209 protein-coding genes, 1 tRNA gene, 6 pseudogenes and 1 riboswitch (1 of these 217 only partly in view) are annotated in these 227,438 nt (G+C 72.4%); of the genes and pseudogenes, 122 read left to right on the plus strand and 94 right to left on the minus strand.

The annotated features are described in order from the left end of the window. Positions 1-241 precede the first annotated feature (241 nt). Positions 242-1,717 (minus strand): aminopeptidase P family protein, encoded by a 1,476-nt coding sequence (locus FB455_RS02110; protein WP_145751984.1) that lies wholly within the window; start codon positions 1,715-1,717, stop codon positions 242-244. A 113-nt stretch (positions 1,718-1,830) separates the two neighbouring features. Here FB455_RS02110 and asnB point away from each other — a divergent pair, with 113 nt between their 5' ends. Further along, a complete protein-coding gene (asnB, locus tag FB455_RS02115) occupies positions 1,831-3,792 on the plus strand; it encodes an asparagine synthase (glutamine-hydrolyzing) (RefSeq protein ID WP_145751986.1) in 1,962 nt (653 codons plus the stop codon). Between the two features lie 59 nt (positions 3,793-3,851). On the opposite strand, the gene FB455_RS02120 is transcribed toward asnB, so the two are convergent. Beyond that, positions 3,852-4,985, minus strand: a complete 1,134-nt coding sequence (locus tag FB455_RS02120) for a lytic polysaccharide monooxygenase (protein WP_186466366.1) — start codon at positions 4,983-4,985, stop codon at positions 3,852-3,854. A 328-nt stretch (positions 4,986-5,313) separates the two neighbouring features. On the opposite strand from FB455_RS02120, the gene FB455_RS02125 reads away from it, so the two are divergent. Beyond that, entirely contained in the window at positions 5,314-6,243 is a 930-nt protein-coding gene (locus FB455_RS02125) for a carbohydrate kinase family protein (RefSeq protein ID WP_145751990.1), read from the plus strand. 154 nt (positions 6,244-6,397) lie between these two features. On the opposite strand, the gene FB455_RS02130 is transcribed toward FB455_RS02125, so the two are convergent. Next, on the minus strand, positions 6,398-7,624 hold the full coding sequence (locus FB455_RS02130; protein WP_013287384.1) for a multidrug effflux MFS transporter: 1,227 nt from the start codon (positions 7,622-7,624) through the stop codon (positions 6,398-6,400). Between the two features lie 82 nt (positions 7,625-7,706). Between FB455_RS02130 and FB455_RS02135 the strand changes: the two genes are divergently transcribed. Both FB455_RS02135 and FB455_RS02140 read left to right on the plus strand, forming a co-directional pair. Further along, positions 7,707-8,216: a MarR family winged helix-turn-helix transcriptional regulator gene (locus tag FB455_RS02135; protein ID WP_013287383.1), complete on the plus strand. Its 510-nt coding sequence runs from the start codon at positions 7,707-7,709 to the stop codon at positions 8,214-8,216. Positions 8,217-8,223: 7 nt separating this feature from the next. Continuing rightward, positions 8,224-9,126 (plus strand): aminoglycoside phosphotransferase family protein, encoded by a 903-nt coding sequence (locus FB455_RS02140; protein WP_013287382.1) that lies wholly within the window; start codon positions 8,224-8,226, stop codon positions 9,124-9,126. 13 nt (positions 9,127-9,139) lie between these two features. On the opposite strand, the gene FB455_RS02145 is transcribed toward FB455_RS02140, so the two are convergent. Beyond that, positions 9,140-9,967 carry an MBL fold metallo-hydrolase gene (locus tag FB455_RS02145; protein ID WP_145751991.1) on the minus strand — a complete coding sequence of 276 codons (828 nt, stop codon included), beginning with the start codon at positions 9,965-9,967 and terminating at the stop codon, positions 9,140-9,142. Beyond that, positions 9,964-10,368: a thioesterase family protein gene (locus FB455_RS02150; RefSeq protein ID WP_013287380.1), complete on the minus strand. Its 405-nt coding sequence runs from the start codon at positions 10,366-10,368 to the stop codon at positions 9,964-9,966. Before FB455_RS02150 ends, FB455_RS02145 begins: the two co-directional genes overlap by 4 nt. Before the next feature lie 115 nt (positions 10,369-10,483). Between FB455_RS02150 and FB455_RS02155 the strand changes: the two genes are divergently transcribed. After that, positions 10,484-11,554 (plus strand): phosphatase PAP2 family protein, encoded by a 1,071-nt coding sequence (locus tag FB455_RS02155; protein ID WP_013287379.1) that lies wholly within the window; start codon positions 10,484-10,486, stop codon positions 11,552-11,554. A 77-nt stretch (positions 11,555-11,631) separates the two neighbouring features. Here the strand turns inward: FB455_RS02155 and FB455_RS02160 are convergent, their stop codons facing one another. The 3 genes from FB455_RS02160 to FB455_RS02170 form a co-directional block, all read right to left on the minus strand. Further along, positions 11,632-12,996: a PH domain-containing protein gene (locus FB455_RS02160; RefSeq protein ID WP_047893420.1), complete on the minus strand. Its 1,365-nt coding sequence runs from the start codon at positions 12,994-12,996 to the stop codon at positions 11,632-11,634. 332 nt (positions 12,997-13,328) lie between these two features. Continuing rightward, positions 13,329-13,856 carry a PH domain-containing protein gene (locus FB455_RS02165; protein WP_013287377.1) on the minus strand — a complete coding sequence of 176 codons (528 nt, stop codon included), beginning with the start codon at positions 13,854-13,856 and terminating at the stop codon, positions 13,329-13,331. 73 nt (positions 13,857-13,929) lie between these two features. Next, complete coding sequence (locus FB455_RS02170; protein ID WP_013287376.1) at positions 13,930-14,139, minus strand: hypothetical protein; 210 nt, start codon at positions 14,137-14,139, stop codon at positions 13,930-13,932. A 254-nt stretch (positions 14,140-14,393) separates the two neighbouring features. Here FB455_RS02170 and FB455_RS02175 point away from each other — a divergent pair, with 254 nt between their 5' ends. From FB455_RS02175 to FB455_RS02210, 7 genes are all read left to right on the plus strand, one after another. Then, a complete protein-coding gene (locus FB455_RS02175) occupies positions 14,394-15,500 on the plus strand; it encodes an AAA family ATPase (RefSeq protein ID WP_013287375.1) in 1,107 nt (368 codons plus the stop codon). Further along, entirely contained in the window at positions 15,479-16,426 is a 948-nt protein-coding gene (locus FB455_RS02180) for a DUF58 domain-containing protein (RefSeq protein WP_041799075.1), read from the plus strand. Before FB455_RS02175 ends, FB455_RS02180 begins: the two co-directional genes overlap by 22 nt. Beyond that, positions 16,423-17,373 carry a VWA domain-containing protein gene (locus FB455_RS02185; RefSeq protein WP_013287373.1) on the plus strand — a complete coding sequence of 317 codons (951 nt, stop codon included), beginning with the start codon at positions 16,423-16,425 and terminating at the stop codon, positions 17,371-17,373. The genes FB455_RS02180 and FB455_RS02185 overlap by 4 nt, the downstream gene beginning before the upstream one ends. Before the next feature lie 567 nt (positions 17,374-17,940). Continuing rightward, a complete protein-coding gene (fabG, locus tag FB455_RS02195; RefSeq protein ID WP_013287372.1) occupies positions 17,941-18,645 on the plus strand; it encodes a beta-ketoacyl-ACP reductase in 705 nt (234 codons plus the stop codon). Positions 18,646-18,668: 23 nt separating this feature from the next. Continuing rightward, entirely contained in the window at positions 18,669-19,436 is a 768-nt protein-coding gene (gene fabI, locus FB455_RS02200) for an enoyl-ACP reductase FabI (protein ID WP_145751994.1), read from the plus strand. 135 nt (positions 19,437-19,571) lie between these two features. Then, positions 19,572-20,603: a ferrochelatase gene (locus FB455_RS02205; RefSeq protein WP_145751996.1), complete on the plus strand. Its 1,032-nt coding sequence runs from the start codon at positions 19,572-19,574 to the stop codon at positions 20,601-20,603. 33 nt (positions 20,604-20,636) lie between these two features. Continuing rightward, positions 20,637-21,416, plus strand: a complete 780-nt coding sequence (locus tag FB455_RS02210) for an HAD-IIA family hydrolase (RefSeq protein WP_013287369.1) — start codon at positions 20,637-20,639, stop codon at positions 21,414-21,416. A gap of 17 nt (positions 21,417-21,433) precedes the next feature. Here FB455_RS02210 and FB455_RS02215 read toward each other — a convergent pair whose 3' ends face one another. Next, positions 21,434-22,228: a hypothetical protein gene (locus FB455_RS02215; protein WP_013287367.1), complete on the minus strand. Its 795-nt coding sequence runs from the start codon at positions 22,226-22,228 to the stop codon at positions 21,434-21,436. Between the two features lie 161 nt (positions 22,229-22,389). Here FB455_RS02215 and FB455_RS02220 point away from each other — a divergent pair, with 161 nt between their 5' ends. Next, on the plus strand, positions 22,390-23,202 hold the full coding sequence (locus FB455_RS02220; RefSeq protein WP_091331214.1) for a DUF3097 domain-containing protein: 813 nt from the start codon (positions 22,390-22,392) through the stop codon (positions 23,200-23,202). 384 nt (positions 23,203-23,586) lie between these two features. Here FB455_RS02220 and FB455_RS02225 read toward each other — a convergent pair whose 3' ends face one another. Beyond that, positions 23,587-24,897, minus strand: coding sequence for a serine hydrolase domain-containing protein (locus tag FB455_RS02225; RefSeq protein WP_145751998.1), 1,311 nt, complete (start codon positions 24,895-24,897; stop codon positions 23,587-23,589). A 98-nt stretch (positions 24,898-24,995) separates the two neighbouring features. On the opposite strand from FB455_RS02225, the gene FB455_RS02230 reads away from it, so the two are divergent. From FB455_RS02230 to FB455_RS02245, 4 genes are all read left to right on the plus strand, one after another. Further along, entirely contained in the window at positions 24,996-25,469 is a 474-nt protein-coding gene (locus tag FB455_RS02230; protein WP_013287364.1) for an NfeD family protein, read from the plus strand. A 5-nt stretch (positions 25,470-25,474) separates the two neighbouring features. Next, positions 25,475-26,581, plus strand: coding sequence for an SPFH domain-containing protein (locus FB455_RS02235; RefSeq protein WP_013287363.1), 1,107 nt, complete (start codon positions 25,475-25,477; stop codon positions 26,579-26,581). Positions 26,582-26,710: 129 nt separating this feature from the next. Continuing rightward, positions 26,711-27,514 (plus strand): hypothetical protein, encoded by an 804-nt coding sequence (locus tag FB455_RS02240; RefSeq protein ID WP_013287362.1) that lies wholly within the window; start codon positions 26,711-26,713, stop codon positions 27,512-27,514. A gap of 102 nt (positions 27,515-27,616) precedes the next feature. Next, the gene (locus tag FB455_RS02245) at positions 27,617-29,818 is read left to right on the plus strand and encodes a transglycosylase domain-containing protein (protein WP_486481488.1); all 2,202 of its coding nucleotides are present in this window, start codon (positions 27,617-27,619) and stop codon (positions 29,816-29,818) included. 14 nt (positions 29,819-29,832) lie between these two features. Here FB455_RS02245 and FB455_RS02250 read toward each other — a convergent pair whose 3' ends face one another. Continuing rightward, positions 29,833-30,495: a nucleoside/nucleotide kinase family protein gene (locus FB455_RS02250; protein WP_145752002.1), complete on the minus strand. Its 663-nt coding sequence runs from the start codon at positions 30,493-30,495 to the stop codon at positions 29,833-29,835. Between the two features lie 121 nt (positions 30,496-30,616). On the opposite strand from FB455_RS02250, the gene FB455_RS02255 reads away from it, so the two are divergent. Further along, positions 30,617-31,177: a dihydrofolate reductase family protein gene (locus tag FB455_RS02255; protein WP_135241103.1), complete on the plus strand. Its 561-nt coding sequence runs from the start codon at positions 30,617-30,619 to the stop codon at positions 31,175-31,177. Positions 31,178-31,181: 4 nt separating this feature from the next. On the opposite strand, the gene FB455_RS02260 is transcribed toward FB455_RS02255, so the two are convergent. After that, complete coding sequence (locus FB455_RS02260; RefSeq protein ID WP_135241102.1) at positions 31,182-33,014, minus strand: thiamine pyrophosphate-requiring protein; 1,833 nt, start codon at positions 33,012-33,014, stop codon at positions 31,182-31,184. A gap of 102 nt (positions 33,015-33,116) precedes the next feature. Between FB455_RS02260 and FB455_RS02265 the strand changes: the two genes are divergently transcribed. The 3 genes from FB455_RS02265 (at position 33,117) to FB455_RS02275 (ending at position 37,343) form a co-directional block, all read left to right on the plus strand. Then, positions 33,117-33,929 (plus strand): TrmH family RNA methyltransferase, encoded by an 813-nt coding sequence (locus FB455_RS02265; protein WP_486481493.1) that lies wholly within the window; start codon positions 33,117-33,119, stop codon positions 33,927-33,929. 57 nt (positions 33,930-33,986) lie between these two features. Then, entirely contained in the window at positions 33,987-35,438 is a 1,452-nt protein-coding gene (argG, locus tag FB455_RS02270) for an argininosuccinate synthase (protein ID WP_013475951.1), read from the plus strand. 108 nt (positions 35,439-35,546) lie between these two features. Further along, positions 35,547-37,343 carry a PucR family transcriptional regulator gene (locus tag FB455_RS02275; RefSeq protein ID WP_486481489.1) on the plus strand — a complete coding sequence of 599 codons (1,797 nt, stop codon included), beginning with the start codon at positions 35,547-35,549 and terminating at the stop codon, positions 37,341-37,343. Between the two features lie 143 nt (positions 37,344-37,486). On the opposite strand, the gene FB455_RS02280 is transcribed toward FB455_RS02275, so the two are convergent. Further along, the gene (locus FB455_RS02280; RefSeq protein WP_013287354.1) at positions 37,487-38,836 is read right to left on the minus strand and encodes a MurL-like N-terminal domain-containing; all 1,350 of its coding nucleotides are present in this window, start codon (positions 38,834-38,836) and stop codon (positions 37,487-37,489) included. A gap of 83 nt (positions 38,837-38,919) precedes the next feature. On the opposite strand from FB455_RS02280, the gene murD reads away from it, so the two are divergent. Continuing rightward, entirely contained in the window at positions 38,920-40,266 is a 1,347-nt protein-coding gene (murD, locus tag FB455_RS02285) for a UDP-N-acetylmuramoyl-L-alanine--D-glutamate ligase (RefSeq protein WP_145752009.1), read from the plus strand. 1 nt (position 40,267) lies between these two features. Here the strand turns inward: murD and FB455_RS02290 are convergent, their stop codons facing one another. From FB455_RS02290 to FB455_RS02300, 3 genes are all read right to left on the minus strand, one after another. Continuing rightward, positions 40,268-40,798, minus strand: coding sequence for a DUF6114 domain-containing protein (locus tag FB455_RS02290; protein ID WP_145752011.1), 531 nt, complete (start codon positions 40,796-40,798; stop codon positions 40,268-40,270). Position 40,799: 1 nt separating this feature from the next. Continuing rightward, positions 40,800-41,429 carry a DUF6230 family protein gene (locus FB455_RS02295; RefSeq protein ID WP_013287351.1) on the minus strand — a complete coding sequence of 210 codons (630 nt, stop codon included), beginning with the start codon at positions 41,427-41,429 and terminating at the stop codon, positions 40,800-40,802. A 183-nt stretch (positions 41,430-41,612) separates the two neighbouring features. Further along, positions 41,613-42,368, minus strand: coding sequence for a TetR/AcrR family transcriptional regulator (locus tag FB455_RS02300; RefSeq protein ID WP_145752013.1), 756 nt, complete (start codon positions 42,366-42,368; stop codon positions 41,613-41,615). 349 nt (positions 42,369-42,717) lie between these two features. Between FB455_RS02300 and FB455_RS02305 the strand changes: the two genes are divergently transcribed. Then, on the plus strand, positions 42,718-43,404 hold the full coding sequence (locus FB455_RS02305) for a hypothetical protein (RefSeq protein ID WP_030272723.1): 687 nt from the start codon (positions 42,718-42,720) through the stop codon (positions 43,402-43,404). Between the two features lie 57 nt (positions 43,405-43,461). Here FB455_RS02305 and FB455_RS02310 read toward each other — a convergent pair whose 3' ends face one another. Further along, positions 43,462-44,424 (minus strand): hypothetical protein, encoded by a 963-nt coding sequence (locus FB455_RS02310; RefSeq protein ID WP_145752145.1) that lies wholly within the window; start codon positions 44,422-44,424, stop codon positions 43,462-43,464. A 103-nt stretch (positions 44,425-44,527) separates the two neighbouring features. Here FB455_RS02310 and FB455_RS02315 point away from each other — a divergent pair, with 103 nt between their 5' ends. Then, a complete protein-coding gene (locus FB455_RS02315; RefSeq protein WP_145752016.1) occupies positions 44,528-45,823 on the plus strand; it encodes an aspartate aminotransferase family protein in 1,296 nt (431 codons plus the stop codon). 3 nt (positions 45,824-45,826) lie between these two features. Here the strand turns inward: FB455_RS02315 and FB455_RS02320 are convergent, their stop codons facing one another. Further along, positions 45,827-47,251, minus strand: coding sequence for an acyltransferase family protein (locus FB455_RS02320; RefSeq protein WP_013287346.1), 1,425 nt, complete (start codon positions 47,249-47,251; stop codon positions 45,827-45,829). Between the two features lie 163 nt (positions 47,252-47,414). On the opposite strand from FB455_RS02320, the gene ngcE (FB455_RS02325) reads away from it, so the two are divergent. The 4 genes from ngcE (FB455_RS02325) (at position 47,415) to FB455_RS02340 (ending at position 51,343) form a co-directional block, all read left to right on the plus strand. Continuing rightward, positions 47,415-48,830, plus strand: coding sequence for an N-acetylglucosamine/diacetylchitobiose ABC transporter substrate-binding protein (gene ngcE / locus FB455_RS02325; RefSeq protein ID WP_013287345.1), 1,416 nt, complete (start codon positions 47,415-47,417; stop codon positions 48,828-48,830). After that, a complete protein-coding gene (locus tag FB455_RS02330; RefSeq protein WP_013287344.1) occupies positions 48,830-49,738 on the plus strand; it encodes a carbohydrate ABC transporter permease in 909 nt (302 codons plus the stop codon). The genes ngcE (FB455_RS02325) and FB455_RS02330 overlap by 1 nt, the downstream gene beginning before the upstream one ends. Further along, positions 49,735-50,679 carry a carbohydrate ABC transporter permease gene (locus FB455_RS02335; protein WP_013287343.1) on the plus strand — a complete coding sequence of 315 codons (945 nt, stop codon included), beginning with the start codon at positions 49,735-49,737 and terminating at the stop codon, positions 50,677-50,679. Before FB455_RS02330 ends, FB455_RS02335 begins: the two co-directional genes overlap by 4 nt. Before the next feature lie 85 nt (positions 50,680-50,764). Further along, the gene (locus FB455_RS02340; protein WP_486481490.1) at positions 50,765-51,343 is read left to right on the plus strand and encodes a polyadenylate binding domain-containing protein; all 579 of its coding nucleotides are present in this window, start codon (positions 50,765-50,767) and stop codon (positions 51,341-51,343) included. Between the two features lie 169 nt (positions 51,344-51,512). Here FB455_RS02340 and FB455_RS02345 read toward each other — a convergent pair whose 3' ends face one another. Continuing rightward, positions 51,513-52,502, minus strand: coding sequence for a BadF/BadG/BcrA/BcrD ATPase family protein (locus tag FB455_RS02345; protein WP_145752018.1), 990 nt, complete (start codon positions 52,500-52,502; stop codon positions 51,513-51,515). Positions 52,503-52,659: 157 nt separating this feature from the next. Here FB455_RS02345 and FB455_RS02350 point away from each other — a divergent pair, with 157 nt between their 5' ends. The 9 genes from FB455_RS02350 (at position 52,660) to FB455_RS02390 (ending at position 61,447) form a co-directional block, all read left to right on the plus strand. Then, positions 52,660-53,607 (plus strand): MurR/RpiR family transcriptional regulator, encoded by a 948-nt coding sequence (locus FB455_RS02350; RefSeq protein WP_013287340.1) that lies wholly within the window; start codon positions 52,660-52,662, stop codon positions 53,605-53,607. Then, positions 53,604-54,353, plus strand: coding sequence for an SIS domain-containing protein (locus FB455_RS02355; protein ID WP_013287339.1), 750 nt, complete (start codon positions 53,604-53,606; stop codon positions 54,351-54,353). Before FB455_RS02350 ends, FB455_RS02355 begins: the two co-directional genes overlap by 4 nt. A 23-nt stretch (positions 54,354-54,376) precedes the next feature. Further along, positions 54,377-55,789 carry an N-acetylglucosamine/diacetylchitobiose ABC transporter substrate-binding protein gene (gene ngcE / locus FB455_RS02360; protein WP_145752020.1) on the plus strand — a complete coding sequence of 471 codons (1,413 nt, stop codon included), beginning with the start codon at positions 54,377-54,379 and terminating at the stop codon, positions 55,787-55,789. 22 nt (positions 55,790-55,811) lie between these two features. Next, entirely contained in the window at positions 55,812-56,753 is a 942-nt protein-coding gene (locus tag FB455_RS02365; RefSeq protein WP_013287337.1) for a carbohydrate ABC transporter permease, read from the plus strand. A gap of 13 nt (positions 56,754-56,766) precedes the next feature. Beyond that, a complete protein-coding gene (locus FB455_RS02370; protein ID WP_013475962.1) occupies positions 56,767-57,723 on the plus strand; it encodes a carbohydrate ABC transporter permease in 957 nt (318 codons plus the stop codon). A gap of 133 nt (positions 57,724-57,856) precedes the next feature. Beyond that, complete coding sequence (locus tag FB455_RS02375) at positions 57,857-59,530, plus strand: bifunctional 3'-5' exonuclease/DNA polymerase (protein ID WP_486481491.1); 1,674 nt, start codon at positions 57,857-57,859, stop codon at positions 59,528-59,530. 140 nt (positions 59,531-59,670) lie between these two features. After that, positions 59,671-60,264, plus strand: coding sequence for a nucleotidyltransferase family protein (locus tag FB455_RS02380; RefSeq protein ID WP_013287334.1), 594 nt, complete (start codon positions 59,671-59,673; stop codon positions 60,262-60,264). Between the two features lie 39 nt (positions 60,265-60,303). After that, positions 60,304-60,636: a TfoX/Sxy family protein gene (locus tag FB455_RS02385; protein ID WP_013287333.1), complete on the plus strand. Its 333-nt coding sequence runs from the start codon at positions 60,304-60,306 to the stop codon at positions 60,634-60,636. A gap of 94 nt (positions 60,637-60,730) precedes the next feature. Next, positions 60,731-61,447 carry a VOC family protein gene (locus FB455_RS02390; protein ID WP_071098486.1) on the plus strand — a complete coding sequence of 239 codons (717 nt, stop codon included), beginning with the start codon at positions 60,731-60,733 and terminating at the stop codon, positions 61,445-61,447. Between the two features lie 36 nt (positions 61,448-61,483). On the opposite strand, the gene FB455_RS02395 is transcribed toward FB455_RS02390, so the two are convergent. The 8 genes from FB455_RS02395 to FB455_RS02430 are packed head-to-tail and all read right to left on the minus strand — an operon-like array spanning position 61,484 to position 70,529. Further along, positions 61,484-63,127, minus strand: a complete 1,644-nt coding sequence (locus tag FB455_RS02395) for a DUF4127 family protein (RefSeq protein WP_013287331.1) — start codon at positions 63,125-63,127, stop codon at positions 61,484-61,486. Beyond that, positions 63,124-63,837, minus strand: a complete 714-nt coding sequence (locus FB455_RS02400) for a putative N-acetylmannosamine-6-phosphate 2-epimerase (RefSeq protein WP_145752022.1) — start codon at positions 63,835-63,837, stop codon at positions 63,124-63,126. Before FB455_RS02400 ends, FB455_RS02395 begins: the two co-directional genes overlap by 4 nt. Beyond that, complete coding sequence (locus tag FB455_RS02405; protein WP_013287329.1) at positions 63,834-64,754, minus strand: ROK family protein; 921 nt, start codon at positions 64,752-64,754, stop codon at positions 63,834-63,836. The genes FB455_RS02400 and FB455_RS02405 overlap by 4 nt, the downstream gene beginning before the upstream one ends. Further along, positions 64,751-65,593 carry a carbohydrate ABC transporter permease gene (locus tag FB455_RS02410; protein ID WP_013287328.1) on the minus strand — a complete coding sequence of 281 codons (843 nt, stop codon included), beginning with the start codon at positions 65,591-65,593 and terminating at the stop codon, positions 64,751-64,753. Before FB455_RS02410 ends, FB455_RS02405 begins: the two co-directional genes overlap by 4 nt. After that, positions 65,583-66,530 (minus strand): carbohydrate ABC transporter permease, encoded by a 948-nt coding sequence (locus FB455_RS02415; protein ID WP_013287327.1) that lies wholly within the window; start codon positions 66,528-66,530, stop codon positions 65,583-65,585. The genes FB455_RS02410 and FB455_RS02415 overlap by 11 nt, the downstream gene beginning before the upstream one ends. An 11-nt stretch (positions 66,531-66,541) precedes the next feature. Further along, positions 66,542-67,825, minus strand: a complete 1,284-nt coding sequence (locus tag FB455_RS02420; RefSeq protein WP_013287326.1) for an ABC transporter substrate-binding protein — start codon at positions 67,823-67,825, stop codon at positions 66,542-66,544. Between the two features lie 21 nt (positions 67,826-67,846). Next, on the minus strand, positions 67,847-69,442 hold the full coding sequence (locus FB455_RS02425) for an FAD-dependent oxidoreductase (protein ID WP_030272743.1): 1,596 nt from the start codon (positions 69,440-69,442) through the stop codon (positions 67,847-67,849). A gap of 40 nt (positions 69,443-69,482) precedes the next feature. After that, positions 69,483-70,529 carry a LacI family DNA-binding transcriptional regulator gene (locus tag FB455_RS02430; RefSeq protein WP_013287324.1) on the minus strand — a complete coding sequence of 349 codons (1,047 nt, stop codon included), beginning with the start codon at positions 70,527-70,529 and terminating at the stop codon, positions 69,483-69,485. Positions 70,530-70,905: 376 nt separating this feature from the next. On the opposite strand from FB455_RS02430, the gene FB455_RS02435 reads away from it, so the two are divergent. Continuing rightward, positions 70,906-71,391: a hypothetical protein gene (locus FB455_RS02435; protein ID WP_013287323.1), complete on the plus strand. Its 486-nt coding sequence runs from the start codon at positions 70,906-70,908 to the stop codon at positions 71,389-71,391. Between the two features lies 1 nt (position 71,392). Here FB455_RS02435 and FB455_RS02440 read toward each other — a convergent pair whose 3' ends face one another. The 4 genes from FB455_RS02440 to FB455_RS02455 form a co-directional block, all read right to left on the minus strand. After that, the gene (locus tag FB455_RS02440; protein WP_013287322.1) at positions 71,393-72,202 is read right to left on the minus strand and encodes a metal-dependent hydrolase; all 810 of its coding nucleotides are present in this window, start codon (positions 72,200-72,202) and stop codon (positions 71,393-71,395) included. 118 nt (positions 72,203-72,320) lie between these two features. After that, positions 72,321-74,810, minus strand: coding sequence for a serine/threonine protein kinase (locus FB455_RS02445; protein ID WP_013287321.1), 2,490 nt, complete (start codon positions 74,808-74,810; stop codon positions 72,321-72,323). Positions 74,811-74,890: 80 nt separating this feature from the next. Further along, positions 74,891-76,216, minus strand: a complete 1,326-nt coding sequence (locus tag FB455_RS02450; RefSeq protein ID WP_232236721.1) for a glycosyltransferase family 4 protein — start codon at positions 76,214-76,216, stop codon at positions 74,891-74,893. A 127-nt stretch (positions 76,217-76,343) separates the two neighbouring features. Continuing rightward, a complete protein-coding gene (locus FB455_RS02455) occupies positions 76,344-78,287 on the minus strand; it encodes an amylo-alpha-1,6-glucosidase (protein ID WP_013287319.1) in 1,944 nt (647 codons plus the stop codon). Positions 78,288-78,329: 42 nt separating this feature from the next. Here FB455_RS02455 and FB455_RS02460 point away from each other — a divergent pair, with 42 nt between their 5' ends. After that, positions 78,330-81,050, plus strand: coding sequence for an MGH1-like glycoside hydrolase domain-containing protein (locus FB455_RS02460; protein ID WP_013287318.1), 2,721 nt, complete (start codon positions 78,330-78,332; stop codon positions 81,048-81,050). A 101-nt stretch (positions 81,051-81,151) separates the two neighbouring features. Here FB455_RS02460 and FB455_RS02465 read toward each other — a convergent pair whose 3' ends face one another. After that, the gene (locus FB455_RS02465; protein WP_244879642.1) at positions 81,152-82,477 is read right to left on the minus strand and encodes a hypothetical protein; all 1,326 of its coding nucleotides are present in this window, start codon (positions 82,475-82,477) and stop codon (positions 81,152-81,154) included. A gap of 138 nt (positions 82,478-82,615) precedes the next feature. Between FB455_RS02465 and FB455_RS02470 the strand changes: the two genes are divergently transcribed. From FB455_RS02470 to FB455_RS02480, 3 genes are all read left to right on the plus strand, one after another. Then, entirely contained in the window at positions 82,616-83,314 is a 699-nt protein-coding gene (locus FB455_RS02470) for an HAD family hydrolase (protein ID WP_013287316.1), read from the plus strand. 22 nt (positions 83,315-83,336) lie between these two features. Further along, positions 83,337-84,122, plus strand: coding sequence for a DUF4184 family protein (locus tag FB455_RS02475; RefSeq protein ID WP_013287315.1), 786 nt, complete (start codon positions 83,337-83,339; stop codon positions 84,120-84,122). 389 nt (positions 84,123-84,511) lie between these two features. Further along, positions 84,512-85,213: an AMIN-like domain-containing (lipo)protein gene (locus FB455_RS02480; protein ID WP_013287314.1), complete on the plus strand. Its 702-nt coding sequence runs from the start codon at positions 84,512-84,514 to the stop codon at positions 85,211-85,213. Between the two features lie 38 nt (positions 85,214-85,251). Here the strand turns inward: FB455_RS02480 and FB455_RS02485 are convergent, their stop codons facing one another. From FB455_RS02485 to FB455_RS02495, 3 genes are all read right to left on the minus strand, one after another. Beyond that, positions 85,252-85,533, minus strand: coding sequence for an SCO0607 family lipoprotein (locus FB455_RS02485; RefSeq protein WP_225319692.1), 282 nt, complete (start codon positions 85,531-85,533; stop codon positions 85,252-85,254). Between the two features lie 71 nt (positions 85,534-85,604). Further along, positions 85,605-85,880, minus strand: a complete 276-nt coding sequence (locus tag FB455_RS02490) for a hypothetical protein (RefSeq protein ID WP_013287312.1) — start codon at positions 85,878-85,880, stop codon at positions 85,605-85,607. Positions 85,881-85,927: 47 nt separating this feature from the next. Continuing rightward, a complete protein-coding gene (locus tag FB455_RS02495; RefSeq protein ID WP_013287311.1) occupies positions 85,928-86,359 on the minus strand; it encodes a RusA family crossover junction endodeoxyribonuclease in 432 nt (143 codons plus the stop codon). Between the two features lie 397 nt (positions 86,360-86,756). Here FB455_RS02495 and FB455_RS02500 point away from each other — a divergent pair, with 397 nt between their 5' ends. The 4 genes from FB455_RS02500 to FB455_RS02515 are packed head-to-tail and all read left to right on the plus strand — an operon-like array spanning position 86,757 to position 91,094. Beyond that, positions 86,757-88,040: an ABC transporter substrate-binding protein gene (locus tag FB455_RS02500; protein WP_013287310.1), complete on the plus strand. Its 1,284-nt coding sequence runs from the start codon at positions 86,757-86,759 to the stop codon at positions 88,038-88,040. Beyond that, a complete protein-coding gene (locus FB455_RS02505) occupies positions 88,037-89,038 on the plus strand; it encodes a carbohydrate ABC transporter permease (RefSeq protein ID WP_013287309.1) in 1,002 nt (333 codons plus the stop codon). Before FB455_RS02500 ends, FB455_RS02505 begins: the two co-directional genes overlap by 4 nt. 1 nt (position 89,039) lies before the next feature. After that, entirely contained in the window at positions 89,040-89,876 is an 837-nt protein-coding gene (locus tag FB455_RS02510; protein ID WP_013287308.1) for a carbohydrate ABC transporter permease, read from the plus strand. Between the two features lie 9 nt (positions 89,877-89,885). Further along, complete coding sequence (locus FB455_RS02515) at positions 89,886-91,094, plus strand: ABC transporter ATP-binding protein (protein WP_013287307.1); 1,209 nt, start codon at positions 89,886-89,888, stop codon at positions 91,092-91,094. Positions 91,095-91,198: 104 nt separating this feature from the next. On the opposite strand, the gene FB455_RS02520 is transcribed toward FB455_RS02515, so the two are convergent. After that, entirely contained in the window at positions 91,199-92,302 is a 1,104-nt protein-coding gene (locus FB455_RS02520) for a winged helix DNA-binding domain-containing protein (RefSeq protein WP_013287306.1), read from the minus strand. Between the two features lie 202 nt (positions 92,303-92,504). Further along, positions 92,505-92,996, minus strand: a complete 492-nt coding sequence (locus FB455_RS02525; protein WP_013287305.1) for a GNAT family N-acetyltransferase — start codon at positions 92,994-92,996, stop codon at positions 92,505-92,507. An 85-nt stretch (positions 92,997-93,081) separates the two neighbouring features. Between FB455_RS02525 and wrbA the strand changes: the two genes are divergently transcribed. Beyond that, complete coding sequence (gene wrbA / locus FB455_RS02530; RefSeq protein WP_013287304.1) at positions 93,082-93,699, plus strand: NAD(P)H:quinone oxidoreductase; 618 nt, start codon at positions 93,082-93,084, stop codon at positions 93,697-93,699. Positions 93,700-93,765: 66 nt separating this feature from the next. Here wrbA and FB455_RS02535 read toward each other — a convergent pair whose 3' ends face one another. Beyond that, entirely contained in the window at positions 93,766-95,685 is a 1,920-nt protein-coding gene (locus tag FB455_RS02535; RefSeq protein WP_030272760.1) for a chorismate-binding protein, read from the minus strand. 259 nt (positions 95,686-95,944) lie between these two features. On the opposite strand from FB455_RS02535, the gene FB455_RS02540 reads away from it, so the two are divergent. From FB455_RS02540 to FB455_RS02550, 3 genes are read left to right on the plus strand one after another with little or no spacing between them, the layout of a single operon-like run. After that, positions 95,945-97,315: an FGGY family carbohydrate kinase gene (locus tag FB455_RS02540; RefSeq protein ID WP_030272762.1), complete on the plus strand. Its 1,371-nt coding sequence runs from the start codon at positions 95,945-95,947 to the stop codon at positions 97,313-97,315. Between the two features lie 31 nt (positions 97,316-97,346). Beyond that, positions 97,347-100,004 (plus strand): sensor histidine kinase, encoded by a 2,658-nt coding sequence (locus FB455_RS02545; protein ID WP_030272764.1) that lies wholly within the window; start codon positions 97,347-97,349, stop codon positions 100,002-100,004. Beyond that, on the plus strand, positions 100,001-100,423 hold the full coding sequence (locus FB455_RS02550) for a roadblock/LC7 domain-containing protein (RefSeq protein WP_013287300.1): 423 nt from the start codon (positions 100,001-100,003) through the stop codon (positions 100,421-100,423). Before FB455_RS02545 ends, FB455_RS02550 begins: the two co-directional genes overlap by 4 nt. Before the next feature lie 46 nt (positions 100,424-100,469). Here the strand turns inward: FB455_RS02550 and FB455_RS02555 are convergent, their stop codons facing one another. Further along, entirely contained in the window at positions 100,470-101,963 is a 1,494-nt protein-coding gene (locus FB455_RS02555) for a GH1 family beta-glucosidase (RefSeq protein WP_013475986.1), read from the minus strand. 855 nt (positions 101,964-102,818) lie between these two features. Between FB455_RS02555 and FB455_RS02560 the strand changes: the two genes are divergently transcribed. Continuing rightward, positions 102,819-105,716 (plus strand): glycoside hydrolase family 48 protein, encoded by a 2,898-nt coding sequence (locus tag FB455_RS02560; protein WP_186466367.1) that lies wholly within the window; start codon positions 102,819-102,821, stop codon positions 105,714-105,716. 288 nt (positions 105,717-106,004) lie between these two features. On the opposite strand, the gene FB455_RS02565 is transcribed toward FB455_RS02560, so the two are convergent. Then, entirely contained in the window at positions 106,005-106,694 is a 690-nt protein-coding gene (locus FB455_RS02565) for a DUF3159 domain-containing protein (protein ID WP_013287297.1), read from the minus strand. 93 nt (positions 106,695-106,787) lie between these two features. On the opposite strand from FB455_RS02565, the gene FB455_RS02570 reads away from it, so the two are divergent. Together FB455_RS02570 and FB455_RS02575 are read left to right on the plus strand one after the other, a co-directional pair. Next, positions 106,788-107,669, plus strand: a complete 882-nt coding sequence (locus FB455_RS02570) for a phosphatase PAP2 family protein (RefSeq protein ID WP_145752027.1) — start codon at positions 106,788-106,790, stop codon at positions 107,667-107,669. Between the two features lie 3 nt (positions 107,670-107,672). Next, complete coding sequence (locus tag FB455_RS02575; RefSeq protein ID WP_145752030.1) at positions 107,673-108,344, plus strand: maleylpyruvate isomerase N-terminal domain-containing protein; 672 nt, start codon at positions 107,673-107,675, stop codon at positions 108,342-108,344. Positions 108,345-108,346: 2 nt separating this feature from the next. On the opposite strand, the gene FB455_RS02580 is transcribed toward FB455_RS02575, so the two are convergent. Both FB455_RS02580 and FB455_RS02585 read right to left on the minus strand, forming a co-directional pair. Beyond that, a complete protein-coding gene (locus FB455_RS02580) occupies positions 108,347-109,186 on the minus strand; it encodes a DUF1028 domain-containing protein (RefSeq protein WP_013287294.1) in 840 nt (279 codons plus the stop codon). A gap of 46 nt (positions 109,187-109,232) precedes the next feature. Then, positions 109,233-110,444, minus strand: a complete 1,212-nt coding sequence (locus tag FB455_RS02585) for a low temperature requirement protein A (protein WP_145752032.1) — start codon at positions 110,442-110,444, stop codon at positions 109,233-109,235. Positions 110,445-110,588: 144 nt separating this feature from the next. On the opposite strand from FB455_RS02585, the gene FB455_RS02590 reads away from it, so the two are divergent. Then, positions 110,589-111,563 carry an LLM class F420-dependent oxidoreductase gene (locus FB455_RS02590; protein WP_013287292.1) on the plus strand — a complete coding sequence of 325 codons (975 nt, stop codon included), beginning with the start codon at positions 110,589-110,591 and terminating at the stop codon, positions 111,561-111,563. Between the two features lies 1 nt (position 111,564). Next, a complete protein-coding gene (locus FB455_RS02595; RefSeq protein WP_013287291.1) occupies positions 111,565-112,365 on the plus strand; it encodes an SDR family oxidoreductase in 801 nt (266 codons plus the stop codon). A gap of 82 nt (positions 112,366-112,447) precedes the next feature. Here the strand turns inward: FB455_RS02595 and FB455_RS02600 are convergent, their stop codons facing one another. The 6 genes and pseudogenes from FB455_RS02600 to FB455_RS34635 form a co-directional block, all read right to left on the minus strand. Further along, the gene (locus tag FB455_RS02600; protein WP_013287290.1) at positions 112,448-114,802 is read right to left on the minus strand and encodes a transglutaminase domain-containing protein; all 2,355 of its coding nucleotides are present in this window, start codon (positions 114,800-114,802) and stop codon (positions 112,448-112,450) included. Then, positions 114,796-115,950 carry a DUF58 domain-containing protein gene (locus FB455_RS02605; protein WP_013287289.1) on the minus strand — a complete coding sequence of 385 codons (1,155 nt, stop codon included), beginning with the start codon at positions 115,948-115,950 and terminating at the stop codon, positions 114,796-114,798. The genes FB455_RS02600 and FB455_RS02605 overlap by 7 nt, the downstream gene beginning before the upstream one ends. A gap of 2 nt (positions 115,951-115,952) precedes the next feature. Then, on the minus strand, positions 115,953-116,948 hold the full coding sequence (locus FB455_RS02610) for an AAA family ATPase (protein ID WP_013287288.1): 996 nt from the start codon (positions 116,946-116,948) through the stop codon (positions 115,953-115,955). A 24-nt stretch (positions 116,949-116,972) separates the two neighbouring features. Continuing rightward, positions 116,973-119,537, minus strand: a complete 2,565-nt coding sequence (locus FB455_RS02615; RefSeq protein WP_174361805.1) for a fibronectin type III domain-containing protein — start codon at positions 119,535-119,537, stop codon at positions 116,973-116,975. Between the two features lie 206 nt (positions 119,538-119,743). Further along, a complete protein-coding gene (locus tag FB455_RS02620) occupies positions 119,744-120,574 on the minus strand; it encodes a fibronectin type III domain-containing protein (RefSeq protein ID WP_357236141.1) in 831 nt (276 codons plus the stop codon). Positions 120,575-123,523: 2,949 nt separating this feature from the next. Beyond that, positions 123,524-123,739, minus strand: a pseudogene (locus FB455_RS34635) (hypothetical protein); the annotation flags it as partial. Between the two features lie 158 nt (positions 123,740-123,897). Here FB455_RS34635 and FB455_RS02635 point away from each other — a divergent pair. After that, positions 123,898-123,981, plus strand: a tRNA-Leu gene (locus tag FB455_RS02635). Positions 123,982-123,983: 2 nt separating this feature from the next. Here FB455_RS02635 and FB455_RS02640 read toward each other — a convergent pair. After that, positions 123,984-125,471, minus strand: coding sequence for a recombinase family protein (locus tag FB455_RS02640; protein ID WP_083395384.1), 1,488 nt, complete (start codon positions 125,469-125,471; stop codon positions 123,984-123,986). Positions 125,472-125,906: 435 nt separating this feature from the next. Between FB455_RS02640 and FB455_RS02645 the strand changes: the two genes are divergently transcribed. The 6 genes from FB455_RS02645 to FB455_RS02670 all read left to right on the plus strand — a co-directional run bounded on the left by FB455_RS02645 (position 125,907) and on the right by FB455_RS02670 (position 130,604). Further along, positions 125,907-126,155, plus strand: coding sequence for an SHOCT domain-containing protein (locus tag FB455_RS02645; protein WP_030271497.1), 249 nt, complete (start codon positions 125,907-125,909; stop codon positions 126,153-126,155). A gap of 5 nt (positions 126,156-126,160) precedes the next feature. Then, complete coding sequence (locus FB455_RS02650) at positions 126,161-126,817, plus strand: hypothetical protein (RefSeq protein ID WP_218105468.1); 657 nt, start codon at positions 126,161-126,163, stop codon at positions 126,815-126,817. Between the two features lie 5 nt (positions 126,818-126,822). Then, positions 126,823-127,548, plus strand: a complete 726-nt coding sequence (locus FB455_RS02655; protein ID WP_047890774.1) for a response regulator transcription factor — start codon at positions 126,823-126,825, stop codon at positions 127,546-127,548. Continuing rightward, a complete protein-coding gene (locus tag FB455_RS02660; protein ID WP_036310736.1) occupies positions 127,548-128,660 on the plus strand; it encodes a sensor histidine kinase in 1,113 nt (370 codons plus the stop codon). Before FB455_RS02655 ends, FB455_RS02660 begins: the two co-directional genes overlap by 1 nt. Positions 128,661-128,926: 266 nt before the next feature. Next, positions 128,927-129,865 (plus strand): F510_1955 family glycosylhydrolase, encoded by a 939-nt coding sequence (locus tag FB455_RS02665; RefSeq protein WP_030271505.1) that lies wholly within the window; start codon positions 128,927-128,929, stop codon positions 129,863-129,865. Between the two features lie 115 nt (positions 129,866-129,980). Then, positions 129,981-130,604, plus strand: coding sequence for a class I SAM-dependent methyltransferase (locus FB455_RS02670; protein WP_030271507.1), 624 nt, complete (start codon positions 129,981-129,983; stop codon positions 130,602-130,604). A gap of 73 nt (positions 130,605-130,677) precedes the next feature. On the opposite strand, the gene FB455_RS02675 is transcribed toward FB455_RS02670, so the two are convergent. Then, positions 130,678-133,545: a glycosyl hydrolase family 65 domain-containing protein gene (locus FB455_RS02675; RefSeq protein ID WP_052166169.1), complete on the minus strand. Its 2,868-nt coding sequence runs from the start codon at positions 133,543-133,545 to the stop codon at positions 130,678-130,680. A 351-nt stretch (positions 133,546-133,896) separates the two neighbouring features. On the opposite strand from FB455_RS02675, the gene FB455_RS02680 reads away from it, so the two are divergent. Continuing rightward, entirely contained in the window at positions 133,897-135,954 is a 2,058-nt protein-coding gene (locus FB455_RS02680) for a heavy metal translocating P-type ATPase (protein WP_013476056.1), read from the plus strand. Between the two features lie 132 nt (positions 135,955-136,086). Here the strand turns inward: FB455_RS02680 and FB455_RS02685 are convergent, their stop codons facing one another. Continuing rightward, positions 136,087-136,533 carry a DUF305 domain-containing protein gene (locus FB455_RS02685; protein ID WP_013476057.1) on the minus strand — a complete coding sequence of 149 codons (447 nt, stop codon included), beginning with the start codon at positions 136,531-136,533 and terminating at the stop codon, positions 136,087-136,089. Positions 136,534-136,761: 228 nt separating this feature from the next. Here FB455_RS02685 and FB455_RS02690 point away from each other — a divergent pair. From FB455_RS02690 to FB455_RS02735, 10 genes and pseudogenes are all read left to right on the plus strand, one after another. Then, positions 136,762-137,877 (plus strand): annotated as a pseudogene (locus FB455_RS02690) (glycoside hydrolase family 3 N-terminal domain-containing protein). A 325-nt stretch (positions 137,878-138,202) separates the two neighbouring features. After that, on the plus strand, positions 138,203-138,526 hold the full coding sequence (locus FB455_RS02695) for an NADH-quinone oxidoreductase subunit A (protein WP_176739798.1): 324 nt from the start codon (positions 138,203-138,205) through the stop codon (positions 138,524-138,526). Then, entirely contained in the window at positions 138,517-140,115 is a 1,599-nt protein-coding gene (locus tag FB455_RS02700; RefSeq protein WP_013476060.1) for a hypothetical protein, read from the plus strand. The genes FB455_RS02695 and FB455_RS02700 overlap by 10 nt, the downstream gene beginning before the upstream one ends. Further along, the gene (locus tag FB455_RS02705; RefSeq protein WP_013476061.1) at positions 140,108-141,040 is read left to right on the plus strand and encodes a complex I subunit 1 family protein; all 933 of its coding nucleotides are present in this window, start codon (positions 140,108-140,110) and stop codon (positions 141,038-141,040) included. Before FB455_RS02700 ends, FB455_RS02705 begins: the two co-directional genes overlap by 8 nt. A gap of 1 nt (position 141,041) precedes the next feature. Beyond that, positions 141,042-141,605, plus strand: coding sequence for an NADH-quinone oxidoreductase subunit J (locus tag FB455_RS02710; RefSeq protein ID WP_013476062.1), 564 nt, complete (start codon positions 141,042-141,044; stop codon positions 141,603-141,605). Next, positions 141,602-141,904 carry an NADH-quinone oxidoreductase subunit NuoK gene (locus FB455_RS02715; protein ID WP_013476063.1) on the plus strand — a complete coding sequence of 101 codons (303 nt, stop codon included), beginning with the start codon at positions 141,602-141,604 and terminating at the stop codon, positions 141,902-141,904. The genes FB455_RS02710 and FB455_RS02715 overlap by 4 nt, the downstream gene beginning before the upstream one ends. Beyond that, positions 141,901-143,841 carry a proton-conducting transporter transmembrane domain-containing protein gene (locus tag FB455_RS02720; RefSeq protein ID WP_013476064.1) on the plus strand — a complete coding sequence of 647 codons (1,941 nt, stop codon included), beginning with the start codon at positions 141,901-141,903 and terminating at the stop codon, positions 143,839-143,841. Before FB455_RS02715 ends, FB455_RS02720 begins: the two co-directional genes overlap by 4 nt. A gap of 4 nt (positions 143,842-143,845) precedes the next feature. Beyond that, positions 143,846-145,336 carry a complex I subunit 4 family protein gene (locus tag FB455_RS02725; RefSeq protein WP_013476065.1) on the plus strand — a complete coding sequence of 497 codons (1,491 nt, stop codon included), beginning with the start codon at positions 143,846-143,848 and terminating at the stop codon, positions 145,334-145,336. Between the two features lie 3 nt (positions 145,337-145,339). After that, the gene (locus FB455_RS02730) at positions 145,340-146,749 is read left to right on the plus strand and encodes an NADH-quinone oxidoreductase subunit N (RefSeq protein WP_030271518.1); all 1,410 of its coding nucleotides are present in this window, start codon (positions 145,340-145,342) and stop codon (positions 146,747-146,749) included. Positions 146,750-146,893: 144 nt separating this feature from the next. After that, positions 146,894-147,895 (plus strand): C40 family peptidase, encoded by a 1,002-nt coding sequence (locus FB455_RS02735; RefSeq protein WP_013476067.1) that lies wholly within the window; start codon positions 146,894-146,896, stop codon positions 147,893-147,895. Between the two features lie 79 nt (positions 147,896-147,974). On the opposite strand, the gene FB455_RS02740 is transcribed toward FB455_RS02735, so the two are convergent. Further along, entirely contained in the window at positions 147,975-149,507 is a 1,533-nt protein-coding gene (locus FB455_RS02740; protein ID WP_013476068.1) for a multicopper oxidase family protein, read from the minus strand. 152 nt (positions 149,508-149,659) lie between these two features. Between FB455_RS02740 and FB455_RS02745 the strand changes: the two genes are divergently transcribed. Together FB455_RS02745 and FB455_RS02750 are read left to right on the plus strand one after the other, a co-directional pair. Further along, positions 149,660-150,352: a response regulator transcription factor gene (locus FB455_RS02745; RefSeq protein ID WP_013476069.1), complete on the plus strand. Its 693-nt coding sequence runs from the start codon at positions 149,660-149,662 to the stop codon at positions 150,350-150,352. Then, positions 150,349-151,464, plus strand: coding sequence for a sensor histidine kinase (locus FB455_RS02750; protein ID WP_013476070.1), 1,116 nt, complete (start codon positions 150,349-150,351; stop codon positions 151,462-151,464). Before FB455_RS02745 ends, FB455_RS02750 begins: the two co-directional genes overlap by 4 nt. A gap of 22 nt (positions 151,465-151,486) precedes the next feature. Here the strand turns inward: FB455_RS02750 and FB455_RS02755 are convergent, their stop codons facing one another. Continuing rightward, on the minus strand, positions 151,487-151,705 hold the full coding sequence (locus FB455_RS02755) for an SHOCT domain-containing protein (RefSeq protein ID WP_013476071.1): 219 nt from the start codon (positions 151,703-151,705) through the stop codon (positions 151,487-151,489). Between the two features lie 84 nt (positions 151,706-151,789). Continuing rightward, positions 151,790-152,008: a DUF2933 domain-containing protein gene (locus FB455_RS02760; RefSeq protein ID WP_013476072.1), complete on the minus strand. Its 219-nt coding sequence runs from the start codon at positions 152,006-152,008 to the stop codon at positions 151,790-151,792. Between the two features lie 198 nt (positions 152,009-152,206). Between FB455_RS02760 and FB455_RS02765 the strand changes: the two genes are divergently transcribed. Further along, the gene (locus FB455_RS02765) at positions 152,207-154,375 is read left to right on the plus strand and encodes a heavy metal translocating P-type ATPase (RefSeq protein ID WP_225319487.1); all 2,169 of its coding nucleotides are present in this window, start codon (positions 152,207-152,209) and stop codon (positions 154,373-154,375) included. On the opposite strand, the gene FB455_RS02770 is transcribed toward FB455_RS02765, so the two are convergent. Then, positions 154,356-155,924 (minus strand): ABC transporter permease, encoded by a 1,569-nt coding sequence (locus tag FB455_RS02770; RefSeq protein ID WP_063778291.1) that lies wholly within the window; start codon positions 155,922-155,924, stop codon positions 154,356-154,358. The two genes, FB455_RS02765 and FB455_RS02770, sit on opposite strands and share 20 nt — an antisense overlap. Beyond that, a complete protein-coding gene (locus FB455_RS02775) occupies positions 155,921-156,430 on the minus strand; it encodes an ATP-binding cassette domain-containing protein (RefSeq protein WP_230650666.1) in 510 nt (169 codons plus the stop codon). The genes FB455_RS02770 and FB455_RS02775 overlap by 4 nt, the downstream gene beginning before the upstream one ends. A gap of 468 nt (positions 156,431-156,898) precedes the next feature. Here FB455_RS02775 and FB455_RS02780 point away from each other — a divergent pair, with 468 nt between their 5' ends. The 4 genes from FB455_RS02780 to FB455_RS02795 all read left to right on the plus strand — a co-directional run bounded on the left by FB455_RS02780 (position 156,899) and on the right by FB455_RS02795 (position 159,500). Continuing rightward, on the plus strand, positions 156,899-157,351 hold the full coding sequence (locus FB455_RS02780; protein WP_030271525.1) for a DUF2752 domain-containing protein: 453 nt from the start codon (positions 156,899-156,901) through the stop codon (positions 157,349-157,351). Between the two features lie 61 nt (positions 157,352-157,412). Beyond that, complete coding sequence (locus tag FB455_RS02785; RefSeq protein WP_071098622.1) at positions 157,413-157,838, plus strand: hypothetical protein; 426 nt, start codon at positions 157,413-157,415, stop codon at positions 157,836-157,838. A gap of 71 nt (positions 157,839-157,909) precedes the next feature. Further along, a complete protein-coding gene (locus tag FB455_RS02790) occupies positions 157,910-158,566 on the plus strand; it encodes a DUF305 domain-containing protein (RefSeq protein ID WP_030271527.1) in 657 nt (218 codons plus the stop codon). A gap of 253 nt (positions 158,567-158,819) precedes the next feature. Then, positions 158,820-159,500 (plus strand): C39 family peptidase, encoded by a 681-nt coding sequence (locus tag FB455_RS02795; protein WP_052166170.1) that lies wholly within the window; start codon positions 158,820-158,822, stop codon positions 159,498-159,500. A 93-nt stretch (positions 159,501-159,593) separates the two neighbouring features. Here the strand turns inward: FB455_RS02795 and FB455_RS02800 are convergent, their stop codons facing one another. Beyond that, positions 159,594-160,127, minus strand: a complete 534-nt coding sequence (locus tag FB455_RS02800) for a zinc metalloprotease (protein ID WP_052166171.1) — start codon at positions 160,125-160,127, stop codon at positions 159,594-159,596. Positions 160,128-160,611: 484 nt separating this feature from the next. Between FB455_RS02800 and FB455_RS02805 the strand changes: the two genes are divergently transcribed. Together FB455_RS02805 and FB455_RS02810 are read left to right on the plus strand one after the other, a co-directional pair. Beyond that, positions 160,612-160,974: a BlaI/MecI/CopY family transcriptional regulator gene (locus FB455_RS02805; RefSeq protein WP_082171187.1), complete on the plus strand. Its 363-nt coding sequence runs from the start codon at positions 160,612-160,614 to the stop codon at positions 160,972-160,974. Next, positions 160,971-161,894, plus strand: coding sequence for a M56 family metallopeptidase (locus tag FB455_RS02810; RefSeq protein WP_047890776.1), 924 nt, complete (start codon positions 160,971-160,973; stop codon positions 161,892-161,894). The genes FB455_RS02805 and FB455_RS02810 overlap by 4 nt, the downstream gene beginning before the upstream one ends. Before the next feature lie 37 nt (positions 161,895-161,931). Here FB455_RS02810 and FB455_RS02815 read toward each other — a convergent pair whose 3' ends face one another. Both FB455_RS02815 and FB455_RS02820 read right to left on the minus strand, forming a co-directional pair. Then, positions 161,932-162,225 carry a glutaredoxin family protein gene (locus tag FB455_RS02815; RefSeq protein ID WP_047890777.1) on the minus strand — a complete coding sequence of 98 codons (294 nt, stop codon included), beginning with the start codon at positions 162,223-162,225 and terminating at the stop codon, positions 161,932-161,934. A gap of 86 nt (positions 162,226-162,311) precedes the next feature. Then, positions 162,312-162,596: a heavy-metal-associated domain-containing protein gene (locus FB455_RS02820; RefSeq protein ID WP_036310742.1), complete on the minus strand. Its 285-nt coding sequence runs from the start codon at positions 162,594-162,596 to the stop codon at positions 162,312-162,314. Positions 162,597-162,838: 242 nt separating this feature from the next. Here FB455_RS02820 and FB455_RS02825 point away from each other — a divergent pair, with 242 nt between their 5' ends. Further along, entirely contained in the window at positions 162,839-164,260 is a 1,422-nt protein-coding gene (locus tag FB455_RS02825) for an MFS transporter (RefSeq protein WP_030271537.1), read from the plus strand. A gap of 146 nt (positions 164,261-164,406) precedes the next feature. Here the strand turns inward: FB455_RS02825 and FB455_RS02830 are convergent, their stop codons facing one another. Continuing rightward, a complete protein-coding gene (locus tag FB455_RS02830; protein ID WP_030271539.1) occupies positions 164,407-165,921 on the minus strand; it encodes a copper resistance CopC/CopD family protein in 1,515 nt (504 codons plus the stop codon). Positions 165,922-166,251: 330 nt separating this feature from the next. Beyond that, positions 166,252-166,524, minus strand: a complete 273-nt coding sequence (locus FB455_RS02835; protein WP_135241034.1) for a hypothetical protein — start codon at positions 166,522-166,524, stop codon at positions 166,252-166,254. A 391-nt stretch (positions 166,525-166,915) separates the two neighbouring features. After that, a riboswitch (cyclic di-AMP (ydaO/yuaA leader) is annotated at positions 166,916-167,056 on the plus strand. 209 nt (positions 167,057-167,265) lie between these two features. Between FB455_RS02835 and FB455_RS02840 the strand changes: the two genes are divergently transcribed. After that, a complete protein-coding gene (locus FB455_RS02840; protein ID WP_036310744.1) occupies positions 167,266-168,066 on the plus strand; it encodes a C39 family peptidase in 801 nt (266 codons plus the stop codon). Between the two features lie 417 nt (positions 168,067-168,483). On the opposite strand, the gene FB455_RS34640 is transcribed toward FB455_RS02840, so the two are convergent. Beyond that, entirely contained in the window at positions 168,484-168,819 is a 336-nt protein-coding gene (locus tag FB455_RS34640) for a recombinase zinc ribbon domain-containing protein (RefSeq protein ID WP_230650663.1), read from the minus strand. Between the two features lie 11 nt (positions 168,820-168,830). Here FB455_RS34640 and FB455_RS34645 point away from each other — a divergent pair, with 11 nt between their 5' ends. From FB455_RS34645 to ccsB, 4 genes are all read left to right on the plus strand, one after another. Further along, a complete protein-coding gene (locus tag FB455_RS34645) occupies positions 168,831-169,295 on the plus strand; it encodes a hypothetical protein (protein WP_486481492.1) in 465 nt (154 codons plus the stop codon). A 213-nt stretch (positions 169,296-169,508) separates the two neighbouring features. Further along, on the plus strand, positions 169,509-169,940 hold the full coding sequence (locus FB455_RS02855) for a hypothetical protein (protein ID WP_141722619.1): 432 nt from the start codon (positions 169,509-169,511) through the stop codon (positions 169,938-169,940). Between the two features lie 159 nt (positions 169,941-170,099). After that, positions 170,100-170,327, plus strand: a complete 228-nt coding sequence (locus tag FB455_RS02860) for a cation transporter (RefSeq protein WP_082171188.1) — start codon at positions 170,100-170,102, stop codon at positions 170,325-170,327. A gap of 68 nt (positions 170,328-170,395) precedes the next feature. After that, entirely contained in the window at positions 170,396-171,325 is a 930-nt protein-coding gene (gene ccsB, locus FB455_RS02865) for a c-type cytochrome biogenesis protein CcsB (RefSeq protein ID WP_030271546.1), read from the plus strand. A 14-nt stretch (positions 171,326-171,339) separates the two neighbouring features. Here ccsB and FB455_RS02870 read toward each other — a convergent pair whose 3' ends face one another. Continuing rightward, positions 171,340-171,882: a hypothetical protein gene (locus FB455_RS02870; RefSeq protein ID WP_123111663.1), complete on the minus strand. Its 543-nt coding sequence runs from the start codon at positions 171,880-171,882 to the stop codon at positions 171,340-171,342. Positions 171,883-171,953: 71 nt separating this feature from the next. On the opposite strand from FB455_RS02870, the gene FB455_RS02875 reads away from it, so the two are divergent. The 6 genes from FB455_RS02875 to FB455_RS02900 all read left to right on the plus strand — a co-directional run bounded on the left by FB455_RS02875 (position 171,954) and on the right by FB455_RS02900 (position 177,916). Continuing rightward, positions 171,954-172,397, plus strand: coding sequence for a hypothetical protein (locus tag FB455_RS02875; RefSeq protein WP_030271549.1), 444 nt, complete (start codon positions 171,954-171,956; stop codon positions 172,395-172,397). Between the two features lie 622 nt (positions 172,398-173,019). After that, positions 173,020-173,493 carry a PH domain-containing protein gene (locus FB455_RS02880; RefSeq protein WP_167796919.1) on the plus strand — a complete coding sequence of 158 codons (474 nt, stop codon included), beginning with the start codon at positions 173,020-173,022 and terminating at the stop codon, positions 173,491-173,493. A gap of 63 nt (positions 173,494-173,556) precedes the next feature. Next, positions 173,557-174,471 (plus strand): cation diffusion facilitator family transporter, encoded by a 915-nt coding sequence (locus FB455_RS02885; protein WP_030271552.1) that lies wholly within the window; start codon positions 173,557-173,559, stop codon positions 174,469-174,471. A gap of 72 nt (positions 174,472-174,543) precedes the next feature. After that, entirely contained in the window at positions 174,544-175,131 is a 588-nt protein-coding gene (locus tag FB455_RS02890) for a copper resistance CopC family protein (protein ID WP_063778292.1), read from the plus strand. Continuing rightward, the gene (locus FB455_RS02895; protein WP_030271556.1) at positions 175,128-177,140 is read left to right on the plus strand and encodes a bifunctional copper resistance protein CopD/cytochrome c oxidase assembly protein; all 2,013 of its coding nucleotides are present in this window, start codon (positions 175,128-175,130) and stop codon (positions 177,138-177,140) included. The genes FB455_RS02890 and FB455_RS02895 overlap by 4 nt, the downstream gene beginning before the upstream one ends. A gap of 98 nt (positions 177,141-177,238) precedes the next feature. Then, the gene (locus tag FB455_RS02900; RefSeq protein ID WP_030271559.1) at positions 177,239-177,916 is read left to right on the plus strand and encodes a DUF1775 domain-containing protein; all 678 of its coding nucleotides are present in this window, start codon (positions 177,239-177,241) and stop codon (positions 177,914-177,916) included. A 532-nt stretch (positions 177,917-178,448) separates the two neighbouring features. Here FB455_RS02900 and FB455_RS02905 read toward each other — a convergent pair. After that, the gene (locus FB455_RS02905) at positions 178,449-179,225 is read right to left on the minus strand and encodes a hypothetical protein (protein ID WP_222434122.1); all 777 of its coding nucleotides are present in this window, start codon (positions 179,223-179,225) and stop codon (positions 178,449-178,451) included. Between the two features lie 226 nt (positions 179,226-179,451). On the opposite strand from FB455_RS02905, the gene FB455_RS34155 reads away from it, so the two are divergent. Then, on the plus strand, positions 179,452-179,595 hold the full coding sequence (locus FB455_RS34155) for a hypothetical protein (protein WP_157551500.1): 144 nt from the start codon (positions 179,452-179,454) through the stop codon (positions 179,593-179,595). Between the two features lie 295 nt (positions 179,596-179,890). Here the strand turns inward: FB455_RS34155 and FB455_RS02915 are convergent, their stop codons facing one another. The 3 genes and pseudogenes from FB455_RS02915 to FB455_RS34655 form a co-directional block, all read right to left on the minus strand. Continuing rightward, complete coding sequence (locus FB455_RS02915) at positions 179,891-180,142, minus strand: hypothetical protein (RefSeq protein ID WP_225319877.1); 252 nt, start codon at positions 180,140-180,142, stop codon at positions 179,891-179,893. 325 nt (positions 180,143-180,467) lie between these two features. Further along, positions 180,468-180,917 (minus strand): annotated as a pseudogene (locus FB455_RS34650) (HAD-IC family P-type ATPase); the annotation flags it as partial. 106 nt (positions 180,918-181,023) lie between these two features. Then, positions 181,024-182,043 (minus strand): annotated as a pseudogene (locus tag FB455_RS34655) (HAD-IC family P-type ATPase); the annotation flags it as partial. A gap of 488 nt (positions 182,044-182,531) precedes the next feature. Here FB455_RS34655 and FB455_RS02925 point away from each other — a divergent pair. The 3 genes and pseudogenes from FB455_RS02925 (at position 182,532) to FB455_RS02935 (ending at position 184,800) form a co-directional block, all read left to right on the plus strand. Continuing rightward, on the plus strand, positions 182,532-183,200 hold the full coding sequence (locus FB455_RS02925; protein WP_082171189.1) for a thioredoxin-like domain-containing protein: 669 nt from the start codon (positions 182,532-182,534) through the stop codon (positions 183,198-183,200). 9 nt (positions 183,201-183,209) lie between these two features. Continuing rightward, positions 183,210-183,896 (plus strand): DUF305 domain-containing protein, encoded by a 687-nt coding sequence (locus FB455_RS02930; protein WP_047890780.1) that lies wholly within the window; start codon positions 183,210-183,212, stop codon positions 183,894-183,896. 338 nt (positions 183,897-184,234) lie between these two features. Continuing rightward, positions 184,235-184,800, plus strand: a pseudogene (locus tag FB455_RS02935) (class F sortase). A 43-nt stretch (positions 184,801-184,843) separates the two neighbouring features. Here FB455_RS02935 and FB455_RS02940 read toward each other — a convergent pair. Next, entirely contained in the window at positions 184,844-185,647 is an 804-nt protein-coding gene (locus tag FB455_RS02940) for a cytochrome c biogenesis CcdA family protein (RefSeq protein WP_030271575.1), read from the minus strand. 493 nt (positions 185,648-186,140) lie between these two features. On the opposite strand from FB455_RS02940, the gene FB455_RS02945 reads away from it, so the two are divergent. The 3 genes from FB455_RS02945 (at position 186,141) to FB455_RS02955 (ending at position 191,375) form a co-directional block, all read left to right on the plus strand. After that, positions 186,141-188,486: a heavy metal translocating P-type ATPase gene (locus FB455_RS02945; protein WP_222434123.1), complete on the plus strand. Its 2,346-nt coding sequence runs from the start codon at positions 186,141-186,143 to the stop codon at positions 188,484-188,486. Positions 188,487-188,963: 477 nt separating this feature from the next. Then, positions 188,964-189,641 (plus strand): C39 family peptidase, encoded by a 678-nt coding sequence (locus FB455_RS02950; protein ID WP_047890781.1) that lies wholly within the window; start codon positions 188,964-188,966, stop codon positions 189,639-189,641. A 471-nt stretch (positions 189,642-190,112) separates the two neighbouring features. Continuing rightward, entirely contained in the window at positions 190,113-191,375 is a 1,263-nt protein-coding gene (locus FB455_RS02955) for a L,D-transpeptidase (protein ID WP_030271581.1), read from the plus strand. A 173-nt stretch (positions 191,376-191,548) separates the two neighbouring features. Here the strand turns inward: FB455_RS02955 and FB455_RS02960 are convergent, their stop codons facing one another. Beyond that, positions 191,549-192,292 (minus strand): class F sortase, encoded by a 744-nt coding sequence (locus FB455_RS02960; protein ID WP_082171190.1) that lies wholly within the window; start codon positions 192,290-192,292, stop codon positions 191,549-191,551. An 89-nt stretch (positions 192,293-192,381) separates the two neighbouring features. Between FB455_RS02960 and FB455_RS02965 the strand changes: the two genes are divergently transcribed. Then, positions 192,382-192,591: a hypothetical protein gene (locus FB455_RS02965; RefSeq protein ID WP_052166179.1), complete on the plus strand. Its 210-nt coding sequence runs from the start codon at positions 192,382-192,384 to the stop codon at positions 192,589-192,591. A gap of 770 nt (positions 192,592-193,361) precedes the next feature. Here FB455_RS02965 and FB455_RS02970 read toward each other — a convergent pair. The 4 genes from FB455_RS02970 to FB455_RS02985 all read right to left on the minus strand — a co-directional run bounded on the left by FB455_RS02970 (position 193,362) and on the right by FB455_RS02985 (position 195,512). After that, entirely contained in the window at positions 193,362-193,997 is a 636-nt protein-coding gene (locus FB455_RS02970) for a copper resistance CopC family protein (protein WP_135241033.1), read from the minus strand. 104 nt (positions 193,998-194,101) lie between these two features. Continuing rightward, positions 194,102-194,452 carry a DUF3703 domain-containing protein gene (locus tag FB455_RS02975; RefSeq protein WP_198039662.1) on the minus strand — a complete coding sequence of 117 codons (351 nt, stop codon included), beginning with the start codon at positions 194,450-194,452 and terminating at the stop codon, positions 194,102-194,104. Next, on the minus strand, positions 194,452-195,177 hold the full coding sequence (locus FB455_RS02980) for a cation efflux transmembrane domain-containing protein (RefSeq protein ID WP_030271586.1): 726 nt from the start codon (positions 195,175-195,177) through the stop codon (positions 194,452-194,454). The genes FB455_RS02975 and FB455_RS02980 overlap by 1 nt, the downstream gene beginning before the upstream one ends. Next, entirely contained in the window at positions 195,177-195,512 is a 336-nt protein-coding gene (locus FB455_RS02985; RefSeq protein ID WP_030271588.1) for an ArsR/SmtB family transcription factor, read from the minus strand. Before FB455_RS02985 ends, FB455_RS02980 begins: the two co-directional genes overlap by 1 nt. Positions 195,513-195,680: 168 nt before the next feature. Here FB455_RS02985 and FB455_RS02990 point away from each other — a divergent pair, with 168 nt between their 5' ends. The 3 genes from FB455_RS02990 to FB455_RS03000 all read left to right on the plus strand — a co-directional run bounded on the left by FB455_RS02990 (position 195,681) and on the right by FB455_RS03000 (position 198,714). After that, a complete protein-coding gene (locus FB455_RS02990; RefSeq protein ID WP_030271590.1) occupies positions 195,681-196,343 on the plus strand; it encodes a DsbA family protein in 663 nt (220 codons plus the stop codon). Further along, positions 196,340-196,978 carry a vitamin K epoxide reductase family protein gene (locus tag FB455_RS02995; RefSeq protein WP_030271592.1) on the plus strand — a complete coding sequence of 213 codons (639 nt, stop codon included), beginning with the start codon at positions 196,340-196,342 and terminating at the stop codon, positions 196,976-196,978. The genes FB455_RS02990 and FB455_RS02995 overlap by 4 nt, the downstream gene beginning before the upstream one ends. Before the next feature lie 230 nt (positions 196,979-197,208). Then, positions 197,209-198,714 (plus strand): CehA/McbA family metallohydrolase domain-containing protein, encoded by a 1,506-nt coding sequence (locus tag FB455_RS03000; protein WP_030271593.1) that lies wholly within the window; start codon positions 197,209-197,211, stop codon positions 198,712-198,714. A 558-nt stretch (positions 198,715-199,272) separates the two neighbouring features. Here FB455_RS03000 and FB455_RS03010 read toward each other — a convergent pair. The 4 genes from FB455_RS03010 to FB455_RS03025 all read right to left on the minus strand — a co-directional run bounded on the left by FB455_RS03010 (position 199,273) and on the right by FB455_RS03025 (position 203,416). Further along, positions 199,273-201,243: a heavy metal translocating P-type ATPase gene (locus tag FB455_RS03010; protein WP_030271597.1), complete on the minus strand. Its 1,971-nt coding sequence runs from the start codon at positions 201,241-201,243 to the stop codon at positions 199,273-199,275. Between the two features lie 91 nt (positions 201,244-201,334). After that, positions 201,335-202,546, minus strand: coding sequence for a sodium:proton exchanger (locus tag FB455_RS03015; protein ID WP_083395345.1), 1,212 nt, complete (start codon positions 202,544-202,546; stop codon positions 201,335-201,337). Next, positions 202,536-203,018 carry a signal peptidase II gene (locus tag FB455_RS03020; protein ID WP_135241032.1) on the minus strand — a complete coding sequence of 161 codons (483 nt, stop codon included), beginning with the start codon at positions 203,016-203,018 and terminating at the stop codon, positions 202,536-202,538. Before FB455_RS03020 ends, FB455_RS03015 begins: the two co-directional genes overlap by 11 nt. Positions 203,019-203,068: 50 nt before the next feature. Further along, positions 203,069-203,416, minus strand: a complete 348-nt coding sequence (locus tag FB455_RS03025; protein ID WP_030271602.1) for an ArsR/SmtB family transcription factor — start codon at positions 203,414-203,416, stop codon at positions 203,069-203,071. A 67-nt stretch (positions 203,417-203,483) separates the two neighbouring features. Between FB455_RS03025 and FB455_RS03030 the strand changes: the two are divergent. Together FB455_RS03030 and FB455_RS03035 are read left to right on the plus strand one after the other, a co-directional pair. Continuing rightward, positions 203,484-203,981, plus strand: a pseudogene (locus FB455_RS03030) (cation efflux transmembrane domain-containing protein); the annotation flags it as partial. Continuing rightward, positions 203,978-204,334, plus strand: a complete 357-nt coding sequence (locus tag FB455_RS03035) for a DUF3703 domain-containing protein (protein ID WP_198039664.1) — start codon at positions 203,978-203,980, stop codon at positions 204,332-204,334. The pseudogene FB455_RS03030 and the gene FB455_RS03035, both read left to right, overlap by 4 nt. A gap of 29 nt (positions 204,335-204,363) precedes the next feature. On the opposite strand, the gene FB455_RS03040 is transcribed toward FB455_RS03035, so the two are convergent. The 5 genes from FB455_RS03040 to FB455_RS03060 all read right to left on the minus strand — a co-directional run bounded on the left by FB455_RS03040 (position 204,364) and on the right by FB455_RS03060 (position 206,496). Next, positions 204,364-204,699, minus strand: a complete 336-nt coding sequence (locus tag FB455_RS03040; protein ID WP_030271608.1) for a YnfA family protein — start codon at positions 204,697-204,699, stop codon at positions 204,364-204,366. Continuing rightward, entirely contained in the window at positions 204,696-205,004 is a 309-nt protein-coding gene (locus tag FB455_RS03045; RefSeq protein ID WP_135241031.1) for a hypothetical protein, read from the minus strand. Before FB455_RS03045 ends, FB455_RS03040 begins: the two co-directional genes overlap by 4 nt. Beyond that, positions 204,988-205,437, minus strand: a complete 450-nt coding sequence (locus FB455_RS03050) for a MerR family transcriptional regulator (RefSeq protein WP_030271612.1) — start codon at positions 205,435-205,437, stop codon at positions 204,988-204,990. Before FB455_RS03050 ends, FB455_RS03045 begins: the two co-directional genes overlap by 17 nt. Next, positions 205,434-205,784 (minus strand): hypothetical protein, encoded by a 351-nt coding sequence (locus tag FB455_RS03055; RefSeq protein ID WP_030271613.1) that lies wholly within the window; start codon positions 205,782-205,784, stop codon positions 205,434-205,436. The genes FB455_RS03050 and FB455_RS03055 overlap by 4 nt, the downstream gene beginning before the upstream one ends. Positions 205,785-206,124: 340 nt before the next feature. After that, entirely contained in the window at positions 206,125-206,496 is a 372-nt protein-coding gene (locus tag FB455_RS03060) for an ArsR/SmtB family transcription factor (protein ID WP_030274786.1), read from the minus strand. 188 nt (positions 206,497-206,684) lie between these two features. Here FB455_RS03060 and FB455_RS03065 point away from each other — a divergent pair, with 188 nt between their 5' ends. Then, on the plus strand, positions 206,685-207,731 hold the full coding sequence (locus FB455_RS03065) for an ArsO family NAD(P)H-dependent flavin-containing monooxygenase (protein ID WP_123111594.1): 1,047 nt from the start codon (positions 206,685-206,687) through the stop codon (positions 207,729-207,731). 111 nt (positions 207,732-207,842) lie between these two features. Here the strand turns inward: FB455_RS03065 and FB455_RS03070 are convergent, their stop codons facing one another. From FB455_RS03070 to FB455_RS03110, 9 genes are all read right to left on the minus strand, one after another. After that, positions 207,843-209,240 carry an FAD-dependent oxidoreductase gene (locus FB455_RS03070; RefSeq protein ID WP_030274782.1) on the minus strand — a complete coding sequence of 466 codons (1,398 nt, stop codon included), beginning with the start codon at positions 209,238-209,240 and terminating at the stop codon, positions 207,843-207,845. Between the two features lie 156 nt (positions 209,241-209,396). Then, positions 209,397-210,329, minus strand: a complete 933-nt coding sequence (trxB, locus tag FB455_RS03075) for a thioredoxin-disulfide reductase (RefSeq protein WP_030274780.1) — start codon at positions 210,327-210,329, stop codon at positions 209,397-209,399. A gap of 64 nt (positions 210,330-210,393) precedes the next feature. Continuing rightward, positions 210,394-210,801 (minus strand): arsenate reductase ArsC, encoded by a 408-nt coding sequence (locus tag FB455_RS03080; RefSeq protein WP_030274778.1) that lies wholly within the window; start codon positions 210,799-210,801, stop codon positions 210,394-210,396. After that, positions 210,798-210,989 carry a hypothetical protein gene (locus FB455_RS03085; RefSeq protein ID WP_030274776.1) on the minus strand — a complete coding sequence of 64 codons (192 nt, stop codon included), beginning with the start codon at positions 210,987-210,989 and terminating at the stop codon, positions 210,798-210,800. The genes FB455_RS03080 and FB455_RS03085 overlap by 4 nt, the downstream gene beginning before the upstream one ends. Further along, positions 210,986-211,732, minus strand: coding sequence for an aquaporin (locus FB455_RS03090; protein WP_036311740.1), 747 nt, complete (start codon positions 211,730-211,732; stop codon positions 210,986-210,988). Before FB455_RS03090 ends, FB455_RS03085 begins: the two co-directional genes overlap by 4 nt. Positions 211,733-211,785: 53 nt before the next feature. Next, complete coding sequence (locus tag FB455_RS03095; RefSeq protein ID WP_030274772.1) at positions 211,786-212,448, minus strand: arsenate reductase ArsC; 663 nt, start codon at positions 212,446-212,448, stop codon at positions 211,786-211,788. After that, a complete protein-coding gene (locus tag FB455_RS03100) occupies positions 212,445-213,131 on the minus strand; it encodes an arsenate reductase/protein-tyrosine-phosphatase family protein (RefSeq protein ID WP_030274770.1) in 687 nt (228 codons plus the stop codon). Before FB455_RS03100 ends, FB455_RS03095 begins: the two co-directional genes overlap by 4 nt. 101 nt (positions 213,132-213,232) lie before the next feature. Beyond that, positions 213,233-213,907 carry a permease prefix domain 1-containing protein gene (locus tag FB455_RS03105; protein WP_030274768.1) on the minus strand — a complete coding sequence of 225 codons (675 nt, stop codon included), beginning with the start codon at positions 213,905-213,907 and terminating at the stop codon, positions 213,233-213,235. Further along, the gene (locus FB455_RS03110; protein WP_030274767.1) at positions 213,889-214,227 is read right to left on the minus strand and encodes a PadR family transcriptional regulator; all 339 of its coding nucleotides are present in this window, start codon (positions 214,225-214,227) and stop codon (positions 213,889-213,891) included. The genes FB455_RS03105 and FB455_RS03110 overlap by 19 nt, the downstream gene beginning before the upstream one ends. Before the next feature lie 117 nt (positions 214,228-214,344). Between FB455_RS03110 and FB455_RS03115 the strand changes: the two genes are divergently transcribed. Next, complete coding sequence (locus FB455_RS03115; protein WP_176921742.1) at positions 214,345-216,558, plus strand: PEP/pyruvate-binding domain-containing protein; 2,214 nt, start codon at positions 214,345-214,347, stop codon at positions 216,556-216,558. Between the two features lie 98 nt (positions 216,559-216,656). Here FB455_RS03115 and FB455_RS03120 read toward each other — a convergent pair whose 3' ends face one another. Next, the gene (locus FB455_RS03120; RefSeq protein ID WP_082171419.1) at positions 216,657-217,004 is read right to left on the minus strand and encodes an ArsR/SmtB family transcription factor; all 348 of its coding nucleotides are present in this window, start codon (positions 217,002-217,004) and stop codon (positions 216,657-216,659) included. Positions 217,005-217,066: 62 nt separating this feature from the next. Here FB455_RS03120 and FB455_RS03125 point away from each other — a divergent pair, with 62 nt between their 5' ends. After that, positions 217,067-218,185 carry a flavin-containing monooxygenase gene (locus tag FB455_RS03125; RefSeq protein ID WP_047893943.1) on the plus strand — a complete coding sequence of 373 codons (1,119 nt, stop codon included), beginning with the start codon at positions 217,067-217,069 and terminating at the stop codon, positions 218,183-218,185. A 45-nt stretch (positions 218,186-218,230) separates the two neighbouring features. On the opposite strand, the gene FB455_RS03130 is transcribed toward FB455_RS03125, so the two are convergent. Further along, positions 218,231-218,614, minus strand: a complete 384-nt coding sequence (locus FB455_RS03130) for an ArsR/SmtB family transcription factor (protein ID WP_030274759.1) — start codon at positions 218,612-218,614, stop codon at positions 218,231-218,233. Positions 218,615-218,701: 87 nt separating this feature from the next. Between FB455_RS03130 and FB455_RS34160 the strand changes: the two genes are divergently transcribed. From FB455_RS34160 to FB455_RS03160, 7 genes are all read left to right on the plus strand, one after another. After that, a complete protein-coding gene (locus FB455_RS34160) occupies positions 218,702-218,851 on the plus strand; it encodes a hypothetical protein (protein ID WP_157551546.1) in 150 nt (49 codons plus the stop codon). 14 nt (positions 218,852-218,865) lie between these two features. Next, positions 218,866-219,114 (plus strand): hypothetical protein, encoded by a 249-nt coding sequence (locus FB455_RS03135; protein ID WP_030274757.1) that lies wholly within the window; start codon positions 218,866-218,868, stop codon positions 219,112-219,114. Beyond that, a complete protein-coding gene (locus FB455_RS03140) occupies positions 219,111-220,355 on the plus strand; it encodes a M28 family metallopeptidase (protein WP_030274755.1) in 1,245 nt (414 codons plus the stop codon). The genes FB455_RS03135 and FB455_RS03140 overlap by 4 nt, the downstream gene beginning before the upstream one ends. Positions 220,356-220,366: 11 nt before the next feature. Further along, entirely contained in the window at positions 220,367-220,693 is a 327-nt protein-coding gene (locus FB455_RS03145) for an ArsR/SmtB family transcription factor (protein ID WP_030274753.1), read from the plus strand. After that, positions 220,693-221,187, plus strand: a complete 495-nt coding sequence (locus FB455_RS03150) for a GNAT family N-acetyltransferase (protein WP_030274750.1) — start codon at positions 220,693-220,695, stop codon at positions 221,185-221,187. Before FB455_RS03145 ends, FB455_RS03150 begins: the two co-directional genes overlap by 1 nt. Positions 221,188-221,263: 76 nt before the next feature. Further along, on the plus strand, positions 221,264-222,673 hold the full coding sequence (locus FB455_RS03155) for an FAD-dependent oxidoreductase (RefSeq protein WP_030274749.1): 1,410 nt from the start codon (positions 221,264-221,266) through the stop codon (positions 222,671-222,673). After that, positions 222,673-224,064 carry an MFS transporter gene (locus tag FB455_RS03160; protein ID WP_145752037.1) on the plus strand — a complete coding sequence of 464 codons (1,392 nt, stop codon included), beginning with the start codon at positions 222,673-222,675 and terminating at the stop codon, positions 224,062-224,064. Before FB455_RS03155 ends, FB455_RS03160 begins: the two co-directional genes overlap by 1 nt. Here FB455_RS03160 and FB455_RS03165 read toward each other — a convergent pair. Continuing rightward, a complete protein-coding gene (locus tag FB455_RS03165; protein ID WP_047893942.1) occupies positions 224,036-224,734 on the minus strand; it encodes a hypothetical protein in 699 nt (232 codons plus the stop codon). The two genes, FB455_RS03160 and FB455_RS03165, sit on opposite strands and share 29 nt — an antisense overlap. 256 nt (positions 224,735-224,990) lie before the next feature. On the opposite strand from FB455_RS03165, the gene FB455_RS03170 reads away from it, so the two are divergent. From FB455_RS03170 to FB455_RS03190, 5 genes are all read left to right on the plus strand, one after another. Further along, the gene (locus tag FB455_RS03170) at positions 224,991-225,353 is read left to right on the plus strand and encodes a hypothetical protein (RefSeq protein WP_030274746.1); all 363 of its coding nucleotides are present in this window, start codon (positions 224,991-224,993) and stop codon (positions 225,351-225,353) included. Then, complete coding sequence (locus FB455_RS34660; protein WP_053065512.1) at positions 225,343-225,630, plus strand: hypothetical protein; 288 nt, start codon at positions 225,343-225,345, stop codon at positions 225,628-225,630. Before FB455_RS03170 ends, FB455_RS34660 begins: the two co-directional genes overlap by 11 nt. After that, complete coding sequence (locus FB455_RS03180; protein WP_091331295.1) at positions 225,602-226,393, plus strand: tyrosine-type recombinase/integrase; 792 nt, start codon at positions 225,602-225,604, stop codon at positions 226,391-226,393. The genes FB455_RS34660 and FB455_RS03180 overlap by 29 nt, the downstream gene beginning before the upstream one ends. Before the next feature lie 399 nt (positions 226,394-226,792). Beyond that, positions 226,793-227,290, plus strand: a complete 498-nt coding sequence (locus tag FB455_RS03185; RefSeq protein ID WP_145752039.1) for a hypothetical protein — start codon at positions 226,793-226,795, stop codon at positions 227,288-227,290. Continuing rightward, a protein-coding gene (locus FB455_RS03190; protein ID WP_145752042.1) for a tyrosine-type recombinase/integrase crosses the window boundary here: on the plus strand, positions 227,280-227,438 show its 5' portion. The gene runs 936 nt beyond the window's last position; 159 of the gene's 1,095 nt are visible here — the first part of the coding sequence; its start codon is at positions 227,280-227,282; its stop codon lies beyond the right edge, outside the window. The genes FB455_RS03185 and FB455_RS03190 overlap by 11 nt, the downstream gene beginning before the upstream one ends.

Consider the following 227,438-nt stretch of genomic DNA (forward strand, 5'->3'; position numbering starts at 1 on the left):
GGGTCGCACCGCCCCAGGCCGGGCGACCAGCTACAAACCGGTTGTAGCCTCTGATCAGCACCGTATGAGAAGGTTCCTCGCGAGGAAGACGTATCCGAAAAAAGCCCGCATTCCTCCCACGAACGGCGGTCGGTGACCAACCACGTGAGCGGTACGGGAACGGCCCGGAACGGCGGCGGGCCCCACCACCTGCCGGAAAGGCGCGGTGGTGGGGCCCGAGGGAGTTCGCGGCCGCGGGGGATCAGCCAGGCAGGCGGGGGCCCGCCTCACGCTGCTCGGCCAGCCAGGTCTCCACCTCGGCGGAGGCGCGCGGCAGCCCGGCCGACATGTTCACCGGGCCGTCGGCGGTGACCAGGATGTCGTCCTCGATCCGCACGCCGACGCCCCGCAGCTCCTCCGGGACCAGCTCGTCCTCCGGCTGGAAGTAGAGCCCCGGCTCGACGGTGAGCACGTACCCCTCGCCGAGCGGCCCCTCGCGGTAGGTCTCCTTGCGGGCGTTGGCGCAGTCGTGCACGTCGATGCCGAGCATGTGACTGGTGCCGTGCAGCGTCCACCGCCGGTAGACCGTGGAGGCCGGGTCCATCGCCTCGTCCACGCTGACCGGCAGCAGCCCGAGGTCCTTCAACGCCTCGGCCAGCACCCGCATGGAGGCGAGGTGCACGTCCCGGAACGCCACGCCGGGCCGGCACATCTCGATGCCGGCCTGCTGCGCGGCGTACACCGCGTCGTAGACCTGACGCTGCAACGGCGTGAACCGGCCGTCGACCGGGAGCACCCGGGTCACGTCGGCGGTGTAGAGGTTGCGGTTCTCCACGCCCATGTCCATCAGCAGCAGCTCACCCGGACGGGTGGCGCCGTGGTTGTGCACCCAGTGCAGGATCGTGGCGTGCTCGCCGGCCCCGACGATCGAACCGTAGCCGACGTCGTTGCCGTCGTGCCGGGCACGCAGCGCGAAGACGCCCTCCAGCAGCCGCTCGGAGACCCCGCGGTCGGCGGGCAGTGCCCGTGCCACGTCCTCGAAGCCGCGCACCGTCGCGTCGCACGCCTCCTGGAGCTGCGCGATCTCCCACTCGTCCTTGACCAGCTTCAGCTCGGCGATCGCGATCGCCAGCTCCCGGTCGCGGCCGGGCTGCCCCTCGGCGCGCGCGCCGTCGTACTGACGCACCGCCGCGTCCACCCGGGCGTCGAAACCGCGGAGCACACGGGTACGCCCCGGCGCCAGCTCGGCCAGCGCGGCGTCCAGCTCGCTCAGGTCGGCCGTCGGCAGCCCCAGCTCGGTCGACTTCTCCCGCAGCGTCGGCCGGCGGCCCACCCACAGCTCGCCGTGGCGGCTGCGGAAGAACTCGTCGGTCGCCCGGGACGACCGGGGCCGCATGAACAGCGTGGCCTCGCCGCCCGGCCGCAGCACGAGGACGCTGTCCGGCTCCATGTCGCCGGTCAGGTACGCGAAGTCGCTGCCCGGCCGGAACCGGTGGTCGGTGTCGTTGGCGCGTACCTTCTCGTTGCCGGTGGGGATGACCAGCGTCTCGCCCGGGAAGGCCTCGGCCAGCGCGGCCCGGCGCTTGACGTGGTTGGGCACCTCGGCGCGCGGTGTGACCGGCAGTTCGGTGTCCCGCCAGCCCTGCCGCATGAACGACAGGAACGCCTCCGGGAAATCCGGGTCGTGCGACTCCGTGCCGTCCGCCGCCTTGCCCTGCCCGGTCCGCTCCTCGGCCATGATCCGCCCCTCCCTGAGCCTCGTCGCTGGTCCCGACGGTACCGCGCGCACGACAGCGGGAGGTGCCTGCGGTGCCGCGACGGTGGCTTCCGGCGCGTGGAAAGATGGCGGCCATGTGCGGACTCCTGGCCTTCTTCAGCGCGCGCGGCGACGCCGCCGCCCACCGCGACAACATCGCCGGCGCACTGGAGTGCCTGCACCACCGCGGCCCGGACGAGACAGGGGTCGAGCTGGTCGGCGACGCCTCTGGCCGGTACGCGGACGGCGTGTTCGCGCACAAGCGCCTGGCGATCATCGACGTGGCGCTGAGCCACGAGCCCCTGCCGTACGCGGGCGGGCGGTACCTGCTCACCTTCAACGGCGAGATCTACAACTACATCGAGCTGCGCGAGGAGCTGATCCGCGACTACGGCGCCCAGTTCGCCACGAACGGCGACGGCGAGGTGATCGTCGCCGGCTACCACTACTGGGGTGAGCAGGTGCTCACCAAGCTGCGCGGCATGTTCGCGTTCGTGATCTGGGACCGGCAGGAGCGGCGGGCCTTCGGCGCGCGGGACTACTTCGGCATCAAGCCGCTGCACTACCTCCAGACCCAGGACGGCCTCTACCTCGCCTCGGAGAAGAAGGCGCTGCTGCCGTTCGCGCACTCGGCGTACCAGGGCGACGCTGGTATCGACACCGCGAACCTGAGCCACTACCTGACGCTGCAGTACGTGCCCGAGCCGGGCACCCTGCACAAGGGGATCAGCCGGATCGGCTCGGGGGAGTACCTGACCTGGACCCCTGGTGGCCGGATCGAGGTGCGCCGCTGGTACCGCCCGGTGTTCCGGCCGGCCCCGGTCTCCGACGAGCAGCGGCTCTACCACGACATCCGGGAGACGCTGCGCGAGAGCGTACGGATGCACATGCGCTCGGACGTGCCGGTCGGCTCGTTCCTGTCCAGCGGCATCGACTCCACAGCCGTGGTGGCGCTGGCCCGCGAGTTCAACCCGAACATCCTCACCTTCACGGTCGGCTACGACGTGCCCGGCTACTCCGAGATCGACGTGGCCCAGGACTCGGCCCGGCACCTCGACGTGACCACGATCCCGACCAAGATCGGGCCGCAGGACATGATCGACGCGCTGCCGAAGATCGTCTGGCACCTGGACGACCCGGTCGCCGACCCGGCCCTGGTGCCGCTCTACTTCGTGGCGAAGAAGGCCGCCGAGCACGTCACAGTGGTGCTCTCCGGCGAGGGCGCGGACGAGTTCTTCGGCGGTTACACGATCTACCGGGAGCCGCTGTCGCTCAACGCGGTCAACAGCCTGCCCGACGGCGTGCAGAAGGGCCTGCGCGCCGTGTCCAAGGCGATCCCGCAGGGCGTCAAGGGCAAGAGCTTCCTGGAGCGCGGCACCACCCCGATCGAGGAGCGCTACTACGGCAACGCCCGGATGTTCACCGAGGAGGAGAAGCAGCACCTGCTGCGCCGCTACGACCCCTCGGTGCGCTACACCGACGTGACCGCGCCGATCTACGCCGAGTGCACCGAGCTGGACGACGTCACCAAGATGCAGTACGTCGACCTCTACACCTGGCTGCGCGGCGACATCCTGGTCAAGGCCGACCGGATCTCGATGGCGCACTCGCTGGAGGTGCGGGTGCCGTTCCTGGACCGGGAGGTGTTCAACGTCGCCGCCGGCATCCCGGTCGACCTGAAGCTGCCGCCCCGCTCCGAGGCCACCAAGTACGCGATGCGCCAGGCGCTCCAGGGCGTCGTGCCGCCGGCCATCGTCAACCGCAAGAAGCTGGGCTTCCCGACCCCGACCCGGGTCTGGCTGCGCGGCGAGATGTACGAGTGGGCGCGGCACGTGCTGGCCACCTCGGGCGCGGGCGACCTGATCGACCTGTCGTACGCGATGCGCCTGCTCGACGAGCACAAGCGGGAGGAGGCCGACCACTCCCGCAAGGTGTGGACCGTGCTGATCTTCTGCATCTGGCACGCCATCTTCGTGGCCAAGACGCTCGACCCGGGCATCCAGCGCAACCAGTCCGCGCTGCTCACCAAGCCGGTCGTCGGCAGCATGGTCCGCTGACCCGCCAGACGTGACAGGGCCCCCGGGGTACGCCCCCGGGGGCCCTTCTCACTGCGGGATCACCTGCCGGTGCAGGTGACCGTCGGCAGGGAGTTGGTGCCGGAGAAGTTCGCGGTGAAGCCGAACGTCGTGGTGCCCTCCGGCGGGACGCTGCCGTTGTAGGCGGCGTTGGAGACGCTCACCGACGCCCCGCTGCCGCTCAACGTGCCGTTCCACACCTGGTTGATGGTCTGACCGCTGGGCCAGGTCCAGTTGGCCGTCCACCCGGAGTACGTCCGGGTGCTGTGGTTCATGATCATCACTTCGCCCTGGAAGCCGCCGTTCCAGGCGCTGACCACCTTGTACACCGCCATGCAGGTGCCGGACGGCATGGTCGGGCTCGTCGTCGGCGCGGGCGTGGTCGGGGCCGGGGTGGTCGGCGCGGGCGTCGTCGGGGCGGGCGTGGTCGGCGCCGGGGTGGTCGGGCCGGGGCTGCCGCCCGAGCCGATCCCGGTCACCTCGCCGTTGCCCCCGTCGAACGTCACGTCGGAGCAGCCGAAGAAGTTCTCCTGGCTGTCCGAGCGGACCCAGCGCGAGTAGATGATGTGCCGGCCGCTCTTGTTCGACGGCAGGTTACCGGTGAAGTAGTAGTGACCGTCGTTGGTGCCGACCGCGCCGCGCTGCGGCGGGTTGGTCACCTGCAGGAACGGCTGCTCCTCCAGGTCGCTCCAGGCCAGCGGCCGGTTCGGGCTCCAGCTGTCCTTGGTCACGTAGAAGTAGAACGTGCCCGGGTGGTGGGCCCAGTTGCTGTACCGGAACTCCATCGACCGGCCCGCCGTCAGGTGGGTGATCGGCCAGTCGTTGCGCGCCGCGTCGTACCCGCTGAAGCCGGGGTTGCCGCCGCTGCACAGCTTGCCGTCGGGGATGAACCCGACGGTCCGCCCGCCGGCGTCGGAGCGCAGCACGCTGAACCAGTTGTACAGCGAGTTCGCCCCGTTCGTGGCCACCGCCGACGAGCAGGCGGGGTTGTTCGGCCGGATCTCACCGGTTCCGGTGAGGCCGTCCTTCCAGCACAGGTAGGTGCGGGCGCCCGGCGTCATGGCCGCGCCGTGTGCGGCCGCCGGTCCGGAGTTGGTGGCCAGGGCGAACGCGCCCAGGGCCAGGGTGGCGGCCGCGGTGAGCAACGCGGCCGTACGGGATCGGTGCACGGGGATCTCCTGACTCGCGGAGCGTGGCCCGGTTCGGCCCGCCCCGCTGCGACGAGCGGATGCGACGATCGCGGTGCCCGCGCCCGGTCGGCGTGCGGCCGGGGCCGTCGGCGGGCGCGCACCGCCTGCGGTCCGTTGCCACGGACCGTGGATGCCCTCGCGTCGGCTCGACCCGGCGGCCGGTGACGCGGCAGCCCCCCGCGTCGTTACCCGGCATCGCCATCCCACCACGTCCGGACGCCGCCCGCAATAGGTGCTGCTCGATGTCCGGGTCGCGGCGCGCCGCGACCCCGCCATGCGCCAGGATCGGGGGAGGACGACGAGGGGAGCCAGGATGGGGTACGCGGTGGTGCTCGGCGAGGCGCTGGTGGACCTGCTCGACGCCGAGCACGAGGGAGAAACCGTCTACCGGCAGGCGATCGGCGGCGGCCCGCTCAACGTGGCGGTGGCGATCGCCCGGCTCGGCGGAGACGCGCGGTTCGTCGGATCGCTCGGCGACGACGCGCTGGCCGGACGGATCCGCGCGTTCCTCACCGACGCGGGTGTGGACGTGAGCGGGACTGTCACGGTGCCGGCGCCCACAGCGCTCGCCGTGGCGACGTTCGCCGGCGCGGAGCCGGACTTCCGCTTCTACGGCGAACCCCGCTCGTACGCGCTGCTCGGCCCGGACGACCTGGACGTGGCGCTGGTCGAGGGCGCGGACGTGCTCTACTGCGGCTCGATCGTGCTGCTCGACCCGCCGGTGCTGGCCGCCGCCCGGCGCGCCTGGTCGATCGCGGGCGCGCTGCGGGTGTTCGACCCGAACGTGCGGCCCCGCCTGCTCACCACGCCGGGCGCGCTGGACGGGCTGCGGGCGGTGGTCGCCGAGTTCGCGGCCGCCGCGCACCTGGTGAAGCTCAGCAGCGCCGACGCGCGGCTGCTCTACCCGGACGAGCCGGTCGAGGGCGTCGCCGCGTACCTGCGGGAACTGGGGGCGAGCACCGTCGTGGTCACGCTCGGCGCGGACGGTGCCCTGGTCGCCGCCGGCGACGACGTGGTACGCGTGCCCGCGCCGAAGGTGGACGCGGTGGACGCCACCGGCGCGGGCGACTCGGTCATGGGCGCGCTGGTGGCCGACCTGCTGGTCGCCGGTGAGCCGGCCGACCCGGCCGGGTGGCGGGAGCGGGTCGCGTTCGCGCTGCGGGTGGCGGCGGTGGTGTGCGAGTCACCGGGCGGCGCCACAGCCATGCCCACCCGCACCGCTGTCGAAGCCCGCTTCGCGTGAAAGGAAGGGCCCCTTCTTAACGCCTCCGGTAGAGGAAGGGCCCCTTCTTAACACCCGCCCCCCGCGCGGAGGCCGGCGTCACGCGCGGAGGCCGGCGTCACGCGCGGAGGCCGGCGTCACGCGCGGGGGCCGGCGTCCCGCGCGGAGGGCGAGCTCAGGCGCGCGGACGGGTCATCGTCAGGACGGCGGTCAGGGACAGGAACGCGGCGCCGGCCAGGACCACCGCCATGGGCAGCGCGCTGCCCTCGCCGCCGAGCCCGACCAGCGGCGCGGCGAGCGCGCCGACCACCGACTGGATGCCGCCCATCAGCGCCGCAGCGGTGCCCGCGTGCCGGGCGTGCGCGTCCAGCGCCAGCGCGGTGCTGTTCGGCATCACCATGCCGAGCGAGCCGACGAAGGCGAACAGCGCCACCGCCGTCACGGCCAGGCTGCCGGCCAGCGCGCCGCTCAGCACGCCGAGCGCGGTGACCAGGCCGACCACGAGCGTGGTGACCAGCAGCCGGCGCGGCGTGAACCGGTCGAGCAGCCGGGCGTTGGCCTGCCCGACCGCGACCAGGGCGAGCGCGTTGACGCCGAAGATCACGCTGAACACGGCCGCGGAGACGCCGAAGACGTCCTGGAACACGAACGACGACCCGGAGATGTACGCGAACAGCCCGGCGAACGCGAAGCCCTGCGTCAGCGCGTACCCGAGATAGACCCGGTCGGCGAGCAGCGACCGCATGGTCCGGACGGTGGCCCCCAGGCCACCGGTGCTGCGGCGCTCGGCCGGCAGCGTCTCCGGCAGGCGCAGCGCGACGGCCACGGCGAGCACCGCCCCGATGACGGCGAGCGCCACGAAGACCGCCCGCCACGAGCCGAACCGCAGCACCAGGCTGCCCACGCCCGGCGCCGCCACCGGTGCCACGCCGAAGACCAGGGTGAGCCGGGAGAAGTACTTCGCGGCGTCCCGTCCCGAGTAGAGGTCGCGGACCACCGCGCGGGCGACCACCACGCCCATGCCGCCGGCGACGCCCTGGGCGAACCGCGCGGCGGCCAGCAGCGGGGCGTTCGGCGCCGCGGCGCACGCCAGCGCCAGCACGGTGTACGCGACCACGCCGACCAGCACCGGGCGGCGGCGCCCCCAGCGGTCACTGAGCGGACCGGTGACGAGCTGGCCCAGGGCGAGGCCGATCAGGCAGGTGGTCAGCGAGAGCTGGATGCCGGCTTGGTCGGCGCCGAGGTCGCGGGTCATGGCCGGGAACGCCGGCAGGTACATGTCCAGCGACAGCGGACCGATCGCGGTGAGCGTGCCGAGCAGCACCAGCAGCGTCACGCCGCCGGTGGACGCGGTGGTGCGGTCGGCGGCCGGGCGCGCGGCGGTCGGCGCGGCGTTGCTCACGAGTGGGTACCCCCTGGATCCGGTGCGTCCGGGTACCTTACATCTGTAGTCAGAACTATTGCGATGTGAGGCGGGTGACCCCGTGGCGACGAACGAGCAGGTCGCGCGCGTCGGAGCGGTCGTGGGGGAGCTGCACCGCCTCCTGCGCCGCCGGACCGGGGCGCGCGTCGGACGAGACCCGCTGCCCGAGGCGCAGGTGGAGTTGCTGCTGCTGGTCCGGGAGACGCCGGGGATCAGCGGCAAGGAGGTGGCCCGGCGCCTCTGCACCGCGCCCAACACGGTGAGCACGCTGGTCCGCGACCTCACCGACGCCGGGCTGCTGGCCCGTGACCGCGACCCCGGCGACCGCCGGGTGCTGCGGCTGCGCGTGACCGAGGCCGCCCGGGCCCGGATGGCCGACTACGAGACCAACCGCGCCGCGCTGCTCGACGAGGCACTGGCCGAGCTGGACCCGGCGGCGAGGGAGGCGATCCTGGCCGCCGCCCCGCACCTCGACGCGCTGCTCGGCGCACTGCGGGGCCATGCCCGGCCGGAACCGCCCGGACGGGCCCCCGGAAACCCGGTGGCCGTCGCGCCGTCCCGCCCCGCATGATCACCGGATGGCCCTGCACCAGGACGAGATACCCGTGGACGAGCAGGTCGTCCGGGCGCTGCTGGCCGACCAGCGCCCCGAGTGGGCCGCGCTGCCGCTGACCCCGGCCGGGGCCGGGACCGACAACACGATGTACCGCCTCGGCGCCGACCTGCTCGTCCGGCTGCCGCGCACCGCCGAGAAGGCCGGTGCCCTGCGCAAGGAACAGCAGTGGCTGCCCCGGCTCGCGCCGCTGCTGCCGTACCGGGTGCCGGAACCGGTGTACGCCGGCGTCCCGGCCGACGCCTTCCCGCTGCCGTGGTCGGTGCAGCGGTGGATACCGGGCGACGAGGTCCGGTCCGGCACGGTCGAGGACTGGGCCGCCCTCGGCGCCGACCTGGCCGTATTCGTCAGGCGCCTGCACGCGACCGACCTGCTCGGCGCGACCCGCGCGGGCCCGCTCAGCGGATACCGCGGCGGCAGCCTCCACCCCTGCGACGCCTGGATCTCCGCGGCGCTCGACGACTGCCGGAGCCGGATCGGCGACGAGACGGACGTCGACACCCTGGTCCGGCTCTGGCGGGACGCCCTCACCCTGCCCGAACCCGCCGGGCCGCACGTCTGGCTGCACGGCGACCTCAAGCCCACCAACCTGCTGGTGCACGGCGGACGGCTGCGGGCGGTCATCGACTTCGGCGGCCTGACTGTCGGGCACCCCGACGCGGAACACGCGCCGATCTGGGACCTTCCGCCGCGGGCCCGGCACGCCTACCGGGAGGCGCTCGGCGTGGACGACGTGACCTGGGCACGGGCCCGCGCCTGGGCGCTCGGGGTGGCGGCCAGCGGCGTCTCCTACTACTGGGACACGTTCCCGGCGTTCGTCGCCGAGTGCCGCAACCGTCTCCGCGAGATCCTCGCCGACGCCGGCTGAGCGCGGCCGCCGGTCAGGCCGTGCCGTCCAGCTCCGCGTAGCCGCGGCGGGCGGCGATCAGGCCCGGCCGGGCGCCGAACGGCGACTCGGCCGCCACCCGCTCCGGCGGGGCGCTGCCGGTGTGCCCGGCGCGGATCAGCCACGCCTGCCGCGCGAGCTGCGCGTGCTGCTCGCGGACGAAGTCCACGCCGACCGGCTCGCCGTGGCCGGGCACCACCACCGTCGCGGGCGTGGTCAGCCGCAGCAGGTCGGCCAGCGCGTCCGGCCACTTCAGGGGGTACGACTCCTCGAACGCCGGTGGCCCGCTCTGCTCCACCAGGTCGCCGGCGACCAGCACGTCCGCGTCGGGCACGTGCACCACCAGATCGGCGTCGGTGTGCCCGTGCCCGGGATGGCGCAGCACCACCCGCCGGCCGCCGACGTCGAGCACCGTCTCCTCGTGCACCTCGTGCGTCGGCGCCCGCAGCTCGGTACGCGCCAGCTCCTCGGCCAGCGCCGGGTGCCCGGCACGCATCTCCTCGTACGCGGCGCGGCGCACCGCGTCGGACCGGTCCCGCAGCGCCGCCGCGGCCTGGGCCTGTGCGTAGATCGCGGTGTCCGGCCCGGCCAGCGTGGCGTTGCCGAAGCAGTGGTCGAAGTGGTGGTGCGTGTTCACGATCGTCCACGGGTACGGCGTCACCGCCCGCGCCGCCTCCGCCAGCTCCCGGGCCTGCCCTGCGGTCGAGAGCGTGTCGACGAGCAGCGCCGCGCCGTCACCGGCCACCAGCACGACGTTCACCGCGAGCGTCGGCTCGCGCAGCACGTGCACCCCGGCGGCGACCTCGGAGAACCCGGCCATCATGACTGGCGCACGGCCCGCTCGACGAAGCGCTGCCGGTCGACGAGCACCCGCTCGACCCGGCCCTGCGCCGCCACGGTGGGCCCGTCGGTGACTGTCACGTCGAAGACGAGCCGCTTCCCGTCGACCTTCACCAGCTCGGCGTGGGCGGCCACGGTACGACCGACCGGCGTGGCCGCGCGGTGCTCCAGCTCCACCCGCACGCCGACAGTGGTCGACCCGGACGGCATCCGGGTCGCGGTGGCGGCCACCGTCGCGGCCTCGGCCAGCGCCAGCACCCGGGGTGTGCCGAGCACCGGCACGTCCCCCGAGCCGACCGCCTGCGCGGTGTCGGCGTCGGTCACTGTGAGCTCGACCCGGGCGGTCAGGCCCGGCGTGAAGGGCGACTCCGGCTGCTCCTGCATGCGGCCGAGCCTAGTGCAGCCGACCCGCGGCCGTCCGGCGTCCGGGCCGCCGCCGGTCCGGTCGTCACCGCCCGCCCGCATGCCCGCCCGTCGCCCGCCGTTAACCTTGTCCGCGATGGCCGAGCTGACACAATCTCCGACCCCCGCCCCCGACGCGACCACCGAATCGCCCGACGGTGGGCGCCGCCGTGTGATCGCGATGACCATCTGGGGCGTCGCCTTCGTCGTCGCCTGGCTCGCCATCGGCCTGCCCACCGACCCGGCGTACGCGTTCCTGTGGATCTGGGCCGGCACCGTCGCGTGGAACTCGGCCCGCCCGTGGCGCAGCCACCTGCGCTTCGCCCGGGACTGGATCCCGGTGGTGCTGCTGCTCGCCGCGTACAACCTGTCCCGCGGGTTCGCCGACAACGGCGCCACCCCGCACGCGATGGAGCTGATCGTCGCCGACCGCTTCCTCACCGGGTGGCTCACCGGCGGCGAGGTGCCGACGATCTGGCTCCAGGAGCGCCTGTACGACGCGTCCGAGGTGCGCTGGTGGGACGTGCTGGTGAGCTGGATCTACTTCTCGCACTTCGTGGCGACGTTCGCCGCCGCCGCGGTGCTGTGGATGCGCAACCGGCGGCGCTGGATCGCGTACATGTCGCGCTGGGGCTTCCTGTGCGCGGCCGGCCTGGTCACCTACTTCGCCTACCCGGCCGCGCCGCCGTGGTGGGCGGCGCAGAACGGCCTGCTCACCGAGGTCGCGCGGATCTCCACCCGGGGCTGGAAGGAGATCGGCATGCACGGCGCGGGCAACCTGCTCAACGCCGGGCAGATCGCCTCCAACCCGGTGGCCGCGATGCCGTCGCTGCACACCGCGTTCGCGCTGTTCGTGGTGCTGTTCTTCATGCGGTCGGTGCGCAAGCGCTGGTGGCCGCTGATGCTGGCGTATCCGCTGGCCATGACGTTCACGCTGATGTACAGCGGCGAGCACTACCTGATCGACGTGCTGGTCGGCTGGGCGTACGTGGGCATGACGTTCCTGGTGGTCGGCCTGGCCGAGCGCTGGTGGGCGGCGCGGCAGGCCCGGCGTGCCGGTGAGCCCGCCGTCGCCGCAGGTGCCCCGTCCGCCGACGGCGACACCGCCGCCGACACCCCGGACCGCGCCGCCGACGACCGGGACGCGGTGCCCGCCGAGCGCCGGTAGGCCCCCCCGCCGCCGTCACGGGCGGCCGGGTCGTCTGCGCGCCGCCGTGGTTCGCCGTGGCGTCGCGGCCGCCGGGGTCAGCGGCCGCTGTCGGTACGGCGGGCGGCGCGCGACCGCTCGGTCAGCTCCGCGGCCAGCTCCCACGCGTCGGCCAGATCCCGGTCGACAGCCGCCGCCCCGGCCCCACCGGCGGTGTCCGCGTGCACGGTGGCCAGCCGCAGCAGCCGCTGCACCGGGCCGCGGGTGACGCGCACGCTCTGGATCCGGGCGTACGGCACCAGAGTCAACTGCCTGGTCAGCAGCCCGGAGCGGGCCACGAAGACCCGCTCGTCGAGACCGGCGCCGACCACCTTGCGGCTCAGCGGGCGCAGCCACCGGGCCCGCGACGGGGGCGGTGTGGCGGGCAGCGCGTCCAGCCGTACGCCGGGCAGCACCTCCGCCACGACCATCGCGCCGGTGCCCGCGTCGCCGACCGGCAGCAGCCGGTCCGGGCGGTTGCGGTCGTCCGGCTCACCGGCCGAGTAGCCGGCCACCTCCAGCCGCAGCCGCAACCACCCCTTCATCCGCCAGAGCAGCGGCCAGGTCGCCCGTACGGTCTGCACCCGGTGCAGCGGCACGGTCTGCATCCGCGTCTCCAGCAGCCCGTTGTGCACGCGCAGCGTGCCGTCGTCCCGGTCGAGCCGGAAGCTCCAGTCGTCGAGCACCCGGCGGATCGGTTGCAGCACCACGCCCGCCATCGCGGTGAGCGTGCTCGCCACCGCGATGAACGACCACGAGCCCTCGGAGAGGAACTGGGCGCCGACGAACACCAGGCCCAACGGCAGCAGGAACGCCTGCGGCGTGAGCAACTGGCTGATCAGCAGGTCCTGGTTGCGTACCGCGTGCAGCCGGCGCCCTTCCGGCACGGGCGCGACCGGCGCGCCGGGCTCGGCCGCCGGAACCGGCGCCGGGGCGGAGCGACCGGCCACCGCGAGCAGACGCTGCCGCAGCGCGGTGGCCTCGGCGACGCTGAGGTAGGCCAGGGGCGCCTCGGTCTTGCCCCCGCCGACCACCTCCAGCCGCAGCTCGGCCAGGCCGGTGAGCTGGGCCAGCAGCGGCCGGACCACCTCCACCGCCTGCAACCGCTCCAGCGGGATGGCCCGGGTACGCCGCCACAGCAGGCCCTCGTAGACCCGCAGCTCGCGGCCCACCAGGTGGTAGCCGGTGTTCCACCAGCTCACCACCGACAGCACCGTGGCGCCGAGCACGAAGACGGTGACCAGCACCGCGAACCAGCCGAACCCGACCCGCGACAGCGTCGACCAGGAGAGCCCGGCGATCACCACGACCAGCGACTTCGCGCCGTGCAGCGCCGGGCTGAGCGGATGCAGCCGCTGCCGGGGCTCCTCACCACCGGCGGGCGGCCCGGCCGCCGGACCCCACGGTCCCGGGTACGGCGGCAGCGGCGCGGGCCACGGCCCGGGCGCCGCGTCGGGTCCGGGCGGCGGCCCGTACCCGGGTGCCGCCGAGCCGGGCGGCCCGTAGCCGGGTGGCGGTGCGTACCCGGGAGGTGGCCCGTACCCGGCCGGAGGTCCGTAGCCGGGCGGAGGCCCGTCCCCGGACGGTGGTCCGGGGACGGGCGGCGGTCCGTATCCCGGCGCGGGCGGCCACGGATACCCGTTGGGCTGCTGACCCGGAGCCGGTGGCTGCGCCGCGTCGGCCGGCGTGGGCGGGCCGGGCGTCGGCTCGGGCCGGTCGTCGTGGGGCGGCGGGGCGCCGGAGTCGCTCCGTTCGCTCACAGGCCCTCCGCCCGGTCCTCGCCCAGAGCGGTCAGCCGGTCGCGCAGCCGGGACGCCTCGGCCGGACGCAGGCCGGGCACCCGCGCGTCGCTCGCGGCCGCGGCCGTATGCAATTGCACGGTGGCGAGGTCGAAGGCGCGCTCCAGCGGACCCGCGCTCACATCGACGAACTGCATCCGCGAGTACGGCACGATGGACAACCGCCGCACCAGCAGGCCGTGCCGCACGAGCAGATCGTCGTCGCGCTCGGCGTACCCCCAGGCGCGGACCGCCCGCACGATGGTGACCGACCGCCAGACGCCCATCAGCACCGCCACGCCGACGGCGGCGCCGAGCAGCCAGTGCCCGGACAGCGCCCAGGCCACGCCGAGCACCACGAGCGCCACGGCCAGCCCGATGCCGAGCCGGATCAGCTCCACCCAGATCAGGTCGCGGGAGATCGGCTGCCAGCGGACCGTGTCCGGCCAGGGCTCCAACGCGCTGCGCGAGGCGGGCGGGAGGCCGGCCGGGCCGTCACCGCTCACCGGGAGGACCTGCCGTGCTCGCCGCCGGTACGGGCTCGGGTCATCTGCTCGCTCACGCTTCGAGCGTAGGCGATCAGGGCAGCGGGACCACCTCGCGGAGGAAGCCGCGTGCGTCGAGGAAATCACCGAGGGAGCCCCGGTGGTCCGGGCAGGCCAGCCAGGTCTTGCGCCGGTCGGGCGCGTGCAGGCGGGGATTGTGCCAGCGGAGCTGGAAGGCGGCGGGCGCGCGACACCCCCGCGCCGAGCAGATCAGCGTCTCGTCCGGGGTGGTAGGAGTCGTCACCGGGGCGAGTCTAGAGGCCGCACGCCGGGAGTTTTAGCGCCGGGCGGCCACGGGGGGAGCCGCCCGGCGACGGGGTGAATCGTACACACTGCGGACCCCTTGTTGTCCACCCGTGTTCAGCGTTTCCCGCGCGGCGGGACGGCGTGGCCGGACGGCGCGGCGAAAATCGTGCCTCTCCCACCCTCGGCTCTCAGCGAGGCATGACAGTCTTGATACGCACCACGCCGCGACGACGAACCTGCTGTGGAGGACCGGTGGCCCAGCCGACCACACCCGACGTGCCGAACCCGACCGAGGTGGCGCCGGACGCGCCGCCCCCGGCGGGCACCACCCCGGCACAGGACGCCACGCTGCTGGAGCGGGCGCTGTTCGAGACCAAGCGGGTGATCGTCGGCCAGGACCGGATGGTCGAGCGGATGTTCGTCGCGCTGCTGGCGCGGGGGCACTGCCTGCTGGAGGGCGTGCCGGGTGTGGCCAAGACGCTCGCCGTGGAGACCCTGGCCCGGGTCGTCGGCGGCTCGTTCGCCCGGGTCCAGTTCACCCCCGACCTGGTGCCCGCCGACATCATGGGCACCCGGATCTACCGGCAGTCCAGCGAGAAGTTCGACGTCGAGCTGGGCCCGGTCTTCGTCAACTTCCTGCTCGCCGACGAGATCAACCGCGCGCCGGCCAAGGTGCAGTCGGCGCTGCTGGAGGTGATGAGCGAGCGGCAGGTCTCCATCGGCGGCGAGAGCCACCGGGTGCCGGACCCTTTCCTGGTGATGGCCACCCAGAACCCGATCGAGCAGGAGGGCGTCTACCCGCTGCCGGAGGCGCAGCGGGACCGGTTCCTCATGAAGATCGTCGTGGGCTACCCGACCGACGCCGAGGAGCGCGAGATCGTCTACCGGATGGGCGTGGCACCGCCCGAGCCGGCCCGGGTGTTCGACACCCCGGACCTGGTCGCCCTCCAGCACAAGGCCGACCAGGTGTTCGTGCACAACGCGCTGGTCGACTACGCGGTCCGGCTGGTGCTCGCGACCCGGGCGCCGGCCGAGCACGGCATGCCCGACGTGGCTCAGCTCATCCAGTACGGCGCCAGCCCGCGCGCCTCGCTCGGCCTGGTCCGGGCCACCCGCGCGCTGGCGCTGCTGCGCGGGCGGGACTACGCGCTGCCGCAGGACGTGCAGGACATCGCGCCGGACATCCTGCGCCACCGGCTGGTGCTCAGCTACGACGCGCTCGCCGACGACGTACCGGCCGACCACATCGTGCACCGGGTGATGTCGACCATCCCGCTGCCCGCCGTCGCGCCCCGTCAGCAGGCCACACCGCCGCCACCGGCCGTCCCGCACAACGGATGGCCCGGGCAGCGGCCGTGACCTCGCCCACCCCGCTGAGCGCCGCCGGCGACCGCTCGGGGGCCGTGCTGGCCCGGCTCCAGCTCATGGTCACCCGGAAGCTGGACGGGCTGCTCCAGGGCGACTACGCCGGGCTGCTGCCCGGACCGGGCAGCGAGGCGGGGGAGTCCCGGGAGTACCGGCCCGGCGACGACGTGCGCCGGATGGACTGGCCCGTCACCGCCCGCACCACCATGCCGCACGTCCGGCGTACGGTGGCCGACCGCGAACTGGAGACCTGGCTGGCCGTGGACATGTCGGCCAGCCTGGACTTCGGCACCGGCCGGTGGCTCAAGCGGGACGTGGCGGTCGCCGCGGTCGCCGCGCTGGCCCACCTCACCGTGCGGGGCGGCAACCGGATCGGCGCGGTGGTCGGCACCGGCGGGCCGGGGACGATGCTGCGGCTGCCCGCCCGCTCCGGCCGCAAGGAGGCCCAGGGGCTGCTGCGGGCGGTCGCCGGCGCCGAGATCCGGCCCGGCCGCAGCGACCTCGGCGCGCTCGTCGACATGCTCAACCGCCCGCCCCGGCGGCGCGGCGTGGCGGTGGTGATCTCCGACTTCCTCGCGCCGCCGCAGCAGTGGGGCCGGCCGCTGCGTAAGCTGCGGGTCCGCCACGACGTGCTGGCCGTCGAGGTGGTCGATCCGCGGGAACTGGAACTGCCCGACGTGGGGGTGCTGCCGGTGGTCGACCCGGAGAGCGGTGAACTGCACGAGGTGCAGACCGCCGACCCGGGCCTGCGCCGCCGGTACGCCGAGGCGGCGGCCGCCCAGCGCGGGGCGATCGCCGCCGAGCTGCGCGCCGCGGGCGCGGCCCACCTGCGCCTGCGTACCGACCGAGACTGGCTGCTGGACATGGTGCGTTTCGTCGCCGCGCAGCGGCACGCCCGCACCAGAGGGACGACGCGATGATCCGTTTTCTGCAACCGTGGTGGCTGCTCGCCGTGCTGCCGGTGCTCGCCCTCGCCGCCGCGTACGTCTGGCGGCAACTGCACCGCCGGCAGTACGCGCTGCGGTTCACCAACGTCGACCTGCTGCGTACCGTCGCGCCCAAGGGACTGGGCTGGCGGCGGCACGTCGCGGCCACCGCGTTCCTGCTCTGCCTGCTGGTGCTGGCGACCGGGCTGGCCCGGCCGGCGATCGACACCCGGGAGCCGCTGGAGCGGGCCACGGTGATGCTCGCCATCGACGTGTCGTTGTCGATGCAGGCCGACGACGTGTCGCCGAACCGCCTGGAGGCGGCCCAGGAGGCTGCGAAGCAGTTCGTCGGCGAGCTGCCGGAGAGCTACAACCTGGGGCTCGTCTCGTTCGCCAAGTCGGCGAACGTCCTGGTGCCGCCGACCAAGGACCGGGCCGCCGTCACCACCGCCATCGACGGGCTGGTGCTGGCCGAGGCGACCGCCACCGGCGAGGCGGTCTTCACCTGCCTGGAGGCGATCCGCTCGGTGCCGGCCGACGGCGCCGCCGGCATCCCGCCGGCCCGGATCGTGCTGCTGTCCGACGGCTACCGCACGTCGGGCCGCTCGGTCGAGGAGGCCGCCGCGGCGGCGCAGGCGGCGAACGTGCCGGTGTCCACAATCGCGTTCGGCACCGACTCCGGGCAGGTCGACATCGGCGGGCAGCTCCAGCGGGTGCCGGTGGACCGCACCGCGCTGTCCCAGCTCGCGGAGACCACGCAGGGCTTCTTCTACGAGGCCGCGTCGGCCAGCGAACTGAAGCAGGTCTACCAGGACATGGGCAGCTCGATCGGCTACCGGACCGAGCCGCGCGAGATCACCCAGTGGTACGCGGGGATCGCGTTGCTGCTGGCGCTGTGCGCGGGCGGGCTGAGTCTGCTCTGGACGTCCCGGCTGGTCTGAGCCGGAACCGGCCGGCGGTGGTCAGTGACCGCCGCCGGCCAGCACGAACAGGACGGCCACCCAGACGGCGGCGAGGGTGAAGCCCAGCGGGGCGACGTAACGGCTCATGAGTGTGCTCCGTGGCGACGGTCGGCCGGTGAGGGCCGTGGGGGGTCGGGGCGTACGCGCACGAAGTCGTGACCGGGTGCTCCGCCGCGCGGCAGGCCACACCCCGGCGTGGTCGCCGGGAAGCGGATGCGGTGCGGAGGGCGGGAAGCGGGTCAGCCGGGTGGACCGAGCCGTGGCTCAGCGGGGCTGACGGTGGGCCCGGCCACGACTGGGAGGATCGCTATCTCGCACAGCGATCACCTCCTGCGGTCGGCGGGGCCCGGAGCGGGCACGGAGCGGCCCGTAGACGCGATCATCGTACACCGGGGGTGTGGGTGTCGCGCGCGCGGCCGGCAGTCTCCGCGGACCCCCGCCGACGTCGGCCGGGGTGGGCCCTGTGACCTGCGCGGGTTAGCGCTTACCTGTCGGTAACCCCTAGGCTCCGACCGACCGAGAGATCACTGGAGCAGAGGGGGATCCGTGGCCCGAACCGTGCTGGTGACCGGCGGGAACCGGGGGATCGGCCTGGCCATCGCGCAGGCGTTCGCCAAGCAGGGCGACCGGGTGGCGGTGACGTACCGGAGCGGCGAGGCTCCCGACGGCCTGTTCGGGGTGCGGTGCGACGTGACCGACGCCGAGTCGGTCGACGCCGCGTTCACCGCGATCGAGGCCGAACTCGGCCCGGTGGAGGTGCTGGTCGCCAACGCCGGCATCACCGACGACACGCTGATCATGCGGATGTCCGAGGAGCAGTTCGCGCGCGTCCTCGACACCAACCTGACCGGCTCGTTCCGGGTCGCCAAGCGGGCCTCGACGAAGATGCTCCGCGGCCGCTGGGGCCGGATGATCTTCATTTCCTCGGTGGTCGGCCTCTCCGGCGGCGCGGGCCAGGTCAACTATGCGGCCAGCAAGGCCGGCCTGGTCGGCGTGGCCCGCTCGATCACCCGCGAGCTGGGCACCCGCAACATCACCGCGAACGTGGTGGCGCCCGGCTTCATCGACACCGACATGACAGCGGGCCTGCCCGAGGAGCGCAAGGCGGAGATCCGCAAGTCGATCCCGGCCGGCCGGATGGCCACCCCGGACGAGGTCGCGGGCGTCGTCACCTGGCTCGCCTCGGACGCGGCCGGATACGTCACCGGCGCCGTCATCCCGGTCGACGGCGGCCTCGGCATGGGCCACTGAGCAGAGCACGGAGGAGACACGCAATGTCCGGACTTCTCGCCGGTAAGCGGCTGCTGGTCACCGGCGTCATCACCGACGCGTCGATCGCCTTCTCGGTGGCGAAGCTCGCCCAGGAGAACGGCGCCCAGGTCGTGCTCACCGGCTACGGCCGGCTCTCCCTGGTGGAGCGGATCGCCAAGCGGCTGCCCGAGCCGGCGCCCGTGATCGAGCTGGACGTCAGCAACGAGGAGCACCTGGCCGGGCTGGCCGACAAGGTGCGCGAGCACGTCGACGGCCTGGACGGCGTCGTGCACTCGATCGGGTTCGCCCCGCAGAGCTGCCTCGGCGGCGGTTTCCTCGACGCCCCCTGGGCGGACGTGGCGACAGCGCTCCAGGTCTCCACCTACTCGTACAAGTCCCTCGCCATGGCCGCGCTGCCGCTGATGTCCGCCGGGGGCGCCGTGGTGGGTCTCACGTTCGACGCCACCAAGGCGTGGCCGGTCTACGACTGGATGGGCGTGGCCAAGGCCGGGCTGGAGTCCGCCTCCCGCTATCTGGCGCTGCACCTGGGCAAGCAGGGCATCCGCAGCAACCTGGTCGCGGCCGGCCCGCTGCGGACCATCGCGGCCAAGTCCATCCCCGGCTTCGACCGGTTCGAGGACGCCTGGACCGAGCGCGCCCCGCTGGGCTGGAACCTCACCGACCAGGAGCCCGCCGCGCGGGCCTGCCTGGCGCTGCTGTCCGACTGGTTCCCGGCCACCACCGGCGAGGTCGTCCACGTCGACGGCGGCTACCACGCCATCGGCGCCTGAGATGTAAGGAAGGGCCCCTTCTTAACGCCTCGTGCAGCGGAAGGGGCCCTTCTTAACACGTCGCGGCCCGGGTGGTCACCACACCGACCAGGGGGCGTCGCCACGCCGTGACGGCGGGCGAGGAAGAATGGCCTCATGGCGTACGACGCGTTGGTGCTGGTCTCCTTCGGTGGCCCGGAGCGGCCCGAGGACGTTCTCCCGTTCCTCCAGAACGTGACCCGGGGGCGGGGGGTGCCCCCGGAGCGACTCGCCGAGGTCGCCGAGCACTACCTGCACTTCGGCGGGGTGTCGCCGATCAACCAGCAGTGCCGCGACCTGCTCGCCGCGATCCGCGAGGACTTCGCCGCCAACGGCGTCGACCTGCCGGTCTACTGGGGCAACCGCAACTGGGATCCGATGCTCGCCGACACCGTCGCGCGGATGCGCGACGACGGGATCACCCGGGCGCTGGCGTTCGTGACGAGCGCGTACGGCGGCTACTCGTCCTGCCGGCAGTACCAGGAGGACATCGCCTCGGCCCGCGCCGCGGTCGGCCCGGACGCCCCGCTGATCGAGAAGCTGCGCCAGTTCTGGGATCACCCCGGCTTCATCGAGCCGCACGCCGACGCGGTCCGCGCCGCGCTGGCCCAGCTCGACCCGGCGAAGCGGGACAGCACCCGGCTGGTCTTCACCGCGCACTCCGTACCGATGTCGGCGGCGGCCACCGCCGGCCCGCACGGCGGCCGCTACACCGCCCAGCTTGAGGAGGTCGCCCGGCTGGTGCACGCCGCGGCCGCGCCCGACCTGGAGTACGACCTGGTCTGGCAGAGCCGGTCCGGGCCGCCGCAGGTGCCGTGGCTGGAGCCGGACGTCAACGACCACCTGGCCACGCTGCCCGAGCAGGGCGTGACGAGCGTGGTGGTCAGCCCGATCGGGTTCGTCTCCGACCACCTGGAGGTGGTGTGGGACCTGGACACCGAGGCGCTGGAGACGGCCAAGCAGCTCGGCCTGGACTTCGTCCGCGCCGGCACCCCGGGGGTCGACCCGCGGTTCGTGGCGATGGTCCGCGAGCTGGTCGGAGAGCGTACCGCCCCGGACGGGGAGCGGCTGCGCCGCCGACTCGGCGAGCTGCCCGCCTGGGACACCTGCCCGGCGTTGTGCTGCGTGCCCCCGGCCCGCCGGCCCTGAGCCCGACCCGACGACACCCCTGGGGACGACACGATGCTTGACCGCAAGCCGGTGCAGAGCTGGCTTACCGACATGGACGGCGTGCTGGTGCACGAGGGGCAGCCGGTGCCCGGCGCCCCGGAGTTCGTCAAGAAGCTGCGCGCCTCCGGCAAGCCGTTCCTGGTGCTGACGAACAACTCCATCTACACCCCGCGCGACCTCCAGGCCCGGCTGGCCCGGATGGGGCTGGACGTGCCGGAGGAGGCGATCTGGTCCTCGGCGCTGGCCACCGCCCAGTTCCTGGCCGACCAGCGGCCGGGCGGCACCGCGTACGTGATCGGTGAGGCCGGCCTGACCACGGCGCTGCACGCGGTGGGGTACATCCTGAGCGACTTCGCCCCGGACTACGTGGTGCTGGGGGAGACGCGCACCTACAGCTTCGAGGCGATAACCAAGGCGATCCGGCTGATCAACGACGGCGCCCGGTTCATCTGCACCAACCCTGACGCCACCGGCCCGTCGGTGGAGGGCGCGTTGCCGGCTGCCGGTTCGGTGGCGGCGATGATCTCGAAGGCGACAGGCGTCGACCCGTACTTCGTGGGCAAGCCCAACCCGATGATGATGCGCTCGGCGCTGAACACCATCGACGCGCACTCCGAGTCGACCGCGATGATCGGCGACCGGATGGACACCGACATCCTGTGCGGCCTGGAGGCCGGGCTGGAGACGATCCTGGTGCTCACCGGCATCAGCAGCCGGACCGAGGCGGAGCGGTACCCGTACCGTCCGTCGCGGATCGTCGACTCGGTGGCCGACCTGATCGACGAGGTCTGAGCCGGGGGTCTGCGGCGCTAGAGCCGCAGCGGCGCGTTGCAGGCGGCCACCAGGGCCTGCCGGCACGCGGTGGTGAGCGGACGCAGCGCCGCGTCCCGCTGCTGCGCCTCGTAGGTGTTGACCGCGCCGCCCGGTGCGCTCTCCCCGGCCAGCGCGAGCACCCGGTCCAGCACCGCGGCGCGGGCGAACAGGCGGCGGGCCCGCGGATCGAAGCCGGGCGGCAGGTCGGTGGCGCCGTCCGGGCGGCGCAGCGCGGCGAGCGCACCGGCCAGCTCCGGCCGCCACTGCGCGACGTCCAGCCGGGTCAGCGTCGCGGTGGTCTCGGCCAGCACGGCGGCGAGTTCGGCCTCGGCCTCCGCCGCACCCGGGGTGGCGAGCGACGCCTTCGGTGCGTCCGCCGGCAGCGGATGGACCCGCCAGAGCACCGTCTCCCAGGTCATCCCCGAGCCGGACGTGTGCGTACGGACCTCGGGCACCAGCCCCATCCCGCTCGCCACCACCGCCTCGCCCGCCACCAGCGCCGCCCCGGCGAATGCGCCCGGGCCGGGCAGGCCGCGCGGGTCGCCGGGCGCGGGCAGCACCAGGCGGATGTCGTCGGGTGAATGCTTGGCGAGGCTGGGCAGGGCCTCCCGCAGCGACACGTCGGTCCAGGTGCCGGGGGCGTCGGCGACGAGGTGCTCCTCGTCGCCGGCGACGGCGTCGGCCACCTCGTCGAACGGCACCAGGCCGGCTCGCCAGGCACGCACCCAGGCGACGAACCGGCTCGACCGGCGCGCAGCCAGCGTGGCCGCGCCCGTTGCGGGGGAGGACATGCGGAAAGGGTACGTGCTCCGCGCCGCTGCTGTCTCGGCTGCCGCACCGGCGGCGCGACCTGGCCCCAACTACCCCCTTCGCACCGTTTCGTGCCGACGGATGACGGCCCGGTCGGCGCGTCGCCGGGCGACACGCCGGGGCACTGGTTAGCGTCAGCGGCATGGCGGGGCGATACGACGGGGACGTGCTGGCCGGCGACTGGCGACGACGGAAGGTGACCCCCGAGGTCGACGCCGAACCCGACCTGGTGGTCGAGGACGCCGACTCCGGATTCTGCGGCGCCGTCGTCGGCTTCGACTCCGGCGCGGTGGTGCTGGAGGACCGGCACGGCCGGCGGCGCAACTTCCCGCTGCTGCCCGCCGCGTTCCTGCTCGACGGCAAGCCGGTCACGCTACGACGGCCGGTCCGCGTCCCGGTGCCCGCCGCGCGCCGGCGTACCGCGTCCGGGTCGATCGCTGTGGACGGCGTACGGGCGCAGGTCGCCAAGGCCAGCCGGATCTGGGTGGAGGGCGTGCACGACGCCGCGCTGGTCGAGCGGATCTGGGGTGACGACCTGCGCATCGAGGGCGTGGTGGTGGAACCGCTGGACGGCATCGACGCGCTCGCCGACGAGGTGCGCGCGTTCGGCCCCGGCCCGGGGCACCGGCTCGGCGTGCTCGTCGACCACCTCGTGCCCGGCTCGAAGGAGAGCCGGATCGTGGCCCGCGTCAACTCGCCGCACGTGCTGGTCACCGGGCACCCGTACGTCGACGTGTGGCAGGCGGTACGCCCGGCGGCGCTGGGTATCGCGGCGTGGCCAGTGGTGCCTCCGGGGCAGCCCTGGAAGGAGGGCGTCTGCGCGGCGCTCGGAGTGGGCGAGCCGGCCGACATGTGGCGGCACATCCTGTCCCGGGTGGACAGTTTCGCCGACGTGGAGACGCCGCTGATCAACGCGATGGAGCGCCTGATCGATTTCGTCACCGAGCCCGGGTGATTAGTCGCTGCCCGGTCGCGGTTGCTGTCAGGGCTGTGGTTGCGGTTGGGGTCCGGGGGCGACCGTGCCCGGCTCCGGGCGGTCAGGCTTGATCCCTGCGCCGGTCACGGTCGCCCCCGGACCCGCCGTGCACCGACCCCGCCCGCCCCGCCCCCGTCCCCCGGTCCCGGGCGCCCTCGCCTGGTTGATCAAGGAGTTTGTGGGCGTATCGGAGATCAACGCCGACACAAACTCCTTGATCACCGGGGTGAGGGTGGCCGGAGTGTGCGTCGATCTTGCAGTTGCGGTCCGTGTGGATCGGGCATATGGGGCGAAGTGCGGGCCGCAAGTGCAAGATCGACGGGGGCGGGGCGGGGCGGGGCGGGGGCGGGGCGGGTGGGGCTGTCAGGGGAGTTCGTCGGGGGTGCGGGTCAGGACGAAGGTGGCTATGTCCAGGGCTGTCGGGGTGCCGGAACCGTCTCGGATGACGGTGAGGATCTCGCCGTCCTGGGAGCCGGAGCGGCCCCGCCACCGGTCCGGGCCCTCCGGGGTGAACCGGAGCACCGGCCTGCCCACCAGACCGCCGACCAGGTCACCGGCGGCGTCGACGCGGAACTCGTACTCGCCGCCCATCCACCACCAGCGGCCGGTCAGCGCGGCCACGTCGGCGGCGGGCGGGCCGGCCGGGCGCCAGGGGGCGGGCGCGGCCGGTTCGGCGTCCAGCACCAGCGTGAGCGCCTCCCGGCCGAGCGCGCCGACGTGGTGGCCGCGCAGCCCGTACGCGTTGGCGAAGTTGACCACTGCGGTGCGGGTGGGCCGGTGCACGGCCAGGCCGGCGACGTACCCGGGCATGGAGCCGCCGTGCCCGACGTACACCCGGTCGCCGACCCGGTAGAGCTCCACGCCGAGGCCGTGGCCGCCGGTCCACGAGTCCAGGTCGTTGATCACCACTGGGGCGCACATCTCGGTGAGCGTGGCGGGGGAGAGCACCGCCGGGTCCGGGTCGGCCAGGAACGCCGCCCAGCGGCCCAGGTCCTCGACCGTCGACCAGAGCTGCCCGGCCGGGGCCATCGCCCCGGTGTCGGTACGCGGCTCCTCCCGCAGCGTCTCGTGCCAGGGGTGGACGACGTAACCGGGGGCGTACGGCTCGGTGGGGTGGTACGTGGTGCGGCGCATGCCCAGCGGTGTCAGCAGCCGCTCGGTCAGCAGGTCCGCCCACGGGGTGCCGGTGATCCGTTCCAGCACGGCGCCGAGCAGCCCGTACGCCAGGTTCGAGTAGTGGTAGACGAAGTGCGGCGGATGAGCGATCTTGTCCGGCGTCAGCCCGGCCAGCAGCGTGTCCAGGTCCGTGCCCTCGGCGCGCTCCCACCAGTCGCCGTCCGGCTCGCGTTGCAGGCCGCTGACGTGCCCGAGCAGGTGGCGCACCGTCACCGTGCCGACCGGGGTGCCGGGCAGGTGGGCGTCGAGCGGGTCGTCGAGCGCCAGCCGGCCGGCGTCGCGCTGCTGCATCACCAGCACCGCGGTCATGGTCTTGGTGATCGAGCCGACCCGGTACTGGAGGTCGCCGTCCGGGCGGGGCGTCTCACCGGCGACCGCCAGGTGCGCCAGCCGGCCGTCGCGGACCACGCCGAGGGCGAGCGAGGGACCGCGCCCCTCGGCCTGGGCCCGGGCGACCAGCAGGTCCACCTGACGCGCGGTCTCGGGCAGCAGGGGCATGTCGTCCTCCTCGTCGGCGGGTGCCGCGGTACGCCGTGCCGAGCCTAGCGATCATGACAGTTCGATGACACGTGCGTTGACGTGTCAGGATTGTTCTCGTGGACGCCGTGTTCTGGATCGTTCTGGGTGTGGTATTAGCGGTCGCCGAGATCTTCACGACGACGCTCTTCCTGATCATGTTCGGGGTCGGGGCGTTCGCCGCCGCCGGCGCCGCGGCGCTCGGTGCGCCGGTGGCGCTCCAGGCGGTGGTCTTCGCGGCGGTGTCGGCGCTGTCGGTGGCGGTGGTCCGTCCGGTGGTCCGGCGGCACGCCCGGCCGACGCTGGAGACCGGGGAGCAGCCGTTCGGGGTCGAGGCGCTGGAGGGGGCCACCGCCGTGGTCCTGGAGCCGGTCGACGCCGACCGGGGCATGGTCAAGATCGATGGTGAGCTGTGGACGGCCCGCTCGTACGACGCGACGCGCACGTACGCCGAGGGTGAGCGGGTGCAGGTGATCAAGGTCCGGGGCGCTACCGCCCTGGTATGGCAGGACGACATTTCCACCCCGGGTGAGCTGCCCGAAGCGAAAAGGTGAACGGTATGGAGTTTCTGGCGATCCTGATGATCGCGGTGGCGTTGATCGGTGTGGTGACGCTGTTCAAGGCGGTGCGGATCGTGCCGCAGCAGCGTCAGGACGTGGTGGAGCGGCTGGGCCGGTACAAGCGCACGCTGAACCCGGGCCTCAACCTGCTGGTGCCGTTCGTCGACGCGGTGCGCACCAAGGTCGACATGCGCGAGCAGGTGGTCAGCTTCCCGCCCCAGCCGGTGATCACCTCCGACAACCTGGTCGTCTCGATCGACACGGTCCTCTACTTCAAGGTGGTCGACTCGGTTCGCGCCACCTACGAGATCTCCAACTTCCTCCAGGCCATCGAGCAGCTCACCGTCACCACGCTGCGTAACGTGATCGGCTCGCTCGACCTGGAGCGCGCGCTGACCAGCCGCGAGGAGATCAACCGGCACCTGTCCGGCGTGCTGGACGAGACCACCGGCCGCTGGGGCATCAAGGTGACCCGGGTCGAGATCAAGGCGATCGAGCCGCCGCCGAGCATCCGCGACTCGATGGAGAAGCAGATGCGCGCCGAGCGGGACCGCCGTGCCGCGATCCTCAACGCCGAGGGGCACAAGCAGTCGCAGATCCTCACCGCCGAGGGTGAGAAGCAGGCCGCGGTGCTGCGTGCCGACGGTGACCGGCAGGCCCGGATCCTCCAGGCGGAGGGCCAGGCCAAGGCGATCCGTACCGTCTTCGACGCGATCCACACCGCCAACCCGAGCCAGAAGGTGCTCGCCTACCAGTACCTCCAGGCGCTGCCGCAGATCGCCAACGGCACCGCCAACAAGGTCTGGATCGTCCCGACCGAGCTGACCAAGGCCCTGGAGGGCATGGGCGGCGCGCTGGGCGGGCTCGCGAACATGGCCGGCGACGTGCCGTCGCCGGAGGCCGCCAAGAGCGCCGGCGAGGTCGAGCGGGAGGCCGCCGAGGCCGCCCAGGCCGCGGCCGTCGCGGCCCAGGAGATCCACGACGAGGTACGCGTGGCGGAGGCGCAGGCCACCGGCGGCAACAACCCGAAGGGTCTGCCCGCGCCGGAGCCGGTGTCCCCGGCCAGCCTGGTGAACGACCCGGCGGACCAGCGCGAGCGGGGCTGACCGGCAAATCCGAGAATCCCTCATACGGCGCTCCGGCGACTGCCACCATCGGTTTCAGGACGGGTGGTGAGCAGGGCCGGAGCGCCGTTTGCGCGTCCCGGGCCGCCCGTGGCGCGAACGAGGTGAGGCATGAAGGACCCGGCGAACCGGCTGTTCTCCCGTACCCCGGTCCCCGGCGCGCACGACCCCGCCGGTCCGATCGGCTCCCGGCGTACCGGAGGGGGTTTCGGGGTCCTGCCGTTCGTCTCCGAACCCGGCCCGGGAGCGCCTGCGACCGACGCGACCTGGGCCTGGTCGATCCGCCGGTTCGCCCGCGCGGCGGTCTGGCTGCTCCCGGCGTACGCGGTCCTCTACGGCCTGGTGGCGATGGCCAGCGACGGCGGTGTGGGCAACGACCCGTATCCGGCCGACGGCCGGCCGCTCTACCTGGTCGGCTGGGTCGCCTCGGTGTGGCTGGGGCTGCTCGCCCTGCTCGCGCTCACCGGCCTGCTCGCCGCCACCCGCTGCCGCCGCGTCGCGCTGGCCGGGCTGCTGGCGAGCATCGGCGGGATGGTGCTGATGCTGCCGTTCGCCGGGCTGGCCGAGCAGACGCCGGTGTTCGGCGTGACCGCGCGCGGCATCGTGCTGTTCGGCGCCACCCTCTACAGCGTGGGCTGGTTCCTGACCGGCTGGTCGGTCGCCCGGTCCGGGATGTTCTCCTACGGCGACGGGACCATGCTGATGATCGCCGCCCCGCTGCTCGGCCTGGGCGGCGCGCTGATCGGCTCGCTCCAGACGTTCGGCGTGATCTTCGTGCTGGTCGCCGGCATCGGCATCGGCTACCGCAGCGGCCGCCTGGTGCCCGAGACCATCGCCCGGGACGCCGCAGCCGCCAGCGTCGCCGCCGCACCGGTGCCGCCGACGTCACCGAAGGGCCCACTCGGCGCCGGATGACCGGTTCGTCCGGCCGCCGGGAGCTGAACGGTTGCCGTGAGGTAACTGACAGTTGCCTGGCGAGGTGGCCGGTAGGCGGCTTTCGTGGCAATCCTGGAGTCCATGCCGTCTCCCAGGTCGCCGCTGTCGCGGCTGTTCACCGTGCTGCTGGCCGGCCTGCTCGCCGGGCTCGTCCTCGCGCTCGCCGCGCTTCCCGGCGGCCTGCTCGGCGGGTTCGCCGCGCGGGCCGCGCTCGGCGCGTACGCGGACCTGCCCGACGCGCTGCGCACCCCCGTGCAGCCGCAGCGCTCCTACCTCTACGCCAACGACGGCACCACCCTGATCACCACGTTCTACGACGTGAACCGCACCGACGTGTCGCTGGACGAGATCGCCCCGGTGATGCGGCAGGCGATCATCGCGGCCGAGGACCGGCGGTTCTACTCGCACGGCGGCGCTGACCTGCGCGGCATCGCCCGCGCGCTGGTGGCGAACGTCAAGGGCGGCGGCACCGAGCAGGGCGGGTCCACGCTGACCATGCAGTACGTCCGCAACGTGCTCAAGACCGACCCGAACCGCACCCCGGAGGAGCGGCAGGCCGCCACCGAGCAGACCGTCGGGCGCAAGCTCCAGGAGATCCGGTACGCGAACGCGCTGGAGCAGTCGCTCTCAAAGGACGAGATCCTCAACCGCTACCTCAACATCGCGTACTTCGGCTCCGGCGCGTACGGCGTCGCCGCCGCCGGCCAGCGCTACTTCGGCAAGGCCCCGGCCGACCTGACGCTGGGCGAGGCGGCGCTGCTCGCCGGCCTGGTGCAGTCGCCCGACGCGTACAGCCCGATCGACGGCGACAAGGACCAGGCGCTGGCCCGGCGCGGGTACGTGCTCGACGCGATGGCCGAGACCGGCGCGATCACCCCGCAGCAGGCCGCGGCCGCGAAGACCGAGCCGCTGACGCTGCGCCCGACCGCCCAGCCCAACGGCTGCACCGCCACCGCCCAGGGGCACGACGACTGGGGCTTCTTCTGCGACTACCTGCGCCGCTGGTGGCTCACCCAGCCGGCCTTCGGCAGCACGCCCGAGGAGCGGGAGCAGGCACTGCGCCGGGGCGGTTACCGCGTCGTCACCACGCTCGACCCGGAGATCCAGCAGACCGCGCAGGAGCAGGCCACCAAGGTCTACGGGTACGGCAACAAGCGGGCGCTGCCGATCGCGGCGGTCGAGCCCGGCACCGGCCGGGTGCTCGCCATGGCGGTGAACCGGCACTACAGCCTCGACGCCAACCCGGACGGGCAGGCCAACCACCCGAACACTGTCAACCCGCTGATCTCCGGTGGCGCCAGCGTCGACGGCTACCAGGCCGGCTCGACGTTCAAGATGTTCACCATGCTGGCCGCGCTCGAGGCCGGCAAGCCGCTGTCCACCGGCTTCGACGCCCCGAGCAGGCTGCCCACCCGGTACGCCTCGGACGACGAGGGCAACTGCGACGGCACGTGGTGCCCGGCCAACGCCAACCCGCAGTGGATGGACGGCTACCGGATGATGTGGGACGGCTTCGGCCGGTCCGTCAACACGTACTTCGTCTGGCTGGCCGAGCAGGTCGGCGAGGACAAGGTGGTGGAGATGGCCCAGCGCCTCGGCATCACCTTCCGGGCCGACTCCGATGCCGCGTTCGCCCGCGACAACGCCGCCAACTGGGGCGCGTTCACGCTCGGCGTGGCCGCCACGACCCCGCTGGACCTGGCGAACGCGTACGCCACGGTGGCCGCCGAGGGCACGTACTGCACGCCGCTGCCGGTGGTCTCGGTGACCGCGCCCGACGGCGACGCCGTCGACGTGGCGCAGCCGTCCTGCAAGCGGGTGCTCGACCCGGACGTGGCCCGTGCCGCCACCGACGCGGCCCGCTGCCCGGTCGGTCAGCAGTCCGCGTTCGAGCAGTGCAACGGCGGTACCGCCACCGCCGTCGACCGGATCGTCGGCCGCCCGGTGGCCGGCAAGACCGGCAGCTCGGAGCGCAACGCCACCGAGACGTTCGTCGGCTACACCCCGCAGGTCGCGGTCGCCGGCATCGCCGCCAACCCGGACGACGTCAACGACCTGGTCGGCTCCGCCGTGCAGGCGAAGGTGATCGACGCGGTGGCCCGGACCATCAAGACGGCGCTCACCGGCAAGCCGGTGGCCGGCTTCACCGCGCCGAGCCGGGCGCTGGTCGGCGACCCGCAGCGCCCGCAGCCGCCCCGGCGGACCGAGCCGGACCGCCGCGAGCAGCGCCAGGACAGCGAGCTGCCCTCCGACGTGCTGCGCTGGCTGCGCGGCCGCGGGTAAGGAAGGGCCCCTTCTTAACGCCTCCGGTAGAGGAAGGGCCCCTTCTTAACGCCGCGCCGCGGCGCCGGACCCGCAACCGCGTCGACGGCCGCGTCCACGACCGCGTCGAGGGCGGCGGCCACCTCGTCCGGGGTGCCGTCGCCGTCGAGCGTGACGAACGAGCCGAACTCCGGCAGTGCCCGGTAGGCGGCGTCCAGCGCGCGCAGGTGCGCCAGCTCCTCGGTGTCGATGCCCCGCGCGGCCACCCGCCGCTGCGCCACCTCGGGCGAGGTGGCCAGGAAGCACACCACCGCCGGGCGCGGGAAGACCGCGTAGACGGCGCGCACCACGTGCCGTCCCCGGTCGCCCCGGGCCGCCATGATCACGTCCTGGCACCAGGTCCACCGGTCCAGCACCGCCACCCGTCCGGTCAGGCGGGCCACCGCGACGGTCCGGGCCATCGCCGCCGCGCGCACCGTCGCCTCCAGGACCGGATAGACGGTACGGCCGAACAGCGCCACCCCGTCGGCGCGGCCGAGCGCCCGGGCCAGCCGGTTCCACAGCGGCCGCCCACCGGCGTTCTCGAAGTACCGCGCCCGGACACCCCGCTCACACAGCCGCGCCGCGAGCGCCCTGGCCTGGGTGGTCTTGCCGGAGCCGTCCACGCCGATCAGCGCGATCATCACCGGGCGGCCCACAGCCCCGGACGCTAACGCACCCGGACAACCATGCGCGCGACGTGTCGGATCCGGTCCGGCGGCTCCGACCCACAGGTGAGCGCGCCCGGCCGGGACGCGCCGCAACGCGGAGGAACACATCATGGGCAACGTCATCTACGGGGTGCACACGTCGGTCGACGGCTTCATCGAGGGCCCGAACGGCGAGTTCGACTGGCCGGAGATGGGGGAGGAGCTGTCCGCGTACTCGATCGGGCTGGCCGAGCGGGCCGACGCCTTCGTCTACGGGCGGCGGGTGTGGGAGATGATGTCCTCCTACTGGCCGCAGGTCGAGTCGATCTCCGACCACCCGCACGACCTGGCGTTCGCGCCGATCTGGCGGCGTACCCCGAAGGTCGTGGTCTCCCGCACGCTCGCCGAGGCCTCCCACGGCGCCGTGGTGGTCGGCGGCGGCGACCTGGCGAAGGAGTTCGCCGAGGTCCGCGAGCGGTTCCCCGGCGACCTGCTGGTCACCGGCGGCACCGGCGCGGCGACGGCGCTGGCCGCGCTCGGGCTCGTCGACACCTACGAGGTGATCGTGCACCCGGTGGTGCTCGGCGGCGGACGGCAGGTGCTGCCCGACCTGGCCCGCCAGAGCCTGCGGCTGGTCGAGACACGTCAGTTCGACGGACGGTCGGTGCTGCTGCGCTACGCGCGGGCCTGACGCCTCAGCGGCCCCGGCGGCGGGGCCGGTACGTGGCGAGCGCGGCCGGTACGCCGCGCCGCACGATGCCGGCCCGGTCGCTGTCCCCGCGCAGCACCGCGGCGGCGGTCTTGCGGGCCTGCTCGGCGGTGAAGTGCGGCGGCAGCATCAGCTCGGCCGGGTCCACCACCGCGTTGACCACCACCGGGCGGTCCGCGTCGAGCACCCGCTGCCACAGGCCGTCCACCCGGTCGGGGGAGTCGACCAGCTCGCCGCCGAGGCCCAGCACCTCGGCCCACCTGTGGTACGCCACGTCCGGCAGGTCCTGGCTGTCCGGGAACATCGGCGTGCCCTCGCCGGACCGCTGTTCCCAGCTGACGAAAGCGAGATCCCGGTTGTTGAGCACCAGCACCACGAACCGGGGATCGGACCACTCCCGCCAGTACCTCGCCACCGTGATCAGCTCGTTGACGCCGTTCATCTGCATCGCCCCGTCGCCGAGCAGCGCGATCACCGGGCGGTCCGGGTGGGCGAACTTCGCCGCCAGCGCGTACGGCATGCCGCCGCCCATTGAGAGCAGCGTGCCGGAGAGGCTGGCCAGCATGCCGGGGCGGACCCGTACGTGCCGGGCGTACCAGGCGGTGGCGGTGCCGCAGTCCACGGCGAGCATGGCGTCGCCTGGTAGCGCGTCGTCGAGCGTGGTGAACAGCGACTGCGGGTTGACCGGGTCGGCCGGCTGGGCGGCGACCTCGCGCTGCGAGGCCCGCCACTTGCCGGTGGCGTCGGCGAGGGTGGCCCGCCAGGCGGTCGGGCCCGGCCCCGGGCCCAGTTCCTTGAGCAGGGCGCGCAGCGTCGGCCCGGCGTCGCCGGTCAGGTTCACCTCGGTCGGGTAGCGCAATCCCATCCGGCTGCCGTCGATGTCGATCTGCACCGCCCGGGCCTGGCCCTCCGGGGGATAGAACTCGGAGTAGGGCATCTGGCTGCCGATGATCAGCAGCCTGTCGCACTCGCGCATGAGCTGCCCGCTCGGGCGGCTGCCGAGCAGGCCGATCGCGCCCGTCACCCAGGGCTGCCGGTGGTCGACGGCGGTGAAGCCGAGCAGCGCGGTGGCGACCCCGGCGCCGAGCCGGTCGGCGATGCGGCGTACCTCGTCCTCGGCGCCCAGCGCGCCCTGCCCGACGAGCATCGCCACCCGCTCGCCGCCGCGCAGCACCTCGGCCGCGCGGCGCACGTCGGCCTCCGGCGGCACCGTCGGCTCGCTGCTCGGCACCGCGCTGGTGTGGTAGTAGCCGTGGGCGTGCGGCGGGTGCGGCACCGCCGGCAGGTCCTGGACGTCGGAGGGCAGGACCAGGGCGGTCACGGTACGCCGGGCCAGCGCCGTGCGGCAGGCCCGGTCGACCAGGTGCCGGGCCTGCGACGGGTCGTCGAGCTGGGCCAGGAAGGCCGACGCCACGTCCTTGTAGAGCGCGAGCAGGTCCACCTCCTGGTAGTAGCCGCCGCCCTCGGCGGGCAGCGCGGTGTGCCCGAGCAGCGCCACCACCGGCTGGTGGTCGAGCTTCGCGTCGTAGAGGCCGTTGAGGGCGTGGATCGCGCCCGGGCCGCTGGTCACCACCACGCAGCCGAGCGGGCCGCCGCCGTACTTGACGTGCGCGCCGGCCGCGAACCCGGCCGTCTCCTCGTGCCGGACCTGGATGAACCGGGCCCGCCCCTCGGCCCGTTGCAGCGCCGAGGTCATGCCGTTGATCCCGTCGCCCGGGTAGCCGTAGTAGCGGTGCACGCCCCACTCGGCGAGCCGGGCCACCAGGTAGTCGGCGACTGTGGCGTCGCGGGGGAGGTTGCCGTCGTGCTCCGTGCCCATCCTGGTCCCTCCGTCGCCGTCGGCCTCCCGGCTTGCTTCCCCGCCGGGGACGCCGGAAACCCGGCCCGCGCCGGAGCGGCCCGGCGGGCCGGGCAGAATCGCCTGGTGCCCGTCCACGAGATCACCGACCCCGACGACGACCGGATCGCCGACTACCGCGCGCTCACCGACGTGGAGCTGCGTACCCGCTGGGAACCGCCGCACGGGCTGTTCATCGCCGAGGGGGAGCTGGTGCTGCGGCGGGCGCTGCGGGCCGGCTACCCGGCCCGGTCGTACCTGGTCGACGCCAAGCGGGTGGACCAGCTCGCCGACCTGGACACCGGTGACGCGCCGGTGTACGCGGCCACGCCGGACGTGCTCCAGCGCGCCACCGGCTTCCACGTGCACCGGGGCGTGCTCGCGTCGTTCCACCGCAAGCCGCTGCGCTCCGCCGGCGAGGTGCTCGCCGCCGCCCGGCGGGTGGTGATCCTGGAGGACGTCAACAACCACACGAACCTGGGCGCGATCTTCCGGGGCGCCGCCGCGCTCGGCGTCGACGCGGTGCTGCTGTCCCCGACCTGCGCCGACCCGCTGTACCGGCGCAGCGTACGGGTCAGCATGGGCGAGGTGTTCGCGGTGCCGTACGCCAAGCTCGACAGCTGGCCCGGCGGGCTGGACCAGGTCCGGGCGGCCGGGTTCACAGTGCTCGCGATGACGCCGGCGCCTGATGCCGTACCGATGCAGCGGCTGACCCCGGCGCAGCGCGAGCGGGCGGCGTTGCTGCTCGGGGCGGAGGGGCCGGGGCTGACCGCGGCGGCGCAGGCCGCCAGCGACGTGCGGGTGGTGATCCCGATGCGGCGCGGTGTGGATTCGCTGAACGTGGCGGCCGCCGCGGCGGTGGCGTTCTGGGAGCTGGGGCGGGACGACGCGCTCTGACGACCCGCTCTCCCGACCGGCTTGCATGACCATGCGATGGCGTGCATAATCTTCCTTGTGTCCAAGGTTCTCACCTCCCTGCCCATCGGCGAACGTGTCGGCATCGCCTTCTCCGGCGGCCTCGACACCTCGGTAGCCGTCGCGTGGATGCGCGACAAGGGCGCCGTCCCCTGCGCCTACACCGCTGACATCGGCCAGTACGACGAGCCCGACATCGCCTCGGTGCCCGGCCGCGCGCTCAGCTACGGCGCCGAGGTCGCCCGCCTCGTCGACTGCCGCGCCGCCCTGGTCGAGGAAGGGCTGGCAGCGCTGACCTGCGGCGCCTTCCACATCCGCTCCGGCGGGCGGGCCTACTTCAACACCACGCCGCTGGGCCGGGCCGTGACCGGCACGCTGCTGGTCCGCGCGATGATCGCCGACGACGTGCAGATCTGGGGCGACGGCTCGACGTTCAAGGGCAACGACATCGAGCGGTTCTACCGGTACGGCCTGCTGGCGAACCCGCAACTGCGGATCTACAAGCCGTGGCTGGACACCGACTTCGTCACCGAGCTGGGCGGCCGCACCGAGATGTCGGAGTGGCTGCTGGAGCGCGGCCTGCCCTACCGGGACAGCACCGAGAAGGCGTACTCCACCGACGCCAACATCTGGGGCGCCACCCACGAGGCCAAGACGCTCGAACACCTGGACACCGGCATCGAGACCGTCGAGCCGATCATGGGCGTCAAGTTCTGGGATCCGTCCGTGGAGATCCCGGCCGAGGACGTCACCATCGGCTTCGACCAGGGCCGCCCGGTGACGATCAACGGCAAGGAGTTCGGCAGCGCCGTCGACCTGGTGCTGGAGGCCAACGCCATCGGCGGCCGGCACGGCCTGGGCATGTCCGACCAGATCGAGAACCGGATCATCGAGGCCAAGAGCCGCGGCATCTACGAGGCCCCCGGCATGGCGCTGCTGCACGCCGCGTACGAGCGGCTCGTCAACGCGATCCACAACGAGGACACGCTCGCGAACTACCACAACGAGGGCCGCCGCCTCGGCCGCCTCATGTACGAGGGCCGCTGGCTGGACCCGCAGGCGCTGATGCTGCGCGAGTCGTTGCAGCGCTGGGTCGGCACGGCGGTCACCGGCGAGGTCACGCTGCGGCTGCGCCGGGGCGAGGACTACTCGATCCTGGACACCACCGGCCCGGCGTTCAGCTACCACCCGGACAAGCTGTCGATGGAGCGCACCCAGGACTCGGCGTTCGGCCCGGCCGACCGGATCGGCCAGCTCACCATGCGCAACCTCGACATCGCCGACTCCCGGGCCAAGCTGGAGCAGTACGCCTCCGTCGGCATGGTCGGCGGCGGCACCCCGCAGCGGATCGTCGGCGCCGCCCAGGCGGCCTCGACCGGGCTGATCGGCGCCATGCCGCAGGGCGGCGCGGAGGCCATCGCCTCCCGGGGCGTGCCCACCGCCGAGGACGAGGCGCTCGACCGGGCCGCGATGGAGTTCGGCGTCGACTGATCGCCGTGGCTCGTTCCGTCTGCCCGCCCGCCGGTCTCCGCCTTCTCCGCGGGTCGGCGGGCGGTGTGGCTTTCGGCAACGGTGGTGACGCAGGGTAGCGTGTCGCCCGTGTTCCCTACCGTGCGTGAGGTGCTGGACCTGGTGCCCGTGCGCCACGGCGCGCCGCGCCTGGTCGCCGGGAACGCCGGGCTGGACCGGTCGGTGCGCTGGGTGCACATCGCCGAGGTGCCCGACATCGCCACCCTGCTCGGCGGCGGGGAACTGGTCCTCACCACCGGGATCGGCCTGCCGGGCGACGACGCCGGGCTCCGCGAGTTCATCGGCGCGCTGGCCGACGTCGGCGTCTCCGGGCTGGTGGTCGAACTGGGCCGCCGCTACGTCAGCGGAGTGCCACGCGTGATGGCCGCCGCCGCCGAACGACGTGGCCTGCCCCTGATCGAGCTGCGCCGGGGCACACCGTTCGTCCGGATCACCGAGGCGGTGCACGCGCTGATCGTGGACGCCCAGCTCACCGAGCTGCGCGCCACCGAGGAGATCCACCAGCGGTTCACCGAACTGTCGGTGGAGGGCGCCGAACCGGCCGAGGTGCTGCGGCAGGCCGCCGAACTGGCCGGCTGCCCGATGGTGCTGGAGAACCTGTCCCGGCAGGTGCTCGCGTACGACCCGGCGGGGGAGAACGCCCAACTGCTGCTGGACGGCTGGGAGCGGCACTCGCGGCAGATCCGCCCGCCCGGGCGCACCGCGTACGACCCGGACAGCGGCTGGCTCGTCACCACAGTGGGCGCGCGGGGACAGGACTGGGGACGACTGCTGCTGCGCTGGCCGGCGACCGAGTCCACCCCGCCGACCCGGCTGACCATCCTGATCGAACGGGCCGCCTCCACGCTGGCGCTGGGCCGGCTGATCCGGCGCGACGCCGAGGGCCTGGAACGGCAGATCCACCGTACGCTGCTGACCGCCCTGATCGACCACACCCGTCCGGTGGACGAGGTGGCGCTGCGCGCCAAGGCGCTCGGCGTCGTCCTGGACCGCCGCCACCTGGTCGGCGTCGTGGTCCGGCACCGCGCCGGCGAGCCGTCCGGTGACGCGGGCGCCCCCGACGACGAGCCGGCTGCCCGCCGGGGCGCGCGCCGCGACACCGACGCCGAGGACCCGGAAGCCGGCCCCGCCCGGCTGCGCGACCTCGCCGAGGCGGTCAGCCAGGCCGTCCGGGACGCCAAGCTCACCGCGCTGACCAGCCCGCTCGACGACCAGGCCGTGGGCGCGCTGCTGGCGCTCCCCGACCCGGCCGCCGAGGAGAAGGCACTGTCCGCGTTCGCCGCGGCGTTGCGCCGGGTACGCCTCGACGCCGCCCCCGCCGCCCGCCCGGCGTCCCGCCCGTCGGAGTCGACTGACCGTCCCGCCGGACGGGCCGTGACATCGGGGAGCGCACGGCCGGTCGACGCGCCGCCCCGAGCCGCGATCGTGGTGGCGGCCGGGTCCGGTGTGAGCAGCCTGCGCGAGGCACGCCGGTCGCTGATCGAGGCGCGGCAGGTCGCCGAGGCGGCGCGGCGGGATCCCCGGGATCTGCCCTGCTACCGGCTGCCGCACGTGGGGCTGGCCGGACTGCTGCACCTGTTGCGTGACGAGCCCCGGTTGCAGACGTTCGTCGAGCGGGAACTCGGGCCGCTGCTCGCCTACGACGCCCAGCACCCGCGGGAGCAGTTGCTCGGCACGCTACGGGCGTACCTGGAGCAGGGGCGCAACAAGTCGGCCGGCGCGGCCGCCGCGCACCTGTCCCGGCCGGCGTTCTACGAACGGCTGGCCCGGATCGGCCGCATCCTCGACGCCGACCTCGACTCGGTGGACAGGTGCCTGTCCCTGCACGTGGCCCTGCTCGCCCTGGACGCCATCCGCACCCCCTGACGCCGCCCGGGCCAAACCCTGCCCGTCCCGCCCTCCGCCCCTCCGCGCTGTCCCGCGTTGATCTTGGAGTTGTGGCGCCCGTAATGCCCCTGAAGCGAGGTCTGCGCGGTGCCACAACTCCAAGATCGATGACGTGTGTGCGGTCAGGTCAGGGCGGTCAGGGTCTTGGCGTAGAGGGCGGGGACGAAGTTGTCGCCGCCGGGGGTGAACACGTCGGAGGTGGCCGCGGCCTGCCACGCGGTGTCGGGCAGTGCCGCGACCAGAGCGCGCACCACCGGGACGTCGCGCCACTGGTCCTGCTGGGCGAGCAGGCTCAGCGCGACCACCGACTCCTCCACCTCGCCCACGCACTCGAACGGCTTGTGCCCGTCGATGCCGAGCAGCTCCCGGTAGCCGGGGATCTGGGATTCGTCGGCCAGCAGGTCACCGCCGAAGATGCCGGTCAGCCGCTCCCGGGGCATGAACGGCGCCATGGCCAGGAACACGAACCGGCACTTCGGGCAGTCGCGGCACCAGCGCTCGCTCGCGTCGCGCAGCTTGAACGCCGCGTTGCAGCTGGTCACCACCGCGTCGTACCGGTCGATCTCGGCGAACAGCCGGGCGATGTGCAGCTCGGACAGGGAGCGCAGCAACGAGAAGTACGGCTCGGTGAGCCCGGCGTGCTCGGCCAGCGCCGCGCGCAGCAGCCCTTCCGCCTCGACGCCCTTCGACCACTGGTGGTTGATCTCGTGGCCGTTCCAGATCAGGTTCGGGTCGGACGCGGAACGCTCGTTCGACATCACCACCGGGCCGAGCCCGTGCAGGACGGCGGTGGCCACGGCGATCAGCGAGTTGATCGCGGTGACCGGGATGTGCCCGTTGCGCGCGCCTGCCGCGTTCAGCTCGAACAGCACCGGGTCGAGCCGCCGCCGGGCGGCCAGCGGCACCAGGTCGGACGCCTCGTTCACCGACACGATCACGTGGTTCGGGTTGACCGAGAACGGCACCGGGTCGAGGCCGGCGCGGCGCAGCGCCTCCAGCGTGACGATGGAGTCCTTGCCGCCGCCCACCGCCGACAGCGGACGACGGTCGGAGTTGTCCACCGGCACCGCCGGGTCCACGGTGCCCGACGGCACCTCGGGACGCAGTTCCAGCACGTGCGGCAGCTCGTTGCGGTACGCGTACTCGGCGAGGCCCTTGGTGTAGACGGCGGTGACCAGCGCGACGGCGGCGGCGCCCAGCGGTGCGGGCAGCACCAGCCGGGGCGGCGCGGCGGCCTTGTAGTAGCTGACGCCGGCGACCACGTGCAGCAGCTCCAGCACCCGGGCCAGGGTGGCCGCTGTGGCGTCGGAGACGGGCTCGGCCGGCAGCGGAAGCGTGATCACCTCGGTGAACCGCTGCTCGCCGTCGGGACCGGTCAGGGCGTAGTCGAACAGGACCTCGCCGGTGGCGAAGTCGATCGAGTAGGACGGGAAGGTGAAGGCGTCCATCCGCCGCAGCTGCTCGTTGGGCACACGCCATACTAGGCCCTGGTTCGTCCGTCCGTGTCCGGCTGGGCCGGACCCTGCCCGCCGTCGACCGAGTCCGAGGAGAGCCCGTGCGCCTGTCTGATCTGCGCGGACGTCATGTCGCCGTCTGGGGCGCCGGCCGCGAGGGCCGGGCCGCGGTGACCGCGATCGCCGCGCACGGGCCGGCCGGCCTGGTCGTCGTCGACGACAGCGCCAACTTCCTCACCCTGCCCTGGGACGGTCCGCTGGCCGCCGCCGCGCCGCTCGTCACCGGCGAGGAGGGATTCGAGCGCCTCGCAGCCGCCGACGTGGTGGTCCGCTCGCCGGGTGTGCCGAACACCCACCCGTGGATGGTGGAGCTGCGCCGCCGGTCAGTGCCCGTCACGCAGGGCAGCGCGCTGTGGATGGCCGACCACGCGGACCGGACCGTCGGGGTGACCGGCAGCAAGGGCAAGAGCACCACGTCCAGCCTGATCAGTCACCTGCTCACCGCGATGGACCGGCCGAACGTGTTCGGCGGCAACATCGGGGTGCCGCTGCTGGACCTGCCCGAGGCGGAGCTGTACGTGCTGGAGCTGTCCAGCTACCAGTGCTCCGACCTGACCGACTCGCCGCGGGTGGCGGTGGTGACCGCGCTGTTCCCGGAGCACCTGGACGCGCACGGCGGTGAGCGGGAGTACTACCGGGACAAGCTGAACCTCATCGCGCACGGCCCGCACGCCGTCGTGGTCAACGGCGCCGACCCGCGGCTGGCGGCGGAGCTGGGCGACCGTGCGGTGGTACGCGCGGGCTCGCCGGACACCACGCACGTCGCCACGGGGCCGGACGGCACGCAGTGGTTCCACCTGCGGGACACGCCGCTGTTCCCGCGCGCCGTGCTGCCGCTGGTCGGGCGGCACAACGAGGGCAACCTCTGCGTCGCGCTGGCGGTGCTGGACGCGCTCGGCGTGGACGTGGTGGCGCGCAAGGACAGCCTCGCCGTGGCGGTCGCCGAGTTCCAGGGCCTGGCGCACCGGCTCACCGAGATCGCCGACCCGTCCGGGCTCACGTTCGTCGACGACACGCTCGCCACCAGCCCGTACGCGGCCATGCACGCGATCGACGCGTACGAGGGACGGCCGCTGACCGTGATCGTCGGCGGGGCCGACCGAGGGCTGGACTACAGCCCGCTGCGCGCGCACCTGGCCGGCCGGGAGATCACAGTGATCGGCGTGCCGGACAGCGGCCCCCGCATCGTGGAGGCGCTGTCCGGGCTGCCGTCGGTGCGTACCGAACTGGCCGACGACCTGGTCGCCGCCGTCGGGCTGTCCCGCAAGCTCACCCCGGCCGGCGGGGTGGTGCTGTTGTCCCCGGCGGCGCCGAGCTACGGCCGGTTCCGCAACTTCGAGCACCGCTCCGAGGTGTTCGCGCAGGCGGTCGCCGACACCGCCCGCTGAGTCAGCCGCGCTCCGCCCGCGTGTGCCGCGGCGGCCCCGGCTCGGCCGACAGGATCGCGTCGAGGGACTCGGTGGGCGCCGAGTTGTCGACCGGCTCGCGCGGTGCCGGCGCGACCTCGGTGGGCGCGGCCGCCGGGCCGACGTCGGTCGCCCGCCGCTTGACCGGCGTCCACGCGAACGCGAGCGCGCCGCCGACGAGCGCCAGCAGCATGCCGATCAGGAACCCGCCCAGGTTCGAGGTGAGCCAGGAGACCAGCCCGAGCACGAGGGAGAGCACCGCGTAGAAGACACGTTGCTGCGGCGTGGTGATCAGCAGCACGCCGCAGATCACCAGGACCGGGGGGACCAGGTACGCGGCCAGCCCTTGCGGCCCGACGTGCAGCAGCACCCCGAGCGGCGCGCGCAGCGTCACGAGCATCTCCGCGCCGCCGAGCGCGATGAGCAGCCCGGCGGTGAACGGCCGCGCCCGGCGCCAGCGCCGCCAGCGTGTACGGACGCCGGCGGCGGGCGCCGAGTGCTGTCCTGCGGTCACGTCAGCACCCTTCGGAGCTGAAGCCCATGCGCAGGTTGGGCAGCGTGAAGACGGCGGCGGTGGTGGCGTAGTTGTTCTGCCGCAGGTTGGTGATGGTCACGGTGTCGGCCTGCTGGGCGAACACGCCCGGGTTGCCCTTGACCCCGGGGACCTTGTCGACGGTGCTGGCGTCCTGCCCGACGTCGATGTTCTTGAAGGAGGCGTTACCGGCGATCTCGTCGCCGTCGACCACGAGCGTGCGGGCGGTCACCGGCTTGCCGGAATTGCCGGCGGTGATCCGCAGGTTGGTCCCGCCCAGGTTGATGCTCTGGCAGAGATTGGTCAGCTCGGCCTTGTCGATCGCCGAGACGATCACGAGCACCTGCCCGCCGGTGTCGCCCTGGTTGGGGCTGTCCGGGATCATCTGGTCGAGCGTGGCGAACTGCTCGAACCCGGTGCCCTCCAGTTTGTCGGCGGTGACAGTGAACGGCATGCCCGAGATGGCGAACTGCGCGCCGAGCACACCCTGCGCGGTCAGCACCACCATGCCGGCCGCGCCGGCCGCCACGGCGCCGAACGTGACAGCGAACCGGCGCCAGCGTACGCCGCTTCTCGGTTGATCGGTCTCGATCTGCTCGATCTGCTCCGACATGCCGGCCCCTTTCGAGATCAATTCATCTGCGACGATGTGAATTGGCTTCGCAGGATGTGCGCGCCGAGGGGCGCAGGCCGAAGTTACCGCTGAGTAAAGGGGCGGTCAACTGCCTGTAGCAGATCGTTGGGCGGCATTTGCCAAAAGCGGCCAAAGTGAAAAACCGCTGCGGTTTTCCACCGCTCAGGGCTGGCCGGGCGCGCAGGGCGCGGTCGCGGCCGGGCCATCGCCCGCCCGGGCCGCCCGGGCGACACGGCCCGCCTCCCGCGGGCCGAGGAACGGCGCGGTGGCCGCGTACGTGAGCGCCGGCAGCAGTAACGGCAGCTCCTCGGCCCGCCCCTGCGCCACCCGCTCACGGATGGTGGCGTGGATGCCGCCGACCACAATGGACAACAGTGCGTCCCGGTCCACGCCGACCGGATCCGGCCCGGCGTCGGCGAAGAACCGGCGGAAGCTGCTCAGCAGCGCGTCGCGCTCCCGGCGTGCGTCGGGGCCGGCCGCGTCCACCTCGACCAGCGCCATCCGGGCGAAGGCGGGCACGCTCGCCAGCACGTCGAGCAGCGTGCGCAGCGCCGCCCGGGCGGCCTCCGGCCAGTCCGGGCCGGCGTCGCGGTAGGCGTCCTCCATCAGGTGCGACACCACCGCGATGCCGTGCCGGTACGCGGCCAGGAACGCGTCCTGCTTGCCGCTGAACAGCGCGTAGAACGCGGGCCGGGTGACCCCGGCGGCGTGGCAGATGTCGCTGACCCGGGCGTTGTCGTACCCCCGGGTGGCGACCTCCCGGACCAGCCCGTCGAAGAGGCGGTCGCGCTGGGTCGCCGCCACCTCCTCGGCCGGCACGCGTCGCGGGCCGCGCTTGATGGCGCGGTCCGGGTCGCGGCCGTGGCGGGCACCCGGCAGGGGCACGGGCGCCGGCGACGGCGGGCTCGGGACTGTCACTCATCGACCTTTCTTGATGCGTTGACTTTACGACCCTCCGAGGTTTATAACTTTCGACACGCTCAGTTTACGCCTCGTCACCGCTGGTGATCTCTTCTCGTCGGTCACCCGAACGCGTCGAAGGAGGGCCGGATGGCTGCCATTATCGCCGCGCGCACCCGTCCCCCCAAGGCCGGAGAGATCCAGGTGACGCGGCGTCGCCGCACTGCGCCACGCCGCCCGGCCCGCTGAGGCCGCAGCGGCGCACCACCACCTGCGGCGGCCCGATCCCGGCCGCCGCACCCACCGGCTCCGTCCATGCCGGACGCCGCCGGCACCGTTTCCTGTCCCACCGCCGGAAGGAACAACCATGCCCAGGTACGGACGCATCGGCGCGGGCCTCGCCGCCCTGGCGCTGCTGACCGGTCTGGTCGGCGCCGCCCCCGCCACCGCCGCACCCTCCACCTCGCTCGCCAGCGCCGTGCTGACCTACCCGACCGTCGCCGGCACCGCCGTGTCGGTGGGCGACGTCATCCAGGCCAGCCTGCGCAGCGGCACCAACGCCACGTTCTACTCCTCGACCAGCGGCACCACCGGCATCAAGTGCGCCGCGTCCAGCTTCAGCGCCAAGGTGCTGACCAACCCGACCGCACCCGGAACCGCGACCGAGAGCCTCACCGCGCAGTCGTTCACCAGCTGCACGACGAACGTCTTCGGCACCACCGGCGTGCAGAGCGTCACGGTCAACAACCTGCCGTACACCACCTCGGTGACCAGCGCCGGCGTGGTCAAGATCTCCGGGACGACGGCGGCGCCGATCCAGAGCACAGTCGTGCTCAACTCGCTGCTCGGCACGATCACCTGCGTCTACCGCACCAGCACGAACTCGCTGACCGGCACGGCGTCCAACGCCACCAACTCGATCAGCTTCACCAACCAGCCCCTGACCAAGTTCTCCGGCCCGTCGCTGTGCTTCGGCACCGCGTACTTCACCGCGTCGTACTCGCCGGTGAAGGACACCAGCAAGACCGGCAGCCCGGCGGTCTACGTCAACTGACACCCGGCTCTCGGGCCGGTGCGCGGCGATTCGCCGGGCGCCGGCCCGCACGCCGGTTCAGCCGGCCGTCAGCGTCGCGTGCAGCGCGCGCATCGACCGCAGCGCCGACCGGATCTCCTGGAGGTAGCGGCCCGGAGTCAGGGTCGGCTCCGGTACGGCCACCGCGGCACGCGCGGCCGGGTCCACCCCGACCGTCTCGATGCCGCACCCGTACGGCACGGCGAGCGTCCGCAGCGCGTCGCAGTGCTGGAACGGCACGTAGATCGGGGCGGTCACCATCAGCACCGGGTCGTCCGCGCGCAGCCGCACATGCTCGGCCCAGAACCGCTGCGTGTCGGCGGTGTGCGCGCGACGGCGGTCCGGTTCGCTCGACGGCGCGGCGAGCACCCGTACCGGGGGCAGCCCGGCTGGCCGGTAGGTGCGCGAGGACCAGGCCCGATGCGGATGATCGGCCGGCTCGCCGCGCTCGTCGTCCGGCTCGTCCACCCCGAACGCCAGCCGCACCCCGGCGTCGAGGACGTCCACCTCGGTGTCGCAGCCGGACAGGCCGGCGGCGTCGAGCGTGCAGGACTCGGCCGCTGACAGCGGCCGGTAGCTGCCGAGCACGGCCACCTCGCCGGTCACCTCGGCCGCCGTCCGGGCCAGCCTCGCCGCGTACGCGGTACGCCGCAGGCAGGCGTGCGCCAGCCCGCCGAGCACCAGCAGGTGCGCGTACCCGGATCGGGCCGGCGCGACGGCGCGGACCAGGCCCAGCGCGGCGGCGGCGCTCAGCACCAGTCCGGCGGTGGCCGGGTCGAACGCCGGCTCCCGGGCGTCCGGGCGTTCCCGTCCCTGCCGGAAGTCCCAGCGGCGGGCGGAGAACGCGTCCAGCCCGGCCAGCACCGCCGCCAGGTCGCCGCCGGGCCAGTCACCGCCGAAGTGCGCCACGAGACGCCGCACCGGCGCCGACTCCACCCAGGACCGGATCCCGGCCAGGAGTTGCGCCCGCGTCGTGCCCGCCGCGCCGCCCGGCAGCGTCACCTGATCCGTCCGCACCCGGCGGATGCTACCGCCCGGGACAGTTGTTTCTGCCCCGGTCGCGGTGGGAGCGTGCGGGGATCCACCTCCGCTGAAGGGTGCGCCGATGACCTCCGACGACCTGCTGGCCCGGCACCGGGCCGTGCTCCCCTCCTGGATGCCGCTCTACTACGCCGAACCGCTGGAACTCGTCGCCGGTTCCGGCCGCCGGGTCACCGATGCGGCCGGCCGGACCTATCTGGACTTCTTCGGCGGGGTGCTGACCACGATGGTCGGCCACGACATCCCGGAGATCCGGGAGGCGGTCGAGCGACAGCTGCGGACCGGGCTCGTGCACACCTCGACGCTCTACCTGATCCGGCAGCAGGTCGAGCTGGCCGAGAAGATCGCCCGGCTCTCCGGCATCCCGGACGCCCGCGTGTTCTTCACCAACTCCGGCACCGAGGCGAACGAGGCCGCGCTGCTGGTCGCCACGAACCACCGGCGCTCGCACCAGATCCTCGCGGTGCGCAACAGCTACCACGGCCGGTCGTACGCGACGATGGGCGTCACCGGCAACCGCGGCTGGTCGGCCAGCGCCCTCAACCCGTTGCAGGTGGCCTGGCTGCACTCCGGTGAACGGCTGCGCGGGCTGCTGGCCCGGCTCGACGCCGCCGACCGGGTCGACGCGGCGGTCGAGGACCTGCGCGAGGTGCTCGCCACCCAGACCGCGGGCGACGTGGCCTGCCTGATCGCCGAGCCGGTGCAGGGTGTCGGTGGCTTCGTGCACGGACCGGACGGGCTCTTCGCCGCCTGGAAGAAGGTGCTCGACGAGCACGGCATCCTGCTGATCAGCGACGAGGTGCAGACCGGGTGGGGGCGTACCGGCGAGCACTTCTGGGGCTACCAGGCGCACGGCGTGACGCCGGACCTGCTCACCTTCGCCAAGGGCATCGGCAACGGGTTCGCGCTCGCCGGGGTGGTCGGCCGGGCCGAGGTGCTGGAGTCGGTGCCGGCGATCAGCTTCTCCACGTTCGGCGGCAACCCGGTCTCCACCGCCGCCGGCAACGCGGTGCTCGACTACCTGCTCGACCACGACCTGCAGGGCAACGCCGCCCGGGTCGGCGCGATCCTGGGCGACGGCCTGCGCGCGGCCGTCGCCGGACTGGACCAGGTCGCCGAGGTACGCGGCAAGGGCCTGATGCTCGCCGTCGAGTTCGTCCACCCGGGCACCGTCGAGCCGGACGCGGAGCTGACCACCCGCGTCTTCGAGGCGTGCCGGGCCAGCGGCCTGCTCGTGGGCAAGGGCGGCCTGTACGGCAACGTGATCCGGATGGGCCCGCCGCTGACGCTCACCGAGGACGAGGCCCGGGAGGGTCTGGCGATCATGGTCGACGCGATCCGCGCCTCGATCGAGGCGTGAGCGTCAACCCGGCCGGCGCGGTCCCGCCCGTCCGGACCTGAGCAGCCGCAGCAGACCCGCCCCGGCCAGGTACGCCACCAGCGCCGGGGCGGGCAGGCCCAGCGGCTCCGGCGCCGTCTTGGGCGCGAGGCTGTTCAGCAGCAGGCCGACCAGCACGCCCGCGTACCCGGCGACGGCCAGACCGGCGCGCAGCCGCCGGCCACCCGCCCCGGCCGGCCCGGTCGCGGCCGGGCGGCGGGTGCGGGCCTCGACCGGACCGAAGACGGCGACCAACACGGCCAGCACCGCGGCCAGCGCGAGCAGCCACGGTACGCGCCACGCCCACCAGGCCGCCGAACCGACCGGGGGAGCAGGCAGCACGCCGAGCGCGTCCAGCAGGCCGACGAGCAGCACCGCGGCGGTCAGGTGCCAGAGGAACAGCGTGAGCACCACGGCGTTGACCGCGAGCACCGCCTGCCAGGGGCCGGACCGGCGCAGCCAGCGCCCGGCCGGGCGTCGCAGCAGCAGGATGAGGCCGAGCTGGGCGGCGGCCGCGGCCATCAGCGCCAGGCTCGGCGGTGCCGCGTTGTCCAGTCGCTCACCCGGCACGTGGAGCATCGCCACCGGGTACGGCCCGGCCACCGTGAGCAGCACCAGCGCGACCAGGCCACCGCCCAGCAGGACCGCGCCGGCCCGGCCGGACAGCGGCAGCCCGCGGCGGAACAGGCCCCGAGGTCCGGCTTCACCAGCATCGGCCGCGTCGGCGCCGGCCGCGTCGCCGGTGCGGCGGGCGTCCGCCCGGGCGGCGTCGTACCAGGCGAAACCGACCTGATGGACGGCCAGCCAGCCGAACAGGTAGTTGCCGTCGGCGAGCGCGGCCGGGCCGAGGAGCCGGCCGAGGTCGCCGAGCGCGACCAGCACCACGAGCGCCGTCGGCACGGCGAGCCCGAACCGGCGGTGCAGCGCGTACATCGGCGGGGTCAGCGCCACCACCGCGACGTAGGCGACCAGGAACCACAGCGGGATGGTGGCGAACCAGACCACTGTGCGCACCTGCCCCGCGTCGGCGCCGCGCAGCGTGGCGATCCCCGCGCCCGCTGACAGGACCAGCAGCAACACGGTGGTGGGGCGGATCAGCCGGGCGCTGCGGTCCACCAGCCACCCGGCTGCCGACCCGCCCCGGCGCCGGCGGGCGGCCAGCGAGGCGGCGTTGGCGTAGCCGCCGACCAGGAAGAACACCGGCATCACCTGGGCCACCCAGGTCAGCGGCCAGGCCCAGCGCAGGTCGGCCAGCGCGGAGTGGCCGGCGGGGCGGCCGTTGTCGTACCCGATGGCTGTGACACCCCAGTGGCCGAGCACGACCATGGTGATGGCCAGCGCCCGGAGCAGGTCGATGTAGCGCTCCCGCCCCGGCGGCGTGCGTTGCGCGAGCTGCCGCAGGCGGCGCATGGGCTCAGGCTAGGCCAGCCGGGCCCGACCGGTACGGATAACGGATCGGTCGAGAGGTCTTGTGGTCCCCGTCGCACTGTCGTAGAAATTCTTCATTGGAAATGCGTCTTGTGAAGACAAGCGACAGGGTGCTCACCGCGCGTACCCGGACCGAGGAGATGCGATGAACAGGCGTGAGATCCTACGGCGCAGCGCCGCCGCCGGTCTGCTGGCCACCCCCGCCGCCGGGCTGCTCGCCGGCTGCGCCACGTCGGGTGGGGGCGATGAGGGCGACAAGGGCGCGTACAAGGGCACCAAGAGCGAGCAGAACCCGCTCGGCGTGGCCGAGGACGCCCCGCTGGAGGTGGTGATCTTCAACGGCGGGTTCGGGGAGGACTACGCCAAGGCCCACGAGGCCATGTACAAGGAGCGCTACCCGAAGGCGGAGATCAAGCACTCGGCCACCGCGGAGATCAGCAAGACGCTCCAGCCCCGCTTCGTCGACGGCAGCCCGCCGGACGTGGTCAACAACTCCGGCGCCGGCCAGATCGACTTCAACGGCCTGGTCTCCCAGAACGCGCTCGCCGACCTGGGCGAGCTGCTCGCCGCGCCGAGCCTCGACACGCCCGGCAAGACGGTCAAGGACACGCTGCTGCCCGGCACCGTCGAGGTCGGCTCCTACGACGGCCGGTTCCTGGTGCTCAACTACACCTACACGGTGTACGGCATCTGGCACTCCACCAAGCTGTTCGCCGACCGTGGCTGGGAGGACGCCAAGACCTGGGACGACCACATCGCGCTCTGCCGCCGGATCAAGGCCGCGGGCATCGCCCCCTGGACGTACGCCGGTGTGCACCCCCGCTACATGAGCTGGCCGCTGATCTCCACCGCGATCAAGCTCGGCGGCCCGTCCGTGGCGCTGGCGATCGACAACCTGGAGCCGAACGCCTGGAAGTCGGACGCCATGAAGACCGCCGCCGACGCCTGGCACCAGATCGTCAAGGACAAGTTCATCCTCGACGGATCCCCGGGCCTGGACCACAAGCAGTCGCAGACCGCGTGGTGCCAGGGCAAGGCCGCGTTCATCTCCTGCGGCTCCTGGCTGGAGAGCGAGCAGAAGGACGTCACGCCGGCCGGCTTCAACATGACGGTCGCGCCGACGCCGAGCCTGGGCAGCGGCGACAAGCTGCCGTACGAGGCGATCCGCGGCACCGCGGGCGAGCCGTTCATGGTGCCGGCGAAGGCGCGCAACGTCGCCGGCGGCCTGGAGTACTTCCGCACCATGCTGTCCCGCAAGGGCGCCCAGGACTTCACCAAGAAGGTCGCCAGCCTGCCCGTGGTCGCCGGCGCCACCGAGGGCATCGACCTGCCGTACGGGCTCAGCACCGTGGTCAAGGCGCTCGACGCGTCCGGGTCCAACGGCTTCAACTGGGTCTACAACAACTACTACCGCAAGCTGGAGCGCAACCTGGTCGACGCGGCCTGCGGCGAGTTCTTCAGCGGCCGGATCTCCCCGGCCGAGTTCCTCGACCAGTGCCAGAAGGGCGCCGACTCGATCGCCCAGGACAACTCGGTCAAGAAGTACAAGCGGTCCGCGTGATGCGACAGGGCCGCCTCCCCCTGATCCTCACGTTCCTGCTGCCACCACTGGCGTTGTACGGCATCTTCGTGCTGTCGCCGTACCTCCAGGCTTTTCAGATCTCCACCACCGACTGGATGGGCTACTCCGCGCAGGCCGACCCGGTCGGCATGGCGAACTTCCGCACGCTGCTGCACGACGGGTACGTGTGGAACGCGTTGAAGAACAACGCGATCCTGCTCGCCGTGGTGCCGGTGGTGACGATCGGGCTGGGCCTGTTCTTCGCCAGCATGCTCACCATGGGCGGCCGTAAGGGCCGGGCCGGTGTGACCGGGGTGCGCGGCACCTCGGTCTACCGGCTCGTCTACTTCTTCCCCCAGGTGCTCTCGGTGGTGATCATCGCGCTGCTCTGGAAGGAGATCTACAGTCCGACGAGTGGCCTGCTCAACGGCGCCCTGCGCGCCGTCGGGCTGGCCACCCCGGCCTGGCTCGGCGACCCGCGCTTCGCGTTCTGGTGCGTGCTGGCGGTGATGGTGTGGAGCAACGTCGGCTTCTACGTGGTGCTCTTCGGCGCCGCCATGCAGGCCATCCCGCGTGACATCTACGAGGCGGTGCTGCTCGACGGCGCGTCCCGCACCACGATGCTGCGGAAGATCACCATTCCGCTGCTCTGGGACACCATCCAGGTGGCCTGGATCTACCTCGCCATCGCCGCGCTGGACGGCTTCATCCTGGTCCAGCTCATGACCAACGGCGGACCGAACTTCTCCTCCGACGTGATCGGGCTGCGGATGTACGACACGTCGTTCGGCAGCGAGAACAAGTTCGGGTACGCCTCGGCGATCGGCGTGGCGATGTTCTTCCTGACCCTCTCGGTGGCGGTGCTGGCGCTGCGCACCGCCCGGCGTGATCGGATCGAGTACTCGTGACCACAGTGGACCCCGGTGCGGCGACCGGCGCCACGACCGCCGGCACGACCCGCCCGGACGACGCGACCCACCCGGCCGGCGCGGGCCGATCCGCCGACCGGCCGCCGCGCCGCGAGCTGGGCGTGGCGAACGTCTTCTCGCACGGCTTCCTGCTGCTCTGGGCGGCGATGACCGTCCTGCCGCTGGCCTGGATGGTGCTCAGCTCGCTGAAGAGCAACGGCGAGATCATCGCCGAGCCGTGGGGGCTGCCCGAGGCGCTGCGGTTCGACAACTGGTCGCGCGCCTGGACCAGCGCCCACATCGGCCGGTTCTTCTTCAACAGCCTGGTCGTGGTGGCCGGCTCGCTGAGCCTGACCATGCTGCTCGGCGCCACCGCCGCGTACGTCTTCGCGCGGTACGAGTTCCGCGGCCGGCAGGTCGTCTACTACCTGTTCGTCGGCGGCATGATGTTCCCGGTCTTCCTGGCGCTGGTGCCGCTGTTCTTCGTGGTCCGCAGCGTCGGTCTGCTCGGCACCTGGCCGGGCCTGATCCTGGTCTACACCGCGTACTCGCTGCCGTTCACCGTGTTCTTCCTGACCGCGTTCTTCCGGACGCTGCCGACGTCGGTGGCGGAGGCCGCGCTGATCGACGGGTGTGGGCACTTCCGGCTGTTCTTCCGGGTGATGCTGCCGATGGCGAGACCGGGACTGATTAGTGTCGGGATCTTCAACTTCCTCAGCCACTGGAACCAGTTCCTGCTGCCGCAGGTGCTCCTGCCCGGCGACGGCCAGGACCGGATGCTCGCCCAGGGGCTGAGTTCGCTCGCGGTGAGCCAGGGCTACGCCGGTGACTACGCCCAGTTGTTCGCCGGCCTGACCATCGCGGTGCTGCCGGTGCTCGTGGTGTACGTGGCGTTCCAGCGTCAGGTCCAGTCCGGACTGACCGCCGGGCAGCTCAAGTGAGGTGGTTGCCACAGGCAACGGGACAGTGGGGAAGATCGAGCTGACCTAGGGTGGGCCGGCACGCTCATCTATCGACAGGAATCTCATGTTCTTCCTCCTCTACACGCTGTTGCTGCTGCTCGGTGGCATCGCGATGATCGCCGTCGGTGTGGCGGTCAAGGAACAGGGGACCGGCTCCCGGATCCTCAACGTGGTGATCGGCCTGGCCTTCTTCGGGTACGGCTTCTATCTGCTGTTCCTCTTCGACGGCGACAGCTACCGGATCTTCTTCTACGTCTTCGTGCTGCCGATCCTGCTGATCGTGCGCGCGGTGAAGGCACGCAAGGAAGCGCGCGAGCAGGCCGCGGCGCAGCAGTTCGCGGGCGGACCGCAGTTCGCGGGCGGCCAGCAGTACCCGGGCGGACCGTCGTTCCCGGGTGGTCAGCAGCACCCGGGCGGGCAGCAGCAGTTCGCGGGCGCGCCGCAGTACCCGGGTGGGCAGCAGCAGCCCGGCATGTACCCGGGGGCGGGGCACGGTCAGCCCGGCCCGGCGTTCCCGCCCGCCCAGGGCCAGCACGCCCCGGGTCAGCCCGCACCGTACGGCGCCGCGCCGCAGGGGCACCCGGGTCAGCCCGCCCCGCAGGGCTGGTACCAGGCTCAGCCGGGTTCGCAGGACCGATACTGATCAGCCGGAGCGCCCCGGCTCACGCCGAGAACTGCCGGAAGCCGCGAGTGGAACGTCATGGGTGTCAAACCGCCGTTTTGACACCCATGGCGTTCCACCCAACAGCGGCCGCCGCAGCGCGGCGGCCAGCGCGGCAGGGCCAGCGCGGCGGGGCGGCCAGCAGGGCGGGTCAGGTGGGCGGGGGCACCAGGCGGGCGTGCAGTGCCGCCGGGTCGGTCACCTCGGGCAGGCCGCGGGCGGCGAGCCAGGCCGCGGCTGCCGCACCGTCCCCGGCGCTGTGCAGCGGTGCGCCGGGCCACCGTTCGCCCAGTTCCGCGCGTACCGCGCCGGCCAGCGGGGTGTCACCGGTGAGCAGCCCGCCGCCGAGCACCACCGGATCGGCCGCGCCCGGCGGGCGGATGCGGGACACGCTCTCCGCCAGCAGCGCCGCGGCCTCGGCGATCAGCGCGGCGGCTGCCGGCTCCCCGTCCCGTGCCGACGACACCACGAGCGGCGCGAGCCGGGCCAGTTCCACAGGCGGCCGCCGGGTCACCGCCTGCACCACGGCTCCGGCCGTCGCCCGCGGCTGAGCGTCCACAGCGGTCGTGCCGGTCAGCTCCGCCAGCACCCGGCGTCCCAGCTCACCGGGGGTCTCCGCGCGGTCCAGGTCGGTCAGCAGCCGCCGGACCGCCTCGCGGCCGAGCCAGAACCCGGAACCCGCGTCGCCGAGCAGCCAGCCGTGGCCGTCGGCGGTGCGGTCCAGCCGCAGGTCGCGTACCTGGGCGGCGATGGCGCCGGTGCCGGCGACGAGCACCGTGCCGTCCGGGGCGGCGGTGCCGGAGGCGTAGGCGACGAGCGCGTCGCCGTGCACGGCGTACGGGCATCGCAGCCCCGCCTCGGCCCACGCGTGGTCGAACGCGTCCCGGCCGCGCGGGTCGGCCAGGAGGCGGCCGGCCCCCGCGAGGCCGATGACGCCGGCGCGTACCCGATGGGGGTCGATGTCGGTGAGCGCCGCGCGCAGGGCGGCGAGCAGCTCGGCGGCGGCCCGCTCGGCGCCGTGGCTGGTGGGGTTGCCGCCGCCGGCCCGGCCGGCGCCCAGACGCGTGCCGTCGAGGCTCAGCGCGGTCGCGCGGGTGGACGTGCCCCCGACATCGAGGCCGAGCACGACGGTGTCCGACATGGTCCTCATGCTGGTCGGCCGCGTCGCCGGGCGCAAGATCGCGCCGGTGCGCCAGGTAACAGTTTGAAAACTTCGCCCACGCCCTTGACACGGAGGGCCCTTCAGTAAGAACTTTTACCACTAACAGTTAACACTCTTTTCCGAAAGGCTTCCGCCGATGGTCGAGCACGAGGTGGAGACTTCCGCGGCGACCGCGGTGGTCGATGCCGGTCCGGCCGACCGGCTGGGCGCCGACGGGGTGCTGGCCAGGGTCCGGGCCGGTACGGGGGAGTTGACCGGGGCGCTGCGCCGGGTCGCCGAGCACGTGCTCAGCGACCCGGAGGCGGCGGCCCGGGCCACCATCGTCGAGCTGGCCGAGCGCAGCGGCACGTCACCGGCGACCATCACCCGGTTCTGCCGGGCGATGGGCTTCGAGGGCTACGCCGACCTGCGGCTCGGCATCGCCGCCGAGACCGGGCGGGCCCGCTCGGCCGGCTGGACCGTCGACATCGGACGGGAGATCCAGCCCGGCGACCCGCTGTCCCGGGTGCTCGACCAGATCATGGCCGCCGACACGCGGGCCATGCACGACACCGCCGCGCTGCTCGACCTGGCCGAGGTGGAACGCGCGGCGGTCGCCATCGCCGGGGCCAGCCGGGTGAACATCTTCGGGGCCAGCGGCAGCGCGCTCGTCGGCGAGGAGATGCAGTTCAGCCTGCACCGCATCGGCGTCGCCGCGTGGGCCTGGAGCGACGTGCACGAGGGACTCGCCAGTGCCGCGCTGCTGGGCGCCGGGGACGTGGCGCTCGGCATCTCGCACACCGGGCAGACCCGGGAGACGATCGAGCTGCTGGCCGAGGCGGGCAGCCGCGGGGCCACCACAGTCGCGCTGACCGGCTTCCCCCGCTCGCCGCTGGCCGAGCTGGCCGACATCGTGCTGGTGACCGCGAGCCAGGCCACCACGTTCCGGCCGGACGCGCTCTCCGCCCGGCACCCGCAGCTCGTCGTGCTCGACCTGCTCTACATCGCGGTGGCGCAGCGCACCCACGACCGCGCCCACGCGGCCTTCCGGCGTACCGCCCAGGCCGTCGACGGGCACAAGGCCGCGAAGGGGGCCCTCTCATGATCAGTGCCCAGCGGTACGCCGACGCGGTCCGCCCGGTGCTCGACCGGCTGGTGGACAGCCAGGCCGTGGCGGTGGATCGCGCGGCCGACCTGATCGCCTCCGGGCTGCGCGCAGGATGCGTGCTCCAGGCGTTCGGCGCCGGCCACTCGGAGGCGTTCGCCGCCGAGCTGGTCGCCCGGGCCGGTGGCCTGGTCCCCGCCAACCGGCTCTCCCTGCACGACCTCGTGCTGCACGGCGACGCGCCCCGCGACGTGCTCGCCGACCCGAAGCTGGAACGCGACCCGGCCGTGGCGCACCAGCTCTACGCCCTGGCGGCGCCGCAGCCGGGGGACGTGTTCGTGGTCGCCTCGCAGTCCGGCATCAACGGCTCGGTGGTCGAGCTGGCGACGCTGGTCAAGCGCGGCGGCCATCCGTTGATCGCTGTCACCTCGGTCGAGCACACCGCCCGGGTAGCTCCTCGGCACCCCTCCGGGCACCGGCTCGCCGACCTCGCCGACGTCGTGCTGGACAACGGCGCGCCGTACGGCGACGCACTGCTGCCGCTCGAGGGCGGCGGCGCGGTCTGTGCGGTCTCGTCGGTCACCGCGGCGCTGCTGGCGCAGCTGCTGACCGCCGAGGTCGTACGACGGTTCCACCAGGCCGGAGAGGTACCCCCTGTCTACCTCTCCGCCAACGTCCCCGGTGGGGACGAGCACAACCTCGCCCTCGAGTCGCGGTACGCCGGGCGTCTCCGGCGGACCGCCTGACCCGACCCACAAGGAGAGACAAGATGTCGGTTTCCCCCGAGAAGTTCGGCGACGTCAGCCGTCGGACCCTGCTGCGGCGCGCCGCGGCGGCCGGTCTGCTGGCCGTACCGGCGGCGGGTCTGCTGAGCGCGTGCGCCGGCAGCGAGCCGAGCAAGTCGGACGGCGGCGGCGCGGCCAAGAGCAAGGACAACCCGTTCGGCGTCAAGGACGGCAGCGCGGTCAAGGTGGTCGTCTTCAACGGTGGCCTGGGTGACCAGTGGGCCAAGGAAGACAAGGTCATCTTCAACGCCAAGCACCCGAACATCACGGTCAACATGTCTTCGACCCAGAAGATCAAGACCGAAGAGCAGCCCAAGATGGCGACGCAGCCGAGCGATCTGGTGATGAACTCGGGCGCCGACATGATGGACCGCAGCACGCTGATCAACGAGGGCGCGATCGAGCCGCTGGACGACCTGCTCACCGCGCCGGCCTGGGACAGCGAGGGGACTGTGGCCGACAGCCTGCTGCCGGGCACGGTCGCCGACGGTACGCAGAACGGCAAGTTCTACGTCGTGAACGTCGCGTACACGGTGTGGGGCAACTGGTACAACGCCGCGCTGTTCAAGAAGGAGGGCTGGACGGCGTCGACCACCTGGGACGAGTTCTTCGCGCTCGCGCCGAAGATCAAGGCCAAGGGCATGGCGCCGTACGTGCACGACGCGGTGCACGGCTACTACCCGCGCTGGGCGCTGTTCGCCAGCATCTGGAAGGCGGTCGGCAAGCAGGCCGTCGTCGACATCGACAACCTGAAGGACGGCGCCTGGAAGGCCGACGGCATCGTCGCGGCGCTGGAGCCGTGGGAGAAGCTGGTCAAGGACAAGCTGCTGCTGCCGGGCAAGCTCGACCACACCCAGTCGCAGCAGGCGTTCCTGGACGGCAAGGCGGCCTTCATCCAGGTCGGCACCTGGCTGAAGAACGAGATGGCCGCGACCATCCCGCCGGGCTTCGAGATGACCATCTCCGACTACTGGAGCAAGAGCGGGGACAAGGCCGCCAAGGACGTCTTCGCCTCCTCCGGCGAGGGCTTCGTGGTGCCGAGCAAGGCGCCGAACAAGGAGGCCGCGAAGGAGTTCCTGCGGGCCATCCTCTCCAAGGCCGGTTCGGCGAAGTTCGCCGAGCTGACCAAGTCGCTGGCCTCCACCAAGGGCTCCGGCGACAACGTCCAGGACACCGCGCTGGCGTCGGCGAACTCGCTGATGAAGAACGGCAGCTCGGACCTGATCTCGGTGAAGTTCCCGGACTTCTACGCCGACCTGGACAAGGAGAGCCAGAACCTCTCCGAGGAGCTGATGGCCGGCCGCCTGACCGCGCAGCAGTTCGTCGACAAGATGCAGGCGGCCGCCGACAAGGTCGCCAAGGACTCGTCGATCAAGAAGCAGACCCGCACCGCCTGATCACCGCGAGGAAGTGAGTCCAATGCGGCACGGAGTCGCGCGTTTCGTCACGGGCTTCCTGGCCCTGCCCGTCGCGCTGTACCTGTTCTACGTGGTGTGGCCGTTCGCCCAGGCGGCGGGTTACTCGCTGACCGACTGGGGCGGGTACTCCGATTCCCAGCGCTTCGTCGGGCTGGACAACTACGTCCGGCTGTTCTCCGACGAGTTGATCCGGAAGGCGTTCTGGCACAACGTGTTCTTCCTGGTCACCGTGCCGCTGTTCACGATCGCGCTGGCCCTGTTCCTCGCGTTCCTGCTCAACGTGGGCGGACGCGAGGACAGGGCCGGCATCCGCGGGGTGTTCGGCTCCGGGCTCTACAAGGTCATCTTCTTCTTCCCGCAGGTGCTGTCGCTGGTGGTCATCGCCGTCATGTGGCAGCAGATCTACCGCACCGACGGGCAGGGCCTGATCAACGGCCTGCTCATCAAGATCGGGCTGGTCGACGCGGACAACCCGATCGCCTTCACCGCCGACCCGGAGCCGTTCCTCGGTGTGCCGGCGGTGCTCTGGTGGCTGCTGTTCATCGCGGTGTGGAGCGGCGCCGGCTTCTACATGGTGCTGTTCTCCGCCGCGATGCAGTCCATCCCGAAGGACATCTACGAGGCCGCGATCCTCGACGGTGCGGGCCGGTTCCACACGTTCTTCCGGGTGACCCTGCCGCTGCTGCGGGACAGCATCTCGGTCGCCTGGGTCTATCTGGGCTTCATCGCGCTGGACATGTACGCGCTGGTCTTCGTCATGACGCCGAGCCAGGGCGGGCCGAACCACGCCAGCGAGATCTTCGCCTCGGTGATCCAGTTCAACGCGTTCCAGAAGGGCCAGTTCGGTTACGCCTGCGCGATCGCCGTCGCGCTGGCCATCTTCACCATCCTGCTGGCCGCGCTCCAGCTGAGGATCACCCGCCGTGAGCGGATCGAGTACTGAGGAGGTCTGGACGATGAGCACTGTGACCCACACCTCCGGCCCGGCCCGGTCCGACACGGCGCCGCCGGACCGGCCGCCGGCGGATCGGCGCGCGAAGGACGTCGGCAACGGCTTCGGCGGCCGGATCTTCAACGGCTTCTCGCACCTGTTCCTCGCGGTCTGGGCGATCATGGTGGTCTACCCGCTGCTGTGGGTGGTGATGTCGGCGCTCAAGACCGACTCCGAGGTGATCCGCGAGCCGCTGTCGCTGATCCCCGACGCCCTGCAGTGGGACAACTTCGCCCGCGCCTGGACCGCCGGGATCGACAGCTTCTTCCTGAACACGCTGCTCGTGCTCGTGTTCAGCGTGACGCTGACGATGCTGCTGGGCTCGATGGCCGCGTACGCCCTGGCGCGCTACGAGTTCCGCGGCAACCGGCTGATCTACTGGATGTTCCTGTCCGGGCTGACGCTGCCGATCTACCTGGCCGCTGTGCCGCTGTTCAAGGGCGTCTACAACACCGGGGTGAGCCTCCCGCTGCTCGGCCCGAACAAGCACCTCATGCTGATCCTGGTCTACGTGGCCTGGTCGCTGTCGTTCACGATCTTCTTCATGCACTCGTTCTTCCGGACGCTGCCCGACTCGATCGCCGAGGCGGCCCAGGTCGACGGGGCCTCGCACACCCGCACGTTCTTCAGCGTGATGCTGCCGATGGCCAAGCCGGGCCTGATCAGCATCGGCATCTTCAACGTGCTCGGCCAGTGGAACCAGTGGTACCTGCCGACGCTGCTCATGCAGTCGGTGTCCGGCGAGCCGAAGAACCAGGTGATCGCCCAGGGTCTGATCGAGCTGTCGGTCAACCAGGGCTACAAGTCCGACTGGAGCGGACTCTTCGCCGGTGTCACCATGGCGATGCTTCCGGTGCTGATCGTGTACATCGTCTTCCAGCGCCAGGTGCAGTCCGGCCTCACCGCCGGCGTCGGCAAATAGCCCTCCGGGGTGTAAGGAAGGGCCCCTTGTTAACGCGCAGCGTTAACAAGGGGCCCTTCCTCTACCGCAGGCGTTAAGAGGGGGCCCTTCCTTACACGCGGAGCGTGTCAGGGGGAGGGGGCAGAATGCGTCCGTGCTGGTGGCGGTGGTGGCGGACGAGCGGGGCGGCGGCGTGCTGCAACCGCTGCACGCCGACGGCACCCCGTCCGGCCCGGCCGAGGAGGTCACCGACCTGGCCGCCGCCGTGGCCGCCCGGGAGGCCGCCGGGCACCCCCGCTGGGTCTGGGCCGCCTGGGCGGGCGTCTACCCGGCGCTGCTGCGCGCCGGGGTGCGGCTCGACCGCTGCCACGACGTCGAGCTGACCGAGGCGCTGCTGCTCGGGCACGCGGGCCGGTGGGGCGAGCCCCGCGCGCTGCCAGCCGCCTGGGCCCGGGTCACCGGAGCGCCGGTCCCGCCGGACCCGGCGCCCCGCCCGCCGGAGCCGCCGGGCCACGCCCAGGCCGCGCTCTTCGAGCCGCCGTCGGGCCCGCCCGGTCCGGGCATCACGGCGTTGACCCGGGTGTACGCCGACCAGCTCGCCCGGATCGCCGCGACTACCCACCCCGGCCGGTTCCGGCTCCTGGTGGCCGCCGAGTCGGCGGGCGCGCTGGTGGCCGCCGAGATGGGCGCGGCCGGGCTGCCCTGGCGCGCCGACGTGCACGACGCCATCCTGGCCGACCTGCTCGGCGAGCCGTCCCCGGTCGGTGGGCCGCCGCGCCGGCTGGCCGAGTTGCAGGCCCGGATCGCTGACGCGTTCGGCGTACGCCAGGTGCACGCCGACTCGCCGGCGGAGCTGTTGCGGGCGTTCGCCCGCGCGGGCGTGGACCTGCCGAACACGCGCGCCTGGGTGCTGCGCGGCGTGGAGCACCCGGCGGCGCCGCTGGTCCTCGAATACAAGGAGCTGTACCGGATCTGGACGGCGCACGGCTGGGCCTGGCGCGACGCCTGGGTCTCCGGCGGCCGGTTCCACCCGGAGTACGTACCGGGCGGCGTGGTCTCCGGCCGGTGGGCGACCCGGGGCGGCGGGGCGTTGCAGATCCCGAAGGTGATCCGGCAGGCAGTGGTGGCGGACCCGGGCTGGACGTTCGTGGTCGCCGACGCGGGTCAGCTCGAACCGCGCGTGCTCGCGGCGGTCTCCGAGGACGAGCGGCTGGCGGCGGCTGGCGGCGCCGGTGACCTGTACGCCGTGCTGGCCCGGGACGCGTTCGCCGGTGACCGGGCGAAGGCCAAGGTCGCCCTGCTCGGGGCGATGTACGGGCAGACCGGCGGGGCGGCCGTGCCGGCCCTGGCGGTGCTGCGGAAGAACTATCCGACCGCGTTCGGCTACGTCGAGGCGGCGGCGCGCACCGGTGAGGCGGGCGGGCTGGTCCGGTCCTGGCTGGGGCGTACCTGCCCGCCCGGGTCGGCGGGGTTCGCCGAGGGGGAGGAGGCGATGCCCGACGGCGGGGCCGATCCGCACAGCCCGTCGGCCCGGGCGGCCCGCTCGCGGGGGCGCTTCACCCGCAACTTCGTCATCCAGGCCACTGCTGCCGAGTGGGCCTCCACGCTGCTGGCCACGTTGCGCACCGAGCTGGCCGGCACGGAGGCGGAGCTGGTCTTCTTCCAGCACGACGAGGTGATGGTGCACTGCCCGGCCGGGCAGGCGGCAACCGTCGCCGAGGCGGTCACCGCCGCCGGCGCGCGGGCCACCCGCCTGCTGTTCGGCGACACCCCGGTCCGGTTCCCGCTCGACCTGTCGACAGTGGACTGCTACGCGGACGCGGCATAGTCACGCAATTTTCCGTTTTGCCCCGCTACCCGCCCCCGGCCGCGCTCGTTGGGCCCGGTGTGCGTACGACGGGACGGACCGGGCGGCTGTGCCCGGTCCGTCCCCTGATCGAGGGGGCACCGCTGAACCGGATCGCTGCAATGATCATCGCCGCCGGTGGCGGCCGCCGCATCGGCGGACCCGAAGCGCTGCTGCACCAGGGCGAGAAGCCGCTGGTCAGCCAGATGATCGACACGATGGCCGAGGCGGGCTGCGCACAGGTCGTGGTCGTCCTGGGCGCGGCGGCCGAGCAGGTGCGGCAGACCACCGACCTGAGCGGCGCCACTGTGGTGGTCAACCGTGCCTGGGGCACCGGGGTGGGCTCCTCGATCCGGGCCGGGCTCGCCGCGCTCACCGACGACGACATCGAGGCGGTCGTCGTGGTGCCTGTGGACATGCCCGGGCTCACCGCGGCGGCGGTCCGCCGGGTGACCGCGCTGCCGTACCCGGACGTGTTGGTCTGCGCCACCTACGACGGGCTGCGCGGCTACCCGATGCTGTTCGGCCGCCGGCACTGGTCCGGCATCGCCACGCTGGCCAGCGCGGACGTGGGGGCGCGGCCGTACCTGCTGGCGCACAAGGACCAGATCGTCGACATCGCCTGCGACGCGGTGGCCGACGGCAGCCGGATCGACAGCCCGGAGCTGATGGCGCTGTACGGCCTGTCCATCCCCGAACAGCGCGTGGGCGCCTGAGGCGCGCCCGCTGTCGGACCCGGATGCCACGATGCCGTCATGGCCTACGACGAGGACCTGGCGAACCGGGTACGGGAAGCCCTCGGGCACGAGCCCGGCATCACCGAGCGGCGCATGTTCGGCGGCCTGGCGATGATGCTGCGCGGCAACATGGCGGTGGTCGTGCGCGGCGCGGGCGGCCTGATGGTCCGGGTCGACCCGGCCGAGGCCGAGCGCGCGCTGGCCGAGCCCGGCGCCGAGGCGACAGTCATGCGGGGCCGGGAGATGCGGGGCTGGGTCACCGTGTCGCCCGATGCCTGCGAGCGCGACCCGGACCTGACCCGCTGGGTCGGCAGGGGCGTCCGCTTCGCGCGCACCCTCCCGGCGAAGTAACGCGACAGCGGGGGAAATCCGGCTGCGCGGCCGGGCCGCCCGGCCTACGCTCCTGACCTGCCGCCGACGACGGCGGCGGATCGGAGACGGGCGGATGGCGGTTCACCTCTACGCGGTCAGCCTCGACGCGGGCGACCCACGGCGGCTCGCGCGGTTCTGGTCCGGGGTGCTCGGCCGGGAGATCCTCGACGACCCGCGCGAAGGCGTGGCGCTGGGCGGCGACGCCCACAGCGACTTCCGCATCCGGTTCCTGCCCAGCACTGCGCCGAAGACAGTGCAGAACCGGATCCACTTCGACCTGACCAGCGCCTCGCCGCAGGCCCAGCGGGACACCGTCGACCGGGCGCTGACGCTGGGCGGGCAGCACATCGACATCGGCCAGGGGCCGGACGACGACCAGGTGGTGCTCGCCGACCCGGAGGGCAACGAGTTCTGCGTCATCGAGGCGGGCAACAACTTCCTCGCCGGCTGCGGCCCGGTCGGCGCTGTCAACTGCGACGGCACCCGGGCGGCAGGCCTCTTCTGGAGCGAGGCGCTGGGCTGGCCGCTGGTCTGGGACCAGGACGAGGAGACAGCGATCCAGTCGCCGCGCGGGGGCGCGAAGGTCACCTGGAGCGGCCCGCCGCTGATGCCCAGCGGCGGGCGGGACCGCGTACACCTGGATCTGGTCGCGGACGGTGACCGGGACGCGGAGGTCGACCGGCTGCTGGCGCTCGGCGCGGCCCGGGTCGGTACGGGAGAACACACCGCTGACGACGTGGTGCTGGCCGACCCGGACGGCACCGAGTTCTGCCTCCTGACGCCCCGCTGAGGCGGGTGCGGCCCCGGGGGACCGCACCCGCACCGATCAGCGCAGTCGCAGGCTCGGCTCCAGCGTGACCTCGAACAGCCGGTCCCACGGCAGCTCGACCCGCACCGCGGTGACCCGGTCCAGCGTCGCGGTGAACGTCCTGCGTCCGCGTACCCCGAGCACCAGCTCGCGCCCGGCGAAGTGGTCGGCGAAGTACCGTTCGGTCAGCGGTACCAGCCGGTCACGTACCCAGCCGTCGAAGTAGCGCTTCTGCTCGGCGGTCAGCGCCAGCGGATCCCAGCCCTGCGCGCGGGCGTGCGCGTACGCCTCGACCTGCACCACGTTCTTCCACGGGTCGTCCTTGACGAACCGGTAGAGCAGGTACTCGGCGTGCGCCTGGGCCGGTCCGCGCAGCTCCGGCACGCCGAAGCCGCTGCCGGACGAGCGCAGGTACGCCCACCGCGCGGTGCCGTGCGCGAGCGCCAGCCCGAGCGCGTTGCCGCCGGTGTTCCATCCCGAGTACGACAGCAGCGCCGGCAGGTCCAGGCGGGCCTCCATCCGGGACACCAGGTCGTGGTCGCCCTTGTTGACGATCAGCGGGTCCACCACGATCACCGGGGTGCCGGCGGCCAGCAGCTCACCGATGCGGCCGACGAAGGCGTCCAGGTCGGCGGCCCGCTGTCCGGCCGCCGCCGAGGGGGTGTTCACCGCGAGGACGATGTCCGCGTCGCCGGTCACCATCCGGCCGCCCACCGAGGTGACGTGCCGGCGGATGTTCTCCGCGAACGGGATGCCCTCCAGCGCTGCGGTCCAGCCCTCGCCGGACACCCCGGCGTACTCCACCCGGTAGGTGGGCGTGGCGCCGGCGGCGACGACCCGCGCGACGAGCAGCGCGTTGACCTCGTCGGCGCCGGGGAAGATCTCCACCCGGTCGCCGACGCCGAGCCGCGCCACGAGCGCCTCCAGCTCGACCCGCTCGGCGCGGGCCAGGCCGACCGGCGCGGTGTCGTCCTCGGAGAGCACCAGGTGGCTGATCGTCCCGTCCGCGACCCACTCCACCATCAGCCGGTTGACCTGGTGGTTGCGTGCCCGCGCGGCCAGGTAGTCCTCGACCACGGCGTCCGGGATGCGCGCCCGCACGGCGTCGAGCTGGCCGCGCAGCGACTCCTGGCCCAGGTTGACCACCTGGTCGTACAGCTTGGCCCACTGGACCAGCAGGTCACGGTAGTTGTCCAGGTCGGTGCCGGTGCTGGTGATGGCGAGCCGCTGGATCGTGTCGTGCACCTCGATCACCGCGTCGGACCGGCGTGCGCGCAGCCGCCGGATCGCCTCCAGGTTGCGCAACGCGTCGGCCAGGGCCGGTGCGGCGGTACGCGAGGCGATCAGCCCTCCGTACGCGAGCATGCTCACCGAGATCACGTACCCGTCGGTGCCGTCGGTGCCGTCGAGCCAGCGGGCGATGCCGGCGCCGTCACCGGGGGTGAAGAAACGGCCCAGCAGGTTCCGCGGCGGCAGCAGCACCTCGGCGTCGGCGCTCGCACCGGTCATCTCCGCGCAGTACGTGTTGACCGGCCGGTCGTCCAGCGGCACCAGCGCCACGCTCGGCCGCCGGCCGGCGGGCCGGGCGAACGCGGGGCCGCCGAGGGCGACTGTGGCCAGGCCGGCCGCGCCGGTGGCCGCAAGAAGGGTTCTTCTCTTCATCGATGCTCCCTTTTCTCCGGCGCGCTCGCCGCCCGGGGGGTGGCCGGAACCAGCCGGCGGGTGATCCACAGCGGTGAGGTGACGGCGTTGCCCATCACCACCGCGTGGGCGCCCGCCTCGAAGGCCCGGCTGATCTGCTCCGTGGTCCGGTAGCGCCCTTCGGCGATCACCGGTACGGGCAGCAGCGCGGCGAGTTGCGCCACGAGCCCGAGGTCGGGCCCGTCGATCGGTGGGCCGGCCGGCGTGTAGCCGGACAGCGTGGTGGCGACCGCGTCCGCGCCGGCCTCGACGGCGGCGACACCCTCGGCCACAGTGGCGACGTCGGCCAGGACCAGCGCGTCGCTCTGCTCGTGCACCGCGCGGACGGTGTCGGCGAAGGTCCGCCCGTCGGGCCGGCGGCGGTCGGTGGCGTCCACCGCGACGACGTGCGACCCGGCCCGCACCGCCTCCAGCGCGTGCCCGGCGGTCGGGGTGATGAACACGCCCTGCGTGCCGTGCTTGTACAACCCGATCACCGGCACGTCGACGGCGGCGCGTACCGCCCGCACGTCGTCGGGACCGTTGACCCGGACCGCCACCGCGCCGCCGCGCACCACGGCGGCCGCCACGCGGGCCTGGACGTACGGGTCGCGCATCGGGTCGTCCGGGTCGTCGGGCAGGGGCTGACAGGACACGACCAGCCCGCCGGCCAGTTCGTCCAGGACACTCACGTGCTTGTTCCTCCGTCGTGGTGGATCGGTGCGGTGGCGAGCCGGGCGGCGCCGACCACCACCGCGTCGGCGCCCAGCGCCGCGGAAAGCAGCGGCACGTGCGCCCAGCCGCCTGGTAGCTCCGCCCGGTAGGCGGCCGTCGCGGCGGGAAGCACTGTGGCGGCGGCGCCGCCCGCGACCACCACCGCGTCCGGGTCGAGCAGGGCGACGAGCCCGGCCAGGGCCGCGCCGAGCGCGGCGCCGGCCCGGTCGACGACCTGCCGGGCTGTCGCGTCACCGGCCGCCGCGCGCCGCGCCACCTCCCGGCCGGTGACCGGGTCACCGCCGGCGAGCGCGTACGCGGCGGCCAGGCCGGTGCCGGAGGCGATCGCCTCCAGGTGCCCGTACCGGCCGCAGCCGCAGCGCAGCCGCTGTGCGCCCGGTGCCGGCAGGTGCCCGAGCTGGCCGGCCGCGCCCCGGGCGCCGCCCTCGACCCGCCCGTCGTTGACGATCGCGCCGCCCAGGCCGGTGCCGACGGCGGCCAGCAGCACGTGCCCCCGGCCCTGTCCGGCGCCGGCCCAGCACTCGCCGAGCGCCGCCGCGGCGACGTCGTTGGTGACGCGCACCGGCCGGCCCAGCCGCGCGGCCAGCTCGTCCGCGACCGGGGTGCCGGCCCATCCGGGCAGGCTGTCGGTCGCGTACCGGATGACGCCGGTCGCCGGGTCCACGGTGCCCGCGGTGCCCACCCCGACCGGCCCGGGGCCGGCGGCGGCGAGCAGGTCCGCGGCCAGGCCGGCGGCGGTGTCCAGCACCGCGGCCGGCCCGCCGCGCGCGGGGGTGGGCGCCTCGCGGCGGCCGAGCACCCGCGCACCGGGACCGACCAGGGCGGCGGCGGTCTTGGTGCCGCCGATGTCGATCCCGACGACCGGACCGGTCATCCCTTCAGACCGGTGTGCGCGAGGCCCTCGACGAACTGCTTCTGCGCGATGACGAACACCGCCAGCACCGGCAGCGCGGTCATCGACGCCGCCGCGAGCTGGACGTCCCACATCGGACCGCCGTACGCGTCGACGAACTGGGTGAGCGCCTGCGGCAGGGTGAACTTGTCCGGCGAGGAGAGGAACACGATCGGTTCCAGGTACAGGTTCCAGCTGTGCAGGAACGTGAAGATGGCCACCGCGCCGAGCGCGGGCCGGGACAGCGGCAGCGCGATCTTCCAGAACGTGGCGAAGCGTCCCAGCCCGTCGACCCGCGCCGCCTCCTCCAGCTCACCGGGGAGGCTGATGAAGAACTGCCGCATGATGAACGTCGCCAGCACGCTCGGTGCCCCGAAGATCGGCACGAGGATCAGCGGCCAGTGGGTGTCGATCAGGTCGAGCTTGAAGAACATCTGGAACAGCGGCACGATCGTCACCTCGCTCGGGATGAGCAGGCCCGCGAGGACGACCAGGAACAGCACGTTCTGTCCCCGGAACCGGATCCGCGCGAACGCGTACCCGGCCAGCGACGCCACGGCCAGCGTGCCGACGGTGACCAGCAGCGCGATGTAGAGGCTGTTCAGGTACTGCTGCCCGAACGGCTGCAGTTCGAACACCCGCTGGTACGCGTCCAGCCGCGGGTCGGTCGGCAGCAGCTGCGGCGGGAAGGAGAAGATGTCCGCCACCGGCTTCAGCGACGAGGTGACCATCCACCAGGTGGGGAACACGAACGGGACGGCCAGGACCATCAGCACCCCGTAGAGCACCAGCTTGGTCCGCCGGGACAGGTCACGATTCATGGAAGACCCACCTCTTGCGCATCTGCCACTGCAGCACTGTCAGCGCGAGCACGATGACGAACAGCAGGATCGACAGCGTGGCGCCGTAGCCGAAGTGATGGAACTGGAAGGCCTGCTGGTAGAGGTAGTAGACGAGCACAGTGGTCGAGGTGCCGGGCCCACCCTGGGTGAGCACCGCGATCTGCGCGAAGACCTGCAGCGAGCCGACCACCGTGATGATCGACGTGAGCATGATCGTGGGGCTGATCAGCGGCACGGTGATGCGCCAGAACTGGCGCATCCGGCTCGCGCCGTCGACCTCGGCGGCCTCGTACAGCTCGGCCGGCACGCCCTGCAGGGCGGCCAGGAACAGCACCATGTTCAGGCCGACGTTCTTGAACACCTGCACGACGATCACCGACAGCATCGCCGTGCCCTCGCCGCGCAGCCAGTTGGGGCCGTCGACGCCGATGGTGTCGAGCAGGCCGTTGATGCCGCCGTTGTCCTGCAGCAGGAAGCCCCAGACGATGGTCCACGCGACCAGCGAGACCACCACGGGGGAGAAGAACAGGGTGCGGAACACGATGGTCCCGCGCAGCTTCTGGTTGAGCAGGACGGCCAGCAGCAACGCCAGGCCGAGGTTGAACACGACCAGGCCGACCGAGAACAGGCCGGTCGACCGCAGCACCGGGCCCAGGTTGGGGTCGTCGGCCAGCGCGGCGTAGTTGTCGGTGCCGATGTAGTCGAAGCTGCCGGCCAGCACGTTCCACTCGTGCAGGCTGTACCAGACCACGAGGACCAGCGGCAGGATCACGAAGACCACGCTGCCGAGCAGCTGCGGGGTGATGAACAGGTATCCGGTGAGCTGGTCCCGGCGGCGGGTGGTCCAGAACGGCCGGGCCCGGCCCGGGGCGGGCCCGGCAGCAGCCGGGCCCACCCTGGTGTCCGTCTGGGTCATGATCCTCGGCCCTACTTCGCCAGCAGCGGCTGGATCTTGGAGCAGACGCCGTCGAGTACGCCCTTGACGTCCGCGTCCGCCTTCCACAGCGGGTCGAGCGCGGCGCGCACCTGCTGGCTCAGCTCGGCCTGCCCGGAGTGGCTGGGCTTGACAGTGCCGTTGGTGATGCCGTCGATGACGACCTTCTGCAGCTGTTCCGGCTTGAGCTTCGGGTTCGTCTTGGCCAGCGTCTCGGCGGTCAGCTGGGACTGCCGCGGCGGCGGGAAGAACTGGGCCAGCTTCGCCGAGTTGGCGGGGTTGGTGAAGAAGGCCAGGAAGTCGGCGGCCTGCTCGGCGTGCGGGCTCTTCTTCATCACGCCGATGCCGGCCTGGCCGACCACCGCGTACGGGCCCTTCGGGCCGGCCGGCAGCGGGACCAGGTCCCAGTCGAAGCCGTTCTCCTTCAGCAGCGAGGCGCGGGAGATCTGGGTGACGGTCATGGCGGCGTCACCGGCGAAGAAGTCGGCGGTCGTGCCCGGACCGGGCAGCGCCTTGCCGGTGAAGATCGCCTTGTGCAGCGTGGTCATCGCCTCGACCATCTCCGGGCTGTTGAACCCGCAGCTGCGGCCGTCCTCGCTCCACGCCTGGGCGCCCCAGCCGGTCCAGAACGTGGCCAGGTTGTCCCAGCCCTTGTAGTCGAAGTCGCGGACCACGAGCCCGGCCTTGCCCGACTTCGCCGCTGTGGCGCCGGCCGCGGCGAGCGCGGTGTCCCAGTTCCACTGCCCGGCCGCGATCAGCTCGGCCGGGGTCTTCTGCCCGGCCTTCTTGAGCATGTCGTTGTTGACGAACACGCCGAACGGCGAGGTCGAGAACGGGTACGCGAAGAGCTTCCCGTCGTTTCGCCAGAGCTTCAGCGTGGCGGGGGAGAGGTCGTCGTACTGGTAGCCGTCGGCCTTCTTCAGCGTGTCGTCGAGCGGGCGCAGCGCGCCGGAGGCGACGAAGTCCGGCGCCGAGTTCTCGAAGATCCACGCGAGGTCCGGCGCGTTGCCGCCGGCGATCTGCGTGGTCAGCGTCGTGGTGTAGTTCTCGAACGGCAGCGGGTCGAACTTGATCTCCGCGACGTCCGGGTTGTTCTTGCGGTACTCGTCGGCGATCTCGTTGAACAGCTTGAGGTGCGCCTCGTTCGCCGACCAGACGGTCATCCGCAGGCTCGCCGGACCGTCGTCCTTGGCGTCGCCGCCACCGCCGCAGGCGGTCAGGGCGAGCACACCGGTCATGGTCGCCGCGACCAGGCCGGACAGTCTTCCGTATCTCACTTTCTTCTCCTCACCGGGGGTTCAGTAGCCCGCGATCTGCGGCCAGCGGCATTCCACGCCGGCGGCCGAGATGCGGTCCGTGAATTCGGCCAGCAGGCGGGGGGTGCCGCGGACCGCGCGCGGGGACTCGCCCCGCGCAAGGCAGAAGTCGGCCAGCAGGCCGGCGACCTCACCGACGTTCCACTCGACCGGGTGCAGTCGGTAGCTGCCGTTGGTGACGTGCGTGGTGCCGATGTTCTTGCCGGCCGGCAGCAGGTTCTCCATCCGCTGCGGGATGAGCGCGCCGAGCGGGATCTCGAACGGGCAGGAGCCGACGTCGATGTAGTTGTCGCCGCCGGTCGACGGGTGCAGGTCGATGCGGTACATGCCGACGCCGACCGAGTCGGGGTAGCTCACCGCGCCGTGCTCGCCGCGTACCGCGAGGGAGAGGTCCTGCTCGACCACCGTGTACTCGGCGCGGATGCGGCGCGACTCCCGGATGTAGGGCGCCTGCGCCAGCCCGTCGGGGCTGCCGGTCACGTCGCCGCGCAGCCGCAGCCCCGGGTAGCCGGTGCCGCCGTCGGGGCGGGGCGCCTCGGTCTGCAGCCAGTACAGGACGGAGTACGACAGCTCGCGCGCCTGGGACAGGTGCCAGGACGCGTTCGGCACGTCGATGACCGGGCCCTCGAAGTAGTCGATCATCGGCCAGTTGACGAGCGTGATGTCGCTGCCGTACGCGCCGTCGACGAAGTTGCGCCGCGCCGCGATGCGCCGGAACGTCCACAGGTTGCCGTCGCCCGGGTTGAGCCGCTGGTCGGCGTTGACGCCCAGCGGGTCGTCGTCCGGGTTCGGCGTGAAGCTGCGCTCCACGATCTCCAGCGTGCGCGGGTGCGGCGACCGCCAGGACAGCAGCCGGTCGCCCCAGAAGTCCGGCTTGTAGTCGCGCCAGAAGTCGTAACCGGCGGGACGGTCGATGGTGTGGTCGCCGTCGACGTGGTCCAGCGCGAAGCAGACGGACACCGCCTGCATGTTCAGCGGCTGCGCCTCGGCGGGCGCGCTCGGCTCACCGGTCTGCGCCTGCGACTCGAACCCGGTCACGTACTCGGTGCCGGTCAGCGGCAGCAGCTCACCGGTCTCGGTGGCGTCCAGGACGTACGGCGCCTCCACCTCGATCCGCTCGTCGCGGTCCCGGTGGGCGAGCGTCACGCCGGTGACCCGGTCGCCGTCTGTCTCGGCCGCGACCGGCCGGTACGGCTGCAGCACCGTCAGCCGCCCGGACCCCCGGTACGGCGCGAGCATCTGCTCCAGGACGGCGACCGCGACGCGGGGCTCGTGGCAGAGCCGGCTCACCCAGCCGGCGCCCGGGTTCAGGTCGGTCCACGCCCGGGACCGCTCGGTCAGCGGGTAGTGGCGGCGGTAGTAGTCGCGGATGCCGTCGCGCAGCTCCCGGTAGCTCGCGGTGGCGCCGAACTGCTCGATCCAGGAGTGCTCGTCCGGCGGGACCGCCTGGCTGGTGAGCTGCCCGCCGAGCCAGTCGAACTCCTCGGTCAGGATGACGGACCGGCCGGCACGGGCCGCGGCCAGCGCCGCGGCGACACCGCCCAGTCCGCCCCCGACGACGAGGACGTCCGCACGCATTAGTACCACTTGCTTCCTTCCAGTTGCGCGGCCGGGCGTGTCAGCGCCGGTCGGCCGCCGATCCAGGGACGCCGAGGGTGTCGCCCTCGACGAGTTCGCAGGGCAGGAGCCGTTGCTGGAGGCCGCCGGCGCTGCCGTCGATGACGCCGGTCAGCACCTCGACGGCCTGGCGGCCCATCTCCTCGCGCGGGATGCGGAACCCGGTGAACGTGATGTCGGTGGGCACCGGGACGGTCGGGTCGCCGAGTGTCACGACGGACAGGCCACCGGGCACCGTCAGTCCCTTGCGGCGGGCGGCCGACTCCAGCGCGACAGCGGTGGCGAAGTCCTCCACGAAGGCGACGGTGCTGCCGTCGGCCCGCAGGTCGTCCACTGTGGCGTCGGCGGTCTCCGCCGTCGCGGTGATCTGGCGGGCGCTCTCCGCGCCGGCCGCGCCGGCGTGGAAACCGCTGCGCCGGTCGTGCGAGGACTCGGCCGCGGTGCCCATGCCCACGTACGTCAGGCGCCGGTGCCCCAGGTCCAGCGCCCGCTCCGCCAGCCGGTGGACCGCGCTGGCGTAGTCGGCGCCGACGTAGGGCACCGGCCCGCCGGCGTCGTCGCGGCGCCCGACGGCGACGTAGGGGAACCCGTCGCGGTTGAGCCGGAGCAGCTCCGCGCCGTCGATCTCCCGGCCGAGCAGGATGCATCCGTCGGCCAGCCGCAGCCGGTTGTCCTGGTGGAAGATGCGCCGCCGGCCGTCCACCACCGGGGCGCTGGTGAACAGCAGCAGGTCGCAGCCGACCCGTTCGGCGTACTCCTCGATGCCGAGCAGGAACGGGTGGAAGAAGTCCCGGCTGCCGCTGGGGAAGGCCGGCTCGTAGGTGAAGACGCCGATGATCCGGTTGAACCCGGAGGCGAGGCGGCGGGCGGCCGGGTCGGCGGCGTACCCCGTCTCGGCGATGACCTGCAACACCCGGTCCCGTGTCTCCGGCGCGATCCGGACGTCGGCGTCGGTGCGGTTGTTGAGCACCAGCGACACGGTCGCCTGGCTGACGCCGGCCATTCGCGCGATGTCACGCTGGGTGACACGCCTGGGGGGAGGGGTCACGTCGGTCCTTCCACTTCCGCTAATGCGTATTAGCGATCGGGTCGGGATGGAGCCTCTCTGCTGTCCCGGCGTCCTGTCAAGGGGTGGCCGGAAGATTTCCGTTCGATGAACTCCCTGGAGTAATGCGCATTAGTAGCCGCGCTCGACTCTCTCTGGCAGCTGTTCGGGCGGGGATCTTGACAAGGGCCGACCGGGCGAGCGACAGTAGGCGAACCTCGGCACTAATGCGCATTAGCGTGTCGTCGATCGTCCGCCCGGGTGATCGACGATGCCTGCTTCCCTACCCAGAGTGATGCTGGGTGGCCCCTTCCTGCTGCCACCCCGGGCGCTACCGTTCCCATGGGACGGGCGCCGTCCGCACGGGGGAGGGGACAACGTGGGCACCACTGTCGCTCGTCATCTCGCCGGAGCCACGGCGGCCTGGCTCGTCGTCGTCGCGGAGGCGGTCGCCGGTTACCTCGGTCTGCTGGCGTACGCGCTGGTCACCGGCGCCGACCCGGGTGGCCCGCTGGCCGGGCCGCTGCTGGTGCTGATCGCGGCGCTGCTCGGCGTGGCCGCGCTGCCGCTGCTGTTCGCGCCGGCCGTCGCGCTCGGTGAGGCGGCGGGCAGGCGGCGGACCGGTCCGGCGCTCGCGTTCGCCGGGCTCGTCGCGGTCGTGCTGGCCGCTGGGTACGCAGCCGCGGTGGCGGTCGCCACGGACGTGCCCGGCGCCCGGGTGCCGCTGGTGGCCGGGATCGCCGCGCTGCTGGTCCTCCCGCCGACGGCGGCGTACGCGCTCACCGCCCGCGGCGTGGGCTGGACCGCCTGCCTGATCCGGCGCCGGACGGCCACCGCCCGCCCGGTACGCGCCGAGGCGGGCTGACCTACACCTGGATGTCGAAGCGCTGCAGCACCGACGGGGCGACCAGCCCCACCGCGGCCAGCACGGCCAGGATCGTCATCGCGGTGCGCAGCACCACCGTCTCGGCCTTGCTGCCGGTACGCAGGGCGATCTTGTTGGGCAGGCCGATCATCGTCCACATCCGGCGTTTGATCGGGATGGGCCACAGGATCGGCACCCCGGCCCGGGTGATCATGTCGCCGAGGATGTGCACGAAACAGCCCACGCCGACGGCGAGCCCGATCATCGGATAGCCCCGGTCGCCGGGCAGGTTGGCGAACGTGAACCAGGCCGCGGCGGCGGACACCAGCGTGACCACCACCCAGCCGGCGCGCTCGGCCCACTGGTCGAACAGCCCGCGCAGCGCCAGGCCGATCATGAAGAAGAGGATGCCGACCACCGCCCACTTGCCGTAGTGGGCGCAGAGCGCGGTGGTGCCCCAGCCGACGAGCACGGTGAACGGGATGGTGTGGGTCAGCGTGCGGTGCCCGTTGTTGCGGCGGGGATCCTTGCTGAGCTTGGTGGCGTAGTAGACGCCGAGCGAGATCTTCTCCATCACCTCGGCGACGAAGAGGCTGACCACACCGAACGTGCGGGCCACGGTGGCGCCGCCCTGGTTGCGGGTGACCTTCCCGGACAGGTCGAGGTCGGGGAAGAGCGCCCCACCGGCGCAGACCGCGGTGCCCACCGCCAGGGCCAGCGGTGTCTGGTGGTAGTCCGCGAACTGGGCCATCGCCCAGGAGCCGGTCAGCCACGCCGCCGCGCCCGAGAGCGCGTGGGACGGTCCCATCATCTCGGCTCGCCCTTCCCGAAGATCTTGATCCAGAAAACTACGCCACTGTAGTCAGCCCGTGTGACAGCGGGGCATCAGCCGGACGGTCCACTGGGGAAGGCGCGCCGCGGCCGCCGCATCAGCCCGCGGTACGGGTGGGCCGGACCGTGCCGAGGCTCGCGCGGATGACGGCGAACTGTTTCGAGGCGGCGGGCCAGTCGGCGTCGGAGGTGGTCCAGCCGAGCGTCCAGCCGGCCCGTTCGCCGGGCAGGACACGCAACGCGCGCATCCGTTCCCCGTAGGGCGCGGTCCAGCGGCACTCCCACGCCGCGCCGGGACCGTCGGACTCCAGCCGGACCTTCTGGTAATGCGGCAGCCGGCCGGCCGAGGTCAGATCCCGCTCGGACGACTTCAGCCGGCCCACCGGATCACCGCCCGGGTACGGCTCGACGCCCAGGATGCGCCGCGTCTCCGGGTCCTGGAAGCAGGTGGTGTCGCCGGAGCGCAGTTGCAGCCAGCCGGCGGGCAGGGCGATGCGGAAGCCGCCGGTGTCGGCGGGCCAGACCCAGCCGGTCGGAACGGTCACCGGCGGGTCGTCCGGTGGCGGCCCCTTGCGGACCGGCGTGCCAGCCACGTCGGGCCGGACGCAGGGGAACGGCGGAGGCGGCACGCCCGGCCCGGGCGGGCGGTCCCAGGGGCGGGCGACGGCCTCGGTGGAACTGCCCGCCTGCGGCGTCTCGTCGCGACCACTGGTGATCGCCAGCGCGGTGCCCACACCCGTCACCACGGCCAGCAGCACGGCTCCCAGCACCAGTCCCCAGCGGTGCAGCGGGTTCCCGTCCCCGGAGGTGAGCGGGGGATCGGCGGGGCGGGGTACCCCGGCGGGCCGGGGCGGGGCGGGATGTACCGCGCCGCTGTCGACCGGTCCGCTGTGGGCGACCGGCGGAGGCTTGGCGACCGGCGCGGCGCCGTGGCCGACGATGTGCACCGGGCTGAGGGCGTCGGCGCGGGGCGCCGACTCGGGGCCGGCCGGGCTGCCCGGGTCGACGAAGCTGGTGAGGACGGTGGGGCCGAGGCTGATCGGACCCGGGCGGGCCGGCCCGCTCCGGCGCGGGTCCGGGGTCGCGTCCGGGGCGCCCTGCTCCGGCTCACCCGTGCGGCCTCGCTCCGGGTCACCGGTCCGGCTCCGCTCCGGGTCACCGGTCCGGGCGCGGCCCGGTGGCGCCGCCCGGCCCACCGCCGCCGAGCGACCGACCGCACCCGAGCCGCCGACCGCACCCGAGCCGCCGACCGCACCCGAGCCATCGGCCGCACCCGAGCCATCGGCCGCGGCCGGGCCGCCGATGACACCCGAGCCGCCGACCGCACCCGAGCCGCCGTTCGCGTCCGGACGGCTGATCGCATCCGACCGGCTGCCCGGGGACGGGGGACCGCCTGCGTCCACGCGCCCGACCGCCCCCGAGCCGCCGGCCGGGGACGACGTCCTCCCTGCCTCCGCGCGGGCGGCCGGGACGGAGCGCCCGGCTGTACCGGAGGGACCGGCCGGACCAGCCGCGCCGGCCGCGTCCCCGGATGGTGGCGCGCGGTCGCCCTCGGCGGGCGGGGCCCACTCGCTGCGCTTCGCCGCCCGGCTCCACGCGCGGGCGGCGGCGGCCGGCGGCATCAGGTCCGGGTAGATGCCGCCCGGAGCCGCCGGGTTCCCCGGTGACCCCGGCTCGTCACCCGCCGGGACGTCGGCATCGCGGCCGCCGGCCGGCCGGTCGGACGACGCAGCGGTGGTACGGCCCGCAGAGCCGGCGGCCTCCGCGTCGGCCTCCGACACCGCGGCGACGCCGAGCAGGCGGGCCGTCTCGCGGTGCCCCAGGCGGGTACGCGGATCGCGCCGCAGCAGCCCGGCCAGCACCGGCGCCAGCGGGCCGGCGTGCGGGGCCGGGTCGGGCGGCCGGGTGGCGAGCGCGGCGAGCGTGGCCATCGCGGTGCTGCGGGCGTACGGGGAGCGGCCCTCCACCGCGGCGTGCAGCGTGGCACCGAGCGACCACATGTCCGCCTCGACGCTCGACACACCCTCGGCGGCCCGCTCCGGTGCGACGTACTGGGGGGAGCCGAGGACCAGGCCGGGCCGGGTCATCGCGCCGTCGCCGCCCTGGAACACGGCCAGCCCGAAGTCGGTGAGCAGCACCCGCCCGTCCCGGGCCAGCAGCACGTTCGCGGGCTTCACGTCCCGGTGCAGCACCCCGGCGTCGTGCGCGGCGCGCAGCGCGGCGAGCACCGACAGGCCGATCTCGGCGGCCCGGCCGGGCGGCAGCGGCCCGTCGGTCTCGATGATCTCCTGGAGCGAGCGCGACGGGACGTACTCCATGATCAGCCAGGGTTCGCCCTGGACCCGGACCACGTCGTAGACCCGCACCACGTTGGGGTGGTTGAGCCGCGCGGACGTCCGCGCCTCGCGCAGCGTACGGGCGCGCAGCTCGTCCTGCTCGTTCTCGGCGAGCCAGTTCGGCGGCACGACCTGCTTCACCGCGACCTCGCGTTGCAGCTCCTCGTCGCGCGCCCGCCAGACCTGGCCCATCCCGCCGCGGCCGACCAGTTCGAGCAGGCGGTACCGCCCGGCGATCACTACCTCCTGCACCGCACTCCTCACCGCTGGTCAGTGGTCCACAATAGCCAACGGATCGGACGGTACCTATCGCATGTCAGCGCGTCCTGTTCCTAACTCGCCGCGCCGGCGAGCAGGTTCCCCTCGGGGACGGCGATCGGGGACCGGTCACCGGCCAGCAGGGCGGTGGCCCGGCGGGTCTGGAACGCGTCGTGGTCGCGGCGGGCGGTGGCGTAGGCGGCGGCGGTCCGGGCGGCGATCGCCGACCAGGTGTAGCGCCGGCTGACCATGCTGCGCGCCTTGCGCGCCACCCGCCGGGCGAAGACCTCGTCGCCGAGCAGCCGGTCGACGGCGCCGGCCAGCGCGTCCGGGTCGCCGTGCGGGAACGTCACCCCGGTGACGCCGGGCTCGACGATCTCGGCCAGCCCGCCGGTACGCGCCACAGCGAGCGGCGCTCCGGCCGCAGCCGCCTCCAGCGCGATCATGCCGAACGGCTCGTAGAGGCTGGGGATCACCGTGGCGTCGGTGGCGGCGAGCACCGCGGGAAGCTGGGTGGCGTCCATGAAACCGGCGAACCGGACCGTGTCTCCCACGTGCAGCCGCCGCGCCTGGTCGACCAGCTCGTCGCGGTACGGCCCGTCCCCGGCGATCACCACCCGCAGGCCGGGGTGCCGCTTCGCCAGGTGCGGCACGGCGTGCACGAGGTGCTGCACGCCCTTCTCGTAGACCAGCCGACCGGCGTACCCGACGAGCGGCCCGCCCGCGGCGAAGCGTGCCCGGGCGGAGGCGACCGCGTGCGGCCGCGCCCGCCAGGCCCGGTCGTCGACGCCGTTGGCGACCACGTCGATGCGTCCGGCCGGTACGCCGAACAGCCGGGCCACCTGGTCACGCATGTACCCGGAGCAGGCGATCACCCGGCCGGAGGCGTTGCTCAGCCAGTGCTCGACGCCGTGGATGGTGCGGTTCATCTCCTCCGGCAGCCAGCCCTGGTGCCGGCCCGCCTCGGTGGCGTGGATGGTGGTCACCAGCGGCACGTCCAGGTGCTCGGCCAGCGTGACGGCGGTGTGCGCGACCAGCCAGTCGTGGGCGTGGATCACGTCGTAGGTGCCGGAGGAGGCGGCGCGCAGCGCGGCCCGGGTGAGGGTGTGGTTGAACGCCATCGTCCAGGCCAGCAGCGAATCGGTGGCGAGCGGGAACCGGACCGGATCTTCGGCGGCGCGGACGACGCGGACGCCGTCGGCGTACTCCTCCAGGGGAGCGCCCTCGGCGTGGCGGGTGACGACTGTGACCTCGTGCCCGGCGGCGGCAAGCGCCACTGACAGCGCGTGGACGTGGCGGCCGAGGCCACCGACGAGCACCGGCGGGTACTCCCAGGAGAGCAGCAGCAACCGCAGGCGCCGGGCGGGCTGGATGTCGATCACTTCGGCGTCAGCTGACACGCGGCCCCCTTTGAGTTGTGGCGTCCCCACCCCGGCGGCGTCGCCGCGGTGCCGGGTGGGGTCGCCGCCCATCCTGCCGAGGGGTCGATAACCGGCGGCGACGCGCCGGTTGCCGGTCTGTAACGCGTTACCGGCGCATCCGCCGGGCGCGTAGCAGCTCGGCCACCGACCACGCCTGGAACGGGCATCCGGTGGCCGCGTGCGGCGCCGCGCCGTCGGCTGTCTCGCTCACCGAGCCCAGGCCGTCCTCGGCGAGGTGGCCCACGAGCCCCACCAGCAGGTCGTCGGTGGGCAGCCCGGCCCGGCGGTACGCGTCCAGCAGCGGCCCGGTCAGCCACGGCCAGACGGTGCCCTGGTGGTACGCGGAGTCCCGCTCGGCGGGCCCGCCCCGGTGCCGTCCGGTGTAGCCGGGGGAGTCCGGGGCGAGGCTGCGCGGTCCGAGCGGGGTGAACAGCGCCTCGGTGATCCGTCGTAGCGTGGCCTCGTCCGGCTCCAGCGGGGCGTGCGGAAGGGACCAGGCGAGCAGCTGGTTGGGACGCAGCAGGTCGTCGTCGTGGTGCGCGGCCCCGCCGAGCGGGTACGCGGGCGCCGGGGCGTCGACCACGTCGTGCAGCCAGCCGGCCGGGGCGGGGAACCGCTCCCGGAATGCGGTGGTGGCCCGGTGGTGCAGGGCGTGCAGCCCGGCGGCGTCGCGTCCGGCCAGCTCGGTCAGCTCGGCGAGCCCGGCCAGCCCGTTGATCCACAGCGCGTTGACCTCGACCGGCTTGCCGGTACGCGGGGTCACCGGCACCCCGTACACCCGGGCGTCCATCCAGGTGAGCGCCACGTCCGGCGGGCCGCCCTGGGCCAGCAGCCCGTCGGCCGGGTCGACGCCGATGCCGTACCGGGTGCCCGCCACGTGCGCCTCGACCACGCCGTGCAGCGCGGGCAGCAGCTCGTCGCCCAGGTCGGTGTCGCCGGTGACTGTGACGTGGCGGTGGACCGCGTGCAGGAACCACAGCGTCGCGTCGACGGTGTTGTACTCGACCCGGCCGGTGTCGGCCGTGTTCGCCAGCATGCCCTCGTTCAGCGTGGCCGCGTACGCCCGCAGCAGGTCCCGGCCCTCGTCGGCCCGGTTCGTGCACAGGAACAGGCCCTCGTAGGAGATCATCGTGTCCCGCGACCAGGCCCCGAACCAGGGGTAGCCGGCGACCACGTCGGGGCCGGTGGCGGTGCGTACCACGAACGCGTCGGCGGCCAGCGCGAGCGTCGCCTCGACCGCGTCGCCGGGTTCCGCCGCCGCGACCACCGCACGGCTGCGCCGCCGGGCCGCCTCGACCACGGCGGTCGCCGGTGGCGGCTCCTCGGCCAGCTCGTCCGCCCAGGCCAGCACCGACACGGTCGCGCCCGGCTCGTCGAGCGCGCCGGTGAACCGGCCCGCGTACCAGAGGTCCTCGTCCGGGTGCAGGCCGCGCTCGGCCTCCGTCCGGTGGCGCACCCCGTGCCACCACTGCCCCTCCGGGGTCCAGTCCGGCCCGGCCAGGCGGTACGCGCCGTCGATCACCGCGCCGCCGGCCGCCGGTTCCAGCCGGGGCGCCGGGCCGTCGGCGCGCCGCTCGCCGTGCGCGTCGCGCCAGGTGCAGGCCGCGGCCAGGTCCAGCCGCACCGGGCCGCCGGAGATCAGCCGGTGCACCACCGCCACGCAGGAACGGCCGTACGTCATGGCGATCTCCCGCTCGATCACCACGTCGCCGATGCGCCAGCGCCAGCGGGGCACCCCGTCGGCCAGGTCGAAGCGCTCCAGCAGCTCGAAGCCGCGCGGGTCGACCACGCCGGAGGACCACTCGTGCGCGCCGAGGCGGACCTGCCGCCCCGACGGCAGTGTCACCGCCGGGTCGAGGCTCACGAGTCCCACCTTGCGGGACGCCGGCGTGTCACCGGCCACCACGAGCAGCCCGTGATACCGGCGGGTACGCAGTCCGGCGACGGTGCCCATGGCGTACCCGCCGCGCCCGTCCGTGACCAGCCATTCCCGCGCGGCGGCGGCGGACAGCTCGCCGCAGACCCGCGGCCCGAAACGGATGTCGATCAACTTTCCTCCACCGGCAGCGAGGTGTGACATGCCACGGCGACAATGGCCGCTGTGGAGATGTACCCCGGCGGCGTCGAAGATGTGCCAGTGATCACCGACCGGTCGACCTCCGCGTCCCCCGACCCCGAGCGGCACCGGCTCGCCCAGGCCGACGCCGGGGAGCAGGACTGGCGCGCATGGGGCCCCTATCTGTCCGAGCGGGCGTGGGGGACGGTCCGGGAGGACTACAGCGAACACGGCACGGCGTGGGACTACTTCCCCCACGACCACGCGCGGTCCCGAGCGTACCGGTGGAACGAGGACGGCATGGCGGGCGTCTGCGACGACCGGCAGACGTTCTGCTTCGCGCTCGCGCTGTGGAACGGGCGCGACCCGATCCTCAAGGAGCGGATGTTCGGCCTCGGCGGCGACGGCGGCAACCACGGGGAGGACGTCAAGGAGTACTGGTGGTACCTCGACAGCACGCCGACGCACTCCTTCATGCGCTGGCGCTACCACTACCCGCAGGCCGCCTTCCCGTACGACGAGCTGGTCGCGGTGAACGCGCTGCGCGGCCGGGACGACACCGAGTACGAGCTGGTGGACACCGGCATCTTCGACGACGACAGGTACTGGGCGGTGACTGTCGACTACGCCAAGGCGTCGCCGACGGACATGTGCGTGCTGGTCACAGTGGCGAACCGGGGCGACGAGGACGCGACGCTGCACGTGCTGCCGACGCTGTGGTTCCGCAACACCTGGGCGTGGGGCCTGCCGGGCACCGACCGGATGCCGAAGCTGACCGGCGAGGAGGCCGGGGAGCGGGGCGGCGCCCGGCTCGTCGGTGACCACTGGGTGCTCGGCCAGATCCTGCTGGAGGGCGACGGCGACCCGGTGCCGCTGCTGTGCGACAACGAGACCAACGCCGAGCGGCTCTGGGGGCTACCCGGGCGGTCGGCGTACCCGAAGGACGGCATCAACGACCACGTCGTGGCCGGCGCGGCCACCGTCAACCCGGACCGCACCGGCACCAAGGGCGCGCTGCACTACGTGCTGGACGTACCGGCTGGCGAGCAGCGGCAGATCCGGCTGCGGCTGACCCGTACCGCGCCGCCGCCGGCCGCCGCGCCACCCGCCCCGGCCGACCTGGGCGACGGGTTCGACACCGTGCTCTGGGCGCGCCGGGCCGAGGCGAACCGGTTCTTCGACAGCGTCATCCCGGCCGCCGCCACCGCCGACGAGGCCCTGGTCGCGCGCCAGGCCATCGCCGGGCTCATGTGGGGCAAGCAGTTCTACCACTTCGACGTCGAACGCTGGCTCGCCGGCGACCCCGGCTCCGCGCCCCCGCCGTCCGGCCGCCGGCACGGGCGCAACAGCGCCTGGTGGCACATGAACAGCTTCGACGTGATCTCCATGCCGGACCCGTGGGAGTACCCCTGGTACGCGGCCTGGGACCTGGCCTTCCACTGCGTCACCATCGCCCGGGTCGACCCGGGCTTCGCCAAGGAGCAGATCCTCCTGCTGCTGCGCGAGTGGTACCTGCACCCCAACGGGCAGATCCCGGCGTACGAGTGGGCGTTCGGGGACGTGAACCCGCCGGTGCACGCCTGGGCCGCGCTGAAGGTCTTCGAGATCGACGGCTCCCGGGATCACGAGTTCCTCGCCCGGGTGATGCACAAGCTGCTGCTCAACTTCACCTGGTGGGTCAACCGCAAGGACACCGGCGGCAACAACGTCTTCGAGGGCGGCTTCCTCGGGCTGGACAACGTCGGCCCGTTCGACCGCTCGGCCGCGCTGCCGGTCGCCGGGGTGCTGGAGCAGTCCGACGGCACCGGCTGGATGGCCATGTACGCGCTCAACCTGCTCGACATGGCGATCGTGCTGGCCGAGCACGACCGTGCGTACGTGGACACCGCCACCAAGTTCTTCGAGCACTTCGCGTACATCGCCGCGGCGGCGTACCACCAGGGGCTGTGGGACGCCGAGGACGCGTTCTTCTACGACGTGCTGCGCCTGGCCGACGGGACGAAGGTGCCGCTGAAGGTGCGCTCGGTGGTCGGGCTGCTGCCGCTCGCAGCCGTCACCCGGCTCACCGCCCGGACCATGCGGCGGCTGCCCGAGCTGGGCGCCCGGCTGCGCTGGTTCCTCACCAACCGCCCCGAGTACGCCGAGGTGATCGGCGCCCGCCGGATCGGGCCCGACGGCCGTCAGCAGCGGCTGCTGTCGATGGTCGCCCCGGACCAGGTGGTACGGCTGCTGGCCCGGATGCTCGACACCGACGAGTTCCTCTCCGAGTACGGGCTGCGCACGCTGTCCCGGGCCCACCTGGACAAGCCGTTCACCGTCACGCTCGGCGGGCAGGAGTTCAGCGTCGGCTACGAGCCGGCCGAGTCGACCAGCGGCCTGTTCGGCGGCAACTCCAACTGGCGCGGCCCGATCTGGATGCCGACGAACTTCCTGCTGATCAGCGCGCTGCGCGACTACGCCGCGTTCTTCGGCGACGACCTCCAGGTCGAGTACCCGACCCGGTCCGGCGTGAAGCGCACGCTCGACGAGATCGCCGACGACCTGTCCGCGCGGCTGATCTCGCTGTTCACCCGCGACGGCTGGGGTCGGCGGCCGATCTACGGGGCCGCCCAGCTGTTCCAGACGCACCCGGACTGGCGCGACCTGATCTGCTTCCCGGAGTACTTCCACGGCGACAACGGCGCCGGCCTGGGCGCCTGGCACCAGACCGGGTGGACCGCGCTGGTCGCCGACCTGATCCTCACCTTGCGCCGCTGACGCGGCCGAACCCTCACCTTGCGTCGCTGACGCGGCCGAACCCTCACCTTGCGTCGCTGACGCGCGGGGCGCGACGGGAAGCCCCGCCGAGCCCCGCACGCTCACGGCAGCGGCAGGAACGCCAGCCGGGCGTGGTACTCGCCGGCCACCGTCACCGTGTCGCTGCCGACCCACAGACCCCGGTCGGTGGCGTACAGCTCGCCGGTGCCCACCCCGCGGTCCTTGGTCGGGTTCCAGGGCAGCGCCTTGCCCGTGGTCGGGTGGATCGCCCCGATGCCCGGCCGGGACACCGCGCCCGGGCCGGCCGAGTTGCGGCCCTGCGGGTTGTCCAGCCAGCGCTGGTGCCCGCCGACGTAGACCGCCGTGCCGGTCACCGCCACCGACAGCAGCGTGTCGCCGCCGGTGTAGTTGGCCCAGGTCGGCTGTTTGCCGCCGGTGGCCGTACCGAACTCGAAGCGTGCCGCGGCGTCGCAGAGCGTGCCGGGGAACGCCGCGCCGGTGGTGACCACCGCGAACCAGGTGCCGTCCGGGGAGATGTCCACCCCGCGCAGGTACGACGGCATCGACCGCGCGCACTGCGGCTGGTAGCGGTCGGTGGCCCAGCCGGAGAGCGTGGCGCCCGCGCCGGACAGGTTCGCCACCGCCAGCTGGTGCCGGGCCACCCCCGCCACCGTGCTGAAGTTGCCGGCGAACACCAGCCGGGTGCCGTCGGCGGAGACGTCCAGCGCCTCGACCTTCACCGGCGCGGTGGCGCCGGACGTGGTCTTGCGCGGGCCGGCCAGGTTCAGGTTGACCGACGCGTCGGCCGCCCCGGTGGTGGCGTTCACCGCCGCCAGGGCACGCCGGGTCACCCCGCCGACGGTCTGGAACGCGCCGCCGACGATCAGCCGGTTGCCGACCAGGCGTACGTCGTTCACCTGGTTGTTCAGCGCCGGCGTGGTGAAACCGGCGACCCGGGCGCCGGTGGCCGCGTCGATCCGGGCCAGCCGGGACGCCGCCGTGCCGTTGACAGTGGTGAACGCGCCGCCGATGTAGAGCGAGCGGCCGTCCGGCGCGGCGGCGAGCGCCTTGACCGCGCCGTTGACCTGCGGCCGGAACGTGGTGTCGATCCGGCCGGTGGTCGCGTCCAGCGCCACCAGCCGGGGCATCGCCAGCTGGGCCGACTGGCCGGCGTTGCGCACCTTGGTGAACGTGCCTGCCACGTACACGCGGGTGCCGATCTGGAGGATGCGGTGGACGGTGCCGTCCAGCGCGTGCGGCGTCCAGTCGACCGGGTTGGTGCCGACCTCTGTGGTGTGTGAGGCGTTGACGGCCAGCGCCGGGGATCCCGGCAGCGCCGCGCCCGCGACGGCGAGCGTCGCGGCCACCGCGACGGCGGCGCGCCGCCGGCGCCGTCGTCCAGGTGGATGATCGGGTGAGATCGTCATGGCCGAAGCATGCCGTCGGACCAGGGATTCCGCAGTCGGGTAGCCGCCGGTAACGGGCCGCCGACCGGATAATCCGCGTGGCCCGTCCGGCGGTCGGACAGTACGGTGTGCGAGGTCCGCGAGGGGGAGGGGGACGCGATGCCGTCGCGCCGGGACGCCGCCGTGCTGGTCTTCGACGCCGACGACACGCTCTGGGAGAACAACGTCCTGTTCGAGCGCGTCATCGACGACTTCCTCACCTGGCTCGACCACCCCACGCTGGACCGGGCCCGGATCCGCGCGGTGCTCGACGACATCGAGCGCGCGAACGCCGTTGCGCACGGCTACGGCAGCAAGGTCTTCCTGCGCAGCCTCGGCGAGTGCCTGGAGAAGCTGCGCGAGCGTCCGGCCACCGCGCGGGAGCGCACCGAGATCGAGCAGCTCGCCGCGGCGCTGGTCGGGCACCACGTGGAGCTGATGCCGGGCGTGGCCGAGACGCTCGACGACCTGGCCGGGCGGCACGAGCTGCTGCTGCTGACCAAGGGCGAGCGCGAGGAGCAGCAGCGCAAGCTGGACGCGTGCGGGCTGCTGCACCACTTCCGCGCCGCGCACATCGTGCCGGAGAAGGACGCGGACACCTACCGCTGGCTGGCCCGCGAGCACGCCTTCGACCCGGCCGCCGCCTGGATGATCGGCAACTCGCCGCGCTCGGACATCCTGCCCGCGCGGGCGGCCGGGATGAACGCGGTCTTCATCCCGAACGAGAACACGTGGGTCCTGGAGCACGACGAGCTGGACCCGTCCGACCAGTGGGTGATCCGGCTGGCCGCGTTCCCCGACCTGGTCCACCACTTCTGACCGGGCCGGTAACGTCCGGGACGTGCCGCTGACCTTCCCGTCGCACCTGGCGCCGGTGCTGCCGCTGAAGCTGTGGCGGCCGGGCTGGTTCGACGGGGTGGCGCTGTGCACCGGCGCGGTGGCGCCGGACGTCGCGTACCTGTTCACCGGCACGGCGCCGGCCCAGAACCTGCGCACGCATACGCTCGGCGGCCTGCTCTGGTGGTGCCTGCCGGTCGCTCTCGTGTACGCCTGGGTGGTGCGCCGCGTGATCGCCGGCATTGCGGTGCACCTGCCCGGGCAGCGGTTGTTCGGCTGGCCCTGGTACGCGAGCCTGGCCCGGGTACGCCACCCCTGGCAGGTCACCGTCTGCTCGGTGCTCATCGGCGCGTTCAGCCACGTGGCGTGGGACCGGGTCAGCGACAGCGAGCGGCTGCCCCGGCTGCTGGGGATCGCCGACTTCCACGCCGTGACCGGCGTGTACTGGTACCGGTTCGTGGACGTGGTGGCCGGTCTCGCCGGTGCGCTGCTGGTGGTCGTCCTGGCCGTCTCCGAGGCCCGCCGCGGCGTGCGGACCGGTGGCGTACGCGAACCCGTGCCGGAGGCGAACCCGTTGGTGTTCTGGCGGGTGGCGCTGGCGGTCACCGGGCTCGGCGCGCTGCTGATGCCCGCGCTGCCGGCGGCCGGCGTCCCCGCCCCGGCGGGCATCCGGGCGCTGCACGTGGCCGCGCTGGCGCTCGTCGCCGGGGCCGTCGCGGCCCGGACCGTCCCGCCGCGACCGGCCGGGCGCAGTCCGCGTCTCGAAGTCGAACAGCGCGAAACCGGCTGACCCCGTTACGCCGACATGCCGCAATTCGGCATAGACATCAATCACAAGCGCGGTCGCCGGTCATCGCTTGTCCGGCCTGCGCGGACGCGCCTAACCTGAGCCGGCGCCCACGTCTCGTCGGGGTGAGACGGGGGCGCACCGGAGTCCGGTGGTAAGAGCACCGTGGAGCTGAGTGCGGGCATACCGGCTCGCCGTGCGGAGCCCGGCGGAAGGCGTCGTGCCACGCCTGCCGCGTTCCCGCGGCGCAGACCGCTACCGAACCGGACGGCCGGGGTCAGGACCGGGGAGTTGCGGACCCGGTCCTGACCCGTCCGGCACCCCTCACCGCCGCCCGGATTGCCGGTGGGACACCTCTGGTGCGCGGGCCGGTCACGGAGCGACACTGAGTCATGACACCTCAGCGCGTACCGCTGCTCGCCGGCCTGGTCGTGCTGTTCGCGGCGGCCTGCACGGCGACCGGCCACGACGGCGCGTCCCCGGCGCCCACCCCGACGGTCGCGGCGGCGTCCGCGCCGGCCGGGACCGATGCGCCGGAAGCCACGCCCACCCCGCCCGTGCCGACCGAGGCCGCGTCGACCGCCGGATCCTGGCGCGTCACCTGGGGCTGGGCGGTGCCCGGCGGCCCCGCCCGGGTGACCCATCGGGTACGGGTGCCGGTCACCCCGCCGCCCGGGGAACCGCTGCCCGTCCTGGTGGCGGTCGACGTCGGCGACCACCCGGCGGAGGGGTTCAGCCGGATCACGTTCGCCTTCCGCGGACCCACACCGTCCTACGAGGTCGCCTACGTGCCGCAGGTGGTGACCGAGGGGCGTGGAGCACCGGTCGCGCTGCCCGGCACGGCGTACCTGTCGGTGCGTTTCGAGCCGGCCCAGGCGCACGACGCCCGCGGCGGCGGTACGGCGGACCTGCCACCGGCGGCCATCCGCTTCCCGACGCTGCGCGGATGGGCCGTGGCCGGCGACTTCGAGGGGCACCTCAGCTTCGGGCTCGGCCTGCGACCGCCCGAGGGCGGCCGGCTGCCGGTGCGGCTGGGGGAGGGCGACCGCCCGGACGGCACGCACGTCGTCTCGGTCGACGTGCGGCGGAGCTGACGCGGCCCGCACCGGCGGGACCGGTGCGGGCCGACGGGTCAGCGGTCGATGATGTTGTTGTTCTCGTCGATGCCGTGGGTACGCCAGTAGACGTCCCACTCGTCGTCGACGTGCTTCGGCACCTTGCCCTCCGGGTAGCGCACGTACGGCGGCGTCGGTTCCTCACCGTCCGGCACGCAGGAGCTGCCGCCCTGCGGGCCGACCGCGATCACCGGGTACTCGTCGCTGCCGCAGATGCTCTGCCGCAGGGAACAACCGGTGGTCGCCATCAGCCCGGCCAGCCCGAGGACGGCAAGAACGACCATGATTCGAGTTCGCACGGGGAGAATTGTCGTCGCCGCGGGCGGCCCCGCCATCGGTACGGGTACTCAATTCTCGTGACGTCGGTGACTCAGGTCAGCTCGCCCCGCACGATCGCCACCGCCACCCGGCAGAACTCGTCCATGTCCGGCTGGAAGCCGGCCGCGATGTCCGGGTGCAGGCCGGAGCGGGTCTCGTCGAGCAACCGACGGCAGACGTCCTCCACCGGCTCGCCCGCGTAGCCGGCGCGGACCCGGTCGGCGGCCGCCTGGAGGGCCGAGGTCAGCTGATCCTCAAGCGGGCCGCGCAGCTTCTGCTGCACAGGGTCGAGCCCGCTCGGATCGAGCGTGACGTGTGGCTCCGACATCGGCACTCCCTTCCTCGTCGTCCGCGGTACCCCACCGCGGACGTCGGTCAAACCATCGTCGGTACGGCCGACACCCGGACCCGATACGAGAAATCCTCCGCCGGCTCCTCGACGTACGACAGCCGGCGGATCTGCCGGTCGTCGGACCAGAGCGCGACGTCGACCAGCACCCCGAGGTGGGCGAGACCGATGCTGGAGACCCGCTTCTTGTCCTGGAGCACCGCGCACACGCCGCCCAGCAGCGTGCTGGCGTCGGAGGTGCGGTGCCCGGGCGGACAGCGCAGGGTCAGGTCCACCTCGACCGGCCCGGTCAGCGGGGTCCACCCGGTGCGCTGGGCCGCCGTGCAGGCGGCCTGGAGCAGGGTGCGGACCCTCGTCGCCTGCCGGTGCCCGGCGGCGAAGATGGACAGGGCCTCGGTCTTGACCGGGGGCAGGCCGCTCACCTCGAACGTCAGGGCGAGAGCGCGGGTGTCCTGCACGACGGCACCTCCTCGGGGGAATCCTGCCCAACCGGGGAACGCGCGCACGGCACTTCCCGTCAGAACCAACCGATCGGGCGGGCGATGGGGGACGGCCGGAGGCGCATCGGCGTCGACGGCGACGCGCCGGCTACGGAGCCAGCCCCACGCTAGTGCAGACCGCTGACGCTGGGTAGCCTCGCCGTTTCACTACGTGGGACGACGTGTCGATCGCCCCGGCCCGGTTCGTGCCGTCGCCGTCACATGTCCGTGATGTTTCGCTCCGTCGCAGGTCGGGCACGTTCAGCCGCACGACACGCCCGGGGCGTCGGGCGATCGGGCCGATGCCCCGGTCGTCTCGCCGTGCACCGGGGCGCGGCTCACTCCCCGGATCTTCGCCGAAGAGAGGGGGAGGGTGATGACGACAGTCCCCGACACGGCCGCACGGCGGCCGGCCGGACGCGCGGCGGCAGCGGCCGCCGCGCTCGCGTTGGTGGCCCCGCTGGCCGCCTGCGGAACCGGCGGCGACGGCGGCGTCCCCACGATCAACCTGTACTACCCGCCGGAGCAGAACCTGCAGAAGGTCGTCGACACCTGCAACACGCAGGCCCAGGGGCGGTACCGGATCGACTACCGGGTGCTGCCGCGCGAGGCCGACGAGCAGCGGGTGCAGATGGTGCGGCGGCTCGCCGCGCAGGACAACGGGATGGACGTGCTCGGCCTGGACGTCACGTGGACCCAGGAGTTCGCCAGCGCGAAGTGGATCCGGGAGTGGACCGGCCAGGACAAGGCCGAGGTCGAGCAGGGCACGCTGGGCGGCCCGCTGGACACCGCCCGGTACGAGGACAAGCTCTACGCCGCGCCCAAGAACACCAACGTGCAGCTGCTGTGGTACCGGTCCGACCTGGTGTCGCAGCCGCCCAAGACCTGGGACGAGATGATCTCGACCGCCCAGCAGCTCAAGGAGCAGGGCAAGCCGTACCAGGTGCTGACCATGGGCGCCCAGTACGAGGGCCTGGTGGTGCTCTACAACACGCTCGCCGAGAGCGCCGGCGGCAAGATCCTCAGTGACGACGGCAAGAAGGCGGAGATGGACGCCGGCGCGGTACGCGCACTCGACCAGCTCAAGAAGTTCGCCACGTCGGGCGTGACCTCGCCGTCGTTCAGCAACGCGCTGGAGGACCCGGTGCGGCTGGAGTTCCAGTCCGGCAAGGGCGCGTTCCAGGTGAACTGGCCGTTCGTCTATCCGGCGCTCCAGGAGGCCAACCCCGAGCTGGCGAAGAACGTCAAGTGGGCCCGGGTGCCGGGCATCGACCCGGGCACCCCCAGCAAGGTCACCATCGGCGGGGTCAACCTGGCGGTCAGCACCTACTCGAAGCACCCGGAGGAGTCGTTCGAGGCGGCCCGCTGCCTGCGTAACGCCGAGAACCAGAAGTTCTCCGCCGTCAACGACGGCGTGCCGCCCACCATCGAGGCCGTCTACGACGACCCGGAGATGACCGAGGCGTACCCGATGAAGGAGACCATCCTGGAGGAGCTGAAGGAGCCGGCGGTGCGGCCGCTGACCCCGGCGTACCAGAGCATCTCCACGGTGATGTCGGCGATCCTGTCGCCGCCGTCGGCGATCCGGCCCGAGCAGACCGCTGACGAGCTGCGCAAGGCGATCTCCGACGCGCTGGAGTCCAAGGGGGTTCTGCCATGAGCGTGAACGCCACCCCGGCCGGCGCGCAGGCCGCCGCCGAGGCCGAGGCCGAGCAGCCCGGCGGCCGGCACGCCGCCGTACCGGAGCAGCGGTCCCGGCGCGGCTCCCGCGCCCCGCTGAGTGACAACAAGCGCGCCGAGCGGCGCCTCGGCCTGCTGCTGTGCGCGCCGGCCGCGCTGGTCATGGTGCTGGTCACCGCGTACCCGATTCTGTACTCGGTCTGGCTGTCGCTGCAGCGTTTCGACCTGCGCTTCCCCGACGAGCGGGAGTTCGTCGGCCTGGAGAACTACGTCACCGTGCTGACCAACGACTTCTGGTGGACCGCGTTCGGGGTGACCGCGCTGATCACGGTGGTCACCGTCGCGGTCGAGCTGGTGCTCGGCATGGGCCTGGCGCTGATCATGCACCGGACGCTCGTCGGCCGCGGCATCGTCCGCACCGCCGCGCTGATCCCGTACGGCATCGTCACGGTGGTCGCGGCCTTCTCCTGGCGGTACGCCTGGACGCCCGGCACCGGCTACCTGGCGAACCTGTTCGACGGCAGCGCCCCGCTGACCGAGCGGGCCAGCTCGCTGGCGATCATCATGCTGGCGGAGATCTGGAAGACCACCCCGTTCATGGCGCTGCTGCTGATGGCCGGGCTGGCGCTGGTGCCGGAGGACCTGCTCAAGGCGGCCTCCACCGACGGTGCGACGGCGTGGCAGCGGTTCACCAAGGTGATGCTGCCGGTGATGAAGCCGGCCATCCTGGTCGCGCTGCTGTTCCGCACGCTCGACGCGTTCCGCGTCTTCGACAACATCTTCGTGCTCACCAACGGCGGCAACGAGACGTCGTCGGTGTCGATGCTCGCCTACAACAACCTGATCCGGGGCCTGAACCTCGGCATCGGCTCCACGATGTCGGTGCTGATCTTCATCACCGTGGCGATCATCGCCTTCGTGTTCGTGAAGCTGTTCGGCACCGCTGCCCCGGGCAGCGACGATGGGGAGAGGCGCTGACATGGCAGTGGAAACCACCACGCGGGCGAAGCTGCGCTGGGGCCTGCTGGACGTCGTGGTCGTCGTCTTCGCGTTGGTCCCCGTGCTCTGGATCGCCTCGCTGTCGTTCAAGACCCCGGCCACGCTCACCGACGGCAAGTTCTGGCCGCGGGAGTGGACGCTCGACAACTACCGGACCATCTTCGACACCGACCAGTTCGTCCGGGCCCTGGTCAACTCCATCGGCATCGCGCTGATCGCCACCGCGATCGCCGTGGTGCTCGGGACGATGGCCGCGTACGCGATCTCCCGGCTCGACTTCCCCGGCAAGAAGCTGCTGGTCGGAGTCTCGCTGCTGATCGCGATGTTCCCGCAGGTGTCGCTGGTGTCGCCGCTGTTCGAGATCGAGCGGCAGCTCGGGTTGTTCGACACCTGGCCCGGACTGATCCTGCCGTACATCACGTTCGCGTTGCCGCTGGCGATCTACACGCTGTCGGCGTTCTTCAAGCAGATCCCGTGGGACCTGGAGAAGGCGGCGAAGATGGACGGCGCCACCCAGGGACAGGCGTTCCGGCGGGTGATCGCCCCGCTGGCCGCGCCCGGCGTGTTCACCACGGCCATCCTGGTCTTCATCTTCTGCTGGAACGACTTCCTGTTCGCGATCACGCTCACCTCGACCGAGCGGTCCCGCACGGTCCCGGTGGCGCTGCAGTTCTTCACCGGCGAGTCGCAGTTCGAGGACCCCACCGGGGCGATCTGCGCCGCCGCCGTGGTGATCACCGTGCCGATCATCCTGTTCGTGCTCTTCTTCCAGCGCCGCATCGTCTCCGGTCTGACCTCCGGCGCAGTCAAGGGATAGGTGGTAGCAATGGCCGACATCGTGCTGGACAAGGTGAGCAAGCGGTTCCCGGACGGGACCACCGCCGTACAGGACGTCGACCTGGAGATCGCCGACGGCGAGTTCGTGATCCTGGTCGGCCCGTCCGGCTGCGGGAAGTCCACCACGCTCAACATGATCGCCGGGCTGGAGGACATCAGCTCCGGTGAGCTGCGCATCGGCGGCGAGCGGGTCAACGACAAGGCGCCCCGGGACCGCGACATCGCGATGGTCTTCCAGTCGTACGCGCTCTACCCGAACATGACCGTGCGGGAGAACATGGCGTTCCCGCTGCGGCTGGCGAAGATGGACAAGGAGACCATCAACCAGAAGGTCGACGAGGCGGCGAAGGTGCTGGAGCTGACCGCGCTGCTGGACCGCAGGCCGGCCAACCTGTCCGGCGGCCAGCGGCAGCGGGTGGCGATGGGACGGGCGATCGTCCGGCAGCCCAAGGCGTTCCTGATGGACGAGCCGCTGTCGAACCTGGACGCCAAGCTGCGGGTGCAGATGCGCACCGTGGTGTCGCGGCTCCAGAAGCAGCTCGGCACCACCACCGTCTACGTCACCCACGACCAGACCGAGGCGATGACGCTCGGCGACCGGGTGGTCATCATGCGGGGCGGGGCGGTGCAGCAGGTCGGGCCGCCGCAGGAGCTGTACGACCACCCGCGCAACCTCTTCGTCGCCGGGTTCATCGGCTCGCCCTCGATGAACTTCGTGCACGCCGTCGTGGAGGACGGCCGGCTGCGGACCGCGCTCGGTGACGTGCCGGTCGGCGACCGGATCCGCCGCGAGCTGGAAGGCGGCGACGCGCCCCGGGAGCTGATCCTGGGCATCCGCCCGGAGCACTTCGAGGACGCGGCGCTGATCGACGACGAGACCCGCCGCCGGGGCATGGAGTTCGAGGCGCCGGTGGACATCGTCGAGTCGATGGGCTCGGACAAGTACGTCTACTTCACCGTCGAGGGGGAGCGGGCCACCGCCGCCGAGCTGGAGGAGCTGGCCGCCGACACGGGTGCGGCGGACTTCGCCGGCGCCGGGTCGAACCTGGTCACCCGGCTGTCGGCGGAGTCGCCGGTACGCGAGGGCGAGTCCCGCCGGGTCTGGTTCAACCTGGAGAAGATCCACCTGTTCGACCCGGGCAGCGGCCGCAATCTGACGCTGCACGAGGGCCGCTCCGCCGGCGCGCTGGCCGACTGATCCGCCCCCGCCCCTCATCGGGCTGAGTGGAACGCCATGGGTGCTTCGGCACCGCTTTGACACCCATGGCGTTCCGCTCAGCGTGCCCGGTCCGCGGGGCGTGGTCACCAGGAGTGGCGCAGCTCCAGGCTGAGGAAGCGGGCGTAAGCGTTGAGCGCGGCGTCCACCCGGGCGCGCAGCGCGGCGTCGAACGGCACGAGCTGCTGCACCTTCACCGTCACCGCCCTCGCGCCGAGCGTCCGCGTCCAGGTGCCGACCACCCGCCCGCCGCGCACCACAGTCGACCGGAACACCCCGTTGTTGCCCGGGACCACGGCGGCGGCGTGCGCCGGGTCGAGCATCAGCGAGCGGTCCTTGAAGCCGAGCAGGTATTCGTCGAAGCCGGGCAGCGTGTGCAGGTCGTCGACCGGCGCGCGGGGCGCGTCGAGCAGCGCGGTGTCGACCACTGCCGGCTCGCCGTCGACCTCGACCGGGGCGAGCAGGTCACCGGCCAGCGTGATCGCCCGGGTCGCGTCGGTGACGGTCAGGCCGGTCCAGCGGGCCAGCTCGTGCCGGCTCACCGGGCCGTGGCCGCGTACGAAGCGGTGCGCCAGCAACGCCAGCGCCTCGTCCCGCTCCGGGCGGTGCGGCTCGGGCGCCCACTCGTCGAGCAGCGCGAACGTCTGCTCGGTGCCGACGTGCGGGGCGATGCAGGTGACGCCGCGCAGGCTGGTGAACAAGAGCAGGTGGTAGCCGCGCTGATCGCCCGTGTCCAGCCCGGCGGCGCGCAACGCGGCAACGCATCGGGCGCGGGTGAGCCGGCCGCCCCCGGTCAGCGCCGCGCCCAGCACGTCACAGGCCCGCTCGCCGTCGGCGACGGTCAGCCCGAGCTGCCGCCACCGACCGGCGATGCCCACAAGCGTCCGCACCCCGGTCAGCTCCAGCATCCACCGCGCGTCGCGCGCCGGGACCAGGTGCACGGTGCCGCGCATCGGCCAGGTGCGCAGCGCCTCGCGCCGCTCCAGCGCCGCGCGGACGTCGTCCTGGGTGGCGCCGGGAAGGCGTACGCCGAGCGACCACAGCCCGCTCGCCGCGTCCTGCGCCTGCATGGCGCCGAACCACTCGACCACGTCGGCGACGCCCTGCGGGCGGGTGGTGGGGTGCGGGCGCAACAGCAGGCCGGTCATGCGCAGCGCGAGCGCCTCGGCGCGGTTGAGGCGTACGGTCACGGGCGTCAGCGTAGGCCCGGGGTACGACAACGCGGCCCCTGATCGCGCTGCGCCGGCGGCGCTGCCGACACCAGCGCGATCCCCCGTTCAGGTTCCCGGCGTGGGGGCGGCCGCTGCGGCCGACGCCGGTTCGACCAGCATCCCGTGTGAGCTGGGCCGGTACAGCGGTTGCCGGCGGAACTTGCGCAAATCTTGAGCCGGCTCAGTCCAGGCGCCGGTACATGACCAGCAGATCGACGTACCCCCGGGTGGGGTGCCGGAAGCCCTCCGGCACCCGGCCGATCACCTCGAAGCCCAGCGACCGCCACAGCTCGACGGCCCGTGTGTTCGTGGCCACCACGGCGTTGAACTGCATGGCGCGGTAGCCGTCGGCCCGGGCCGCGTCGAGCACGTGCGCGGCCAGCGCCCGGCCGACGCCGCGCCCGGCGGCGGCCGGGGCGACCATGAACGAGGCGTTCGCCACGTGGTCGCCGGGACCGCCCTGGTTGGGCGCCAGCTTGGCCGAGCCGAGCACCGCGCCGTCCGGCGCCACCGCGACCACCGTCCGCGCCGGCGGGGCCGGCATCCAGAGCCTGCGGGCCTGCTGCTCCGTGACGTCCCGGGGCCAGGTGTACGTCTCGCCGGCCGCCACGATCGCACGCAGGAACGGCCAGATCAGCGGCCAGTCGGCCGGCGTGGCGGTGCGGATCTCCACCCGGAGAGCATGCCACGCCCGGAGTTTGACGGAACAAGTAACGGGTAGTCGCCGGAGCTGACCCGAAACGAGGAGGGAACGTCTGATGGATGGCCAGGTCAAGGTCGCGGTGATCTATTACAGCGCGACCGGCATCACCTACCAGATGGCGCAGGCGGCGGTCGAGGCGGCGGGCGAGGCCGGCGCCGAGGTGCGTCTGCGCAAGGTACGTGAGCTGGCGCCCGACGAGGCGATCCGCTCCAACTCCGGCTGGCAGGCGCACCGGCTGGAGACCCAGGACGTGATGGAGGCGCAGCCGGACGACCTGTCCTGGGCCGACGTGGTCATCATGGGTTCGCCGACCCGGTACGGCATGATCGCCGCCCAGCTCAAGCAGTTCATCGACACCACCGGCCCGCTCTGGGCAGCGGGCGCGCTCGCGGACAAGGTCTACAGCGGGTTCACCTCGACCGCGACGTTGCACGGCGGTCAGGAGGCGACGCTGCTGTCGCTGTACACGGTCTTCTACCACTGGGGCGGCATCGTGGTGACCCCCGGCTACACCGACCCGAGCCAGTTCGTCGCCGGCAACCCGTACGGCGCCTCGCACACCAGCAACAACGGTGAGGTCGCACCGGACCACGTGGCACTGGCGGCCACCGCGCTCACCGCCAAGCGGGCCGTGCTGATGGGCGCCGCGCTGAAGCGGGGCATGGCCGGCTGACCCGACTGGTGACCGGTGGCCGGACGGGGGCTCTCGAACCCGTCCGGACCACCGGTCGCCAGAGCCCTACCCGCGATCGGCCGCTCCATGCGCGCTCAGCGCCGGCCGGTCGAGCAGATGCCCGAGCAGGTCCGCCAGGACCCTCGTACCGTCCTGGCTGAGCACCGACTCCGGGTGGAACTGCACCCCGGCGAAGCCCGCGCCGCGCAGCGCGTGCACCGCGCCGTCGGCCGGGTCGCGGGACACCTCGACCGGGCCGTACGGGCCGGCCACCCGGTCGGCGTCGGCGAGCGCGGTGAAGCTGGCGTAGAACCCGACCCGGCGGGTCGTCCCGAACACCGGCACGTCCCGCGGCAACCCCTGGTACGGGGCGTCGCGGCGGTGCAGCGGCAGGCCCAGCAGCCCGGCGAGCAACTGGTGGCCCAGGCACACCGCGAGCGTCGGCCGGCCGGACGCGAGCAGCTCGGTCAGCAGCGTCCGCAGCGCCACCATCTTCGGCGCGGTCGCGTCCCGCGGGTCACCCGGCCCGGGGCCGACCACCACCAGGTCGTAGCCGTCCAGCGGGCCCGGGTCCGGCCAGTCCCGGCGGGTCACCGCCAGGCCCAGCGCGCCGAGCTGGTGGGCCAGCATGCCGGTGAACGTGTCCTCGCCGTCGACGATCAGCGCCCGGCGCCCGGCCAGCCCGCGCAGCGCGAGCGCGCCCGGTTCCCGCTGCTCCAGCCAGAACCGGGCCAGTGGGGCGTTGCGGGCGGCCAGCGCGGCGCGTACCTCGGGGTCGTCGGCGTACCGGACGGCCGGCTCGCCGGCGGAGCGCGGCGCGTCCGGGCCGAGACCCAGCGCGGCCAGCACACCGGCGGCCTTCGCGTGCGTCTCGGCCACCTCCCCGGCGGTGGTCGAGTGCCGGACCAGCGTCGCGCCGACCGGCACCCGCAGCGCGCCGGTGGGGGAGATCTCGGCGGTACGGATCAGGATCGGCGCGTCGAGCGTCTGCCGGCCCTGCTCGTCGCGGCCCAGCAGTGCGAGCACCCCGGCGTAGTAGCGCCGGCCGGTGCGCTCGTGTCGGGCGATCACCCGGCAGGCGTTCTCCATCGGGCTGCCGGTGACGGTGGGCGCGAACATGGTCTCCCGCAGCACGTCGCGTACGTCCCGGGAGCAGCGCCCGGCCAGCAGGTACTCGGTGTGCGCCAGGTGCGCCATCTCCTTCAGGTACGGCCCGACCACCTGGCCGCCGTGCTCGGCGACCACGGCCATCATCTTCAGCTCCTCGTCCAGCACCATGTACAGCTCCTCCACCTCCTTCTCGTCGTGCAGGAAGCGCAGCAGCTCAGCCCGGTCGACGGTCTCGCCCCGGTGCCGGAACGTGCCGCTGATCGGGTTCATCTCGACCAGCCCGTCGGCGACGCTGACGTGCCGCTCGGGGCTGGCGCCGACGAGGATGCGGGTGCCGGTGTGCACCAGGAACGTCCAGTACGCGCCCCGTTCGCGCAGCAGCAGCCGGCGCAGCGCGGCCAGGGCCGCCGCAAGCGGGTCGCCCTGCACTGTGGCGCGCATGGTGCGGTGGATGACGAAGTTCGCCCCCTCGCCCCGGCCGATCTCGTCGGCCAGCACCCGTTCCACGATCGCCGCGTACTCGTCGTCGGCGATGTCGAAGCCGGCGTCGCGGGTGCGCACCTCGGCGTCGGGCAGGTCGTCGAGCACTTCGGCCAGCGGTATCCGCCGGTGTGCCTCGACCGCCAGGAACTCCAGCGGCAGCCCGTCGTCGACGCACTCGAAACCGCGTTCGGTGACCTGCCGGAACGGCACCAGGGCCAGCGTGTGCGGACCGGCGCCGTCCTCGGGCAGCGGCAGGTCGGCGAGCCGGCCGGCGGTGCGTACCGGGCCGGTGAACAGGTCGACGTGGTCGGCGCCCTCGCGGCGGACGAGCGCGAACGGGCCGGGGTCGCGGCCGGCCGCGACGGCGGCGAGCGGGTCGGACAGGCGGGTCATCGGGTCTCCTCGGTGGGCCGGTGGCCGCCGGTGAAGGCGACCCGGGATGCCGGGGAAGACCGGCGGCCGCCTCGTCGGGCGGCCGCGTGGGGAAGCTACGCGCGGGGGTGGGCCGCCGGGTCGGCGGGCCACCAGCAGGACAGGTGCGCGGGCATGACGATCACTGTACGCGATCGGCAGGCGCCGTGGAACCCGATCGCGCGTCACCGGGTACGGATCTTGGCGTGACCGCCGGTCCCGCCGGGTAGGTTGACCGGCGATGGACATTCTCGCTCTGGACCTGGGCACCTCCTCGGTGCGCGGCCTGGTGCTCGACGCGGACGCCGTGCCGCGCCCGGGCGCGCTGGCCCGGCGCCGGGTGCGCCTGGTCACCGGGGACGACGGCAGCGGGACGCTCGACGGCCCGGCCTACCTGGCGTGCCTGGTGGAGTGCCTGGACGAGCTGGCCGCCGGCGGGCACCTGCGGGACGTGGACCTCGTGGCCACCTCCGCGCAGTGGCACTCGGTGCTGCCGGTGGCGCCCGACGGCACACCGTCGGGGCCGGTGCTGACCTGGCTGGACACCCGGCCGGAGCCGCTTCCCGGAGCGACCGGGCCGGCCGACCCGGCGGACTTCCACGGGCGTACCGGCACCTGGTGGCACCGCTGCTACTGGTCGGTGCGGCTGCCCTGGCTGCGTGAGCGCGTCGACGGGTCCGCCCGCTTCACGGGGCTCGCCGAGTACGTGCTCGGCACGCTGCTCGACGACGCGCCGATGTCGATCTCGCTGGCCTCCGGCACCGGGCTGCTCGATCTGCGCCGCCTGGACTGGGATCCGGAGGCGTGCGAGCTGGCCGGCGTACGCCCGGATCAGATGCTGCGGCTGGCCCCGGACGGCTGGCACGGCCGGCTGAACGCGGCGTACGCGCGGCGCTGGCCGCAGCTGGCCGGCGCGCGGTGGGCGCCGCCGGTCGGCGACGGCGCGGCCGCCAACGTCGGCTCGGGCTGCGTCGACCCGACCCGCGCGGCGGTGACAGTCGGCACCTCCGCGGCGGTCCGCATGATCCAGGCCGTGCCGGCCGGTGCGGAGCCGCCGCCGCTGCCGGAGCAGCTCTGGCGGTACCGGGTCGACCACAACCACGTGGTGACCGGCGCGGCGTACTCCAGCGGCGGCAACCTGTTCGCCTGGGCGGCGCGCGAGCTGCGGCTGCCGGACGGCGCGGAGCTGGAGGCGGCGCTCGATCGCGTCGCCGGTTCGGTGCGGGCGAACCCCCGCTTCGGCGGCGACCGGCCACCGGGGGTCGCCCCGGCGGGCTCGGGGGAGCTGCGCGGGCTCAGCTTCGGCACGACAGCCGTGGACATCCTGGCCGGGCTGATGAGCGGCCTGTGCCGGCTCGTCGCGGACGACCTGACGCTGCTGGAGGCCGGTATCGGCGAGCCGATGGAGGTGATCCTCGGCGGTGGGGCGCTGACCGCCTCGCCGTGGTGGCGCGGGGCGTTCCTCGACGTGCTCGCGCCCCGCCGGGTGTGCTGGCAACGCAACCCGGAGATCGGCGCCACCGGCGCCGCGCTCGTCGCGCTCGGCCGGCTCACGGAGGCGGACGAGATCGCCGGGATCGGCCGGACGGACGAGGCCGCCTCGCACGCGTGACCGTCCACCCGAGGCGCTGACCGTCCTGGTCATGCCGTCCGGGCGGCCGTTGACACCGACCGACGGCCTGATTGGATGGACTCCGCTCCCCGACGTGGTGGGGCGGGACGAGGAGGCAACCGTGGGCGCAGCTCCCGACCCGGCTCGCGGTGCGGCCCCTGCGCCGCACCGGCGGCGCTCCGGGTTCCGGCTGCGGGACTGGCGGATGGGAACCAAGCTCGCCACGGTGCTGGTGATCCCCTCTCTGGCGTTCCTCGTCCTGGCCGGCATCCAGACCCGAGGGCTGGTCGGGCAGACCACCACGCTGAGCGCCTTCGCCGAGCAGGTCGGCATCGGCCGGCAGATCTCCACCGCCGTCGACCGGCTCCAGCACGAACGGGACCGCACCGCGGGCGAACTGGCCGCGCTGCGCCGCGCCGGCACCGGCGCGGACCGGGACGCCGCGGTCGCCGCGCTCAAGCCGCTCCAGGAGGCCACCGACCGGGCGATGGCCGAGCTGCGCGCCGCCGCCGCGCCGCTGGCCGACGCGGACGCCGCCTGGCGGGTCTCCTACTCCGAGGCGCTCGAGGCGTACGACCAGGTGGTGAACATCCGGGCGGCGGTGGCGCCGGCGGTGCTCTCCAGCGACACCGTGCTGAGCAACTACCACCGGTCGATCGCGGCGCTGCTGAGCCTGCTGGCCGAGCCGTCGCCCGGCAGCGGCCGGCAGGAGCTGACCGAGGCGGTGCTGCGGTACGTGCAGCTGTCCCGGGTGAAGGAGCTGTCCTCCCGCATCCGCGCCGAGCTCTACGCCGCCGCCCGGTCCGGCCGGTACGAGGCCGACGACCAGGTGACGCTCAGCGACCTGCGGGCCCAGCAGCTCACCGCGCTCGGCGCGTTCCGGGTCGCGGCGACCGCCGACCAGATCCGCCGCTACGACCGCACCTCGGTCGACCCGGCCTTCGTCGCCGCGACCCGGTTGGAGGAGCGGACGCTGCCCGGCGGTGACGCGAAGCCGGTCCTGCTCGACGCGACCCAGTGGTGGGCGGCCAGCGAGCAGCGGCAGGAGCTGTTCCGCCAGCTGGAGAGCGAGATCGTGGCCGACGCGGTACGCCAGGCCGACGACGCCAGCGCCCGCCAGCTGCGCGACACGCTGCTGGTGGCCGGCGGGATCGCCACTGTGCTCCTGGTCGCGGTGCTGATCTCGCTGCTGGTCGGCCGGTCGGTGGCCCGCGCCATGCGGCAGCTGCGCGGCCAGGCGCTGCGGATCGCGCAGGTGGACCTGCCGCTGACTCTGCAACGGCTGCGCACTGTGGACCGCCCGATCGGCGCGATCGACGTACCGCCCTCGGTGATCGACTCGCAGGACGAGATCGGCGAGCTGGCGGAGGCGTTCGTGGCGGTGCACCGCAGCGCCGTCGACGTGGCGGTCGAGCAGGCGATGATGCGGCGCAACGTCAACGCCATGTTCGTCAACCTGGCCCGGCGCAGCCAGGTGCTCGTCGAGCGGCAACTGGAACTGCTCGACGAACTCGAACGCGAGGAGAGCGACCCGGAACAGCTGGAGAACCTGTTCAAGCTCGACCACCTCGCCGCCCGTATGCGCCGCAACGACGAGAGCCTGCTGGTGCTCGCGGGCACGGAGTCGACCCGGCGGTGGAACCGCCCGGTGGGCCTGGGCGCGGTGCTGCTGGCCGCGAGCGCGGAGATCGAGCAGTACCAGCGGGTGCGCCACGAGAACCGGACCGACCTGCACGTCGTCGGGCACGCGGTGGGCGACCTGGTGCACCTGTTCGCGGAGCTGCTGGAGAACGCCACCGCCTTCTCCCGCCCGGACACCGCGGTGCGGGTGGTCGTCGAGCCCGACGGCCGGGGCGCGCTCGTGCAGATCGTCGACGAAGGGCTGGGCATGAGCCCGTCGGCGCTGGCCGAGGCGAACGCGGTGCTCGCCGAGCCGCCGGCCGCCGACGTGTCGGCCTCGGAACGGATGGGTCTGTTCGTGGTGAGCCACCTCAGCGCCCGGCACGGCGTACGGGTGCGGTTGAGCGCGGGCCGGGAGGGCCTGGTGGCCCGGGTGCGGATCCCGGTCGAGCTGCTGGCCGAGGCGCCCGCGCCGGAGGTGGTCCAGGCGACGCCGGCCCGGCTCGCGCGCGGGACGTCGCAGCCGGCGCTCACCGGCCCGGTCGCCGCGTCCGGTGCGCTCGCCGCGGCGACGGCCGAGCTGCCGGTGGCCGGCTGGCGTCCGGCGCCGGGCCGGCCCGCGGCGCTGCCGATGTCCCCGCTGACCGGGCGGCCGCTGGGTGACGGGACGGATGCCGGGGCCGCCGCGCCGTTGCCGGCCGCCGCGCCGGTGACCGTGCCGCGTCCCCGCCCGGGACGGGCCGAGGACGTGCTCACGCCGGACGCCGGCGCGGCCGGCGGCGGGTGGTTCAGCCGGCAGGGACCGGCCGCGCCGGCGCCGGGTGTGACGCCGGCACCGGCGGCGACGCCGGTGACCGGAGGGACGAACGAGCGGGGCCTGCCGGTACGCGTTCCGATGGCCCAGCTCGCCTCGGCCGCCCCGGCCGACCGTCCGGCGGTGCGGCACGAGCCGGACCCGGAGGCGGTCGGCGGCATGCTGTCGCGCCTCTACAGCGGGGTACGGCGGGCCGAGGCCGAGGAGACCACCGAGATGTACCTGCCGCGCGATGAAGGAGGACGACGACAGTGACGACGTTGAGCCAGGAGGCACGCGACCTGAGCTGGCTGGTGAACGCGTTCGCCGAGCGGGTTCCGGGGGTGGCGCACGCGGTGGTGGTGTCCTCCGACGGCCTCCTGGTGGCGATCTCGGCGCACCTGCCGCGCGACCACGCGGACAAGCTCGCCGCGGTGACCTCCGGCCTGATGAGCATCACCGCCGGGGCGGCCCAGATGTTCGACGGTGACGTCGTCAAGCAGACGGTGGTCGAGATGGGGCGCGGCTACTTCCTGGTGATGCAGATCCGGGACGGCTCGATCCTGGCCACGCTGGCCGGGGCGGACGCCGACATCGGCGTGGTCGGCTACGAGATGGCGCGGCTGGCCAAGCAGGCGGGCGAGATGCTCACCCCGGCGCTGCGCGCCGAACTCCAGCAGGCGCTGCCGCGCTGAGGTGACCGGTGCCCGGCCGGCGTCGCGCCGGCCGGGCAGCCGTGGCCTACAGACCGTTGCGGCGGATCACGTCGCGGTACCAGTGGGCGCTGCGCTTGAGCACCCGCCGCTGGCTCGCGTAGTCCACGTAGACCAGGCCCCAGCGCTGCTCGTACCCCTCGGCCCACTCGAAGTTGTCCAGCAGCGACCAGACGTGGTAGCTCTCCAGCGGCACCCCGTCGCCGACGGCCCGGTGCGCGGCGGCGAAGTGGTCGCGCAGGAAGGCGACCCGCCCGGCGTCGTCGACGTTGCCGTCCGGGCCGGGCACGTCGGGGCAGGGCAGGCCGTTCTCGGTGATGGTGATCGGCACCCGGCCGTAGTCGCGGGTGACCCGGGTCAGGATGTCGTACATGCCCTCCGGGTAGATCTGCTGCCACTCCGCCTCGGAGGTGGGCCACTTGCGGACCGTGCCGCCGTCGCCGGTGACGTAGATCGGCGTGTAGTACTGCACGGCGAGCAGGTCGACCGGGCTGGAGATGATCTTCAGGTCGCCGTCGCGGACGCCGCGGACCATCCGGCTGTCCGGGCCGAGGTCGTCCACCACGTCCTGCGGGTACGCGCCCTTGAAGATCGAGTCGAGGTAGAGGCGGTTCTCGTAGCCGTCGTGGAGCCGGGTCGCGGCGGCCGACTCGGCGGAGTCGTCGGCCGGGTAGCAGGGGTGCAGGTTGAGCGCCGGGCCGATCCGGCCGGTGAGGCCGGTGGCGCGCAGCGCCTGCACGGCGAGGCCGTGGGCGAGCTGCAGGTGGTGGGCGACCAGGTACGCCGCGTCCTCGTCGCGGATGCCCGGCGCATGGTGGCCCCAGATGTAGCCGTTCTGCACCACGGTCTTCGGCTCGTTGACGGTCAGCCAGACCGGCACCCGGTCGCCGAGGGCGCGGAACACCACGTCGGCGTACTCGGCGAAGCGCTCGGCGGTGTCCCGGTTCTCCCAGCCGCCGGCGTCCTGGAGGGCCTGGGGGAGGTCCCAGTGGAACAGCGTGGCCATCGGCGCGATGTCGCGCTCGTGCAGCCCGTCCACCAGGCGGCGGTAGAAGTCGAGGCCGCGCTGGTTGGGGCGGCCGGAGCCGTCGGCCTGGATGCGGGGCCAGGAGATGGAGAAGCGGTAGCTGCGCAGCCCGAGGTCGCGCATCAGGTCCAGATCCTGCGCGTACCTGTGGTAGTGGTCGGCTGCGACGTCGCCGGTGTCGCCGTTGCGGATCCGGCCCGGCGTGCGGCTGAAGGTGTCCCAGACGGACTCACCCCGCCCGTCCTCCTTCGCGGCCCCCTCGATCTGGTACGCCGAGGTCGCCGCACCCCAGGCGAAGCCGTCCGGGAAACGCAGCCCGCGGTCCGGCTCCGGGTCGGTGGTGCGCTCGGGCGGGCTGTCGCAGCCGCCGAGCGCGACTGTGGATGCGGCGACCCCCGCCGCGGTGGTGCCGGCGAGCCCGGTCCGGGCCGCGCCGGCCGCGGTCGCGGACAGGGCGGCGCGGCGGAGCAGGCGCCGTCGGGTGAGTAACGACATGAGGTTTCTCCTCGGAGTGACGGGCCGCCCTGGGCCGGGAGCGCTCCCATCATAGCCAGGGAGCGGCCGGCCCCGATCCGGCGGTCGCGGCGAGGTGCGGCGCGGCCGGCGGGCGGCCGGAAAGTGGGTGGGCGGGGGCGTCGCTCGGGAACGTCGCTCGCGGCGGCGTGAGCGGCGAGGGGTGGGGCGGATAGCGAGAAAGGCCGTCCGGGTGGCGTGTCACGCCTGTCCCGTCGGCCTCTTTTGCCGTCGACAACGGGGGTTTAGTGTGGGGACGGGGGAGGGCAACCCCCGTCCCCAACGATGGTGCACACACGCACGAAGTGGAATTGGCGTCCGTCGTGCGCGTCGCGCGGGAGCCGGGCCACGCGAGTGGCTCTGGTTCCACCTCCCTCCGTCTGGCGGGTGACGGCCGGCGGCGGCGTCCGGGCTGGTCCGCCGTCGGCCTCTGGGCCGACGCGCCGGGCACGGGTGCACCCGGCGATCCAGTACTTATATCACCGTCGATGGAAGCGCTCCCATCGGCGATGCTGCGACTGTAACGCCCGTCACGGGTTTGGAAAAGCCCCTAAACGAGATCGAAACATGGAAGCGCGTATCTGTGCTGGCCGTTGTGGTGGGAGCGCTTCCATGTCACACTCTCGTCACGCCACGCGGAGCCAGTGAACGCGAGCGCGGGCCGCCGAGGGCACCCGGTGACGAACCGGTGCGGCGCCCCGATCCCCGGCACGGCCGGGACGACCACCTTTCCGGACGCCTCCGTCCCCCCGCGTACGCCCCGTCGGCGCGTGGAGGCGCCCTGCCGGGGCCCACGGTCCCGGCCCGGTCCGAGGAGACACCGCCCACATGAGACTTCTGGCCAGACGTCGCCGTACGGCGATGGTCGCCGCCACCGCCCTCGTCATAGGCGGGGTGGCCCTGCCCGCGGGCGCCGCACAAGCCGCGCCCGCCTGCGACGTGACCTATGCGACGAGCGACTGGAACAACGGGTTCACCGCCAACGTCACCATCAAGAACCTGGGTGACGCGCTGAACAACTGGTCGCTGAAGTTCGCCTTCCCGAACAGCAGCCAGCGCGTGACCCAGGGCTGGTCGGCCCGGTGGATCCAGTCCGGCAGCGAGGTCACCGCGACGAACGAGTCGTGGAACGGCAGCCTGCCCACCGGCGCGTCCACCAGCATCGGCTTCAACGGCAGCTACAGCGGCAGCAACCCGAAGCCCACCGCGTTCACCCTCAACGGGGTCGCCTGCAACGGCGCGCAGACCAACCAGCCGCCGACGGTCTCCCTGAGCGTGCCGTCCGGCCCGTTCGAGGCGCCGGCGGACGTGCCGCTGACCGCGACCGCGAGCGACGCCGACGGCACCATCAGCAAGGTCGAGTTCTACCGCAACGGCCTGCTGGTCAACACCGACACCACCGCGCCGTACGGCTACGACCTGCTCGACCTGCCGGCCGGCAGCTACACCGTGCAGGCCAAGGCGTACGACAACGCGGGCGGCACGGCCGTCTCGGAGAAGTCGTTCACGGTCACCGCGGCGAGCGGGCCGAAGCTGGTCGCCAGCCCGTCGGCGGTCACCGTCGCCGAGGGCGGCAGCGCCACGGTCCGGTACACGCTCAGCGCGGCGCCCACCGCCAGCGTGCCGGTGACCCTCGCCGTCACCGGTGACAGCGACATCACCGTCTCGCCGTCCACGCTGACGCTCACGTCGAGCAACTGGAGCACCGGCGTCACCGCCACGGTCTCGGCCGCGGAGGACTCCGACACGGTCGGCGGCACCGCCACCATCACCGCGTCGGCCGCCGGCTACGCCCCGATCTCCGTCGTCGCCACCGAGGCGGACAACGACACCCCCGGCGGCGACAACGCCTACATCAAGAAGTTCCTCGACCAGTACGGCAAGATCAAGAACTCGGGCTACTTCAGCCCCGAGGGCGTGCCGTACCACTCGATCGAGACGCTGATCGTCGAGGCGCCCGACCACGGCCACGAGACCACCTCGGAGGCGTTCAGCTTCTGGCTCTGGCTGGAGGCGCAGTACGGCCGGGTCACCCAGAACTGGGCCCCGTTCAACAACGCCTGGACGGTGATGGAGAAGTACATCATCCCGTCGCACGCCGACCAGGCCACCGCCGGCTCGCCCGGCACCCCGCAGTACGCCGCCGAGCACAACCTGCCCAGCCAGTACCCGTCGGCGCTGGAGGCCAGCGTCCCGGTCGGCCAGGACCCGCTGCGCTCGGAGCTGCAGTCCACCTACGGCACCGGTGACATCTACGGCATGCACTGGCTGCTCGACGTGGACAACACCTACGGCTACGGCCGCTGCGGCGACGGCACCACCCGGCCCGCGTACATCAACACCTTCCAGCGGGGCACCCAGGAGTCGGTGTGGGAGACCGTGCCGCAGCCGTCCTGCGACACGTTCAAGCACGGCGGCCCGAACGGCTACCTGGACCTGTTCGTCAAGGAGTCCAGCGCCCCGGCCAAGCAGTGGAAGTACACCAACGCGCCGGACGCCGACGCGCGTGCCGTCCAGGCCGCCTACTGGGCGCTGACCTGGGCCAAGGCGCAGGGCAAGCAGGCCGACGTGGCGGCCACCGTGGCCAAGGCCGCCAAGATGGGCGACTACCTGCGCTACGCGCTGTTCGACAAGTACTTCAAGAAGATCGGCAACTGCGTCGGGGCGTCCACCTGCCCGGCCGGCAGCGGCCGTGACTCGGCGCACTACCTGCTCTCCTGGTACTACGCCTGGGGCGGCGCGTACGACGCCTCGCAGAACTGGTCGTGGCGGATCGGCTCCAGCCACAGCCACTTCGGCTACCAGAACCCGTTCGCGGCCTGGGCCATGACCAACGTCGCGGAGCTGAAGCCGAAGTCGCCGACCGCGGTCTCCGACTGGCAGAAGAGCCTCGACCGGCAACTGGAGTTCTACACCTGGCTCCAGTCCGCCGAGGGCGGCATCGCCGGTGGCGCCACCAACAGCTGGGACGGCAGCTACGCCCAGCCGCCGGCCGGCACCGCCACCTTCTACGGCATGTACTACGACGTCGACCCGGTCTACAACGACCCGCCGTCGAACCAGTGGTTCGGCATGCAGGCCTGGTCGATGCAGCGCATCGCCGAGCTCTACCTGGAGACCGGCAACGCGAAGGCCAAGGCGCTGCTGGACAAGTGGGTGCCGTGGGCCATCGCCAACACCACGGTCGGCACCAACTGGTCGATCCCGTCGGACATGAAGTGGACCGGCCAGCCGGCCAACTGGAACCCGAGCAGCCCGCAGCCGAACACCAACCTGCACGTCGAGGTGACGGTCAAGGGTCAGGACGTCGGCGTCGCCGGCGCCTACGCCCGCACGCTCATCGCGTACGCGGCCAAGTCCGGCAACACCGCGGCGAAGAACACCGCCAAGGGCCTGCTGGACGCGCTCTCGGCGTCCGCCGACAGCAAGGGCGTCTCGACGCCGGAGAAGCGCGGCGACTACAAGCGCTTCGACGACGTCTACAACGCCGCCGACGGCCAGGGTCTCTACATCCCCAACGGCTGGACCGGGAAGATGCCCAACGGCGACGCGATCGCCCCGGGCAAGAGCTTCCTGGACATCCGCTCGTTCTACAAGAACGACCCGGACTGGCCGAAGGTGCAGGCGTACCTGGACGGCGGTCCCGAGCCGGTCTTCAACTACCACCGGTTCTGGGCGCAGGCGGACATCGCCATGGCGTACGCCGACTACGGCACCTACTTCCCGCAGGGGTGAGGTGACCCCTCCTCCGCAGGCGGGTGAGAGCCCGCCTGCGGAGGAGGCCGACCCGGCCGATGGGGGAACGGAGCGGCCGGGTCGGCGAACGGCCTGACGCCCACGGTCAGGCCGGGTGGGCCGGCCGTCCGGCCGACGCAGCGGACCGGCCGGCCCACCACTCCGCCCGGTGACGACCCATGGCGCGAAAAGGCACGGAAAATTCAGCGGTCCACGGGATCACATCCGGGCCCTGGACGGAGTAACGTAATTGATGGAGAGGCCGCTCCCCCCGTGGCGGCCTCTCCATTATTCTGTGCTCGCCGCCACACCGTCAGTGCCCGCCGGGTCCATCGGGTGCCGCAGCCCCGGATGACCGGCCGGCAGCGAGCGCTGGATCACCACCCAGCTCCCCGCCAGTGCCGCCGCGATCAGTGGCCAGGTCAGCGCCGCCCGCGCCACGGTGAGCGCGACCACCTGCCCGTACAGCCACAGCGGGACGAACACCGCGACCCGCAGCACGTAGGTGGCCGCCCACACCCAACTGGCCCGGCCGTACGCCCGCAGCAGCGCCGGGTCGCGCCGCCACCGGGTCCGCTGGCCCAGCGCCGTGCCGACCACCACACCCAGCAGCGGCCACCGCACCACGATGCTCACCGCCCAGGCCAGCGCGCTCGCCGTGTTGGCGGCGATCTGGAGCAGGAAGAAGTCGGCGGCCCTGCCGGTGCGCAACGCGATGAGCGCTGCCACGCAGACGGCGAGCAGCCCGACCAGCACCGAGCGGGGACGGTCGCCGCGCCGCCACCGCCAGCCGGCCACCGCCGTGCCGGTCAGCACCGCCGCGAGCACGCCGCCGCCCAGCCCGCCGAGCACCCAGCCGAGCCCGAACGCCAGTGGGGGAAGCGTCGCGTCCACCGCCCCGCGCCGGCCGCCGAGCAGGTCGGCCAGCGACTCCGGCCGCGGCCCGTCCTCCGGTTGCCGCTGTGGCGTGCCGGTCACGCGCCACCTCCTCGAAATCGCCCGCCTCACCGTACGCCGCCGCCGATGGCGCTCCGCCGCGCGCCGGAGCGGACCTACCGTTAAGTTGTCCGGGTGCGGGAGACGGCGAGGGGTTGGACGGCAGTCTGGTTGGTCGTACTGGCCCTGATCCAGACAGCCGCGTTCGGGCTGGTGTGGCGCTTCGCCGTACACACCGAACTGGGCCAGTGGCTGGACACGGTGGCGCTCACCGGCAACCGGATCGGCCAGGACCGCATCGACGGTCCGGTGGACACGATCCTCAACGCCATGTCGGTGGTGTCGCTGCTGGCCGCGACCGCCGTGATCGGCTTCATCGCGCTGATCCGGGGGCGCAAGGCGCTCGCCGTCACCGCGACGCTGCTCATCGCAGGCGCGAACGTGACCACGCAGCTGCTCAAGTACTACCTGGTCCGTCCCGACTTCGGCATCGACCCGGAACGGGCCGCCGCCGGCAACAGCCTGCCCAGCGGGCACACCGCCGTGGCCGCCTCGGTCGCGATCGCGCTGATCCTGGTGCTGCCGCGCAAGCTGCGGGTCGCCGGGGCGTTCCTCGGCGCCGGGTACGCCGCCGCCGCCGGCGTCGCCACGCTCTCCGCCGGCTGGCACCGGCCCAGCGACGCGGTCGCCGCGTACCTGGTGGTGGGCGCGTGGGCCGCCGTCGCCGGGCTGGTGCTGCTGTTCTTCCAGCGGGAGCAGGCGGTGGTGGAGCCGGGCGACGCGCATCGGGTGGCCGGGGCCGTGCTCGGCGGCGTCGGCGTGGTGGCCCTGCTGGCCTCCGCGGTGGCGCTGTCCTGGCTGGTGGACCGTTCCACCATCCCCGTCGAGGCGCTCGGCCGCCGTCCGCTGTTCATCGGGTACGCGGGCAGCGCGGCCGGCATCGTCGGCACGATCGCCGTGGTGGCGGCGCTGGTGCTGGTCGTGGTGCACCGGCTGGTGCCCCGCTGGAAGGGCTGACCGGTGCGGACCGTACGGGAGGCGTTCCGGGCCGAGTGCGAACGCCTGGAACGGGTGCTGCGCGACCTGGACGACGCGGCGCTGGACCGGCCCACCCCGTGCCCGCCCTGGCGGGTGCGCGACCTGATCGCGCACGTGAGCACCGGAGCCGGACGCCTGGCCGGGATGCTCGCCGAACCCGCGCCGCCCCGGCCCGAGGTCGACGCCGCCGCCTACTTCGGCGCGGCCAAGTTCAGCCCGCCGGTCGACCGGGACCGCATCGACTCGGCCCGCCGGGCCGCGCGGGAGCACCCGGGCGCGGCCGAGGTGGCCGACGAGTTCGCCCGAGCCTGGCGCGCCACCGGCGAGGCGGTCGCCGCAGCGCCGCCCGGCCGGGTGGTGCGCACCCGGCACGGTGACGCGATGGCGCTGCCGGAGTTCCTGCGTACCCGCGTGGTGGAGGTCGCGGTGCACGGCCTGGACCTGGCCGACGCGCTGGACCGGCCGCCGTGGCTGACCCCGGCCGCGGCGGACGTGGTGGTGGGCGTGCTCACCGGCGGCGTGCCGGTGCCGCCGGGCCTGCGGTGGGACGCGCTCACCGTGCTGCGCAAGGCCACCGGGCGGCTGCCGCTGACCGGCGACGAGCGCGCCGAGCTGACGCGGGCCGGCATCGGCCGGCTGGCCTTCGGCGGCTGACCTCAGCGCCCGGCGCACCGCCGCAGGTGCTCCAGCACGATCGGGTCGATCCGGCCGGGCACGAAGCGTTCCTCCAGGTTCTCCAGGCCGGTCCAGGCCGCCAGCGCGTCGTCCAGGCCGGCCGGGCCGACCGGGTGGCCGGTGGCGGCGAGCAGCTCGGTCACCTCGGCCGCGAGCGGGCCGGTGAGGTCACGCAGCGTGGCCGGATCGGGGCGGCCGAACAGCATGTGGTGGATGCCGAGCAGGCGGCGCAGCTCGGCGACCGGGTCGACGTGGTCGTCCACGCGCAGGTCCACCAGCTCGTCGCCGGTGCCGGCGTAGCCGCCGTGGCGCTGCACCACGAGCATCGCGGCGCTCTGCCGGCCGCGCCGGTCGCCGCCGGCCGCGTCACCGGCGGTGAGCGCGGCCAGCAGGCGCTGCGGGAACGGCAGGTCGTCGCGGGCCAGCCAGGCGTCGCGCAGCGCATCGATCACCTGCGGGCCGGTCAGGATGTTGCCCTGCGCGGCCCAGCCGTCGCCGGCCTGCCCGCCGGCCCACGGATGGCAGCGCGGCCCGGTCCAGGTCGCCCCGTCGCCGGTCGCCCCCACCACAGCGAGCTGCCTGTCGTCGCGGCCGGGATCGGCGGCGACCAGCCCGGCCACCGCGTCGCCGGCGGTGACGCCGGTACGCAGCAGCGCGAGCGCCTGCGCCCGGTAGGCGAGGTTGGCGTGCGCCTGGGTGGCGACCGCGCCCACCAGTGCCTCGGCCGCAGGCACCAGCGCCCCGGCGGCGAGGAACCGGCTGGCCACCGCCACCCCGTACAGGTGCCCGTCGGCGGAGCGGGCGACGAGCGAGAAGGTCACGCGCGGATCGTAGCCCGGTCGCGGTGTGCCGCACCGGCGTCGCCGCTCAGAACGGCGTCGCCGCCTCCTCCGGCGGGCGGCCCCAGGCACGGCGCGCGTCGGCCACCGCCACCGCCGTCAGGACCACCGCGGCGAGGATCGCCGCGACCAGCGGCGCGAGGCGCACCAGCAGCGGTACGGGCAGCAGCAGCGCGGCGATCCCCACCAGCCGGGACGGGGAGACGCGGCCGAACACCTCGTACTCGAAGCGGGCCCGGCCGGCCAGGAACACGGCCGGCCCGCCGAGGACCACGGCCATCCACGGCAGCTCGTTGTGCCCGGCCGGGTGCTCGATGACCAGTTCGTAGCCGATCGCGGTGGCGACCACCCCGATCACCATGACCAGGTGGGTGTCGGCGGCGGACCGCCCGATGGTGGCCGGGTGCGCGGCCCGGGTCACCGCCTCCCCGAGGATCTGCCCGGCCCGCTGCACGTAGATCCGCCACAGCAGCACCGAGGTCGCCAGCGCGACGGCGAACGCGACGACCATGCCCGGGCTGGTGGAGGAGCGGGTGAACGACAGGCCGGCGAGCAGGATCGTCTCGCCGAGCGCGACCAGGAAGATCTGCTGGTAGCGCTCGGCCAGGTGCTCGCCGTGGATGTCCCACCGGGACACCGTCGAGCGGCCCAGGCCCGGCAGCGGCCAGCCGAACCGGGCGGCGAGGTACTCCAGCAGCAGCGCCGTGGTCCACAGCACCACCCGGGCGCTGCCCGGCAGCAGCGCGCCGCCCAGCCAGAGCACAGCCGTGGCGCAGAACGTGATCAGCATGCGCAGCTTGAGCCGCCGGTACTGCTGCTTGTGCAGCACCAGCACGAGGATCGCCGGCCGGCTCACCTGGGCCACCACGTAGGCGGTGGCGAAGATCAGGCCGCTGTGGCTGAACGCGCGCGGGATCGCCACCCCCATCACCATCGCCGAGATCAACGCGGTGATCACGATGACCTGCAACCACAGGTGATGCGGGTCGTAGCGGCTGGTCGTCCACGCCGTGCCCTGCCACACGGCCCAGAGCGCGAGCAGCAACAGCAGCGTCTTGCCGCCGCCGGTCACCGCCGACCAGCCGGTCTGCCCGCCCTCCAGCACCAGGTCCTCGAAAGCGCGCGCCGAGATCCGGGTCAGCGCGAACACGTACACCAGGTCGAAGAACAGCTCCAGGAACGTGGCCCGGTCGGGTCCGCCGCCGGACGAGCGCAGCGCGGCTGGCTCGGCGGTCCTCACCGCCGAGCCCCGTCCCCGGTCCGACTCATGCGGCAGTCGTAACACTCTTTCCCGGCGTCTCGGTGCGGATCACCCATATCCGCCTGGATCTTGCTCCCGGCGGTGCCGGACGGGCACCATCGACGGGTGACGAACCGATGGGGCATGACCGTGCCGCTGGGCGGTATCCCGCTCGCCGACCACGCCGCCGTCTACGCGGCCCTGGACGACGCCGGGTTCACCGACGTGTGGTCGTCGGAGGTGGCCGGCGCCGACGCGTTCACCCCGCTGGCCCTGGCCGCCGCCTGGTCGCCGCGGCTGCGCCTCGGCACTGCGATCACGCCGGTGTTCACCCGGGGGCCGGGACTGCTCGCGATGAGCGCCGCCGCACTGGCCGAGGCCGCGCCGGGCCGCTTCGCGCTCGGCGTCGGCGCCTCGTCGCCGGTGCTGGTGCGGGACTGGAACGCGATCGGATTCGACGAGCCGTTCAAGCGGACCCGGGACGTGCTGCGCTTCCTGCGGGCCGCGTTGCGCGGCGAGACAGTCGACGGCGCGTTCGACACGTTCGCGGTCCGGCGGTTCACGCTGGAGCGCCCGCCCAGCGTGCCGCCGCCGGTCCTGCTGGCCGCGCTGCGCCCCGGCATGCTGCGCCTGGCCGCCGCCGAGGCCGACGGGGTGATCCTCAACTGGCTGGCCGCCGACGACGTGCCGACCGCGCTGGCCGAGGTGGGCGAGCGGCGGCCCGGCTTCGACGTGGCCGCCCGCATCTTCGTCTGCCCCACCGAGGACACCGCCTACGCCCGTGCGCTGGGCCGCCGCATGATCACCGGCTACCTCACGGTGCCCGCGTACGCCGCCTTCCACAGGTGGCTGGGCCGCCAGGACTCGCTCGGCCCGATGTGGGAGGCGTGGGCCGCGGGGGACCGGCGGGGCGCCTCCGCCGCCGTACCGGACGAGGTGGTCGACGCGCTGGTGCTGCACGGCTCGCCCGAGCAGTGCGTGGCGGCCGTCCGCCGGTACGCCGACAACGGCGTCGACGTACCGGTCATCGCGGTGCTGCCCACGCCCGAGATCACCGAGGGCGGCGCGGCGGCCTGGATGGACCTGCTGCCCCGGCTCGCCCCCGGAAAGGCGGCCTGAGATGAACCTGACCGACCGGGTGGTGGTGATCACCGGCGGGGCCGGTGGGATCGGGGCGGCCCTTGGCCGACGGTTCGCCGCCGAGGGCGCCGCCGCGATCGTCCTGGCCGACCTGGCCGCCGACGCGGCCCGCGCCGCAGCCGACGCGATTGGCCCGGTGGCCAGCGGCGTCGGGCTCGACGTCACCGACGAGGCGGCGGTACGCGCGCTCGTCGAGGAGACCGAGCGCCGCCACGGCCGGATCGACCTGTTCTGCGCCAACGCGGGCGTCGCCACCGGCGGCGGCATCGACGCGCCCGACGCGGACTGGGACCGGGCGTGGCGGGTGAACGTGCTCGGGCACCTGCACAGCGCCCGCGCGGTGCTGCCGGGAATGCTCAGCCGGGGCCAGGGGCACCTGCTGCTCACCTGCTCGGCGGCGGGTGTGCTCACGGCGGTCGGGGACGCCCCGTACACCGCCACCAAGCACGCCGCCGTGGGTCTCGCCGAGTGGCTGGCGATCACCTACCGGGACGCCGGCATCCGGGTCAGCGCGCTGTGCCCGCAGGGCGTGGACACCCCGATGCTCGCCGACGGCCTCGCCGAGGGGCACCTGGGCGCCCGGGTGATCGCCGCGTCCGGGGCGATCCTCACGCCGGACCAGGTCGCCGACGTGGTCGTGGCCGGGCTGGCCGAGGAGCGGTTCCTGATCCTGCCGCACCCAGAGGTGGCCGACTACGCGCGGCGCCGCGCCGAGGACCCGGACGGCTGGCAGGCCGGGCTGCGCAAGCTCGTCCGGAAGTTGCGCGCGGCCGACCGCTGAGCCCGGCCGTCGCGGCGGTTCCCTCGGGCGTGGCGGGCAGCACCGCGGCAGCGGGCCGCGCGCCGAGGCCCGGCCGGTCCGGTCAGCGGCGCCACCGCAGCGGCCCCGGGTGGACCGTCCACAACAGTCGCCCCCACCGGGAGCGGGCCGAGCGCAGCGCGTCGCCGAAGCCCTGGCTCAGCCGTGCGGCCCGCTCCGCCTGTTCCGGGGTGACACTGCCCGGCGCGAATCCCGCCTGGTTGAGCAGGGCGGCCAGATCGTCGACCGCCGCCTCGTCCGGGCCGCCGGCCGCCGCACCCTCCCCGGCCCGGTCCGTGGGACCGGCCGCGCCGTCCCCGGGCCGGTCCGTGGGTCCGGCCGCACCGTCTCCGGACCGCGCCGCGCGGGCCTCGGCGAGCGTGCGGCGGGCCCGCTCGGCCACCTCCGCCGCCGCCAGGTCCGGCCCGGCCGGGTGCCCGGCCAGCCGCAGTGCGTCGGTCAGCTCCCGCCACGCGCCCGCGACCCGCTCGCCCGGGTCGGCGGCGTCCAGACGGGAGCGGGTCAGCCGGCGGCGCGCCGCGTACAGGGCGGCCAGCACCGTGCCGACCAGCAACGCCAGCCCGCCGACGCCGCCGGCGACCAGCACCGGCGTCCCGAGCCCGCCGTCGGCCCGGCCGGGCGCGGGCGCGGCGGCCGGGGGCGTGACGCTCGGCTCTTCGGTGGGCGCGGGCACCTCCGACGGCGGCGGGTCCTCCGGCTGCGGCCGGAAGTCCTCCTCCACCGGGCGGGGCTCCTCATCCGGACGGGGCATCGGGTCGAACGGCACCCAGCCGACACCGTCGAACAGCACCTCTGGCCAGGCGTACGCGTCGGCGGCCCGCACCGGACCGTCGCCCTTGGGCTCGAACCCGACGACCACCCGGGTCGGCAGGCCGGCGAGGCGGCCGAGCACGGCGAACGCGGCGGCGAACTGTTCCGAGGTGCCCCTCTGCCCGCCGCCGTTACGCGGTCCGAACAGGAAGAACGCCAGGTTCGGGTACGCGTGCCCGCTCGGCGCGTCGGCTGTCACCCGGTAGTGCTCGGCCAGGAACGTGGCGATCGCGTCGGCGCGCGCGTACGGGGCGCCGTTCGACTCGGCGAGCTGGGTGGCGAGCCGGCGCACCGGCTCCGGCGCCCCGTCGGCCACCCGCAGCACCCGGGCCACCTCGTCCCCTGCGGGCACGTTCGCGGTGGGCAGCAGGTTCGCGTCCGGGCGCTCCCGCACCGACGACACCTCGTACCGCAGCCCCGGCGCGAGCCCTTCCGGGCGGATCAGCGTCCCGGTCGCCGGGTCGTACGCCACCCGCGCGCCCGTCACCTCGCGCGGCGTGGGCACCGCCGGCAGCAGCCGCCCGGTCAGGTCGCCGACGGTGATCTCCTGGCGCACCTCGTCGGTGGCCGCGTCCGGGGCGGGCTCGGCGGCGGGCAGGATCCGCCCCGCGTTGCGGTACGTGGCGCCGACCCGCCAGGTCACCCCGTCGTAGTCGCTGAGCACCGCCAGCCGGATCCGCGGCGACCCGCCGTCACCCGCGCCCGCGACCGTGCGTACGTCGAGCAGCCGCTGGTCCGGGTTCAGCGCCCACCCGGAGATCCGGATCAGCGGGTTCTCGTCCAGCGACTCCACCCGGGGCGGCTCCACGTAGCGGCGCGGGTCGACCGGCCGCTCGTCGACCTGGGCGGCCACCACCGGGGCGAGCAGCGCCGCCAGCGCCACCACCACTGCCAGCCCGGCCGCGCTCGCCGCCACCAGCCGCAGCCGCACCGCCGCGCGTACCGCAGGAGTGAGACCGGCGACCGGATCGGGCGCCGGGCCGTCGCGGCGCGCGGGCGTCGCCAGGCCGGCCGCCGCGACTGCCGCGAACAGCACCGTCGGGCCGATCGCCGGATCCGCGTTCGGCCCCACCACGTAGAGCGCGCCGGCGTACAGCAGCGCCGGCGGCAGGTAGCCCAGCAGCACCCGCCCGGTCCGCAGCGCCACCTCGGCGGCGGTCAGCCCGGCCAGCCACGCCGCGACCACCGGGACCAGCACGGTGTCCGGCGCCGGCTCGACCGGGATCATCGCGGTGAGCAGCCGCGGGATCGCGTTGCGGGCGGCGTCGGCGGCCACCTCGCCGAGCCCGCCCGGTAGCGCCGCGTGCGCGGCGGCCAGCCGCAGCGACAGCAGCGTCCATCCGGTCAGCGCGGCCACCGACAGCGGCGCCACCAGCCAGGACGGCAGCCGCCGCGCGGCCACGCTGACCAGCACCGACCCGGCCGCCGCACCGGCCATGAGCCGGGTCAGCAGCGGGTCCGCGTACACCCGGCCCAGCACCACGCCGCAGAGCGCGACCAGCACGATCAGCGCGGCCGGGACCGGCGCGGCCCGCAACGCCCGGACCGCCCGCTCCGCCGCCGCTCCGGTCCGCGGCGGCGTCACCACCGGCGGACCCCGTCCCACTCGGCGGCGAACGCCGCGCCGTCCGCGGCGTCCAGCACCGTGAGGCCCGCCGCGCCGGCCGCCGTGGGCCCGTCCGCGCCGAACATCCCGACCACCACCGACGGGTACGCGCCGCGCAGCGCGCCGACGTGCCCCAGGTCGTCGCGGCCACCCGGCCCGGTCAGGAAGACGAGCGTGTCGCCGAGCCGGTCCCGGCGCAGTCGCCCGGTCGCGGCGGGCAGCACGTCCGGCCCGGCGTCCGCCAGCTCCACCGCGGCGAGCCGGTCCAGTGGCCCGGCCGCACCGGCGGGCTCCACCTCGGCCGGTACGACGAGCAGCATCTGCACCGGCAGGTCCTCCCGCACCGCTGCGGCCACCACCGACGCCGCCGCCTCGCACGCCGACTCGAACGACTCCGCGACACCGCCCGCGCGGTCCGGGTGCGCGGACGCACGGTTGTCCAGCACCACCACCAGGCGCGGCAGGCTGGTGTCCACGTTCTCCCGCACCATCAGCTCACCCACCCGGGCGCTGGTGCGCCAGTGCACGCGGCGCAACTCGTCGCCCACCACGTACTCCCGCAGCGAGTCGAACGTGATCGACCCGTGCGGCACGCTGTCGGTACGCCCGTCCAGGCTGCGTCCGGCACCCGTCGGCACCGCGGAGAGCGGGTGGATGCGCGGATGCACCCACACCGGCACGGTGCCGCCGTAGCCGCGCGCCAACGCCACCAGGCCCAGCGGATCCCGGCGCACCACCCGCAGCGGCCCCACCGGCACCACCCCACGCCGGTGCGTCGGCACGTCGTACCGCACCACAGTGTCCCGGCCCGGACGCAACCGCAGCAGCGGCACCGGCACCAGCGCCCCGGCGCAGCGGTCCTCGGCCACCAGGTTCGCCGCCCGCAGCCGCGCGCTGTTTCGCACCGTCAGCTCCATCGCCGCCGGCTCACCCCGGGCCACCCGGTCCGGGTCGGCCCGCCGCTGAACGCTCAGCCGGGGCCGCCAGGCCGCGTTCACCACGGCGTAGCCGACCGCCACCGCGGCCGCCGCGCCGAGCACCGTCAGCTCCGGGTACGCGTACCGGAACCCCACGCCGAGCAGCACCAGGGCGGCGACGAGCAGCCCGATGCCACGGGCGGTGATCCCCACGCTCAGCCGTGCACCGCTGTGGCCTGGCCCGACGGCAGCGGCACCGGCACCGACGCGACCGCCTGCCGCAGCACCTCGGCGGGTGTGACACCACGCACCTGCGCGTCCGGGGTGAGCAGCAGCCGGTGCGCGAACACCGGCTCGACGAGCGCCTTCAGGTCCTCCGGCATGATCCAGCCCCGGCCGTCGATGAGCGCGTACGCGCACGCCGCCCGGGTCAGCGCGATCACCCCGCGCGGGCTCACCCCGACCCGAACCTGCGGATGGGTACGCGTCGCCGCGGCCAGCCGCACCGCGTACGCGTAGAGCGGCTCGGCGATGTGCACCCGCCGGGCCATCTTCACCATCTCGCCCACGGTGGCGGTGTCGGTGACGGCGGTCAGCGAGTCGGGGGAGCGGACCGTGGCGCCGCGCAGCACCTCCACCTCGACCGCCTCGTCCGGGTAGCCGACCGACAGCTTCACCAGGAACCGGTCGAGCTGGGCCTCGGGCAGCCGGTACGTGCCGTCCATCTCCACCGGGTTCTGCGTGGCCACCACCAGGAACGGCTGCGGCACCGGATGCCGTACGCCGTCCACCGTGACGGTCCGCTCCTCCATCACCTCCAGCAGCGCCGACTGCGTCTTCGGCGACGCCCGGTTGATCTCGTCGGCGATCACGATGTTGGCGAACACCGGCCCCGGGTGGAACTCGAAGCCCCGGCTGGCCTGGTTGAAGATGGTCACCCCCGACACGTCGGAGGGGAGCAGGTCCGGCGTGAACTGGATGCGCCGCCACTGCCCCTTCACCGTCGCCGCGACGGCACGGGCCAACGTGGTCTTGCCGACGCCCGGCACGTCCTCCAGCAGCACGTGCCCCTGCGCGAACAGCGCGGTGAGCGCCAGCCGCACCACCTGCGGCTTACCCAGCACGACCGCGTTGACGTTGTCGGCCAGCCGGGCGGCCAGGGCGGCGAAGCCCTGCACCTCCGGCTGGCTCAGCGGTTCGTGCGTGTTCACGGATGCGCCTCTCGGACGGTGCGGTCAGCAGGCGGGCAGCACGTTGAGGTCGTCGCCGCCCTCCAGGTTGAGCCAGGCCCACGGGATGTACGTCTTGCCCTTGTACTCCACCTGGACCCACCAGGTGCTCTGCTTGTTGTTGTTGTAGATCCAGGCGTCCACGTCCTCGCCCTTCACCTTGCAGTACGTGCGCAGCCGCCGGCCGTCCGGCACCCAACCGGCCTGACGGTCGTTGTCCTGCCGCGGGACCTCGAAGATCTCGTTGCCGTTGCGGCCCGGCACGTCCCTGTCGCAGTACGTCCGCTGGTCGCCGTCCGGACCGTTCTTGCACGTGGCGACGCCGTACACCGGGTCGGTGGTCTGGGCGCGGGAGGCGGTGCCCTTGCCGGCGGCGTTTGATGCGGTCAGCGTCACCGTGTACGCGGTACCCGGCGTCAGCCCGGTCACCCGCAGGCTGGAACAGCTTCCGGTCGCCGTCTTCCCGCCGGTCGCCGCCGTGCAGGAGGCGCGCCCGCCGCCCGCGTCCACAGTGAACGTCACAGTCACCGACGTGGCGTCCGCCGACGAGCCGGTCACCGTGATCCGGGGCTCGGCCACCGTCCGCGCGGTGGTGCTCGCCTCCGGTCCCGGCCCGGCCTCGTTCACGGCCTTGACCTTCACCGTCACGTTCTGGCCGTTGCCCAGGCCGCCCACAGTGGCCTGCACGTCGGTCACCTCGACCGACTTCCCGGCGGCTTCCACCACGTACTTCGTCACCGGCCGGCCGTTGTCCACCGCCGGGGACCACTGCACCGCGATCGTGCCCGGCTGGTCGGCGACAGTCGACGCCCGCAGCTCGGTCGGTGCCTTCGGCACGGTGAACGGCACCACAGTGTTGCTCACCGGAGACGCCTTCGACCCGGCGCCCTTGTCGCTCACCGCGGTCACCGTGAACGCGTACTGGGTGCCGTACTCCAGTTGCCCGGCCGGCACCACCAGCTCCGTCTTCGCCGACTCGCCGGCCGGGGCGCTCGCACCGGCCGAGGTCGCCGTCACCGCGTACTTCGCGATCGTGTTGCCCTGGCCGTCGGCCTCGGGCCAGCTCACCCGCACCGTGCCGTCCGGCCGCGCCTCGGCGGTCACCGACGCCGGCGGGTCCGGCACCTCGGCGGTCGGCACCACCGGGTTGCTGCGCCGCGGCGGCCCCTCACCCTTGGCGTTCACCGCGTGCACCGAGAACGTGTACGTCTCACCGTTGGTCAGACCGGTGACCTCCAGCGCGCGCTGGTTCGCGCCGACCTGGTGGGTCTGACCGGCGCCCTCCACCACGTACCGGGTGATCTCGGCGCCGTTCGACGCGGCGGCCTGCCAGCTCACCCGCGCCGACGCGTCACCGGCGGCGGCGGTGACCGACTTCGGTGCACCCGGCTTGGACACCTTCGGCTTCTTCGGCGGGGGCGGCGGCGGAGCCACCGGCGGCGGGTCGCCGCCCAGCACGTCGTTGGCGTACTTGTCGACCTCACGCACCTGGTTGCGGTCGTCGACCACCTGCGCGGTGGACGAGTCCGGCGGGTTGATGAACAGGTGGTTCTCTCGCACCTCCAGCTCGACCGGGCCGGGCCGGCCGGAGCCCTTGACGGTCTGCACGAGCTGACCCTCGGCGTCGAAGGCGTACACCGTGCCGGTGGTCTCGTCGGCGCAGTAGAACCGGCCTGCCCAGGCCACCGCCGGGCTCAGCCGCGCGCCGGTGCCGGGCACCGTGAACCGCTTCACCTCGCGGCTGTCCCGCACCACGTGCACCGACCGGTCACCGGGGACCGTGACCGGCACCTGCGGCCCGCTGGTACGCGTCGGCAGGTTCCCCGGCGCGCTCATGCTCAGCTCCGCCCGCTGGGTCTGACCGCCGACCACAGTGACCAGCGACGCCGAGGTGCGGTCCAGCACGGCGACACCCTCGTCCAGCGTGGACACCACCAGCTCGTGCGCCGGCTCGGCCACGTCGTACGTCTCGACCAGCTTCGGGCTGATCCCGGCCGGTGGCGCGTCACCGGGCGTCTCCGGCAGCTCGGCGGCGGTCACCGCCGAGACGGTGCCCTCGCTCGGCACCGCGACCCACAGCTTGCCGGCACCGTCGAACGTGCCGCCGGTGATGCCCGGCGGGTAGCGGACCGGCTCGCCCACCGGCGTCAGCGCCCGCGGGTCGAGCTGCCGGACGATGCCCTGCACCGCGTCCACCACGAACGCGGAATCCTCGTGCAGCGCCACGCTCACCCCGAACCCCGGCGCGGTCGGCGTCGTCGCGGTGATCTGCAACGTCGCCAGGTCCAGCGAGCTGACCCGGCCGGTGTTGAGGTCGCGCAGGATCAGCAGCCGGTCGGTCTGCGCCACCTGCATCTGGTGCCGCCGCCCACCCGGCACCTCCATCCGGGTGTCCACCCGCGCGGTGACGCCGTTGACCCGGGCCAGCTCGCTGCGGGTGGTGCTCCACAACCAGGACGACGCGTCGAAGCTCGCCACCGCGTTGTCGGCCGCGCCCAGCCCGAGCACCGTGAGGCCCATCGCGGCCAGCAGCGCGGCCACCGTGCCGATGGTGACCAGCCCGCCCCGCATCCGCGACCGTGGACGAGCCTGCTCCGGCCCGGTGCCCGTGACGTCCTCGATGGTGGTCACTGCCGGCTGCCTCCCCGTGTCGGTGGGGGAGAGACGCCGAGCACGGCCGACCCTCCCCAGAGCCGGGAGCCATCATAGGTGCCGTCCGGAGCCGGTGAAACCCGCACCGTCCTCCTGTGGACACCGAGCGTGTCGTCCGTGGACGCTCAGTTCGGCGTGCCGCCGCCCTCCCGGTCCGTGCAGACCTGACCCGAGGCGGCATACGAGTCGGTCGAGTAGACAGCCAGCACCGTGAAGCAGTAGTCCAGCTTCGCGCTCAGCCCGTTCACCGTGTACCGGGTCTGTCCGGCGTCCACAGTCGCCATCACCCCGAGCTTCTGCCCGGCCCGGCCACCCGCCACCACGAACGGCACCCCGCCGTTCGTCGGGTCGGTCCAGGTCACCGTCACTGTGGTGGTGTCGTCGCGTAGCTTCAGGTCCCCCGGCGGCGGCCCGGCCACCTTCGGCGACGCGGCGCCGGACGCGGGCACGGGAGCCGGAGGCGGCGCCGCCTCCCGGTTCAGCAACACCACGCCGACACCGACCGCAGCGACCACCGCGAGCACCGCACCCCCGACCACCAGGGCCAGCACCGTCCGGTTGCGGCCGTGCTCCGGTTCCTCCGTCTCGGGGTACGCAGCCGGCGGCTGGTGGAACATCGGCGGGGTCGCCGGCCACGCGCCCTGATCCGGCTGGGCCGGCGGCTCCGGTCGGGTGGACTCGGGGAAGTCCAGCAGGTCCTCGTAGATCGTCATCGGCCGGTTCGGCTCCGGCGCGTCCTGCTCCGGTTCGCCTGCCGCGTCGGCGGGCGCCGGCTCGTCATCCTCCGGCTCCGGGTCGGTGGGCCGGTCGACCGGCTGGGACGGGGCGGCGCTGCTCCACGGCGGCGCGACCATGCCCCACGGCGGTACGGAGGAACCGCTGACGGGTGCCGCGCTGACCGGTGCCGCGGGTGGTCCGCTGACCGGCGGTGGATAGGTGCCGGGGGGAGCGCTCACCGGTGGGTGTCCGGCGGGCGGCGCGCTGACCGGCGGTGGGTAGCCGGGTCCGGGTGGTCCGCTGATCGGAGGGCCCGGAGGCCCGCTGACGGGTGGGGCGGGTGGTCCGCCTGCCGGCATCGGGTAGCCGGGTGCGGGTGGTGCGCTGATCGGCGGCGGATAGGCGGGCGCGGGTCCGCCGGCCGGTGGCGGGTAACCCACTGCCGGTGCGGCGCTGACCGGCGCGGCGGGCGGGCCGCTGACCGGTGGCGGGTAACCGCTTACCGGAACTCCGCTGACCGGGTAGTCGGCCGGTCCGCTGACCGGCTGTCCGGGAGGGCCACTGACCGGGTGCGTGGGCGGCGCGCTGACCGGCGACGTCGGGGGTGATCCGGCGGGCGGTGTGCTGACCGGCGGTGCGCTGATGGGTGCTGGGTTGACGGGTGCGGCACTGACGGGCACGGCGCTGGTGGGCGGTGGGCTGATGTGGGGTGCGGCGGGCAGCGGTGCTCGGCCTGCCGGAGGCGCACCGGCGTCGGGCGTGCCGAGGGTGCCCGACGCGCCTGCGGAGGGGGCGCCCGGATGCTTCACGCTCGCGGCGGCGTCGGTGACCGGTGCACCATCCGAGCCGCCTTCACTCGTATCCGACGGGCTCACCGGCGGTCCGCTGACCGGGGACGTGCTCAGCGGTGGCGCGCTCGCTGCGGGCGCGATCATCCCGGTTGAGCCGGCCGAGGGCGTGTTAGCAGGGGATTTGCTGGCCGGTGGTGCGCTGACAGGGGGTTCGTCGGCGGAAGCGGTCGCTGCGGGGTTCGCCGAAGCGTCGCGTGCTGCCTTTGCGGCGTTGCGTTCCGCCTCCTCTTCCAGCAGCGGGCCGATCTGCTGCACCTGGATCGTCGGCTTGTCCCAGCCCGGTCCACCGGGGACGGGCGGCACAGTAGTGGCGCTGGCTCTGCTCGTCTCGGTATCGGCCGGGTCCGTATCGGCAGTCCGATCCATATCGGCGGCTCGGCTCGTATCGGCGCGTGGGGGAGCGGGGACGGCCTCGGTCGTCGGTGTCGCCCGTTGGGCCGGTGCCGGTCGGGGCGCCACGGGGGGTGCCGCTGGGGTGGCAGTAGCCGCAGCGGATTCCGCCACCGGCTGGAAAACCGGCACCGGAGGCGCCGTCGAGCCCGCAGTGGTGCCCGGTGGCGGGGCGGACGGGGTCGACCCCGGCGCGGGGACCGGCGGGGCGACCGGAACGGCCGGCAGTGGTGGCAGGACACCGCGCTCCGTCGACGGCACGCGCGGCGCCGGCGGGAGGACGGTCGAAGGTGGCGGTGGCAGGACTCCCGATGGCGTCCGTGACGCAGGCGGAGTGCCTCCGGTGGAGGGCGGCGTCTCGACGACCGGCGTTGCGGGCGGGGGCGGGATGACCGGCGGGGGCGGTAGCGGAGACGCGCCGACTGTCCCGGGCATCTGTGAGGGCGGCGTAACCGCCTTACCCGGCGTCTGCGGCGAGACGCCGACAGTGCCGGACGTCTGCGGCGGGGCGCCGGCAGTGCCGGGTGTCTGCGGGGACGGTAGCGGTCTCCCAGCGGTGCCCGGCACCGGCGGAGGCGGAATCGGAGGCGTGCCGGCCACGCTCGGCGCCGGTGGTGGCGGGACTGGAGGCGCGCCGGCCACGCTCGGTGGTGGCGGGACCGGACGTGCGGGGGCGGACGGCGCCGAGACGGGCGCGACACGCGCTGCGGCGGCCGAGGACGCCGGGCCCGGCATCGGAGGCACCGCCGGCCTCGCGGGTACCGGCGCGCCGGCCGTGGGTGCCGTCGTCGGCGTTCCCGGCGTTCCCGGCGTTCGCGGTGTTCCCGGGGTTGCCGCCGGGGCTCCGGGGGGCGGCGGGGGCACGGACATGCCGGAGGTCGCCGGGTCCAGGGGTGCGGCAACGGGGACGCGGGGCGGTACCGGCGTCACGCCGGGAGCGACGGCCGGTCGACCGTAGGTTCCCGGCGGAAGCGGGGTCGCACCTTGGGCCGGTGGAACCGCGGTCACGCCCTGAGCCGGCGGAACCGGGATGACGCCTTGAGCCGGGGCCAGCGGGCGGACACCGGGAATCTGCGGGGCTGTCCCGGCAGTCGGCGGCGTCGCTGGTGCGGTGGGTTCGACGGGAACTACCGGGAACCGGGAGGTGGCCTCCTCCGTGATGGGCGCGAACCGGGTCGTCGCCTCCGAGGCAGCCGGCGAGGGCGGCGCCCACGGACTCGCGGGTCCGCTCGGCCCGGCGGCGGGAGGGTGGTGCGGCGGGGCAGGCGCCACCGGGGGCGGAGGGATGATCGGCGCGGACTGAGGTGGCTGCCCGGCGTGGGGCGCATGCGGTGCCGGGCCCGGGTGGGGAGCCCACTGTGAGCCGGGTACCGGCGGATTCGCTGCGGGCGCACCCGGGGCGACGGGCCGGGGCGGTGCCGGAGCGTGTGGGTGCTGCGGTGGGACAGGCCGCAGCGAGACGGTGGGTTCGGACACTCCGTGCCCGGGGTACCCGGAGGAGGCGGGACCGGGTTGGCCGGGCCGGACCGGGCCGGGGCTCCCGGGCAACGCCGGATCGGCATGTCCGGGCACTGACGGATGGGGGTGCCCGGGACGGCCCGCATTCGGGTATCCGGGCGGGGGCGGAGCGGGATGCGGTGCGGCAGCGGCGGCGGAGCCGCCGGGGGAGGGGCCATAGCCTGCGGGAGCGGCGGCGGAGCCGCCGAGGTACTGGCGGGCTGCGCGTACCGCGGGGTGGTCCGGACCGAGCACGGCGGACCCGGCGGTCGCCACGCGGCTGTAGTTGCGGCGGGCCTCGTGCCGGTTGCCCAGCTCCTCGGAGACCCCGGCGAGGTCGAAGCTGAGCGCGAGCATCAGCGGGTCGGCCTCGCCGCGGCGGCGCTCTCCGGCCGCGTAGGCCTCCTCGAGTACGCGCCGGGCGGCGGCCGGGTCGTCGGCCTCGCGGTGCAGCCGGGCCAGCAGGTGACCGGTGGCCAGGACGTCCTGGTGGTCCTCGCCGTACGCCGGGCGGGCCGCGATGATCGCGTCGGCGAGCAGGCGGCGGGCGCTTGTCAGGTCACCCGCGGCGCGTAGCGCGAGGGCCTGGTGTTGAGTGGCGATCAACGGGGAGGGGTGGGACACGTGAGCAATGCTGCCCGGAATCGCCTGTTGCGCGCTACCCACACGATCGTTGTGGCCGCTGACCTGCGCAAACGTGCCGCGCTGGAGCTGATGTGCATGATCGTTCCGGGCCGTGTACAGTAATGCCCCGTGCGGCCCGCCGGGCCGACCGATGCGGTGAGTAGCTCACATTGGTCGACCGGGTAGGCTGGTACGTGCAGGTCCGGGTGGCGGAATGGCAGACGCGCTAGCTTGAGGTGCTAGTGCCCGTATAGGGCGTGGGGGTTCAAGTCCCCCCTCGGACACGTTAACCCCCACGGGTGTCAGCGATGGCGTTCGGTGGGGTTTCCGCTGTTCGGCGCTGATGCGGTATCGCTTGCGGTCGATAAGTCGGCGTGGGGGTTGGGATCGAATGGATGCCCAGCGCGCCGCCGATGGCGCAGCTGACCAGGGCATCGTGTTCAAGTAGGGCGTCAACCACTGCGTGGGGGTCGGTGTGCGGCATGCCGAGGTGTTCGGCGAGCTGCCGGATGGCCTTGGCTTCGTGGATGTAGACAATGCGTGGCCGGGTGGTGCCGGCCGGGACCGCGCTGCGGAAACCGTGACGGCACCGGTAGGCGGCGTGGCTGTTGACCCAGTGCGAGTCGAGGATCCGGCCGCACTCCTGGCAGCGGATCAGTCCGGTGAGTAGGTAGCGTCCGCTCGACCCGTCGGCGGGTGCCGGCAGGGCGTTGGTCTGCTGTGCGGCGACGAAATCGTGTTCGCTGACCAGCGGCGGATGCGCAAGGTCCCGGGAGATGACCCACTGTTGCATCAGGTTCCAGCGGCGTACCTCCGATTGACCGAGCAGGTCATCGGCGGCGTCGAGGGGGCCGCGGTCGGTGTGCTGCCGGTTCCAGACCTGCCGGCCGGTGTAGCGAGGGTTGGCCAGGATCGATGCCACCGTGCGTAGCGTCCATCCGGCGCCGCTGCGGTGCCGGTTTCGGCCGGGGTCGACGCTGGACGGGCAGGGCACGTGCCGGTCGTTGAGGTCGCGGGCGATTCCGGCGACGCTGCGCCCGGTGAGGCGCTGGGCGAACATCCACTGGACATGCGGAGCGGTGGCAGGGTCGGGTTCCAGCCGGTGGGCCACGCGTCCCCACTTGGCGTGGGCCCGGTTCGGGTGCGGTCCTGCCGCGACCAGTCGGTAACCGTACGGTGGTCGGCCGCCGAGGTGGCGGCCTTGCTCGATGACCTGGGCCCGCATGGCGGCCTTGGCGCGGAACCGCGAGCGTTGGACCTCTCGTTTGGAATGCACGCCGAGCAGGGCCAGCAGCGACAGGTGAAGGTCGTTGCTGGCGTCGACCGGGCCGTTGAGCTCGGGCAGCCACAGCTCGACGCCGTAGAGTTTGAACAGCGGCGCGAGGTCGCGGAACTGGTTGCCGTAGAAGGCTCGTTCGAACTCTCCTATTACCACCGCGTCGAATCCGCGGTCGGGGTCGGCGAGGGCTGCCAGCAGTCGCGCGGCTTGCGGGCGGCGCGGCCAGGGCAACTGCCGGGAATGGCCTACGTCGAAGAATTCGGCCACGATGACGCCTCGGCCGTCGATCACGTCTTCGGCGAAGTCGCGCTGCCAGCGCGCCGACGACAGCTGGTCCTGGAATTCCCGGGTCGACATCCGGCCGTAGAACGCGAAGCGGATGCCCAGGGGATGTGGTGTTATCGGGCGCCGCTTCCGTGGGCGGCGTCGCCGGTTCGGCTGCCGTATCCACCAGCCGAGCAGGTCGGGGGCGTCGAGCTTCGCCGAGTCCTGCACCAGGACCTCCCACACTGAGGTTTGCAGTTACTCATCTCGATATTGGTGGACAACGACGCAGGGGTTGGCTGGACTCGGCCCCGCACACAGACCTGTTGGCTCGACTGGTAGGGCAACCGCCGGTCGAGTGGGGCGCGTTCTGTCGATCTCGTAGTGGTTGAAGATCCTTATGATCACCCGTGGCACATGCCCGGTCACGGTCGATCTTGGTCTTGTCCAGGGGAGGACGCGGTCTTCGCCGACCTCTCGGGGAGGCAAGCCGATCGACACCGCCATCGGCCTTGCGTGCGTAGCCCATGAATGTGTGCCTATGCGGTGTCACCGCACGGTGAGCGGAGGCCTTGACGAAATCTTGACGGTACGCCGCATCGGTCGTTGAGACGCCGGTCGGAGCATGAATGGCGTAAGGCACGGAAGCGAGGTAGGGAGACGGCGATGATGGGCTACGGCTGGGGTATGGGGATGGGCGGTTGGATCTTCATGGCCCTGTTCTGGATCGTGGTTGTCGGGCTGATCGTCTGGGGCGTCGGCGTTCTGCTGCCCCGGGGCCGTTCGGAGCAGGGTGGCCGGCCGGAGCGGCCGGAGGAGATCCTCGACCGTCGGTTCGCCCTCGGCGAGATCGACGTCGAGCAGTACCGGCGGGCACGCGAGGACCTGGCGGCGGCCCGTTCGGCCCGGAGGTGAGGACGATGAGGCACAAGCGGGCGGCGCTGGCCGCGGCGATCGTCGCGGCGGTGACAGCGGTGACCACCGGGGCAGCCTGGGCGGCGGCCGATCCATCACCCCCGAACTGGAACATGATGGGCGGCCACTCCGGCCCCGGCATGATGAGCGGCGCAAGCATGATGGGCGGTTCCTACGGCCTGGCCGGTGACGGGCAGCGGGTGGAGTCGCTGGACCAGGCCCGTCAACGCGGGGCCGCGTTCGCCGACCGGCTCGGTCTGCGCGTCGGTGAGACGATGCAGTTCGCCAACGGCTACTACGCGGAACTGACCACAGCAGCGGGGCGCGGTGCCACGGAGGTGCTGATCGATCCGGGCAGTGGTGGGGTCAGCGTCGAGTACGGTCCGGCGATGATGTGGAACACCGGCTACGGGATGCACGCCCGCGCGACGACCGGGGCGGCGCGGGTGTCGGCGGCCGAAGCCACCACCATCGCCCAGCGCTGGCTCGACCGGCAGGGGAGGGGACTGGTTGCCGGCGAGGCCGATGAGTTCCGCGGGTACTACACCCTGCACACGCTGCGGGACGGAAGGCCGGTCGGGATGATGTCGGTGAACGCGTACACCGGCGCGGTGTGGGATCACACGTGGCACGGGACGTTCGTCACCATGAGCGAGGAATAGGTGCCATGCGGGTTGACGGGGTGGAGCCGGGCGCCGGGGGCGCCCGGTTCCGCGCGCTGGTGGTCGACGACGAGCCACCCCTGGTGCAGGTCGTCTCCGGCTACCTGACCCGGGAGGGCTTCGACGTGGTCACCGCCGCAGACGGCAACGCCGCCGTGGAGTCGGCCCGCGACACCGAGCCGGACGTGATCGTGCTGGACCTGATGCTGCCCGGTATCGACGGCGTCGAGGTGTGCCGGCGTGTCCGGGCGTTCAGCGACGCGTACATCATCATGCTCACCGCCAAGAGCGACGAGGTGGACAAGTTGGTGGGGTTGTCGGTCGGGGCCGATGACTACCTGACGAAGCCATTCTCACCCCGGGAGCTGGTCGCCCGGGTGCGCGCCATGCTTCGCCGCCCGCGTACGCCTTCGGCCGTACCGGAGACCCAGGTCCGCCGATTCGGCGACCTGGAGATCGACGTGGCCGGGCGGGAGGTCCGCGTGCGCGGCCAGGATGTTGAGCTGACGCGCACCGAATTCGACCTGCTCGACGCGCTCAGCGCGCAGCCCCGGGTGGCGTTCAGCCGGCGGCAGTTGCTGGACCATGTCTGGGGCGGCGACTGGTACGGCGACGAGCACGTCATCGACGTGCACGTCGGTAACCTGCGTCGCAAGCTCGACGACGACGCCACCCAGCCGCGCTACGTCCGCACCGTCCGTGGCGTCGGCTACCGGATGGGTCCGGGCTGATGCGGCCCGGACTGCGAACCGACCGGCTCTCGACCCGGCTGTTCATCGCGCAGTCGCTGATCGTGGCTGCCGGGGCGGTCACCCTGGTGCTGGTGGCGTTCGCCGTCGCGCCGGCCCTGTTCCGCAGTCACCTGCACCGCATGATGGGCATGTCCGCCGGCATGACCCAGGATCTCGAGTCCGCCCTGATCGCCACGCTGCTCGTCGCGCTCGGTGTGGCGGTTGGCGCCGCTCTGGTGACGTCGTTGGCGGTGAGCTGGTTCATCACGCGGCGGTTGGCCGGTCCGCTGTCCGAACTCTCCGGAGTCGCGACCCGCGTCGCCGACGGTGACTACGACGCGCGGATGCCGCCGAGCCGGCTGGGAGCGGAGCTCGCCGCGGTGGATGACGCGTTCAACCGGATGGCCGCCACGCTGCAGAACACCGAACGGCGCCGGCTGGAGCTGCTCGCCGACCTCGCACACGAGCTGCGTACCCCGATCGCCACCGTCGACAGCTTCCTCGAGGGCATCGAGGACGGTGTCATCCCCGCCATCCCGGATACGTGGCGGACGCTTCGCGATCAGACCAGGCGGCTGGACCGCCTGGCCGATGATATCCACGGCCTCTCGCGGGCGGAGGAACGCCGGGCCGACCTGCGGGTCGAGCCGCTGGACGTCGACGTGGTCGTTGACGAGGCGGTTCGCGCCGCAGCCGCCGGTTACGCAGACAAGGGCGTCGTCCTCGAACACCGGGCCGGTCCCGCGCCGGCGCGGGCGCTCGCCGACCCCGACCGGCTGCGCGAGATCCTCGACAACCTGCTCGGCAACGCGCTCCGCCACACTCCCACCGGCGGAAGCGTCACGATCACCACCAGCTCCAGCGCCAGAGAGGCGGCCATCGCGGTCGCCGACACCGGCGAGGGCATCGCCGCCGAGCACCTGCCACACGTGTTCGATCGGTTCTACCGGGCCGACCCGGCCCGCAGCCGGACTACCGGGGGTAGCGGCATCGGGCTGACCATCGCCCGCGCCCTGGCCCAGGCCCACAGCGGCCGGCTCTCGGCCGCCAGCGCCGGCATCGGAGCCGGTGCCACCTTCACCCTCACCCTGCCCGCAATGCCGGCCCGCTGAGTTGCCGGCACGCAGGCGGGGGAAGCATGTGACGTGCGCCCGATCACACGTACGCGGGGATGCGGTCGGGTGCGTCTCCCACGCGACCGACGCCCCGCCCCTACTGAAGCCCGGGCCCGTTCTTCAGCGAATCTTCATGGTCTTCGGACGGGTCTTCCGCCGACTTCGCGTCATTGTTGGTGGGGGCGGAAGGTCACCCTGAACCCTGCCAGGACAGGGGCCCTCGGCCAGCAAGTTGATCAACGATGAGAAGGTGGACGCAGCCGATGAGCAGGACGTCGCAGCCGACGCGACCGAGCAGCAGATCCGGCTCCGCGCGTAAGGCGCAAGCCGGCGAGCCGCAGTCCGGGCCGACCCGGAAGATCGTCGTGACGGCGCTGGCCGCGCTGGCCGTCCTCTCCGCCGTGGTGGTGTTCGTCCTGCGGGACCAGGGCTCCTCGGCTGACCACGGCGCGGCGGGTACCGGGCACGACGGGTTCGGGCACGTGCACGGGGTTGCGACCGACCCGGGCAGCGGGGCCCTGTACGTCGCCACCCACGTCGGGCTGTTCCGCGTCGACGACGCGCACACCGCCGTGCGGGTATCGAAGGACGCCCTGGACCTGATGGGCTTCACCGTGGTCGGCCCCGGGCATTTCCTGGCCTCCGGCCACTCCGAGGACGGCCCGGCCAACGTAGGTCTGATCGAGTCGACCGACGGTGGGGTGACCTGGCGGGCGAAGTCGCTTTCCGGCGCGGCGGACTTCCACGGGCTGCAGGCCGCCCACGGCTCGGTGTACGGCTACAACTCCACGGATGGTGCGTTCATGGTGAGCGTCGACCAGCGGACCTGGGAGCAGCGGTCCCGGGTGGCGATGGGGGAGTTCGCGGTCAGCCCGACCGATGCGCAGAGCATCCTCGCGGTGGGGCGCGACGGGCTGCAGCGCTCCACCGACGGCGGCCGGAGCTGGCAGACGGTCGCGGGCGCTCCCGCTGTCGGCCTACTCGCCTGGGACCGCACCGGCGTGTGGGGGGTGGCCCAGGACGGAGCGATCTGGTCCTCGACCGATGGCGGGCAGCAGTGGCAGCGCCGCGGAGCGGTGCCGGGGCAGCCGCACAGCATCGCCACCGACAAGGGCACGCTCTTCGCCGCGCTCGCCGGTGACCGGGTCGTCGCCACCACCGACGCGGGCGCCACCTGGACCGACCGGTACGTGCCGCAGTGAGGTCGCCGGGCCGCTACCGTGGCCACAGCGGGTGCTCGCTGGCACTCAGGGTCCGGCGACGGCCGGCAGGTCGGTACGCCGGCAGAGTTGGTGCAGGTCACCTATCTTCGCCACCATGAGTGACGACGAGAAGCAGCGCCGCGTCTGGGACCGGCACGCCGCCGGCTACGACCGGCAGATGGCCTTCATCGAACGCCGCTTCCTGCGCGACACCCGGGAGTGGATCTGCCGGCAGGCCACCGGCGCCACCCTCGAGGTCGCCATCGGCACGGGGCGAAATCTGCCCTACTACCCGGACAGCGTACGGATCACCGGGGTCGAGTTGAGCCCGAGGATGTTGGAGATTGCGGGCCGGCGGGCCACCGAACTGGGCCGGGAGGTCGACCTGCGGCCCGGTACCGCCCACGACTTGGACTTTCCCGATGCCACCTTCGACACCGTCGTCTGCACCCTCTCACTCTGCGCCATCCCGGACGACCACCGCGCGGTCGAGGAGATGATCCGGGTCCTGCGCCCCGGCGGTCTGCTCCTGCTGGCCGACCATGTGGTCGGCGCCAATCGTCCCGTTCGGGCGATTCAACGCCTCATCGAACTGGTCAGCGTTCCGGCGGCCGGTGAGCATTTCCGGCGGCGTCCCATCCGTGACGTGGCCGCGGCCGGTCTGCACATCGAGCAGCATCAGCGCTTCGCCGCTGGTGTGATCGAACGCCTCGCAGCCAGTAAGCCGGCCGGCACGTGAGGGAGATTCCCGCCCTGCCCAACTTGTCCGTCGAGGGGTTCCGCCCTGACCAGCAAGGGTGCCAGCGGCGGCCTCAGCCGGTCAGGGAGATCGACACCTGCTGGCCTCCGCCGATGGTCTGCGGCGGCTGTCTCGCCACGTGAACGGTGACCGGTGCCGCGTTGCAGGGTGAGGCGATGAGGGCGAGGGCGCTGCCGGTGGCCGTGACGTGCAGCTGGTGGCCGCGGTAGGTGATCAGGGTGTGCAGCCGGGTGATCTCGTGCGGTAGGCGGGGGTTGAACCAGAGGGCGTCCTGCCGGGTCTCGATTCCCAGGTAGCAGCGTTCGGCCAGGTCGAGGGTTCCGGCCATGGCGCCGAGGTGGATGCCCTCCCGGGTGGTGCCGCCCTGGGTGTCGCGGATGTCGGCGGCCAACGCGTCGGTGAAGTTTCCGAAGGAGGCGGTCCGGTTGGTGCGGGCCTGCACCCAGGCGTGCACCACCCTGCTCAACGTCGATCCGTGGCTCGCCCGGTGCAGGTAGAAGCCGGCGGTGCGGGGCAGGGCCTCCGGTGGCCAGTGGTACCCCAGGCCGGCGAGCAGCTCGCGCAGTTCCTCGGCGGAGAGCAGGTAGAGCAGCATGAGCACGTCCGCCTGCTTGCCGATGCGGTAGCGGTTGGGGGAGTCCCCTTCGGCGGCGAGGATGAGGTCGAGCCGGCCGATGTTCCCGTACCGGCGGCGGTAGGCGTCGAGGTCGAGTTCCGCGAGGTCGGCGTAGCCGTCGAACTGGCTGATGATCCGGTCGTCGTGCCACGGCACGTACATCCTGGTGGTGATCTCGGCCCACCGCGCCAGCTCGCCGTCGTCGATGCCGAGCCGGTCGGGCAGGCTCGTGCCGTCTCGGCAGGCCAGCAGGTCGACCACCGCGAGGGCCTGGCGTAGCAGCCACACCGTCATCACGTTGGTGTAGGCGTTGTTGTCCAGGCCGGGTGCCTCGCGGTCGGGGTAGCCGTCGTGGAACTCGTCCGGGCCCATCACGCCGGTGATCTCGTACCGTCCGGTGCGCGGGTTGCGCCGCGCCAGGTCGGCGAAGAACCGGGCCGTCTCCAGGATCAGCTCCCCGCCATGCGTACGCAGGAAGTCCAGGTCCCCGGTGGCCTGGTGGTACTGCCACACCGAGTACGCGACCGCCAGGCCGACGTGCCGTTGCCGCGCCGACCGGTCCCGCATCCACCGGCCGGTACGGGTGTTGAACAGCTCCCTCGGCGTCTCCTCCCGGCCGTCGCTGCCGGACTGCCACGGGAACATCGCCCCCCGGCAGCCGATCGCGGCCGCGGCCCGCCGCGCGGCGTCGAGGCGACGCCACCGGTAGAGCAGCAGCGCGCGGCTGGCCTCGGGCAGGTGCAGCGCCAGCACCCGGTGGACGAAAACCTCGTCCCAGAAGACGTGACCCCGGTACCCCTCGCCGTGCAGGCCGCGCGCACCGACGCCGGCGTCGAGGTCGGTGACGTTCGGCGAGGTGGCGACCAGCAGGTGGAAGGTGTGCAGGTTGAGCTCCAGCGATGGCCAGGGATGGTCCGTGTGCAGCTCGATGTGGCTGCGTTCCCACAGCCGCCGCCACGCGCGGACCTGCTCACCGAGCAGTTCGGCGAAGGAGCCGGCCCGGGCCGCCGCGTCCCGGGACGCGGCGGCAGGTTCCGTGACCGCCCGGTCCTGGGAGGTGTGGTGGGCGGCGATCTTCTCCACGCGCAGCGGCTGGCCCGCGCGCACCGCGACCGTCCAGGTCTCCTGCGGACGACCGGGCAGCATGTCCACGCGCCGTTGTGCGTCCACGCGGACGCCGGCTTGGAACAGCCGGGTACGCACGGCGGTCGCGACCTCGACCCGGGACTGGGTCGTGCTGACCCGCAGCCACAGTCCGTCGTCGCCGTCTCGTCCCTGCCCGTCCGGGCGCAGGTGCCGGCCGGCCAGCGGCCCGTACTCGGCGACCTGCCGGTTGGCGACCCGACCGTCGATGCCCGAGCGCACCTGCAGCGTGCCCGACCAATTCTCCGGCACCAGCGTGGTCTCCAACGCGGACAGGTGCGGCGTCGCCATCGAGACGAGCATGCGCGACACCATGGTGGTGGCTCGGCCCGAACCGTCGACATGCCGGTAGCGGCGGTGCAGCACCCCGGCTCGCAGGTCGAGCGTCTGCCGGTGCTCGCTGACGCCGCGCGCGTCCGGTCTCACCCACCGCTCTCCGGGCCGTCGCCAGCGCAGCGTCAGCCAGTTCGGCAGGTTGACCAGGCTCTCGTCCTCATGGACGTGCTCATGCAGTCGCGTCCGCAGCCGGTTGAAGATCGCAGCGGCGTAGGTGCCCGGGTAGTGGCTGCGGCCGGCATCGGCCTCCGGTGCCGCGCCGCGGGTGGCCAGGTAGCCGTTGCCGATCGTGCACAGCGTCTCGCGGATCCCCTCCGTCGCGAGGTCGACGCCGGTGTAGTCGAGAAGCCAGCCGGCGTGCTCGGCGCCGGCCGTCGACGCCGGCTGCCACCATCGGCGTCGCATCGCCTGTTCGTCGACCGTCACGTACGCCAGACCGCGCAGCACCGGTTCCGCGCCGTGCGCCCGCAGTTCGGCCGCTGCCCAGGCCCCGCCGTACGCGATACCCACGACCAGCCCGAACCCGCCGCGACAGGCGGCCTGCACCCCCGCCGGCGCGCAATGCACCACCGCGGTTCGCGCCGGATGCACCCCGAGCAGCCTTGCCGCCTGCAGCAGGACCGCCGGGTCCGGCAGCCGCGCCGTAACCTCCTGGCCGTCTAGCACGAGGTCGGTCAGCTGGTCGATGCCGAATCCGTTGCCAGGCCGGCCGATGACTCCGGACGTCAGCCCCGACCGGCGCAGCGACCCGAGCAGGCTCTGCGCCTCCGCGACCATCACCGCAGTCGGCGGCCCCCAGGTGGCCGGTGGGTTGTGCTCCGACACCGCTGCCAGGTCGAACAGGACCGCGTCGAGACGTTCGAGGGGCAGGCGAAACCTGTCAGCACCGCAGCTGTCTCGCGCGTCGATGCCACTGTCGCCGCAAGTAGTCACCACCCGCCTCCACGAGCCTTCGGGTGAGGAGGCCCGCCCGGCAGGAGCCGCAGACCTTCCAGCGAGACCCTATCCGTGGCCAGGCCAGCCAGCGGCGGAATCGCTGAGATCCCACCGGCGCGCCGTCGCACCCGCGATGGTGAAGACCTGGGGCGTCGGCGCAGCGCCGCCCCAGCCGCTGATGTGCCGGGGCGGTGAGCGTGGCACCCGGCGGCCGCAGACAGGTTTCGGGAGGCGAGGCAGGTGCACCACGGCGGCGGGCAGCCCGGCCATGCCTGCGGCGGCGCCGGGACGCACCCGCAGCACGACAAGCACGCCGGCCACACCCCCGAGATGTTCCGCAGCCGGTTCTGGGTGTGTCTGGCGCTGACCATCCCGGTCGTCCTCACCAGCCGTCTAATCATGGACTGGCTGGGTTACTCGCTGGACTTCCCCGGTGTTTTGTGGGTTGGTCCGGTGCTCGGGTCGGTGGTGTTCTTCTACGGCGGTTGGCCGTTCCTCGTCGGCGCGGTCCGCGAGGTCCGCGACCGCGCCCCCGGCATGATGCTGCTGATCGGGATGGCCATCACCGTGGCGTACGTCGCCTCCGCGGCGACGAGTGTCGGCCTGTTCCGCCTGGACTTCTGGTGGGAGCTCGCCGCCCTGGTCACGATCATGCTGTTCGGCCACTGGCAGGAGATGAAAGCCATCGGCCAAGCCCGGGGGGCCCTGGCCGCGCTGGCCGCCCTGCTGCCCGATGAGGCCGAGCGGGTCGGCCCGGGCGGAGCCGTCGAGCGGGTGGCGGCGGCCGAGTTGCGGGTCGGCGACAGGGCGCTGGTCCGCCCCGGTGGACGCGTGCCCGCTGACGGGCACGTCGTCGAGGGCGGCGCCGAGCTGGACGAATCGATGATCACCGGCGAGTCGCGGCCGGTCCCACGTCGGGTGGGGGACCGGGTGGTCGCCGGCACCGTGGCCACCGACTCGGCGATCCGCGTCCAGGTCGACGCGGTGGGGGAGGACACCGCCCTGGCCGGCATCCAACGGCTGGTCGCGCAGGCGCAGGCAGCCGGTGGGCGGGCGCAGGCGCTGGCCGACCGGTTCGCCGCGTGGCTGTTCTACATCGCCACCGCCACCGCGCTGCTCAGCCTGATCGTCTGGTCCGCGCTCGGCCGGGTCGACCAGGCCGTCGTCCGTACCATCACCGTGCTGGTGATCTCCTGCCCACACGCCCTCGGCCTGGCGATCCCACTGGTCATCGCCCTGTCGACCAGCGTGGCGGCCAACTCCGGGATCCTGGTCAAGGACCGTCTCGCCCTGGAACGGATGCGCACCGTCGACGCGGTCCTGATCGACAAGACCGGCACCCTGACCAAAGGCCAGCACACCGTCACCGGCGTCGCCGCCGCCGACGGCACCAACGAGGACGAGGTGCTGCGCCTGGCCGCCGGAGTTGAGGCCGACAGCGAGCATCCCCTCGCCCGGGCCATCGTCGCCGCCGCCCAACGAGTCGGACCGGCAAGCGGCTCGGAGTTCCGGTCGCTGCCCGGCCGCGGGGTGCAGGCCACCGTGGCCGGGGCGGCATACGCGGTGGGCGGCCCGGCCCTGCTGCGGGAACTGCACGCCGACGTCCCTGCCGAACTGCGCCAGGCCGAGCAGGCGTGGTCGGCGCGCGGCGCCGCCGTGCTCTACCTGGCCCGCCTCGACGGCCCGCCCCAGCTGCTCGGCGCGCTGGCGCTCGAGGACGAGGTACGCCCGGAGGCCCGACAGGCCATCGCCGAGCTGCGCCAACTCGGAATTCGGAAGATCGCGATGATCACCGGTGACGCCCGCCCGGTCGCCGACGCGGTCGCCGCCGATCTCGGTTTCCGTCCCGGCGAGGACGAGGTCTTCGCCGAGGTGCTACCCGCCGACAAGGACGAGATCGTCGCCGGCCTGCAACAGCGCGGCCACCGGGTGGCGATGGTCGGCGACGGCGTCAACGACGCCCCCGCCCTCGCCCGCGCGGACGTCGGACTGGCCATCGGCGCCGGCACCGACGTGGCCATCGAATCCGTCGGCGTCGTCCTCGCCTCCTCCGACCCGCGTGGCATCTCCGCCACCGCCCGCCTGTCCAAGGCGTCCTACCGCAAAATGGTCCAGAACCTCGTCTGGGCCGCCGGCTACAACGTGGTGGCCATCCCCGTCGCCGCGGGCGTCTTCGCTTGGGCCGGTGTGGCACTCAGCCCGGCCGCCGCCGCCGTGCTCATGTCCGCCTCGACCATCGTCGTCGCCCTCAACGCCCAGACGCTGCGCTGGGTGCACCTCACACCACAGGACCACTGAAGACGCATGTCAGTCCTGTCAGTCGCTGGCGCTGGCAACGGTCGCCCCGCTGACCGTCACGGCGCGGTAGGGACGCGTCCGGGGGAGGTTGAGGGCCCAACCGGACCTCGGTCGTCCTCAGTGCCGACCCAGTCAGTAGCGGTCCTTGAGGATCTTCTTCATCTGTGTGATCTCTTCCTCCTGTGACTTCACGATCTGGTCGCAGAGCTCGATGATCTCGGGGTCGGTGATATCTGATTCCTGGCAGACCAGCACGGCCCGGGAGTGGTGCGGGATCATCGACTTCAAGAAGCCCTCGTTACCCACGAACGGCTCGGTGCGCACGGCAGCGAATCCGCCGATGAAGACAGCAGCGAACGCGATGTACAGCATGATGTTGAGACGCTTGTTGGTGAACATGCTGCTCATGACGCCCATCATGATCACGCCCATGATCGACACCATGATCAGTGACATGTAGAAGTTGCTCAGGTTGAGGTAGAAGTCGCCGAAGCGGCGGATCTGCGACAGGGTCAGGACGAACATGACGACCAGACTCACCGCCAGGACGACACCGAACCGAACATAGTTCTGCTTCATCGCTCCTCCGGAGTGGACAGCGTGGTGAGCATCGGGCAAGGGCCCTCAGTACCCGGGTAGACCAGATCCAACCGACGCAACTCTCACCACGCTTCGTCGAGGCGTCCCACCAGCGGATGACATCTTCTGGGTGAGGACGCATCGGGCGGGCATGGGTCCTAACGTGCGGGGGTGGACAGCGTTCACCTGCCCCGCCGGCTGCTGCTCGCCGGACTCGGCTCAGCTGCAGTGGCAGCCGTTGCCGGCTGCGAGTCGCACCGCGCCACATCCTCGACGCCCCGGCCAACGAGCAGCCCACGGCCGACCGGCGCATCGCGCGGAGCCGGGGCGGCGCTGCGGCGAAAGATCGCCAGCCTGCTCGTGGTCGGCTTTCGCGGCGCCCAAGCCCCGAACTGGATCATCAAGGCGGTGCGGGACGGTCTGGGCGGTGTGATCCTCTTCGACCAGGACCTGGAGAGCAAGTCGGTGCGTAACATCCGCTCGCCCGAGCAGGTTACGGGCCTGGTGAATACCCTGAAAAGCGCCTCGCCCGGCCGGCTCATCGTCTCCATCGACCAGGAAGGTGGCCGTACCGCCCGCCTCAACCCGAGCAACGGCTTCCCGGCGACCAGGTCGGAGGCCGAGATCGGCGCGGAGAACTCCACGTCGGCGACCGGCGACTGGGCGCGAGGACTGGTGGCGGGGCTGACGCGGATCGGGGTCAACCTGAACTACGCCCCGGTCGTCGACCTGAACATCAACCCCGACAGCAGGGCTATCGGCAAGCTGGGTCGCAGCTTCTCGGCCGACCCGGACGTGGTCGTCAGCAACGCCACGGAGGAGATCCAGGCGCACCGGGCGGCTGGTGTGAAAACCTGCCTGAAGCATTTTCCCGGATCGGGTAGCGCCGCCGGAAACACCGATTTCGAGGTCGTCGACGTCAGCGACACCTGGCAGGTATAGGAACTCGAACCGTTCCAACGGCTGATCCAGGCCGGCCTCGCCGACTCCGTCATGGCCGCCCACGTGCTGAACAAGCAGCTCGACCCGGCGTACCCGGCGTCGCTGTCAGCCGCGACCGTGACCGATCTGCTGCGCGGCCGGCTCGGCTGGCGCGGGCCGGTGGTCAGCGACGACATGCAGGCGGTCGCCATCACCGACCGGTACGGTGCCGCCGAGGCGGTCGCCCTGGCGTTGCAGGCCGGCCTCGACCTGCTCGTCTTCGCCAACCAGCAGGTACACAACGAGAGAGTCGTCGAGGAAACAGTCGACACGATCACCAATCTCGTCCGGGCCGGGCGCATCACCGAGGACCGCATCGACCAGTCCGTCGCGCGAGTGGATTCCCTCCGCCCGAAACGCTGACCGAGGTGCTCCGGGCACGCTCCAACCCGTGTGCGTGCTCGCGGCACAACATGCGTCGGCTACTACCTCATGATAGTAGAAGTGGGTGAGGAGACGGCTGGATCGGCAGACGCCGGACCCGACGATGGGCTTGTCACGTGCCGGGTGAGGGTCCGGTAAGGCAGGGCACCCTCTGATTTCGGCCCAAGATCTCGCACAGTGCCTGACGGCGAGCGGCGAAGGGAGACAGCACCGGCCGGCGGGGCCCCGGATGGCCGAGCGCTCGGTGAGCAGCTTGGGAGTCAGCAGCGCGGAGGGAAGCGGAATGTACGCAGGGGCAGCGAGCATGGCCTTGGTGGCCGCGCTCATTGTCGGCGGTCTGTACCTGGCCCACCGGGCTTTGGCGATCGCTGCCTCACCGCTGGGGAGCGTGCCCTTCCAGTCCGGGTGGCAGCCTGAGGAGCACGCGTTGTCGCGCTACCACGTTCGGTGGTACCTGGCCACGCTGCTCTTTCTCGCGTTCGACGTGGAGATGCTGTTCATGTACCCGTGGTCGGTGGTCGTCGCCCGGCTCGGGGCCACAGCGATCGTCGAGATGTTCGTCTTCCTCGGGGGAGTCTTCCTTGCGGTGCTGTGGGCCTGGCGGGAAGGCGCGCTGCGATGGGTCTGAGCGACGCGGTGAGTCGGCTCGCCGTCCGGCACGCGCACGTGCTTGTAGCAGAGGCGCCGGGGCACTGGGTGACCCGGGCCGCGGTCGAGCGCCACGTCCTGGCGCGCGGCTGGCGGCTGGCTTTGTCCCCGGCAGAGGCCGACATCCTGGCCGTCTGCGGCCCACCGCCCTCGCAGCTGGCGGAGCCGCTGCACCGGCTGTGGGAGCAGATGCCCGGCCCGCGGGCTCGCATCGATGTCGAATCCCCGCATGCCGTCCCGCCCGCCCTCGTCCTAGCGCAGGAAGATCTGCTCGACCTCAACCGGCAGCGGACCGACAGCCAGGACCGGTCATCCGGCCACACCGCGATCGGCCATGCCCACACCGGCGACCAGCTGCCCCACGAACGGCACGCGCCACAGGAGCACGCCGACCACACCCCGGAGCGCCGCCATGGCGGCGGACAGCAGGACGAGGCGGCCCATGAGCCGCACGCCGACCACGGCAACGGCGCCGACTCCGCGGGAAGCCAGGAACGTCCACACCGCGCAGCGCCGGCGCATGAGGGGCACGGCCACGTCGGCCACGAGGAACCGCCACGCGGCGGCGGTGAGCACGCCGACGACGACGGCGGCCAGGGGCATGGCGATCACGGCCACACCGAGCATGGCGACCACGACCAGAAGGCGGCCCGTGGGCAGGCGGGTCATGGTGGTGGTGCGGCGCACCCCGGGCACGAGGACCTGCCCTCTGAGGGCCACGGCGACATGAGCCATGCCGGGCACGCCGCCCACGCCGATTCTGAAGACGTCCATCACAAGGGGATGGGGCAGTCTTCCCACGGCGCAATGACGCACGAGGGCCACGGCGGAATGGAGCATGGCGGCATGGCCCACGGCGGCATGGAGCACGGGGGTATGGACATGGCCCCCGGCGGTATCCCGCTCGCCTCCGGCGGTGAGGACCGCGACGGCTTGGAGATGGACTTCCTGCACCTGCGACTTGGCCCGGTCCTGGCGTACTGGCCGGCGGGCCTCGTCCTGCGGTGCACCCTTCAGGGTGATGTCATCGTCGATGCGGAGACCAGCCTCGTCACCGCGACCGATCCCGCCGCCGAGCCGGAGCGCCGGTACGCGCCGGAGGACCTGCGCCGGTTCGCCGCCAGACGCTGCGACAACGCCGCCAGCCTCCTGGGCCTCGCCGGCTGGGGTGATGCCGCCTCCCGCGCTCGGCGTATCCGTGACGCCCTGCTGTTCACCGATGACCGTGACGGGCCAGCAGGGGAACTCGAACGGCTGCGCCGCGTGGTCGGCCGGTCGTGGTGGCTGCGGCGCTCACTGCACCGCATCGGGCCACTGGATGCGGACGACCTCGCCCGCCGGGGTCTGCCGGCCACCATGGCAGGCGACGTGCGTGACCGGCTGCTGGCCATGCTCAATCACGCGGCGAACAGTATCGGCGGCCAGCGGCCCGCTGGCTCGTCGCTCGGCGTACCCGTCGACGCGATCCCTGATCTCGTACGCGGGTGGGACCTCGCCACCGCCCGCCTCATCGTCGCCAGCCTCGACCTCGACCCCCTCGTCACGGACCGCGAGGTGAGTCATGCCTGACGTCACCGTGCTCCCCGCCGGCTGGGCGCTGGCCGCCGCAGCACTGCTCGGACTGTTGGCGGCCGCGGCCGCCGCCTTTGACGGGTTCCTGGCCTCATGGGCATCCGGCGCAAGCTCCTCAGGGCTGAGTCAGCCGTTCGGTGAGGTGGCCCGGCTGATGCGCCAGCGGCGGCGGACCACGGTAGCGGGGGACAGCCTGCTGTGGCGTATCGGCGGGGCGGGACTGCTGTTCATGGCGTTGATGATCATCACGGTGGTGCCGCTGGGGCGGTGGACGCTGTTCAACCTCGATGTGGGGGTGATCTGGTTCAACGCCATGGACGTTCTGGCGTGGGCGTTCGTGTGGCTGACCGGCTGGGGTGCCAACTCGGCCCACTCCCTGATCGGCGGTTACCGGTTCCTCGCCCACGGCCTGGCCTACGAACTGCCGCTGATGTTCGCGCTCGTGGCACCCGCAGTAGGTGCGTCGAGCCTGAACGTCGGGACGATCGCCGCCGCCCAGCAGGGCCTCTGGTTCGTCGTCTGGATGCCGGTGGCCTTCCTCGTCTTCTGCCTGGGCGTCCTCGCGATCGCCGTCTGGGGACCCTTCTCCCCGGCCCTCGGCGCCGACGTGGCCGGCGGTGTGACCGCCGAACTGTCCGGCGTCGACCGGCTGCTGTTTCAGGGTGGCCGGTACGCGCTGCTCGCCGCCGGGGCCGCGTTCGCGGTGCCGATGTTCCTCGGCGGCGGCGCCGGCCCGCTGCTGCCCGACTGGGCCTGGGTGCTGATCAAGACCCTTGCCCTGCTGGCCGCATTGGTGTGGCTGCGCCGCCGCCTGCCCGCGGTACGACCGGACGTGTTCATGGAGGTCGGGTGGATCGTGCTGCTGCCCGCGGTGCTGCTGCAGGACCTGGTCGTCGCGGTCGTCGCCGTAGGGAGGGGCTGAGGTGGTCACCCACGTCGTGTTCTGGGCCCTGGCGGTTGTCGCCGTGCTCGCCGGCGCTGCGGTGTTCGTCGTCGACTCGATGGCCCGCGCCAGCTACGCGCTCGCCGTGTCGTTCATCGCCGTCGGTCTGCAGGTGCTGCTGATGCAGCAGAACTACGTCGGGGTGGTGACGATCCTGATGATGGTCATGGAGATGGCCGTCATGGCGGTCTACATGGTCATGTTCATGGGCATGAACCCGGCGCTGATGCCGATGAGCATGGTCCACGACAACCGGCACGCCCTGGCGGTGTCCATCGGCGTGTTCGTCCTGCTGGCCGCCGGGGTGCTGCTCGTGCCGTGGCCCACGCGGCGCGGTGCCCCGCCCGTCGACGTCACCGAGGCGTTGGGGGAGGAATTGATGGGTCCGAAGATGCTGGTCATGACCGGCGTTGGGGCGGTCATGGCGGTGACCATCGTCGCCGGCGTGGTCCTCGCCGCCCACCGGACCCGCTACGACCGGTTCGGCGACGACCTGCGCCGGCGACCGGCCGACGACCCGCAGCCCGGAGGGGTCGGCCGATGACCCTGCAGACCGTGCTGCTCGTCGCGGCCGCGCTGTTCAGCGTCGGCCTCTACGGCGCCCTGTCCCAGCAGGTCGTCGTCATGGTGATGATGGGGCTGGAGCTGATGCTCAACGGTCTCATCCTGGCCGGCGCCGGATTCTGGTGGTTCCTCGCCCCGCACCCGTCCGGGCAGGTCCTGCTGCTGGTCATCATCACGGCGATGACCGTCGAGATGGCGATGGGCTTCGCCGTGGCCACCCACCTGCACCGGGTACGCCGCACCGACATGACCGACATGGCCGCGGACCTGTCCCGATGAACGGGCTTGCGCAGGCGGCGCTCTGGTCACTGGTGGCCCTACCGGCTGGCGTCGGCGCGTTGCTCGCGTTCGACCGGCGGGCTGACCGGCTCGCGGCACCCGTCGCGCTCACCGTTGCCACCGGGTCGGTGGCCCTGTCGGCGGTGGTCGGGGTGGCCCGGCCGCGGGTGGCGGCGCCGTTCCTCGCCGGCACCGAGTTCGCGCTCGCCGTCGACGGGCTCGCCGCCCTGGTGCTGCCGATGTTGACGGTGGTCACCCTGCTCGTGCTACTCGCCGCAGCAGGGGAGATCCGCCGCTCCCGGGCCCGCTTCCACGGCCTGATGCTGCTCTTCGCCGCCTCCGTCGCGCTCACCGCCACCGCGGCGACGCTGCCCACCCTGCTGTTCGCCTGGGAGATCATGGGCGCCGCCTCGTACGCCCTGATTGGGTTCTGGTGGCGCGACTCCGACCGGGTGTCCGCAGGCCTGACCGCGTTCGTCACCACGCGCGCCGCCGACCTGGGCCTCTACCTCGCCGCCGGCGCGGCCCTCGCGGGCGGCGCCGGTCTGGCGTTGCGCGATTTGCCCGACAGCAGCCCCGGCTGGCGGCACCTCATCGCCGCCGGGATGCTCATCGCCGCGCTGGGCAAGGCCGCGCAACTGCCCTTCTCGTTCTGGCTTTCTCGGGCGATGGCCGGCCCGAGCCCGGTCAGCGCGCTGCTGCACTCCGCGGCCATGGTCGCCATGGGCGGTTACCTGCTGCTGCGCGTCGAGCCGCTGCTGGCCACGACCGGGTGGGCGGGCCCGGCCACCATGTGGGCCGGAGCGGTGACGGCGCTCCTGCTGGGGGCGGTGGCGGTCGCCCAGCGGGACCTCAAGCAACTCCTCGCCGCCTCCACCTCCGCCCAGCTTGGTTTCGTGGTGCTAGCCGCCGGGGCCGGCGGGATCGCGGGCGGCGCGACGCACCTGATCGCGCACGCCGCCACCAAGGCCTTGCTCTTCCTCGCGGCCGGAGCTTGGCTGACGGCGCTGGGCACCAAGCAGCTCGCCGGGCTGCGCGGGGTCGTCGCTCGGTGGCCGTGGGTCGGGTGGACGGCAACCGTCGGTGCGCTCGCGCTCGCGGGGATGGCGCCGCTGTCGCTGTGGGCGACCAAGGACGAGGTCCTCGCGGCGGCCCTCGAGCAGTCGCCGTGGCTCTACGCGGTGGGGTTGGCCGCGTCGGCGCTCTCCGCCGCCTACGCGGGGAAGGTGCTGGTGGTCATCTGGCGGCGGGTCCCCCCCGACCAGCAGGCCGACGTCGACGCCCACCGGGACGAGGAGGAGACGGCCACCAGGCGGGTCGGCGTCCTACAGCAGGCGCCGCTGGTCGCGCTCGCGATCGGTGCGGGGTTCGCTGGCCTGCTGGCTCTGCCACCGGTCGGCGCCACGGTCGCGCGGACCGTCGGGCAGCCGGAGAAGTTCCACGTGTCGCTGCCGGAGCTTGGGGTGTCGGCGGTGATCGCACTGGTCGTCGTCCTGGCGGTCGCCCGCCGCCCGATCCCCGAGCCGCGCTGGGCGCTGCACTGGCTCGGGCTGGAGCCCGCAGCACGAGTCCTGGTCGTCCGACCGACGCTGCGCTGCGCCGAGGCGTTGGCCCGTTTCGACGACCGGGTCTTGGACCGGGCCGCGGTAGCCCTGGCGCGCACGGTGCTGAGCCTGTCCCGCCGGGCCGGCTCGTTCGACGACCGGGTCCTCGACCGGGGCGTCGAATTCGCCTCGGCCCGGACGCTACGGATGGCCGCTCGGGCCGGCCGGGCCGACGACCGGTGGCTCGACGGGGCGGTGGAGGCGTTCGCCGCCGGGATGCGCCGGCTCGGGCAGTTCGCGCGCCGGCCGCAGACCGGACAGCTCTACCAGTACTACCTACAGGCCGTCGTGGTGCTCCTCGTCGGTGTCGTCGTCCTCGTGGTGTTGGGGTGAACCCGTGCTCAGCGTGATTGTCTTCCTTCCCCTGTTCGCAGCGGTGGCACTGGTCGCGCTGCCGCGGCTGGGAGACACCGCGGCGCGCTGGACCTGGATCGCCGTGACCGCCGTCGATCTCGCGTTGATCGCCGTCGTCTGGTGGCGTTACCACACCCCGCCGACCGGTGAGCTCGCCTTCGCCGAGCGGGCGGCGTGGATTCCCGGCGTGAACAGCAGCTACCACATCGGTGTGGACGGGCTCTCGCTGCCGCTGGTGGTGATGACCGCCGTGATCTTCCTGGCCTGCGCGGTGTACGCACTGCACGAGCGACACCGGCCCCGAGGGCAGGCGGCGCTGTTTCTGTTCCTGCAGAGCGTCAGCCTCGGTCTGTTCGTCGCCGCCGACCTGGTCCTGTTCTTCGTCTTCTTCGATCTGTCCATCGTCGGCATGTACTTTGTCATCGCCGGCTGGGGCCATGGCAACCGGGCACACTCGGCGCTGAAGTTCTTCCTCTACACCTTCCTCGGCTCCCTCGCGTTGCTGGTTGGGTTCATCGGCCTGTACGTCGCTGCCGCCCCGCACACGTTCGACATGCCGGAACTCGTCGCCACGCCGCCGTTGCAGGGCCGGCCGGTCGCGGGTGGGCTGGTGCTGGCGGCGATCCTGCTCGGTCTGGCGGTGAAGACGCCGACCGTGCCCTTCCACACCTGGCTGCCGCCGGCACACACCGACGCACCGGCCGTCGGCTCGGCGGTCCTCGCCGGGGTGCTGCTGAAGATGGGCACCTACGGCTTCGTCCGCATCGCCATGCCGATGCTCCCGCAGGCGTGGAGGGCGTGGGCCTGGGTGGTCGTCGTCGTCGGCGTCGTGTCGGTGCTCTACGGGGCGCTCGTCGCGCTGGCCCAGTCCAACGTCAAACGCATGATCGCGTACACGTCGGTCAACCACATGGGCTACATCGTCCTCGCCGTCGGCGTGGCCGGCCTGGTCGCCGCCGACACCGCCCAGGCTCGCGGCGTGGCGGTCGTCGGGGCGGTCACCCAGATGGTCAGCCACGGCCTGATCACCGCGGCGCTGTTCCTGCTCGCCGGCGTCCTGCGGGACCGCGCCGGCACCTACGACATGCGTGACTTCGGCGGGCTCGGCGCGCCCGCGCCGACCTTCGCCGCGCTGTTCGCCGTGGGTGCGTTCGCCTCCCTCGGCCTGCCCGCCTTCTCCGGCTTCATCGCCGAGTTCCAGATCTTCACCGGCAGCGTCGCCGCGGCACCGGTCACCGCCGTCGCCGTGCTCGGCATCCTGATCACCGCGGCGCTGTTCCTCCGCGCGCTGCAACGCGTCTTCACCGGCGACACCACCGGCAGGTCCATCGGGTTCACCGACCTGCGCGCCCGCGAACTCTGGTCGGTCGGGCCGCTGCTGCTGCTGTCCCTGCTGATTGGGGTGCTGCCGCGCCCGCTGCTCGACGTCATCGAACCGGCAGCCCACGCCGTCGTCGGCCTGCTCGGGCGGTGACCGGTGGAAACGGAGATGATGCGACCGCTGCTGCTGGTCCCCGAGATGCTGCTCGCCGGCGGCGCCCTCGCCGCTCTGATCGGCGGTTCCTTCGTCCCCCGCCACCGGCAGTGGATCATCCGGATCTTCACCGCCGTCGTGCTCGTCGCCACGATCGTCGTCGCCGCGATCCAGTTGGGCGAGCCGGCGACGAGCGCCTTTGACAACTCGTTCGCCGTCGACACGGCCACCGGGATCGCCCGCATCCTCGCGGCGTCCGGCACCCTGCTCATCCTGGCGATCGCGGCCGACGAGATCTCCGGTACCGCGCGGGAGAGCGAAACCTACAGCCTGCTCCTGTTCTCCACCGCCGGCGCGGTGCTGCTGGCCGGGGCGAACGACCTGCTCGCCCTCGCCGTCGGGTTCCTGCTCGCCAGCATCCCGCTCTACGCGCTGATCGGTCTTGCCCACACCGCTGCCGGCGCCGAAGCCGCGCTGAAGACGTACCTGTTGGGAGCCTTGTTCGGGATCCTGCTCCTGCTGGGCGTCACCGTGCTGACCGGCCTGTCCGGCACCACCACCTATCCCGAACTTTCGCAGCGCCTGCCGGACATGCCCCGCGGGGCGGTCGCGGTCGCTGCGGTGGCTCTCCTCGCAGGGCTGATGTTCAAGGCCGGCGGCGTACCCGCGCATTTCTGGGTGCCCGACGCCGCGCAGGGCACCTCCGCCACCGCGGCGACGTTCCTGACCACCGTTCCGAAGATCGGCGCGCTGATCGCCGTCTTCCGACTCGCCGGCGTCCTTCCCACCTCCGTGTCCTGGGCGGTCGCGGTGGCTGTCGTGGCAGCCGTCAGCATGACCCTGGGAAACCTGGCCGCCTACTGGCAATCGGACCCACGCCGGCTGCTCGGCTGGTCCACCGTCAGCCAGGTCGGGTTCCTGCTCGTGCCCATCGTGGCCATTGGACGAAGCGACCTGGCACTGCCGTCGCTGCTGCTGTACCTGGCCGGCTACACGGTGACGAACATCGCCGCGTTCGCGGTCACCGCCGCCCTTCCGGAGCACCGCGACCTCACCGACTTCCGGGGCCTGGCCTACCGGCGGCCGGGGCTCGCCGCGGCCCTGCTGGTCGCCCTCCTCGGCCTGGTGGGCACCCCGCCGACGGCGGTGTTCGTCGGCAAGCTCACCACCGCGACCGCCGCCTGGGACGGCGAGTACGCCTGGCTCGCCGTCGTCGTGTTCGTCAACAGTGTGCTCAGCCTCTTCTACTACCTGCGCTGGATCGTTCCCGTGTACCGAGAGCCCGGCGACTCGGCGGTGACCTCCGAGGCCGTCCTGCGGCGCGTCACGGCGCGGACGGCCATCCTCGCGTCGGCCGTCAGCCTGGCGCTGGGGCTGGTGGCCGGACCGCTCTGGTACGTGGTCAGCCGCTAGCCCTCGGTGACACTTTGGCTGCTCGGGCCGTCCCCTCTTCAACTATCGGCCAATAGTAGGTAAGGATGTGGGCGAACCCGCCGCGGGTGGGGCCGCTACCGCGCAGCCCCGCCCGCTTCCCAAGGCCAGAAGGAGTCCGTGCTGGTGGCATCCCTGCCCCTTCGCCGTCCCCCCGCGAGCCACCCGCCCGTCCGTCGCGGCGGGCTGGCCCGCCGTGCACTCGTCCTGCTCGCGGCCGCTGCGCTCGGCGCCGGGCTCCTGGCGGCACCGGTCCACGCCGCGCCCTCGGCGGACGAGATCGAAGCGCAGATCGACAAGCAGTGGGAACAACTCGAGCCCACCATCGAAGGCTTCAACAAGGTGCGGGCCCAGCTGAAGGTCAACCAGAAGAAGGCGGCGGACCTCGAGAAGAAGATGGCCCCGCTGGAACTGGAGTCCGCGCTGGCGATGAACCGGGTCGGCGCTATCGCCGCCCGGTACTATGTGCGGGGCCCCTCGCAGGAACTGGGTGCCCTTCTGGTGAGCACCAAGCCTGGGACCCTCGCCGAACAGTTGGTGATCCTCGACCGGCTTGCGGCCCAGCAGCACCAGGAAATCGCCGGTGTGCTGGCTGTCCGCGACCGGTACCAGGCGCAGAAGAAGAAGCTGGACGAGCTGATCGCCGCGGAGGTCAAGCAGCAGGACGAGTTGGCGGCGAAGAAGAAGCAGATCGACGCCGAGATCAAACGCCTGACCGCGTCGCTGCCGAAGACGACGGTGAAGGTAACGGGCTGCCCCACTATCAGCGGCGTGGTCAGCAGCGCCGCGCAGACGGCGATCCGCGTCGCCTGCCAGCAGGTCGGCGACCCGTACGTCTGGGGGGCCGACGGCCCGGACGCTTTCGACTGTTCTGGGCTCACCCAGTACGCCTACAAGGCCGCGGGTATCTCGCTCACTCACTTCACCGGCGCGCAGTGGAACGAGGGTCGGCCGGTGTCCCGGGCCGACGCCCGCCCCGGCGACCTGATCTTCTTCTTCAGCGACCTGCACCACATGGGGCTGTACCTGGGTAACGGCCTGATGGTGCACGCGCCGCGGGCCGGTAAGCCGGTCAACGTCCTGAGCATCACCTACATGCCGGTCGCCGGCTTCCGCCGCGTCACCTGAACCGTCGGTCGATGACAGGAGGCTCCCATGGCCGAAGGCCGCGGGAGCCTCCTGTCACCCCGGGGGATAGGTCAGGCTGTTACTCCTGGTACGCCAGGTTGATCATCATGCCGGTCTCGGCGTGGTAGATGTTGTGGCAGTGGGTCATCCACTGGCCCGGGTTGGTCGCGTCGAACTCGACCGCGACGGTCTGCTTCGGCACCACGATCACCGTGTCCTTGCGGACGCCGGTGTCGGTGACGGCGAACGTGTGGCCGTGCACGTGCATGGGGTGGAACATCGTGCTTTGGTTGACGAACTCCAGCCGCACCCGCTCGCCCTGGCCGACCAGCAGCGGGTCGAGCTTGTCGGTGGTGGTGCCGTTGATGGTCCACCGGTAGGGCATCATCGAGCCGCCCAGTTCCAGGCGGTGCACCCGATCGGCCTTGCGGCGCTCCAGTTTGACGGCGTCGGCAGGGCTCAGGCCGCCGGTGAGCAGCACTCGGAGGTCCAGCTCCGCAGGGTGGACAGTCGCGGCCGGCGGGCTGCCGGCGCCGGTGCGGACCACGGCCACGCCTTGGCCGCTCTTGCCTTCGGCGACCGCGACCAGGGGAAAGACGCCGTCGCCGAGGTCCACGGTGACGTCCGCCCGTTCCCCCATGCCGAGCACCAGGGCGTCGCAGGTGGTGGGGGTGACGGGGAAGCCGTCGGTGTGGGTGACGGTGAGACGGTGGCCGCCGAGGGCGATCCGGAACGCGGTGTCGGAGGCGGCGTTGACGAGGCGGATCCGCACCCGCTGGCGCGGTCGACCGGTCAACGTCACCGGGGCGTCCGGTGCCCTGCCGTTGATCAGATAGTGCGGGTAGACCACGTCTCCTGCCCCACCTAGCAGGGGCGAGGTCATGCTCTCCATGCCGCCCATCGACATGCCGCTCATGCCGCCGTGCTCCATGCCGGCCATGCCGTTCATGCCGGCCATGTCGTCGTGGCCGCCCATCGACTGCAGCGACGCCAACACGTCGTCGGGTGTGCGGCCGGTGCCGTCGACCCAGTCGTCGAGCACCACGATCCACTCCTGGTCGTACCGGCCGGCCTCGTGCGGGTCGTCGACCACGAGCACACCGTAGAGAGCGCGGTCAAGCTGGACTCCCGAGTGCGGGTGGTAGAAGTAGGTGCCCGGGTCAGGGGCGGTGAACTCGTAGGTGTGCGTTCCGCCCGCAGCGATCGACCGCTGGGTCACTCCGGGCACGCCGTCCATGTCGTTGCGCAGCGCGACGCCGTGCCAGTGCACGCTCGTCTCGGTGGCCAGACCGTTGGCCACCTCGACGCGGAGCACGTCGCCGGCCCGCGCGCGCAGCAGCGGACCCGGCGCGGAATCCTGGTAGCCCCAGGTCTGCACCTGCCGGCCGCCGAGGTCGAGGGTGACCGGGCGCGGGTTGAGCCTCGCGGACACGGTGCGGGCGCCGGCCCGCCGTCGCGCTGCCTCGGTCCGGGCCACCAGGTCCCCGCCCGGAGCCACGAGACGGGGGTCGAACAGCCCGCCGGCCCAGGCGGCGGCGCCGGCCGTGCCGGCGATACCGACCGTGCCGGCGATTCCGGCCAGCAGTCGTCGGCGGGTGAGGGTGGGGGACATGGCTGCTCCTTCGGCTGCGAGGAACCCTGTCTGCAGCCTGACCTTCGCCGCGGGCCGACGGCCACGTCGCACGGCTTTCTTCAGTGAATCTTCATGAGCGATCGCCGGTGACCTGGGTCCGCCCGGCCTGACCGGCAGGGCAGGATTGGCCCATGGGTGTACGTGTGCTGGTGGTCGACGACGAGCGCAGCCTGGCCAAGGTCGTCGCCAGCTATCTGGAGCGCGACGGTCACGAGGTGAGCTGCGTCTTCGACGGCCGGTCGGCGGTCGCGGCCGCCCGGCGGGACCGGCCCGACGTGGTGGTGCTGGACCTCGCCCTGCCGGGCCTGGACGGCATCGAGGTCTGCCGCCAGATCCGCACGTTCACCGACTGCTACGTGGTCATGCTCACCGCCCGCAGCGAGGAGGTCGACAAGCTCATCGGCCTCGGCGTCGGCGCGGACGACTACCTGACCAAGCCGTTCAGCCCGCGCGAACTCGTCGCCCGGATCCGCGCCATGCTGCGCCGTCCCCGCGCCGCCGTGGCCCCGGCCGCGGAGCAGTCGACCCGGACGGTCGGCGGGCTGCGGGTCGACCTGGCCGGCCGTGAGGTGTACGTCGACGAGCAGCCCGTGGAACTCACCCGGACGGAGTTCGACCTGCTTGCCGCGTTGTCCGCGCAGCCGGACACGGCGCTGCGCCGCCGGCAGCTCATCGACGCGGTGTGGGGTGCCGACTGGGTCGGCGACGAGCACCTCGTCGATGTGCACATCGCCCACCTGCGCCGCAAGCTCGGCGACGATCCCGCCGGGCCCCGGTTCATCCGCACCGTCCGCGGCATCGGCTACCGGATGGGGCGGGGATGAGACGACAACTGGGACTGCCGGGCCGGCTTCTCGCCGCCCAGGCCCTCGTGGTGCTGGTCGGCGCGGGAACCCTCGGCCTGGTGGCGGCCGTGGTCGGGCCGGCGATCTTCCGGAGCCATCTGAGGCGGGTGACCGGTCCGGTCGACCCCGGGACCGCTCATCACGTCGAGCAGGCGTACGCCTCGGCCAGCGCCCTCGCCCTGGGGGTCGCGATCGCCGTATCGCTGCTCGCCGCCCTCGCCGTCAGCGCCTACCTGGCTCGCCGCCTTGCCCGACCGGTCACCCAGTTGGCGACCGCCGCCGCGGACGTCAGCCGGGGCGACTACGCGGCACGGGTCAACGGTCCCGGCCTCGGTCCGGAGTTCGACACGGTCGCCGCCGCCTTCAACACGATGGCCGCCCGGCTGGCCGACGCGGAGGCGACCCGCCGCCGTCTGCTGGCCGACCTCGGCCACGAGCTGCGTACTCCGTTGGCCACCATCGAGGCGTACGTGGACGCGGCCGAGGACGGGATCGCGGTCGAGGGCGAGGACACCTGGACGGTGCTGCGGGCGCAGACCACCCGGCTGCGCCGTCTGGCCGAGGACGTCGTCGCGGTGTCCCGCGCAGAGGAGCACCAACTCGACCTGCGCCCCCGACCGGTCGCCGTCGGTGAGCTGGTCAGCGCTGCCGTGGCCGCCGCCCGGCCCCGGTACGCGGCGAAGGGCCTCACCCTGCACGAGCAGGTGGCACCGGACGTCGGAGTGGTCGACGCCGACCCGGTACGGATGGGGCAGGTGCTGGGCAACCTCCTCGACAACGCCCTGCGCCACACCCCACCGACCGGGCGCGTCAGCGTGCACGCCACCCGGGCTGCCGACGAGGTGCGCGTCAGCGTCACCGACACGGGAGACGGCATCGACGCGCGGCACCTGCCGCACGTCTTTGAACGCTTCTACCGGGCGGACGCCGCCCGGGACCGCGAGCACGGGGGATCGGGCATCGGGTTGGCCGTCGCCCGCGCTATCGTGACCCAACACGGCGGCAGGATCACCGCCGCCAGTGAGGGCCCCGGCCGGGGCGCGATGTTCACCGTCGCCCTGCCCGGCGCAGGGCCCGCCGCAGGCAGCTGACGAAGCGCGTGGGGGAGGCCCGTCAGCGCAACCCGTCCAGCCTGCGGCGGTACTCCTCGTCGTCCAGCTCGCCACGGGCGTAGCGCTCGGCCAGGATCCGCCGGGCGGAGTCGCCGTGGTCCGTCGCGCGTCGGCCGGTGCCGACCGTGAGCCAGACCGCCGCGACGATGATCACGGCCAGGACCAGCCAGCCGACCATCATCAGACCCATCGGCCAGAACCAACCGTTGCCATCATGCATGTGGGTCACGTCCTTTCCGCTGTCGGACCCTGCTGTTCTCCTGGACCTGACGGCGTCGCCGGCATACCCGTCGCCGCTGCCGGCTCACCTGACCGACGAATTCGTCTCCGACGGGCCGCGGCGCTCGCTGCCACCGGAGTGACCGCTGTGGTCACCGTGGCCGCCGTGCATGAACAGCATCATCAGCGGGCAGGCGAGCGCGAGCAGCCCGTACGCCACCGAACGTGCCGGCACGCCGATCGCCAGCGCCCCCGCGATGAGGATCACCAAGGCGGTCACGTACAACGGCAGATGTCGCCTCATCACCGGTCTCCTTTCTCGTAGCTCCCAAACCGAGCCTGCTCCCGGGTTCCGCCGGGCGGCAGCGCCTACCGGCCCCGGCCGTACGGTCGAAGGTCCTACCCCCTCCGGGTAGCGGTAACAGGAAGCGCTCAAGACCACGTACCAGCAGCCTTGCCCTATACCCCCTAGGGGTATATGTTCGAGGCGGAGGTGGACCTCATGACACGCCACGACACCCACCATGCCCCGCTCGCGACGGCACCCGAGCACCCGCACCCCGCTCACGGCCACGTCGCCGAGCGGCACGCAGATCACACGCCAGAGCGTCGCCCGCCGGATCAGCCCCAGCACCACGACCACCACGGGGGACACGGCGGCGGACACGACAAGCACGCCGGGCACGACCCGGAGCAGTTCCGGCGCAAGTTCTGGCTGAGCCTGGCGCTGACCGTGCCGATCGTCGCCACCAGCCACATGATCATGGACTGGTTCGGCTACACCCTCGACTTCCCCGGCATGACCTGGGTCGGGCCCGTCCTGGGGTCCCTGGTCTTCGCCTACGGCGGCTGGCCGTTCCTGGCCGGCGCCGTTCGGGAGGTCCGCGACCGGGCTCCCGGCATGATGCTGCTGATCGCGATGGCGATCACCGTCGCGTACGCCGCCTCGCTGGCCACGAGCCTGGGTGCGTTCAGCCTCGACTTCTGGTGGGAACTCGCCGCGCTGGTCACCATCATGTTGCTCGGGCACTGGCAGGAGATGAAGGCGATCGGGCAGGCCCAGGGCGCCCTGGCGGCCCTCGCCGCCCTGCTGCCCGACGACGCCGAACGCCTCGACGACGCCGGGCAGCCGCACCGGGTGCCCGCCGGCGACCTGCGCGTCGGCGACCTGGTCCTGGTCCGCTCCGGCGGCCGGGTTCCCGCCGACGGACGGATCGTCGACGGGGCCGCCGAACTCGACGAGTCCATGGTCACCGGCGAGTCCCGGCCCGTGCCCCGTACGGTCGGCGACAAGGTGGTCGCCGGCACCGTCGCCACCGACTCCACCCTGCGGGTCCGCGTCGACGCCGTCGGCGAGGACACCGCCCTGGCCGGCATCAGCCGGCTCGTCGCCCAGGCGCAGGCGTCCGCCGGCCGCGCGCAGGTGCTCGCCGACCGGTTCGCCGCCTGGCTGTTCTACCTCGCCACCGCCGCCGCGCTGATCACCTTCGGCACCTGGTGGGCACTGGGCGACGTCAACGAAGCCGTGGTCCGTACGGTGACGGTTCTGGTGATTGCCTGCCCGCACGCCCTCGGGCTGGCCATCCCGCTGGTCATCGCCCTGTCGACCGCGGTGTCGGCGAAGGCGGGCATCCTGGTCAAGGACCGCATGGCGCTCGAACGCATGCGTGGCGTGGACGCGGTGCTGTTCGACAAGACCGGCACCCTGACCAAGGGCGCCCACACCGTTACCGCCACCGCCGCCACCGCAGGGCTCACCGAGGACGAGGTGCTGCGGGTCGCCGGCGCGGTGGAGGCCGACAGTGAGCACCCGCTCGCCCGGGCCCTGGTGCGGGCAGCCCAGGGGCACGGTCTGATTGCCACGGCGCGGGACTTCCGCTCCCTGACCGGACGCGGCGTCCAGGCCGTGGTCGACGGCACCTCCTACGCGGTCGGCGGTCCGGCGCTGTTGCGGGAGCTCGATGCCACTGTGCCCGCCGACCTGGCGGACGCCAGCAGCCGGTGGTCGGCCCGCGGCGCGGCCGTCCTGCATCTGCTGCGGCTGCCGGCGGACGGCCGACCCGAAACGATCGGCGCGTTCGCGCTGGAGGACGAGGTCCGGCCGGAAGCCCGGGAGGCGATCACCGAGCTGCGGGAACAGGGCGTCAAGAAGATCGTGATGATCACCGGAGACGCCCGCCCGGTCGCCGAGGCGGTCGCCGCCGACCTGGGCTTCCGCCCCGGTGTGGACGAGGTGTTCGCCGAGGTGCTCCCGGCGGACAAGGACCGCGCGGTCGCCGACCTGCAGGCGCGGGGCCTGACGGTGGCCATGGTCGGCGACGGGGTCAACGACGCGCCCGCCCTGGCCCGCGCCGACGTCGGCATCGCGATCGGCGCCGGCACCGACGTGGCCATCGAATCCGCCGGTGTCGTCCTGGCCTCCTCCGACCCGCGCGGCGTCACCGGCGTGATCCGGCTGTCCCGCGCGTCCTACCGCAAGATGGTGCAGAACCTGGCCTGGGCGGCCGGCTACAACGTGGTCGCGATCCCCGTCGCGGCCGGCGCGCTGGCGTGGGCGGGCGTGGCGCTCAGCCCGGCGGTCGGCGCGGTGCTGATGTCCGCCTCCACCATCGTGGTGGCGCTCAACGCACAACTGCTCCGACGGGTCCGCCTCACCCCCGGACGCCGTTGAACGTCCCGCTCTGGCCCGGCCGGCTCGCCGCAGGCCGGGCCAGAGCCGTCACGAGGGATCCGGGCGGCGACACGGACCGCCGGTAGGCGACCGCGACGGCCAGGGACAGCACCACGATCCACCCGGAGGCCAGCACCAGCGCGCCGAGTTCGTCGAACCCCCGGGTCAGCGCGCCGTCGAGGAGAACCCTGACGCTGCCGTAGCCGGGAAGCGCCTTCGCCCAGGACGGCGGCTGGGAGCGCAGCATCGGGCTCTGGCTGATGCCGAGGTCGAGAAAGGGCAGCAGAAACGCCATGAACACCCCACCGACCCGGCCGAAGACCGGCGCGAGCAGCGCACCGACGAGCGCGTACGTGCCGGCGACCAGAAGGTTCCCGGCGGCGTACACCGGCCAGCGGACCGCGTCGAACACCGACGCCGTGGTGGCCAGCGACACCACCGTGGCCAGCAACGCCGCGGCGGCGAGCACCCCGAGCCGGCCGGCCAGCAACGCCGCCGGACGCAACCCCGCCAGGGCCGCGCGGCGGTCGCCGGCGCGGCTGTCCAACAGCGTGAACAGACCGGCCAACGCCGCCAGCGAGGCGACCGCGATGGGCGCCATCGTCGCCCCGTGCACCTCGGGCATCGGGTAACTCCCGGCCAGCCGCCGGCCGTGCTCCCGCACCGTCACCGTGATGGGCTGGTCGGGAGTGATCGCGTCCGCCAGCAGGATGAAGATCACCGGCACCGCGACGTAGAGCGCCCACAGGGCCGGATTGCGGCGGGCGTCGCGCCACGCCGCCCGGCCGGCGCCCGCAAGCTGGGCCCGCCACCCGCCCGGCCGCTGCCGGCGACGGGGCTGCCCGGCGCGGCGGGTACGCCGCACCGCGAGGGTCCAGGCGACCGCGACCGCCGCGACGGTCCACACCAGGGCCCAGCCGACGTCGCCGAGCCGGCCGGCGTGCCCCGACGGGAGATCCACCATCCACGAGGTGACGAAATGCGTCGGCAGTATCCGGGTGCCCACCCGCTCCTGGGCCCCCATCGCCGGGCCGAGAAAGACGTCCAGGATCCAGATCAACAGCACCACCACCGAGCCGTTGACCGGGTTGCTCACTAGCGTTCCCACGGCCGTGCCGATGGCGACGTAGATGACCGCCGCCATGAGTGTGCCGACCACCACGTGCCCCGGGCGGTCGATACCGGTCCGGAGCGCGAGTGTGACCAACGCGATCGCGCTGACCAGCACGGCCAGCGCCAGCCCGGTGAGAAGCCGGGCCGCGACCATGCGTGCCGGCCGCAGCCCGGCCAGCACCACCCGTTGGTCAGTGTCGCGGGTGGCGGCGCTCTGGAAGTACATGCCGATGCCGGCGAGGAACGCCGCCGACCACGCGGCGGTGGCGTTCTCGACCGCCGCGCCGCCGCGGCCGCCGAGAATCCGCGCGGCATCGGCCAGGGTGCCCGCCACCACCGCCACGAAGACCACGGGTACGACGACCAGCAGCAGCAGGTTCACCCGGTTGCGGGCGTAGTCGGCCAGGAACCGCCGCACGAACGCCAGGACGGTCACCGGGATGCCACCCGGCCGTCCGTGATGGCCACGATCCGGTCGAAGCGCTCCTCGTCCACCACGAAGTGGCTGATGACCAGTGCGCTGCGGCCGGCCCGCCGGCGCTCGCCGACCAGGTCCCAGAACTTCTGGTACGTGTCCCAGTCGAAGCTCGCGTAGGGCTCGTCGAGCAGCATCAGTTCCGGGTCCGGCAGCAGGGCCAGTGCCAGGTTGAGCTTGGCGAGGGTTCCGCCGGAGAGCCGCTCGGCGCGGGTGCGGGCGTACCGGGGGAAGCCCAGTTGGTCATACAACGACTGCCGGGACCGCTCCGTCTCCTCCTCGGCCATGCCATAGGCGTGGCCGAACAGGTCGAAGTGCTCGTCGCAGGTCAGCCGCGGATACAGCTGCGGGCTCTGCGGGCAGTAGCCGATCCGTCCGCGGTGCGACACGGTCCCCGCGTCTGCGCGTAGCGCGCCGACCAGAATCTTCATCAGGGTGCTCTTGCCCGAGCCGTTCTCACCGATCACCCCGACCACCTGACCTGGCCCCAGGTCGAGATCCACCCCACGCAGCACGGGCAACGCCGCCGGAACGGTCCCCGACGGTAGGACTTGCGCAGGCCCCGGGCCGTCAGCACGGCCGTCCCCGGCGGCCGGTCGGCTGCGGATTCCTCACCGCCGGTCACAGGTCACCTCCGTGCGCACGGGGTGGTGGTGCGAGGGTTCGTACTGCCCCAGCTTAGGGGCGGTGGGGGAGGGGTACCGCCGTTACGCCGGGCCCGTCTGCAGCGGCTGCCACCGCGCACGGTGAGGGCGACGGGAGTGTCCCGGGTGGTTCCGCGCGCCTGCCCGGCATCCTGGTCTTCGTGGTGTGGGTCCCCTCGGCAGGGTGCCCATGCGTGCCATCTACTATGCGTGATTAGTAGACGCGTGTCGGGATCGCTCGTTCCTGCCCATCTCGGCACGTGTGCTCTCGTGACACACGAGGAGGTGGCGATGCGACAGGTGGCGGGTTACCCCCATCGCGCGACGCAGCGCGCGGCGACTCTGGCACTGGCCGGCGCCATCGGCGCGGCGGCGGCGTTCGTCCTTCGCTTCGATCCGACCGACCGGGTCGCCGACCCCACCGGCCCCTGCCTCTGGCACGCGATGACCGGCATCAACGGTCCGGGTTGCGGCGGCACCCGAATGTTCTACTACCTGCTGCACGGCGACCTCCTCGAAGCGGCCCGCCACCATCTGGCCGCTCTGATCGCCGTTCCCTTCCTTCTCTACGCGGGCATTCGCTGGGCCGGCGTCGCCTGGTTCGGGCGGGAGTTGCCTGCGCTGCGGTTGTCGCCACGCGTCTACTGGATCTATGGTGCCGCCTTCCTGCTCTACAGCACCGTGTTGCGCAACCTGCCGTGGCCACCGTTCAGCTGGTTCGACATCCCGAACCTGACCCCTTGATGCGGCGGCTTCAGACCTCGATCTCTGGCAGGCGGATTTGCACCGACTATCCTGGTACAGCATGAAAAGCGCGAAGGCGGGCGCGTCGGGCGGGCCGGAGCAGCGCGCGGCCCTGTGGCTGATGCTGCTCGTCGCACTGGCCTTCGGTGTTCTCGGCATGCACACCGTCGGCCACCATCCCAGCCTCAGGGGCTCCGGCGTCGAAAGCGCGATGGCGGACCTGCGGCACACACCCGTGGTGCCGGCAGGCGAGCAGAGCCTCAGCGGCTCGGACGGCCACGGTCGCGGCGTTGACGCATTCGCCGTATGTCTGGCGGTGCTCGGCGCGGCGGTCGTTCTCGCCTCCCTGTCGATGCTCCGGCGGTGCCGACGAGAACTGCCCGTATCCGCACGCGCCAGGCAGTGGACGTGGGGTCGAGGATGTGGCCCTCCGCCCCGACCTCCCCTCGGACTGCGGATGACCGCGGTGTCGGTCCTGCGGACATAGACCCTCGCGCGCCGCCAAGCCCCCATCACAGGACCGTCTGCCAACCACTAGCGACAAGGACCATTCACTCGATGAAGCGAACCATCCTGCGCCGGACTGCCCTTGCCGGTGTCGCCCTGTCCGCTCTGCTCGTCACTGCCGCCTGCGGCGGGGGCGACGACATGGCCGGCATGGACCATTCCAACAGCAGCCTGTCGACCGGCGCCTCGTCCGCAGCGAACGGCACGTTTAACGACGCAGACGTCATGTTTGCCCAGATGATGATTCCGCACCACCAGCAGGCCGTTGAGATGGCCGGCCTCGCTCCGAGCCGCGCGAAGGACCCGGAGCTGAAGGATCTGGCCGCCAAGATCAAGGCCGCCCAGGATCCCGAGATCACCACCATGAAGGGCTGGCTGACGGCGTGGGGGAAGCCCACGTCTCCGCCCAGCGGCCACAACATGCCGGGGATGTCGGCCTCGCCCGGGCATGACATGCCGGGGATGAATTCGGACATGCCGGGCATGATGTCCGACCAGGAGATGGCTGACCTCACGGCCGCCAAGGGCACTGACTTCGACAAGAAGTTCGCCCAAATGATGATCGCCCACCACAACGGCGCCATCGAGATGGCCAAGACCGAACAGGCCAACGGCAGCAACCCGGACGCCAAGGCTCTCGCCGCCAAGATCGCCGCAGACCAGGCGGCGGAGGTGCGGACCCTCCAGAAGATCCTCGACCGCCTGTAGGCGCGTACCTGTCCGGCCGGGCTCGAACTCTGGTTCGAGTCCGGCCGGTCCCTTTTCCGGCTGACCGCCCTGAATCCTGTGGCCGGGGCCTCACCTGCGGAATGCGGGAACCGGGCCGCCAGTTGGTCCTTAACCGCAGGCCGGAGCCGGACGCTCCGGGGTGTGCGTATCCCGGCTCGCAGGCGCGTGCCGAACCGAGAAGAGCGGCGAGTGGTCCGCGTGATCGCTGCGGCTCCCCGAGGAGAGGCGATACATGAACAACCCTGCCCGACGGTTTTCGGTCAGCAACACCCACAACTCCGCCGTGGTGAGGAAATGCGTGGCCGCGGCGGGAGTGGCTCTTGCCGGCATCGTCGCCGCAGGTCCGGCGACAGCTGCCTTTGCCAACCCGGCTGCTGCCGAGGCGACAGCCAGAGCAGCTTCCGGCAAACAGGTGAACGACTACACGTTCCAGGCGCAGCCCAACATCTACTACTGCGGTCCTGCCTCCACGCGGATCGCGCTGAGCGCGCAAGGAAAGATCGAAGACCAGGACAAGCTGGCGAGTGAACTTGGCACCACCTTCGCCGGCACCGCCTCGGCCTTCGAGATCACCCGAGTGCTCAACGACAGCCTGGGCGAGCGGGAGTACAAGACCGTGGAGATTCCCAACGAATCGGCCAGCGCCGACGAGGTGCACCGGCTCAGGGCCGACCTCACCAAGGCCATCGACGAGCAGCGCATCCCGGTGGTCAACGTCATCGGTGCCGCCGTGGGTGCCGAAGGCGTCACCCGATCCTTCCCCGTGGGGCACTACCTCACCGTGGTCGGCTACGACAGCGACGGGGGCCGTCTCAAGATCGCCGATCCCTGGCAGCCTGTCGGTGATGGCACCTACTGGATCTCGGCTGCGGACCTGGCGAACTGGTCCGCCTCGCGCGGCTACTCGGCCTGACCAGCACCGTGGGCCCCTCGCCGTTCTGGCGAGGGGCCACTGTGCGGCTCGGCGATCCGGCGACGGACCCCTCCACCGCGGTCGATCCGACGATCAGGCCCAGATCACGTGGGTGACGACCATGGTGCCGTCGGCGAAGTGCCGGACGTAGGTGGAGTGCCGGTCGGCGCGGGAGCCGCTGACCAGCGTGCCCCAGCACTCCGGGGAGTTGCCGACCGAGGCGCCTGCCGGCGCGGAGCCGACCGTGCTGGTCGAGTCGACGTGCGAGTAGATGGTGACCAGTTCGTCGTAGTCGTGCTGGTTGGGGTGCTGGTTGGTGCTCGGGTCGTTGGTGTAGTCCATGCAGGTGCCGAGGTTGGCGTTGTTGAAGTTCTCGTCCTGGTGGTCGAGGCCGAAGGTGTGGCCGACCTCCTGGCAGGTGACGAGGTTGCGCCACGCCGGGGTGTTGTACTGGGCGGTGTTGAAGTAGGTGTCGTTCAGCTTCACGGTGCCCTGGGTGATGTGGGTGCCGCCGGTGACCGAGATCGAGGCGATGCCGAGCCAGCCGTTGTTGCCGTAGGTGGAGTTGCACACCTCGACCCGACCGGCGGTGGCCTTGCAGGTCTTCGGGCTGACCGAGCCGGCCACGACGGTCGTTCCAGGACGGTGGACTTGCTCCAGTCGGCGGAGGCGCCGGACAGCGCCGAGTCCCACTGCGAGCTGACGTTGTCACCGAGCTTCAGGCTGAACGGGTTGGCGGTGCGAGCCCAGTGGTAGCCGCCCCAGCTGTGGTTGGCCTGGGCGGGCGACGGGAAGGCCAGCAGGGCGAGGGCGGCGGCACCGGCGGCGGCCAGCAGTTTATTGCGCATTCCAGCTCCTCTGGGAGTGCCGTGGAGGGTGGGTACGGCATCGACTCGGGTCACTTCATACGCCTGCCCTGGCGGGGGTGGAACCTTGCGGAACGCAACCTTTCCGCCGTCTGCAAATATGGACCATCGTCGAGGTCGTTCTGGCCGGGCCGCGCGCTCCTGAGGTATCGGGCCTCTGTGCTCGCCAGCCCTCACGGTCCCGGTGCGCCTTGCTGGCCTGGCGGGTCGCCCCGCGTACCCTTGCGGGCACGAAGGGAGCGCACGTGGCAGAGCTGGGCAGACTCGAGGCGGCGGTCATGGACGTCCTGTGGCGGGCCGGCCAACCTCTGCTGGTCAGAGAGGTCCTCGACGCACTGACCACCGACCGCGCTCTGGCCTACACGACGGTTCTCACCGTGCTCGACAACCTGCACCGCAAGGGTTGGGCGGCGCGTGCGAAGGATGGCAAGGCCTACCGTTATCGCCCAGCCGGCAGCCGGGAGGAAATCGCCGCTCGCACGCTGCGTCAGGTGCTCGAGACCAGCACGGACCCCGACCTGGTGCTTCTGCATTTCGCCAGGTCGGCCTCGGATCGGGAACTGCACATCATCAAGCAGGTGCTCCACGAGCGGGAGCCCGGGGCGTGAGCATCGCGCTGGCACTGGTCGCCGGTGTCGTGGCCGCCGCCTGGTGGGGGCCCGTCGCGTTGCGATTCTGCTTCCGCCACGTTGCTGACCCGGTCGCCGTGCTGCTCGGCTGGCTCGGGCTGCTCGTCGCCGTGACGGCCACCTTCGGCGTCGCCGTCGCCGTGTTGCTCGCCCCGGGCGCTGCCCACGAGTGGGCACTGCATGACCTCGCCCGACTGTGTTGGCACTGGGCGCGGCCCAGCCGTCCCCCGGCCCTCGGCGAGGTCCTCGGCGGGGCGGGCGCTCTGGCCATGGTCGCGGCATTCACGAAGTTCGCCGCGTCCTGCGTCCGCCGCGCCCGGACGGCCGGTCGCGCCCGGCGCGTGCACGGGGATCTGCTGGCTCTCTCCGGCGGCGCGGCCGAGCCCGGTGACGGGGCGGTGCTGTGGATCCCACACCCCACCCCGTTGGCGTACAGCCTCGGCGGGGCCGGCGGGTTGACTGTGCTCGCCAGCTGTACCCGAGATCTGCCGGCGGATCAGCTCGCCGCGGTGCTGAGCCACGAGCGCGCCCATCTGCGCGAGCGCCACCACCTGCTGGTATCCGCCGTGGAAGGGCTTGCATCGGCCGTTCCCTGGCTGCCGCTGACGCGGGAAGCACCCGCCGCCGTCCGTCTGCTAGTCGAGCTGCGTGCGGACGCTGCGGCCGTCCGGGAGTGCGGCCATGCGGCCGTGCGCAATGCGCTCTTGAGCTTCGCTGGTGCGCCCCATCCGCCGTCCGCCCTGTCGATGGCCGGGGGAGAAGTGGGAGTCCGGTTGCAGCGGCTTCAGTCGCGTACCCCGCACGGCCGCAATCTTGCGACCCGGACCGCGTTCGCTGCGGCCGCCCTCGGGGCGCCCGTGGGCATCGGCATGCTCGCCGCGGTCCTCACCTGTCTCTAGACGGCCGCCGCGCACTCTGACGCGTGGGATGGAAGCGTCAGCCGGCGAGGCCACCGGTTTCATGGCCGCTGCTGGTCAGGTGGGCACGCAGTTGGTCGTCGGTGGGCTCGACCAGGAATTTGCCGTCCGGCCACACCAGGGTGGGAATGCGACGTTGCCCCTGCTGCAGGCCACGGATCAGGTCCGCCGCAGCCTGGTCCTCATCGACGTCGACGTACACGTACGGGATGCGGGCGGCGTCGAGCAGGGCGCGGCTGCGTCGCACGTCGGGACACCAGCCGGTGCCGTACACGACGAGCTCATCGGGGCGGGAACGATCGTTGACGGTCAACTCGGTCTCCTCGTCGCCGGGACGGATGGCAAGGCGGCATCCCTGGGCGCCAACCGGTGCCCCAGGGATGCGAGATGCCCCGCGGGTCAGTCCACGAGCTGGTAGCCGGCCCGCTGCACGACCGCGCGGACCTCGGCGGTGTCCAACGGGTTCTCGCTGAGAACGGTGATGGTGCCCGCGGCCACGTCGGCCTGGACGTCGGTCACGCCGGCGATCTCGGAGACGTGCCCGGTCACCTTCTTGGCGCAGCCGCCGCAGGTCATGCCGGACACCTGGTAGGTGCTCCGGGCGCCGCTGCCGGTGCCCTGGGCCGCCGGGGCGCTGTCGATCGTGATGGTGCCGCAGCCGCAGCTGGCTTCATTGCCGCACATGGGATCTCCTCGGTGTCGCAGACGATGGCGTGACGGTGCGCAAGGTCCGTCCGTCGACGGTCGGCTGTGCGCCGGCCCGCAGGCGTTTGAATATACCCCTCCCCGGTATGCCCCTCAAGACCTCGACCGATCCGTGTGCTTACCCTGGCATGTCATCCGGATCACTTGACGACAGGTACCGGTGGGGGGTACAAAATTGCCGCTACCCATACCCCCTAGGGGTAAGAAAAGGAGTGATCACGATGTCATCCGGATCGAAGCGCTGGTGGGCCCTCGGACTCATCGCCCTCGCCCAGTTCATGGTCATCATGGACACCTCGATCATCGGCGTCGCGCTACCACGCATACAGGCGGATCTGGGTTTCTCACCGGAGAGCCTGTCCTGGGTCTTCAACGCCTACGTCGTCGCGTTCGGCGGCCTGCTCCTGCTCGGCGGCCGGCTGTCCGACCTGTTCGGCGCCAAGCGGATGTTCGCCGCCGGCTGGGGTGTCCTGCTCATCGGCTCCGCCGCCGCGGGCCTGGCCGGCAGCGTCACGGTCGAACTGGCCGCCCGCGCCGTACAGGGAGCCGGTGCGGCGCTGATCGCCCCGTCGGCGCTGACGCTGCTGATGATGCTCTTCGGCGCCGAACCCAGGGAACTCACCCGGGCCCTCGCCCTCTACGGCGCGGCGGCACCCGCCGGTGGCACCGCGGGCGTCTTCCTCGGCGGCGTCATCACCGAATACCTCAGCTGGCCGTGGGTCTTCTACATCAACATTCCCATCGCCGCGCTCGCGCTGCTGGCCACCCCGGCCCTGATGCCCGCCGGCGGTACCCGCCGCGGTTCGCTGGACGTGCTCGGCGCCCTCACGGTCACCATCGGTCTCGGCGCCGCGGTGTACGGCATCGTCCGCGCCCCCGAGGTGGGCTGGGCCTCTGGGCAGACCTGGCTGGTGCTCGCCGGAGCCGTGGTCGCCCTCGCGGCGTTCGTCGCCATCCAGGCGGCCCGCCGGGAGCCGCTGATGCGGCTGTCGATCTTCCGGGCGCCGAACCTCGCCGCCGCCAACGTCGCCCAACTTCTGCTCGGTGCGGCGTGGATCCCGATGTGGTTCTTCCTCAACCTCTACCTGCAGCAGGTCCTCGGCTACAGCGCCTTCCCCAGCGGCGCGGCACTGCTGCCGATGACCATCCTCATCATGATCGGCATGATCGCGCTCGCCCCGCGCGCCATCGCCCGCTTCGGCCCGAAGCCCATGGTGGTCACCGGCCTCGCGGTCCTCGCCGTCGGACTCGGCTGGCTCGCGTTGGTCCGCCCCGACGGCAGCTTCACCGTTGACGTGCTGCCGGCCTCGCTGGTCGCGGCGCTGGGTATGTCGCTGGCGTTCATCCCGTCGCTCGGTACGGCGATCTCCAGCGCCCGCCCCGAGGAGGGCGGACTCGCCTCCGGCATCGTCAACACCGGCTACCAGGTCGGCTCCGCGCTCGGCCTGGCCGCGATGACCGCGGTCGCCTCCGCCGCCGGCGCCGACCGGCTCGGCGATCTGCCCGCCCTCACCGACGGATACTCCGCCGCCTTCGTCGGCGCCGGGATCATCGCCGCCGCAGGCGCCCTCACCGCCGGTCTCACCCTCCGCGCGGCCAAGCGACAGCCTGTTAACGAGGCCGAGACAGTACCCGCGGCCTGACCGAATCCATCAACCGCCTGTCTGACGCCGGTGGATGAGTCTGATCCCGACTGATCCACCGGCGCATTCATACGATCAGCGCCCGACCCACGCGAGGCGGCCCTGGCGGTGAGGTGCCCTCGACTCCTGTCACGCGCTGCTGCCGACTACGTCTCGGCGTTGACGAGGATCGCGGTGACCAGCACGACGGCGACCATCAGCAACGCCTCGACCAGGACAGTGCGGCGTAGCTGATAAGTGGCGTCCATCGCGCGGTCATCCAGCCTGGGCACGACGCGCCGGCTGTTGTACAGCCCGACGAGGGCAACAGCCGCCACCAGGGCGACCTTGACGAGAAGCACCCGCCCCCAGTCGGTGGTCACGAGATGGCCCGGCCGTTCCAGGATCAGCAGGGTCAACGCGACGCCAGCGACACCCGTGAGCGCTACCGCGGCGGTGGCCGGTATGGAGAATCGCACCGCCATTTCGGCGGCACCCGTCGGTACGCCGAGGCGGGCGCGGCTCAGCAACAGGGCAGCCAGGAGAAGAACTCCGCCGACCCACACCGCGGCGGCAATGGTGTGGGCGAAATCGGCCGCCACGACGACGGCCCGAGGTTCCGCGGTGACGGTGTGCCCATCGACCAGAAAGGAACCCAGCAGCAGTGCCACGGTGACCGCCATGAGCACAGGCCGCACCGGTCGCGCTCGCACCCGCTGAACGCCGTCGCCGGCCGCGCTGACGGCGGCAGCCGTCACCAGGTTCCGGGAGTCGGTGGGTATCGCTGCGACGGTCGGAACGGAGTGACGCCCGACCGCGTGCCGGCCCCGAATCAGCGCCGCTTCGAGTGAACCGGACACGAGCAGACCGGCCGCACCGGTGAGTCGCAGGACCAGGCCGGCGGCCACCGGTGTCTGGCTGAGGGCGGTCACCGACGAGGCGCTGGCCGCCGAGGCGAAGGTGCCCTGCTCGCTGAAGACCGCCGCGAGTGCAACCAGCTCAAAGGCCGCTCCAGCCGCCACCGCCAGCCCCGCCGTCCGCACCCAGATCTGCACCACCCGGATGTCACTGCGTGTGCCGACCAGTGTGGTCAACGCGAAGACAAGACCACCGACACCGAGCAGGATCGCCCCGTAGGAAAGCCAACGCCCGACGGCGCCGACAAACCGCACCGGCGCCTGTTCCGCGTCGGCGGTGTGGCCAACAGCGTGTCCTCCCGCGTGTGCCGACGGCGAAGCCGGGGGCACACCTGGCCCACCATGGCCGGCATGTCCGTGCGGGCTGGCTGTTGCCTGGGGTTTAGCGGCCGTTCCGGGCGTCGGGGGAGGCGAGGCCACCGTAAACGTGATGACACCCGTCAGGGGGTGGGCGTCCGGGGCCGCGACGCTCCATCGCAGCTTGAACGTGCCGGTGGTCAGGCGAGCGGTCGGGTGGACCAGCCACGTTCGGCCTCCGTCGGGCGTGTGGCTGGCGGCCGGTAGGCCGATGCCGTTGCCGTCGGAAAGCTTGAATCCCGCTCCTGTGGGCGTGCCGGCGGCGCTGAGCGTCAGCCGGATCTCCTGGACGGCGCCGTCGATCCGCGCGCCGTCGGCCGGAACGGCCCGGAGCAGCTTGAAATGTGCGGCCGCAGGGGAAGCGAACCCGAGGGCCACGATGAGGGCGGGAAACAGCGCCAGCCACACCCGAATTGCCCAGCGCGCGGCGCGACGTGCTGGCGACTGAGGACATGCGAGACCCGGCGATGCAGCAAGCAAGGTCAGGCCGCCCGGCGACGCCGCTGGAAAGGCACTGTTGATCCTTCCGCCAAGGAGGCGCGGGCCGGTGCCCACACATCGCTCCCACGTGGTGCGGTCGCCATCCTAGGTCAACTACTACCCGCCCTTAGTAGGGGCGGGTCAGCTTCGACGATCCAGAAAGTCAGGTTGGGGGAGAGCGCCAGCATGGTGGCATCGCCGACTCGCAACGGCGACGGACTGCGCCGGGAGTGGTGCGAGGCATTGCCGCGGTCCCGGTCAGCCGTGGTCGGGTCGCTCTGTGGCCCCGCGGTGACGGATTTTGAAGCGGGCCACCGCGATCAGCGCGACGATCATGCTCTCGTACGCGGTTCCCACTTGCTTCGCGCGGCGCGCGCCCAACCGTCGGCAGGGCGGCGATCCGGCCTTACGCCGCCCGCCGGGATTGGGTTGATTTTCGTCGAAGCCACGTCGACATTCGAACGTCGAGCTACCCGCGGTCTGCGCGGGCTGACTGCCGGGTGTCACGAGCGCCGCCAACTTCATCTCCATGAACGCCTGTGCGGTAACGGGGAGCTCGCACTGACTTGTGTCTGCGCGCGGCCTCGGCCCGTACCACCACTACCGCCGCTGCTGCCGGCCCGGGTTTGCTGAATTGTGACTGAAATTGGTGTGGGGCTACGTACGGCCGCCCAGGAAACGGCCATTCGGGTGAGTATGCGGCGATCGGCCAAGCAATTGAGCGCCAACAGCATTCCGATGTCCGGTTACGTCCCGAGGGTTCCGCTATAACTGCTCGTCCCATTGAGTGGCATGAGTAACTGGAGGTTCCGATCAGAGTAGCGATGTTCGAGGCTTATGCAGGTGGGAGCCCTTGGCATACGACGTACCCACCGGTAATGTCGGCGCGTCCGGTGCGGTTTCCGATCGCAAGTGGCGACGCCGCTCCGACCCGCCTAATCGTGATCTCATGAACCGGGGACCCAGGCAACACCGGGGTGAATCCGCGAGCCACGGCCCGCGGTAGGGCGTACTTCCCGCCCGAATCCGTCAGCTAACCCGGTAGGCGGCCACGGAAGGAGTGCCAGCCTCGTGCGAAACACCTCCCGATACTCCCCACGCCTCCACGGCATCGCGGTGCCGACACTCGCCTGACTGTGAGTCCCGGCAACTGCCCCCCAGCCCGGCCCACCGGGCGCTCCCCATCCCCGCGGCACCCCGCCCAGTCACAACGTGCGTGAGTTCCTCCGCGCGTCGGGCCGGCCTGTGCCGCTCCAGCCCGTGGAGGAACACATGAAGCACCACATGAAGCGTCAGCTGCGGCGTCTTGTGACCGAGCGCCCGTACAAGATCATCGCCGGCTCCGCCGCGGCGCTCGTGCTCGCCAGCGGCGTCGGCACGGCGCTGGCCGCCACCGATCACAACGCGCCCGTCCGCCAGGGGAACACCGCCGCCGGGCTGGCTCCGCGGCTCGGTGATGTCGCCACCCGCGGCGAGGCTCGCGTCGCCGCCGAGCCGTCGCCGTCAGCGAAGGACAGGGCCACGACCGACCCGGACGTGACCAAGAAGGCGAGGCCGAAGCCTCCGTCGACCAAGGTCCTCGACCACACCTACGAGGCGCAGACTGCCTACTGGAACTGCGGCCCGGCCGCTGTGCGCAACGCGCTCAGCGCGAGCGGCGTCGAGACCACCCAGGACGCGATGGTCGCCCCGCTGAACGCTGGCGAGAACGGCACCAACTCGGCGGAGGACACCACTCGCGGGCTCAACCAGATGGTCAAGGGCAACCCGTACCGGACGCACATGATCCCGGGCCAGGCCGCGACGCCGGCGCAGATCGACCAGCTCCAGGCCGACGTGGTCACCGCCATCACCGACGGCCGTGCCGTGGTCGCCAACACCGTCGGCTCCGCGACCGATACAGACGGCGGCTGGCACTCCTTCCCCGGCGGCCACTACATCGCCGTGGTCGGATATAAGGACGACGGCCGGACGGTGCGGATCGCCGACTCCGCCGACCCGAACATGGCCGCCTACTGGATGACCACCATCGACCTGGCGAACTGGATGGCCACCCGCGGCTACTCCGCCTGATCCCATCTCCGGCCCTCGGGCACCGGCTCGTTCGAGCCGGTGCCCGTCGCCTTTCGGTTCGCGCCCAGTAGCAGGCAGGACGGCACGTCGTGCGCCCTCTGGTATGGCTCAGCCGATCATCTTGTGCGGTCAGGTTAGGTGCCGCCCGACGCGGCGGGCAGGGGCGAACACGTACAGGTCCAGCATGCCGGGTGGGTTGGCCAGGCCGGGGCCGCCGGCGCGAAATCCGAACCAGCCCCTCTGTGGACTTTGGTGCGTCACCGATAACGGCATGACGCCGACACGGGAAACTCCATAGTGCCGCTCGCTGCTATAGGATTACGGCATGAGCACCCATGCTGAGCATGGGTGCCGTGACTTTGTGTCCGAATCCCTCGGACACAACATCTCCACATATTGATCATGGGTTGAACGGGCTCACTTGCCTGAGGCTCCTGTGGTCGGTGTACATCGTTCCTGATCGCAGATGATGCTGATCTTGTTTCTGTGCAGGAGCGCGGCCAGGTCATGCGGGTTCTGGGCGTCGCTGGCGAGGCCGGGATGTCCCATCAGTCGCGCGATGATGTGGTCTTCCCTGAGGTAGAGCATCTTGCGTCGGCCGTTGGTGGGCTGTTGGGTGCTGGTGTGGCCTTGGCGGCATCGGTAGCCCGGACGCTGGTTGATCCAGTGGGATTCCAGTCTTCGGCCGCATGGTGCGCAGCGCAGCAGGCCGGTGAACAGGTAGCGGCGGGCAGTCCCGTCGTGGCTGGCCACAACTGCACACCGTGCTGTTCGAGCAGGGGTGCCAGGTGCTGCAGCTGGTTGGCGGAGAATGCTTGTTCGTATTCGCCGACCACGATCGCGTCGAACCCACGGTGCGGATCGGGGAGCGCGGCCAGCAGCGCGGCGGCCTGCGGACGCTGCCGCCAGCCGCGGCGGCGCGAGCAGCCGGCATCGAAGTACTCGGCGACGATCAGCCCGTGACCGGCGACGAGTTCGCTGGCGCAGTCCCGCTGCCAGTGCCGGGACGTCACCCGGTCTTGATGCTCGATGGTCGACATCCGGCCGTAGAACGCAAACCGCAGACCACCCTGCCGCCGGACGCGCGGCTGCGCGCCGGCGTGCGGCTGGCTGTTGAGCCATCGGGTCATGGGATCCGCGGGATCGTCACTCTGGTGGTCCGACACGCCAACATTTCTACGAAGGATCTTCATGGTCGAGTCGGACAAAAAGTCCGCTGCGCTGGATGAAGGGCTGTCGGGCCGGAGCCGGTGGTAGCCGCCCGAACAAGGCGGTCCAGCTACGACCGCCCGATGCAGGCCGCGCCGACGAGTGGCCCACGGGACTTTCGAACGCGACGTGGTGACGCAGTGGTTCGCCGACCTTGAGATAAGCATCCGGGGCAGGACGGGAACCCGCACCCGCACGACGGCTGCGGCCGTGGAGTGTCGTAGTCTGCGCTGGTGACGTGGGACGGTCCGGCTGGTGCGATGCGCGGCTACCGCGCTGTCGCGGTGGCGGTCGTCGTCGCTGCGGTTCTGGTCCTGCACGCGCTGCAGTGCGCTAGGGGTCTGGACACTGCGACACCTTCGGCGGCTGCCAGTTCCACGACCTCCCTCGCTTCCTACGACGCGTCTGCGGCCCTGAACAGCCTCGCTGATGCCCTCGCCTCCGCCGATCCGGAGGCGACTGACGGGCATCATGCGCCGGCAGATGGCGGGAGCGTGGCCGTGACGGCCTGCCTGCTGTTGCTGGTGATCGGCGGCGCTGTCGTACTGGCGGCATTCCAGCGCTGGGTCCGCCGGCTACCTGTTGGCCGGGGGCTGCGTCACCGGCCGGTGAGCCGGCCTGTGACGGTCCGGCTGCTGTCACTGTTGTGCGTGTCGCGGGTGTAGAACCGGTTTGCGGTTGTGAGCCCGTGGCGGTCCACGCGTCCTGATACGTGGCCGGCTGAGTAGCCGTCGCGGGCCTTCGTTCCTGCCGAGTCTGCCAAACGTGGTCCTGGCCAGTCGGCCAGCAAGCTCGGCTGTCCCTTCGTCGGGTCTGAGGATGCCGTGAACGACACCGTCACTTACATGCTGGCCGTGCGCGGGTTGTGCTGCGACCGTGCGGAGAGCGCAGTACGGCGAATTTTGGAAGATCTGCCGGGGGTGCATCGGGCGCACGTGTCCGCAGCAGCGGGCCGCGCGGTGGTGGACGCCGACCCGGTCGTCGTCACCGCTCCCGTGCTGACCGCGGCGCTCGCCGCGTCCGGCTATCCGTCCCGGCTGGAATCGCTCTGATCTCCGGCCCGCCCGCCGCCTCCTGATCGGGGCGTGCGGTAGCGGGTTGACTCATTCGTGGAGAGTCGATGGCTGCTCTATCTGACAATCTGTTCACTCTTGCTCTCCTCGGCCACCTCACGGCCGTGATCGCCTTTGCCGCGGCCCAGGTGGCACCGCGGCGGGTTGCCGTACCGGTTCCTGCGACGGTGCCTGCGGCTGCCGTCCCGACGATGGCTGCCGTGTCGCGCCGGGTTGCCATCGGGCGCGTCGTCGGCCTGGGCGCGGTCGGGGCGGCCGCGGCGGCGCAGGCCGGCAGCCTGGTCGCCCGGGCGGCCGCGGCGGGGCGCGTGCCGTGGGGAAACATGTACGAGTTCATCGTGGCGGTGACCCTGGTCGGGGTGCTCGCCTGGCTGGTCCTGGCGGTCCGGCGCCCCGCGTTGCGGCCACTGGGCCTGTACGTCGCGGTGTGCGCGTTGGTGCTGCTCGCCGCGGCGGGCCTGCACGTGTACACGCCGGCGGGTCCGCTGGTACCGGCGTTGCAGTCGGTGTGGCTGGCGGTGCACGTCAGCGCCGCCGCAATCGCGTCCGGGTTGTTCCTGATCGGGTTCGTCGCTGCCGTGGCCCTGCTGCTACGGGCGCGTTATGAGCGACGGGGCACGCCGAGATCGGGGGATCTGCGTGACACCTTGGCGGCGCGGCTGCCCGCGATGGCGGTGTGGCGGCGGCTGTCGTTCCGGATGCACGGGGCGGGCTTCCTGGTGTGGACCTTCGCGGTGATGGCCGGAGCGGTGTGGGCGGAGGCGGCGTGGGGCCGCTTCTGGGGCTGGGACCCGAAGGAGACGTGGGCGTTCATCTCCTGGGTGGTGTATGCGGCCTACCTGCACGCGAACGCGACCGCGAGTGTGCGGGCCACCACCGCGGCGTGGGTGGCGGTGGTGGGCTGGGCGACGATGATGTTCAACCTGTTCGCGGTGAACCTGGTGATCTCTGGTCTGCACTCCTACGCGGGGGCCTGAGCCGTGGTCAGCCGCTACTTGACGGGGTTTGCGCCGCGGCCCGCGGCGGTTGTCGCACCTGCGTGCGGCGCGGAGCTCTCCTCGTCGTGCGGCGCGGCGGCGGCCGAGAGCAGCCGGGCGAACAGCTGGGCGGTGCGGGCGCCGGTCATGCCGGTGCCCGTGAACCGGTGGGTCACCCCGTTGACGTGTTCGATCGTGACGGTGATGCCGCCGTTGGCCTGCTCACTGCGGGCCGCGCTGATGTCCCGTACGTGGATGGCGGAGCCGGGGTGGCGCTCGGCGCGCCAGAGCAGCACTGCGGCGACGGCTGCACCGATGCCGCCGGCGATGATCAGGCCGACTGTCGCGGCGGTGGCCCACAGGCCGACGGCCGGGCCGATCGCGTGGCCGACACCGATGGAGATGGCAGCGAGGCCGAGGCCGAGCATCACCGCTCCGGCGGACCAGTGCAGCAGCCTCCGCCAGCGGGTGGCGGCGGGGGTGATCCACACCGTGGTGTCGTCGGAGCGGAGGCTGGCGGTCTCGCCGGAGTCGAGCGCAACGGGGAACACCTTCACGCCGCTACCGTACGTCACGCAGAGAGAGGGCGGACAACATGCCTGGCTTCCCGAGCGGCTATCGTCGGGGCGTGTCGCCCTGGCTTCGTCCCCGCTGGCTCGTTGGCCACGTGCTCGTCGGTGTGGTCGCGGTGGTGTTCCTGCGGCTGGGCTGGTGGCAGTGGCAACACGCGCGGCAGGGCAACACCCTCAGCTACGGGTACGCGTTGCAGTGGCCGCTTTTTGCCGCCTTCGGGGTCTTCTTCTGGGTCAAGGTGGTGCGCGAGCGGTTGAGCCACGCCGACGTCCGACGGCAGGGGGGCAGGCCGCAGGCAGCGGTGCCGTCGCTGGGTCACAGCTGGCGCTTCGAGCGCAGCGACCCGGACGGCGCGGCGCCGGCGCGGATGACGCCCGCCGCTGTGACGCAGACCGACGCCCAGGATCCGCAGGTGGCCGCCTACGAGGACATGCTGCGGTGGCTCAACGACGACCCCCGCCGGCACGTCTCGGACTACCCGGGCTTCCAGGACCGCTAGACCTCGACACCTCGAACGCGCCGCTGCCGGCACGGTCCCGTCGCACCGGCGTCGATGACGGCTGCCGGCTCAGGCAAATGCCGCCAGCGGTCTCCGCGGCGCCGAGCCTGCTGACAGATGTCCGCATCGACACCGTGCCGCCACCACCGCGCCGCTGCGCAGACAACCACCTGCGGCCGCGCCTGTGCGAAGGTCGTCACTCCAGTGCCGTGAGGCGTCCCGCCGGCGGCTCCCGCCACGCTGCTCTCCGGCTGCCCGCGGACGCGGCCGCGCCCGATAGGCAGCTCCTGGCGTCGGGCCTCGCCTCGACGACCATGCGTGGTTCTGCCGGCCGCTGCTCGTCGAAGTCACGCCTCGACCGTCGGTCGCGGCCCACGCGTGGGCGTCCTCGACCGGTGGCGGACGAGCGCCGCTGCGGTGTGCTTCCGCCCGGCCCGCCTTGCCAGCCGACCGGCATGGCTAGCGACGGCCCGTGCGGCCGAACACCCGACGTTGACCACGAGGACCAGGAGGGTCTGTGAACATGAGTACGCCGGCGACAGCCGGGCACGACGATCCGGCGGCCGGGGACGTGACGGTGCGGCCGAGGCGGATACGGCAGATCAGCCTGGGCGCCGCAGCGGTGATCCTGGCGATCAACGTGTACGCGGGGCTCACCTTGAGTGGAACCACCTCCAACGGGGGAAAACTGTTTCCCGCCGACCGGTGGGCAGTCATCGGGGTCGGGGTGTTATTCACCGGGCTGACCCTGCTGCCGTGGCGGCTGCGGGTGCAGGCCGACGTCGAGCGGGTGCGGGTGCGCAACCTGCTCGGTGATGTCACCGTGCCGTGGCAGGTGGTGGAGCGGGTTCGGTTCGACCGCAAGGCGGTGTGGGCGTCGCTGGATCTGGTCAACGGCGACGTGGTGCCGCTGCTGAGCGTGCAGGTGATCGACCACGCGGACGCCGTCGCTGCCGTCAGACGTCTGCGAACCCTGCTCGCCGCCGCCCGGGCCATGGATGCGGACGGGGCCGGTTCCGTGGCGCCACCCGCCGAGGGCGGGCCCGCCGTTGAAGGGGCGGCCCCTGCTGCGGGGGATCGATCCACCTCCAGTTGAGTTGCACTTATTGCAATGTGAGCATATGTTGGCTCGGTCGGTCGACAGGAGGGGCAGCCGGGCATGGGCGAGGGGCACGACCACGGGCAGCAGATCATGCGCGCCGGTGAGAAGCACCGGGGCCGGTTGTGGGCGGCGTTCGCCCTGCTGGTCGCTTTCATGCTGGTCGAGGCGGTCGCGGCGTGGTTGACCGGTTCGCTGGCGCTGCTGTCGGATGCCGGGCACATGTTCACCGACGTGCTCGGCATCGGCATGGCGCTGGCGGCGATCACCGCAGCCAGCAAGGCCTCTCACGACGGGCAGCGCACATTCGGGTTGTATCGGATGGAGGTCCTCGCCGCGCTGGCCAACGCGGTGCTGCTGTTCGGCGTCGCCATCTACGTGCTGGTGGAAGCGGTGCGCCGCTTCTCCGCGCCGCACGAGGTGCTGGCCGGGCCGATGCTGGTCGTCGCGGTGGCCGGCCTGGTGGCCAACATCGCGGCATTCTTCCTGCTGCGTTCAGGCTCGGAGGAGAGCCTGAACGTGCGCGGCGCCTACCTTGAGGTGCTCGGCGACCTGTTCACCTCGGTCGGCGTCATCGTCGCCGCTGGAATCATCGCCCTGACCGACTGGTGGTACGCCGACCCGATCATCGCGGTGGCGGTGGGCCTGTTCATCCTGCCCCGCACCTACAAGCTGGGCCGGGCCGCGGTGCGGGTGCTGGTGCAGGCCGCCCCGCCGCACCTGGACGTCGCGCAGGTCCGCGACGCCCTGGCCGCGGTCGACGGCGTCGCCGACGTGCACGACCTGCACGTCTGGACCCTGACCTCGGGGATGGAGGTCGCGTCGGCGCATCTGATCCTCGCTCGCGACAGTGACCTGGCGGGGGTCCTGGCCGCGTCCCGGCAGGTGTTGCACGATCGGTTCTCCATCGAGCACGCGACCCTGCAGGCCGAGCCGCAGGGCGCCGACGGCGTCTGCGACGCAAGCGGTTGGTGATGGTTTGTGGGGAACTTTCCGCTGCCTCTGCGCGACTATCTGAGGAATGACCCGCTAGCTGGGAGTCCGGCCTTGACCCGCACGTACCGTTTCGTCCTGCCCGTCCGTGTTGCTGCTGCCCTCTGCGTGGCCACCGCCCTGCTCGTGCCGGCCACGCCGGCGTGGGCACACAACGCCCTGCGCGACTCGACGCCGGCCGCCAACGCCCGTCTGGCCGCCGCCCCGCAACAGATCGAGCTGATCTTCGTCGAACGGCTCGATCCGCGGTTCACGACCATCGCGGTCACCGCCCCGGGTGACGTTGCCGCCGTCGCCGGCAAGCCGGCCGTGTCGGGTACCCGCGCCACCCAGCCGCTCAAGTCTGACCTGCCCGCCGGCAGGTACACGGTGGCGTACCGGGTGGTGTCCGTCGACGGGCATCCGGTGCAGAGCTCCTACACGTTCACCGTCACCGCGTCGGCGTCCCCGCTCGCGGCATCCGCACCGCCGGCGTCGGCCCTCACCACACCGCCGTCGGTGCCGGCGACCACTGCCGCTTCCTCGGCCGCCGCCGCTGATGGCGCCCCGAGCATGGGGGTCGGGCTGGTGGCGGTGCTGCTCGCGCTCGTGGCGGCCGGGGCGGGTCTGCTGCTGTGGCGCAAGCGGGCGGCCCGGCGATGAGCATGCAGAGCGTCGTGCGGCGTCCGGTGCTGGTGCCCGTCGGCACTGTCCTCGTCGCGGCCGCGGTCGGAGCGGCGCTGTTGTGGTGGGGTGGCGGCGCGGTACCCCAGACGGTGCCGGGCCTGCCGGACCCGGGCCCGACCACCGCGTGGATCCTGCCGGCCGCCCGGTTGGGCATGCAGGTCGGTGCGGTCATCACCGTCGGGCTGCTGCTGGCCGTGGTGATGCTGTCGCCCCGCGACGACGAAGGTCGCCTGTCGGCCCTGGGCTACCGCCGCCTGCGCGCTGCGGCATTCAGTGCTGCCGCCTGGGCGGCGGCGTCCGCGGTGGCGGTCTGCTACACCCTGGTCGACCTGTTCGGGCTGCCCGCCGCCCAGGTGTTGTCCGTGCGGGCGGTGCTGCACTTCGCCCTCAGCGTGGCGCTCGGGCAGGCGCTGGCCCTCAGCGGCGTCCTCGCGTTGCTCGTGGCGCTGATCGCCGCCAGGAGCCTGCGTCCGGGCGGTGCCCTGGCGGCGTTGTGTATCGCGGTGGCGGCGACGATCCCGCCGGTGTTCACCGGGCACGCCGCCGGTTCCGGCAACCACCAGATCGCGGTGTCCGGGCAGCTGCTACACGTCATCCCGGTCACCCTGTGGGCGGGGGGTCTGTTCGCCCTGGCCGTCACCGCCCGCGGGTCGACCGCCGACCTGGCCGTCGCGGTGCGCCGGTTCTCGCCGCTCGCGCTGGCCTGCCTGGTCGTCGTCGGCGCCTCCGGCCTGGTGTCCGCCGCCACCCGCCTGTCCGCCCCGGCGGAGTTGCTGACCACCCGTTACGGGCAACTGCTGCTGGTCAAGATCGCGGCGCTCGCCGCGGTCGGGGTGGCCGGGCTGCTGCACCGCCGCCGTTCGATGCCCGCCCTGTGCGCGGGGCGGCGGCGTCCGTTCCTGCGGGTGGCGGTGGTGGAGACGCTGCTGTTCGCCGCCACCCTCGGCGCCGCCGTGGCGCTGTCGCGTACCCCCGCACCGCTCGGTGAGGTGGAGGAGGACTCGACGGCGGCCCTGCTCGGTTTCCCCATGCCGCCACCGTTGAGCATCGAGACCGTGGCGAGGCTGTGGCTGCCCGACCCGCTGATCATCGCCGCCGCGGTGGCCGCCGCCGGGCTGTACCTGGCCGGGGTGTGGCGACTGCGCCGCCGCGGTGACACGTGGCCGCCCGCCCGCACCGCGCTGTGGCTGGCCGGCTGCGCGGTGATCGTCATCGCCACGTCCAGCGGCCTGGCCCGTTACGGACCGGTGTTGTTCGCCGTGCACATGGTGCAGCACCTGCTGCTGATGATGGTCGCCCCGATCCTGCTGGTGCTCGCCGGGCCGGTCACCCTCGCCCTGCGCGCGCTGCCCCCGTCGACCGACCCCCGGTGGCCCGGCCCCCGTGAGTGGCTGCAGACCGCCCTGCACTCCCGGGTCTCCCGCGCGCTGACCCATCCAGTGGTCGCGCTGGCCCTGTACGTCGTGAGCCTGTACGTGCTCTACTTCACCGGCCTGTACGAGCTGGCGGTCCGTTCCCACGCCGCGCACCTGGCCATGATCGGCCACTTCCTCGGCGTCGGGTACCTGTTCTTCTGGACCGTGATCGGCATCGACCCCGCCCCCCGGCGGGTGCCACACCCGCTGAAGGCGATCCTGGTGCTGATCAGCATGGTGCTGCACGCCTTCCTCGGTGTGGCGCTCATGCAGTCGGGCGGCGTTCTCGCCGCCGACTGGTGGACCGCCCTCGCCCGTCCCTGGGGGCCCACTCCACTTCAGGACCAGCGCAACGCCGGCGGGGTCGCCTGGTCCTTCGGGGAACTGCCCACGGTCATCGTGCTCGGCGCCCTGATGCTGCAGTGGATCCGCGCCGACGAGCGGGAAGCCCGCCGCCGTGACCGCGCGGCCGACCGCGCCGAAGCGGAGGGCCGCGAGGACGACGAACTGGCCGCCTACAACCGCATGCTCGCCGGACTCGCCGAACGAGACCGGCAGGTTCCCCGGTGAACCGCCGCCCGCCGAATGCCGGTGCCGGGAACCGGCAGCGGGCGATCAACGACTACCTGTCGACGACGGCACACGAACGAGGCAGAAAGTTGGTTCGGATGAGACACCGATGGGCGATCGTCGCACTGGCCGTCACGGCCGCCACCGTCACGGCGGCCAGCCCCGCGTGGGCCCACACCGACGCGAAGCTGACGCCGGCGCGCGCGGGCGCCGCCAACGCCGTGCTGTCCGTCGACGCCGAGGCCGAGTCCCGCACCGCCGGCACCACCTCGGTGCAGGTCTACCTGCCCGAGGGCATCGCCGCGTCAGACATCACCCTGCTCAAGGCCCCGCCCGGCTGGAAACTGTCCACCACCACGCCGAACAGCTACACCGTCGCCGGACCGGCCGTCCCGGTCGGGCAGGACGCCGAACACCAGGTACGCGTGCGGCAGCTGCCCAACACTGCGCAGGTGTCGTTCAAGATCCTGCAGAAGTACAGCGACGGACGTATCGACCGGTGGATCGAGGTGCCCAGCTCCGCCAACCCGGAGCCGGCCAACCCCGCCCCGACCGTGAAACTCGCCGCCGCCCCGACCCCCAGCCCGACCGGCTCCGCCGTCGAGGCGAGCAGCCCGAGCGTCGCACCTGCCACCGACGCCCCGATCACCGATGGACCTGCCGCGAGCACTCAGCAGGACGCCGGTAACGGCGGGGTGTGGCTGGTCGTCGGGATCGTCCTGGCGCTGCTGGCCGCCGCCGGCATCGTGGTGTCGTTGCGGCGACACCGGCCCTGAGTGCGGCGACCTGGTCGGGCTCGGGCGCTGATGCCCTTCGTGGACACTTCCACCGATAGGATCCGTCCCGTGCCGGTGCGGTGGCGGGACCCGGTCAGTCGACGCGATGGCCTGCGTCTGCGCGAGCTGCTCTGCTTCCTCGTCGCCGCGGTCGTCGCGATGATCGCGGCCCACGGGACGCTCGACGTGGCCGCGGCGAGTGTCACTCACCCGTCCCCGTCCTCGACGGCCCTGCACGCCCAGCCCTGCCCGGACGAGCGGCCCGGCCACGTCACGCGCGCCTGCCCGGCGGAATCGCCCCGCACACTTCCCGTCGCCGAGCCTGCCAGCCCCACCCTGAGGTGCCCGCCCGTGCGGCCCTCAGGCGACCTACCGCATGTAGACCAGCGGCGCGTTTCTGCAACTGCTCGGCGGCGGTGTTCTTGAGCACGACTGAGCGGTGATTCTCGGCGGCTCTGATCCCGTGGCGATGACACCAGCAGCTACGTGCGCACTGGGACAGCTGCGGCTGAGCAGCGCCGGGGACAGCCGCTCACCACGGCACCGGGCATAGACAAGCCCGCCAGTGCCACTGGCGCTGGTGACCTGGCGCTTGCCAGTACGCGCTACAACCCGGCGAGGGTGTACAGCCCGAGGAACCCGACGAAGAACAGGGCGGCCGTCCACGGGGTCTCGGGGTGTTCGTGAGCCTCCACCAGAAGCTCTTCGGTGACCAGGTACAGCAGGGCAGCAGCACCGAAGGCCAGCACAGCGGCCAGGACCCCACGGCTGGCGCCGCCGCACCGCCGATCGCTCCTGCAGCGGTCGCCAGACCGAGCGCACTCGGAATCATGGCGGCCCGCACCCGGCCCGCACCTCGCTTGGCCAGTGCGGCGCTCACCGACAGGCCGAGGAACAGGACCTCCAGGGTGAGTGCGATCGTGAGGATGACGCCCTGGCTCTTTCCGAGGGTGACGCCCAAGCCGACGAGCAGGCCGTCTACGAGCAGGTCGACACCGACCGCGGCCAGCAGCCCGGCGGGGACACCGATGGGGCGGGTGGCCTCCACCCGGCGGGAGTAGGCCCCCAGAGCCAACAGCAGAACCACGCCGGCGGTGAACGCGCCCACCACGATCAGCAGGTGGCCTTCTCGGCGCAACTCCGGCAGCAGCTCGCCAGCGAGCGCGGCGAACACCACTCCGGCGGCGAAGTGCTGGATTCCGCTGGAGACCGCCGGGCCGGGAGTCCTCAACGTAGCGATCACCGCGCCTGTCACGGTGGCCACGACGGGAAAGGCCACCAGGATCGCTGCCGTGCCGACTACGTTCACAGGCGTCCTCTCCTGTCCTCGACCCAGAGCGCGAGGCGCCGTCAGGGCACCCTGGTGTTCGTGCCCGGCGATTGGTCGGCCAAACCAGCGCGGCTCGGTCCCACCGACTTTGAGCAGCTTCGGGAGGCGCGCTCGATGACGCGGCGGTCGTGATCGCTGCCGTCGTGGTGTCTGCGAGCATGGACTGTTCCGTAGCTGGTGGTCTGGAACAGGTGGAGGTGGGGGCATGGCGACGGATCTGGTCGGCGCCCTCGCCGGGGCGTCGTTGGCCGCGTTCGCGCTGGCCTGGATGTCGGCGGTGGCCGGCCCCGGCGGCGGTGTGCTGCTGCTGCCCGTGTTCACCGCGCTGTTCGGACTGCGGTGGCACTGACTCCCGCGACCCTGCTGGGCGCCTGGGTGGGCAAGAAGACCGTGGGGCGGATCAGCGACCGACTGTTCGTCGCCGTCGTGGGGGTTGGTCTGATCGCCGCCGGCGTGCTGTTTCTGGCCGGCTTCTGACGTCACCCGAGCCGGCTACTCCTCATCCGCGTCTCAGGTGAGGTGTTGCCGGACGCGGCGGGGCGGGGTGAACGCGTAGAGGTCGAGCACGCCGGGTGGGTCGGCCAGGCCGGGGCCGCCGGCGCGGATCCAGGCGGCGATGTCGTCGCTCGCGTCGGTGTCGTTGATCAGGCCGAGCCAGCCCGGTCGCCCGCCGGCGCGGCGGCCGGCGGGGAGGGCTGTACGACGATGACGTTGGCGTGCGCGCAGGTGTCGAGGCAGTCGCTGACCCGTACCACAGCGACGTCGGCGACTGCCGCTTGCAGCTGGGCCAGTTGCCCGGCGTGGTCGAACCCGGCGGAGGTGCCGCAGCAGCAGCCCTGGCAGACCGTGACGGTGCAACCGGCCGTCGCGCCGCCGTCCCGGCCGCGGCGGCTCACGGCGCCCCTTCGGTCTGGGCGCGTCGCCATGCGGAGGAGGCGAGTAGGCGTAGGCCGTTGAGGCCGACGATGACGGTGGAGCCTTCGTGCCCGGCGACACCCAGGGGGAGGGGTAGGTTGCCGAACAGGTCCCAGCAGACCAGCACGGTGATGAAGGGTGCCGGCGATGATCAGGTTCGCCGTGACGAGGCGGCGGGCGCGCCGGGACAGGGCGGTCGCGCTGGGCAGGGTGGCCAGGTCGTCGCGGACGAGGACGGCGTCGGCGCTGGAGGGCAAGGTCGGAGCCGCCGCGGCCCATGGCGACGCCGAGATTGGCGGCGGCGAGGGCGGGTGCGTCGTTGACGCCGTCGCCGACGAGCAGCACCCGCCGGCCGCTGGCCTGTACGGCGCGCACCTGGTCGACCTTGTCCTGCGGCAGCAGCCCGGCGTGCACGTCGGTGATCCCGGCCTCCGCCGCCAGGTGCCCGGCGGCGCCGGCGTTGTCACCGGTGAGCAGCATCGGCCTGGCCCCGGTGAGGCGGGTCAGCGCGATGACGGCGTCGGAGCGGATCCGGTCGGCCAGGGCAAGCACCCCGACGGGCGTCCCGTCGACGATCACCACCATGGCGGTGTGGCCGGTGGCCTGCGCGTCGGCGGCCACGGCCCGGGCCTGGGCCACGGCCATGGGCGTGAGCTCGTCGAGCAGGACCGGCCTGCCCACGGCCACCTGCCGGCCGTTGACCACCGCGCGTACGCCCCGGCCGGGCACGGACGTGAAGTCGGCCGCCGCCGGCACCGGCAGCCCGTGGTCCTGCGCCGCCGCGAGGACCGCGGCACCGACGGGGTGTTCGCCTGGCGTGCTCGGCCCCGGCGGCAAGCCGCAACACCTCCTCCGGGCGGGCGTCGCCGATGGGGTGGATGTCGACGACGCGGGGATGGCCTTCGGTGAGGGTGCCGGTCTTGTCGAACGCCACCCGCTCGGGGTCGGCGAGGTGTTCCATCACCACGGCGGACTTGACCAGGACGCCGTGGCGGCCGGCGAGGGCGATCGCGGACAGTAGCGGCGGCATCGTGGCGAGGACCACGGCGCACGGCGATGCCACGATCATGAACGTCATCGACCGCAACAGCGTCGAGCGCAGGTCGGCGCCGAAGAGCAGGGGTACGGCGAACAGCGCCAGGGTGGCGACGACCACCGCGATCGAGTACCGCTGTTCGACCTTCTCGATGAACAGCTGCGTCTTGGCCTTGGTCGCCGACGCCTGCTCCACCAGGGCGACGATGCGGGCGATCACGGACTCGCCCGCTTCACGGTGCACGCGTACGACGAGCGTGCCGGTGCCGTTGAGGGTGCCGGCGAACACCTCGTCGCCGACCGACTTGCCCGCAGGCAGCGGCTCCCCTGTGATGGTGGCCTGGTCCACCTCGCTGATGCCGTCGACGACGACCGCGTCGGCGCCGATGCGCACACCCGGGCGGACCCGCACATGGTCACCGAAGCGCAGCTCGACCGTGTCCACCACTGTCTCGCCGCCGTCGGGGTCCACCCGCGTCGCCTGCTCGGGCTGTGGATCCGGGTCGGGGCCGCCGTGGCCGTCCTCGCCGCCGGCGGCGCGGCCCTGTACGCCTGGCAGCGCCGACGCAGGGCCTGAAGGGCAGACCATCCCGTCATGCAGTCGGAACGGCAGGGCAGCGGCGGGGCGGATAGGATCTCCGCGATGAGACGCTGGCAGATGACCACGGCGCAGCGAGGCGACGGACGCCTCAGCCGCGTCGTCTGCCTGCTCCTGGTTGTCCTCGTGGCGCTGATCGCCGCCCACCCGGTCACCGGCGCCAGCGCGGCGCGCAGGCACACCCAACCGCTGGCCGGTGTCAGCGTGGCTCACCACGGCCAGGACTGTCCCCAGGACCGCCCCAGCCATGCTGAGCAGGCCTGCCCCACCCAGTCGTCGAGCACTACCCCGGTCACGGCCTCACTCATCCGGCCGTTGACTCTGACGAGCCGGCGACTGCCTCCGTTGCCCGCCGAGCGGATCCATCAGGATGACCCGGGGACCCATCTGTGTCCTCGCCTGACACAGTTGGCGGTGTCCCGCACGTAAGAGCCACTCCGCGTGGCATGGCTTCGGCGGCGCAGGCAGCCTGCCTCGCCGCCGCGAGCGGGAACCGGGTATCGCCATGGCTGTCGTGGCGGGCGACCGCCCCGGACAGGCACTGCCCGCGCTGGCCGGGTGTGCTTCCGGCCCCCGCATCCCCTGCCCGCGTCGCGTTCCTGAGCGGGTTAGGGCGATGGGTACGCGTCAGCCACCTGCTGCTCACCGGCTCCATTCGACTGGAGCCGTCCAGGAACATCGGCATGTCTTCCGCCCATCGGGCGCATCCCCCACTCCCACTAGTGAGAGGCATCGTGATGAGAGCTTCCAAGTCCTCTGCCCGTACCCGACCGGCGAAGGCCGTCGCGGTGCGCCCCGGCCGGCCGTGGGGCGTCATCGCCGTCGTCACGGCGGTGAGCGTGCTCGGCGTGGCGATCATCGGCTACGCCGCGGTCGCCACGTGGCAGGGCACCCGGCCCTGGGCGCAGCGTCTGACCGGCCTGTCCGGCGTGACGGATTACGCGTCGAAGAAGCCGGCGTGGCTGGCTAGTGAGCACAAGAGCGGCCCGCTGACCTACGAGGTGACCCCGTCGGTGGGTGGCAGCCACAACAGCGCGTGGCAGAACTGCACCGGCGACGTTTACGACGCGCCGATCGCCGCCGAGCACGCCACCCACAGCATGGAACACGGCGCGGTGTGGATCACCTACCGGTCCGACCTGCCCGCCGACGAGGTGCAGCGCCTGGCCGGGCGGGTCCGCGGCGTCGACTACATGCTGCTCAGCCCGCACGACAACCTCGACGCGCCGATCTCGCTACAGGCGTGGGGCTACCGCCTCACCGTCCCCTCCGCCGACGACGAGCGGATCGACGAGTTCATCCGCGCGGCCCGGGTCAACGCCGGACCCGAGCAGGGCGCGACGTGCTCGGGTGGGATCACCGCCACCGGCACGACGCCCCGTGACCTTGCCCCTCAGGGCCAGTAGGGGCCAGCCATGGACAACGCGCAAACACCCCCGCAACCCCAGCCGGACCCGCCGGCGAGTCGCCGCTGGTGGCCGCTCGTGGCCGCGGCCCTCGTCGTCTTCGCCGTCGGTGTCGCCGTGGGACTGCTCGTTCCGGCCGTGCGGGCACCCGGCGACACGTCCGCCGACGCCGGCTTCGCCCGGGACATGGCAACCCACCACGCCCAGGCCGTGGAGATGTCGATGATCGTGCACGCCCGTACCGACGATCCCGAGGTCGCCACCCTCGCCATGGACATCGCACTCACCCAACAGGCGCAGATCGGCATCATGCGGACCTGGCTGACCCAGTGGGGCCTGCCACCGACCGGCAGCCAACCGGCCATGGCCTGGATGAACGACATGAACGGCATGGACCACGGCGGTGCAGACGCGACCGGCGCCGCACCCATGCCGGGCATGGCGACCAAGGCCGAGATCACCCAGCTGCGCGAGACCACCGGCCGGAACCTGGACATCAGGTTCGCCGAGCTGATGATCCGCCACCACCGCGGCGGACTCGCCATGGTCGAGGCGATCCTGGCCGCAGAGCCCCGCCCGGAAGTCCGCGACCTGGCGGCGCGGATGCGCGCCGGCCAGCAGGCCGAGATCACCGCTTTGCAGAAGCTGCTGGACCGGCTGCACTCCACCGCCTCCACCGATGCGTCCACCAACTGACGCGTCGCTCGGCCCCGCCGCCCAGGCCGCCGGCGGGTACGCGCCTCGCCTCCGCCCGCACCCTGGCCACCTGGCTCGGTCCCGCATCAAAGTGGGCCATGGCTGGCGGGGCGTTGGCTGTCCTGCTGGCCGCCGGATACCGCCGGCGCGCGGCACTGATCCGTGCGCGAAACGCCCGCTTGGGCGGCATGGTGATGAACCGCTGACCGCCGGCCCGCCTCGGCGTGGTCGACGTACCGTCAGGACGTGGCCGGCGGTCCGACCGATTCCAACGGCGGAGTCCTGGTCAGCGTGCCCGGCCGCCGCGACGGGTTGGCGCGCAGGGGGAGGGAGCGGGTATGGCCAGCGCGCGGGTGCGGACGGCGCCTGGGCGCCGCGTCGAGCGGGCCCGGCGACCGCACGTTGCGCTGGCCGTCGTGCTGATCCTTGCCGGGGTGTTCGCTACCGGCGCCGGGCTCGGCAGCAACGGCAGCGGCAGCGGCCTGTTGGGCTGGTTGCCTTTCGTCGGTCAGCGGGGCAGCGCGGAGGCGTTGGGTCCGAGCCGGCCGGTGCGGATCAGCATTGACGCGATCAAGGTGAACGCGGCGGTGGGGCCGGTCGGCGTGGCGGCCGACGGGTCCATCGCCGTGCCCCCGCTGTAACGGGCCGACGACACCGGCTGGGCGACCTGCGTAAGGGCTCCCGCGTCGAGATCACTCGGGCTCACCGTTCGGTCGCGGTGTTCGCGGTCACCTCGGTCGAACGGTTCGACAAGAACCGCCTGCCCGCAGACCGGGTCTACGGCGGCGACGGCGGGCCCGGGCTCCGCCTGATCACCTGCGGCGGCGCGTGGATCGGCGGAAGCGTCGGCTACGCCGACAACACCATCGCCTTCGCCTCGCTGGTCGGCTCGCGCCAGCGCTGACCGAGCGGGGTCCCCGGGACCGGCCCGCCGTGGTGTGGCCCGGTCAGATGCTGATCTGGCCCGGCCCGACCGTGGCCCGTAGCCAGATCATCAGGTCGGTCCACGCTCCGGTGAGCAGCGCGAGCCCGATCGCGACGAGCAGCGCACCGCCGAGGCGGGTGACCCACCGGTGGTGGCGGCGCACGAAGCGGGTGAGGGTCAGCGTGCGCCGCAACCCGAGGCCGACGAGCAGGAACGGCAGGCCCAGGCCGGTGCAGTAGGCCAGGGCGAGGACGGTGGCCCTACCGGTGGTGGATTCCACCGCCGCCAGGCCCAGCACTGCGCCGAGGGTGGGGGACACGCACGGCGTCCAGGACAGGCCGAACGTCGCGCCGAGCACGGGTGCGCTGGCGATCCCGGCGGACGGGAGCCGGGTGGCGCGGACCTGCCGTTGCAGCAGCGGGAACGCCCCGAGGTAGCCGGCGCCGAGGAGCACGGTCAGCGTCCCGGCGGCGATCTCGATGGTGCGCGCGTTGGTCACCAGGGCGCGGCCGGCGGCGTTGAACGCCACGGCCACGGTGACGAACACGACGGCGAACCCGGCGATGAACCCGAGCGTGCCGGCCACGACCCGCGCCCGCGCCCGCCGCCGGGTCGCCACGGCGACAGCGCCGGCCGCCGGGGGCGGGGTGGGCTGCGCCGCGGCGTCGAGGTCGGTACCGGCTAGGCCGGTGACGTAGGACAGGTAGCCCGGCACCAATGGCAGGACGCAGGGGGATAGGAAACTCACCAGTCCCGCCGCGGCGGCGACGGCCATCGCGGCCAGGAGGGGCCCGGTCGCGGCGATGGCCGCGAACTGCTCGCCCATGTCAGCCGGCTCCGGCCGACGTGCGCGCCACGGAGTCCGGTTCCACCAGTCGCGGCATGTGTCCTCCCTCAGGTCGCGCTGGCTGCGCAACGGTCATCGTCTCACGCCGCTACTACCTTTCGTAGTATGGGGTGTGCCGTCCGCGCACTGGGACGGCTTGCCCCGCAGGGGACGCCGACCGGCCCGCCGCGCGGGTCGGCTGTTGCGGCGCGCCCGGACGCGGCCGGTGTCGCGCGCCCGTGGCCGTCAGATGCACAGCACCCTCCGTCGTGGTGGCGGCCGCGCAGGTCGTGGCGGCGATCCTGGATTCCTCCCTTCGCCGCAACCGGAGGATCTAGCCTGAATAACAGTCTTCTGGTCGGACGGCAGTGATCGATGAGCCTGTCCCCGCCGCACCCCCTGAGCCCGCCGCGCTGCTCGACCTTCCGCTGACCACGGTCGCGGTGGCGCTGCCAGTCGACCACCGCTCGGTGGCAAAGGTGAGGGAGGCGCGGTGGCAGGTGCCGGCGGCCGGGCGGCCGGCTCGGAGAGCACCCTGGAAGTCCAGCTTTCAGCGGTGCTGCCGGCCGCGCAGGACGAGCGGGATCAGTGCGTGCAGCGGCTGCGGGAGCGGCTGTCCGGGACACGGGGGCTGCGCGACGCGCACGTGCACGACCGCGACGGGCAGGCAGTGGTGTGCGTGCACTACGACCCCGTCGTGCTGCCGCTGGACCGGCTGCGTCGGGTGGTGTCTCAGACCGGCGCGCAGGTCAGCGACCGCTACCGGCATGCGTGGCTCCGGGTGACCGGGATGGACTGCGGTGACTGCTCTGCGAGCATCGAGCACGTCCTCACCCGCCAGAACGGGGTGCTGGCCGCCTCGGTTAGTTACGCCGCGGAGCGGCTGCGGGTGGAGTTCGACAGCGACGTCGTGTCGTTGGACGACCTGGTCCGTCTGGTGCGCGCCATGGGCTACGGCGTGGAGGTCCCGCGCCGGCGAGGGTGGGTGCGCACCCGCGCGGAGCTGCTGTTGGCGCTGGCCGCCGGCGTACTGCTCGCGATGGGCTTCGCCGGTGAGACGTTCCTCGACTGGCCCGCCACGGTTGTCGTGGTCGCGTACGGGCTGGCCTATCTGACCGGCGGATTCACCGCGGCACGGCACGCGGCGGCCGCCGCGGTGCGGCTACGGCTGCAGATCGACGCGCTGATGGTCGTCGCGGCCGTCGGCGCTGCGGTCGTCGGGGCCTGGGCCGAGGGCGCGCTGCTGCTGTTCCTGTTCAGCCTCGGCCACGCGCTCGAGCACCGGGCGATGGGCCGGGCCCGCCACGCGATCGAGGCACTCGGGACGATCACCCCGCACACCGCCAGGGTTCGCCGCGAGGGCACTGAGACCGAACTCGACGTGCGGGAGGTGCTGCGCGGCGACGTGGTCATCGTCCGGCCCGGCGAACGCGTACCGGTCGACGGCAGCGTGCGGGGCGGGCGGTCGACGGTCGACCAGAGCCCGATCACCGGCGAGAGCACTCCGGTCGACAAGGCGCCCGGCGCTGCGGTGTTCGCCGGCACGGTCAACCACGACGGCGTCCTGGAGGTCGAGGTGACCCGGCTGGCCGGGGAGTCCACCCTGGCCCGGGTGGTCACCATGGTGCAGGAGGCCCAGACCCAGAAGTCCCCCACCCAACGGCTCACCGAGCGCTTCACCGCGGTGTTCGTACCCGCCGTGCTGCTGCTGGCCGCGGCGGTCATCGCGGTGCCGCCGCTGCTGGGCTGGCTGACCTGGCAGGTGGCGTTCCTGCGCGGCATGGCGGTCCTGGTGGCCGCGTCGCCGTGCGCGCTGGCCATCGGCACGCCGGCGGCCGTGCTGTCGGGGATCGCTCGCGCCGCCCGAACGGGTGTGCTGGTCAAGGGCGGCGTGCACCTGGAGAACCTGGGCCGGGTCGACGCGATGGCCTTCGACAAGACCGGAACGCTCACCAGCGGGCACCCCGTTGTCACCGATGTCCGCCCCGCCGCCGGCGTCGACCCCGCGGCCCTGCTCAGCACGGCCGCCACCGTGGAGAGCCGGTCCACCCACCCCCTGGCCCGGGCTGTCGTGGCGGCGGCGCAGGGCCTGCCACTGGGCCGGGCAGGCGAGGTCACCATCGCCGCCGGGAAAGGGATCACGGCGGCCGTGGACGGCCGGCAGGTCCGGGTCGGCCGCCCCGGGTATGTCCTCCCGTCGGACCCGCCTGACGAGATCCGCGGTGCGGTCGCCGAACTGGAGGCCGCCGGCAGGACGGTCATCGCCGTCGACGCCGACGGGCGCCTCCTCGGCGTGCTCGGGCTGGCGGACCAGCCCCGAGACGGCGCCAAACCCATGCTGCAGCAGCTACGGCGTCTCGGTGTCACGTCGCTGGTCCTGCTCACCGGCGACAACCCTCACGTCGCCGCGGATGTCGCCCGCAGCCTGAGCCTCACCGACTACCGTGCCGGGTTGCTGCCGGAAGACAAGGTCGACGCCATCGCCGGCCTGACCCGCCAGCATCGTGTGGTGGCCATGGTCGGCGACGGCGTCAACGACGCTCCCGCGCTTGCCCGCTCCACCATCGGCATCGCCATGGGCACCGCAGGAACGGACATCGCCCTCGAAACCGCCGATGTCGCCCTCATGGCCGACGACCTGAGCAAACTTCCCGCCGCCGTGGGGCTCGGCCGACGCTCCCGGCGGGTCATCCGCCAGAACCTCGCCGTCGCCCTGTGCGTCATCGCGGTCCTGCTACCCGCCGCCGTCCTTGGGATCGCCGGTATCGGCGCCGCCATCGTGGTCCACGAAGGCAGCACCCTGGCCGTTGTCGCCAACGCGCTGCGGCTGTTGCGATGAGATCAGGGCACTGACAGCACGAGAGTCGGTCGCGGTGACGGCGGACAGGGTTTGCCTGAAGCCCGGCCGGCCCGGACCCCGCAGCGAGCCCGTCAGGCCTATGGGTCACACCACGAGCCTCACCGTCTCGTAGCGCCGCATGTAATCGCCGTCGCCTACCTCTACGGCGACTCCCGGACGGCCCACTGGCACTCTCCTCCGGGCGCCTGATCCCGACATCAAGGACGTACCGAGCCGGAGACCTCAGGGGTGCCGGGACCCGTCGCCCGCGAACATCCGGACCTGCCCACCTGTCCCGGTGTCCGGTTTCGTCCGGTTACCGGGATCCCGGGCGGGCCGGCCCGCCCGGAATGCCGGCCGGGCGGCCGTGGTTATGACTCCCGTACGCCCGAGCACCCCCGCCCGGGCGTATCTCTTTGGGCGGCCCGCACCCCGATCTGCTGGCCGTCCTTTCCCCCAGGTGAAAGGTGAGCATCAATGACTACTGTTACTCGTTGGCTCCCGGCCATCACTCAGACTTCGGTTGTTCGTAAGGCCGCGCTCGGTGTCGCCGGGCTCGCGTTCGCCGGTGGCGCGATCGCCGGTCCCGCGACCGTGGCGCACGCCGCGCCGGTGTCGGCCGGCAAGCCGGCCACCGTGGCGCAGGAGCGTGACGGCGGCAAGGAGCTGGACTTCACGTACAAGTTCCAGGAGACCTACTTCTACTGCGCGCCGGCGGCGACCAAGATGGCGCTGTCCGCGCTCGGTAAGGACCTGAGCCAGGACGAGCTGGCCAAGAAGCTGGCCACCACCGAGGCGGGCACCAACTCCGCCATCGAGACCACCCGGGTGCTCAAGGAGGTCACCGGTAAGGACTACCGCACCGTCGAGATCCCCGGCCAGAAGGCCAGCAAGGCCGAGACCGACCGGCTGCGCAACGACGTCGTGCGCAACATCGACGGCAAGCGGCCGATGGTGGCCAACATCAAGGGCACCTCGGTCGACACCGACGGCCACGCTCACTCCTACGAGGGTGGGCACTACATCGCCGTGGTCGGCTACCGCGACGGCGGGAACACCGTGAAGATCGGTGACTCCTGGTCCGACGAGGGCCAGTACTGGATCAGCACCGACAAGCTGGCCAACTGGATCGCCTCCCGCGGCTACTCCGCCTGACCTGAGCGTGAACAACGATGGGGCCGGCCCGACAAGGGCCAGCCCCATCGTCGTATCCACCACCTCAGGTCTGCCGAAAGGAGACCAGGGTGCCGATGTTGGCGCGGGGCGGGCGCGCCATGTGCGGGGACCTACCGCAACGGCCCGGGCCGCGGTCTGACACGCGGTCACGCCGCGCGGACCGCCAGAGGGGTGCGCGGAGACCGGGATCTCGAAGTCGGGCCCGACGGCACCACCCGCAACGAGTTGCCGACCCGCCTGCAACGGCGCAGCGTCCCGCCGGAATGGAACCCGCGCCCCATCCGCGACGGCTGACCCGGAAAGGCGCAGATCTGCGCGACCCACCCACCGCCTGCCATTCGGCCGGAAATGCCTCCCGTAACTGGTTCCCGAATCAGCCGAAATTGCGCTCACATCGGTGCGGCGCGGCGAGAATGTGGCGAAGGGAAGCCATGAACGGGGGGACGCAGTATGCAGTTGAGGCGGCGATTGACGCTGATGGCCGCGACCATCGTGGCCACGCCACTGGTCCTGGCGGGGTGCACCGCCGACCGCACGCCCGGCGCACGACCCGCGGACGGGCGGGCGCCGGAGTTGACCGTGACACCCGCCGACCAGACGCGGGATCTGCCCATCACCGTCGAGGTGGGTACCGCCGTCAAGGGCGGGCGGATCACGGCTGTGCGGATCACCGACGACAGGGGGATACAGGTCAAGGTGGAGCCGCGTGAGGACGGGTCGGCGTGGGTGCCGAGCGCCCCGTTGCAGCCGATGCGCACCTACACCGCCGAGGTCGCCGCCACCGGCGACGCCGGGAAGAGCACTACCCGGAAAACCACCTTCACCACGATGCCGAAATCGTCAAAACCGGCGGTCACCAGCACGTTGTATTTCGCCGGAAACCAGACGTACGGCACGGCGATGCCGGTAACCGTCGCGTTCGACCCGCCCATTGCCAAAGAGGCCAGACCGGATGTGCAGCGCCGGTTGTTCGTGAAGACGGATCCGCCGCAGCCGGGGGCCTGGTCGTGGCTGGAGGACGGCAGTCAGGTCTATTACCGGGCGCCCGATTTCTGGCGGCCCGGCACAACGATCAGCGTCCGGGCCGGGCTGCAGGGCCTGCCGATCGGCAAGGACCGGATCGGCGATGCGGACCGGACCGCCACCTCCAAGATCGGCCGGCAGGTGGCGTTGGATGTCGACAACGCCACCAAGAAGATGTCGGTCTACCAGGACGGGAAGCTGATCCGCAAGATCCCGGTCAGCCTCGGCAAGCCGAGCACGCCGACCTCCAGCGGCAAAATGGTGATCATGGAGAAGCACCAGCAGACGACGTTCGACACCCGCGGCGAGCCGAACGGCGGCTACGTGGTCGACGTCGAGGACGCCCAGCGGCTCACCTGGGGCGGCGAGTTCATCCACGGGGCGCCGTGGTCGGAGGGCGACCAGGGCTACACCAACGTCTCGCACGGTTGCACCAACGTCTCAGCGGCCGCCGCGGACTGGCTGATGGGCATCACCCAGGTCGGTGACCTGGTCACGTTCAAGGGCACCGAGGTGCAGCTGCAGCCGGGCAACGGGTGGACGGCCTGGAACGTCAGCTGGGACGACTTCGTCAAGGGCAGCGCCCTGCCCGTACCGGCCGGGCTCCAGCCGGCGCAGGTCAGCCCGGCCAACCCGGGCGCCGTAGCCGGCGGATCACCCGCACCGGCGCCGTCCCTCTCCGGCGGCTGATCCGGGCCTACAGGACCGGTCCGCCACCCGGTGGGCCGGTCCTTTGCCGTACCCGCGGCGCGCGATCCAGCGGTACCGGGCCACGCCCGCAGCGACCACTCCGCCTGCCATGAGCGTTCGAAACGATGGAACTGGGCCGACGGGTGCGGTCCACCTTGGTATCCGCCATCACCTCAGGCCTGCCGCGACGAGACCAGGGTGGCGAAGACGATGACATTGTCGGTGTAGCTGCGTTTCTGCTCGTCGAAGGTCCCGCCGCAGGTGATCACCCGCAGGCTCGCCGTGTCCGACGGGCCGTACACCAGATCGGTGGGGAAGGCGTCCTTAGGATACGACTTCACCCCGTCGACCCGGAAGGTCACCTCGGTCCGGTCAACCCGGACCACCTGGATCATGTCGCCGGGCAGGAGCTCACCGAGGCGGAAGAACACTGCCGGACCGATCTTCGCCGAGTCGACGTGACCCATGATGACGGCGTTGCCGACCTCTCCGGGACTGGCGCCCAACTTGTACCAACCGGCATCCATCGCCTGCTCCAGCGGCGGCACCTGCACGGTGCCGTCCCCGTTGACGCCGAGGGCGAGGATGTCCGCCCGCACGCCGACGCGGTCGATGGTGATGCGGGTCGGCGCCGATCGGGCCAGGCCTCTGTGCTCCGCCGCGGCGCTTGGCTCGGATGAGGCATGGGGCGCATGCGGCGTGATGGTCGCGGGCGCGACGGCCGGCGGTGGCTGGGGAGGTGGGGATGAGGCGGAGGATCCCCTCAGTGCGGCACCGACTATGCCCGCGCCGGTCAACGCTGCCACCCCTGCCAGCGCCAGCGCGATTGTCGCCGCGACCCGCTGCGCCGACCTGCGCCGCGTGCCGTACACCCTGCCGGCGGATGCCGTGCCACCCGCTGCTGCCTCGCCACCCATACCCGCACGCTAGATGGTGCAAACGAGAACTATTGGTGGAAAACGGGCTCACGCACCGATGGGGGACGCCGGTCAGGTGGCGGCGGACGGTGACGGTGACGGTGGTCTGGTCGACGTCGCTGGCGCGCGCGGTGACCTTCAGCGTCCACTCACCCGCGGCGGGGAAGCGAACCTCGGCGCTGGCGTGGTGGGGTTCCGGCGTGTCGACCGGCACCGTGATCGGCTCGACGCCGGCGGCGGGCAGAGCGAGGCTGATGGCCCATTCCGCGACGGGCAGGGCCCTGGCCTGCGGGGTGTAGACGTAGATGTGCAGGCTGTTGGCCACATCCGCCCGCCGGGGTAGACATCGAACCACAGCATGTAGAGGCCGGTGGTGAGGGTCTGCGCGACGCTGTTGCGCGCAACCCGGGCGGCGTCGGTGCCGGCGACCCGTCCTGGTGAGGTCGTCTGCACCAGCACCGCGGTGAGCGCGAGGACCACCGCCGTGGCCGCGAGTTCGAGCCAGCGGCCCCGGCGAGCCGGCGGGGGCGGGTCGCCGCGGCGCGGCGGCGCACCCTCCGCCGCTGCCCGGCGGCGACAGCGAGGACCCCGGCCAGCCGTGCGGCCTTGCCGCAAAGCGGCCGCCCGTACGCGGTGTCGAGCAGCGCCGAGGGCGGCCCAGTTCGAGCGCGGCCTGGGCGACGCCGGCGGCGACGAGCCAGCAGACCGCGAGGGTCGCCCACCGTGACCAGGCCGGCAGGATCCGCGCGAGAACCCGCTCGTGGGTGCGGCGCGGCAGGAACACGGCCAGGGTGAACAGACTGCCAAGCCAGATGGTCACCCCGGCGAGATGGGCGGTGCCCACCGCGACGCTCACCGGCCGCAGGGGCGAGGCCACCGGGTGGCCCGCCAAGGGCCAGGTGGCCAGCGCGGCCAGTCCCACCAGCGCCAGCCCGGCGGTGTGCCAGCGGCCCGCGGCGCCGCGCAGGACGGCCGGTAGCAGCGTCGCCGCGGCGCCGAGCAGCGCCAGCCGCGCGGCGAGCACCGCCCCGACCACCGCTGGCGCCGACCGCCTCCAGGTCCCCGACCGTCAGCTCGCCGATCCTCGCCCCGACCATGTCCGCGGCCTGTCCCACCCAGGTGCCGGCCGGGGCCGCGGCGACCAGCCCCTGGTGAACGCCATGACGGTCGCCCCGCGGCGGGACAGCCGCCGGGGCCACATCGTGGCCACCAGCAACACCGGTCCGACCGCCAGGACCAGGCCCAGGTAGCTGGCGTACTTGGCCGCCGGCACGAGCACCCGCCCGGGCCGGTCGGCGCCGCCGGCACCCTGCGGCGCTGTCGCCGATGGCGCTCCTGCCGAGTAGGCGAAGCTGCCCGCGATCGGGTGGCTGTCGGCGGAGGCCACCCGGTAGCTCACCAGGTAGGTGCCCAGCGGCTTGTCCGGCACCCGCACCGGGATCCGCATCGTCGCGCCGTCGAGCACCGGCTCACCGTTGTTGATCATCTTGCCGTCCGGGCCGAGGACCTGCACGCGCCCGGCGACCGGAAACCCCGGTTCGCTGAAGGCCAGCACCACCTCCCGCGGCGCGTACCCGATGACCTCGTCGCGCACGGGCGACGTGGCGACCAGGGCGGCATGCGCGGCGCAGGGACTGGCTGGCGCCAGCGGCACGGCGAGAACGGCCAACATCAACCCGCGCCGGATCGCGGTTCGTGTACGCACGCCAGATGGTTCGGACGCCACTACCAGAAGGACCCGGCCGCCGTCCTCCCGTCCAGCTCGCCGTGGCCGCGGCCCGGCGACCCGCGCAGGCGCCGCGGACCGGCCTACCGGCTGCCGGCCAGCAGCACGGCGAGTTCCTCCGGCACGGGCATCGGCTGGGTCAGCGGCACCCGCGCCCGGCCGGTGTTCCCCTGCGGGTAGCGGCCGGTAGCTGAGCCCGGGCCCGCAACCGCCAGGCGGATTACCTGCCCTACCGCCTCGATGACGTCGCGCTCGCGCAGGGCGCGCCGCAGCATGACGGCGTGCACGACGGTGTGTGGCCAGGGCCACGGCTGGGACAGGATGTGGGCCCGCTCGGCCGCCCGCCACGCCGCCGCAGGGTCGGACGTGTGGCGGGCGGTGGCGAGTTCGGCGTCGAAGACCGCGCGGACGGTCGCCGGCATCTTCTGGAACATCACGCGGCGTCTGACGGGCAGCAGGTACAACCAGGCCGGCATCCGCACCCATCCGTGTCGGGGCCGGCGGCTGATGGGGTGGTCAGGGGCACGGTGCAGCAGGCGTCGCCGCGCCACGCCTCGCGGCCTTCCTTGACGGCGACGGCGGCGATGACCAGTGCGGCGATCGGGTCGGCCCAGGACCAGCCGAACAGGCTGTTGAGGCCGAGGCCCACCAGCAGGACCGCGGATAGGTAGGTGCACAGCAGGGTCTGCTTGGAGTCGGCGACCGCCGAGCGGGAGCCGAGTTCCCGACCGGCGCGGCGCTGCGCGTACGACAGACCCGGCATGACCGCCAGCGACACCACGGCGAGGACGATGCCGACCGGGGAGTGCTCGGCGTCGGCGCCGCCGAGCAGGGCACGGGCCGACTCGACGGTGACGTAGGCGGCCAGGGCGAAGAACGACACGGCGATGATCCGCAGCGCGGTCTTCTCCCGCGCCTCGGGGTCGCGGCCGGCGAACTGCCACGCGACCGCCGCCGCCGACGACACCTCGATGATCGAGTCGAGACCGAAGCCGACCAGGGCGGTCGACGAGGCGATCGTGCCGGCGCTGATCGCCACGACCGCCTCGATCAGGTTGTAGGTGATGGTCGCGGCGACCAGCAGCCTGACCCGCCGGGCGAGCACGGCCCGCCGGGCCGGGGACGGCTCGGCCGGCGCCTGGATCAACGGCAGGCTCATCAGCAGCACCCCTTGTCGTCGGTGTCTGGGCACGCCGCGGGGTCCACCGCCAGGACCAGGCCGAGCAGGTCACCCAGGGCGTGCGCCAGCCGCGCGTCGGCCAGTTCGTATCGGGTGCGCCGGCCCTGCGGCACCGTCACCACCAGGCCGCACCCTCGCAGACAGGTGAGATGGTTCGACAGGTTTTGCCGGGTCGTGCCCAGCAGCTCGGCCAGCTCCGCCGGATAGCCGGGCCCGTCGCGCAGCGCCAGCAGCAGCCGAGCCCGGGTCGGATCCGACAGGGCGTGGCCGAACCGGGCCAGCACCTGCCCGTACGTCAATGTCTCCACGGGCACGACAGTACACTCTTCGCTGTACTAACCGGTGAACGGCCCCCTGGGTAGTCATGTGGGCCGTTCCCAGGAAGCTGACAGCAAGTCGGTACAGCGCCCCCCGTATGGTCCGCGCGATGTCCCACCAGACCGTGGGACGTCATGTCGTTGGCTGATGAACAAGGACGTGGAATGACCAAGAACACCCGCCTGACCTTGGCGCTGATCGCGGCAGTGGTGCTTGTGGTCAGCGGGTTGCTGGCCGTCAACCGCACCGACGAGCCGCGCGCCGCTACCACGGCCGCCGGCGCCATCGACCCGGCTTTGCTGGTGCGCGAGGACAGCCACCGGCTGTCCACCGCCGCCGACGGCAAGGTGACCCTGGTGGAGTTCCTCGACTTCGAGTGCGAGTCCTGCGCCGCCGCCTACCCGGCGGTCAAGCAGGTCCTGGCCACCTACTCCGACCGCATCACCTTCGTGGTCCGGTACTTCCCGATCCCCAGCCACCCCAACGCCGAACTGGCCGCCCGCACCGCGCAGGCCGCCGCGAACCAGGGCCGCTTCCACGACATGTACACGCAGCTGTTCGACAACCAGACCCGCTGGGGACACAAGGAGCAGCCGCAAACCGATCTGTTCCTCGGCTACGCCCGCACCCTCGGACTGGACATGCAGCGGTTCCAGCGCGACCTCGACGACCCCGCCACCGCCGCCCGGGTGGCCAAGGACAAGACCGACGGCGAAGCCGTTGGCGTGCAGGGCACCCCGACGTTCTTCCTCAATGGCCGCCAGCTGACCGACCTGCGCACGCAGGACGACCTCGTCGCGGCCATCGACGCCGCCCTGGCCGAATGAGCACCGCCACCGTCGAACGGCGAAGCGAGCAGGACTCCTCGCGCGGGCGGTTCCTCGCTCGGGCCACGGCGTGGATCTGCGCCGTTGGCGGCGGCATCGGCATGCTGGCCGCAACCATCCTCACCGTCGAAAAGATCAACCTGCTCGCCCGGCCCGGCTACGTGCCCAGCTGCAGCATCAACCCGATCCTGTCCTGCGGCTCGGTCATGACCACACCCCAGGCCGAGGCGTTCGGCATCCCGAACCCACTGATCGGCATCGCCGGCTTCACCGCCGTCACCACCATCGGCGTCGCCCTGCTCGCCGGCGCATGCCTGCCCCGCTGGTTCTGGCTCGGCCTGCACGCCGGCGCCACCTTCGGCGTGGTCTTCGTGCACTGGCTCATCTACCAGAGCCTCTACGTCATCGGCGCCCTGTGCCCCTACTGCATGCTCGTCTGGGCCGTCACCATTCCGATCTTCCTCTACACCACCCTGCGCAACCTGCACGACTTCTCCGGCCCGCTCCCGGGGCCTGTGCGGGCGGCCGGGATCGCCGCTGCCGGCTACCACAGTCTCATCCTCACGGCCTGGTACGCGCTGATCCTGGCTGCGATCCTGGCCCGCTTCTGGGACTACTGGACAACGCTCATCTGATCCCTGCCGCAACGGACGGCAGGCAGGAGCACCAGCACCCGTAGCCCGGCCTGATACGTCACGGCGAGGAGTCATACGAACAGCGGCAGCTGCGCGTCACACAGGCTGCCTTTATCAGGTCGGGCCTCGCTGTTAGCCCCCTGCCCGCGTCCCAGGCAGTCATCGTTCATCGGCTTCTTCAAGGCTCCTTGACTGACACGGCAAATAGCTGGACGAGGAGAGGTTCCGTCTTGAAGGACAAGGATCTCGAAGGCGCCGAGCGTTCGCAGCTTTCGCGCCGTCAATTGGTGAAGTACGCCGGTGTCGGGGCGACCCTGGCGGCGGCGAGCCCGCTGGTGGGTGGCGGTGCGGCCTGGGCCAACGACGACCGCGAGGACGACAAGCGCGACAAGGGCGGGGAGTCCCGTAACCGGGTGTGGCGGGCCGGCGACCACCACATCCACTCGGAGTACAGCGGCGAGTTCGACACCTCGACGAACCCGCCGACGTTCCACAAGGGCGCCGACGCGGTGTACCCGATCGTCACCAACGCGATCATGGCGAAGAACTTCGGCCTGACCTGGGCGATGGTCACCGACCACGGCGGGCCGACCCACTCGAAGGTCAACCTGGAACAGGCCTACCCCGACCTGTTGCTGTCCCGCAAGCTCGTGCCCGACGTGCTGCAGTTCTGGGGCATGGAGTTCGACGCCCCGGCGATGGACCACCACACCCTGATGATCCCACGCCACGACGACGAGGCGCAGATGCTCTTCGACCTGGAGAGCAAGTTCGCCAAACGCGACCCGTTCCCCGCCGTCCCGGGCGGGGACACCGAGGCCAAGATGGTCGAGTTTCTTAAATACGCCAAGACCCTGCGGCAGAAGCCGTTGGTCATCGCGCACCACGCTTCCCGGTCGGCTCCCGGTTGGGGCGTGTGGGGGCAGGACACGCCGCACGAGTTCCGCAACGGCAACAACGCCGCGCCGGACATCTATGTCGGCTTCGAGGGCGCTCCCGGCCACCAGGCGGGCCCGCTCAACGGCGGCGCCCGGGGCGGCTACGGCAACCACCCGACCCACGGCGGCTACGATCAGATGACCGCTCGGGTTGGTGGGCTGTGGGACTCGCTGCTCGGTGAAGGGCGGCGCTGGTGGATCACCGCGACGTCGGACTCGCACGTGCACTGGACCCGCGGTGGTTCCGACTTCTGGCCGGGCGAGTACAGCAAGACGTACGTGCTGGCGCGGCAGGACTACGGCGACATCATGGACGGCCTGCGTAACGGCCGGATCTGGGTCACCACCGGCGACCTGATCACCAGCCTCGACCTCACCGCGAGGAGCCAGGGCAAGGACGCGGCGATGGGTGAGACCGTCACCGTGACCCGCCGCGACCGCACCGACGTCGAGATCGAGATCAAGTTCCGGCCGCTTAACGGCCAGAACCACAACGGCGACCGGCCCGAGGTCCGGCGGGTCGACCTGATCGTCGGGCAGATCACCGGCCCGTCCGCCAACCTCGACGCCGACACCAACCCCACCACCAAGGTCGTGGCCCGGTTCGGTCCCCGCGACTGGCGCAAGCAGGGCAACGACTACGTCGTCAAGCACACGCTGCGCAACGTGGACGGTGACATGTACGCCCGCGTCCGCGGCACCAACACCGACGAGGCCGAGCCGCTCGCCGACGGGCTCGAGAGCCCGTGGGAAGACCTGTGGTTCTACTCGAACCCGGTCTTCGTCCACGTCCGCTGAACCAGCCGGTCCTGAGCCTTGGCGGACCTACCGGGAGCGGCAACCAACACATGGCGCTGCTCGGAACCGTCCGACCGCCCAGCTCCTGCTTCCCCGACGTCCGTGCCTTCCGTCGCGTTTGCGACGGAAGGCACGGACGGCGCCCCTCTGCGGCCGCGCGTCCCGGTAGGACGGCGCGGCGCTGGGCGACCGCGACGGGGATCATGACGGCGAGGGCGACGACGTTGAGTCCGATGCCGACCAGCGACGTGTCGGGGCGTTCGGCGCCGATCAGGTCAGAGATGGACTTGTAGGTGACGTAGCCGGCCAGTGCGAGGAAGCTGCCGGCGATCAGCCGCAGCGCCGGCCGTTGTCGGGCGCGGGGTCCGGCGCGTAGTTGCCAGATGACGACGGCGGCGGCGAACACCTCGATGACCGAGTCGATGCCGAAGCCGATGAGTGCGATGGAGCCGGCGGCCAGGCCGGCAGTGACGGCGATGGCTCCTTCGATGATGTCCCAGACGACGATGAGCCAGGCGAGGCGCTGCCCCCGTCGGCGCAGCGCCTCCTCCCGGTTGGTCATCCGACGCTCACCGTCTCAGGGGCTGGGGTGGTGTCGGCGTCGGTGGTGGTGGTGAGGGGTGGGAGCGGGCGGGCGCGGCCGGCGCGGACGCCGTTGGCGATGATGATCACCTCGGCGATCTCGTGTACGAGGACGACGGCGGCCAAGCCGAGCACCCCGAGCAGGGCCAAGGGCATCAGGCCGATGACGACGGCGAGGGACAGGCCGACGTTCTGTAGCATGATCGACCGTGCCCGGCGGGCGTGGTCGAGGGCCTGGGGCAGGTGGCGCAGGTCCTCGCCCATGAGCGCGACATCGGCCGTTTCGATGGCCACGTCGGTGCCCATGGCGCCCATCGCGACGCCGAGGTCGGCGGTGGCCAGGGCGGGCGCGTCATTGACACCGTCACCGACCATCGCCGTGAGCCGCTGATCGCGGAGCTGCGCCACGATGCGGGCCTTGTCTTCGGGGCGCAGGTCGGCGTGCACCTCGGTGATGCCGGCCTGTTCGGCGAGGGCGGTGGCGGTGGCTTCGTTGTCGCCGGTGAGCATGGAGACGTGGTAGCCGCCGCGGCGTAGCCGGTCGATCACCTCGACGGCTTCCGGTCGAAGCTCGTCACGCACCGCGATCGCGCCGATCAGTCGGCCGTCGTCCTCGACGAGGACGGCGGTGGCGCCGGCCTGCTGCATGCCGGTGATGGTGTCGGCGAGCTCCCCGGGGTGCAGCCAGCCGGGTCGGCCGAGCCGGACGGTCCGGCCGTCGACGACGCCGGTGAGGCCGGCGCCGGTGATGGCTTCGACGTCGGTGGCCGGCCGGGGGGTGTCGACGGCGGCGAGGATCGCCCGGGCGAGGGGATGTTCGCTGCGCGCCTCCAACGCGGCGGCCAGGTCGAGGACCTGCTCGCGGGTGGCGCCGCCGGTCGCGGCGACGTCGATGACCGTCGGCCGGTTGCGCGTGAGGGTGCCGGTCTTGTCCAACGCCACACCCCGCACTGCGCCGAGCGCTTCGAGGGCGGCGCCGCCCTTGACGAGCACGCCGAGTTTGCTGGCGGCGCCGACGGCGGCGACCACGGTGACCGGCACGGAGATCGCCAGCGCGCACGGGGAGGCGGCGACTAGCACGACGAGGGCCCGCTCGATCCAGGTGGCGGGGTCTCCGAGCAGGCTACCCACGACCGCGATGAGCGCGGCGGCGATCATCACCCCGGGAACGAGGGGTTTGGCGATGCGGTCAGCGAGGCGCTGGCTGGCGCCCTTGCGGGCCTGTTCGGCCTCCACGATCCGCACGATCTTGGCGAGGGAGTTGTCCTCGGCGGTCGTGGTGACCTCGACCTCCAGTACCCCGGTGCCGTTGATCGACCCGGCGTACACCTCGCTGCCGGTGGCGGCTTCGACCGGTACGGATTCGCCGGTGATGGCGGAGACGTCGAGGGCGCTGCGGCCGGTGCGGATGATGCCGTCGGTGGCGATCCGCTCACCGGGCCGCACGATCATCAGGTCGCCGACGCGCAGCTCGGCCGGGGAGATGGTCAGCTCGGCGCCGTCGCGGCGGACGGTGGCCTGCGCGGGGACGAGGGCGAGCAGGGCGCGCAGGCCGCGGCGGGTGCGGGCCAGGGAGTACTCCTCCAGCCCTTCGCTGATGGAGTACAGGAAGGCCAGCATGGCGGCTTCGCCGACCTGACCGAGGATGACGGCGCCGACGGCGGCGATGGTCATCAGCGTGCCGACGCCGATCTTGCCCTTGGCGAGGCGGCGCAGCGTGGACGGCACGAACGTCCACGCGCCGACGGCGAGAGCGAGGGCCTGCAGGCCGATCTCCACCGGCCGCGGCGCGCCCGTCCACCCCGCGATGTAACCGGCCAGCAGCAGCACCCCGGCTACAGCGGCCGCACGGATCTCGGAGACATCCCACAGCCGTTCCGGTTCCCGTTCTTCGGCTTCACCTGTGCCGGTGGGCTTGTCGTCGCCGCAGCCGCACGCGTCGCTCATCGGGCACCTGCTCGTCGTGCGACGGCGGCAGGGGCGCTGCCGGGTCGAGGTGTGGCGGTCATGGTCACGGATCCTTTCCGAGATACGGGGGTTACAGGGATTTGATGAGGGCGGGGACGTGCCGGCGCTGCCGGATCAGCAGCGCGACGGCCAGGACGGTGTAGACGGCGGCGATCATGTAGCGGATGTTGGGTGAGGGCAGCACGAACTGGACGGCGAACAGGCCGAACAACAGCAGTGCTTCGGCGCGGGTCAGCCGCAGGTCGGCCAGGACGGCCACGCCGAGCAGGGTCTGGGCGGTGGTGAGCGCCAGCTCCTCGGTCTGCCGGGCGTCCAGCGGCAGCCCGGCGAACGTGCCGCCGCCGAGGTGGTACGCGGCGGGAAGGCAGGCGATCAGGAGGGTCCACTGGTTGAGTTTGGCTGCCAGCAGAGCACCCATGCCGTCGTCGGCGCGGCCGTGCAGCGCGAACGTGATCGCGACGATGACCTCCGGGGCTTCGGAGGCGATCGGGGCCAGCCACTGCACCAGCAGGAACTTGTCAATGCCCAGGTCGGCGCCGGCGGCGACCAGCGAGTCGCCGAACGGCTCTGCCGCGGCGAGGATGGTGACGCCGGCGGTGATGAACAGCGCGGTGACCAAGCCGCGGCGGCGGGCGGGCGGCTGCACGGCGACGGTGGCTGCGACGCCGGTCAGGTCCTCGTCGCCTTCGTCGTTGCCACGGATGCGCCACAGGTAGGCGGCGAACAGCCCTCCGAGCACCAGGGTGTCGTACCAGGCCAGCCGGCCGGTCAGCGGAATGACCAGGGCGTAGACGGTGGCGGCGGCGAGGAACACGATCTCGGTGCGCCGATGCGGCGCCAGGGTGACCCGGTCGCGCTCGCCGCGCTTCCCGTGGCGGCGCACCGCGAAGATCGCGAAGGCGACCAGCAGTGGCCACGCCACCCCGATGAGCAGTCGGTTGGCCCCGGTCATGTTCGCCGTGGCGTAGGCGGCGTAGGCCGGTTCGTGTCCGGCGGTGTAGGCGAAGTAGATGTCGACCGCGTACTCGGGCAGGATCGCCACCAGAGCCAGGATGGCCAGCGCGAGGCTGCCGGAGATGTCCACCCGGGCGGCCTCCGACGCCCACATCAGCAGCGCCACCGCGGCCAGCACCGCCGCGCCGAACACCACCATTGCCGCCACCGGCGCCAATTGCACGCCGGCCAGCCGCACAACCACCGCCGGGGCGGCGACGGCCAGGGCGATCCCGATACGGGCGGCGGCGCCCCGTCCGCTGACGGTCATTTCGATCTCAGCGCTCACCGCTCCCCCCGGCGATCCTCGAGCCCTGGATGTCGTCGGCTGCCCGGACAGTGACGGGCACGTTGCGCAGGCTTAGCCACACCGCGACCGCAACGCCGCAGATCAGGAAGGTGTCGGCCAGGTTGAACGTCGGCCACCAGTCCAGGTACAGGAAATCGACCACATGTCCTCGGCCCAGACCCGGAGACCGGAACAGCCGGTCGACCAGATTCCCGGCCGCTCCGCCTGCCACCAGGCCGAGCGCCACCGCCCACCCACGGTGGGTAACTCTGCGCCCATACCAGGCGATGCCCGCGATGACGGCCACCGTGACGACGGTGAAGACCGGAGTGATACCGGTACCGACCGAGAACGCCGCGCCCGGGTTGCGGGTCAGCCGCAGCGCCAACCCGGCGAACAGATCGACGCTGCGGCCCGGCAGCCACGCCGCGGCCGCGCTCTTGGACGCCACGTCCACCGCCAGCGCGGTCATCGCTGCCCCTGCCAGCCACGCCACCCGCTGCGGCGGGGCCTGCACAGCGGTCACTGGGCGCCGTCGCCGTAGGTGGGGCACAGCGCCACCGTCTCCCCGGTCGCGGCCAGCAGCGACTCGGCGGCCGACAGTACGGCCATCAGCTCCACGCGCGTCAGGAAGTAGAAGGACTGGCGACCGACCGCCCGATAGTCCACCAGGCCGCAGTCACGCAGGCAGGCCAGATGCGCCGACACCGTTGACTGCGCCCAACCCAGCTCCCGGACGAGATCCACCACCCGCGCCTCACCGTCGGCCAGCCGGCGAACGATCGCCAGGCGGGTCGGATCCGCAAGCCCGCGGAACAGTGCCGCAGCGGGGGCGAGAGTCTCTCGCTCCACCTGTTGTCTCATCGCCATGCGGCGATGCTAGCGCATTATTCGGGTTGGCATCGCGCGATCGCGATCACATCGTATCCACGTGATGCTGGCATGGATCTTTCGCGGATCCCCGGCATCGACAGCCGTGTCGTTCTTCGCGCTGGCCGCCTACGTCACGGTCGAGTCGGTGCGCGCGCTCGCCGGTGGCGGGGAAGCCGAGCACTCCACCGTGGGTTTGGTCCTGGCCGGCCTGTCGCTGCTCATCATGCCCGTGCTGTCTCATGCGCAGCGGCGGGCCGGGCGCGAGTTGGGTTCCCGGTCGGCGGTGGCCGACTCCAAGCAGACCCTGCTCTGTACCTACCTGTCGGCGGTACTGCTCGTCGGCCTGGGCTTCAACAGCCTGTTCGGCTGGTCATGGGCTGATCCCCTGGCCGCGCTGGTCATCGCCGCCGTTGCGATCAAGGAGGGGCGAGAGGCATGACGTGGGGACGCCTGCTGTGCGGTGCCGGTCAGCGGAGCGAACTCGCTTACTTTCCAGGCTGAGGGCGCCGGCGCCTGCGGGTGCAAGCCCGGCTGTGCCTGCTGCACGAGCGAGGCCAAGTGATCTTCCAGCGCATGCCCGAACCGGTAGGCGTCGTGTTCGACGCCGAGCTGTTCACCGCGCGCACCGCGACCGATTCCGCTGCCGCCTGGCGCGCAGCCGAACGCGCTCACATCCTGTCCCAGCCCTGGCCGTGGCGGCACACCGTCACCCACGCCGTGATGCTCAAACGAGCACCACGCGAGCGCGACGTGGTCGAAGCGGTGGGCCAGGCGGTCCGGCTCGCGGTGGCCGGCCCAGGATCAGCCGTCGGCCGCTACCCGGAAGGCAACACGGGACGGGCCCGCGTCCCCCTCACCCAGCTGATGCGGGTGCCAGATGACTTGGCGGCCATCCTGTCGCACCGAGCTGAGTGACCAGGTGGGCAGAAGCTCCGGCCAGGCGGCTAGCTGGCCCGTGGGGCGTACATGATGACGGCGACTCCGACAAGGCAGATGGCTGCGCCGATGATGTCGTAGCGGTCGGGGTGGAACTTGTCGACGACCATGCCCCAGGCGAGAGAGCCGGCGACGAAGATGCCGCCGTAGGCGGCCAGGATGCGGCCGAAGTTCGCGTCGGGTTGGAAGGTGGCGACGAAGCCGTAGACCCCGAGTGCGATGACGCCGGCCGCGACCGAGAGCAGGCCCCGGTTTTCCCGCCAGCCCTGCCACACCAGCCAGGCGCCGCCGATCTCGGCGAGCGCGGCGAGCAGGAACAGCAGGATCGAGCGGGCTACCGTCACGCGTCCGACCGTAGCGTGACTACCTCGCGCTCGCGCTGGTCACTCTGCCCGCAGGAGCAGTTGCGGCCGGCGCAGCCGGTGGTGTGGCGGCGTTTGCTGGCCCACCACCAGGACAGGCCGGCGAGCACGGCCAGGGCGAGGGCGACGCCGGGCAGGAAACGGTTGGCCGCGGCCCAGCCGGCACCACCGAGGATTCCGGCGGCCAGCAGTGGCGGCAGCACGCAGCAGGCGGCGCAGGCGGCTCCCGCGAGTCCGGTCATGCCGGAGGGGAGCAGGCGGCGCAGCCGGTTAGCAGGTGTCGGCACGGTCGTTCCTTTCGGCGAGTTCAGCAAACGGCAGGGGGCAGCAGGCGCTGCCGGCGCAGGCGACCAGGTCGTCGCAGCCGGCCGAGATGGCGGCGCGCAGGGTGTCGCGGATGACGGATAGGTCGGCCAACTTCTGTTCCACCTCGGCGAGCTTGTCCTTGGCTCGTGCCTGGAGGCCGGTGTCGGGTCGACCGTTGTGCTGGTGTTGGCCGGCGGCGAGGAGGTCGGCGACCTCGTTGAGGGTGAAGCCTAGGCGTTGCGCGGTCTTGATGATCCGCAGCAGGGTGACCGTGTCGGACGGGTAGAGCCGATGCCCGCCGGGCGACCGCTGCGGGGAGGCGAGCAGCCCTCGGCGCTCGTAGTAGCGCAGGGTTTGCAGGTTGACCCCGGCCGCGTCGGCCAGCTGGCCGCTGCGCAGCCCTGATCCGCTCATCGCTGAACCCGGACAGCCCGCTGGGCTAGGGCATCAAGCACGTCGACGTGTGCTGCCGGTACTCGAACGTCCAGCGTCAGTGAGTTCAAGTCGGGTCGCGCGATGTCGAACGTGAAGAACGAGCAGCAAGACGATTCACGGGCTGCCAGATCCCGCGCCGTCTTTTCGACCTGCTCCGCGCCGTCGAGGTGCAACCGCAGATGCTGTGCCGACAACCGCTCGGCACCCCGCACCGCGTCCCGGAAGAACTGATCGAACTCGGCGAGCCGCAGCGGCCGTTCGGCGGTCGGCAGGGTGCAGGCATCTGGCACCCAGGAGTCATCCGTCGTGACATGTTGGTCGCTCATGCAACGACGGTAAGCCTGTACCTAGGTATCAGATGCAAGCCCTGGTTCAGGAGAAGGACCAGGCTGCCGGCAGGCCGTCGGACACGGCCAACCAACGATGACCATTGGGTCGGCAATTGCCACGGTTGAGAAGCGGCTTACCGGGCAGCGACGCCGGCTGGGCGCCCACGGGTGCATACCAGTGTCCCTGCTCCTCGACCACGGTGTCGCCACAGATCCGATCAGCCCGGGCATCATTTGATGAGGCAAGGCCTTGTCGGCGTGGTCGACGCGGCCGTGACCAGAACGGACGCCATTGTCGGCACCCGCAGGAGCGAAAGCCGGCCTTCGAGGGTGCCGGTCAGCGGGCCTTCTTCGTCGTCCGCTTGCGGGGCGGCGTCAGCAGGTCGGCGATCGCCGCGATCGCGGACGGCACCAGTCGGTAGTACGCCCAGACGCCGCGCTTCTCGCGCTCGATCAGGCCGGCCTCGGTGAGGATCCGCAGGTGATGACTCACGGCCGGCTGGGACAGACCAAGCGGCGCGGTGAGGTCACTCACGGACGCCTCGCCGTCGGGAGCGGACTGGATCAGACTGAGCAGTCGCAGCCGGGCCGGGTCGGCGAATGCCTTCAGCACTCCCGCGAGCCGCTCGGCATCGGCACGCTTGATCGGCTCGCCGGCAAGCGGCGAGACGGCAGGCGTAGCTGTTTTCGCAGTTGGCACGTCTTCCATCGTTGCACCAACACCATCGATAGGCCGCTGGAACCAGGACCCGGTCACCGTCAGGTTGCGGGTAGGGAGCCCTGTCGGCTCGTCCCGGCCGTGTCAGGGGCCGGATGGGCGGTGCCGGCGTCGGCCCAGCGTGACGTGGAACTTGGGCCACTCGGCATGATGATCCGCGGACGAAGGAGGTGCCGGGCGTGCCCGGATCGTGTGACGTGGTGGTCGTCGGGGGCGGGCAGGGTGGCCTGGCGGCGGGCTACTACCTGCGCCGTGCCGGTCTGGATTACGTCATCCTCGACGCCCAGTCTCAGCCGGGTGGCGCGTGGGGGCATGGCTGGGACTCGTTGCGGTTGTTCTCGCCGGCCGAGTACAGCCCGCTGCCGGGGTGGGGGATGCCTCGGCAGGAGGGCGAAGACTTCCCGACCGCCGGGCACGTCGTGGACTATCTGCGGGCGTACGAGCAGCGGTACGACCTGCGGGTGCGCCGGCCGGTCCGGGCACATGAGGTGCGGCGAGCCGGGGAGCGCCTGGCGGTGGAGACCGACGCTGGGAGATGGCTGGCCCGGTACGTCATCTCCGCCACCGGTACGTGGGAGTGCCCGTACGTGCCCGACATCCCGGGCCGTGAGGAGTTCGCCGGCCGGCAGCTGCACACGGTGAACTACGCCTCGCCGGAGGAGTTCCGGGGGCAGCGGGTCGTGATCGTCGGCGGAGGTAACTCCGCGGCGCAGATCCTGGCGGAGGTGTCCCGGGTCGCTGAAACCACCTGGGTCACCTTGCGGCCGGCGCGGTTCATGCCGGACACCGTCGATGGTCGGGTGCTGTTCGGTGTGGCCACCCGTAAGGCCGCCGGTGGTGCCGGTGGCGGCGTCAGCGACCTTGGGGACATCGTGATGGTGCCCAGCATCCGCGACGCGCGGGAGCGCGCGGTCCTGCACTCCCGTCCGATGTTCGTGCGGCTCACCGACCGCGGCGTGCGTTGGGCGGATGGCGCAGAGCAGCCCTGCGAGGCCGTCATCTGGTGTACAGGTTTCCAGCCCGACCTCGCCCACCTCGCGCCGCTGCTGCCCGGATGGCGGCAGGGGAAGGTGGCGGTCGAGGGCACCCGGTCAATGGACGAGGCCCGCCTTTACCTGCTTGGCTACGGCGATTGGACGGGGCCGGCGTCAGCCACGCTGGTGGGTGCCGGCCGCACAGCGAAAGCGACGGTCGCCGACATCGCCACTCGACTGCGCGCAGCTTAGCGTGCCTCTTGACAGGTCGGCTGCCCGCCGGCCGAGGTGGCGACGCGGCAAGCGGGAGTGCAGGCGAGCGACAACGACGGCGACGCGGAACCAGACGAGGGCCTGCAGCCGTCAGGGGAGGTCGGCGGTGCGGGCGCTGACCCATCGCTGCGCGGCCGTTTGCACGGCGTCCCAGGGGCTGCCCAGCGGCGGGGTGTAGGACAGGTCGAGGTCAGTGAGGGCGTCGACAGTCATGCGGTGGTGCAGGGCGCCGGCGTAGATGTCCACGCGGGTGGCGACTGCGGTGTCGCGGTGGCCGACGAGCTGGGCGCCGAGCAGCTGTCCGCTGCGCTGGTCGCCGGTGATCGCGATCGTGACCGGTTTGGCGCGCGGGTAGTAGGCCTTGTGATCGTCGACGCGGGCCACGTGCGTGGCGGGATCGAATCCGTGCTCTCGGGCATCGGCGTCGCGCAGACCGGTCCGGGCGGCTACGAGGTCGAAGACTTTGACCGCCTGGGTGCCCAGCGAGCCGGCGAACTGCCGGTCGCCGCCGGTGGCATTTTCTCCCGCCACGCGGCCCTGCTTGTGCGAGGTGCTGCCGAGCGGCAGGTACGTGTTCGTGTCCAGGAGCCGGTGGTAGGTGTGCACGCAGTCCCCGGCGGCGTAGACGTCCGGCACCCCCGTGCGCATGTGCCGGTCCACCGCAATCGCCCCGCGCACTCGGAGCCGGACGCCGGCGGTCTGCGCGAGCGCGGTGTCGGGCCGGACTCCGACGACGACAAGCACCACGTCGGTGATCTGGCTGAAGCTGCCGCTATCGCCGAGCTGGTTGGTGGAATGGCCGGTGACCTTCAGCCGGCCGCCCTCGCGTGCCACCTCAGTGACGGTGGTGTCGGTGACGACGCGCACGCCGTGGCGTGTCAGTTCGTCGGCGACCAGCGTCGCCAGCTGCGGGTCGACGGTTCCCAGCACCTGCGGGATCTGCTCGACCACGGTGACCTGCAGGCCTCGGGCGTGCAGGGCTTCGGCCATCTCCAGCCCGATGTAGCCCGCTCCCACGATCAGCGCGGATTCCGGGCCCCGCTGCAGCGTCTCGGCAAGGGAGAGGGTGTCGTCCATGGTGTGCAGCAGATGCACCCCGTCGGCCGGTGTGAGCTCGTGCAGGCCGGCGATCGGCGGGCGGACCGGGACGGCGCCGGTTCCGATGATGAGCCGGTCGTAGCGGAGCTCTTCGTCACGCCCGCCTGGCCCACTGACCGTGACGGTGCGGGACGTGGGATCGATGTGCCGGGCGCGGGTGTCCAGGAGTAGTCGCAATCCGGCGTGTTCGAGGTCGTCGCGTGTGCGGTGGGCAAGGTTCCGCCAGTCGGGCACGTCGCCGGAGATGTGGTACGGGATGCCGCAGATCGAGTAGTTGGGGAAGGCGTCGGCGGCGACCACAGTGGTCTCGACGGACGGGTCGACATGTCGGGCGCGTAGCCCGGCGCTGACGCCGGCATCGCTGCCACCGATGATCAGAATGTGGGTCATGATGCCTCTCCCATCGGCGGCCCTGGACGGGCATCTCACCGCTTAGGTTGCCTGCTTGGCCACGCTGCCCAACAGCAGCCAGCGGGTCGGGGGCGCTGGGGGTTGACTCTGCCGGGTCAGTCCTGCCGGACATCCGACCGGCAGGACTGACCGAGTTCAGGACGTGGCGGCGAGGTACCGCTCGGCGTCGAGGGCGGCGGCGCAGCCGGTGCCAGCGGCGGTGATGGCTTGCCGGTAGGTGTGGTCGACGAGGTCCCCGGCGGCGAAGACGCCGGGAATGTTGGTGCGGGTGCCGGGGGACTGCACGCGGACGTATCCCTCGTCGTCCAGGTCGACCTGGCCTCGGAACAGTTCGCTGCGAGGGTCGTGGCCGATGGCCACGAACACGCCGGTGACGTCAAGGACCGTGATCTCGCCGGTGTGGACGTTGCGCAGGCGCGCTCCGACGACGACACCGTCGTTGCCGATGATCTCCTCGACGACGCTGTTCCACACGATGCGGACCTTGTCGTTGGTGAGGGCGCGTTCGGCCATGATGCTGCTGGCGCGGAAGGTGTCGCGGCGGTGCACGATGGTGACGCTGCGGGCGAAGCGGGTGAGGAAGGTGGCTTCTTCCATGGCCGAGTCGCCGCCGCCGATGACCGCGATGTCCTGGTCGCGGAAGAAGAACCCGTCGCAGGTGGCGCAGGAGGAGACGCCATGCCCGAGGAGTTCCTGTTCGCCGGGGACGCCGAGGGGTCGCCAGGCGGACCCGGTGGCGAGGATGACAGCGTCGGCTCGATAGGCCTGCTCGCCCACGTACACGGTCTTCAGGCCAGGGCCGGTGAGTTCGACGCGGGTGACGTCGTCGGTGATGAACTGGGCGCCGAAGCGGTCGGCCTGCTTGCGAAGATTGTCCATCAACTCGGGGCCCATGATGCCGTCGGGGAAGCCGGGGAAGTTCTCCACCTCGGTGGTGGTCATCAGCGCGCCGCCGGACTGGACGCCCTCAATGACCAGGGGGGCGAGGTTGGCGCGGGCGGCGTAGAGGGCGGCGGTATATCCGGCGGGTCCGGAACCGATGATGATCAAACGGTGGGGGTCGGGCACGAGGGGCTCCTCGATCGGTCCGCCCGCCACCCCTGTAGGGGCGGCGGGCGGTGGGGTGGACTCGTCAGGTGGTGGGGGTGAGGTCGGCGAGGAGGTCCTCCACCCGGGTGCGGATCTCGTCACGGACGCGACGGACCATGTCCAGGCCCTGGCCGGCCGGGTCCTCGAGCTTCCAGTCCTCGTACCGCTTGCCGGGGAAGGCCGGGCAGACGTCGCCGCAGCCCATCGTGATGATCACGTCGGAGGCTTCGGCGGTGGCGTAGTCGAGGATCTTCGGCTTGTTGGCGGTGATGTCGATGCCGACCTCCCGCATCGCCTCGACGGCCACCGGGTTGATCTGGTCGGCGGGCTCGGAGCCGGCGGAGCGGACCTCGACGGCGTCGCCGCCGAGGTGGCGCAGCCAGCCGGCGGCCATCTGGGAACGGCCGGCGTTGTGCACGCAGACGAACAGGACGCTGGGCTTGGACATCAGATGCCTTCCTTGGAGTACACGTGGTCATAGGGCCGATTCACGGGCGTCTCGGCGCGGGGTGCAGGCAGGGACCGGTCTGGGGCGCTGCTGCGGTCGAGCAGGCGGTAGCGGCCGGCGGGACGCGGCGGGTTGAGCAGGCGGCGGTAACGCACCTCTGCCTCGCCGTGCTCCGGGTCGTGGTTGGTCATCGGCGGTGGTCCAGTGCCGGGTCGCGTTCCTCGGCAGGGACGACGACCTGGTCGGCGGCCCGCCCGGCGTCGGGGTAGAGCGCGGCGAGTAGGCCGACGCCGACCGCCAGCCCGACCAGTTGGGCGACGACGAACCCTGGGACGGAAGCGGGGGCGATGCCGGCGAACGTGTCGGTGAACGCACGGCCGATCGTCACCGCAGGGTTGGCGAACGAGGTCGACGAGGTGAACCAGTACGCCGCCCCGATGTAGGCGCCGACGGCGGCGGGAGCGACCGGCGCGCGGCCGGAGCGGGCGAGGGCGAAGATCAGCAGGATCAGGCCGGTGGTGGCGACGACCTCCCCGAGCCAGAGATGCCCGGCGGCCCGGTCCTTGCTCGACCAGGCCACGGCGGACAGGTCGAACATCAGGTTCGCCAGGATCGACCCGCCGATCGCCCCGAGGACCTGGGCGATGACATACCCGCCGAGTTCGCGCAGGGTCAGTCCGGTTCCGACGCGGCGGCCGAGGAACCAGTCGGCGGCGGACACCACGGGGTTGAAGTGGGCGCCGGAGACCGGACCGAAGATCAGGATCAGCGCGCCGAGGGCAAGAGCGGTGGCGACCGAGTTCTCCAGCAACTGGAGCCCGACGTCGCCGGGAGAGAGCGTGGCGGCCATGATGCCGGAGCCCACGACGGCGGTGACGAGCAGGGCAGTGCCGATGAACTCGGCCAGCAGACGCCGCCGGAGTGCGATGGTCATCAGTGTTTTCTCTCCCATGATCTGACTGTCCCCGACAATCGGGGCACAGCGGGTTATCGGGTGGCGGGAACGTCCAGTTCGTCGAGGAGCCGCCGGACCCGGCGCTCGATCTCGTCCCGGATCGGCCGCACATCGGCGACGCTGAGGCCCGCTGGGTCGTCGATGTCCCAGTTCTCGTAACGGGTACCGGGGAAGACTGGGCACGCGTCGCCGCACCCCATCGTGACGACCACGTCGGCGGCGCGGACCACTTCGTCGGTCCAGGGCTTGGGGAACTCCTCGGAGATGTCGATGCCGCGTTCGGCCATCGCGGCGATCGCCGAGGGGTTGATCTCGATGCCGGGTTCGCTACCGCCGGACCAGGCGACGGCGTGGTCGCCGGCGAGGTGGACGAAGAAGCCCAGGGCCATCTGGGAGCGGCCGGCGTTGTGGGTGCACAGGAACAGCACGACGGGACGGCCGTCGCGGTGGTGTCCCTCGACCCGTGCCAGGGCCCGCAACCGCTGGCGGGCGAAGCGCTCGGCGAGCAGGGGCAGGTAGTTCGGGATGCTGGCGGCGGTGGCGAACTGGTCGTAGCTGCTGTGCAGGAACCGCTTGATGGTCTCGGTGCCGTAGATGCCGTCGAACTCGGCGGCCAGCCGGGTTGCTGCGGTGTGCAGGGCGAGCTGCTGGTCGAGAGTGATCTCCTGTTGAATGCGGGCGCTGATGTCGGTCATCGGGTGCCTCTCAACATGGTGGTGGGGGCGAGGCGGTCGACGCGGTCGGCGAGGTCGGCGTAGGCCGCCTCGAACGCTTCGTCGGTGTCGATGCGGACCGGGTCCGGCACGGACCAGTGCAGGCGGGGGCGGACCGGTCCGGTGAGCTCTTCGTGGGCGTTGTCGCAGACGGCGATGACCAGGTCGTCGTCGCGGACGACGTCCTTGACGTGGGCGGTGCCGGTTGCATCGAGGTCGAGGGCGTGGCGGTGGGCCACGGCAAGCGCGCGGGGATGCACTCGGGTCGCAGGCTTGGTGCCGGCCGAGGCGGCTTCCCCATGGGTGCGCCGCTTCCACAGCGCCGCGGCCAGCTGGGAGCGGGCGGAGTTGTGGGTGCAGACAAAGACCACCCGTCCCACATCGGCCAGCGGGGGAGGGGTGAGGGCGGCCAAGGCTGCCGGCTGAAGTCGCAGGTAGGTGCGCCGCCGGTCGCCCTCGGACCGGCCGCGCTGGACGAGGCCGGCTTCGGTGAGCACCTTGACGTGGTGGGCGACGAGATTGGTCGGCATCTCGAGGGTGTGGGCGATCTCCCCGGGCGAGGCGTCGCCCTGGCTGAGCGCGTCCACGATCGCCAGGCGCGCAGGGTCGCCGAGTGCGGCGTGGACCCGTGCGCGCCCGGCCAGGGAAGCAAGCTCAGCGTTCATTGAGTCAACTATCGCTGAGTGATCTGTCGTTCGTCAAATGGGAGTGAGGGATAAGCCCGTCGGGGGCTTGGCGGCGCTCAGTCGACGGGCGGGTTCGATGATCAGGAGGGCGGCGAGGTGCGCATCGCGGTGGCGTGGCGCATCGTGACCAGGCTGCAGACGATCCGAGTGAGGCTAGCGGCGACGGCGAACGTGGCCAGTGACTTCGCCGGAATCTCTGACCGGAGGTGGCTCGCGATCACCGTGAGATCCCCGGCGAGCGCAAGGGCGGCGATGGTGATGGTCGCGGCGAGTGCGTGTTGTGGGCTTGCTTCGGGTAGCCAGCGCATGAGGCGACCGGTCGTGGCCACCGTCCCAGCGGCGGTGGCGATCGCGATGATGATCAGTGGGATGACGGGGATCGCGGCCAATAGGGCGACCAGGCCGGTGCGCCAGGGGTGGGGCTGCAGGAGCAGCAGCCACCAGATGCCCACGACAGGTCCGGTGGCGATGTACCAGGCGATGGTGCGCCGGGCGTAGGCGGTGGCCAGCTCCCCGGCGAAGGCCTCGGCGACCGCTTGCGGGGTGCCGAACTGGGCGATCGCGGCGGCGACCGCCTCACCTTGGGGTAGGCCGGCGGCGGTGCGGTCGGCGACGGCGTGGTGGAGTCCGTCGCGTAGTTCGGCGAGGATCTGCTCCCGACGCCGCCGTGGTCCACGCAGTCGTGCGGCGAGGTCGCCCAGGTAGGCGTCGAGAGGTGCTTCGCCTGCTCGGCTGGTCAGGCGGTCGTTGGCCATGCCCGCCCGCCCAGAACTGCAGTGACGGCGGTGGAGAAGTGGTCCCAGACTGCCCGCTGCTCACCGAGCGCGGCCTGTCCGGCCGGGGTGAGGTGGTAGGCGCGGCGGCGGCGGCCGCCGACGGTCTGCCAGTCACTGGCGATCAGGCCTGCGCGTTCGAGGCGGTGCAGCGCCGGGTAGACGGTGCCGGTCGGCAGGTCCAGTGCCCCGCCGCTGCTGTCTCGCAGGGCTTCGATGACGGCGTAGCCGTGCTGTGGCCCGGGTTCCAGGACCGCGAGCAGCAACGCATCGAGATGGCCTTTGAGCAGTTCCGGTCGCATCGGCAACACCTGTGGCTCCTCGTTCTTGCTGATGGCGGCCCAGCGGTTCTACTGTAGCGTCACAATACTTTGCGGTGCTACACATGGTGGTGGGTGATGAGCTCCAACCTCACGGTGGTGGACCTGGCCGAGGCGAGCGCGGTCGACCGGGCGCTGATCGGTGGAAAGGCGGCCGTGCTGGCGGACCTGACCGCAGCCCGGTTCTCGGTGCCGCCCGGGATTGTGGTCACCACCGGCGTCCTCGATGATCCGCAGCTTGACCGACGGCTCGCGGCCAGTGTCGAGGGCCTGGGCGGGGAGCGGTTCGCGGTGCGTTCGTCGGGAGCGGCCGAGGATCTACCGGATGCCTCGTACGCAGGCCTGTACGAGACGTACCTGAACGTGCCCGCCGACGGGCTGGGTGCGGCGGTGCGGCGATGCTTCGCCGCGGCGGCCAGCGAGCGGGTCACCGCCTACCACCAGCGGCGTGGCGGGGCGACGGCGGCGATGGCGGTGCTGGTGCAGGTGATGGTCGACCCGATTGTGGCCGGGGTGGCGTTCACCGCGCATCCGGTCACCGGCGACCGCGATCAGACGTTGGTGGCCGCCGTCGCGGGGTTGGGTGATCCGCTGGTGTCGGGTGTGACGACCGGCGAAGAGTGGACGGTCACCGCGAGTCGCACCGCGATGACCCGGTCCGGCCCCGGCGGTGGACGGGTCCTCACCGACGTCCAGGCCGACGCGGTCGCGGAGCTGTCGCGTCGGATCGCCGACCGGTACGACGGCCGCCCGCAGGACGTGGAGTGGGCCATCGACCGGGCGGGCCGTCTGTGGCTGCTGCAGGCCCGGCCGATGACTGCGGTGCCGGAGCCGGTGTCGTGGACGGCGCCGGGACCGGGGTTGTGGATGCGCAACTTCCGGCTCGGGGAATGGCTCCCCGAGGCCGTCACTCCGCTGTTCGCCAGCTGGCTGCTGCCGGTGCTCGAAGACGGGTATCTCGATGGGATGTACGGCAGCGTCGGGGTGCGAGTGCCGTTCCGGTACGCGCTGGTCAACGGCTGGTACTACAACGCCACACCAATCCCGTCACCAAAACTCCTCGCTGGGGTGCTGTGGCAGGGACGCTGGCGGGCCGCGAAGATCCTCTTCAACGCGTTGATCCGGGTCAGCCATGACCCGGATGCCGCCGACCGCGCCGTCCTGTCCGAACTGGAGCGGGCCTGGCGTGAACAACAACTGCCCGGCTATCGACGCCTCGTGGCCGCCGCGGAGGCGGAGGTCGACACGGCATCGCCTCGGCGATTGGCCGAGCTCGTCGACGCACTCGGGCGGGAAGCCGGGATCTACCTCTGGTATCTGGCGATCGTCGGCGGGTCGGCGTGGAAGATGGAAGCCTGCCTGACTCGCTTCGTCCGCCGGCATCTCATCGACGTGCTCCCCGACGATGAGGGCGGTGCGCAGGTGCTGTTGCGCGGGCTCCCCGGCGCCCAGCCGGTGGCCGGCGCGCACGCCGTACAGAGCGTCGACTGGTATCACCCGGTCGCCGGAGAACTGGCAACGGGCCGACCACCCCGAGCCGGGGACCGCTACCGCTCGCTTGCCGAACAGCGGATGGTTGCCGAACAACGCTGCCGAGCGACGCTGGCCGACCGCCCGCGGTTGCTGGCTGACTTCGACCGGCTGCTGAAGGTCAACCAGCGCTACGCCGTCATCCGGGAGGAGCAGGCGCGGGAGTTCACCCTCGCCTGGCCGGTCCTGCGGGCCTGCACCGCCCGCCTCGGGCGGCACCTGGTCAACCTGGGAGCTATCGAGCAGCCCGGAGACATCTACTTCTGCACGCGGGATGAAGTGAACAGCGGGATCGAAGGCGACCCCGGACAGCTGAGCGCCAGGGTTGCCGAGCGGCGCGCCCTCTGGCAGCGCCAACGCCGCCTGACCGCGCCGTTGACCCTGGGCCGTCCCGCGCGACTGATCGGCGACGTCATCGAACACGCGGTTCAACAGGCCCGCGGCACCACGGAGACCGCCGAGGGCGCCCTCGTCGGGCATCCCGCCTCGGCCGGCCGGGCCACCGGCGAAGTCGCCATCGTGCACGGACCTGAGGACTTCGACGGCTTCGCCGATGGTCAAGTGCTCGTCGCGAAGGCCACCGCCCCGGCATGGACACCGCTGTTCTCCCGCGCCGCCGCAGTGGTCACCGACGGCGGCACCCTAGCCGCACACGCCTCCCTGGTGGCCCGTGAGTACGGCATCCCCGCCGTCGTCGGCACCGGCGACGCCACCCAACGACTGCGCCCCGGGCAGCTCGTAACCGTCGACGGAACAGCCGGAACCATCACACTCCACACCTAACCTGTCATGCCTGCAGGTGCGGCATGCATGTCGGAGGGGGTGCGCGGCGTCCGGGCGGAGGGTGCTGGAGACCGCCGGGTCGCCGGTGGGCGACCTGGTCAGCAGCAGGTCGCCAGGTAAGACTGCAACTCCGCGAGGGCGGCGAGCGCGCCGTCCCGATCGGCCCGGTAGTACACGGTCTTCCCGTCGCGACGGGAGGTGACCACCCGTCCGCGTCGCAGCAGGGTCAACTGCTGCGACGCCGTGGCCTGGCTGATGCCCGTCCGCTCGGCCACCTCGCCCACCGACAGCTCGGCGCCCTGCGCGAACAGCATCATGATCCGCTGCCTGGTGGGGCTGCCCAAGGCCTTGAGGAACTCCTGCGTCTGCGGCGCCAGGCCCTCCGGGACTCCGGCCGCGCGCGCGGGCGGGGATGCCCCTGCGGGCTGTCCGGTGGCGTCGCTCATGGCCCTACCTTTCCCCACCATCGTCATATTGTCATTCAACAAAACGACGATATGATCGTGACATGACCACCCCATCCCAGCCAGTGATCATCGTCGGCGGCGGCCAGTCAGGCCTGGCCGCCGCCCGAGCCGCCCTGACCGCGGGCCTGCGGCCCGTTGTCCTGCAGGCGGGCAGCGAGCCGGTTGGCTCCTGGCCTGACTACTACGACAGCCTCACCCTCTTCTCGCCCGCCCTTTACAGCGCCCTGCCTGGCATGCGCTTCGACGGCGACCCGGACCGCTACCCCCGGCGCGACGAGGTCACGGCGTACCTGCGCCGGTACGCGCAGACCGTGGACGTCGACATCCGCACCCGCACCCGCGTCACGGCCGTGCACCCTCGCCGCGACGGGGGGTACCTCGTCCGCACTGACACCGGGGACGAGATGGCTGCGGTCGGCGTCGTCGCCGCCAGCGGATCGTTCGGCAACCCGTACCTGCCGACGCTGCCCGGCCAGGACGACTACGCCGGCGATCTCCGGCACGTCGCTCACTACCGCCGGCCGGAGGTGTACGCGGGCAAGCGGGTCATCGTCGTGGGTGCCGGCAACTCCGCCGTCCAGGTCGCCTACGAGATCGCCGGCCACGCCCGGGTCACGCTCGCCACCCGGGAACCCGTGCGCTTCCTGCCCCAACGCCTCGGCGGGCGGGACCTCCACCACTGGCTGCGGGTCACCGGCGCGGACCGCCTGCCACGCCGCGTCCTCACCCGACTTGTCCGACACGCCACCGTGCTCGACACCGGCGTATACCGCGACGCTCTCGCCTCCGGGCTGCTCTCCCGGCGGGACATGTTCACCGCCTTCACCCCTGAGGGCGTCATCTGGGCCGACGGCACGCCCGAGCCGGTCGACGCGGTCATCTTCGCCACCGGCTACCGCCCGGACCTCGCGTACCTCAAGCCCCTGGGCGCCCTCGACCATGGCGCGCCCCGGCACGTGGGCGGGATCTCCACCACCCATCCAGGGCTGATCTATCTCGGGTTGGAGTTCCAGCGATCCTTCGCCTCGAACACCCTGCGTGGCGTCGGTCCCGACGCCGCGCACGTCATGACTGCCCTCGCCGCTCACGTGTCCGGACGGCAAGGCCGGCAGCGGACAGCGGACGTCGCCTCGCACACGGGATCCGGCGCTCAACGCTGATCGCGTTGCGCGGTCGGCGCTGGTAGGTACGGGTTTGCCCGCGGCTTACGCCTGCGACGAGGGGGCGGGCTCGACCGACAGCAGGGCGGCGAGCTGGCGCAGGATTCCCGGGCGGGCGCGGTAGTAGACCCACGTGCCCCGCCGTTCGGCATCCACCAGGCCCGCTTCGCGCAGCGTCTTGAGGTGGTGCGAGATCGTTGGCCCGGTCAGGTCGAACGCCGGCGTCAGGTCGCACACGCACGCCTCCCCGCCCTCGGCGGAGGCGATCATCGACATCAGCTGCAGCCGCACCGGGTCGCCGAGGGCCTTGAACGCGGGAGCGAGCACCGCGGCCGTCTCGGCCGGAATCCGACGCTGCGCCAGCGGGGGGCAGCACGGCGTGTCGGCGTTGAGATCGATGACGGCGAGGGGCGCCTGTTGCTTTGACATGTCTCTAGGTTGACATCTCTCTAATCAACGTGCAACTCTCTGCTTAGACGGACGTCAAGACAGGCGTCTGGAGGAAGGGGACCCACCATGTTCGGCTCCACCCGCCGCTCATCCGCTCTTCGCGCTGGAGTCCGGTTCTGCGACTCCTGCGCTCAGGTGTCCACCGCCGACCAGCGTGCGCAGCGCCGCTACGACCGTGCCCGCACCACCGTCTACACGCTGATCAGCCCCCGCTGACGAGAGGACCTGTCATGAGCGACAACACCCAGACCACCGGCGGTTTCGCGGGCGACCCGGCCGCCGCCCTGCAGGTCACCGGCTCCGGCGCCTGCTGCGGCAGCCCCGCCCAGGCCGTGGGGTCCATCCTGCCGCCAATCGGCGAGGCCGCGAGCGCCGGCCCGTGCTGCGGCACCCAGGAAGCCGCGCAAGCGGCCGGCTCGTGCTGCGGCACGCAGGCCAAGGCCGACGCGGTGGCCGCGGGACAGGGGTGCTGCGGATGACCACCCCAGACGACCTCGCGGGCCTGCTCCGGGTAGTCAGCGCCGACCGGATGTCCGCGACCGTCGCCACCCTCGCCTCCGACCGCATGGCAGGACGGCGAGTCGGATCACCCGGCGGCGCGGCAGCCCGGGCGTGGCTCGTCGACGAGCTCACCGCTCTCGGCGCCACGGTCCGGACTGAGGAGTTCCCGGTCCGGGCGGTGCCGCAGGTGCACGAGGCGCCGACGGTCACCTGGGGCGGCGGGAGCAGCCCCATGCCGCTGGTATTCGGTCGCCAGGTCGCGATCCATTCCGCCTCCGCCGACGCCGCCGAGACCCGCCGCGGCCCGCTCGGCGTCGCCGGTGCCGACGACCCGGCCGGGCGGTGGCTCGTGGTGCCGGCGGAGATGAGCCTGTTCGACGCCTACCGGGACACCCGCGGCGCGGCCGGGCTGCTGATCCGCCGAGCCGTCGACGCCGACGGCTGGCAGTTCACCACCCTCGCCGGACCGGACCCGGGACCGCTGCCCGTCCTGACCCTCGACCCGGACACCCACCGCACCGTCCTCGCTGCGGCAACCGACAGCGCCAGCTGGTTCGCCGGCGCCACGCCGGTTCGCCGCGACGACGTCACCGGCACCAACATCCACGCCCGACTCCGGCAGACCGTCCCCGGCGGGGCGGAGCTGCTCCTGACCGCCCACTACGACGGCGTCGGCGACCACCCCGGGCTCCGCCAGCCCGGAGCGTCGGACAACGCCACCGGCGTCGCGGTGGTCCTCGAAGCCGCCCGCGTCCTCGGCCGCGGACTTCCCGACGGCGTCGGGCTCTGCGTCGCGCTGCTCGACGGTGAGGAGGTTGGCGCGCTCGGCTCGGCCCACCACGCCGCGCAGCTGCGCGACCAGGGCGCCGCGCCCCTGGTGGTCAACGTCGACGGAGCCGGCCGCCTGGATGGGGCGGCGGCGGTCGAGGCCGGCGGGCCCGCCCACCGCCTCCTGGCGCTGCTGGACCAGGCCGGCCGGCACACCGGCGTCCCACTCGCTGCGGGGCCGATGGCCTCGGACAACCGCCGCTACGGCGCAGCAGGCCTCGCCGCGGTCGGCATCGGTGCCGGGATGGGCGGCTACCACAGCCCCGCCGACACCCCTGACAAGGTCGACCCGGCCACCCTGGCCGCGATCGCCCGCCTCGTCGTCGCAACCGCCCACCTCACCGGGACGGCGCCTGCTAGGCTTTCATCGCCAATCGGCGATAAACGATAGAGGGAGTGGTGGTGGGCGAACTCCTCGACCGGGATACCGCGCAGACCTACGCCTCGTGGTTCCGGGCCCTGGCGGACCCGACCCGGGTGCAGATCGTGGAGTACCTGGCCCGGCATGCCCGGCCGATGAGCGTGGGGGAGATCGTCGCAGCTGTCGGGCTCGCCCAGTCCACCGTCTCCCAACACCTGAAGATCCTGACCGAGGTGCGGTTCGTGCTCGTCGAGCCGGTCGGCACCGCCCGCCACTACCGCATCAACGACGCATGCGTCGGCTGCTTCCCCTCCGCCGCCGACGTCGTCATGGGCCGACCCGCCCCCACCGTGAAAGGAGCCTGCTGATGGCCGACATCACCGTCCGCCCGATGACCTCGGACGACGCCGATCGTGTCCTCGCCATCTACCAGGCTGGCCTCGACGCCGGCAACGCCAGCTTCGAGACCACCGCCCCGACCTGGACAGCATTCGACGCGGCCAAGCTGCCGGACCACCGCCTCGTGGCCGTCGACGCGGACGACACCGTCCTCGGGTGGGTGGCGGTCTCGCCGACATCGAGCCGCGCGGTCTACGCCGGGGTGGTCGAGCACTCCGTCTACGTCGACCCCGCCGCCCAAGGCCGTGGCGTAGCCCGGCTGCTGCTGGACGCGCTGATCGCCTCCACCGAGGCCGCCGGCATCTGGACCATCCAGTCCGGAATCTTCCCCGAGAACACCGCCAGTCTCACCCTGCACCAGCGGGCCGGCTTCCGCGTCATCGGCACCCGCGAGCGGGTCGGCCGGCACCACGGCCGGTGGCGCGACGTCGTCCTGCTCGAGCGGCGCAGCCCCGTCATCTGAACCCCTTCGGCTCCGCCCGCCCCAGCACAACTGCACCTTCTTGATTCGACAGTTTTCAACACAGAGGAGTTTTCCGATGAGCATCCCGAACGAGCTGCCCGTCGTGGTGATCGGCGCGGGCCCGGTGGGTCTGGCCGCCGCCGCCCACCTGCACGAGCGTGGCCTGCCCTTCCTTGTTCTGGAGGCCGGTGACACCGCCGGCGCGGCGGTGCGGCAGTGGGGGCACGTGCGGGTGTTCTCCCCGTGGCGGTACAACGTCGACCCGGCCGCCCGCCGCCTGCTCGACGACGCCGGCTGGGTCGCCCCGGCCGAGGACGCGCTGCCCACCGGCGCGGAGCTGGTCGCCGACTACCTCCAGCCCCTCGCGGAGCTGCCGCAGCTCAAGCCGCACCTGCGCTACGGCGCGCGGGTGGAGGCGATCAGCCGCCTCGGCCTGGACCGGCTGCGCACCGCCGGCCGCGAGCAGACGCCGTTCCTGATCCGCCTCGCCGACGGTGACGAACTGCTGGCCCGCGCGGTCATTGACGCCTCCGGCACCTGGGGCACCCCCAACGTCCTCGGCGCCTCCGGCCTGCCCGCCCGTGGAGAGAAGGACGTGGCCGCGTACCTGGAGCACGCCCTGCCCGACGTACTCGGCGCCGACCGGGACCGGTTCGCCGGCCGGCACACCCTGGTCGTCGGCGCCGGCCACTCCGCCGCGAACACGCTGCTCTCCCTGGCCGAGCTGGCCGCCGCCGAGCCGGGCACGGAGGTGACCTGGGCGATCCGCTCGGCCAGCCCCGCCCGCACCTACGGCGGCGGCGACGCCGACGCGCTGCCCGCCCGCGGCGCGCTCGGCTCCCGGCTGCGCGAACACGTGGACGCCGGCCGGATCCGGCTGCTCACCGGCTTCTGCGTGCACGCGCTCACCCCGGCCGACGGCCGGGTCGCCGTCGTTGTCCGGCACGCCGACGGTAGCGAGGAGGAGGTGATCGTCGACCGGATCGTTGCCGCGACCGGCTTCCGCCCGGACCACTCGATCGCCGCCGAACTGCGCCTGGACCTGGACCCGGTCATGGGCGCCACCCGGGCTCTCGCCCCGCTGATCGATCCGAACGAGCACTCCTGCGGCACCGTCCCCCCGCACGGCGTCCACGAGCTCGGACACCCGGAGTCCGGCTACTACGCCGTCGGCATGAAGAGCTACGGGCGCGCGCCGACGTTCCTCATGGCCACCGGCTACGAGCAGGTCCGCTCCGTCGTCGCCGCCCTCGCCGGCGACTGGCAGGCGGCCCGGGACGTCCAGCTCGACCTGCCCGAAACCGGCGTCTGCAACAGCAACCCCGCCGAGGCGACCGGCACCGACAGCAGCTGCGGCCCCGCCCCGCAGCCGGCCGGGAAGGGGCTTGCCACGGGCATCGCCGGTGGGCTGCTGTCCGCCCCGCTGAGCCTCATCAGCCTCGACACCTCGACCAGCGGCCAGACCGGCGGCTGCTGCGCCAGCTGATGACCACCACCACGATGGCGCCCGCCGACCCCACCGTCGGCGGGCACCACCGGTGGCGCATCGTCGCCGCCCTCGCGATCACCTCGACCGTCGGCTACGGCACCATCTACTACGCCCACGCCGTGCTGCTCGGCCCGATGGCGACCAGCCTCGGCGCCTCGATCACCGCCGTCACCGGGGCGCTGACCGTCAGCGTCCTCGCCGGCGCGTTGATGGCCATCGCGGTCGGCAGGTGGCTCGACCGGCACGGCGGACGGGCCCTCATGACCCTCGGCTCGATCACCGCCACCGCGCTGCTGATCGCCTGGTCCCAGGTCCAGACCATCGGGCAGCTCTACGCCGTCATGATCGGTGTCGGGATCACCGGCGCGATGGTCCTCTACGAACCCGCCTTCGCCGTCATCGTCTCCTGGTTCACCCCCGACCGACGCCCCACCGCCCTGCTTGCGGTCACCGTCGTCGCCGGGTTCGCCAGCACGATCTTCATGCCACTCACCGGCTACCTGGTCGCCCACCTCGGCTGGCGCGGCGCGCTCCTCACGCTCGCCGCCGTCCACGGCGTAGTGACCGTGCCGCTGCACGCCCTCACCGTTCGCAAACCGCCGCACGTCACAGCGTCCAACCCCACGCTGCGAACGGCCCACGCCTCGCGGCGGACGGCGGCGCGCGCCGCGATGCGCGATCCCCGGTTCTGGATCCTCGCCGCCGCCCTCATCGCCCACGGCGCCGCCACCAGCACCATCGGCGTCCACCTGGTCAGCTACCTGACCAGCCGCGGCCACCCGGCTACTTACGCCGCCACCGCCGCCGGCCTCCTCGGCGTCCTGTCCGTCACCGGAAGACTCGTCCTCACCGCCGCCCGACGCCGACTCCCCGTCACCACCATCGTCGCTGGCGTCTTCGCCATCCAAGCAGTCGCCGTCCTCGCTATGCCCCTCGCCGCCGGAACCCGCGTCGGAGCCATCGTCACCGTCACCGGATTCGGGCTCGGCTTCGGCATCGCCAGCCTCGCCACCCCAGCACTCCTCGTCGACCGCTACGGCACCACCGCCTACGCCACCATCGCGGGACGACTCGCCGCCCCCGTCACCACCGCCAAAGCCGCCGCACCCCTGCTTGCCGCCACGCTCCTACCGCACGGCGGCTACCACCTCTTACTCGCCGCCGTCAGCACCGCATGCCTCCTCGCCGCCATCAGCATGCGCACCGTGGGGGAGGCCAGGACCGACAGCGGCGAGTACCGCAACCAGCCGGACTTACCGCGTCCAGGAACCCGCGTGGCTGCCGTGCCAGGGCCAGATTCAGCTCAAGCACCGGCAGATGGCGAGCGTGCAGAAGGCCGACACAACGACAGCCCGACGTCTACCCCAGGTCCCACGCGGTCCACGTGACGACCCATGGCCGCCCGGGTCGCGCGGCCGGAAGCGGCTGATCCCCGAAGAGAACTGCTCCTACCGCCTCGGCGGCTGCCTGCATCTCCGCCTCCGCGTCCCGCAGCGGATCACACACCACCAGCAGGAGATCGCCGTGAACGAGTGTCTGGGCGTGGTGGCCCGTCTGCTGCCTGATCAGCGACCGAATCTCCTTCCGAAGGACGGCAAGCTGGTCACCGGGGACCTGCCGGACCTCCGCGTGCCCGTGCTCACGCACCACGTCGCAGACCACCTGCGCGACGACCGGGACTCTGCGGTCGACCGCCGGCGCGGGGAACAGGCGGTCCATCAGCGTCAGACACCGTCGGCACGTCGGCGCGAACGCCGGCTCCCGGTACCTGCTCAGCGTCCCGCCGTCACCGCCGACCATCAGCGCCCAGACCCGCCCGCACATCGTCGTGTGCTCCCAGATCGGCTCCCGCAGCGCCTCGACGTCATAACGCCGCTGGACTGCCTCACGCTCACTGTCCCCGCCCGTGAGGTAGTGGTCGGGTACGGCGCTGCGGCCCTGCTCCAACGGCCCCTGCCGGCGCGCGAGGTGCACGGCCTCACCGCCGGCGACCGCCACGAGAAGCAGCACGGCCTCCCCGGCGGTGATGACGTTCGGTCCGTGCAGGCCGTCACGCATGCCAGCAGTATGCCCGCCCCCGTTTGATGCCGGGCGGCCACACGCGAGGCTTGGTCCGGCCTCCAGAGCCCGCTGCCGTCAAGCTCGTCGAGCACGTCGACGCGGGACCGCATCTGCCGTTGTCGCCGGCATGACACAAGCTTCCCGCCTGTACGGCGAACAGCTCGTCCGGCCGCTCGTTCCTGCCGCCATGCCCACCTGGCCCCGCCCGTGCCCGAGGCCGATGCCGGCACTGCCCGTTCACGTTCCTCCGCGGGTGTTCGCCGCCGCGCAGGACGTGCTGCTGGGGATGGCTGTCCCGTCGAGCTGCGGCCGGGTGACCGCACAACAGCTCCTGCACCCGTTGGGCTGGGAGCCGGGCCGCCGCCTCGACATCCAGCCACCTCAGGGGATGCTCGTCGTCGGCTCGGCCCACGACGGACGGCACCAGATAGGCAGCCGCGGTGAGCTGCCTCTACCGGCACCTGCGCGGCGGATGTGCGGGATCGAGCCCGGCTGGCCGGTGCTGCTCGCTGCTCTCGTCATCCACGACCTGCTCGTCGTGCACCCCGCCAGCACCGTCATCGGCGTCCTCGCCGACCTACACACTCGACTTGCGGGAGCTGGACATGCCCGCTGACGCCACCGCCGACGCCGCAGCGCGGCAGGTCTTGGCTCACCTCGGCGTTACCCTGACCGACCTCCAATCCCACACCGACGGCCCAGCCCCCCTGCCGACGATCGCCGAGTACCTACCCCGCGTCATCGCCGCAGCAGGCCCCGGCGCCCAACGCACCTACGGCACCTACTGGCAGCGCATGGCCGCCGTCTGGCGCGACCGACCGCTGGACGCCGTCGCGGCCAGCGACGTCGAGGCCATGACAGCAGATGACCATCACTGCCCGGTCGCGGCGTAACAGCCGCAACGGCCGGCACGCGGGCGAGCATGTCATCGCCGCCGCTCGCGCTTTCTACTCCCGGGCTGTTGCTGATGGTCTGATCGACGCGTCGGCCAGTCCCGCCCATCGTGTCGCCAAACCCCGCCGCCTCCCTAGCACCCGCCGTGCCCTGACGTCCTACGAGTTGGAGGAGATCAATGCGGTGGCACGGACCAGCGGCAATGACGTCATCCTCGACGCCCTCCTGCTACGCCTGCACACCGAAAGCGCCTGCCGGCGCGGCGGCGCCCTCGCCCTGCGGCTTGTTGATCTGGACCGCTCCAACGGCCTCGTGCGCCTGAACGAGAAGAGCGGCACCGTACGGTGGCAGCCGATCAGCCTCGGCCTCGCCGAGCACCTGCACGAACACGCCCGCGTCCGCGGCGCAGTTCTGCCCACCGACCAACTGTTGCGCTACCGCAACGGCCTGCCGATCAGCAGCCGCCGCTACGACCACCTGTGGAAACGCATCGGGGAACGCCTGCCCTGGGTCGTCGTGCACGGCATCTCCACCCACTGGCTGCGGCACACCACGCTCACCTGGGTGGAACGCCACTTCGGCTACGGGGTAGCCCGCGCCTACGCGGGTCACACCGACAGCCCAGCATCGTCCACCATTACCTACATCAAAGCCGATCTCCACGACGTGGCCGACGCGCTGTCGGCGATGACCGGACAGCCACACCCATTCGCAAAAACGAGCGAGACCCCGAACGGCCCGGCGACAGACACCCTGCCCTGATTAGCCTATGTGACCCACCCGGGCGGCGTGCTGGGGAATGGCTCCGCATCGCGCCGAACGGCAATTTCAAGAACTCCGGATTCTTCGGCCGTATTGGTGCCAGCGCAGGCAGCAGAATTGATTGCATTAGTTGCGCCCTGGCGTGCTCGCGGGCAGCTCACGCCTGTAGTGTTACGCATCGTGAAGTGCTAGACTTAACGCATGAGCACCCGTTTGTATAACGGATGCTACATAGGAGTGTTCACTCCCCCCTCGGACACCAGTCTTCGTGTGGGATCACGGGAGCTCACCACCCCGGTGGCTCCCGATGAGGACACCCCGTAGCACCCGTGCACCCATCGACGATCAGGGCTCTCAGCGCCACACGCTGAGGCCGCGCGAACGGCTGCGGCGGTCACCATGACGACCGCCCGGCAACCGCCCCGCCGAACCCTCGACGAGCAGCTCATCGGCGCGGTCATCCCCACCCCGCTTCCTCGCCCGGCACAGCCACCGGCTCCAATGCCGCAGCTGCCCGCAGCCCTCCCAGCTGCGCGGGAACCGGTCGACGACATCGTCTTCGACGTGGCCCGCCCGGACGCCGACGGCCGGGTGGCCGCCGGGGCGTTGCTACGGGCGCTGCGCTGGCCGTCCGGTCACCGCCTCCACGTCAACGTCACCGACCGCCTTCTCCTGGTCACCGCGAGACCTGACGGTAGGCACACCGTCGGCGCCCGCGGGGCACTACCTCTGCCGGTCGCGGCCCAGCAGATGTGCGGCATCGGCCCGCACCAGGTGGTGCTGCTGGCGGCAGTTCCGGCGCGCGATCTGCTCGTCGTGCACCCCTCGAACACCATCACGCGGCTCCTCTCGAATCTGCACGCCGCCGTCCTCCGAGGGGCTTCTCATGCCCACTGATCCGTCACGCATCGTCACCGCCCGGCAGATGCTGGCCCACCTCGGCCTCACCCCGGCTGACCTCATCGCCCACCCTGATCCGTCCTGCCGCATACCGACGCTCGCCGAGTACCTACCCCTCGTCGCGGCCGCGGCGAGTCCGGGCACC

This window comes from Micromonospora sp. CNZ296 (assembly GCF_007827635.1).

Coding starts and splice junctions, on each gene's coding strand:
- FB455_RS02110 (WP_145751984.1), bottom strand. CDS start 1,717: ATGGCCGAGGAGCGGACCGGGCAGGGCAAGGCGGCGGACGGCACGGAG.
- asnB (WP_145751986.1), top strand. CDS start 1,831: ATGTGCGGACTCCTGGCCTTCTTCAGCGCGCGCGGCGACGCCGCCGCC.
- FB455_RS02125 (WP_145751990.1), top strand. CDS start 5,314: ATGGGGTACGCGGTGGTGCTCGGCGAGGCGCTGGTGGACCTGCTCGAC.
- FB455_RS02140 (WP_013287382.1), top strand. CDS start 8,224: ATGGCCCTGCACCAGGACGAGATACCCGTGGACGAGCAGGTCGTCCGG.
- FB455_RS02145 (WP_145751991.1), bottom strand. CDS start 9,967: ATGATGGCCGGGTTCTCCGAGGTCGCCGCCGGGGTGCACGTGCTGCGC.
- FB455_RS02150 (WP_013287380.1), bottom strand. CDS start 10,368: ATGCAGGAGCAGCCGGAGTCGCCCTTCACGCCGGGCCTGACCGCCCGG.
- FB455_RS02155 (WP_013287379.1), top strand. CDS start 10,484: ATGGCCGAGCTGACACAATCTCCGACCCCCGCCCCCGACGCGACCACC.
- FB455_RS02180 (WP_041799075.1), top strand. CDS start 15,479: ATGGCCCGGGCAGCGGCCGTGACCTCGCCCACCCCGCTGAGCGCCGCC.
- FB455_RS02185 (WP_013287373.1), top strand. CDS start 16,423: ATGATCCGTTTTCTGCAACCGTGGTGGCTGCTCGCCGTGCTGCCGGTG.
- fabI (WP_145751994.1), top strand. CDS start 18,669: ATGTCCGGACTTCTCGCCGGTAAGCGGCTGCTGGTCACCGGCGTCATC.
- FB455_RS02205 (WP_145751996.1), top strand. CDS start 19,572: ATGGCGTACGACGCGTTGGTGCTGGTCTCCTTCGGTGGCCCGGAGCGG.
- FB455_RS02210 (WP_013287369.1), top strand. CDS start 20,637: ATGCTTGACCGCAAGCCGGTGCAGAGCTGGCTTACCGACATGGACGGC.
- FB455_RS02215 (WP_013287367.1), bottom strand. CDS start 22,228: ATGTCCTCCCCCGCAACGGGCGCGGCCACGCTGGCTGCGCGCCGGTCG.
- FB455_RS02220 (WP_091331214.1), top strand. CDS start 22,390: ATGGCGGGGCGATACGACGGGGACGTGCTGGCCGGCGACTGGCGACGA.
- FB455_RS02225 (WP_145751998.1), bottom strand. CDS start 24,897: ATGCCCCTGCTGCCCGAGACCGCGCGTCAGGTGGACCTGCTGGTCGCC.
- FB455_RS02235 (WP_013287363.1), top strand. CDS start 25,475: ATGGAGTTTCTGGCGATCCTGATGATCGCGGTGGCGTTGATCGGTGTG.
- FB455_RS02240 (WP_013287362.1), top strand. CDS start 26,711: ATGAAGGACCCGGCGAACCGGCTGTTCTCCCGTACCCCGGTCCCCGGC.
- FB455_RS02245 (WP_486481488.1), top strand. CDS start 27,617: ATGCCGTCTCCCAGGTCGCCGCTGTCGCGGCTGTTCACCGTGCTGCTG.
- FB455_RS02255 (WP_135241103.1), top strand. CDS start 30,617: ATGGGCAACGTCATCTACGGGGTGCACACGTCGGTCGACGGCTTCATC.
- FB455_RS02260 (WP_135241102.1), bottom strand. CDS start 33,014: ATGGGCACGGAGCACGACGGCAACCTCCCCCGCGACGCCACAGTCGCC.
- FB455_RS02295 (WP_013287351.1), bottom strand. CDS start 41,429: ATGTCGGAGCAGATCGAGCAGATCGAGACCGATCAACCGAGAAGCGGC.
- FB455_RS02305 (WP_030272723.1), top strand. CDS start 42,718: ATGCCCAGGTACGGACGCATCGGCGCGGGCCTCGCCGCCCTGGCGCTG.
- FB455_RS02315 (WP_145752016.1), top strand. CDS start 44,528: ATGACCTCCGACGACCTGCTGGCCCGGCACCGGGCCGTGCTCCCCTCC.
- FB455_RS02320 (WP_013287346.1), bottom strand. CDS start 47,251: ATGCGCCGCCTGCGGCAGCTCGCGCAACGCACGCCGCCGGGGCGGGAG.
- ngcE (WP_013287345.1), top strand. CDS start 47,415: ATGAACAGGCGTGAGATCCTACGGCGCAGCGCCGCCGCCGGTCTGCTG.
- FB455_RS02330 (WP_013287344.1), top strand. CDS start 48,830: ATGCGACAGGGCCGCCTCCCCCTGATCCTCACGTTCCTGCTGCCACCA.
- FB455_RS02340 (WP_486481490.1), top strand. CDS start 50,765: ATGTTCTTCCTCCTCTACACGCTGTTGCTGCTGCTCGGTGGCATCGCG.
- FB455_RS02345 (WP_145752018.1), bottom strand. CDS start 52,502: ATGTCGGACACCGTCGTGCTCGGCCTCGATGTCGGGGGCACGTCCACC.
- FB455_RS02350 (WP_013287340.1), top strand. CDS start 52,660: ATGGTCGAGCACGAGGTGGAGACTTCCGCGGCGACCGCGGTGGTCGAT.
- FB455_RS02355 (WP_013287339.1), top strand. CDS start 53,604: ATGATCAGTGCCCAGCGGTACGCCGACGCGGTCCGCCCGGTGCTCGAC.
- ngcE (WP_145752020.1), top strand. CDS start 54,377: ATGTCGGTTTCCCCCGAGAAGTTCGGCGACGTCAGCCGTCGGACCCTG.
- FB455_RS02365 (WP_013287337.1), top strand. CDS start 55,812: ATGCGGCACGGAGTCGCGCGTTTCGTCACGGGCTTCCTGGCCCTGCCC.
- FB455_RS02370 (WP_013475962.1), top strand. CDS start 56,767: ATGAGCACTGTGACCCACACCTCCGGCCCGGCCCGGTCCGACACGGCG.
- FB455_RS02380 (WP_013287334.1), top strand. CDS start 59,671: ATGATCATCGCCGCCGGTGGCGGCCGCCGCATCGGCGGACCCGAAGCG.
- FB455_RS02385 (WP_013287333.1), top strand. CDS start 60,304: ATGGCCTACGACGAGGACCTGGCGAACCGGGTACGGGAAGCCCTCGGG.
- FB455_RS02390 (WP_071098486.1), top strand. CDS start 60,731: ATGGCGGTTCACCTCTACGCGGTCAGCCTCGACGCGGGCGACCCACGG.
- FB455_RS02395 (WP_013287331.1), bottom strand. CDS start 63,127: ATGAAGAGAAGAACCCTTCTTGCGGCCACCGGCGCGGCCGGCCTGGCC.
- FB455_RS02405 (WP_013287329.1), bottom strand. CDS start 64,754: ATGACCGGTCCGGTCGTCGGGATCGACATCGGCGGCACCAAGACCGCC.
- FB455_RS02410 (WP_013287328.1), bottom strand. CDS start 65,593: ATGAATCGTGACCTGTCCCGGCGGACCAAGCTGGTGCTCTACGGGGTG.
- FB455_RS02415 (WP_013287327.1), bottom strand. CDS start 66,530: ATGACCCAGACGGACACCAGGGTGGGCCCGGCTGCTGCCGGGCCCGCC.
- FB455_RS02425 (WP_030272743.1), bottom strand. CDS start 69,442: ATGCGTGCGGACGTCCTCGTCGTCGGGGGCGGACTGGGCGGTGTCGCC.
- FB455_RS02440 (WP_013287322.1), bottom strand. CDS start 72,202: ATGATGGGACCGTCCCACGCGCTCTCGGGCGCGGCGGCGTGGCTGACC.
- FB455_RS02460 (WP_013287318.1), top strand. CDS start 78,330: ATGGCCGCTGTGGAGATGTACCCCGGCGGCGTCGAAGATGTGCCAGTG.
- FB455_RS02465 (WP_244879642.1), bottom strand. CDS start 82,477: ATGACGATCTCACCCGATCATCCACCTGGACGACGGCGCCGGCGGCGC.
- FB455_RS02470 (WP_013287316.1), top strand. CDS start 82,616: ATGCCGTCGCGCCGGGACGCCGCCGTGCTGGTCTTCGACGCCGACGAC.
- FB455_RS02480 (WP_013287314.1), top strand. CDS start 84,512: ATGACACCTCAGCGCGTACCGCTGCTCGCCGGCCTGGTCGTGCTGTTC.
- FB455_RS02490 (WP_013287312.1), bottom strand. CDS start 85,880: ATGTCGGAGCCACACGTCACGCTCGATCCGAGCGGGCTCGACCCTGTG.
- FB455_RS02500 (WP_013287310.1), top strand. CDS start 86,757: ATGACGACAGTCCCCGACACGGCCGCACGGCGGCCGGCCGGACGCGCG.
- FB455_RS02505 (WP_013287309.1), top strand. CDS start 88,037: ATGAGCGTGAACGCCACCCCGGCCGGCGCGCAGGCCGCCGCCGAGGCC.
- FB455_RS02510 (WP_013287308.1), top strand. CDS start 89,040: ATGGCAGTGGAAACCACCACGCGGGCGAAGCTGCGCTGGGGCCTGCTG.
- FB455_RS02515 (WP_013287307.1), top strand. CDS start 89,886: ATGGCCGACATCGTGCTGGACAAGGTGAGCAAGCGGTTCCCGGACGGG.
- wrbA (WP_013287304.1), top strand. CDS start 93,082: ATGGATGGCCAGGTCAAGGTCGCGGTGATCTATTACAGCGCGACCGGC.
- FB455_RS02535 (WP_030272760.1), bottom strand. CDS start 95,685: ATGACCCGCCTGTCCGACCCGCTCGCCGCCGTCGCGGCCGGCCGCGAC.
- FB455_RS02540 (WP_030272762.1), top strand. CDS start 95,945: ATGGACATTCTCGCTCTGGACCTGGGCACCTCCTCGGTGCGCGGCCTG.
- FB455_RS02545 (WP_030272764.1), top strand. CDS start 97,347: ATGCCGTCCGGGCGGCCGTTGACACCGACCGACGGCCTGATTGGATGG.
- FB455_RS02555 (WP_013475986.1), bottom strand. CDS start 101,963: ATGTCGTTACTCACCCGACGGCGCCTGCTCCGCCGCGCCGCCCTGTCC.
- FB455_RS02590 (WP_013287292.1), top strand. CDS start 110,589: ATGACCGTGCCGCTGGGCGGTATCCCGCTCGCCGACCACGCCGCCGTC.
- FB455_RS02595 (WP_013287291.1), top strand. CDS start 111,565: ATGAACCTGACCGACCGGGTGGTGGTGATCACCGGCGGGGCCGGTGGG.
- FB455_RS02615 (WP_174361805.1), bottom strand. CDS start 119,537: ATGCGGGGCGGGCTGGTCACCATCGGCACGGTGGCCGCGCTGCTGGCC.
- FB455_RS02645 (WP_030271497.1), top strand. CDS start 125,907: ATGATGGGCTACGGCTGGGGTATGGGGATGGGCGGTTGGATCTTCATG.
- FB455_RS02650 (WP_218105468.1), top strand. CDS start 126,161: ATGAGGCACAAGCGGGCGGCGCTGGCCGCGGCGATCGTCGCGGCGGTG.
- FB455_RS02655 (WP_047890774.1), top strand. CDS start 126,823: ATGCGGGTTGACGGGGTGGAGCCGGGCGCCGGGGGCGCCCGGTTCCGC.
- FB455_RS02660 (WP_036310736.1), top strand. CDS start 127,548: ATGCGGCCCGGACTGCGAACCGACCGGCTCTCGACCCGGCTGTTCATC.
- FB455_RS02665 (WP_030271505.1), top strand. CDS start 128,927: ATGAGCAGGACGTCGCAGCCGACGCGACCGAGCAGCAGATCCGGCTCC.
- FB455_RS02670 (WP_030271507.1), top strand. CDS start 129,981: ATGAGTGACGACGAGAAGCAGCGCCGCGTCTGGGACCGGCACGCCGCC.
- FB455_RS02685 (WP_013476057.1), bottom strand. CDS start 136,533: ATGAAGCAGAACTATGTTCGGTTCGGTGTCGTCCTGGCGGTGAGTCTG.
- FB455_RS02695 (WP_176739798.1), top strand. CDS start 138,203: ATGGCCTTGGTGGCCGCGCTCATTGTCGGCGGTCTGTACCTGGCCCAC.
- FB455_RS02700 (WP_013476060.1), top strand. CDS start 138,517: ATGGGTCTGAGCGACGCGGTGAGTCGGCTCGCCGTCCGGCACGCGCAC.
- FB455_RS02705 (WP_013476061.1), top strand. CDS start 140,108: ATGCCTGACGTCACCGTGCTCCCCGCCGGCTGGGCGCTGGCCGCCGCA.
- FB455_RS02715 (WP_013476063.1), top strand. CDS start 141,602: ATGACCCTGCAGACCGTGCTGCTCGTCGCGGCCGCGCTGTTCAGCGTC.
- FB455_RS02720 (WP_013476064.1), top strand. CDS start 141,901: ATGAACGGGCTTGCGCAGGCGGCGCTCTGGTCACTGGTGGCCCTACCG.
- FB455_RS02740 (WP_013476068.1), bottom strand. CDS start 149,507: ATGTCCCCCACCCTCACCCGCCGACGACTGCTGGCCGGAATCGCCGGC.
- FB455_RS02745 (WP_013476069.1), top strand. CDS start 149,660: ATGGGTGTACGTGTGCTGGTGGTCGACGACGAGCGCAGCCTGGCCAAG.
- FB455_RS02750 (WP_013476070.1), top strand. CDS start 150,349: ATGAGACGACAACTGGGACTGCCGGGCCGGCTTCTCGCCGCCCAGGCC.
- FB455_RS02755 (WP_013476071.1), bottom strand. CDS start 151,705: ATGCATGATGGCAACGGTTGGTTCTGGCCGATGGGTCTGATGATGGTC.
- FB455_RS02760 (WP_013476072.1), bottom strand. CDS start 152,008: ATGAGGCGACATCTGCCGTTGTACGTGACCGCCTTGGTGATCCTCATC.
- FB455_RS02765 (WP_225319487.1), top strand. CDS start 152,207: ATGACACGCCACGACACCCACCATGCCCCGCTCGCGACGGCACCCGAG.
- FB455_RS02780 (WP_030271525.1), top strand. CDS start 156,899: ATGCGACAGGTGGCGGGTTACCCCCATCGCGCGACGCAGCGCGCGGCG.
- FB455_RS02785 (WP_071098622.1), top strand. CDS start 157,413: ATGAAAAGCGCGAAGGCGGGCGCGTCGGGCGGGCCGGAGCAGCGCGCG.
- FB455_RS02790 (WP_030271527.1), top strand. CDS start 157,910: ATGAAGCGAACCATCCTGCGCCGGACTGCCCTTGCCGGTGTCGCCCTG.
- FB455_RS02795 (WP_052166170.1), top strand. CDS start 158,820: ATGAACAACCCTGCCCGACGGTTTTCGGTCAGCAACACCCACAACTCC.
- FB455_RS02820 (WP_036310742.1), bottom strand. CDS start 162,596: ATGTGCGGCAATGAAGCCAGCTGCGGCTGCGGCACCATCACGATCGAC.
- FB455_RS02825 (WP_030271537.1), top strand. CDS start 162,839: ATGTCATCCGGATCGAAGCGCTGGTGGGCCCTCGGACTCATCGCCCTC.
- FB455_RS02835 (WP_135241034.1), bottom strand. CDS start 166,524: ATGGAGATGAAGTTGGCGGCGCTCGTGACACCCGGCAGTCAGCCCGCG.
- FB455_RS02840 (WP_036310744.1), top strand. CDS start 167,266: ATGAAGCACCACATGAAGCGTCAGCTGCGGCGTCTTGTGACCGAGCGC.
- ccsB (WP_030271546.1), top strand. CDS start 170,396: ATGGCTGCTCTATCTGACAATCTGTTCACTCTTGCTCTCCTCGGCCAC.
- FB455_RS02885 (WP_030271552.1), top strand. CDS start 173,557: ATGGGCGAGGGGCACGACCACGGGCAGCAGATCATGCGCGCCGGTGAG.
- FB455_RS02895 (WP_030271556.1), top strand. CDS start 175,128: ATGAGCATGCAGAGCGTCGTGCGGCGTCCGGTGCTGGTGCCCGTCGGC.
- FB455_RS02900 (WP_030271559.1), top strand. CDS start 177,239: ATGAGACACCGATGGGCGATCGTCGCACTGGCCGTCACGGCCGCCACC.
- FB455_RS34155 (WP_157551500.1), top strand. CDS start 179,452: ATGGCGACGGATCTGGTCGGCGCCCTCGCCGGGGCGTCGTTGGCCGCG.
- FB455_RS02925 (WP_082171189.1), top strand. CDS start 182,532: ATGAGAGCTTCCAAGTCCTCTGCCCGTACCCGACCGGCGAAGGCCGTC.
- FB455_RS02930 (WP_047890780.1), top strand. CDS start 183,210: ATGGACAACGCGCAAACACCCCCGCAACCCCAGCCGGACCCGCCGGCG.
- FB455_RS02940 (WP_030271575.1), bottom strand. CDS start 185,647: ATGGGCGAGCAGTTCGCGGCCATCGCCGCGACCGGGCCCCTCCTGGCC.
- FB455_RS02950 (WP_047890781.1), top strand. CDS start 188,964: ATGACTACTGTTACTCGTTGGCTCCCGGCCATCACTCAGACTTCGGTT.
- FB455_RS02955 (WP_030271581.1), top strand. CDS start 190,113: ATGCAGTTGAGGCGGCGATTGACGCTGATGGCCGCGACCATCGTGGCC.
- FB455_RS02960 (WP_082171190.1), bottom strand. CDS start 192,292: ATGGGTGGCGAGGCAGCAGCGGGTGGCACGGCATCCGCCGGCAGGGTG.
- FB455_RS02975 (WP_198039662.1), bottom strand. CDS start 194,452: ATGTTCCAGAAGATGCCGGCGACCGTCCGCGCGGTCTTCGACGCCGAA.
- FB455_RS02980 (WP_030271586.1), bottom strand. CDS start 195,177: ATGAGCCTGCCGTTGATCCAGGCGCCGGCCGAGCCGTCCCCGGCCCGG.
- FB455_RS02990 (WP_030271590.1), top strand. CDS start 195,681: ATGACCAAGAACACCCGCCTGACCTTGGCGCTGATCGCGGCAGTGGTG.
- FB455_RS02995 (WP_030271592.1), top strand. CDS start 196,340: ATGAGCACCGCCACCGTCGAACGGCGAAGCGAGCAGGACTCCTCGCGC.
- FB455_RS03010 (WP_030271597.1), bottom strand. CDS start 201,243: ATGAGCGACGCGTGCGGCTGCGGCGACGACAAGCCCACCGGCACAGGT.
- FB455_RS03020 (WP_135241032.1), bottom strand. CDS start 203,018: ATGACCGCGCTGGCGGTGGACGTGGCGTCCAAGAGCGCGGCCGCGGCG.
- FB455_RS03025 (WP_030271602.1), bottom strand. CDS start 203,416: ATGGCGATGAGACAACAGGTGGAGCGAGAGACTCTCGCCCCCGCTGCG.
- FB455_RS03050 (WP_030271612.1), bottom strand. CDS start 205,437: ATGAGCGGATCAGGGCTGCGCAGCGGCCAGCTGGCCGACGCGGCCGGG.
- FB455_RS03055 (WP_030271613.1), bottom strand. CDS start 205,784: ATGAGCGACCAACATGTCACGACGGATGACTCCTGGGTGCCAGATGCC.
- FB455_RS03060 (WP_030274786.1), bottom strand. CDS start 206,496: ATGGAAGACGTGCCAACTGCGAAAACAGCTACGCCTGCCGTCTCGCCG.
- FB455_RS03070 (WP_030274782.1), bottom strand. CDS start 209,240: ATGACCCACATTCTGATCATCGGTGGCAGCGATGCCGGCGTCAGCGCC.
- FB455_RS03085 (WP_030274776.1), bottom strand. CDS start 210,989: ATGACCAACCACGACCCGGAGCACGGCGAGGCAGAGGTGCGTTACCGC.
- FB455_RS03090 (WP_036311740.1), bottom strand. CDS start 211,732: ATGACCATCGCACTCCGGCGGCGTCTGCTGGCCGAGTTCATCGGCACT.
- FB455_RS03095 (WP_030274772.1), bottom strand. CDS start 212,448: ATGACCGACATCAGCGCCCGCATTCAACAGGAGATCACTCTCGACCAG.
- FB455_RS03100 (WP_030274770.1), bottom strand. CDS start 213,131: ATGAACGCTGAGCTTGCTTCCCTGGCCGGGCGCGCACGGGTCCACGCC.
- FB455_RS03105 (WP_030274768.1), bottom strand. CDS start 213,907: ATGGCCAACGACCGCCTGACCAGCCGAGCAGGCGAAGCACCTCTCGAC.
- FB455_RS03110 (WP_030274767.1), bottom strand. CDS start 214,227: ATGCGACCGGAACTGCTCAAAGGCCATCTCGATGCGTTGCTGCTCGCG.
- FB455_RS03120 (WP_082171419.1), bottom strand. CDS start 217,004: ATGAGCGACGCCACCGGACAGCCCGCAGGGGCATCCCCGCCCGCGCGC.
- FB455_RS03125 (WP_047893943.1), top strand. CDS start 217,067: ATGACCACCCCATCCCAGCCAGTGATCATCGTCGGCGGCGGCCAGTCA.
- FB455_RS03130 (WP_030274759.1), bottom strand. CDS start 218,614: ATGTCAAAGCAACAGGCGCCCCTCGCCGTCATCGATCTCAACGCCGAC.
- FB455_RS34160 (WP_157551546.1), top strand. CDS start 218,702: ATGTTCGGCTCCACCCGCCGCTCATCCGCTCTTCGCGCTGGAGTCCGG.
- FB455_RS03135 (WP_030274757.1), top strand. CDS start 218,866: ATGAGCGACAACACCCAGACCACCGGCGGTTTCGCGGGCGACCCGGCC.
- FB455_RS03140 (WP_030274755.1), top strand. CDS start 219,111: ATGACCACCCCAGACGACCTCGCGGGCCTGCTCCGGGTAGTCAGCGCC.
- FB455_RS03150 (WP_030274750.1), top strand. CDS start 220,693: ATGGCCGACATCACCGTCCGCCCGATGACCTCGGACGACGCCGATCGT.
- FB455_RS03155 (WP_030274749.1), top strand. CDS start 221,264: ATGAGCATCCCGAACGAGCTGCCCGTCGTGGTGATCGGCGCGGGCCCG.
- FB455_RS03160 (WP_145752037.1), top strand. CDS start 222,673: ATGACCACCACCACGATGGCGCCCGCCGACCCCACCGTCGGCGGGCAC.
- FB455_RS03165 (WP_047893942.1), bottom strand. CDS start 224,734: ATGCGTGACGGCCTGCACGGACCGAACGTCATCACCGCCGGGGAGGCC.
- FB455_RS34660 (WP_053065512.1), top strand. CDS start 225,343: ATGCCCGCTGACGCCACCGCCGACGCCGCAGCGCGGCAGGTCTTGGCT.
- FB455_RS03180 (WP_091331295.1), top strand. CDS start 225,602: ATGACCATCACTGCCCGGTCGCGGCGTAACAGCCGCAACGGCCGGCAC.
- FB455_RS03185 (WP_145752039.1), top strand. CDS start 226,793: ATGACGACCGCCCGGCAACCGCCCCGCCGAACCCTCGACGAGCAGCTC.